This window comes from Microbulbifer sp. VAAF005 (assembly GCF_030012985.1).
In the GTDB taxonomy this organism is placed as follows: Bacteria; Pseudomonadota; Gammaproteobacteria; order Pseudomonadales; family Cellvibrionaceae; genus Microbulbifer.
On the sequence record NZ_CP120233.1, the window covers coordinates 1382929 to 1590000 of the forward strand.

Annotated in this window: 171 protein-coding genes, 1 tRNA gene, 2 rRNA genes, 8 pseudogenes and 2 riboswitches (1 of these 184 only partly in view); of the genes and pseudogenes, 75 read left to right on the forward strand and 107 right to left on the reverse strand. The window is 48.4% G+C overall.

Features of this window, described 5'->3' with window-relative positions:
- Window positions 1–97: 97 nt before the first annotated feature.
- Genes P0078_RS06200 through P0078_RS06210 form a run of 3 tightly spaced genes read right to left on the reverse strand, consistent with a single transcriptional unit; the run spans window position 98 to window position 3035 of the window.
- Complete coding sequence (locus P0078_RS06200; RefSeq protein WP_282933589.1) at window positions 98–859, reverse strand: LytR/AlgR family response regulator transcription factor; 762 nt, start codon at window positions 857–859, stop codon at window positions 98–100.
- Complete coding sequence (locus tag P0078_RS06205) at window positions 847–1869, reverse strand: sensor histidine kinase (protein ID WP_282933590.1); 1023 nt, start codon at window positions 1867–1869, stop codon at window positions 847–849. Before P0078_RS06205 ends, P0078_RS06200 begins: the two co-directional genes overlap by 13 nt.
- The gene (locus tag P0078_RS06210) at window positions 1866–3035 is read right to left on the reverse strand and encodes a hypothetical protein (protein WP_282933591.1); all 1170 of its coding nucleotides are present in this window, start codon (window positions 3033–3035) and stop codon (window positions 1866–1868) included. The genes P0078_RS06205 and P0078_RS06210 overlap by 4 nt, the downstream gene beginning before the upstream one ends.
- A gap of 1138 nt (window positions 3036–4173) precedes the next feature.
- Here P0078_RS06210 and P0078_RS06215 point away from each other — a divergent pair.
- Window positions 4174–5745, forward strand: coding sequence for a VCBS domain-containing protein (locus tag P0078_RS06215; RefSeq protein ID WP_282933592.1), 1572 nt, complete (start codon window positions 4174–4176; stop codon window positions 5743–5745).
- Window positions 5746–5767: 22 nt separating this feature from the next.
- The gene (locus P0078_RS06220; protein ID WP_282933593.1) at window positions 5768–6064 is read left to right on the forward strand and encodes a hypothetical protein; all 297 of its coding nucleotides are present in this window, start codon (window positions 5768–5770) and stop codon (window positions 6062–6064) included.
- Between the two features lie 124 nt (window positions 6065–6188).
- Here P0078_RS06220 and P0078_RS06225 read toward each other — a convergent pair whose 3' ends face one another.
- From P0078_RS06225 to P0078_RS06245, 4 genes and pseudogenes are all read right to left on the reverse strand, one after another.
- The gene (locus P0078_RS06225) at window positions 6189–6521 is read right to left on the reverse strand and encodes a response regulator receiver protein (protein WP_282933594.1); all 333 of its coding nucleotides are present in this window, start codon (window positions 6519–6521) and stop codon (window positions 6189–6191) included.
- A gap of 37 nt (window positions 6522–6558) precedes the next feature.
- Window positions 6559–6900: a DUF5992 family protein gene (locus P0078_RS06230; protein ID WP_282933595.1), complete on the reverse strand. Its 342-nt coding sequence runs from the start codon at window positions 6898–6900 to the stop codon at window positions 6559–6561.
- A 419-nt stretch (window positions 6901–7319) separates the two neighbouring features.
- Window positions 7320–7688, reverse strand: coding sequence for a hypothetical protein (locus P0078_RS06235; protein WP_282933596.1), 369 nt, complete (start codon window positions 7686–7688; stop codon window positions 7320–7322).
- Between the two features lie 619 nt (window positions 7689–8307).
- Window positions 8308–8442, reverse strand: a pseudogene (locus tag P0078_RS06245) (transposase); the annotation flags it as partial.
- A 459-nt stretch (window positions 8443–8901) separates the two neighbouring features.
- Here P0078_RS06245 and P0078_RS06250 point away from each other — a divergent pair.
- Window positions 8902–9249, forward strand: coding sequence for a DUF5992 family protein (locus tag P0078_RS06250; RefSeq protein WP_282933597.1), 348 nt, complete (start codon window positions 8902–8904; stop codon window positions 9247–9249).
- Between the two features lie 110 nt (window positions 9250–9359).
- On the opposite strand, the gene P0078_RS06255 is transcribed toward P0078_RS06250, so the two are convergent.
- Window positions 9360–9557 (reverse strand): hypothetical protein, encoded by a 198-nt coding sequence (locus P0078_RS06255; RefSeq protein ID WP_282933598.1) that lies wholly within the window; start codon window positions 9555–9557, stop codon window positions 9360–9362.
- A 267-nt stretch (window positions 9558–9824) separates the two neighbouring features.
- Here P0078_RS06255 and P0078_RS06260 point away from each other — a divergent pair, with 267 nt between their 5' ends.
- Both P0078_RS06260 and P0078_RS06265 read left to right on the forward strand, forming a co-directional pair.
- Entirely contained in the window at window positions 9825–10061 is a 237-nt protein-coding gene (locus P0078_RS06260) for a hypothetical protein (RefSeq protein WP_282933599.1), read from the forward strand.
- 144 nt (window positions 10062–10205) lie between these two features.
- Window positions 10206–10403 carry a hypothetical protein gene (locus P0078_RS06265; protein ID WP_282933600.1) on the forward strand — a complete coding sequence of 66 codons (198 nt, stop codon included), beginning with the start codon at window positions 10206–10208 and terminating at the stop codon, window positions 10401–10403.
- 456 nt (window positions 10404–10859) lie between these two features.
- Here the strand turns inward: P0078_RS06265 and P0078_RS06270 are convergent, their stop codons facing one another.
- Window positions 10860–11468, reverse strand: coding sequence for a hypothetical protein (locus P0078_RS06270; RefSeq protein WP_282933601.1), 609 nt, complete (start codon window positions 11466–11468; stop codon window positions 10860–10862).
- A 489-nt stretch (window positions 11469–11957) separates the two neighbouring features.
- Complete coding sequence (locus tag P0078_RS06275) at window positions 11958–12296, reverse strand: hypothetical protein (RefSeq protein ID WP_282933602.1); 339 nt, start codon at window positions 12294–12296, stop codon at window positions 11958–11960.
- A 672-nt stretch (window positions 12297–12968) separates the two neighbouring features.
- Here P0078_RS06275 and csrA (P0078_RS06280) point away from each other — a divergent pair.
- Entirely contained in the window at window positions 12969–13139 is a 171-nt protein-coding gene (gene csrA / locus P0078_RS06280) for a carbon storage regulator CsrA (RefSeq protein WP_282933603.1), read from the forward strand.
- 563 nt (window positions 13140–13702) lie between these two features.
- Here csrA (P0078_RS06280) and P0078_RS06285 read toward each other — a convergent pair.
- Together P0078_RS06285 and P0078_RS06290 are read right to left on the reverse strand one after the other, a co-directional pair.
- Window positions 13703–14254 carry a hypothetical protein gene (locus P0078_RS06285; protein WP_282933604.1) on the reverse strand — a complete coding sequence of 184 codons (552 nt, stop codon included), beginning with the start codon at window positions 14252–14254 and terminating at the stop codon, window positions 13703–13705.
- 15 nt (window positions 14255–14269) lie between these two features.
- Complete coding sequence (locus P0078_RS06290; RefSeq protein ID WP_282933605.1) at window positions 14270–21808, reverse strand: RHS repeat-associated core domain-containing protein; 7539 nt, start codon at window positions 21806–21808, stop codon at window positions 14270–14272.
- A 436-nt stretch (window positions 21809–22244) separates the two neighbouring features.
- On the opposite strand from P0078_RS06290, the gene P0078_RS06295 reads away from it, so the two are divergent.
- Window positions 22245–22544: a DUF5992 family protein gene (locus tag P0078_RS06295; protein ID WP_282933606.1), complete on the forward strand. Its 300-nt coding sequence runs from the start codon at window positions 22245–22247 to the stop codon at window positions 22542–22544.
- Between the two features lie 99 nt (window positions 22545–22643).
- On the opposite strand, the gene P0078_RS06300 is transcribed toward P0078_RS06295, so the two are convergent.
- Entirely contained in the window at window positions 22644–23018 is a 375-nt protein-coding gene (locus P0078_RS06300) for a hypothetical protein (protein WP_282933607.1), read from the reverse strand.
- 381 nt (window positions 23019–23399) lie between these two features.
- On the opposite strand from P0078_RS06300, the gene P0078_RS06305 reads away from it, so the two are divergent.
- A complete protein-coding gene (locus P0078_RS06305) occupies window positions 23400–24479 on the forward strand; it encodes an efflux RND transporter periplasmic adaptor subunit (protein WP_282933608.1) in 1080 nt (359 codons plus the stop codon).
- Window positions 24476–27577 carry an efflux RND transporter permease subunit gene (locus tag P0078_RS06310; protein ID WP_282933609.1) on the forward strand — a complete coding sequence of 1034 codons (3102 nt, stop codon included), beginning with the start codon at window positions 24476–24478 and terminating at the stop codon, window positions 27575–27577. The genes P0078_RS06305 and P0078_RS06310 overlap by 4 nt, the downstream gene beginning before the upstream one ends.
- 609 nt (window positions 27578–28186) lie before the next feature.
- On the opposite strand, the gene P0078_RS06315 is transcribed toward P0078_RS06310, so the two are convergent.
- Both P0078_RS06315 and P0078_RS06320 read right to left on the reverse strand, forming a co-directional pair.
- Window positions 28187–29401 carry a hypothetical protein gene (locus tag P0078_RS06315; RefSeq protein ID WP_282933610.1) on the reverse strand — a complete coding sequence of 405 codons (1215 nt, stop codon included), beginning with the start codon at window positions 29399–29401 and terminating at the stop codon, window positions 28187–28189.
- A 158-nt stretch (window positions 29402–29559) separates the two neighbouring features.
- Window positions 29560–31161, reverse strand: coding sequence for a sodium:solute symporter (locus P0078_RS06320; protein ID WP_282933611.1), 1602 nt, complete (start codon window positions 31159–31161; stop codon window positions 29560–29562).
- Between the two features lie 246 nt (window positions 31162–31407).
- Here P0078_RS06320 and P0078_RS06325 point away from each other — a divergent pair, with 246 nt between their 5' ends.
- The 5 genes from P0078_RS06325 (at window position 31408) to P0078_RS06345 (ending at window position 38864) form a co-directional block, all read left to right on the forward strand.
- Entirely contained in the window at window positions 31408–32628 is a 1221-nt protein-coding gene (locus tag P0078_RS06325) for an ROK family transcriptional regulator (protein WP_282933612.1), read from the forward strand.
- A 114-nt stretch (window positions 32629–32742) separates the two neighbouring features.
- Window positions 32743–33729, forward strand: coding sequence for a glycoside hydrolase family protein (locus P0078_RS06330; RefSeq protein ID WP_282933613.1), 987 nt, complete (start codon window positions 32743–32745; stop codon window positions 33727–33729).
- A 335-nt stretch (window positions 33730–34064) separates the two neighbouring features.
- Entirely contained in the window at window positions 34065–36587 is a 2523-nt protein-coding gene (locus P0078_RS06335; RefSeq protein WP_282933614.1) for a TonB-dependent receptor, read from the forward strand.
- A gap of 198 nt (window positions 36588–36785) precedes the next feature.
- Window positions 36786–37718, forward strand: coding sequence for an ROK family protein (locus tag P0078_RS06340; RefSeq protein ID WP_282933615.1), 933 nt, complete (start codon window positions 36786–36788; stop codon window positions 37716–37718).
- A 246-nt stretch (window positions 37719–37964) separates the two neighbouring features.
- Entirely contained in the window at window positions 37965–38864 is a 900-nt protein-coding gene (locus P0078_RS06345) for an alpha/beta hydrolase (protein WP_282933616.1), read from the forward strand.
- Between the two features lie 419 nt (window positions 38865–39283).
- Here the strand turns inward: P0078_RS06345 and P0078_RS06350 are convergent, their stop codons facing one another.
- The 6 genes from P0078_RS06350 to P0078_RS06375 form a co-directional block, all read right to left on the reverse strand.
- Window positions 39284–40264, reverse strand: coding sequence for an outer membrane protein assembly factor BamB family protein (locus tag P0078_RS06350; RefSeq protein ID WP_282933617.1), 981 nt, complete (start codon window positions 40262–40264; stop codon window positions 39284–39286).
- Between the two features lie 14 nt (window positions 40265–40278).
- Entirely contained in the window at window positions 40279–40716 is a 438-nt protein-coding gene (locus tag P0078_RS06355; protein ID WP_282933618.1) for a hypothetical protein, read from the reverse strand.
- Between the two features lie 490 nt (window positions 40717–41206).
- A complete protein-coding gene (locus tag P0078_RS06360; protein ID WP_282933619.1) occupies window positions 41207–41713 on the reverse strand; it encodes a hypothetical protein in 507 nt (168 codons plus the stop codon).
- Between the two features lie 575 nt (window positions 41714–42288).
- Window positions 42289–42888, reverse strand: coding sequence for a hypothetical protein (locus P0078_RS06365; RefSeq protein ID WP_282933620.1), 600 nt, complete (start codon window positions 42886–42888; stop codon window positions 42289–42291).
- 6 nt (window positions 42889–42894) lie between these two features.
- Complete coding sequence (locus P0078_RS06370; protein ID WP_282933621.1) at window positions 42895–46890, reverse strand: DUF637 domain-containing protein; 3996 nt, start codon at window positions 46888–46890, stop codon at window positions 42895–42897.
- Window positions 46868–49360, reverse strand: coding sequence for a hypothetical protein (locus P0078_RS06375; RefSeq protein ID WP_282933622.1), 2493 nt, complete (start codon window positions 49358–49360; stop codon window positions 46868–46870). The genes P0078_RS06370 and P0078_RS06375 overlap by 23 nt, the downstream gene beginning before the upstream one ends.
- Window positions 49361–50703: 1343 nt before the next feature.
- Between P0078_RS06375 and P0078_RS06380 the strand changes: the two genes are divergently transcribed.
- Complete coding sequence (locus P0078_RS06380) at window positions 50704–51054, forward strand: hypothetical protein (protein ID WP_282933623.1); 351 nt, start codon at window positions 50704–50706, stop codon at window positions 51052–51054.
- A gap of 670 nt (window positions 51055–51724) precedes the next feature.
- Here the strand turns inward: P0078_RS06380 and P0078_RS06385 are convergent.
- Entirely contained in the window at window positions 51725–52771 is a 1047-nt protein-coding gene (locus P0078_RS06385) for a hypothetical protein (RefSeq protein ID WP_282933624.1), read from the reverse strand.
- A 691-nt stretch (window positions 52772–53462) separates the two neighbouring features.
- On the opposite strand from P0078_RS06385, the gene P0078_RS06390 reads away from it, so the two are divergent.
- Entirely contained in the window at window positions 53463–53795 is a 333-nt protein-coding gene (locus P0078_RS06390; protein ID WP_282933625.1) for a hypothetical protein, read from the forward strand.
- 574 nt (window positions 53796–54369) lie between these two features.
- On the opposite strand, the gene P0078_RS06395 is transcribed toward P0078_RS06390, so the two are convergent.
- The 4 genes from P0078_RS06395 to pdxH all read right to left on the reverse strand — a co-directional run bounded on the left by P0078_RS06395 (window position 54370) and on the right by pdxH (window position 58265).
- Entirely contained in the window at window positions 54370–54996 is a 627-nt protein-coding gene (locus P0078_RS06395) for an RDD family protein (protein ID WP_282933626.1), read from the reverse strand.
- Between the two features lie 4 nt (window positions 54997–55000).
- Window positions 55001–55699, reverse strand: a complete 699-nt coding sequence (locus P0078_RS06400) for a J domain-containing protein (RefSeq protein ID WP_282933627.1) — start codon at window positions 55697–55699, stop codon at window positions 55001–55003.
- Window positions 55699–57390 (reverse strand): molecular chaperone HscC, encoded by a 1692-nt coding sequence (locus P0078_RS06405; protein ID WP_282933628.1) that lies wholly within the window; start codon window positions 57388–57390, stop codon window positions 55699–55701. The genes P0078_RS06400 and P0078_RS06405 overlap by 1 nt, the downstream gene beginning before the upstream one ends.
- Window positions 57391–57626: 236 nt before the next feature.
- Entirely contained in the window at window positions 57627–58265 is a 639-nt protein-coding gene (pdxH, locus tag P0078_RS06410) for a pyridoxamine 5'-phosphate oxidase (protein ID WP_282933629.1), read from the reverse strand.
- A 267-nt stretch (window positions 58266–58532) separates the two neighbouring features.
- On the opposite strand from pdxH, the gene P0078_RS06415 reads away from it, so the two are divergent.
- The 11 genes from P0078_RS06415 to P0078_RS06465 all read left to right on the forward strand — a co-directional run bounded on the left by P0078_RS06415 (window position 58533) and on the right by P0078_RS06465 (window position 69571).
- Window positions 58533–60137, forward strand: a complete 1605-nt coding sequence (locus P0078_RS06415; RefSeq protein ID WP_282933630.1) for a 5-guanidino-2-oxopentanoate decarboxylase — start codon at window positions 58533–58535, stop codon at window positions 60135–60137.
- Window positions 60138–60165: 28 nt separating this feature from the next.
- Complete coding sequence (locus tag P0078_RS06420) at window positions 60166–61599, forward strand: aldehyde dehydrogenase family protein (RefSeq protein ID WP_282933631.1); 1434 nt, start codon at window positions 60166–60168, stop codon at window positions 61597–61599.
- 65 nt (window positions 61600–61664) lie between these two features.
- Window positions 61665–61791, forward strand: a riboswitch (SAM-I-IV-variant riboswitch).
- A gap of 58 nt (window positions 61792–61849) precedes the next feature.
- Window positions 61850–62065 carry a hypothetical protein gene (locus tag P0078_RS06425; RefSeq protein WP_108732493.1) on the forward strand — a complete coding sequence of 72 codons (216 nt, stop codon included), beginning with the start codon at window positions 61850–61852 and terminating at the stop codon, window positions 62063–62065.
- A gap of 78 nt (window positions 62066–62143) precedes the next feature.
- Window positions 62144–63343, forward strand: a complete 1200-nt coding sequence (locus P0078_RS06430; RefSeq protein ID WP_282933632.1) for a glycine C-acetyltransferase — start codon at window positions 62144–62146, stop codon at window positions 63341–63343.
- A gap of 85 nt (window positions 63344–63428) precedes the next feature.
- A complete protein-coding gene (gene tdh, locus P0078_RS06435; RefSeq protein ID WP_282933633.1) occupies window positions 63429–64454 on the forward strand; it encodes an L-threonine 3-dehydrogenase in 1026 nt (341 codons plus the stop codon).
- A gap of 617 nt (window positions 64455–65071) precedes the next feature.
- Window positions 65072–65428, forward strand: a complete 357-nt coding sequence (locus tag P0078_RS06440; protein WP_282933634.1) for a hypothetical protein — start codon at window positions 65072–65074, stop codon at window positions 65426–65428.
- A 92-nt stretch (window positions 65429–65520) separates the two neighbouring features.
- Complete coding sequence (locus P0078_RS06445) at window positions 65521–65859, forward strand: hypothetical protein (RefSeq protein ID WP_282933635.1); 339 nt, start codon at window positions 65521–65523, stop codon at window positions 65857–65859.
- 208 nt (window positions 65860–66067) lie between these two features.
- Complete coding sequence (locus P0078_RS06450) at window positions 66068–66385, forward strand: hypothetical protein (protein WP_282933636.1); 318 nt, start codon at window positions 66068–66070, stop codon at window positions 66383–66385.
- Between the two features lie 78 nt (window positions 66386–66463).
- A complete protein-coding gene (locus P0078_RS06455; protein WP_282933637.1) occupies window positions 66464–66655 on the forward strand; it encodes a hypothetical protein in 192 nt (63 codons plus the stop codon).
- A gap of 318 nt (window positions 66656–66973) precedes the next feature.
- A complete protein-coding gene (locus tag P0078_RS06460; protein ID WP_282933638.1) occupies window positions 66974–68050 on the forward strand; it encodes a helix-turn-helix domain-containing protein in 1077 nt (358 codons plus the stop codon).
- Between the two features lie 90 nt (window positions 68051–68140).
- Window positions 68141–69571, forward strand: a complete 1431-nt coding sequence (locus P0078_RS06465) for an amidohydrolase family protein (RefSeq protein ID WP_282933639.1) — start codon at window positions 68141–68143, stop codon at window positions 69569–69571.
- Between the two features lie 611 nt (window positions 69572–70182).
- On the opposite strand, the gene P0078_RS24765 is transcribed toward P0078_RS06465, so the two are convergent.
- A complete protein-coding gene (locus P0078_RS24765) occupies window positions 70183–70509 on the reverse strand; it encodes a group II intron maturase-specific domain-containing protein (protein WP_282934561.1) in 327 nt (108 codons plus the stop codon).
- A gap of 120 nt (window positions 70510–70629) precedes the next feature.
- Window positions 70630–71273, reverse strand: a pseudogene (locus P0078_RS06475) (reverse transcriptase domain-containing protein); the annotation flags it as partial.
- Between the two features lie 924 nt (window positions 71274–72197).
- Here P0078_RS06475 and csrA (P0078_RS06480) point away from each other — a divergent pair.
- A complete protein-coding gene (gene csrA / locus P0078_RS06480; RefSeq protein ID WP_282933640.1) occupies window positions 72198–72362 on the forward strand; it encodes a carbon storage regulator CsrA in 165 nt (54 codons plus the stop codon).
- Window positions 72363–72528: 166 nt separating this feature from the next.
- Here csrA (P0078_RS06480) and P0078_RS06485 read toward each other — a convergent pair whose 3' ends face one another.
- The 17 genes and pseudogenes from P0078_RS06485 to P0078_RS06565 form a co-directional block, all read right to left on the reverse strand.
- The gene (locus tag P0078_RS06485) at window positions 72529–73095 is read right to left on the reverse strand and encodes a dienelactone hydrolase family protein (RefSeq protein ID WP_282933641.1); all 567 of its coding nucleotides are present in this window, start codon (window positions 73093–73095) and stop codon (window positions 72529–72531) included.
- Between the two features lie 58 nt (window positions 73096–73153).
- Window positions 73154–73603: an N-acetyltransferase gene (locus tag P0078_RS06490; RefSeq protein WP_282933642.1), complete on the reverse strand. Its 450-nt coding sequence runs from the start codon at window positions 73601–73603 to the stop codon at window positions 73154–73156.
- Between the two features lie 234 nt (window positions 73604–73837).
- Window positions 73838–74458 (reverse strand): annotated as a pseudogene (locus P0078_RS06495) (TrmH family RNA methyltransferase).
- Between the two features lie 10 nt (window positions 74459–74468).
- Window positions 74469–74906: a hypothetical protein gene (locus P0078_RS06500; protein ID WP_282933643.1), complete on the reverse strand. Its 438-nt coding sequence runs from the start codon at window positions 74904–74906 to the stop codon at window positions 74469–74471.
- A gap of 98 nt (window positions 74907–75004) precedes the next feature.
- On the reverse strand, window positions 75005–75547 hold the full coding sequence (locus tag P0078_RS06505; RefSeq protein ID WP_282933644.1) for a hypothetical protein: 543 nt from the start codon (window positions 75545–75547) through the stop codon (window positions 75005–75007).
- A 148-nt stretch (window positions 75548–75695) separates the two neighbouring features.
- The gene (locus P0078_RS06510) at window positions 75696–76130 is read right to left on the reverse strand and encodes a hypothetical protein (protein WP_282933645.1); all 435 of its coding nucleotides are present in this window, start codon (window positions 76128–76130) and stop codon (window positions 75696–75698) included.
- A gap of 77 nt (window positions 76131–76207) precedes the next feature.
- On the reverse strand, window positions 76208–76552 hold the full coding sequence (locus tag P0078_RS06515) for a hypothetical protein (protein WP_282933646.1): 345 nt from the start codon (window positions 76550–76552) through the stop codon (window positions 76208–76210).
- 304 nt (window positions 76553–76856) lie between these two features.
- Window positions 76857–77747: a hypothetical protein gene (locus tag P0078_RS06520; protein WP_282933647.1), complete on the reverse strand. Its 891-nt coding sequence runs from the start codon at window positions 77745–77747 to the stop codon at window positions 76857–76859.
- A 151-nt stretch (window positions 77748–77898) separates the two neighbouring features.
- Window positions 77899–79383, reverse strand: a complete 1485-nt coding sequence (gene lysS, locus P0078_RS06525) for a lysine--tRNA ligase (RefSeq protein ID WP_282933648.1) — start codon at window positions 79381–79383, stop codon at window positions 77899–77901.
- A 72-nt stretch (window positions 79384–79455) separates the two neighbouring features.
- Window positions 79456–80551 (reverse strand): peptide chain release factor 2 gene (prfB, locus tag P0078_RS06530; protein ID WP_282933649.1). Its coding sequence is split into 2 segments (ribosomal slippage): window positions 79456–80478 and window positions 80480–80551, totalling 1095 coding nucleotides; the frame shifts between segments, so codons are not numbered across the junction.
- A gap of 102 nt (window positions 80552–80653) precedes the next feature.
- A complete protein-coding gene (locus P0078_RS06535; protein WP_282933650.1) occupies window positions 80654–81046 on the reverse strand; it encodes a MerR family transcriptional regulator in 393 nt (130 codons plus the stop codon).
- A 24-nt stretch (window positions 81047–81070) separates the two neighbouring features.
- Window positions 81071–81529, reverse strand: a complete 459-nt coding sequence (locus P0078_RS06540) for a hypothetical protein (RefSeq protein ID WP_282933651.1) — start codon at window positions 81527–81529, stop codon at window positions 81071–81073.
- A 33-nt stretch (window positions 81530–81562) separates the two neighbouring features.
- Window positions 81563–82189, reverse strand: a complete 627-nt coding sequence (locus tag P0078_RS06545; protein ID WP_282933652.1) for a LysE family translocator — start codon at window positions 82187–82189, stop codon at window positions 81563–81565.
- 8 nt (window positions 82190–82197) lie between these two features.
- Window positions 82198–83109: a DMT family transporter gene (locus tag P0078_RS06550; protein WP_282933653.1), complete on the reverse strand. Its 912-nt coding sequence runs from the start codon at window positions 83107–83109 to the stop codon at window positions 82198–82200.
- Window positions 83110–83187: 78 nt separating this feature from the next.
- On the reverse strand, window positions 83188–84915 hold the full coding sequence (gene recJ, locus P0078_RS06555; RefSeq protein ID WP_282933654.1) for a single-stranded-DNA-specific exonuclease RecJ: 1728 nt from the start codon (window positions 84913–84915) through the stop codon (window positions 83188–83190).
- Window positions 84916–84975: 60 nt separating this feature from the next.
- Window positions 84976–86376 carry a threonine synthase gene (gene thrC, locus P0078_RS06560; protein ID WP_282933655.1) on the reverse strand — a complete coding sequence of 467 codons (1401 nt, stop codon included), beginning with the start codon at window positions 86374–86376 and terminating at the stop codon, window positions 84976–84978.
- 86 nt (window positions 86377–86462) lie between these two features.
- Window positions 86463–87785, reverse strand: a complete 1323-nt coding sequence (locus P0078_RS06565; RefSeq protein WP_282934562.1) for a homoserine dehydrogenase — start codon at window positions 87783–87785, stop codon at window positions 86463–86465.
- Window positions 87786–88191: 406 nt separating this feature from the next.
- Between P0078_RS06565 and P0078_RS06570 the strand changes: the two genes are divergently transcribed.
- From P0078_RS06570 to aspA, 3 genes are all read left to right on the forward strand, one after another.
- A complete protein-coding gene (locus P0078_RS06570; RefSeq protein ID WP_282933656.1) occupies window positions 88192–89205 on the forward strand; it encodes an asparaginase in 1014 nt (337 codons plus the stop codon).
- A 105-nt stretch (window positions 89206–89310) separates the two neighbouring features.
- The gene (locus tag P0078_RS06575; RefSeq protein ID WP_282933657.1) at window positions 89311–90126 is read left to right on the forward strand and encodes a helix-turn-helix domain-containing protein; all 816 of its coding nucleotides are present in this window, start codon (window positions 89311–89313) and stop codon (window positions 90124–90126) included.
- Between the two features lie 106 nt (window positions 90127–90232).
- A complete protein-coding gene (gene aspA, locus P0078_RS06580) occupies window positions 90233–91699 on the forward strand; it encodes an aspartate ammonia-lyase (RefSeq protein ID WP_282933658.1) in 1467 nt (488 codons plus the stop codon).
- A 52-nt stretch (window positions 91700–91751) separates the two neighbouring features.
- Here the strand turns inward: aspA and P0078_RS06585 are convergent, their stop codons facing one another.
- The 6 genes from P0078_RS06585 to ffh all read right to left on the reverse strand — a co-directional run bounded on the left by P0078_RS06585 (window position 91752) and on the right by ffh (window position 96396).
- Window positions 91752–92501 carry a DsbC family protein gene (locus P0078_RS06585; RefSeq protein WP_282933659.1) on the reverse strand — a complete coding sequence of 250 codons (750 nt, stop codon included), beginning with the start codon at window positions 92499–92501 and terminating at the stop codon, window positions 91752–91754.
- A 319-nt stretch (window positions 92502–92820) separates the two neighbouring features.
- Window positions 92821–93177 carry a 50S ribosomal protein L19 gene (gene rplS, locus P0078_RS06590; protein ID WP_282934563.1) on the reverse strand — a complete coding sequence of 119 codons (357 nt, stop codon included), beginning with the start codon at window positions 93175–93177 and terminating at the stop codon, window positions 92821–92823.
- A gap of 73 nt (window positions 93178–93250) precedes the next feature.
- Window positions 93251–94015 carry a tRNA (guanosine(37)-N1)-methyltransferase TrmD gene (gene trmD / locus P0078_RS06595; RefSeq protein ID WP_282933660.1) on the reverse strand — a complete coding sequence of 255 codons (765 nt, stop codon included), beginning with the start codon at window positions 94013–94015 and terminating at the stop codon, window positions 93251–93253.
- A gap of 12 nt (window positions 94016–94027) precedes the next feature.
- Window positions 94028–94567, reverse strand: a complete 540-nt coding sequence (gene rimM / locus P0078_RS06600) for a ribosome maturation factor RimM (protein WP_108735295.1) — start codon at window positions 94565–94567, stop codon at window positions 94028–94030.
- 22 nt (window positions 94568–94589) lie between these two features.
- Complete coding sequence (rpsP, locus tag P0078_RS06605; RefSeq protein ID WP_108733998.1) at window positions 94590–94829, reverse strand: 30S ribosomal protein S16; 240 nt, start codon at window positions 94827–94829, stop codon at window positions 94590–94592.
- Window positions 94795–96396, reverse strand: a complete 1602-nt coding sequence (gene ffh / locus P0078_RS06610; protein WP_282933661.1) for a signal recognition particle protein — start codon at window positions 96394–96396, stop codon at window positions 94795–94797. Before ffh ends, rpsP begins: the two co-directional genes overlap by 35 nt.
- A 204-nt stretch (window positions 96397–96600) precedes the next feature.
- On the opposite strand from ffh, the gene P0078_RS06615 reads away from it, so the two are divergent.
- Window positions 96601–97401 carry a cytochrome C assembly family protein gene (locus P0078_RS06615; RefSeq protein ID WP_282933662.1) on the forward strand — a complete coding sequence of 267 codons (801 nt, stop codon included), beginning with the start codon at window positions 96601–96603 and terminating at the stop codon, window positions 97399–97401.
- Between the two features lie 79 nt (window positions 97402–97480).
- Window positions 97481–98743 (forward strand): HlyC/CorC family transporter, encoded by a 1263-nt coding sequence (locus tag P0078_RS06620; protein WP_282933663.1) that lies wholly within the window; start codon window positions 97481–97483, stop codon window positions 98741–98743.
- Between the two features lie 15 nt (window positions 98744–98758).
- Here P0078_RS06620 and rnhB read toward each other — a convergent pair whose 3' ends face one another.
- The 16 genes and pseudogenes from rnhB to rpsB form a co-directional block, all read right to left on the reverse strand.
- Window positions 98759–99376 carry a ribonuclease HII gene (gene rnhB / locus P0078_RS06625; RefSeq protein ID WP_282933664.1) on the reverse strand — a complete coding sequence of 206 codons (618 nt, stop codon included), beginning with the start codon at window positions 99374–99376 and terminating at the stop codon, window positions 98759–98761.
- Between the two features lie 6 nt (window positions 99377–99382).
- Window positions 99383–100552, reverse strand: a complete 1170-nt coding sequence (lpxB, locus tag P0078_RS06630) for a lipid-A-disaccharide synthase (protein WP_282933665.1) — start codon at window positions 100550–100552, stop codon at window positions 99383–99385.
- Window positions 100553–100653: 101 nt separating this feature from the next.
- On the reverse strand, window positions 100654–101433 hold the full coding sequence (lpxA, locus tag P0078_RS06635) for an acyl-ACP--UDP-N-acetylglucosamine O-acyltransferase (protein WP_282933666.1): 780 nt from the start codon (window positions 101431–101433) through the stop codon (window positions 100654–100656).
- Window positions 101434–101539: 106 nt separating this feature from the next.
- Window positions 101540–101980 carry a 3-hydroxyacyl-ACP dehydratase FabZ gene (gene fabZ, locus P0078_RS06640; RefSeq protein ID WP_108734005.1) on the reverse strand — a complete coding sequence of 147 codons (441 nt, stop codon included), beginning with the start codon at window positions 101978–101980 and terminating at the stop codon, window positions 101540–101542.
- Window positions 101981–102058: 78 nt separating this feature from the next.
- Window positions 102059–103120, reverse strand: coding sequence for a UDP-3-O-(3-hydroxymyristoyl)glucosamine N-acyltransferase (lpxD, locus tag P0078_RS06645; RefSeq protein ID WP_282933667.1), 1062 nt, complete (start codon window positions 103118–103120; stop codon window positions 102059–102061).
- A 14-nt stretch (window positions 103121–103134) separates the two neighbouring features.
- Window positions 103135–103650, reverse strand: coding sequence for an OmpH/Skp family outer membrane protein (locus P0078_RS06650; RefSeq protein WP_282933668.1), 516 nt, complete (start codon window positions 103648–103650; stop codon window positions 103135–103137).
- 68 nt (window positions 103651–103718) lie between these two features.
- The gene (gene bamA, locus P0078_RS06655; RefSeq protein WP_282933669.1) at window positions 103719–106271 is read right to left on the reverse strand and encodes an outer membrane protein assembly factor BamA; all 2553 of its coding nucleotides are present in this window, start codon (window positions 106269–106271) and stop codon (window positions 103719–103721) included.
- Window positions 106272–106332: 61 nt separating this feature from the next.
- A pseudogene (gene bamA, locus P0078_RS06660) lies at window positions 106333–107610 on the reverse strand (outer membrane protein assembly factor BamA); the annotation flags it as partial.
- Between the two features lie 111 nt (window positions 107611–107721).
- Window positions 107722–109077, reverse strand: coding sequence for an RIP metalloprotease RseP (gene rseP, locus P0078_RS06665; RefSeq protein ID WP_282933671.1), 1356 nt, complete (start codon window positions 109075–109077; stop codon window positions 107722–107724).
- A 60-nt stretch (window positions 109078–109137) separates the two neighbouring features.
- Complete coding sequence (gene ispC / locus P0078_RS06670) at window positions 109138–110322, reverse strand: 1-deoxy-D-xylulose-5-phosphate reductoisomerase (protein WP_282933672.1); 1185 nt, start codon at window positions 110320–110322, stop codon at window positions 109138–109140.
- 109 nt (window positions 110323–110431) lie between these two features.
- Window positions 110432–111277, reverse strand: a complete 846-nt coding sequence (locus P0078_RS06675) for a phosphatidate cytidylyltransferase (protein WP_282933673.1) — start codon at window positions 111275–111277, stop codon at window positions 110432–110434.
- A 122-nt stretch (window positions 111278–111399) separates the two neighbouring features.
- A pseudogene (gene uppS, locus P0078_RS06680) lies at window positions 111400–112154 on the reverse strand (polyprenyl diphosphate synthase).
- Window positions 112154–112711 (reverse strand): ribosome recycling factor, encoded by a 558-nt coding sequence (gene frr, locus P0078_RS06685; protein ID WP_282933674.1) that lies wholly within the window; start codon window positions 112709–112711, stop codon window positions 112154–112156. Before frr ends, uppS begins: the two are co-directional and overlap by 1 nt.
- Window positions 112708–113445 carry a UMP kinase gene (pyrH, locus tag P0078_RS06690; protein ID WP_282933675.1) on the reverse strand — a complete coding sequence of 246 codons (738 nt, stop codon included), beginning with the start codon at window positions 113443–113445 and terminating at the stop codon, window positions 112708–112710. Before pyrH ends, frr begins: the two co-directional genes overlap by 4 nt.
- Window positions 113446–113607: 162 nt before the next feature.
- Window positions 113608–114471, reverse strand: coding sequence for a translation elongation factor Ts (tsf, locus tag P0078_RS06695; RefSeq protein WP_282933676.1), 864 nt, complete (start codon window positions 114469–114471; stop codon window positions 113608–113610).
- A 113-nt stretch (window positions 114472–114584) separates the two neighbouring features.
- Window positions 114585–115331, reverse strand: coding sequence for a 30S ribosomal protein S2 (rpsB, locus tag P0078_RS06700; protein ID WP_282933677.1), 747 nt, complete (start codon window positions 115329–115331; stop codon window positions 114585–114587).
- A gap of 325 nt (window positions 115332–115656) precedes the next feature.
- Between rpsB and map the strand changes: the two genes are divergently transcribed.
- The 14 genes and pseudogenes from map (at window position 115657) to P0078_RS06770 (ending at window position 134823) form a co-directional block, all read left to right on the forward strand.
- Window positions 115657–116427, forward strand: coding sequence for a type I methionyl aminopeptidase (gene map / locus P0078_RS06705; protein ID WP_282933678.1), 771 nt, complete (start codon window positions 115657–115659; stop codon window positions 116425–116427).
- 122 nt (window positions 116428–116549) lie between these two features.
- Window positions 116550–119255: a [protein-PII] uridylyltransferase gene (locus P0078_RS06710; RefSeq protein WP_282933679.1), complete on the forward strand. Its 2706-nt coding sequence runs from the start codon at window positions 116550–116552 to the stop codon at window positions 119253–119255.
- Window positions 119256–119286: 31 nt separating this feature from the next.
- Window positions 119287–120459 carry a succinyldiaminopimelate transaminase gene (dapC, locus tag P0078_RS06715; protein WP_282933680.1) on the forward strand — a complete coding sequence of 391 codons (1173 nt, stop codon included), beginning with the start codon at window positions 119287–119289 and terminating at the stop codon, window positions 120457–120459.
- 74 nt (window positions 120460–120533) lie between these two features.
- On the forward strand, window positions 120534–121202 hold the full coding sequence (gene nth / locus P0078_RS06720; RefSeq protein WP_282933681.1) for an endonuclease III: 669 nt from the start codon (window positions 120534–120536) through the stop codon (window positions 121200–121202).
- Between the two features lie 2 nt (window positions 121203–121204).
- A complete protein-coding gene (locus P0078_RS06725) occupies window positions 121205–121549 on the forward strand; it encodes an ArsC family reductase (protein ID WP_108734022.1) in 345 nt (114 codons plus the stop codon).
- A 21-nt stretch (window positions 121550–121570) separates the two neighbouring features.
- A complete protein-coding gene (gene dapD, locus P0078_RS06730; RefSeq protein WP_282933682.1) occupies window positions 121571–122602 on the forward strand; it encodes a 2,3,4,5-tetrahydropyridine-2,6-dicarboxylate N-succinyltransferase in 1032 nt (343 codons plus the stop codon).
- Between the two features lie 94 nt (window positions 122603–122696).
- A pseudogene (dapE, locus tag P0078_RS06735) lies at window positions 122697–123829 on the forward strand (succinyl-diaminopimelate desuccinylase).
- Window positions 123830–124294: 465 nt separating this feature from the next.
- The gene (locus P0078_RS06740) at window positions 124295–124927 is read left to right on the forward strand and encodes a cupin domain-containing protein (RefSeq protein ID WP_282934564.1); all 633 of its coding nucleotides are present in this window, start codon (window positions 124295–124297) and stop codon (window positions 124925–124927) included.
- 19 nt (window positions 124928–124946) lie between these two features.
- The gene (locus P0078_RS06745; protein WP_282933683.1) at window positions 124947–125831 is read left to right on the forward strand and encodes an SDR family oxidoreductase; all 885 of its coding nucleotides are present in this window, start codon (window positions 124947–124949) and stop codon (window positions 125829–125831) included.
- Window positions 125832–127064: 1233 nt separating this feature from the next.
- Window positions 127065–127436, forward strand: a complete 372-nt coding sequence (locus P0078_RS06750) for a hypothetical protein (RefSeq protein WP_282933684.1) — start codon at window positions 127065–127067, stop codon at window positions 127434–127436.
- Between the two features lie 1012 nt (window positions 127437–128448).
- Entirely contained in the window at window positions 128449–130524 is a 2076-nt protein-coding gene (locus P0078_RS06755; protein WP_282933685.1) for a S9 family peptidase, read from the forward strand.
- Between the two features lie 166 nt (window positions 130525–130690).
- The gene (locus P0078_RS06760) at window positions 130691–132745 is read left to right on the forward strand and encodes a S9 family peptidase (protein WP_282933686.1); all 2055 of its coding nucleotides are present in this window, start codon (window positions 130691–130693) and stop codon (window positions 132743–132745) included.
- A gap of 123 nt (window positions 132746–132868) precedes the next feature.
- Window positions 132869–134575 carry an alpha/beta hydrolase family protein gene (locus P0078_RS06765; RefSeq protein ID WP_282933687.1) on the forward strand — a complete coding sequence of 569 codons (1707 nt, stop codon included), beginning with the start codon at window positions 132869–132871 and terminating at the stop codon, window positions 134573–134575.
- A gap of 11 nt (window positions 134576–134586) precedes the next feature.
- Complete coding sequence (locus P0078_RS06770; RefSeq protein WP_282933688.1) at window positions 134587–134823, forward strand: alpha/beta hydrolase family protein; 237 nt, start codon at window positions 134587–134589, stop codon at window positions 134821–134823.
- An 81-nt stretch (window positions 134824–134904) separates the two neighbouring features.
- On the opposite strand, the gene P0078_RS06775 is transcribed toward P0078_RS06770, so the two are convergent.
- From P0078_RS06775 to P0078_RS06790, 4 genes are all read right to left on the reverse strand, one after another.
- A complete protein-coding gene (locus P0078_RS06775) occupies window positions 134905–135369 on the reverse strand; it encodes a Spy/CpxP family protein refolding chaperone (RefSeq protein ID WP_282933689.1) in 465 nt (154 codons plus the stop codon).
- A 262-nt stretch (window positions 135370–135631) separates the two neighbouring features.
- Entirely contained in the window at window positions 135632–136000 is a 369-nt protein-coding gene (locus tag P0078_RS06780) for a hypothetical protein (protein ID WP_282933690.1), read from the reverse strand.
- A gap of 6 nt (window positions 136001–136006) precedes the next feature.
- Complete coding sequence (locus tag P0078_RS06785; RefSeq protein WP_282933691.1) at window positions 136007–136549, reverse strand: flavodoxin; 543 nt, start codon at window positions 136547–136549, stop codon at window positions 136007–136009.
- A 221-nt stretch (window positions 136550–136770) separates the two neighbouring features.
- Complete coding sequence (locus P0078_RS06790; RefSeq protein ID WP_282933692.1) at window positions 136771–137235, reverse strand: Spy/CpxP family protein refolding chaperone; 465 nt, start codon at window positions 137233–137235, stop codon at window positions 136771–136773.
- 168 nt (window positions 137236–137403) lie between these two features.
- Between P0078_RS06790 and P0078_RS06795 the strand changes: the two genes are divergently transcribed.
- The 3 genes from P0078_RS06795 (at window position 137404) to P0078_RS06805 (ending at window position 140261) form a co-directional block, all read left to right on the forward strand.
- Entirely contained in the window at window positions 137404–138108 is a 705-nt protein-coding gene (locus P0078_RS06795) for a response regulator (protein ID WP_282933693.1), read from the forward strand.
- Window positions 138109–138118: 10 nt separating this feature from the next.
- Window positions 138119–139495, forward strand: coding sequence for an ATP-binding protein (locus P0078_RS06800; protein ID WP_282933694.1), 1377 nt, complete (start codon window positions 138119–138121; stop codon window positions 139493–139495).
- A gap of 88 nt (window positions 139496–139583) precedes the next feature.
- The gene (locus P0078_RS06805) at window positions 139584–140261 is read left to right on the forward strand and encodes an SRPBCC family protein (protein WP_282933695.1); all 678 of its coding nucleotides are present in this window, start codon (window positions 139584–139586) and stop codon (window positions 140259–140261) included.
- Between the two features lie 52 nt (window positions 140262–140313).
- Here P0078_RS06805 and P0078_RS06810 read toward each other — a convergent pair whose 3' ends face one another.
- The 8 genes from P0078_RS06810 to P0078_RS06845 all read right to left on the reverse strand — a co-directional run bounded on the left by P0078_RS06810 (window position 140314) and on the right by P0078_RS06845 (window position 147959).
- Window positions 140314–140817 carry a hypothetical protein gene (locus P0078_RS06810; protein ID WP_282933696.1) on the reverse strand — a complete coding sequence of 168 codons (504 nt, stop codon included), beginning with the start codon at window positions 140815–140817 and terminating at the stop codon, window positions 140314–140316.
- Between the two features lie 80 nt (window positions 140818–140897).
- The gene (locus tag P0078_RS06815) at window positions 140898–142157 is read right to left on the reverse strand and encodes a YHYH protein (protein ID WP_282933697.1); all 1260 of its coding nucleotides are present in this window, start codon (window positions 142155–142157) and stop codon (window positions 140898–140900) included.
- Window positions 142158–142942: 785 nt separating this feature from the next.
- Complete coding sequence (gene rluB, locus P0078_RS06820; protein ID WP_282933698.1) at window positions 142943–143809, reverse strand: 23S rRNA pseudouridine(2605) synthase RluB; 867 nt, start codon at window positions 143807–143809, stop codon at window positions 142943–142945.
- Window positions 143806–144981, reverse strand: a complete 1176-nt coding sequence (scpB, locus tag P0078_RS06825; protein ID WP_282933699.1) for an SMC-Scp complex subunit ScpB — start codon at window positions 144979–144981, stop codon at window positions 143806–143808. The genes rluB and scpB overlap by 4 nt, the downstream gene beginning before the upstream one ends.
- Window positions 144982–144991: 10 nt before the next feature.
- Complete coding sequence (locus P0078_RS06830; RefSeq protein ID WP_282933700.1) at window positions 144992–146014, reverse strand: segregation and condensation protein A; 1023 nt, start codon at window positions 146012–146014, stop codon at window positions 144992–144994.
- A gap of 53 nt (window positions 146015–146067) precedes the next feature.
- Entirely contained in the window at window positions 146068–146691 is a 624-nt protein-coding gene (locus tag P0078_RS06835; protein ID WP_282933701.1) for an L-threonylcarbamoyladenylate synthase, read from the reverse strand.
- Window positions 146692–146783: 92 nt separating this feature from the next.
- On the reverse strand, window positions 146784–147740 hold the full coding sequence (locus tag P0078_RS06840) for a PHP domain-containing protein (protein ID WP_282933702.1): 957 nt from the start codon (window positions 147738–147740) through the stop codon (window positions 146784–146786).
- 75 nt (window positions 147741–147815) lie between these two features.
- Window positions 147816–147959 carry a hypothetical protein gene (locus P0078_RS06845; RefSeq protein WP_282933703.1) on the reverse strand — a complete coding sequence of 48 codons (144 nt, stop codon included), beginning with the start codon at window positions 147957–147959 and terminating at the stop codon, window positions 147816–147818.
- On the opposite strand from P0078_RS06845, the gene P0078_RS06850 reads away from it, so the two are divergent.
- The 7 genes from P0078_RS06850 to rlmB all read left to right on the forward strand — a co-directional run bounded on the left by P0078_RS06850 (window position 147937) and on the right by rlmB (window position 152858).
- On the forward strand, window positions 147937–148656 hold the full coding sequence (locus P0078_RS06850) for a VC0807 family protein (RefSeq protein ID WP_282933704.1): 720 nt from the start codon (window positions 147937–147939) through the stop codon (window positions 148654–148656). The genes P0078_RS06845 and P0078_RS06850 overlap by 23 nt on opposite strands.
- Window positions 148657–148689: 33 nt before the next feature.
- Window positions 148690–148989 carry a YciI family protein gene (locus P0078_RS06855; protein ID WP_108734042.1) on the forward strand — a complete coding sequence of 100 codons (300 nt, stop codon included), beginning with the start codon at window positions 148690–148692 and terminating at the stop codon, window positions 148987–148989.
- 30 nt (window positions 148990–149019) lie between these two features.
- Window positions 149020–149700 carry a TIGR04211 family SH3 domain-containing protein gene (locus P0078_RS06860; protein WP_282933705.1) on the forward strand — a complete coding sequence of 227 codons (681 nt, stop codon included), beginning with the start codon at window positions 149020–149022 and terminating at the stop codon, window positions 149698–149700.
- A gap of 154 nt (window positions 149701–149854) precedes the next feature.
- Window positions 149855–150448, forward strand: coding sequence for a peptidylprolyl isomerase (locus P0078_RS06865; protein ID WP_444893164.1), 594 nt, complete (start codon window positions 149855–149857; stop codon window positions 150446–150448).
- Window positions 150449–150451: 3 nt separating this feature from the next.
- Window positions 150452–151210 (forward strand): pyridoxine 5'-phosphate synthase, encoded by a 759-nt coding sequence (locus P0078_RS06870; RefSeq protein ID WP_282933706.1) that lies wholly within the window; start codon window positions 150452–150454, stop codon window positions 151208–151210.
- Window positions 151210–152079 carry a Rossmann-like and DUF2520 domain-containing protein gene (locus P0078_RS06875; RefSeq protein WP_282933707.1) on the forward strand — a complete coding sequence of 290 codons (870 nt, stop codon included), beginning with the start codon at window positions 151210–151212 and terminating at the stop codon, window positions 152077–152079. The genes P0078_RS06870 and P0078_RS06875 overlap by 1 nt, the downstream gene beginning before the upstream one ends.
- Entirely contained in the window at window positions 152076–152858 is a 783-nt protein-coding gene (gene rlmB / locus P0078_RS06880; RefSeq protein ID WP_282933708.1) for a 23S rRNA (guanosine(2251)-2'-O)-methyltransferase RlmB, read from the forward strand. The genes P0078_RS06875 and rlmB overlap by 4 nt, the downstream gene beginning before the upstream one ends.
- A gap of 356 nt (window positions 152859–153214) precedes the next feature.
- Here rlmB and guaA read toward each other — a convergent pair whose 3' ends face one another.
- Both guaA and guaB read right to left on the reverse strand, forming a co-directional pair.
- The gene (gene guaA / locus P0078_RS06885; RefSeq protein WP_282933709.1) at window positions 153215–154792 is read right to left on the reverse strand and encodes a glutamine-hydrolyzing GMP synthase; all 1578 of its coding nucleotides are present in this window, start codon (window positions 154790–154792) and stop codon (window positions 153215–153217) included.
- Window positions 154793–154893: 101 nt separating this feature from the next.
- Window positions 154894–156381, reverse strand: coding sequence for an IMP dehydrogenase (gene guaB, locus P0078_RS06890; RefSeq protein WP_282933710.1), 1488 nt, complete (start codon window positions 156379–156381; stop codon window positions 154894–154896).
- Window positions 156382–156555: 174 nt separating this feature from the next.
- Here guaB and xseA point away from each other — a divergent pair, with 174 nt between their 5' ends.
- Both xseA and P0078_RS06900 read left to right on the forward strand, forming a co-directional pair.
- The gene (gene xseA, locus P0078_RS06895) at window positions 156556–157908 is read left to right on the forward strand and encodes an exodeoxyribonuclease VII large subunit (RefSeq protein WP_282933711.1); all 1353 of its coding nucleotides are present in this window, start codon (window positions 156556–156558) and stop codon (window positions 157906–157908) included.
- A 73-nt stretch (window positions 157909–157981) separates the two neighbouring features.
- Window positions 157982–160282, forward strand: coding sequence for a transporter substrate-binding domain-containing protein (locus P0078_RS06900; RefSeq protein ID WP_282933712.1), 2301 nt, complete (start codon window positions 157982–157984; stop codon window positions 160280–160282).
- Between the two features lie 14 nt (window positions 160283–160296).
- On the opposite strand, the gene P0078_RS06905 is transcribed toward P0078_RS06900, so the two are convergent.
- The 3 genes from P0078_RS06905 to ftsH all read right to left on the reverse strand — a co-directional run bounded on the left by P0078_RS06905 (window position 160297) and on the right by ftsH (window position 166337).
- Window positions 160297–161274, reverse strand: a complete 978-nt coding sequence (locus tag P0078_RS06905; protein WP_282933713.1) for an NAD(P)H-quinone oxidoreductase — start codon at window positions 161272–161274, stop codon at window positions 160297–160299.
- A gap of 204 nt (window positions 161275–161478) precedes the next feature.
- Window positions 161479–163776: a TonB-dependent receptor gene (locus P0078_RS06910; RefSeq protein WP_282933714.1), complete on the reverse strand. Its 2298-nt coding sequence runs from the start codon at window positions 163774–163776 to the stop codon at window positions 161479–161481.
- A 587-nt stretch (window positions 163777–164363) separates the two neighbouring features.
- The gene (ftsH, locus tag P0078_RS06915) at window positions 164364–166337 is read right to left on the reverse strand and encodes an ATP-dependent zinc metalloprotease FtsH (RefSeq protein WP_282933715.1); all 1974 of its coding nucleotides are present in this window, start codon (window positions 166335–166337) and stop codon (window positions 164364–164366) included.
- A gap of 372 nt (window positions 166338–166709) precedes the next feature.
- On the opposite strand from ftsH, the gene P0078_RS06920 reads away from it, so the two are divergent.
- Window positions 166710–166786, forward strand: a tRNA-Arg gene (locus P0078_RS06920).
- Window positions 166787–167217: 431 nt separating this feature from the next.
- On the opposite strand, the gene P0078_RS06925 is transcribed toward P0078_RS06920, so the two are convergent.
- The 4 genes from P0078_RS06925 to P0078_RS06940 are packed head-to-tail and all read right to left on the reverse strand — an operon-like array spanning window position 167218 to window position 170655.
- Complete coding sequence (locus P0078_RS06925) at window positions 167218–168057, reverse strand: sulfite exporter TauE/SafE family protein (protein ID WP_282933716.1); 840 nt, start codon at window positions 168055–168057, stop codon at window positions 167218–167220.
- A gap of 25 nt (window positions 168058–168082) precedes the next feature.
- Window positions 168083–168595 carry a flavin reductase family protein gene (locus tag P0078_RS06930; protein WP_282933717.1) on the reverse strand — a complete coding sequence of 171 codons (513 nt, stop codon included), beginning with the start codon at window positions 168593–168595 and terminating at the stop codon, window positions 168083–168085.
- A gap of 25 nt (window positions 168596–168620) precedes the next feature.
- Window positions 168621–169649, reverse strand: coding sequence for a methionine synthase (locus P0078_RS06935; protein WP_282933718.1), 1029 nt, complete (start codon window positions 169647–169649; stop codon window positions 168621–168623).
- A gap of 28 nt (window positions 169650–169677) precedes the next feature.
- The gene (locus P0078_RS06940; RefSeq protein ID WP_282933719.1) at window positions 169678–170655 is read right to left on the reverse strand and encodes a DUF1852 domain-containing protein; all 978 of its coding nucleotides are present in this window, start codon (window positions 170653–170655) and stop codon (window positions 169678–169680) included.
- A gap of 152 nt (window positions 170656–170807) precedes the next feature.
- On the opposite strand from P0078_RS06940, the gene P0078_RS06945 reads away from it, so the two are divergent.
- The gene (locus tag P0078_RS06945) at window positions 170808–171710 is read left to right on the forward strand and encodes a LysR family transcriptional regulator (protein ID WP_282933720.1); all 903 of its coding nucleotides are present in this window, start codon (window positions 170808–170810) and stop codon (window positions 171708–171710) included.
- A gap of 366 nt (window positions 171711–172076) precedes the next feature.
- Here the strand turns inward: P0078_RS06945 and P0078_RS06950 are convergent, their stop codons facing one another.
- Window positions 172077–172949, reverse strand: a complete 873-nt coding sequence (locus tag P0078_RS06950) for a LysR family transcriptional regulator (protein WP_282933721.1) — start codon at window positions 172947–172949, stop codon at window positions 172077–172079.
- 138 nt (window positions 172950–173087) lie between these two features.
- Here P0078_RS06950 and P0078_RS06955 point away from each other — a divergent pair, with 138 nt between their 5' ends.
- Together P0078_RS06955 and P0078_RS06960 are read left to right on the forward strand one after the other, a co-directional pair.
- Window positions 173088–174188, forward strand: coding sequence for an alkene reductase (locus P0078_RS06955; protein WP_282933722.1), 1101 nt, complete (start codon window positions 173088–173090; stop codon window positions 174186–174188).
- A 61-nt stretch (window positions 174189–174249) separates the two neighbouring features.
- Entirely contained in the window at window positions 174250–174954 is a 705-nt protein-coding gene (locus P0078_RS06960) for an SDR family oxidoreductase (RefSeq protein WP_282934566.1), read from the forward strand.
- A gap of 86 nt (window positions 174955–175040) precedes the next feature.
- Here P0078_RS06960 and P0078_RS06965 read toward each other — a convergent pair whose 3' ends face one another.
- The gene (locus tag P0078_RS06965; RefSeq protein WP_282933723.1) at window positions 175041–175799 is read right to left on the reverse strand and encodes a substrate-binding periplasmic protein; all 759 of its coding nucleotides are present in this window, start codon (window positions 175797–175799) and stop codon (window positions 175041–175043) included.
- A gap of 184 nt (window positions 175800–175983) precedes the next feature.
- Between P0078_RS06965 and P0078_RS06970 the strand changes: the two genes are divergently transcribed.
- From P0078_RS06970 to P0078_RS07005, 8 genes are all read left to right on the forward strand, one after another.
- Window positions 175984–176406: a nuclear transport factor 2 family protein gene (locus tag P0078_RS06970; protein WP_282933724.1), complete on the forward strand. Its 423-nt coding sequence runs from the start codon at window positions 175984–175986 to the stop codon at window positions 176404–176406.
- Complete coding sequence (locus P0078_RS06975; protein WP_282933725.1) at window positions 176403–177251, forward strand: M90 family metallopeptidase; 849 nt, start codon at window positions 176403–176405, stop codon at window positions 177249–177251. Before P0078_RS06970 ends, P0078_RS06975 begins: the two co-directional genes overlap by 4 nt.
- Before the next feature lie 126 nt (window positions 177252–177377).
- Entirely contained in the window at window positions 177378–178082 is a 705-nt protein-coding gene (locus P0078_RS06980) for a thiaminase II/PqqC family protein (RefSeq protein ID WP_282933726.1), read from the forward strand.
- Window positions 178083–178223: 141 nt separating this feature from the next.
- Window positions 178224–178709, forward strand: coding sequence for a DUF6892 domain-containing protein (locus P0078_RS06985; protein WP_282933727.1), 486 nt, complete (start codon window positions 178224–178226; stop codon window positions 178707–178709).
- Window positions 178710–178969: 260 nt separating this feature from the next.
- Window positions 178970–179299 (forward strand): YceK/YidQ family lipoprotein, encoded by a 330-nt coding sequence (locus P0078_RS06990; RefSeq protein WP_282933728.1) that lies wholly within the window; start codon window positions 178970–178972, stop codon window positions 179297–179299.
- A 478-nt stretch (window positions 179300–179777) separates the two neighbouring features.
- Window positions 179778–180905: an acetyltransferase domain-containing protein gene (locus P0078_RS06995; protein ID WP_282933729.1), complete on the forward strand. Its 1128-nt coding sequence runs from the start codon at window positions 179778–179780 to the stop codon at window positions 180903–180905.
- 88 nt (window positions 180906–180993) lie between these two features.
- Window positions 180994–181467, forward strand: a complete 474-nt coding sequence (locus tag P0078_RS07000) for a hypothetical protein (protein WP_282933730.1) — start codon at window positions 180994–180996, stop codon at window positions 181465–181467.
- Between the two features lie 178 nt (window positions 181468–181645).
- The gene (locus P0078_RS07005) at window positions 181646–182407 is read left to right on the forward strand and encodes a hypothetical protein (RefSeq protein ID WP_282933731.1); all 762 of its coding nucleotides are present in this window, start codon (window positions 181646–181648) and stop codon (window positions 182405–182407) included.
- A 40-nt stretch (window positions 182408–182447) separates the two neighbouring features.
- On the opposite strand, the gene P0078_RS07010 is transcribed toward P0078_RS07005, so the two are convergent.
- From P0078_RS07010 to P0078_RS24520, 6 genes are all read right to left on the reverse strand, one after another.
- The gene (locus tag P0078_RS07010) at window positions 182448–183140 is read right to left on the reverse strand and encodes a translocation/assembly module TamB domain-containing protein (protein WP_282933732.1); all 693 of its coding nucleotides are present in this window, start codon (window positions 183138–183140) and stop codon (window positions 182448–182450) included.
- 8 nt (window positions 183141–183148) lie between these two features.
- Window positions 183149–186451 carry a translocation/assembly module TamB domain-containing protein gene (locus P0078_RS07015; protein ID WP_282933733.1) on the reverse strand — a complete coding sequence of 1101 codons (3303 nt, stop codon included), beginning with the start codon at window positions 186449–186451 and terminating at the stop codon, window positions 183149–183151.
- Window positions 186451–188250 carry an autotransporter assembly complex protein TamA gene (locus tag P0078_RS07020; RefSeq protein ID WP_282933734.1) on the reverse strand — a complete coding sequence of 600 codons (1800 nt, stop codon included), beginning with the start codon at window positions 188248–188250 and terminating at the stop codon, window positions 186451–186453. The genes P0078_RS07015 and P0078_RS07020 overlap by 1 nt, the downstream gene beginning before the upstream one ends.
- 150 nt (window positions 188251–188400) lie before the next feature.
- Window positions 188401–188775 carry a hypothetical protein gene (locus tag P0078_RS07025; RefSeq protein WP_282933735.1) on the reverse strand — a complete coding sequence of 125 codons (375 nt, stop codon included), beginning with the start codon at window positions 188773–188775 and terminating at the stop codon, window positions 188401–188403.
- A gap of 368 nt (window positions 188776–189143) precedes the next feature.
- A complete protein-coding gene (locus P0078_RS24515; RefSeq protein ID WP_353057052.1) occupies window positions 189144–190235 on the reverse strand; it encodes an acetoacetate--CoA ligase in 1092 nt (363 codons plus the stop codon).
- Window positions 190220–191122, reverse strand: coding sequence for an AMP-binding protein (locus P0078_RS24520; RefSeq protein ID WP_353057053.1), 903 nt, complete (start codon window positions 191120–191122; stop codon window positions 190220–190222). The genes P0078_RS24515 and P0078_RS24520 overlap by 16 nt, the downstream gene beginning before the upstream one ends.
- 166 nt (window positions 191123–191288) lie before the next feature.
- Here P0078_RS24520 and P0078_RS07035 point away from each other — a divergent pair, with 166 nt between their 5' ends.
- The gene (locus tag P0078_RS07035; RefSeq protein ID WP_282933736.1) at window positions 191289–192167 is read left to right on the forward strand and encodes a LysR family transcriptional regulator; all 879 of its coding nucleotides are present in this window, start codon (window positions 191289–191291) and stop codon (window positions 192165–192167) included.
- A gap of 33 nt (window positions 192168–192200) precedes the next feature.
- Here the strand turns inward: P0078_RS07035 and P0078_RS07040 are convergent, their stop codons facing one another.
- The 7 genes and pseudogenes from P0078_RS07040 to thiC all read right to left on the reverse strand — a co-directional run bounded on the left by P0078_RS07040 (window position 192201) and on the right by thiC (window position 199332).
- The gene (locus tag P0078_RS07040; RefSeq protein WP_108734073.1) at window positions 192201–192674 is read right to left on the reverse strand and encodes a Dps family protein; all 474 of its coding nucleotides are present in this window, start codon (window positions 192672–192674) and stop codon (window positions 192201–192203) included.
- A gap of 248 nt (window positions 192675–192922) precedes the next feature.
- Window positions 192923–193672: a HesA/MoeB/ThiF family protein gene (locus P0078_RS07045; RefSeq protein WP_282933737.1), complete on the reverse strand. Its 750-nt coding sequence runs from the start codon at window positions 193670–193672 to the stop codon at window positions 192923–192925.
- Window positions 193666–195219, reverse strand: coding sequence for a thiamine phosphate synthase (gene thiE, locus P0078_RS07050; RefSeq protein ID WP_282933738.1), 1554 nt, complete (start codon window positions 195217–195219; stop codon window positions 193666–193668). The genes P0078_RS07045 and thiE overlap by 7 nt, the downstream gene beginning before the upstream one ends.
- A gap of 7 nt (window positions 195220–195226) precedes the next feature.
- Complete coding sequence (locus tag P0078_RS07055; protein ID WP_282933739.1) at window positions 195227–196033, reverse strand: thiazole synthase; 807 nt, start codon at window positions 196031–196033, stop codon at window positions 195227–195229.
- A complete protein-coding gene (gene thiS, locus P0078_RS07060; RefSeq protein ID WP_282933740.1) occupies window positions 195996–196235 on the reverse strand; it encodes a sulfur carrier protein ThiS in 240 nt (79 codons plus the stop codon). The genes P0078_RS07055 and thiS overlap by 38 nt, the downstream gene beginning before the upstream one ends.
- Entirely contained in the window at window positions 196235–197311 is a 1077-nt protein-coding gene (gene thiO, locus P0078_RS07065) for a glycine oxidase ThiO (RefSeq protein ID WP_282933741.1), read from the reverse strand. Before thiO ends, thiS begins: the two co-directional genes overlap by 1 nt.
- Window positions 197312–197422: 111 nt before the next feature.
- A pseudogene (thiC, locus tag P0078_RS07070) lies at window positions 197423–199332 on the reverse strand (phosphomethylpyrimidine synthase ThiC).
- 85 nt (window positions 199333–199417) lie between these two features.
- A riboswitch (TPP riboswitch) is annotated at window positions 199418–199516 on the reverse strand.
- 262 nt (window positions 199517–199778) lie between these two features.
- On the opposite strand from thiC, the gene P0078_RS07075 reads away from it, so the two are divergent.
- Window positions 199779–200705 carry an SGNH/GDSL hydrolase family protein gene (locus tag P0078_RS07075; RefSeq protein WP_282933742.1) on the forward strand — a complete coding sequence of 309 codons (927 nt, stop codon included), beginning with the start codon at window positions 199779–199781 and terminating at the stop codon, window positions 200703–200705.
- Between the two features lie 61 nt (window positions 200706–200766).
- Here P0078_RS07075 and P0078_RS07080 read toward each other — a convergent pair whose 3' ends face one another.
- A complete protein-coding gene (locus P0078_RS07080; RefSeq protein ID WP_282933743.1) occupies window positions 200767–202341 on the reverse strand; it encodes a thioredoxin domain-containing protein in 1575 nt (524 codons plus the stop codon).
- A 751-nt stretch (window positions 202342–203092) separates the two neighbouring features.
- Between P0078_RS07080 and P0078_RS07085 the strand changes: the two genes are divergently transcribed.
- Together P0078_RS07085 and P0078_RS07090 are read left to right on the forward strand one after the other, a co-directional pair.
- The gene (locus P0078_RS07085; RefSeq protein WP_282933744.1) at window positions 203093–204238 is read left to right on the forward strand and encodes an SDR family oxidoreductase; all 1146 of its coding nucleotides are present in this window, start codon (window positions 203093–203095) and stop codon (window positions 204236–204238) included.
- A gap of 28 nt (window positions 204239–204266) precedes the next feature.
- Window positions 204267–205381 (forward strand): annotated as a pseudogene (locus tag P0078_RS07090) (DUF3419 family protein).
- A gap of 292 nt (window positions 205382–205673) precedes the next feature.
- On the opposite strand, the gene P0078_RS07095 reads toward P0078_RS07090, so the two are convergent.
- From P0078_RS07095 to P0078_RS07105, 3 genes are all read right to left on the reverse strand, one after another.
- A complete protein-coding gene (locus tag P0078_RS07095; RefSeq protein WP_282933746.1) occupies window positions 205674–205853 on the reverse strand; it encodes a hypothetical protein in 180 nt (59 codons plus the stop codon).
- 43 nt (window positions 205854–205896) lie between these two features.
- Window positions 205897–206012 (reverse strand): 5S ribosomal RNA (gene rrf, locus P0078_RS07100).
- Between the two features lie 207 nt (window positions 206013–206219).
- Window positions 206220–207072, reverse strand: a 23S ribosomal RNA gene (locus P0078_RS07105) (it continues 2028 nt past the right edge of the window).

The following is a 207072-nucleotide window of genomic DNA, read 5'->3' on the forward strand; positions in this document are numbered from 1 at the left end:
ATGTATTCAAAGCCTTCCTGGTGCGCAGTGAATTCATTCATTTTTATCCATCAAAAAAAAACACTTTTGGAGAGTAAAAAGTACAAACTACCTTCTCTTACATAGACTTAAACATAGAGGCAGCCCGCCGGCTAACTGTATAGTGACGACCATCATTCATCACTACAGTGACGCCACCAGTAAATCCTCGGCTAATCTTTTGAATACGCTTCACGTTAACAATGGTTGAACGATGTACTTGCCAAAATAAATCCGGGTTCAATTGGGACAAAAGTTCCTTTAATGGCGTTCGAATTATATGCTGACCTTGCTCCGAGTAAACTGTAGTGTATTTATCTTCGGCAACGAACGCTGAAACCTCATCGGAGGCGATCAGGTAAATATCCTCTCCCTTGCTCGCCCGAATCCAGTGTAAGTACTCCGGTAGACTTGTCGAGAGTTGCTTGAGTATGATTTCTATATCAGGGCCTGCTGTAACGCCGCTCTCCTCCCGCTCTTTTAAACGCTGACGAATACGCTCACAGGCTTGCGCCAAGCGTTTCTCATCTATCGGTTTAAGCAAGTAATCCGCAGCTTCGTGCTCGAAAGCCTTTACAGCATACTCATCATATGCTGTAACAAACACAACGATTGGCTGCTTATCAGATTTCTTAAGTGCGTCTGCAACTGCTAGCCCATCCAGCCCTGGCATACGAATATCCAGGAAAACCACGTCTGGTTTTTTATTTAGGCATAAATTTAATGCCTCTTCTCCATCGACCGCCTTCCCAATTATTTCAAGCTCAGGATAAAAATCTGCAAGCATTTGATCAAGATGATAGCGCAATAGGGGTTCATCATCTGCAATTATGGCACGCATGGAAACTCCAAACGGGCAGTAACTCCACCCTGTTTATTACTTTGGATCAATAGCTTACCACGCTCTTGGTAAAGAGCAGAAAGTCGCTCCCGAATATTGCTCAATGCAATTCCATTGTGCTTACCTGAACTAAGCTTATTGATACCGGCAGCGAGTCCCACACCATTATCTTCTACTTCGACAATCCACTGTTCTTCTTGTTGCTTAACCTTCAATCTAACCAATCCACCATTGGCTGCAGGTTCAATTCCATGAAAAATCGCATTTTCCACTAAAGGCTGCATTAATAAAGGAGGAACAAATGTTTCCAAGCTAATATCCGCAGACAAATCAACCTCATACTCTAGCCTTGACCCCAAACGTATCTTTTGTATTTCCAAGTAGCACTCCAAGCTACTTAGCTCATCTTTTAAAGATACCTGATCACAGCGGGATTTTTTCAGACTAAAGCGTAAAAGCTCACTAAAGTTATCTAAAAGATCCTCTGCTTTTGGGGGATCATGACGAATAAGCATTTTGAGGTTAGCCAGTGTATTGAATAAAAAGTGAGGTTCAATTTGACTTTGTAGTATTTTTAATTGGCTCTGGGCCAAACTCTTTTGCTGCTCAGCCTGATGTAATTTGGCCTCTTGAAGCTCTCTCTCCAGCTGGCGAGACTGCTCTCGATTAAGCTCGATTTGATATACGAAAAGAAAAATAGGGATAGCAATGATTAAAGAGTCAAGTCCTCGAAAAGTTGCAAAGCCCGATATCCACCACCAAGCATGTAGAGAACCTACAGTGAAGGCCACAAAAGCTGTAACTGTTAGCTTCACTTTAGAAGACCAAGCAGGTTTAAAAAACCAGGCTAGTTGCCGTGTAGATATAGCTACAAATCCATACCCAAAAGAAATCACACCATTCAGAAAATAGCCTCCCCCCACACGGCCTGGGTAATTACCGCTACCACCACACAAATTATCAAAGTGCGCAAATACTCTTTGAACAAGTTCACCATTAACTCCACTCAAAAAACTATCGTCGTACTAAAAGTAAATGCGGCCTGGCTTTGAAGCTGTGCAAAAGCAGATTCGTTACGACCACCAAAAAATCTTGCAGACGCACCAAGTACCCAATCTTCAGTTAACTTCCTTTCACCACCGATAGTTAAAATAAGACCGCTATCTTCAGGTGTATAGATTAAATCGACTTTAGGGTGATATTCATTATTGGAAAGCATCCAATGTAAAAGCAGATTGTGCCTCAAGGCATTTTCACCAGAAAACGCCATCGCAGAGGACCGACGAAAGCTATCCCATTGCACCCCCTGATTTTGGTACCACTGGCTGTAGTCAAACACCTGATCCCACTCATTTTTGCCCCAGGAGCGACTATCAAACCAGTACTCCAAAATTACGGAATGCCCAGCGCTATTTGCCCAAGTCATTCCTATAAGAGCCTGCCAACCATTATTTTCTTTTTCTTGTTTCGGTATGGCCTTCAGTTCCGGGGGCTGCCAGCGCCAATGGTCTTGCTGATAACGCCATTCTGCATGGGCTTCCCATTGCTCTCCATAAGTATTAACCCAGCTACCACCTAAGTTAACACCTCGCTTGTCATCGATATAGCCCAACAACTGCCACTCGGCACTTGCCCCAAGCTGATACCAGCGAGCTGCAATACCCTTTGGCAACGTACCACCAGAATGCTGGCTAATACCTGCATCCACCAACATTACACTGAACTCGCCACTGCCAGTAAAATGACTCGCTGACATCACCCCAACACCTTCGCTCACTTGAAGTGAAACGGGGTTTCGCTCCATGGGCAAAAACCAATCTAGCGGACGATGCCCATAACCAACCCCAAAATCCAATCGGCGCTTACCTATCAGCCAATCCCAGTCCTGCCAGCTCCCTTGCCGGAAAAGCTCCGCAACCACTAGCAGTGAGTCTTCACTACCACCTCTCTCAGCCTGATGGAAAGCAGAGACCTGCCCCTCCCAGGCTTCATATTGGAAGGCTCCCTGCAGCAAGGCTTGTCGAGACACATTTGACTCTCCTTCGAAGAGTGCACTATCGGAAGCTCGGTCATAAGCAGCCGCCATCGCCAGCTCCCACTGCGACTCAAGAGCACCCGCCTGGCTGATGGCACTGCCAAACATTAGAGATAGAGCCCAGATATAGAAAGACTTCATAGTTACCTCCCTTCAATGGAGGCAGACTAGCAATCTCCCAGAGCCAAGCCAGTCGGTAAGACAAGCGGTATATCGCTCGGATAAATGGCTACTAATGGAGATTGGCGGAAGCAGTTACTTACAGATCACTAACCCGAGTTGTTGTTGGCTGTTTTGAAATCAACCAAGAATACGATCATTACCTAATCGCTAGCACCCTGGCGACTAAAAATAAGAGGGGACCGCCATCGCGATGAAGAAAATGAGCGGGTATTCCGGTGAATGCCCCCTAGGACCCCATTCAGCTCATTTGCAATTAAGACAATAGAATTGGATTAAATAGAGAACCGCTATAGACAACGATATCACCGACATCTGGACGCATAGTGTCTTGATTGAAAAACTGCAGAAGTCCTCTTTAGGTATAGAAACTTCCATGATCAACGGTCAGGTCAGAGCAATCTTTAGCGTGGCCAAACATATAAACATTCAGTTTTCAACACGCTCAAAATAATAGCGCTTTACAAACTCAAAACACCGATATTTTAATCCAAGATTATAACCATCTACGGGTGTATTGCGCTCATCAACGTTATTAACTCCTCCATTGCAATAACCCCTACGCCATGAAGAGAACCGATAATATCCCCGGTAGAATAAGTAGAATTAAGATTTAAGAAGGTAGCTACTTGGCATAGGCTACCAGCAGAAAAAGACCTGTACAGGAAAGAACCTCCATGAACGTAACTTTGTTGCCTCGTTCCTTGGATTTTTCAGCAGCTGATAACATCCTTATTTCTCTTTGCCAAACCGCAGGCCTAAACCATAAGCTCCGATCCCTAAAGAAAACCCATAGATATATTGCACGACTCATTTAACTTTTGGGCTATCTCTTTTATCCTACCCACTAACCTATTAACCCTTAAGAGCCTTGTCACCAATTGCCGAAACCAGGTTCACACTACTTAAAGATAATCACAATCAATGGTCCAACACCGTCACAACCTGCCAAAAAACAGATAGCAATTTAGCCTTCGGTGACCCAGAATCCAATTTCGGTTATTTAACTACTACCCAATAGGAACCGGACCTTTAAGCAGCTGTCCATCAAATACAGATCGCCCCGCTCACTTGCATTAAGAAATACGTCGAGTTTGTCATGCCTGATACCCTAAAATTCCTTACAGCATTCAGCTTATCCGTTCTCCTCACAGCTTGCGGCGGAGGCGGCTCCAGTAGTAGCAGTTCCAGCGATGAGGCTACTGAAACGGAAACAAGCACTGATAGCAGTGACAGTAACGACTCCGATAACGAGGGGGAAGATACGGGCGGGTACACCTTTAACCCCAGTAGCCCCCTGGCAACACTTGTCGTAGGGTCACAAGAATACGCCAGTGGAACCCTCACCCTTGAAGATACTGATAGTAATAGCCCCACCTTTCAGGCCAGTAGTGTTGCCGGAGACTACGGTGATTTTACCCTCTATGAAAGTGGCAACTGGGAATACCAATTAAACACCAATTCTCAGAACTTAAACGATGGCGAGTCGGTGGAAGACACTATATCTTTTGAACTCACAGATGGCAGCACTCTTTATGTTGTATTCTCAGTTCAAACCATCGAAGCTACAGAGAGCAGCATCGTCTTTATCTTTATGAACTTCTCAGACGTCTCTGTAGAAGATGATCTCAGTGTTTCCCAAATCGCCGATATGGCTTTCAATGACACAGATTCTCTCGACAATGCCTACCAGGAGAATTCTCTGGGACAACTGAAGTTTAGCCGCCACCTTAGTAGTGACACAGCACTGGACCAGTACTGCTACGGAGAAGACAGCGATGAAAGCACCTCTATCGACTGCTTCAACTACAGCATTCCTGACAGCCAAAATGGTGGGGTGTTGAGTATCGAAGATGCACAATCCCGCTCTGGCAGCGAGTATAACGATGACGGCTATACCTGGAGAGATAACGCAACCAGCTGGATTGAAAGTAACTATGTAGACTCCAATAGCCAACCTGTAGATCTCAGTGATTGGCGTCACCGGGTCTACATTTTCCCTGAAGCTGCAGCTAGCGCGGGATTAGTTGGCACAGGGGTGGCCTCTGTTGGTGGCCGCTGGAGTATGATAATTGCCGATAGCGATCAACTGATTATGGGCCATGAAATTGGCCACAATATTGGCCTGAGCCACGCCGGCAATGACGATAATAATGATGGAGACACCAACGATAGTGGTGAGAGCGAGTATGGCAGTGACGGCTCCCTAATGGGCAATGCCTGGCAGTCGCGCTTATTCGGAAGTGGTCATCGTGACTATATGGGGTGGTATGACTCATTCCCCGGATACACTGAAACCATTGAGGCAGTTTCAGGCAGTACTACTAGTATTGAGTTTCAAGCTATAGAGCTTACTGCAGGTGAGCTTAGTGGCACTCTTCCCCAGCTCTTAAAGGTAGAGAGTATTGGTAGCAGAAATGGGGAAAACTACTATTACATCGAATACCATGTTGAGCACGACACCCTCAATCCCCGCCCACATCACGAAAATGCGGTAACGGTTCACTACCTTAGCGGCACTAGCAATAACAATGTTACCGCCAATCAGGTCGCCACACTGTCCACTATTGGGGAGAGCTTTACTGACTCATCCGCTGGGATCACTATTGAATTCCTATCCACTGACAGCAGCAATAACTCTGCAACTGTTTCCGTAACTTACGATGAATAACTTAATGGGGAGTATGACCGCAATGAAAAATCTACCCTTAGCCCTGCTTCTCGCTCTTTCCTCTTCGGTAATGGCCGAGGAGACCGTAACTGGCGTTTTAGAGGAAGAGATCTCCGAGAACTTTCAAACTGGAGAAGTGGATCACCGCTTCTCAGTAAAAGACGAAACTACCGGTGAATACTATTTCATCGATGCGCGGGAGGCGAAAGAAAAAGGAATGCAATCTGGTGAACGAGTACGTATTCGTGGTGAGCGGGAAAATAAGCGGCGTTTTCGTATCCGCGAATCTCAGCGTTTAGAGTTGAGACGAGAAGAGTAAGCTAAAGATATGTAATAGCCGACCTGATAGTGAAAGAATAAATATCATTCACTATCAGGCCAATCATATAACCGCAGGCAGCTTGTTATATTTCACTATTTTACGGATATCGCTATACATATTCTCAATATATAACAAACAACCTACTTATATAACAGTAGCTCGTGCTATCATCAAAATTAACTCGAACTTGTTTTCCTGCTGCAGCTCCTGCTAAAGCTGCACCAAACATCAGATTTAACCCTTCCTCTGTAACACCTTTCTCCCCGACCTTTACCCAATGGTACTTTGGATCAACACCGTTTGTGCAGCTGGTAGAATCGTCAGCAAACGTTATAACGAATCGGCCATCTCCATGGGGATATACTCTTGTGATCGTTGAAGTAAACCAAATTTCATCCGCAACCGCTGGAAACGAAAGAACAATTAAAAGAATAAAAGCCTTAAATTTTATCATGTCTCCACCCTAAACTTATAAAATAAAAACCAATAACTTACTGAAAGATCTCGATAAAGGCCGCACGATTACAAACCGAGGAGTCCTCATAGCTATATATAGAAACCTTCTTTCCAGTTGTCAGCGCGGTAAGAGCAGCAGCGTAGGCTCGGCTATGAATCTCCTCATTATTTCCTGCATTACCTGCCACCGACAAAGGGAAGGTTATGGACTCACCATTACATAAGCCGTTACCATTAGCTGTCTTCACCGTAAAAGACATACCATTTGCTGCGGTATTTGCCACTGCCGTAATCTCGACACTTTGAGCTATGTATCCACCAGAAGCCCACCCATCTACCGAAAACAAAGCACAAAACAATAGTAATGCTTTCTTCATTTCAGAACATCCTCTCTGAGACTTTAACTTAAAGGAAAACTCCGCGCATACTACCACCAACCCCCTACTCAATTACATTAATTAAGGAAAATAAAGTCTTACAACACCACCAAATTAGTAACAACTAGAGAGATCCACCGCTAACCTTGACGAAAGTACCAAGTCAAAAAATCAACCAACCGAAGTGAATTAGCATTCATGGCATTGCAATATTAGAGACCTCTATCCAACTCAACAAAAAGCTGGACAAAAGCTATAAACGGCCACTAAAGATCAGCGCCTATAATACTACTGGTGCCTTTCTCCAATCTATGGGGCCATGCTTCCAAAGCTTCTGTATCCAGTCTTTTACGGATCAACATGGAGCATTGGACTTCTTCCGGCTAATATCTCTTCATCTATCAGGAAAACCTGGGCTCTTAGTTTTCCTTTAACCGAAGATGATAAACGCCCTGAGACCAAACCTCCCCCCATGATTGAGTACAAGAAGAAAACTGCTCCTCTCGAAACCACAAGGTCACTTCCTTTCCTGTCGCATGTGCCGTGGTTAGAAGAGTTAAGGCTGCCTTACAGGACTCTTCAGCAAACTCACCCACGGTTTCTGTAACCCTGCAAATTCCAACACTATAAAAATTAGTATCTCCACCACTATCCTGTATGCTAGCGTGAATATTTCCATTTGCAGCAACTTCTACTGTAGCAACATTGCCAGTACATGTCTGACTATCAGAATAAGCGTTAACGGAGGCCAGAAAAAAGCCAAACAATAAAAATTTTTTGTTATTCAAAATTCATCCCCTAAAATATGTATTTTCATCAGCAATCATCACAGTAAATTTATTATAACCACACACCCCAAATTAACTATAAATTTAATATCTTGATTGCATATTACTATAGATTTTTGATGAGCTACAAGTTCACAAAAATCCAGCCCTGCACCTACATGACGCAAACGGTCACACACAACTCACCTTAATTCGCACCGTATAAAAATCAGGACAAATAATAAATAACCTCAATCAAAATTTACCCACCCTCATCTTAAACATCACCACACGCGGACAGCATACACTCTAAAAATAACGTAATAAGAAAATTCAAAAACCGGAAGAAAAGTTTAAATCAATAACAATCATACAGCCTTAGCCATTACTTTCTTTGCGGTCAGCTAGAACTATTGACTCCCATACCTTTGTGGTACTTTACCTCACATTAAAAAATACTCCTGCGAAGTTATGCCCCCTAAAACTGTAATGGTCAACCATTTCCGGACAGTAAGTTAAGTTTTTCTTCCGCTTTTGCAGGCGGCGATCCGTCATTATGTTGATGGGGACGCTCCCAGTTGTGGTAAGTCACCAAGTAATGACTGATGTCTCGGCTCCCTTCTGTGATGGAGTTGTATCCGAGAGAGGGTATCCATTCACTTGTACCAACATCCAGCGATCGGGCCGCTTCAGGGATTGAATAGCCTTGATCCACAGCCAAGCAGGCAGCATCTAATTTAAATTCGGGAGAAAAGGATCGACGCTGCCTACTCATAGAACGCCTCTATCTTCGGTGGCAACTTTACCACCCTAATTGGCACCCAGGTTTAGTAAACCACTACAAGCCGAGGCCAGCATCTACTGGGGAAGGCTATTCAAGACCCCCAATATGGTCGAGCGTCCCATTTAGGAATCCTCTCCGGATAATAATAAAGAAATAAAGCTTGAAGAGTTAATTAGCCCGATTCAAGGAAACTTAATGAATATCAACTGACTTAAACGCTGCCTGGAGAGCCTCCTCTTTTAAAGCAGGCGCCACCTTATATTCATCTTGTGCAGCCACTCTTATATACAAACAGGCTTGGCCAACACAAATTACTTACACGAGAGAAAATAAGCCTGAAAATAGAAATTTTTAACTGGAAAAAAGTTGAACAGGATCAATTAATATTTATTTGACGAGCAACAAAAAAGCTATAAAATACCTCACTCAAAACTTATAGCGGATCTAAGCATGAAAAAAATTATTTCTTGCAGTTTAATGGCACTCTCTGTGCAGGCAAATGCTAGTGCAGGCTGGATTGCTACTGATGTAGAAATTTCTGCAGTTACAAATACAAAATCTAACGGCGAAGGTTTTGCGATTATTGTTACCGACGGTAATGATAGCTACCCTTGCGAAGATACAACAATCTATTTTCCCTTAGATTCAGCTGGAAGTAGTGGAAGAGATCAAGACATTCACAACAGAGCATTTAGCCTATCTATAGCAGCATTAACCACAGGAAAGAGAGTAAGCATATATAGCTATTCAGACAGTTCAAGCTGTAACGAAGCCACCTATATAAAGCTTAGCAAGTAAAAAATGCTCCCCTTATTTTTTAGAATAGGGGGTTGCAGCTGACTAACTCTAAGCAACCTTTATTGTACTGTGATAGGAAATACTAAAACCCATTACCGCCACCCATCTTATTACCCACAAAAAGTAATACTCTTTACAGGAAGCACAAGATCCATAATACTACTTTCACCCTTTGAATATAGTTTAGCCCCAGAAAGCCAATCATTTTTATAGAATACTTTCGGTAATTTTATGTTTACAGACCTTAATAATTCTAAGCTTTTAATAGAATTTTGTTTCATGGCAGGGGTACTTAAAAAATGCAACATTGTATTTCCGGGCACCCATAGAAGAAGTATATTTAAACGTCAAATCCATTGACATAATATAGGGATCGCCACAATTTTCTGGATATAGAAACATTCATGCTTAAATCCCATACCCCTACCTCAATGCTCACAGATATCTCTTGATGCAACAACTTGCCATCTTTGCCTCTCCCGTTGTGTACGTAGGGTATTCCTTATGGGAAAGATACTCAATCTGGGAAGAACTATGAGCATCGGCTCCACTGGACTGAAGCCAGAGCACAAACGTTGGTTGGCACCTTTGCCCTTGAAGCCGCAGCCCTTGCGGTAATGAGTAATCACTACCATATCGTGCTCTATATTGATTCAACTACAGCCAAAACTTGGTCCGACACTGAAACCGTTCATCGCGGGCAGGAGCTTTTTAATACTTCCATACTGACTCAACTCTACGTTCAGAGCCATACCCTTGACCACAGAGAGATGGAAAAGCTCAACGAACTTATCGCCCTCTGGAGAGAATAATTGACGGATACCAGCTGGTTCATATTACGCTTAAATCAATCTATCGCTCACTAGACCAATGCGGAAGATAACCACACAAGCCGCTTTTGGGAGGGGTGCTTTAAGTTCCAAGCTTTACTGGATGAGAGAGCCCTCGCCGCCTGCATGCCTCATGTAAATCTCAACACTACACGAGCCAATAAGGCAAACTCTCCTGAAGACTATGATCATGCTTCTACTCAACAGCGTATTCGTGCGGTAATCTCGGGACGGCAGGCCAAAGAACTTCTACTACTTGCTGACAGTAAGCGCCTAGATATACAAAAGGATTACCCTTTCAGCTGGATCACTACTCAGAGCTGATAGAGCGAAGCGGCCAAAACTTAGACCCCAGTACCATTCTTACACCCTGTTTTTAAACGGTTGGGTATATCATCAAAACAAAGGCTCTGGCCCAGTCGAAACTTTGAAAGCCACTTCAAATCGGTAGGGGATGCGCAACAACTCGGATACAGAACATAAGCGACTGCCAGTGCTTCATTTATACAACACCCTGCCAAGTCCCACTCAGTTCCACAACACTATCCCTTCTCCTTTTATCCAAATTCATCATTCCAAGCCTTAAGTGAAACTCCACGACTTCACAACGTTTAGCTCTGAATCAAGTTGAAATAACCTTTAAAGATCAACGCCAGCAATACCGTTAGCACCTTTCTCTCATCTTTGGATGTCTAGATTTATTCCTGTTCATTGCTGTCTTTAATTTCGCTTATCAATCCAGTCTTACCAAGTCAGATATATTTACACTTGAATCAACCATCACACCAGACAGCAACCAGCGCCCCCCTCCCCTGCAAATATAAAATGAAGGCAATTGTTACATTCAGGAGTCGAAGCATATACTACCGATTTCAGCTCGACAGGCCTTCCTTCAGCTTTAAGGTAAGCCTTTTTAAAATCTCCGTACCTATGAAGAAACCGCTCCCAAAGGCTTAAACCAGAAAAAACAGACTCAAATTCCTTCGCTGAAAACTTAGCTCTGGAAACGATTTCATAAACACTAAAAAACTGCTCAACACTTTCTTCAGCAGAGCTATTGTTAAGCCTTACATGAATAGCATCCCGCCCCTTAATCTCACCCGCTCTTTTCGGAGAGTATCCCTCTGGAAAAACGTAGAATGATGCCCCACCTTCCGAACTACTGCTCCACTTATATCCCGCACTTTCGGAATCTATTTTCGATAACCATACTATCTCATGCCCTCGATAATTCCTGGCTTCTACGGAAAAATATCGACTCCCTGTCTCGCCACGCCTAACACAGACATTCTCGCCTGTAAATGTACATTTACCAAAGGCTACATCACCGTGCGAATTAATACCAAGTAAGACAAATAGGAACAGTAGATAATGTTTTCGAAAACGCATCACTAACCTCCGTATTGGGACAACAGCCAATCAAATTCCTTATCATACAGGACCCCAGATCTAGGCTGACCATAAGATATTAAGCTATTGGTAAAATTCCTCTGATACCCAAGCCCAAGAGCGCGCCCAAAATCGTGGGCAGCAGTATTTTTATTTCTATCCGCCTCGAACTTAAAATAGATTGTGGGTGTACGGCTGATGAACCTCCCTAACGAGCATAGCCGTGGGTATCCTCAACTCAATCATGGGGTCCTAGTTACGACCATTCATATAGATAATGCCAAGGGTATCCACCAGCTAATAGCCAGTAAAGCCATGAATGGTGATCTCATTTAGGCTATCCATCTACTGGTAGCTGCTACCGATCAGGCCACTGATCTCCAGGGAACCCCAATTGCTATCGCGGCGTTTACCCCAGGGGTCAATCGAAAATGGTGCAAGTGAACACCCCGCCAGTACGCCGGAAGCCAGGTTACCACTGTTGTAGACTCAACCAACCCCAGTAGCTTTGGCAACCACGTGGGGGTTGGCGCTTTCACAGGCTGTTATAACGACTGCAGAAGATTTCACCATCGGCGGAGCAGCTAGCGATAGGCCGGTGATAAGGCGTACCCCTGGCAGTTTTTCCTGAAGGACTTTTTCTTCATTGATCACCGTACAGGTAGCCATCCGATGATAGGTGCCCAGCTGATACTCAAACAGACGAATATGGGCTTCGGTGGTTAAAAGCCCGAAGTGGCTGTCCTGGTCGTACAGCCTGGCAATGGTATCGCTATTATTGACCGTGCCGGGAACCCGGCCGAGCTTATCGTAGAAGGTGCCTGCCACCTGGATCTTGGCACCGGAGCTGACAGTACGCTCGCCGAAGGCATTGTATTCGAAGCTACTGCGACCGCTGTTGAGGCATTATTAATTTTTAATTCGGCTTGTTAAATCAGGACAATCTCAACTTAAGCGCGAGCTATTAATAGGAAGTTGATATTTTTATAGATAAAGCCCATAAAAATATAGGCACGAAAATAATCTTATTAGATTTTATTCAGTTTGTTTTAGTGTCAAAGCTGCGTAAAATTGGCAGATATTTATCGATATTTTGGCCGTAATTGAGTATGCCTGAATAGGCTCGCAACCAAAAGATCAAGAAACCCAAGAGTTTTCCAACCCCATCCCTCAAAGGAGAACGGTAGCGTGACGTAAGAGTAAGTAAAAGGCGCTGACCCAAGGTGCTACCAACACCAGGGGCCAGCTAACCAAATTGATAACCCTAGTATCAAAGTGGCTCAGTGGATAATACGCTAGAAACCCGCTCGTCTTCAATAAAGTGGAGCAGATTCAGAGGCTTGAAGAGATTCTTTAAGCTCTGGCAGCGTTGCGTCTGTCTTTTCTTATTCTACGCTTACCGCTCTCGTGCACCGCCCTTCACTTCTGCCACGCATTACCTACCAAGCATCCCCCGTGCGGAAGATCCGCACACGATTTTAGTTTCTGCAGGAAATGACTATGTTGATTTTAAAGCGCCGGACCGGCGAGAACTTAAGAATTGGAACCAATATCTCAGTTACAGTATTGGAGGTTAAGGGCAATCAAGTGAAGATAGGGATCAATGCCCCCAAATCCCTGCCTGTTTACCGCGAAGAAATTTATGTGCGAATCAGGAGGAGTAGCCTGTGAGAAACTGAATATGCCGAAAGGGCTGCCCTTTCGGCTGGATCACTATTTAGAACTATTGGGCTGGAACGGTCGACATTTAGATCCCAAAAAGCGCGGCTCCATTTCTTAGAAGGCTCCCCCATACCTGAACGCCTGGGTATATCACCGAAATACTGGTTGTATCTCAGTCGTAATTTTGAATGCCGTTTTAATGGCCTGCTTGGATTTGCAGAGGCTATACCACAAGCTTGCATCAAGGTCGGGAAACCTGGGTACACGGTATCAGCGATTGCCGACGCTACCCTTCTGCAGCACCCTGCTAATTCCAACTCTCTCCAACCGCCTTCATTCCTTTCAGATTTTGCCTAAAACCCTAATTTTCGAATCCGAAGCATAATGCTTGGCCCTTTCATTATGCCTTAGTACCAATTTAGGAAAAACCAGTCACCAAGGGGGATACCTGTATCTCAGATAGCCCCCCACCCTTATCTATGGGTACCCAGAACGCTCGCCCTCAATTTATGGGTGCTCTGAATAATTCCTCCATATGCATTTAGACTTCCGCTGAACCAACCAATTTTCGTTTAAAATTTAATACCTTCACTGCTTATAAGCATATAGGTAGTTTCATCATAAGAAGAAAGTTCTTCATCATAACCAAAGTCCACAACACCGATCAACCCATCAGCTTTAGAATACAATAATATCATTGGATTATTTAAAGCAACCTTAGAGTCATGGTTAATCGCTCTTATAGGGGTTACATCTATTTTCCTGCCATTAACCCATAAAGGCACTGGGTGCTTATTCCTATAAGCAAAACCATCAAAATACCACGACACCCCCTCCTCAGGCGCCCAACCTTTAGGTAACACAAAGTTAAACCCTAAACTAGTGATACCTTTCCATTCAGAGGTTTTTACGACCTCGTAATGATATTTGATATTATCGATTCCGACTATTCTGTTTTTAACATCAAAAAACAACTTACCTGTTCTCAGGGAAACCTCTACAATCCGCCCCTTTTCCTCATACCAATTTGTCTTTAAAGACGCATACTCTATATAGCTCGTATCTGGCAAAGCTTTAGCCATATCAAATGCGATAAGGAAAATAAAAAAGATTAATGCTCTCATCAACAACAGCCTCGATTAATACACACCAGGATATACCTTCTGCAGAAAAGCATCCGCAGCCCGCTCTCTAGATTTCTCAGAAAGTTTTTTTCGTTCAGTTATCATATTCCGAGGTACTGTATGTCCAACTTCATGGGTAATAAGACCCCTCACTGCATGCAAACCTGGCTTTAGATCAACAAAATACCCTGCTGAACGCACTGCTTCTGAACCATCTACATAAGCGTCATAGCTTCCACTGTAAAACGTTATGCTCACTTCACCAGCTCTCAGATACACCTCTTCACCAATTCGCACTCGCTGCATAACAGTATCAGCTTCAGCTTCTTTTCCACCATCACCTCTCTGATTAACGTATTTCCAGCTCGCGATACGCATGCCATACATTGCTTTAGAAAAATCATCAGCTAGCTGAGTATCACCAGATACTAAAGCTTCAACTCTTCGATCAGCAATATGTAAGTAAACATTGATAATCTCTTGCTCAAGTAGCCTTACAAACTCCCGTTTATCTTGTGGTAAGCCACCCATTTTGTCATCTGCAGTAGTTACTAAATTCAAGTCAACTACATTACTAACCTTTGATGCCCATGGTGGTAAGCCTTTACTAGATATCCTTTCAGAACTTTGTGTAATGAGGTGGCCCGTCACCAACAAACTAACCTGCCCATCAAACCCACCACCATTCTGATAACCACCCTGTCCCGAATACTCATAAAATTCGACACTATCGTTGTTATCCCTGGCAAAGGTCGCAGAAGAAGCCCCCTCTGGTGCCTGGGCACCACCTGCGCCTTGTGGAGCCCAGAAACCCGCATGGTCCGGATTCTGGCCGATGCTAAAACTATAATTGCCATTCGAATCGGTACCCACCTGAACACCCCTACGAGCAATACTATCCCAGACCTCTTTAGTATCCTTTTTAAAGTCTCCCCAGCTATAGTAACCAGTAGGGTCAGTCAAGGTCAGCGGGTTGCCTTTTACATAGCTATAGCGGTTATAGCCCTGGGTATCCTCAACTCCATCAATCATCGGGTCCGCTTGCAGGAAGCGGCCCAGGTTGGGATCGTAGATACGGCCATTCATATGAATAATGCCGAGGGCGTCCACCATCTCGTGGCCGGTAAAGCCGTGAGTGGTGACCTCATTCAGGCTATCCATCAGCTGGTAGTTGCTACCGATCAGGTCACTGATCTCCAGGGAGTCCCAATCACTATCGCGGCGCTTACCCCAGGGATCAAAGGCCATACTCTGGCTTTCGAGTACATTGCCATTTTCATCCAGTACCACATCGGTGGAGCCAATATGATCTGTGAGCAGGTAGCGTTCCGTTAGGGATTGCTGCTCATAGGCGCCGTTGGTTTCGTAGGTAAATACGGCACCGCCAGGCAGATAGCGCTTCCAGTGGTAGCTTCCTTCAGATTGATAATGAATCCGCTCTACGCCACCCAGATAGAGGGTGGTAACCACCTCACCATCGGAGCGGGTGTCGACACGCTGATAGCGGGCGCGATCCGGACCATAGGTAAAGGTGGTGCTGTCACCACTCTGGGTATTGGTAATCAGGGACGGCTTGTCGAAAGTGGTGTAAGTGAACGCCCTGCCGGTGCTATCGGAAGTCAGGTTGCCATTGCTATCGTTGTAGGCGTAATCCACCCCGGCTGCCTTGGTAACGGCGTGAGGCTTGGCACTTTCATACAGATAGGCTGCACCATCTTTGCTGAGGATATTGCCGATACTGTCGTATTGATACTGGGTGTCAGTAGCGTCGGAATTACAGCTACTGGTGCTGGTGGTATTGGCATTAACCTGCAACAGGCGGTTGAGGTTGTCGTAGCAGAAGGATTCCTTCTTGCCGGTGCGCTGGTTGTTGCGGCTTACCAGATTACCTACGGCATCCCAGCCGTAAGCCATTTGCTGAACGGTAGTCGCAGATGCGGAGTTATCGGCCTTTTGCGACAACAGGCGTCCGGTGGCGCTATCGTAGCCATTACTAATACGAACACCGCCGCTATTGATATCAAAGTCCGTTACCTGGCCACGGCTATTGGAGCTGAGCACCCGGTATACTTCACGTCCGGTATTCAGGTCGGTGACATATTCCAAAGCGCCGGTATTGGTGTAGTGCTCCTGGATACCGCTAGTGATACCGTTTGCACCATTGGACACTTCGCCATCCAAAACATCGTACTGATACTGGGGACGGCCGAAGCTGTCGTACCCCACACTTGAGGCAAAAAACTCTTCATTCCCCACAGTGCCGAGGCCTGTTGCTACCGCGGTCTGCTGCCCCAGGGAGTTGTATGAATAGATCGCGCAATAGTGGGCTGTGCCGGTGTAGCACTGCTCATCATTGGCGCTTGCAGACATCACGACAGCGGTCACTTTGCCGAGCGCGTTGGCAACCGAAACACCAGCAGCATCTTTATCGTCATAGTACCAGCGGGTATGACCCTCTTCACTGCCGGCAGCCGTGTAGTCGGTGCGACTCAGTGGGCGGCCGTAGTGATCGTACTCAGTGACCGTGCGCTGCTGCTTGCCATCTTCCTGCTCAACCAGGTCACCAAACGCATTGTAGGTGTAAGTCCAGTCGCCCTTATCCGGGTCGGACATGGCCACTTTGCGTCCACGGGCATCGTAATTGGCGGTAATGGTAATACCCAGGTTTTCACTGGAGCGGCCATGACTGATAACCTCAGTCACATTACCTACCGGGTCATACTGATATTCCACCGTGCCCTGGTAATGATCCTGGATATAAACCGCTTCACCCAAGACATTGGTTTTTTCCGTGCGATTTTGGCTACCTGGGTTGGTGCTGGTAGCCACCACCAGATTATTTTCCAGCGTCAGCTCGGAATTACTCACTGTATTGCTATCTGGCAGCTCTACAGAGGTGATTCTGGAGTTCAGATCGTAGTAATTGGTTGTCCAGTATTCGGCAACGGTGCCCTTGGTATAAGGTTCACTTTGTCGCTCAACCCGGCCCAGTTCATCGTATTCCGTATCGGTAACAATAATCTGGCTTTGGGTGAGGCCCGTGGATTCCTGGCGCAACTGGCGGCCGAGCATATCGAAATAGGTCGTGGAATAAGCCCCTGTTTCACTGGTGGCCACCACATAGGTGGCAGCATCGCTGTGACTACACTCCGAACCACTACAGATTCCATATTCGGTAGTTACCGAGGGTGCACCGTCAGTCGCCCTGTAAGTTTCACGGCCAAAGGCATCATATTCGTAAGTCGTGGTTACATAGCTAGAAGCCGAGGCATCCAGGTAAGTTCGGGTCTTGGTGGGCAGCCCCATATCATCGCGACTCACCACTTCAGAGAGCAAGCGATTATCAGAATCCCTTACCTTATCGACGTAGCGCTTATCCGCATCATATTCTGAATAGCTTGTACGACTCGGCTCTGAAGCTTGCTCAGTTGCTTTTTTAGTTGTGCTTAACCGATTTGCATAATCGTCGTAGGTGTAGGTCGTCGACAGCTTAATTTCAGCGGCGTCCTCACCACTGTATTCGGGCTCAATATGCTCTGCTTTTAGTAAGCCATACTGACTTCCGCCCTCCGGGTAATACTCAAAAGATACTTCCCGAGTCTCTACATCACTGCCGCGAGTAGTGGTAATTTTAGTACTGGTAACCCGTCCTTTTTCTCGGTACCAGGTCTCCCCATCGAACCCGTTCTCTTGAACAACTTTTTGTACTACACCACCTGCAGCATTTTTGGTACTTACCGTGGACTCTTCGAGATTGCCATAATCATCATAAGTGTTTTCAGTAACCACGGTTTTGTACTTACTACCTGCGGCAGCGCCATCACTCTTGAGCAAGTAGAAAACTTCTGTAGATTCTTGGGTATACGGCCAATAGGGCGCTGTAGAGCTTCCACGCTTGGCGAGCGTATTGGCTTGGCTATAGAGCAGCTTACCTTGAGGCGTGTACCTCTTAACACTCAAAGGCATCCCGATATAAGGGAATTCTTGAGCGAAAGTTGTTGTGGTATACCCAGTACGGCTATCTGTCGTAGTTATTTTCTCAAAACCCAAACTACCGCGACCACCGCCCTGGAAGCGCAGGCCTTCATAGTTATAGGTAAGCTGCTCAGTATTATTGGCGCTGGAAGCCGTGGGCATGGAAAACTCAAGCTGGGAGACTATGTAGCTGGTTCCACCAATATCAAATACGGGAGACTCGTAATCGAGCAGCGCAGCTCCCTGCCCTTTTACATAAACACTCGTATCCGTTAACGGCTTATATGTGAAAGTGGATTCTTCGCCCAAGCCACCATTTACTGCTTTAATAACATTGTTAGCAGAATATGAAGCATTTGGCGCATAAAAGTTCACGTAGTGATTGCTTTCACCATCATAAATTCGCGCGTACTCCTGGAATCCATCTCCATTTATATCGGCGTAAGTTGCGTGAATACTATCACCAGAGCCAGCCGATATACTTGTTTCAATAACGCCATCAAAGCCGTTGCCATTCCACAACTTAACTTTTAACTGGTCTCCAGGCCAAACGATATCTAGAAACCCATCATGATTGAAATCAACCAGCTGAACCTTTTTCCCTGTCACTTCCGACAAAGCAATGTAGTTATCTAAATCACCTTCATCCGACAAGGTATAAGACCAATCATCATTTTCATCCTTCAGGATCATATCCGTCAGGCCATCATGATTAAGGTCTGCAGGAAGCCAGATATAATTATGGGTATTAGCCTCCTCCTGGGTGAAGCCTGAAAATATACTCGTAGAAAGAGTAATTTTTCTCCAGTCTCTATAGGTTTTATTGCATTTACGAGTAAAGGGCACTAAAAACTCTGTGCGACCATCCCCATCGGAATCAATAACCTCCATAGAGTGTAAATCACCAATCTCTATAGAAGATTCACAAACTTCGCTTGTTGAATCATCGGGTACAGCAATAGACTTACTAGGGCTGACTGGATAGGAAACCACCCCGTTTTGCCCTCTTTGAGCATAATAGAAACTGATACCTTTTTTATCGGTATCTCTGATAATAAGATCACCTAAGCCGTCACCGGTAATATCAGATAAAACACTTTGAGTACCCGCTCCGGAAGGAATGATCACTGTTGCCGTCGAAGAAAATTTAGTGCCGTCAAACAGCCTCACAGCCCAACTATTATCTTTTTGTCGATGAATAAAGTCTAATTGACCATCACCATCGTAATCCAACAGATTCCAGTCATAACGCAGGTAGTAATAGGCTCTTATTGAGTGGTTGGTGTCCTGAACATCCCACTTCTCGCCATCTGACAAAGCAACCTGTAGGTATCGCTCTTCATCACTGTTCTTATAGAACCAAATATAATCGTCCATTCCATCGCCATTCAAGTCAGCAACACGCCCAGGCTGGAACCTGTTGGCATTGGAATGGAACTTCATGGTTGTATACTCTGTGGAACTAAATCCAAGGGCGTCTACTACCTGCCAGTCAAAAGTAGTTGCCTCTGAACAACTATTCCCAACACACTGTTGAATACTGTATAGGCGACTTAGGGGAGGGTTTTCAGTGCTTGGCGATTCATATAAGTAGCCAAGGTTATACTCCCTGAAACTAGCGTCATTATTAGTAATAGAGATCGCCTTAAGGCGGCGTTTCAATGGGTAATCACCCACCATGAGATTCTCGGGAACAAAGTCCAAGCGGCTCTCGTATTCAAACTGAATAACTGCATTTGCTTCAGAGCCAGTGCCAAAAGCATACTCTATGCGGTCAACTCTAAAGCCATTACTATCTTCTATGTAATAGTATTCTATGGCGTTATTGCCCGAACTATCGTAAAGCTTATCGAGGACAAATGAGTCGCCCCCACTGTTAACTGTGTAGTAAGCGGTCTCACCACCTTTGGTCGTTACCTCAAATCCTGTAATACTGCCGCTGCCAGTAGCCTTAAAGGTGCGGAAGCTATTTAGTTCAGTCGCATAAGTAGAATTAACAGATCCGTAGCTACCACTAGTAATAACCAAACGCTGTCCATCCACACAGAAGCGGTCTTTTTCACCAAGCAGCACCTCTGAGTCATCATGCACTAAGGTCCGATGGCAATAACGGATAACAGAAAGGCCTGAGATTCCCCAACCTAACCCCATTAAGCCATTTCTACCTTGGCTAGAATAGCCAAGGGACAGTTCGGGAGTATGGCCACCTGAACCTTGAGGAAGTTCTAACTGCAAATTATAGGTTGCAGCCCCAGAAGGGGAGACGGCTGCAGTACCTGAGAGACTACTAGCAATATTTGCATTTTCCAGCTCAGGCTCAATAAGTTCAGTTTCTGTGGTAGGCATGCCAGAAACTGATAAGTAGGCGGTATCTGCTATTAGACTACTTCCAGAATCAATAATAAGGTCATCTGATCCATTACCACCTACATCATCAATGTAAATACTATTACTACGATCATTAACCAACCCTGCCAAGGTTTCATTTTCAATATCGTCAGCTGCAGAGGGGTAGCTGAACTGATTAATACCATAAACAATGAATGGCAATTCCCCATCTGATTCACCACGGAACAGGAAATCAACCTGTCCATCGTTATCAAAATCACCTACCAGGTAATCAGTTCCGAAGGTTAGTTGGACCGCGTCAGCCAATAGGACTTCAGAAATATTTTCATATTCCAGATAATGGGTATCCCCATCAAACCAAGTTCTAGGCTCGGAACCATAAATAGTAAAGATTGGGTTGGGGGGCAACGTAATAGGAGTGGCAATGTCACCATGTAAAATGAGAAGCCTTTCACTACTGTAAAAGTGATAATCCAAGAAACCGTCACTGTTGTAGTCATCAACAAAGACGGCATAGCCGTAGTTATCCAATGAGAAATCTAGAGCAGATATAGGCAAAGAGACATCAATTGCCTCAGACTCCTCACCGCTACTACAGATATAATTCCCAGTGCCGTAATTACTGAATTTACACGCCTGTACCTGAAATTCTACCGACCCTGCGTGTAGCAGCTCAACACTCAGAGATTTAGGCTGATCGGAATCCACCTCATCTAGATCCTGCCATACGCCAGAATCCACTCGAAACTCTATATCGTAGTAATCTGCGCCAGAAACCGCACTCCAAGTGAGATCAATTGTATCGCCGAGCGTACCTGCGGAATCGCTAATAGAAGCACTAGAGGGGGATGACAAGGCTTTGAGTACTTCAGTGCTATCCGTGTAAGTGACATCCCTACCGGTATTTGTTTCATCTATCAGCTTAACTGTAGCCAGATAGGTATAAACACCCTCACTATAGCCACTCACGTCAAGATCTTCGCCATAAGCAAGGGTTACTTCCCGGATTTGCCCCTCACCCTGCTTTGACTCCTTGATCGTTATATGTTCTATATATCCCCAGTTTACTTTAACCGTATAGCTGCCACTTGAGGATTGTGATGGGGCATAAATATAGTATTGTGCGTTTGCAATCGCTGAGACTGCCATCAAGCACATTATTAACACCAACTGAACTAACCGGCCAGCCGATACCCGACCGAACTCTACCATTGAAGCAAAATCTCTCACTACTCCCCCAACCCCGATCAAATTTAGCGCCTAGTGATGATTCGATGCTTTAATACAGCCTTATTTATATAAGCCCAATATTTAGCGGTATCAGCATCACAAAATTAAGCGTTCTTGCCCGACATACAGAAAACGCCGCGATCCTACCAAACTATCAGGTAGAGTTCTATTAATTAAGTACAAAAATTGACCGCCCTGCTATACATAAAAATTATGTCTCAAAAGCGGAAGTCTATAGTTAAAAGGTGCAGCGAACTCTATCATGACTACCTAGATGAGATGCGCTGAAATAACAACCCCTACGCCAGCTAATATTCTTTAAAGCAGTATGAGAAATCTGATATCTTAGGCTCTATGGGTATCTTTATTCCCCTAATAGGCCCAGAAAACCTAAGAGCCATATTATATAACCACCTCGAAACCTGCTGGCGAAATCATGAAGTTGGAAGTTGCCCCAGGCTTCCTATTATTTACACCAGCAATAACAGTCGCCGATTCTGAGTTTACCGTCCAGAGCATAACCACAACCAAAGATCTGTCAGGCGAAACAGGCACTTGTGCGGACTCACGAATCAAGTTCGATTCAGCCCTTATTAATGGTGATGGCAATATTGATGCAATGAACAGAGCTTACTCAGCATTAACCGCTGCATTGGTCTCTAATAGCAAAATAGATGTTTGGGCAGATGACACCAGCGATTGCGAATCAGCCACATCTATTGATATCCTTGACTAGTAACCCCAGAGCCCAATTTAAGAAATTTGAGCCCTAATTAATTATTAGGGCTCAAATTAGAGGGGCTTGCCTACAACCCCCCGCTCAAATACTACCTACTTATTTGTAAGAACGAATATATTCTGGCGTCGCAACGGTATCTGACCAGGTACCCAGATCATCGGCACTGCAACTATTTACATCTAAATATTTAACCTTTACTGTTTTCTGTGCAACGGTAGCAGCCATTATCGCAGAAACCCAAACGTTGCAAACCTCAACGCTAACCCCGTCATACTCCGCTGTGACATTACACATTCGCTGTGATTCATCAGAGCTATTCCAATCGCCATCCACGTAAAAATAGCCTGCCTTAGTAACATCCCAATCTTCAACTTTACCAACACAATAAATACTACTTGATGCAGAGTTCGCAGAAGAAAACAGCAATACTGGAAGTAGACCACCCACCATCCAAATATTCTTAAAACCCATAATCAAATCTCCTCAATGTAAAGCCAGCAATTGTAACAATATCCGAAGTGGACACCACCCCCCCCAATTGGAACCAATGTGCAATTAAGCTATCAAAACCTCAAATCATACCTTCAATATAACCCCAGCAAACCTAAATCAATATTAAAAATATACATCTCCTAAATTGAAACTAATCGTTCTGATTCAACCACTTAATTTAAAGAAAACCATTCATCCCTTCTGATTCTCATATTATCGAACACGAATTGTGTATAAAGCATCTCAAATATATCTTAATGGCAGACATAGGCTTTCAGGCAGCAACGGATCGCATATATTCTAACCGGAAAATTGCGCAACACCTTGAGATATGAAAATAATTTTATTCAGGGCCTTAGGATGAAAAATATCATTTCTAAATATATGGTTACTATTAAACTCTCCCTAACAATACTTTTGTCTAGCTCAAAACTATTTGCCATGGATAGAATTCCTGTTCTAGTTGAACCGGTAGACTCCTGGAATCAATTTATTAGTACAAATATCTATTGTTCAGTGGCTATGCCCCCTTTACACCAAATATCAAGCCACGCTGAGGCAGAGCTTACACACGTAAAACCAACAGGTTCCATTATCAGAGCAGGCGAACTGGCGGCAAAGCAAGATGACTTTTACCTGAATCAAGAAATTGAAATAATCCGCACAGATATAGAGACTACAAAAATCCACCTTAATTACGCCGAAGAAGAGCTGGGCCGACTAGTAAAGCTTCGAGTATCCGATATGGTATCCCCATCGCACCTAAACAATCTTAAACTAGATGTAGATACCCACAGATTAACTAAGCAAAGACTTGAGGAACAGCTAAAAATAGCTGAGTACCGATTAAAAAAACTGAAGCATTTTGCACAAGCCGATAGCCAGGTATTAAGTATAGAAGCCAACCCTGGGGAACGACTTAATCCGGGACAAAAAATCATGCAGCTGCTTCCCATTACGACGGCCCAAGTTGAATGCAGCATTCCTGAAGAGCATTTAGATAAAAATGACATAGAGCGAAATAGCAGTTTTAAGCTGGAAGGACAAGATATTGCGCTTAGAAATATCAGCTATACAGTTCACCCGGAAACACAGAACCTAAACCTCTATTTTGAAGCGAGTAGAGAGAAATTTCAGTCCTTATTGGTTGGACAGCGTTTTGAGATGACAGTATTGACTTCTCTCTCGAGCATGAGCCAACAAGAGCTTATCACCAAGATTCCAAGTGATGCAGTACTACTCGAAGGCCACCAATATAAAGTTTGGGCTGTGAATAGCGATAAAAGAATTGTTAGTAAAGACATACAAATAATAGATACTCTTCAAAATCACTTTATTGTACGCTCAACGATCAAACCAGGAGATCTATTGGTGGTGAAAGGCCACGAAGGGTTGGAGCCCAATCAAGCTGTCTCTCCAACCAGGAGGACAGCCACGTGAACTCCATTGAAAAATATAGCTCAATAGTTTTAAGCTGCAGTTTCGCACTAGTTATTGCAGGTATTATAGCTGGACTAAATTTGCCAAATGCCCTACTTCCATCTATTAACCGCCCACAAATTGCACTCGCAACCTCCTGGCCTGGAAAGACCGCAGAAGAAATAGAACAAATACTAATTGCTCCGCTAGAACAGGAGCTCTCCAGCCTAAGCCACCTAAAAGAATTGCAAACCAATGTTAATAGTAGCTGGGCCTGGACCGTAATTGACTTCCATTCGGAAGCAAATATGGAGCAAATGTATATTGAGGTCCTCTCCAAAATCAACCAAGTACCCAATTGGCCAACACAAGTTCGCACACCGGATGTATTCAATTTTGCAAATGGCGCAGGGGCTACGCTTGGATCCTTTTTCCTATATTCTGAGAAACCGGCTAGCGAACTTCAATTAATCGACGCGTTTATAAATCATGTTAAGCCAGCCTTTAGTAAAGTTCCTGGTGTACAGTCCATTGAAGAAGCCGGCACACCCACTGCCCAACGGGTCGATATTGAGTTCGACCCGGAAAAGATGACTCGGTACTCTTTAACCATTGGTGAGATAACCGAAAATCTAAACAACTTAACAGATCGATCGGGTGGAAATCTAAAAATTGGGTCAAAAGATTATGCCCTTCATTTCAAGGGTCAGATCCCACTAGAGGAACTCTCAACGTTACCTATCGCAACACGAGAAAGCCAAATCATTCAACTCTCGGATATTGCTTCGGTAAAAGAGCGTGTAGCTTCAGATTGGTTATACTTTGCCCTTGAAGGCAATAGATCTCTATACTTCTATCTACGCCCTACCGAAAATGTCAATGTTCTAGAAACCATCGCCCAGCTCAAATCAACAATAGAAGAATTAAATGATGGAGAGTTAAACCAATTGGGGATGAAGCTCGCCATAAGCCGGGATGACTCCACGGGTATTCGGAATTCCCTCAGCCTGGTATACGGAAGCCTCTTGCTGGGATCACTACTCGCCTGCCTGGTTATTTATTGGTTTTTACGTAACCCCAGAACTCTAACCCTGATATTTCTAAGCATTCCCATTTGTATCTCTCTGGTAGTTCTGGGAATGTTTCTTGGAAGTAGAAGTATGAACGTTGTTTCACTTGCAGGGATTGCGCTTTCTATCGGGTTAATGGTCGATGCGGCAATTATTGTCGTAGAAAATATTCAAAGACTGCGCAAGCAGGGTATAAATATTCAGGAAAGTATCACGCGGGGAACTAAAGAAGTTTCGGGCCCATTAGTTTCATCTACAATATCCAGTGTTATCGTATTCTTGCCCATTATTGCTATGCAGTCAGCAACAGGGCAGCTTTTTCAAGATCTGGCCTTCACAATTTCAAGTGCATTATTAGCATCACTATTGTTTGCTCTACTAATACTACCCTCATTGGCCAGATACTTACTTGGAAAAGCAGAAATTTCTGAGGAGGGATCCAGTAGTATTAAAATCAATAAGGTGCTTGAATGGTGGGTGAAGCTTTCTATCCGTTCTGCAAGAAATCCTAAGCTAGCCTCCACTGTGATTTTGTTAGGATTACCCGTCGCACTCATCGCTACCTTCTTTTCCAGCCCTGACATTGATGTCCTCCCAGACCCTAAACAAAATATGGTCTCTGTTTATATCAACTTTGAAAGTCCTTTATCTACAGAGACCATAAAAAATGAAATTGGGGAACGGGTCGTAAATAGAATCACAGCCAATAGAGAAGAAATAGAGAACCAAGTTTCAACCTATGGAATAATTTGCAACCCAAATAATTGCAATCTCTATCTATACACAAAAGGGGACTGGGATTTTGAAGAACTAAAGAGTTGGCTAAATGAAAACGCTCTCTTTGGACTAATTGGGACTCGAATACATTTCAGACAAGGTGGTTTACTAAGGTTTGCCCTACCCAATAACCGTATTAGCCAGCTAGATATCAAAGGGGCGGAGCTATCTCGACTACAGATGGCAGGGAGTGAGCTGATGAGCCATTTACGCTTAGAGTTTCCAGACGCGCAAATTCAAGAAGGAAGCGCACTTCAAAATAGAGCGGTTCGTATTGAATTTCAACCCAAGCTAGTACAATTAGCTCGTTTAGGTATTACGATATCGGAATTAAATCATCACCTGATGGCTTTAACCGATGGAATATATATTGGCCACTTCTATACGGGGACCAATACTCTTCCTTTTTACTTTAAAGCAAGAGAACCGCAAAATCTTGAGATACTCCTAAATACAGAGATACTGATTAACAATCACGGTTTTATTCCTCTACGTGAATTGACCGACGCCAAAATCACTCAAGCGCCAGCCAGTATACTTCGTGTCGGCCAGGAAGTGAGCGCATCAATAAACTTAACTCCTCCCGAAGGCGTTGCTATGAAGTCTTTTGTCGAGGATGTTGATCAATCTGTGAAAGAGTTTTTATCAGAAAGTTCCTACAATGATCTTCATACACAGTTTAGAGGTAGCGCCAATGAACTCAACCTGTTCCTCAGTGAGTTTCTAAAGATTTTTGCAGCAGCTATCGCAGTATTGGCCTTATTAATGTATTTCGCCCAAAGGTCCGCAAAGTTAGCAGCAGCAGTACTCTGTGCTGTACCCTTATCATTCGCAGGCGGAATGCTTAGCTTACAAGTTTTAAATCTATTTACTCCGCATAGTTTGGATGTAATAACCATGATAGGATTTGTGATCTTAATGGGATTGGTAGTTAATAATGCAATACTACTAGTCAACCAATTTCATAAATCATTGCAAAACGGTGCCAATCAATTAGAGGCGATATATATGGCTGCCAACTTGCGTGTCCGCCCCATTATGCTTACGACAATTACCTGTATCTTTGGCAATATCCCTTTAGTGCTTAACCCCGGAAGTAGCGCAGCGATCTATCGCGGTCTAGCTACGGTTATTACCGGCGGAATGGTGTTTAGCGCCTTATTTGTCTTGGCATTTATGGCTGCCTTGCTATCACGGAAGCTATTTAGCACTCAAATATCTGCCACTGCTCAAAAGAGTGACCTGAAATTGCCAGAAGCTACTACTGCGTGATATCCCTCATTTGACCTCAATTTATTCACGCCCAAACTGGAAGCATAATTTTTATGCCAGAATGGGCGTTTATACTTACTTCGAAAAGCACTTTACGACGCAGAGCGCCACCTATTCAAGCGACTTTATTTGCTATAGTTTTACAAGATGTAGTTAACCAACACGGAGAGCAAGGGTTTAATTACCATTTATGAATGGGCAAGGAATCAAGGATGAAGTCTCTAAAATATTTACTTTTGAGTATCCCATTTACACTGCCACTTATCAGTGAAGCCGCTTGGACAGAGAAGGCGCAAATATATTACTTGAAAGTACACTCAAATGGTGTAGATGTCAGACTTAGAGGATTTGTCAATCCAGAGACAGAGGTGAGCTGCTTGAGTAAAAGCACCTTTTTTCTTATTAATGACGAATCTGCTATATACAACACCAAGGTGTCTTTTCTACTTTCCGCTTATATGTCCCAAAAAACTGTTAGGTTCAGTTATTATGGATGCGAAGATGACAGGATTCGTTTAGGCTCAATCAGGTTTCAGGATGAATAGCCAAATCTCATATGATTGACTGACTCTTTATAATTTGAGCCAGTCAATTCTTACCAATGTCAATCTAGAAAATATCCGGATCATCTATCAAACTTGCATTTTCCAACCCATAGTACTCGATCACCCAAGCATAACTCTGGTATATCTCATAACGAGTCGGATAGGCCCGCCCTACTTCATCCCAGCGCTTCCGCGCATTGGAATAGCTGGAACCTTTGATAACTCCTTTCAACTCGAACTCATCACCATTATGGGGATTCATGACCGTTGTGGTATAGGGAACTTCAACCTCGCTATTTTCCACCATCATCCGCGCCATCATCAATCCATAGGCGGGTACATTAGATGGCATGGCATCTTTAACAGTTTCCTGGTTGCTTTTGGTCGATGTTTCCCCAACGGTCGTTGAAACACTAAAAGTCTCAGAAAAACTGAATGTAATGGAGCCACTATTTTCAACAGTGCCGGGAACACCGACCTTGTAACCCTCGGTCAAGCTAACTCCAGCAGTAACCGAAATACCCATAGTATTAGTCCAGGTATCTGTTTCACTCTTCCCGTCGGTATACCAAACTTCTGTACTGTCGTTTTGGGCAATACTGCCGGAGTTCTCAAGCAATCTCTCACCAAAGAATGTCCTGGTATTGTTGGGAGTTTCCACAATCTGATCCCAGTGAATCTCTACTCCAGATTCCACCAACTCCAAACGATCCGCAACGCAAGGGTAGATACTCCAAACTTTACTATCACTCGCAGTACCAGCAAACCCAACTACTGACCGGGTTCCAATACTTAGATGGTATTCCTCCCACTTATACCAGCCATTATTACCTCCAAAGGTAATATCACGGGTTGAGTTATCCGCCATGTCTTTCAAGTAGACTCGAATCCTGGAAATATTGCCATCGCGCTTTTTATAGAAGCGCCAACCCTGAATATATTCGGTAGCACCAAGCAACTTTCGATACCCGGAGATAGTGGTTTTACCAACCTCCTCATCTCCTGCATATAAGTATTCGAGTTTTAACCCTTTGATTCTCTCATCACCGCTAAAACTGGTTATAGCGGTGATCTTGTCTCCAGGGATTCGGGTGGTAACATAGCTATCGCACATATCGAAATCGCTACCATTCCCGCTCTTACCATACTGAAATATTGTATCGTACCTTAGGGTCCCACCATTATCTGATGTATTAAAGTACTGATCCAAAATATTTTCTGCTGCACTAATCTGCACAGAAGCCAATAAACCTAACATCGCTGTGACGAAATACTTCATAGTCAACACCTTCTTTATAAGATTATTCTTTTAAACGGATACAACTATCTGAGTACAACCTTTTGTCAACTTCGTCCGTGTCCAACCCTCCTGTATTGCCTTTATTGTTTAAGTTTTCCATCCTGTGGGGTGAAAAATAGAAGTAATCTGACTTCGCGCTACCAGAACGAACCCACCACCAACGCAGTAACCACAAGCAGTAGCACAGACTGAACTCGATAGTTTTTCCATAGTGGCTGTGCTTTCAGGGATACGGTCTCAGTGTCAAAATCGCTTTTAGACCAAGTGAAAGATTTGGCTTCTTCGCTAATCTCAGTAGGATAAAGCAGGCTGGCAATCACCAATACCAGTGAACAGAAGACAAATAAAATTGGAGCAATATAGAGGAAATGTAAGTTTGTCCAGTCGAAGACTTCATTGACAAAAAAGAGGCCAACACCGCCCAAGGTGCCTAACAGCAAAGTAGCTATGGCTCCCTTGGAGTTAGCACCACGCCAAAAGAATCCGATCAGGAAAAGTGCCAGTACAGGGGGAACTGCATAGGAAAGTACCTTCTGCAGATACTGGAATAAGGAACCAAAACTTTCAATCTGTGGTGCCCAAAGTACGGCAAGTATCATAAAGATAAAGGTGACCAGCTGACCTACACGCATTAACTGGTGCTGGTTTAGGCCCGGAAAAAACTTCCGCACAAAGTCCATGGTCACCAGCGTGGAAGCTGAATTAAGCGTGGAATCAATTTGCGACATTAGTGCAGCAACAAAACCTGCCAACACTAGCCCCAGGATACCAACAGGCAACAGCTCAAATAACAGAGTGGGATAAACCATATCTGCGCGCTCTAGCTCGGGGAAAATAACAATCGCCATAGTGCCAGGCAGAACCATGATAAACAGCACGGGAAGTTTGAGCAGACCGGCAAATAAGGCTCCCCAGCGGCCGTGATTAACATCTTTTGCACTGAGTACCCTTTGCACCATAAATTGGTTAGTACACCAGAAATAAAAGCCCAGCAAAGTGACTCCCGTAATTAGCCCCAACCAGGGTACGCTCGAATCACCAATGGGCCGTATCAGACTCAATTGTTCCGCCGAGACCTGGGATACAACATTTTCCCAACCTCCTGCGCGATCCAGGGCAAAAATACTGATCAGGATTGAACCAAATATCAGCAGCAGCGCCTGAATGGTGTCGGTATAAATAACGGCCGCCAAACCTCCACAGATGGTGTAGATACCCGCGATCACCGCCAAAATTGAAATCGTGGTCCAAATTGGTAATTCAGGAAATATCAATTTCATTACCAGGGCCCCTGCATAGAGGCTACCTGCAGTATCAACCACAATATTCAGGAAAATAGTCAATCCCGAAAAATAAGTGCGCGCGGTGCTGTTAAAGCGACGCTCAAGCATTTCCGGCATCGTGTAAATGCGCGAGCGAAGAATTGTCGGCAGATAGAAAACGGCAAAGAAAACCAGGATAACCGCCGCCATCCACTCATAGTTGAAGACCGCTATGCCAGTGCTGTAAGCATCTCCGGCCAAGCCGATCAAAGTGGTACTCGATATATTGGAAGCGAACAGGGATAAGCCAATCAAGGGCCATACCATTTTCCTCCCTGCCAGGAAGTAGTCCTCTGCAGTATCGTGGCGGCGACTTAGGAAGAGCCCAAGGACGATGGTGAAAACAAAATAGACGACCAGAATGGTCGCATCGACTGGGTGAAGACCAAAATCGACCGGCATAACTTCCTCGTTCACTGCTAGCAGCGTATTTTTAGAATGATTTGCTTGAACTTGGTCAAAAATTAAATCACAGTGATTTAATTAAGTAAAGCCAAGCTTCAATAAACAAAAAAAGCTATATTAATCAATAAGTTATATAAACTCGGATCTTAGTGCCAACGAAGCCAATAGACTAAGCAAAGGCTTTAAAGTTACACTTTTAACAATAGAACCGGACAATCGGTGGCCGGATCAGATCACGTTTCATCTCAGGGGGCACGGATGGGTAAAGGTAGCAATTCCAGTGGTTTACGCCGCTATAACGAGCGAGTGGTGCTCACGACCTTGCGGAAGACTGGCGCAGCCTCCAAGTCCGACCTAGCGCGCCAAACTGACCTCACCGCTCAGGCGGTTACCCGGATTGTCGATGATTTGGAAAACGCAGGACTGGTGATGCGAGAGGGACGCCGACTGGGCGGCAAAGGCCAACCCTCGATTATGTACGTTATTAACCCTACTGGTGCTTACTCTGTCGGCATCAAGGTGGGACGGCGCAATATCGAGCTGCTACTAATGGATTTTGGTGGCACGGTACTAAAGAAAATTTGCCACGAGTTTGAATTCCCGGAGCCCGAATTTTTATTGGCAAAAATTGAATCGGGCCTCCAGGCACTTACTGATACCCTACCCGCTAAAGACAGAGGGAAACTAGTGGGCGTGGGTATCGCTATGCCCTGGTTTATCGGCGCCTGGACCGAAGAGCTCAATATGAGTGAAGAACTTGCCGCCCAGTGGCAGGAAATTAATTTTGCTGAAGAAGTTGCTCAGCGCACACATCTGCCGGTCTTCTTCGAGAACGACTGTTCCGCTGCTGCTGTTGCCGAATTGCAGTTTGGCAATGGCCAAGACATATCCAATTTTCTCTACGTTTATATCGGGACCTTTATCGGTGGAGGCCTGGTATTAAATGGCAGCCTGGAAACCGGCGTCCATGGCAATGCGGGCAACCTGGTTTCCCTGCCAGTGCCCCGCTCAAAACTTAGCAGCACCCCTGAAAATCAAGGAGCATTTGAGCTACTCCTCAATCGCGCTTCACTATTTGGGCTGCGCAGACATTTACGAGAGTGCGGCATCGAAATTACCAGCACTTCCGAACTTGAAACGGTAATGGACCAGGCCCGCCCTCAGATCCAGGAGTGGCTGGACGACTGTGCAGATGCGCTGGTTTATGCATTTCTATCGGCAATCAGCGTACTGGACCTGGAGGCTATTATTGTCGATGCGCATTTGCCCCGCTTTTTATTAGACGAACTGGTCGAAATGATTTCTCGCAGGATAAAGCAGGTGGCGCCTTCAGGTGTATTTGCGCCCAAAATTGTCAGTGGAAAAATTGGAGTCGACGCCATCGCCACAGGCGGTGCGATTCTGCCTTTTTACTCAATTTTTGCACCGGATAAAACAGTTCTATTAAAAGGCGGCATACCAGGAAGAATATCTACCTGATTGCGCCTTAATTGGAACCCCAGAAAAGCATAAAAATAACTCTGGGCTCCCTAAGAATAATCAAAGCAATAACTCACCGGAAAATTTCCAATCAGCACCAATGAGGTAAATATCATGGCATTTAATCTCGATAATAAATGGGTATGGGATTTTTGGTTCGCGCAGGACGGCGACCAGTACCATGTATTTTACCTTCAAGCCGATAAATCACTGGGCGATCCTGAGCTGCGCCATTGGAATGTATCTGTCGGTCATGCCATTTCTACGGACCTTATTCATTGGACAACGCTCCAGGATGCATTAAAACCCTCACCTCGAACTGCAACCGCCAGTGAGGAAGCTGCAGACTCTTACACTACCTGGACCGGCTGTGTACACAGAGAAGGCGATACCTGGTATATGTTTTATACCGGTACTAAATATTCGGAGAAAGGCCTGATTCAGCGGGTCTGCCTGGCAACTTCCAAGGACTTATTACACTGGGAAAAACACCCCAACAACCCCCTGGTGGAATTAGATCCCAATTTCTACGATGGCCTGAACCTTGAATATTGGCACGATGCATCCTGGCGTGACCCATGGATCGTTAAAGACCCCACGCAGAATCTCTACCATATGTATCTCACTGCGCGCTGCAACCAGGGCAGCCCTGATGGGCGTGGCGCAGTTGGCTATGCCAGCTCAACGGACTTAATTCACTGGAAAGTGGGGCAACCGATACTGGCTCCCGGCTGGTATGGCGAAATGGAAGTACCGCAAATTGAATACATCCATGGCCGCTACTACTTATTCTGCTCAGTATCGACAAAGTTCCACAGCGCTGCCCATCGACAATCCATGCAGGGTACACCACTGACTGGCACAAAATATTTTATCGCCGATGATCTGAATGGCCCATACGAAGTCGTTGGAGATGGCTTTATCGGCGCAGACCAGCAGGGATCACTCTATTCCGGCCGGGTTATCCAGGGGCCGGACCAACATTGGTATCTGCTGGCTTTTAATAGGGACGATGCCGAGGGCAACTTTATCGGCGGTATCTGCGACCCCAAACGCATCGAGTTTATGGACGATGGACAACTGGGATTGGCCAAAGACTAGCAGGCAGGAATCGCAACCAAATCCTTAGGTAGATGCTCACCAGAAGCATCTACTGCCCCGTACCCCCTTCTCCCGCAGCCAGTGCTACTTAGAAAGACAAGTAGCGCTGTCACCAAAAGCAAAGATCGATACCGCGAAAATCACTACTTCCCCTTGGTTTACTTATCTATTCGCTGATTCCACTACGTAAATTCCGCAAATTTTCGTATTGCCTTTATTAAATCACAGTGATTTAATAAATGTGTTCGCGGGGAGAGGTCCCACCCATGCGGTAACAGGAAGAGAGTCTCGAGCCCGCAGAGAACGGGCCGTGAAAAATCTAATAACCATAAGAGATGATTGAGGAGAGCGCCGTGATTGCAGAGGGCTTCCAAGCAGGTTCAGAGACACAGAAACACTTTAAACCACACTCCATAGCCCTGGCAGTTGCCATGGCCTCCAGCGTAGCGGTACCGGCAACAGCTGAGGAAATGCCGGAAATTGAAGAGGTGATGGTTACCGCAACCGCTCGACCGGTTACCAAGATGGAATCCAGCGTATCCGTTAGTGCACTGGACACTGAGGAAATGGCGAAGTACGCCCCGCGCTCTACCGCAGAGCTGTTCCGCAGCTTACCCGGTATTCGGGCGGAATCCTCCGGTGGCGGCGGCAATGCAAATATCACCGTTAGAGGTATTCCCCTGGCAACTGGCGGCTCCAAATATATGCAAATCCAGGAAGACGGATTGCCTGTATTAGAATACGGCGATATTAATTTCGGTAACACTGACAACTTTGTTCGCACCGACTCCTCTCTCGCACGTATAGAAAGCGTACGCGGCGGCTCTGCCTCCACCTTTGCCAGTAATTCCCCTGGCGGTGTGATCAATATGATCAGCAATACCGGCGAAGAAGAAGGTGGTAATGTAGGACTTTCGTTTGGTGCGGACTACGATGAGTCCCGCCTGGACTTTGGCTATGGCCACCACTTGAATGACACTTTGCGATTCTATGTCGGCGGATTTTTAAGAGAGGGAGAAGGCATCCGCGAGACCGGCTTTGATGGGGATTCCGGCGGCCAACTCAAGGCCAACCTCACCAAAGAGTTTGATAACGGTTATGTCCGCCTCTATTACAAACATCTCGATGACCGGGTAACAACTTATCTTCCTGGCCCTGTAACCTATAAGGGCGATGGTGAATTCGGCACGGTTGCCAACTTCGATGCCAGCAGCCAAACCCTGCATTCCGATAATTATCGATACATTTCCACTTTTGATGCCTACGGCAATCCGGTAACCCGCGACTTATCCGACGGTATCGAATCTCTGGTGGAAGCCTATGGCTTTGAAACCAAATTCGAATTTAATGATGGCTGGACTGTTACCGACAAATTCAGAATTTCTGATGTTAGCGGCAGCTTTATTTCCCCCTTTACCGATACTTTCGGCGATTACGGACCACAATCCACACAGGATATGGCTGATACCATTTGTGCAAATGCCGTAGGCAGTAGCGGAGAGGCCATAGACTGTAGCGCCGGCACAACGGTGACTTATGCCAATGGTGAAGAGGCCGAAGGCCTCGCCTATGTCGACCTGCTCTTTGATACAGAAATACACGATTTGGGTCTGATAGTTAACGACTTTAAAGTCGATAAATTAATTGGCGATAATATTGTTGTTTCCGGTGGGTTCTATTACTCCAACCAAAATATCAAAACCAGCTGGAATAGTTGGAATGCCCTAGTTCAAACTGTTGACGGCAGCAATTCTGAAAACCTCACCATAACTGCCAATGCCAACGGAGATGTACTGGTAGATGATGGGGTCTGGTCTGCAAGCTTTCTTTCCTGGGCCTGGGACCTGGAATATGAAACTTATGCACCCTATATGAATGTGGCGATCGACATCGGCGACTTTACCTTCGATGTCAGTGCCCGCCACGATATGGTCAATGCCAAAGGCTCCCTGGTTTCCAGCTGTTGTGGTGGTGATACAGACTACGATCTGAATGGCGATGGTATTATCAGCGATGTGGAAAGTGCTAGCGCTTCCGATGCCTTTGGATTCACCGGCGGCGTCATCACAATGGCCAATGGATCCACCCAGCTCGTTGACTACGATGCAGACAACACCTCTTTCTCTCTCGGTGGGAATTATATTCTCAACGACAGCATGGCTATTTTTGCCCGCTACAGCGAGGGCGGTCGAGCAATTGCCGATCGGCTTCTACAAATTAGCGGCGCCCTCAACAGTGACGGAAGCCTAACTGACACCACCGATGGTTTCGACTCTGTGGACCAGCTGGAAATTGGATACAAACTCTCAACCGGCGATCTGGATTTCTTTGCAACTTACTTCAATACGGTCACTGAAGAGACCAATGCAGAAATCACTAGCGGCTTAACGTTTGTACGCGAGTATGAAGCCCAAGGAATCGAGCTGGAAGCAGCCTACAGTTATGGAGACTTTTCCGTAAATGGAAACCTCACCTGGACCGACGCCGAAATTTCAAAAGATGCCAACGACAGTTCTGTCGTAGGAAATACGCCGCGCCGTCAAGCTGATTTCATTTACACGATTACACCGCAATATAACTTTGGTGATGACTTTACATTTGGTGCAAGCCTCCAAGGGTCTACAGAATATTTTGTTTCTGACTCCAACCAGTTGAAACAGGAAGGTTATGTCCTGGTCAATCTGTTTGGTTCTTATTACCTGACAGAAGACCTTACCGTTTCCTTTAATATAAACAACCTCACCGATGAATTTGTTGTTACCGAAGTTGAAGAGTCTTACGCAGAAGTTGGAGACATAGTACGCGGACGGGCTATCAGTGGCCGCTCCACCAGCGTCAGTTTCAATTACGCTTTTTGATCGTTGTTCTTCCCTACTCTAGTAAGTGGTTTGCAGTTCTGCCCATAGCTTTGCAAACCCCGAGCGTCTGGCCCCCACCGGCGCTCGGTTTTTTTCTTTCAGAAACAATATAACCAGCTATAAACTATCAGTGGTGTAAGTTCAGCAACCATCAACTGATAATACGAATAACTTATGTAACCCGGGGAGCGGATTAGGATGGAAAGGCAAGGCAATGCGGTAGATACCTTGCTCGGCGGAATTGAAGCCGGTGGTACCAAATTTAACTGTGTGGTAGCCGCTGGGATTAATGACATCCGTGAGCGAGCCAGCTTCCCAACCACCGACCCAGAACATACGCTATCCAAGGTCGCTCAGTTTTTTCACGAAAGCAGTCAGCGCCACGGCACCGTTTCTGCGCTGGGCATAGCCAGCTTTGGCCCGGTAAACCTGGACCCAGAATCCGCCTACTATGGCTATATCACCCAAACACCTAAAGCTGGCTGGTCCAATACCAATATGGCTGGCTACTTCAGCCAAGCCCTGTCGGTACCAGTTGCTTTCGATACAGATGTTAATGGCGCCGCCCTTGGAGAGCACCTCTGCGGCGCCGCTACAGATGTAAAGAACTTTGTCTACGTCACCATCGGTACCGGTATCGGCGCCGGCATTATGATCGACGGGCAGCTGATCAATGGATCTATGCACCCGGAAATTGGGCATATGTTGATGCCTAGAGACAGCCAAAAGGATTCTTTTAAAGGCAACTGCCCATTTCATAACAACTGCCTTGAAGGACTGGCCTCAGGTCCTGCGATAGAGGAGCGCTGGGGACTGCGTGGCCAACACCTGGAACAACACCACCCGGCCTGGGACCTGGAGGCGGAGTATCTGGCCACTATGTGTGTCAACCTTACCAGCTGCTACTCACCACAGCGGATCATACTGGGGGGTGGAGTGATGATACAGGCGCACCTATTCAATCGCATAAGACAAAAATTCCTAGCCTTAGCCGGTGGTTACTTTCCCCAAGTCTCAGAAAGTAATATTGAACGGTATATCGTTGCGCCAAAACTAGTGGGAAGGTCCGGTGAAGTCGGCTCTCTGCGGATGGCCCAGCACCTATACAACACTAAAAACGTCATTGCCTAAACCAGGGAGGGGACATCCCCTTCCCGCCCATCCTCTTCTCAGTGGGCGTGGTTCCCAAGTGCAATATCCCTATTTCTGTGATTACGACCACTTCTTGAGCAAAAACTTGCGATGAAGAGTGATTCCTGCGGCAGTAACCCCCTCCCCAGCTAGCGATTCCCTTTATCTATCTGTTAGGCTTCCATATAGATACCTCTAGTAAGCAGGGCGATAACAGGTAAGTTTCAGCGCCCCTCAGGGATAGTAATGAAAATAATTAGATTATTAGTGATAGGTATTCTTAGTGCCTGTTGCCAGCTGGCAGCAGCCGGCAGTGCCGAACCCACAACTTTCACCCGCCCAGGGATACTGTCATACAACTTCTACTCTGATTTACTAGAGCGTGAGTACGTTATCGACATAATGCTGCCTCTCTCGTACACCCCGGAAAACACCGATCGCTATCCAGTCATTTATATGACCGATGGCTTTCTGCATTTCCCTATGACAGCCCCTAACCTTCTTCAGGAACAGGTTCCCGATGAGTTTGGCAATGTCAAAATGCCCCCTGTAATTCTGGTCGGTATCTCCCACGCTTTTGACAGTCCAAATTTCGCCCAACGAGTATTGGATTTCACCCCCGTGCCTGGTGTGATCAAAGGTGCCGAACTAGGTGGAGGCGCCGATCACTTTCTTGAGTTTATCGAAGAGGAACTCAAACCCTTTATCAATAATAATTTTAAAGGTAACGAAGAAGACGAAACCCTTGTGGGCCATTCCCTGGGTGGGCTTCTAGCTCTCCATGCACTTTTTAACCACACCAATAGCTTTGACCGATATGTCATTGGAAGCCCCAGTATTTGGTGGGCCGATAAGCAAATTTTAGATAGTGAATTGGCCTATGCAGAACGCAATGCCGATTTAGGAAAAAGTGTGTATTTATTTATTGGCGGTGAAGAGACTTGCAGTGAAGTCGACTCAGTTTGCGCAGTTAAAGACTTTTCTCAACTAGTAAAAAGACTGAAGTCTCGTAACTACAATAGCCTTACCCTAAGAAAACGTGTATTTGATAATGAGAATCACGGTAGTGTTGTTAATCCAGGCTATGATCGAGGGATAGAAAAGGTCTTTAAGGCTAAGGTATTACCTAGAAAATATTCTTTCTAATAAAATTATCTTACCCTTTAGTAACACAATATTGATTAAGAATAAAATAGCCCCCCAAAAAAACTGCTTCACAAAATCGTAAGCACAAGAAAATAACCCTTCCCAGCTGTAGTGGCACACTACAGCTCGATCTAAGATATTACAAAGCTAATAACCGATATTAGACAATTGACTAATGATCAAAGCCTTTGTTGTAATCGATTGGCCAATCAAAAATCATTCTACCTATCGAATAGGCCAGAGAGTATAGATTTCTCTATGGTCCCGCTACAATAAAATCACCTAATCTGTTCTTCAGAGTTACCAGTGTATGGAGAGCCTGGGCATACCCAGGCTCTCCCAAGCTCATCGAAAAATCATATTTAACCTAATCCCAGGCAAAGTTTCATCCCTAACAATTACTAGCCACACTTTAACACTTACGTTCTTTTGAAAATGTGCAAAGATTCTCTATAATCATAAACCAACAAATAAGGCTCTCTAAAAACCATAGAAGTAGCTCCTGGAAAACTAACTCCATCTTCTTTATAAAGCCAATCAAACTTATGACTAACTATATTAAATGCACCAATAGCCCCTAGCCTGCGATCTGTTGTAATTATATAATTACCATCAAGGATATAACCATCCCTTTGTGAATGTATGCCCACTGATTCAAAATATGACTTATCCTGATAATTATCCTTTAACTTTCCACTTAACAAATCAAAAGCTGCGTAACTAGTTAACATTTGATGAAGGGTTCCTTTATCTTCATCAACCCTTAACCCACCCGAGAAAGTATCTATTTTCCATTCAATACTTCCTGTTTCGAGATCAAAGGCAATTACTTTGTTAGCCGCCTTAAAGGCAAATATGACAATTTCGCTACTTGCCCCAATTAACCTAGGAAGATGTTTATCACTAGCCAGGTCTACAGACCACTTAACCTCCCCCGTCTTTAGATCACGCCTACTAACGCCTTTGCGCGATACCGTAAAGGCCTTGTTTAACTCAATCTCTATAAGCTCTCCAAAATTGGACTCCCAGAGAAGCTTATCTCGATAAACATCCTGAATGCCAACCTTCGCCTGAAAAAGAGAATAGTCATAATCAGTCGTCACCACAATGAAGTTATCATCGTAAAGGTTAAAGTCACCAATCCCATTTTTAACTGGTACTGATTTCACTACGAGTAGTTGACTATCAAAAAACTCATACTCATTGCATGAAATACAGACAAGTAAATTATCTTTTTGTATAAACTTATTAAAATTTTCTGCAACCGATAACTCATTTATGACACTTTCACTCTGCAAGTCATATTGCACTACCTTTTTCTCTGATTGATAGATTAAAACTCCATCTACCAAAGAACAACCTCTCCTAACATTTTTTATTTCAGATAACTTTATAAACATCTAGTGTATATACCTTAATGTACAAAATTAATAAATGTCGGATGATTTATTAATTGCCCCTGGTTGGCCAAATCTACAAGCATTTGTGGCGTGGCGATCTCATGAGACATAAAGAAACCTGGATTAAGTGCAAACAAATTACTTGCTTTAGTAGTGTCCTTGAATACATTTTGAAACTGTCCCTTCATAGCATCACTTATATGATCACTAAAATAATATTCAAAAGGACTACCACCTGTAATATACGCCTCAAACTGATCATACGTACTGCCTGAAATGCTCCTGGCAGAATCCCAGATCTTCATTTCCACAGCCTTATATTCTTCAACTCCAGTATTCGGATTGAAATTCTTAAAGAGTACATCAAGCTGATGGCCTGTTCCAATACCAGGAATACCTCCCTCTAGGCGTGTCAACTCCCACCCATCTTGAGTGAGTTCTGTAGTGGTCAATAAGTTCAAAGTTTCTAGGCCACTGTTTGTATTATGTGGATTAGTTCAGACCAAATCTGACACATTCCCTTGAAAAAGAGGGGTTTACCGGTTTTGATGAAGGTGCCTAAACCCAAAAGCAAAACCAAGGATAAACCCCATGATTGGGGTGGTTGGTAGTAGCATTAAACTTCAGTTGGCCAAGTCTATCATTGGTTGATAAATAGGCTTTATAGCAATTATTCTGCAAATCTAGATATCGACAGAGTGAGGGAAGGCGTTCGCAGTATTGCTGGTGTTGATCTTTAGCGACTATTTCAACTTGATTCAGAATCAAGCGACATGAAATCGTGAAGAGTTTCATTTGGAGCTCGAAATGGTGAACGTGAATAAAGGTAGAAGGGGTAGTGTTGAGAAATTGGGTGGGAATTAGCGAGGCTTAGCAGAAAGTAAGAGTTGGTAGTCGCTTACCTCCTGCGTCCAGCTGGCCTTCTTTGAGCTCCTGGAAAATTTATCCAGAAAAAATGATACTCTCCCACTTAAGCCATTGATTACCACCTAGTTTATGAGAGCGAGCCCCCTGAAGAAATGATTCTCTAAACACTGAAAGGTTACTTTTAAATATCTCACCAAAGTCTTTTGGGGCACTAATAATCAATCGAGTTGAGGGCTTGAATGGGTATTCAAAAAGCTGTATCAGACTTAATGGTTGCATCATTCCCTTTAATTTGGCTTCGATTACATAAGCATCAGACTTACCCTCTCCCGGAAGACTCACTTTCCCTTCTCGCCCATAACACCATCCAGCCCAGCTCTCTTCTTCTTTCGCTATAGCTCTGCGAGCTTTCTGGTCTGCTAATGCTTGTGAATCTGCCTCGAAGGGAGTAATCACGCTTTGTTCAGCGTTAAAAAAAGAACAAAAAGGAACGAGCAATTCCTTTTCTTTAGTGACAGAACCTATATATAGAGCGTTGCATAAGGCGAAGCCTGAATGATAGGCTAGCAATTTAATTTCCACAGGGGTACCTATTTGAAGTAGTATTGGTGTTTAAATAACTATACTATAAGCTTAAAACTTCGTCGAATTTGGTTGTATATAAACCTTAAAGGTCTAGAAGTTATTTTTAGATATCTGTATGCACCAATGCTTCGAGTAACTCTATGCTGCAATTGTCCTGTATCCGCTGTGGCGAGCATAGATTTGGTTGATTTTTCCACATCTACGATATGGATAGGTTTAAGCAGTGCCGCACCTATGGTGTACCTCAAAAAATCAATCTTTCCTCAGGTTTTCTGATAAAACTGAAGTCGGTAGCGACGATACGTTCGCGATTATTCTGGGGTATCTCGTGGGTAGGTGTGTGTCACTTATATTGGCAATCCAGGATTAGACTTTGTAAATTCTATTCTCTCTGCTCCTGCTTCTGGGTCCCGTCACTGCGCTCCAGGCTTGCTTCTCAAGACTGCCAGGGTGCTTATGTATAATTTATTTCACTAGGTTGGGGCGGGGAGCTTTTGATGGTGAGCTTAAACGCAGCGCACCACCAAAAGGTTTCTTAGAGGAAAGGGGGTGAATTTCACCCCGATAAAACGTCAAGAAAAGTAATCGAGTATTTTTCCGACAAGTGCTAGATCTTGAGAGCCCTTAGGGTCAATCTCTTTGCGAAGCACACTTTTTATATAGTCAGTGTCCCCCAGTAACCCTCTCGCTATACAATAATGAATGCAGCCGAAGCCGCGAGTTCTTTCCGGAATACTGGCATAAAAAGCCTCTCTGGAGTTGAATTTAAACTGCTTGGATAAATAATTTTCTCCGGCGGTAAAAATACAATCCATACTGCGTAAAACTTCAGCGACGGCCTTGTCTTGGCTCTCAAAATCCTGAACATAAATTCTTTGGCTTCGATACCTGCCTAGCTCTTGATGATCCAGCTGGATATAGAACATCTGTCTTCTTACTGGGGAGGAATTGCTCAATTTGCAGTAGATTTCATCAATTTCTGAAACGTAAATTCCGGCTGCCGGCTGTAAAAGTACTGATGCAGGGGAGCCATTAAAGCTCCATTCTGGGTCAATAATCAATTCGCAGTAAGTTTCTGGGCGGATGTAGTATTTATTGTAAATAAACTTCCACTCAGGATTCTGGGCCGCCTTACTTTTGACGGCCTTTAATATTTCACTTTTAAATGTCATGATTAATTATGGAGCTCTAGTTGATCGCAGTATATAGACATTTGTTTCACCAAAAGCACCTTCAAAGTCTGATTTTTTATCATAGCAAGAGCTTGCATCACCAGCAGCGCATGCACTGTACACAACTTTTTGATTATCGCTTAAGTCTGCATTTCCGGTCTTAACCTCAATTATGGCTCGCCCATCTTCATCAAGTTTAATCTTGTTGTTGGGGATAATATTGCCACTTAAATCCGTAAGTATATAGTCTGCCGGTATATCCAGTTCCTCACCGCCGTCACCACCTGTAATGGTCACATCAGCCCTTGCCTTCATCCCATAAAACTCTGGGTTATCTGGATTGTCATTTTGAAGGGTTTGCTCTAGACGCACCTCAAGGCCATGAGTATTGACAAACTCACTCTCAAATCTAGCAACTTCCGCGTCATGATGTATTCGCCAAGTATTTACATTGCTGGAGAATGGGGAGTTAACGTCATGTATAACGCCATTTTTATCGACATAGATATATCTTGATTGGCCGTCAGCCTGCAAGATTGGCATTCCATTGTATAACACACCGGTATCCCTATATCTCCCTTTTAGAGGTCCGATATAGATGTCGCCCTGACGCGTAAATCTCTCTCCTGCGATGCCTTTGATGTATGCTTCTGTGTCAACTTGATTACTATTATGAGATAGCTCAGGGACGTCATCACGCATCTCCCTTTTATAGATGTAATCTCGAAGCCCATCAAAAGCCATTTCAACTTTACTGTCAATAAAGTTTAAAAATGCTTCTCCTGTGGACTCTGCATAATCTTCAATTTTACTTCCCCAGGTCTTAATTGCCTCAACAAGCTCATTTCCATCCATTTTAGAAATAAACTTATCGCCAATTTTTCCCCCGGGGAAAAAGGCAAGTACTAAACTGGTAGCACCATTCTCAATAATGTAATCAGCTAAAGCTTGATTGCCTGCGTCGACTCCGCCATCACGATAAGCCTGATATATCGGATATAAATCAACTCCAAGAAGTACAACATCAATTGCTTTCAATAGCACCGGTATAAGGAGGAGAAATAATGCATTGTTCTCAGCGGTAATAGCGCCTACATCAGCAGCGGTATGAACACCTGCTGCTTCAGCGCCCGCCATAAAAGCAGTAAGACCTGCAGAGAAGCCAGCCAAATCTACGCCACGTTGCTTTAGAGTCGTAATTTGTTCTTCAATTCTTCCAATGCCATACTCGTGCCTGAAGATTTCGTCTATCTGAGCTAAAGAATATCCTCTATCAGCATATTCTTTCGCATCTTCTGAGTAGATATTTAGTAAGTCACTAATTGCTGCTTCCGCTTCATCAACCTGAGCCTTTGTTCTCTCCCTGTAAACTGTGGCGGTGAATTCACCAATAACGGCGCCTGCCCCTCCGGTTACACAACCCTCAGAGGCGTTTTGCTGGCCAGAGTTTTCCGCAGTAAGCACCCCAACAACACAGCCAGAGCCTGCATGGGCGAGATACTTCATTGCCGTATCCCAGTTGCTTACCTCTGAGTTACTATCTTTTGGGTCCCATGCATTTCCAATTTTCTGTGCCATATAGGCACCTAGTCGATTGATACCATTCTGCATGAGTGATTGGGTGAAAGAATCTTCAAAATCGGTATCATAAACTCCTGTTTCTATTCCAGCTCTAACCGCCGCATGGGTTACAGCTTGAGTTGCCTGCTGAAGAGGAGATAAAACACTTTTTGCCGCAGCCGCATCAAAAGCTGTTTGGAAGGCCGTATCCGCCGCAGCTATGTCATTAGGATTAAGTGCTATCGCGGTGTCATATGCTTCTTTACCTTCATTAATAGCATTTGTATCTGCTCCAAAAAAGGTCGCATCAATCTGGTGTAGAGCACCTGCGGTCACCATGGCAACAGCCAGGCTCTTCAAAGTATCTGAAGATGCTAAATTCTCCATCGATCCGGCGATATCGCCATCGACAATCCCATTTGCCAAGGCGAGGACTAGTTGTGTCTTAAGTGTCGCCACTCCGGCAGCAATTGCCGCTTCTAACCATCCAGCGGAGGCTCCGCTAGTGACTATTGCCATCGCTATAGATATTACTGCAGCAAAAGCTGGAGATATGCTGGTGCTAGATTCATTCCATTTATCATATTGAAGTTCTATCGCTGTCCAATCGGCATTTGGAAAATCTGAGCGGACATACGTCATCCATTCCAAACCTTCCATTTTGGAAAGCTGAGCGATCTGCTCTTCCATTGATAAAGAGCGATCACCTTCATATTCCACATTGACTGTGGAGAATGCTTCAACGGCAAGTCCACCAACAATTGAGTTGGTAACACCAGTCTCAATTACATGACCTTTATTTTTTGTCGATACGGTAAACAAGCCCTTTTCAATGGAGCTGTAGCTATACTGGTCAGTCTCCGTTGTCATCAGAAGGTTAACACCTCCAGTGGCAGCCTTAATCGCTGTACCTTCCTCAGAGGTTATATCAGCAGCACGTAAGGTGATATCACCAAATTCACTGTGAAGCCGAATACCTTTGCCAGCATCAAGAAGTGAGCGAATAGCTACAGTCTGGTAAATGGATTCTTCTATTGCTTTCTTACCAAACTTACCTTTTTTGTAGGTTTGACTAGTTTCCAGCTCATCCTCAATAGTAATACCCAGGCCGGCCAGTAACTCTATGTGCCCGCGATCGCTAACAATTTCTGTTGCATCTAGGACAATCTGACCACCAGCAATTAACTGAATCGTTTCTCCAGCGGTAAGCTTAGATTGTAAATAGCTGACTCCAGATTTCTGTACATACCAGCCACCCTGCTTACCCTCAAAGCTAGAGGTAATATTCTCCGTACCTATGTAGATATTGCCATTTGCAGCAAATGTCAGTTCGTCACCCGCTGATACAGTGACTCCCTGCAGAACGATGTCACTGCCACTACGCACGACTAAATGACCATCAGCTGAAATAGTGGTTACTTCTCCAAAGAAGCCACCCGTTTCATTACCAAAATCATAGCGATGTACTAACGTCCTAGCCTCAAGACTTCCTGCATCGATTGTTAAATTGCCACACGCATCAACTTGACTTGATAGTAAACGAAGTGATCCACCTACTACTATATCCAGCTCGCAGCCACTAACACTGCTATTTTGGGCGACAAAATCACCGGCTACATTTAGGAATGCTTCACGGCCCAGCTTGATATCAACATCCTGAATATTGATACGACTAAAGCTAACATTACTATTAAAACCGACACTGTGATCAGTCACTCGTCGTTCAGCAATTGTTTGCTCCGTCAAATAAACAACAGGGACAATTACTGTTTCTCCGTGGATAACCCGGCGCTCTGGCCAAACCATATCGTAAGGGCTATTTTCGCGATCAAATTTACTTTCCGAAATTGGATCACCGTAAATCTCTGTCGTGCTCGCCAACTTCGCGTAGAGAAACGCATTGTCATACAAGGTCTTTAACTGGCTGGTTTCATCTTTAAAGTAGGCGCTATCAGAGTCGATTAAATGCCTACCCAGAAGCTCTTGTATTTGATCTCTAACATATCGTGACTGTACAAAGCTGTCCCCTACCAACTTGGGGTTATCATAAATTGGGAGGATTGTAGTGATACCCCCTACCCCAATAGGTACATAGGTAGGCGACCCTAAGGATTCAATATATTCATCCCGTAATCTTCCATAAAAGTCCTGGATGTTGGAATATCCATCTTGAACGGATGTATCAATATAAGGCACCGCCGTATATTGATAGCTACCACTAGTGGTAGAAAACTCAATTTCCGCAATGGAATCCAGAACTTGCTGAATTTGCCCTGATGACAAAGCTGCCGCATAAGCTGGCAACATTGTCTGAAACAGGAAACAGAAAGCGACCAAGTGGGTAAAGAAACGCATCCCTATTCTCTTTTTACAACTGGTGACAGTGGTGTTTTCTTGATTCATCTTATTTTTTAAGCCCTTAACTCCACCAGTCAAATTCATTTAGAAAATCAGCAATCACATTACTAAGTGACTCAAACATATCTTTAATCACTTCAAAAAGGGAAAAACTTTCAGTTTTATCTTCAGAATTTGACCCAATAATTCCTTGTACTTGTTCATTTGCCCTAAGTTCGACATCCCAATTGTGGGTCCAGAAAATTTGTAAGGTATCATTGGTCAGATTACTAGAATGTTCAAATACATGATTCACCTCATAAAGGCTAACATTCGAGGATTGACCTGGCTGACTAGGCATTAGGACATCATCATAATTATTCCAACCATCTGGGCTATACTTTATAACCAAATCAGATACAGCAACCTCTTTAAAACCATCAAAAGTATTGTGAGTTATACTTTCAAACTCGCCACTACCTTTAACATTCCCATGCACAAAAAATAGTGAGTCAGCATCTTTAGGTTCAGCAACAACAATTTCATTGCCAGACATTACCGGTACATAATCATCACTACCGGAGCACGGAACAAAGACTGTTCCCGGACCTCTTAAATCTTCGCACAAATAAACCTTTGTCGTGGTAGTTTCTTTGCTAATTGCTTTATGCGAGATACCATAATCATGAACGACAGGTGTATCAAATAGTGCTTGCCCATAAACCTCTAAATAAGCGGCGTTATTCACCAACCCTGCCGTAGCATAAGTCTCTAAATCACCAAGTGATACTATGATCCCTGGTGGGGAATATGTATACGCCCTGGTTTCGTAGGTTTCAATATTTTCTGTAGTATTACCATCCAAGATAGTGTAATAAGTTTGATCTAGAAGAGTTAAGTTTCTATATCGCTCATTAACAATATACTTACCTTCTAATTTAAGAGTTCCACTACCCTTATTTAGCCGCAATACCGCTGATGAATTTAACAGGTAGTTCTGGGCTTGAATTTCTACACCATTTTCACCTGAAATAGTGGTCTGATTTACCAGGCTTCTCAGGAGAACAGTGGTCTTATCGTCAGAAACTTTCTCCCAGTAGGGGTTAATATTTTCGACCCCTTTCGCTTTAATCCGAACATATTCACCAATAATATGAGCGGATGTATCTGAAGGCTGTGAAAAATTACTCGTCGTGCTTACATTTACCCCAGATCGATAATAGGTACCAAATTCAGAAGTTTCCGGCTTCTCCAAAGTTAAATCGCCAGCATAAAATGTCAGCAAGTCATCTACGGAAGATTCATTTGGCAGATAAGGAGTGCGAGAGCCATTTCTTACAAAACCGTTTTGAGATTGTACGTCTACAACTCCTCCGGTAATTTTACCTCCAAACTGATTGTAGACATTATTGTCTGCCCATGCCGATAAAGTACTTCCCCCTTCCAGCAGGCCGAAATTCACAATTTCATCAGAGGCAACCTTAAGCGTATGTGCAAAAATTTCAGATTTGTTTTCAAGTCGCCCATTTGCAATTGCCGTTACGCCCTTACCCTCAATATTCACATTTGAGGAAGGAAACAATAAGGAACCATTGGACTTGATAGTAATATCACCATTACTGGTCATATCTTCCGTAACAGTCGTGTCACATACCCCAAAAGTTTGTACCTCTACAGACTCTCCAGAGAGCACAACCTGATTCTGGTAACGTACTGATGATAAGAAATCAGAGGTGGTATCAATCTCAGTATCAAGTGTTAAACAATTTGCGGTAGTGAGCTTGACAGCCGCAGCCCTAATTGATCCTTCCAGCGTCTGGGATACCGCCCCAGATTTCGGAATAATATTTTCTATCTTTTGTAAATCATAATTCCAGCTTATGTCGCCAGCCATGGCATTTACCAGACCTGTTCCCAGTAGGTAATTACCATTTTCATCAGGAATAAGGCCATTACTATCCTTACTGGCCGGCTGGTGAATATCTAGGGCTCCACTAATGAATAGCTCATCGGATAGGGTTTCTACCAACAATGCTCCCGGAGCGCTCATCCCTGAAAGACTGATGGAGCCACTGGTGGCTGTTAGCTCGCCAATATCTGCAACATCATCACTAATTGTCTTTGACGGCTGAGCAGCGGCCATAGTGATTCGAGGAATATTACTAAAACTACAGTTCAGACAGCTAATACTACCGTTTTCATCCTTGGATAAAAACAATACATCTGCTGGTGCCCCCATTACTTCTACGAGGCCGCTTAGGCTTATACGATCAGCGATAATTACAATTAAGGAAGCCGCCTCAACAGGCGTAGAATCCTCTAGCAACCCGGGAATGTTTAATAATTGCAGTGGCTGACCGGATACAGAGAAGGTGTTAAATTGATTCCAAGAAATTCCATTAGAATTAGCAGGTCTGACACGTAGTGTATCAACACTTTCATTATCAACTAGTGAAATTTCACTAGAGTGAATACTGCTAGGTGTAATAGTCGACGCACTTGAATATGCACTACCACCAAATAGGGCGAGCCCCATTAGCATAGTTTGAACTAAATAGTTTGAATTGAGCTTCATGTAATCCCCAATAATGAATGCTAAATCTTTCTTTAGTAGCTGCTACTTTTCAGTCCCAAATAACCTTTGATACCGTACGGTTTAACTCTCTATATCGTTTAGCTTTTAACAAGCAACATTTTTCAATCGCCCCGACAGTATTGGATAATTACTCAGCAATTATTAATTGCCCAGCACAATAATTAATCAGCAGCCTAAAAATTGACGCGGCATCCTAACAAAACTTAACCTTTAAAACCACAGGAAACGCAAAAAATATAGTAGCAGAAACAGCACATATTCATTATGGTGTTACTATCTGGCTACACCACAGGAGTCGCTATTCACCAGCCGCCACAATCCCCTGAACAGCTCTTTTTTAGGTGGAAAAGGTAGACTACCACCTCGTAAAACACAAAAAGCACTCTTAGTGCCTACCGTAAATTAACAATGATGAAATAACGTAACACTTACTCTCTCATACCCCAAAAAATACTGATCGCCACCCTGTCACTTTATGACCGATGACCTCTAGCCCCCCCTGCAAGTAGTCCCAACCTTATTCAAGAGCAGGTTCCCGATGAGCTTTGATATATCCTGTAAATCTGCTGGATATCCTCCACGCTGCTGACAACCAATATTTCGCCGTGCGAGCAATGAACTTCACCCCTATGCTAACGTAATCAGAGAAGCCTAACTCGGTGGGCGCGCCGATCACTTTCTTGAGTTTATCGAAGAGGAACTGCAACTCTTTATCGATAGCAATTTTAAAGGTGACGGAGGAGACGAAACCCTAGCGGGGTATTCCCTGGATTCGGCTCTCCCTCTCCATACGCCTTTAAACCAGGCCAAGAGCCTTAACCGATACGTTATTGGAAGCCGCGGTATTTGTCGGCCGATAAGAAAATCTTAGATAATGAATTGACCTATGCAGCACGCAATGCCGACTCGGGAAAAAGCGTGTATTTATTGGTCGCGAGGGGAATTGTAGTAAAGTCGCCTCCGCTTATGCAGTAAAAGACTTCTCTCAACTAGCAAAAAGACTGAAATCCCGTAACTACAATAGCCTTACACTATGAAAGCGCGTATTTGAAAATGAGAACTACGATAGTGCTGCCAATCCAGGCTATGATAAAGGGACAGAAAAGATATTTAGAACCAAGGTACCATCTGGAAATATTCTTCCTAGCACACCTTGCCCAACCACCAACAAGCTGACATTGATTACAAACACAATAAGAATCAATAAAACCTACCAACAAATATACAAAAAGAGTATTCCCCCCGAGTAAGGCCTTGAAAAAATCATAAAGTAAAGTATATTACGAAAACTTTAAAAACAAGCGCGACAAGGACTTAAAAATATGAGAGTGATTATAACTCTATTTATTTGCCTGCTACCGGTATTTGCACAAGCTGGAGTAAAATCCGATTCAGACAACAAACTCTACGTTAAATGGATCGAAACTGCATGGGGTAAGAATGGTATCGTGATACAATTCGACAGACAGGTCACATACGATGGTACAGACCCAGGCTGCGAATGGAGTTCAAGTGTCTTTGTCAGTAAAAACGATAATGAGATGATGGACCATATATTATCTATAGCACTGTCTGCGCAAATGGCACAAAAGCCCGTCATGGCTTACGTAGAGGATACCTGCAACGGTTATCGTGCTGAATTAATTTCTCTTCAGATATGGACTGAAGAATAATTTATTTTCCGGCCTCCAGGATGGGGGCCGGACCTCAAATAGGGGCTATTTTTAAGCCAGCCGCCTGGAAAAAATAAATTTACTTCACTACCACTTAAGCACCATTTCTTTAACTGCTGAAAAAACTCAAAAAACGCCCCCCATGACCGAAGAAGATAGATGCTCACTTTGTATTACAGACTGCGCATCCTGCAAAAATGAAGCTTAATTAAGATCAAAATAGAGCATATATAATAATAGAGCCCCAAGCAGAGAATGATCCCAAAATACTTTTCCAATCTCGATTAGTACGACAATAAATCAGATATTTCTATTGCCCGAGAGATACAATTGACTTAAAAGCCCGTGAAGAGAAAAACTGCTCCAATTCTCGCACTATACTAACCTCCATACAAATATAGATGTAAAAGTAGCCAAATCTCTAGCTACCTAATTTCACTAATTATATTCAAGGTTGGATTATTAAGTTCAGACAACCATATAAGAGAACAAAATTTATTCAGGCTCAAGTTCTCTCAATTAGAAACTCAAAAACAATCAAGTCCTAAATAAACCTTCAATAAGGTGTTATTGCTAACACTGAGAAAAGAAATATAGCAAAGCCAGATTCACTAAAACAACACCCTATGCAAGACTTAAAACAGAAAGACTTGCATAGGGAATCTATTAATTAATCCCTGAACAGCTTAATCGCTTTACCAATTTTTCGGTACTCTTCTTCTACTTCAGGGACATAGCGCGGCCCGTAAAGAGTCCCTTTACTTGCATACACTTCAGGCCAAGCAAAAGGATAAATGGCGATCACATCTTCATTCCTCACAGCATGATCATAAGCTTGTTGAGCTCTTGTTATCAATTGCTCTTCCGTAAGATAGCCATAAGTTGTGTTTTCGGTCATAAATGCACGAGGGATTATGTAAAACTTAGCATCATGCAAAGCGCCCGTATGCTCCCATACTGCCCATACGTTTTCTCTCAAAAGATCGGTCATTCCACCCTGAAAATTAACACCCTTATATTTATCTACACCAAACAAATTGTAATTGATTGGCATATATTCACTATACCCACTATAATCTCCTTCCGGAGAGATCCAATCTACATACGTCCCCCAATACAACACTCCTTCAACACTATCCTCTGTGAAAGTTATAGCTCTATATGCATCAGGAAAGTCCTGCATCAAAATAAGGCCTATTTCATCCAAATACTCTTTTACTTCACCATCGCTCATACTTGACCGATAAAAAGGCTCATCCAAAGGGTCTAGCGCATAGATAATATCTTCATAAGGCTTTAATTTTTCTTTAGCAGCTTCCCACTGTTCAAGATAATCTTCTCTTTTGGTGTAGCCCGACTGTGAATCAAAAAATATAGGCGCCAGCTCTACCCAAACTTTTACCCCATGCCTTTTAGCCTCTGCCAACTTCTCATCCACATTACTCCAATGCAGATTAATAAAAGTCGAAAAAGGAGCGACTTCCGAAATATAATCAACGTACTTACCCGAGTGATAAAAACCAAATGCCTCTATATGATCAGGCACAACGTTTCCCGGGGGAAAAATTATTGGAGTAGCAACCTCTCCATGTAATATAAGTATCTCAGGCTCTTTCAAGTCGGCTGCAGCCGTCATCTCCTCCTGAGCCAACACACCACCTGGCAAAGTAAACAACAGGCACCCAACAAGAGGTAGCTTCTTAATATTCTTCCACATAAACTTCCCTATCCCAAACCGTACAAAATTTATTCTCGTATCGGCAAAGTGAAATTCACCCATGAGAACGACAAAAATCTCTAGTCAACTCTAACAGGTCAATACCACCCTGAAAGAGACCATCCCAAAATAGTACGACAAAACAAAAAGCTACTGCAAATCATTACAAAGTAAATCTGTCGTCACACCACCAAAAACCCAACCCATGCATCTATTTGGTAGACATTAAAAGATGTGCTGACTTAGAAATTTCAAATCTCTCCTCCTCAAAAGATAAAACATGAACAAATGTTCCATCTATCAATTATAAGAAGCATCTCACACAACATAAAATTCTACTTTTAGCCTAAGATATTTTAAAAAATACACCTGCTAGAAATTAACTCGGGCTGGCACACACTAACTCAAGCACCCCCAGATACTAAAAAGAATCTCATCATTATGATCCGTACATACTTATTCTATCGACCCCAAATTAGACACCTACCCAAGACCACCTTTACTTCAGCGCCTCACAACACCCGTAAATGGTGCTTGCATACCAAGTGGAGCTTGATATTTTGCTCAAAACTATGACATAAATAGCAACCCGGCATAAAATAGAAAACATATAGATTAGTAATTTTCCATTTGATAAACTATCAAAATTCTTTAGAATTAATGAAAACAACACTATAAGCTGGAGATTCCTATGAAATTCAAATTTCTGACTGCATTAATTGTGATGACCTTATCAAAAGGTGCTTTTGCTGCGGGTATGTCTGACGATGCTACCATTAACAAGGTAGGCTGCCACATGAATAATGCAACCTGCTACGTCTACCTGGATCAAACAGTTGGCCCAGATAGCTGCAGCAGCAATTCGATACGTTGGAGCAAAGATGCCGAAAACGGCCAAGAAACTCTAAGCTTATTAACCGCGGCATTTTTTGCCGGAAAAAAAGCTAGTTTTTATGTTCTAGATTCATGTTATGAAGATGGCATTTACCCGACCTTTGGATATTTCAACGTAAACAACAATTAAACACCCAAAAAAACCCTCAGATTCTAACTCATCTTGGCTAGCCAGTTATTCGATATTTTTCAGTTAGATGGCTAGCCCCCTTAGTACCACCATAAATATTCAAGAAAACTTTACAGCTTTTACTCACTGCAAAGCTATTAAAAGAGAAGAAGTAACAAATATGCCCAAATTGACGATTGGTCTTAGCCCATCAAGCATTTCCCCGGAGTAGCCGGAAATCGAGAGCCACCTAATAGCCAGGCAAAGAATAAATATTCCAAAACGCAAATTCCAGCAGCCTCCAAGGTTGCAATACCGTCTGGTTTCTCGGAGGCCTTCATTAGAATAATCGATGTCGAAAAATTAATAACTGCATAAAGTAGGAACAAATCCCGCAAAACAGCCCCCCCTTAGCCAACAAATAGCCAAAATAATGCTGTTCGCAGTCATCAATTATAGCTTCGTTATTAACCTTTACTACTTCACCCCCGCCACGATGCCTCTGCAAGGGGGCTGCTTTAGCCTAATATTTTATCTGTATGGCTAGTTAATAAATATAATAAGGGAAGAGCGGGAACCTATCCCCGCCCTAAAGCTAAGCTTTCCTCAAACGGCGCAAATGCTCTTCATGGGTCTTACGCATATTAATGACATAAGTGCGACTTAACCGATCATGCAATAATTTTCCAACCAGGAAGAAATTGATAATCCATGCAATAAGCCCAAATGCACTAGTGAAGGCAAAGCTTACAGTTCTCCAAAGGCCTCGCAAGTATCCAATCCGCTCGAATTTTTGACTGGTTACCCGATAGCCCATTATATACTTGCCGGGTGTTGCCTGAAGTTTGGAACACTCAAATAGCCAAGCAAACACCAGATAGGCTCCAAAACAAAAAGGTATGACTTTTGCGGCTGCTACAGCTTCCGGCAATCCAAAGATTTTCATCATCGCCGCAGTTGCAAGAGAGCCTACGGCCATATAAGTCATAACCAAGTCTAAAAAGAATGCAACACTTCTGGGTACAAAATCACCAAAAAAGTACTTTTCATAGCGCTCTTCAAATTCAGCCTCACTTTGTGCCTCTACCTTGCCCCCGCCACGAAGCCCTTGTAAAGGATCAATACGGGACTCATGGGTTTCCAAGCTATTAAATATGCTATTGCACAACTTCTCGTCAAGTGCTTGGTAGAGGTAAGACGAATTCCCTCGCCAATCGAACAACTGGTCACAGTACTGCAGGATGTTCGGCGTTACTTGTGGGCGAAACCTTGCGGACTTCCCCCTCTACAGCATTTTGATTAAATTGGGCAAAGCGTTCAAATACAGAAAGACCTAAGTTCCAATTATACTCCTCATCCAGCATATAGGGACTCTTGGTGAGAAAGTCCCAATTTTTTTCCAAGCTCATTTCCAAATGATTATTGAGCATCTCATCAACTTGCTTAAGTACCCGCCGAAATTCTTCGATACGCAAATCTCTATCCGGGTCTCGCGTCTCCTGAGATTCACTTGACTGCTTATCAGGGGAAACTCTTTCGCTCTGCTCCAAGGGTTCAGAATCGCTCTCTTGTTTCACTGAGAGTTCTTCAGCTACTGGCGGAGTTGATATTCCATCAGCAGAAGGCCTCACTTCAACTTCCTGCGCTCCCTCTAATACTGCTACCCTTTCACTATTAACCCTCTCATGGTTTGTATTTTCTGCCTGCCCTGTTGAAGAAGTTCCCAAGGAGGCTTCCGTAAGCCCAGTAGCCTCCTCTTGTAACTGCTCGGCCAGTTTCAGTGCTTGCTTATAAGCCGCATGAAGGGCCTGGAATTCTTCCGGTTTTTCATCTGGGCGAGTTTGCTTAAGTTTTTTTGCATAAGCACGCTTAATCGCCCGAGCATCAGTGACGGGGTTAATTTCAAGAATGGCCCAGGGATTCATCAAATCCAGTCCTCACCATCCAAACGATCCAGAATTTCACTAACCTCAGTTCGCACTTTAATAATTTCTGTAGGATTTTGTCTTTCTAGGACACTATCAAAGGATGATAGCAACTGAGCTATATACTCACGCTGCTCGCCCAAACTGGATTCATACAGGCGCTCACCACGAGCAATGATTGCCTGGTTTTTTTCATCTTCTCGAGGGTGGAATTTTAGTTTTGCCAGTTTTTGCAGGGCTTCAGCCTTTTGTATATCGGAGAGAGCTCCCGGCGTAAACTCGATTAACTTGTTGAAGGTTTTACCCGTGGAGACCACGGTCACATCCACTTCCAAAAGCCCATTCATATCGTAGGTATAGCGAATATCTGCCGATTCTTCCCCTTTAGGCTTTTTCGGCACAGGAACTGTCATCTCACCCAGGTACACATTTTTAGATACCAGGCGATTCTCTCCTTGGTATACGTCTACACAAAGTTGGGTTTGATCATCCCGAGCAGTCCAAACCCGCCTTACAACACTGACTGGTACAACGGTATTGCGCTCAATAATAGGCATAAAGTAAGCACCGAGCTGAGGATTATCTTCATTGATAACCCCAGTTCCCAAGGTGTAAGGGCATACATCGGTCAGGACAATATCATCCAGTGCTGAGTTCTTTTCTTTTAAGCCAGCCTGAATAGCCGCCCCCATCGCAACGACAGTGTCCGGATCCAGATGACAGGCTGGCAGACGACCAAACATTCGGCCCACCATTGAACGAAACTGGGCCATGCGCGTCGAACCGCCAACCAATACCACTTCATCAATTTTCTGTGGGGGCAAATCTGCATCGCGCATTGCCCGCTCAATTGGTCGTTTCGCTCTTAACAACAGAGGTGTGCTGAGTTTCTCAAACCACTCTGGGGTCACCTGGAATTGCAGGGAGCGTCCATCAAGTTGTAATTCAAGTTTTTGCTCAGGCTGCTGGCTGACTCGACGTTTGGCGCTTTCCATTTGCATATATAAGTTTTGCAAATCGCGAGGGCTTAAGGCTTCTTTCTTAATTTCAAACTCAGCCAGGACATCATCGATCATTGCCTCAACGAAATCCTCTCCACCGAGGAAGTTATCTCCGGCACTGGCATGGACTTCCATAATGCCATCGAAAAATTCCAGGATGGAAACATCGAAGGTGCCACCCCCAAGATCTAAAATAAGGAAGTTTCCTTCACGCTTGTCGTGTAAACCGTAAGCAATGGCCGCCGAAGTTGGCTCGTTAATTAGCCGCTCTACTTTTAATCCCGCAAGGTCTCCTGCCAACTTGGTAGCATGGCGCTGATTATCATTAAAATAAGCTGGGACACTGATTACAGCCTCGGTTACTTCTTCACCAAGAAAAGTTTCTGCATCTTCTTTGAGCGCACGTAAAATTAACGAGGAGAGTTCTGTTGCACTAAATTTCTGTTTCCCCAGGGAAACTTTGTGATCTGTGCCCATCAAGCGCTTAAACGCAGCCACAGTGGTACTACTGTGGTTAATAAGACGTTCTTTAGCCGTTTTGCCGACTAGCAGTCGGCCAGAATCATCAAGCCCCACAACTGACGGGGTCAAAATTTCACCCAAACGATTGGGAATTAGTTTTACCCCTTCATCAGTCAGTACCCCGCAAGCACTATTTGTGGTTCCCAAGTCGATACCAATAATGGCCATATTTCCCCTACCTACCCTTGGATTCGAATTGCAAAAACGATCGAATCTATAGAATTTTTAAGACAATAGTTTTAGCTATATTTATGGCGCATTATTCTAAGCGGCCTTGACCACAAATTGCCAGATAAGACATCGCTATAAAACAGTATCAGGGGATAGGTACTCACAAAGTGAAGCGTGATTCAGCGGTTAGTTGTGGCCCAAAGGGCTGGGCCACGAAAAGATAAATATGAAAATTAGGGGGCGCGACGTTCTATATTCCAGCTATCATTTTCTTCACGGCGATAAATAAAACGATCGTGCAATCTATTTTCGCCCCCCTGCCAAAACTCAACCGCATTAGGCACCACACAGTAACCGCCCCAAAATTCTGGCAATGGAATTGTTTTACCGGCAAAGCGAGCCTTCTCTTTATCAAACTGCTGCTCCAGTTCCTCCCTGGACGAAAGCGGCCGGCTCTGATGCGAAGCCCACGCGGCCAATTGGCTGTCCAGGGGGCGCGACTGGAAATAGGCCTCTGCCTGCTCGCGGGAAACGGGCTCCACCTTCCCATAAACAATCACCTGCCGCTCGAGACGGCACCAGGGAAACAACAGCGACACCTGAGGGTTAACGGCCATATCCCGGGCCTTATCACTCTGTAAATTGGTATAGAAAACGAAACCCTTCTCATCGAAGCCTTTCAGCAAAACAATCCGCTGCGACGGGTGCCCGTCCGCGTTAGTGGTGGCAAGACACATGGCGCTGGCATCAACTAATTCTGCTTCAACAGCTTCTGCAAGCCACTTGCGAAACTGCTCCACGGGGGTCGGCTTCAATTCAGAGCGCCTTAAACCACCCATTTGGTATTCCCGACGCCATTGATCGATTTCCATGGTGATACTTCCTCGGTTGTTCTAGCTCAAAGTTTATTCAGCGAAGTGCCGGAAGGCTATTGTGCGGCAGCCACCTCGTCAAATTCCTCAAAATCTACTGACAGGTAAAGCAACCCAAGCGTACAAAGTTTCCTGCCGCAGTGCCGGGTGAATCTCAATTTTCCTGCGATATTGCCTGTGAAGATGCAGACTCTGCGGTTGCTTGCACGGCTTTTGGTGGGCCGCTAGGCTCACTGCATTTTTACACGAATAAGGAAAATGGTGCTTATGTCCTCTGCGCCCACATGCGCCCAGGTGCTGATGCGCCTGCTGCGCGAATACCAGGTAGAAAAAGTTTTCGGGATTCCCGGCGTACATACTATTGAACTGTATCGCGGCCTGCCCGGTAGCGACTTGATGCATATCACGCCAAGGCATGAGCAGGGCGCCGCCTTTATGGCAGACGGTTATGCCCGCGCCAGCGGCAAGCCCGGTGTCTGTTTCCTGATCACTGGGCCGGGGCTGACCAACGCAGCCACTGCGATGGCGCAAGCTTACTCAGATTCAATTCCCATGCTGGTTATTTCCGCCGTCAATCGCCGGGAAGACCTTGGCATGGGCCGTGGGCGCCTGCATGAGCTACCCCGCCAAAGCGATGCCAGTCGAGGCTTCTGTATCTGGCAGCACACCCTGACCCAGGCAGAACAATTACCGGAAGTAATGGCACGGGCATTCCAGCTATTGCAGTCCAGCCGCCCCGGCCCTGTCCATATCGAAATCCCTATCGATTTATTCCCGGCTCCTATGTCCGGCAAGCTGGACGATTACCGCGCGGCACCCAATGCCATGGTACCGGCAGCCAATGCGACAGCTATCGCGACTGCTTCCCAGTGGCTGCAAGCTGCCGAACGCCCGGTGATTCTGCTGGGCGGTGGCGCGCAATCTGCTGGAGAGGCGGCAACACAGGTATCAGAAAAAATTGCAGCTCCAGTCTTCCTGTCTCTGGCGGCCAAAGGCGTTGTCGATGAAAGACATCCTCTGTGTGGCGGAGCCAATCTCAGTTTTGACTGCGTGCGTGAGCGAGTGGAAGCTGCCGATGTGGTCTTGGCCGTTGGCACAGAGCTTTCGGAAACCGATCGCAATCTGGTGAAAGAGGATTACGCTTTCTCCGGCAAACTGATCCGCATCGACATTGATCCGGCTCAGCTGGTATGCAATGCCCAGCCGGACCTGGCCATCTGCGCGGATGCAGCAGAAAGCCTTCAGCAATTAAGCGAAGCCCTGGTTCAGTGCGAAGAGAGCTCAAAACAGCGCGCAGAAGAGGAAGTTTCACAATTAATCGGTAACTGCCGCAAAGAATGGTGGGAAGGTTCTGAGGAGCGCTTCCCTTGGGTTGAAGCTCTGCGCGAAGCCCTGCCAGATGAGGGAATTCTGGTTACCGACTCCACACAACTGGCCTATAACACTAACCACGCCTTGCCGCTGTACCACCCTCGCAGCCATATTACCTGCACCACCGGTTATGGCACGCTGGGCTTTGCCCTGCCCGCCTCGATCGGGGCCAAGTTATCCAGCGAGCGGGATGTAGTTGCCTTGATCGGCGATGGCGGCCTGATGTTTACTCTCGGTGAGCTGGCCGTTGCAGTAGAACAGCAACTGCCCCTGCCAATACTGGTTTGGAACAACAGCGGATATGGAGAGATTCGCGACTTTATGGATGCCGCTGAAGTACCTCAAGAAGGTGTTAATCTTCGCACTCCGGATTTTGTCGCACTGGCAAAATCTTTTGGCGCTGAAGGTTGTCGCATCGACAAACCACAGCAATTAGCTACGGCAGTCGCAGAAGCCCTGCAACGCAAAACACCAACAATTATCGAAATCACCGCCCCTTGAACTGGCGCGAAGCAAACGGAAGCGTGACATGACAGATTTCAGCAAGCTGCATACCGACAAACTGTTTATCAATGGTGAGTGGCGCGAGCCCCTCGGCACCAGTTCCCATCCTGTGATCAACCCCGCCACTGAAGAAATGATTTGCCAGGTGGTGGAAGGCTCTGCTGAGGATGTGGATATTGCCGTTGCCGCTGCCCGCAGCGCCTTTCGCAAGTGGCGCCATACCAGCGCAGATCAGCGCTCAGCCCTGCTGAATGCCATTGCTGACGGAATGGAAGAGCGCAAGGAAGACTTGATCCAGGCGATCTCACAAACCCTGGGTTGCCCCGCCCATATCACCCGTTGGTTGCATGTGGATGGCCCTATCTACGCCATGCGTTACTACGCCGGTCGCACTTCAATCATGGAAGAGACCGAAAAGGCGGCCCACTCGGTATTAATCCGGGAGCCGATTGGCGTGTGTGGCTTTATTACCCCTTGGAATTACCCTCTGCACCAATTTGTCGGCAAAGTGGCCCCGGCTCTCGCAGCAGGCTGCACCATGATTACCAAGCCTTCGGAAACCACTCCGCTACAGGATTTCGTCATGGCGGAGATTATCCAAGCAGCCGGTGTTCCTGCGGGCGTATTTAACCTGATCCCCGGTGCTGGCTCAGTCGTCGGTGCAGAGCTGTCATCCCACCCGGGAATCGATATGGTGTCCTTTACCGGCTCCACCCGTGCAGGCGTTGAAGTTGCCAAGGCTGCAGCGCCCACAGTTAAAAGGGTAACCCAGGAGCTGGGTGGCAAATCGCCTCTGATTATCACCCCGGATGCGGATCTTAAAGCAGCAGTTCGCTGGGGCTGCGAAGATGTATTTATCAACAGTGGCCAAACCTGCACCGCACTCACCCGTATGCTGGTTCCCGCTGAGCACTATGAAGAGGCGGTGGAAGTTGCCAAGCAGGTGGCTGAAGAAGTGGCCATGGGCACTGATGCCAATGCCTTTATGGGCCCGCTGTCCTCTGCGCGACAACTCGAAATAGTGCGCGGCTATATCAAAAGAGGGATTGAGGAAGGCGCCCGCCTGGTTGCCGGTGGTCTGGAACTCCCGGCAGAACTGGATAAAGGCTTCTATGTGAAACCCACGGTATTTGCCGACGTTCACAACGATATGGCCATTGCCCGGGAAGAAATCTTTGGCCCGGTGACCTGCCTGATCCCCTACAAGGATATGGATGAAGCCGTCGCCATTGCCAATGACACCGAATACGGTCTGTCCAGCGGCGTATGGGCTAAAGACGCCGAAAGCGCCATGCCTATCGTTCGTCGCATTGAAGCGGGCCTTTGCTTTGTCAACGGCGGTGAGTTTAACTACGACGCCCCCTTCGGCGGTTACAAGCGCTCCGGCAACGGACGCGAGTTTGGTGAGGCCGGTCTCGGTGAGTTTATCGAACTGAAATCCGTGCAGCTTCCCGCATAAACTTCTGCACCGCCCTCTAATGGGGGCGGTACTGTTGACTGCTAATCCCCTCCCCGTTATCTTTGCTCGCACATCACGAGAGTGGCTGACGCCAACGCCAACCTGCCGACCGGGGCAAGGTGGTTCTCTCTCTGCGGCACACAAGGCCTGCGGGGAGGATGGGGCTCTACCAGAGCAAACCAACCGGATTAGCGAACATCACTTCGCCGCTTCCACGTCAGTCCTCCATAGTTTTACCATTGGAGGGACCATGTCCGAATCACCGTTTTCCAGTAAAGACATTATCGAAATTCAAATTGCCAGCCAAAGAAGCCACACGGCAGTACGCGCGGTGAGAAGAGGTGATCGTCAGTTGTTGTGGCAACTACTGTTCGACACTGCCGAAGAGGCATTAAAATTTGCCACCAGTTGCCGCGCCAGTGAGCACCCTATTTCGGCCCATGAGGCCTGCGAACTGGCGGGATAAAGTAGAACCAACAGGCGCCGCGAGCTCGCGCCCGTTACCCTGTGCCAAGAGCACCCGACAGGAGCTAAAAACAATACCATGTCAAAGCCAGAACAATTCTTTGAGCACCTGCGCAGCGAACTCAAACAGATCGATGCAGACGGCCTGTACAAACGCGAGCGGATCATTACCTCCCAGCAGGCCGCTGAGATCCAGGTGAACAACGACACCCAGGTACTGAATTTTTGTGCGAACAATTACCTGGGCCTGGCCAACCACCCGGACTTGATTGAAGCGGCTAAAGAGGGGCTCGAACAGTACGGCTTCGGCATGGCATCGGTGCGTTTTATCTGCGGCACCCAGGACATTCACAAAGCGCTGGAATCGCGCCTGTCTGAATTCCTGGAAACCGAAGACACCATTCTTTACACCTCTTGCTTCGACGCCAATGGCGGCCTGTTTGAAACGCTGCTGGGCCCGGAAGATGCCATCATCTCCGACTCCCTCAACCACGCCTCCATCATCGACGGCGTGCGCCTGTGTAAAGCCAAGCGCTACCGCTACGCCAACAACGATATGGCGGAACTGGAGAAGCAGCTACAGGCCGCAGACGCCGCTGGCGCCAAGACCAAACTGATCGCCACTGATGGCGTTTTCTCTATGGACGGAGTTATCGCCAACCTCAAAGCCGTGTGCGACTTGGCCGACCAATACAATGCCCTGGTAATGGTGGACGACTCCCACGCAGTGGGCTTCCTCGGTGACCACGGCCGTGGCACCCATGAATACTGCGATGTGATTGACCGCGTCGATATTATTACCGGCACCCTGGGCAAGGCCCTGGGCGGCGCTTCCGGCGGCTTTACTTCTGGCCGCAAGGAAATTATCGATATGCTGCGCCAGCGTTCGCGCCCCTATCTGTTCTCCAACTCTGTAGCCCCGGCGATCGTCACCGCCTCTCTGAAAGTGTTGGATATGCTGACTGAAGGCGGCGAGCTGCGTGAACAGCTGCGCGACAACTCCGCATACTTCCGCAAGCGTATGTCCGAAGCCGGCTTTACCCTGGCTGGTGCCGACCACCCGATCATCCCGGTGATGATTGGCGATGCTGCCCTGGCGCAGAAAATGGCTGACAAGATGCTGGAGCGCGGTATCTACGTAGTGGGCTTCTTCTATCCGGTAGTGCCCAAGGGCCAGGCCCGCATCCGCACCCAGATGTCCGCCGCCCACACCCGCGAGCAGCTCGACCAGTGTATCGATGCCTTCATTGAAGTTGGCCGCGAACTGAATATTATCTAAACCAAACAGCGGTGCTGATACGGTAATTCTCACAAGGAATTCACCGGAGCGGCACCGCGCCCTGCCATTTGTAGTTTTAAAAACAATGAAAGCACTATCCAAGCTGAAATCTGAAGTGGGAATCTGGCTTACCGATGTGGAAACCCCCACACCAGGCCACAACGACCTGCTGATCAAGATTCACAAAACCGCGATTTGCGGTACCGACATGCATATCTACAACTGGGATGAATGGTCTCAAAAGACTATTCCTGTCCCTATGGTGGTTGGTCACGAATATGTGGGTGAAGTTGTCGGTATGGGACAGGAAGTTGCAGGTTTCCAGGTGGGCGACCGTGTTTCCGGTGAAGGCCATATTACCTGCGGCCACTGCCGCAACTGTCGCGCCGGCCGCCGCCACTTGTGCCGCAACACTTACGGTGTCGGTGTCGACCGCCCCGGAGCTTTTGCAGAGTATCTGGTAATCCCCGCGCTCAATGCCTTCAAGATCCCGGATAATATTTCTGACGATCTCGCCTCTATTTTCGATCCCCTCGGTAATGCGGTACACACGGCCCTGTCTTTCGACCTGGTAGGCGAAGATGTACTGATTACCGGCGCCGGCCCTATCGGTATTATGGCTGCAGCAGTCGCCAAACATGTTGGCGCACGCCATGTAGTTATCACCGATATCAATGAATACCGCCTGGACCTGGCACGCAAGATGGGCGCTACCCGCGCCGTAAACGTTGCCAAGGAAAACCTCAGCGATGTGATGAACGAGCTGGGAATGAGCGAAGGCTTTGATGTTGGCCTGGAGATGTCCGGCGTACCCGTCGCCTTCCGCGATATGATCGCCGCGATGAATCACGGGGGCAAAATTGCCATGCTCGGTATCCCCGCAGGTGAAATGGCGATCGACTGGGGGCAGGTTATTTTTAAAGGCCTGATGATCAAAGGTATTTACGGCCGTGAGATGTTTGAGACCTGGTATAAAATGGCCAGCCTGATTCAATCCGGCCTGGATTTAACCCCAATTATTACTCACCAGTTTTCGATCGATGACTTCCAACAAGGCTTCGATACCATGGGATCTGGTGAATCCGGTAAGGTTATCCTGAACTGGAAATAAGTCCCAATGGCTGCAGGTTTCCTGCAGCCATTCCTACCTACTTTTCAGCAATAATTTCGTACCCCTCCCATTTCTAGCACCCAGTATCCGCATACACTTCAAGCTAGACCGGTAATAAAAAGACTTCCAAAACTTCAATTATCTCAGGAAATTATATCTTTTGATTTAAAATAGAGACTCGTAAAATCACCTTAAGCTAATTTTTTCCATTATGAAATTTTCAAAAATAAGTTATATTATCTTCCCAATACGATAGAAAAATTTACATATGGATCTCATTCAATCAGCATCTGGAATAATCAGCCTAAGAATCCCCACCCTTATTTAAGGTAATCGAAGCACTCAATATTTCAGCTCTTTTCTACCAAACCATAAGCACTGCCCCGAACAGCCTGAGGCTAAATCATAGCCACAGCAACCGTTACCTCCCACCTCAACAATTCTCTCTAAATTAGCATACGGAAAATATATTTACCTACTCCTGAAAAGCATGAGATAGTAGCCACAGTGCTCACCTTGATATTTGCACAATCGTTCCAAGATATTGGAGTGTTATAGCTTTCTAATTGTGTTGATTTCGGGCAGCAACCATAATACTAACCAGGTAAATATTAAGTATGTTAAGAATTGAAGCTTTTAAACTGATAAGCTTAGCGGCAGTACTGTCAGTATTTTCTATGCCTCTACAAGCATATGAATATGTTGAGAAAATGAATATAACAAATGTGGGGGTCAGCAATACTTCAAATACATTTGTCGTGTATGTTGACCGAGAAGTTCCGGGTTCTGTTTGCTCTGAGACAAAGAGATTCAAGTTTTCCCTTGATGATGAAGATGCCACAGACATTGTAGTAACACTGGCTACTAGTGCATTCATCGCCAATAAACCAGTACAATTTCAGTATGATGTTGGGGAATCAAACTGCCTATCAAAGGGGCAATCAGCGGGTTTTGTTAAGCTGTTTCACGACTAAAGCAACCGTACAAAATATTACAGCCAACCACTAAAGCTGAGCTTCTAAGCACAACCTTACACCAACTAACATCAAAGGGAATAAAAGTAACAATGAAAAAAATATTCAACAAAAAAATTCTAGCCATTAGTGCACTAGTAGCATCCAACGCAGCTCAAGCCGCACTACCAAATACCGAGCAGACAATCACCATGATTGATATCCATAGCGATTATGCAATTATTTGGCTATCTACAGATCTATCAAGCCCGCCACCATCTTCATGCGCAGAGTACAAAGCTGTATCCTGTAATATTGGTGAGGAATTCTGTAGCCTCATGACCAGTGTGGCCCTATCTGCCAAGGCTATGAATAAGCAGGTTGAATTTGCATTTGATAATTCATGCAATGATGTGTTTGGTAACGCTTCCAGATTCAGGATGATGGATTAAAATATTTGATGTCTTTTTAGCGAAACAAAGGCACTTTCAGCAAAATCTTCATTTTAGATTTTCTGCAGGTGCCTTTGATATCATCTTTTGAGTAAAGACATACGTAACCTCCCATAAAATAAAGATTTAACGAATTTTATTCGACATATTAAAAAGCAAAAAACAACCTAACTTTACCCACTATTGCTATATTAACAAACCCTAAAAAATGAAAGATTGGACACTCATTAACAGCGACAAATTTGGACCCATATCAAAAATTGTGGCAGTTTTTCAAGTTGGGCCACCACTTAAGGATTTAGCCATCCCTTGCATAAAAATAAAAATTCTTGAAAATAAGAGCGGAAAATTTATTGGCACCCCAAACATTGCGGTAATGGGTCAAGATGACCATCCCCAATGGATCAGCGGCTTCGGAGAAACGCCGGAGGCAGCATTAATAGATACTCTCGAAGAATTTTATAACACAGCCAAAAAAGTTAGCGAAGAGGATTTTGTCTATAGTAAAAGTGATGATTTTCTTTAATCCGGCCAAATAATGAACCGTCAAAATCACCTTTTGATTGAACTTCCCTGCCTCAACGTTATGTGTAATTAGATACCAATGGATAAGCAAGAAAAGCTATTAATTGAAATTAGAGATGAACTTAAAAATTTGAATGTACAAATAAAATGGGTTATAGAAAAAGCAAAAAATGCTGAAGAAAACGACAGAGGAAACGAGGCACACATCCAAACTATCGTCAACCCTACAAGAAAGGGAAGACAGTGGGACATTTTGGGGGAGCCCTTATAATTTTAGGCTTGACTGCTTATGCTTTACTTTCCAAATGAAATATAACCACCTAATTAAGTCCATATTCAAAGGCCTTAAAGCCGACTAACCCTCCGACCCTGATTATTGAAGGGCTTATACAATTACGAAAAACCAGTAAATAAAGATATAGCAGTCACCCAGTATTATGAAATATGAAAACTGCAATATATTGAGAAACTTTTGGCTATAAAATATGTGCCACCGACACCTCACAATATAGCTCAACAGGAAGCTTCGAACGATGTTCCCACTTAAGAAATTCTGTTTATCGATTTATAGCTTATAATTTGAGCGAACATGGTAAGTTACTCCGCATCTAATTTTTTACAGATAGCCTTTATCACCCTATCGACTCTAGGTATTGCATTACTTTGGGCGCAAAACCGCTTTACAGCAATCCGATACTTATTAGGCGCCACTGCATTATTGATGGTATTTAATTTTGTAGAAGAAACGAAAGTGGTTAATCTTGGCTATTTAATCACGCCTTCGTTCTCATTATTGATGGGCCCATTATTTTTTGCTGTGGTTGCACAATTAATATCCACCAATTATCAACAACAGCGTAAACACTGGGTGCACTTAGTACCAGCAGCAATCAGTTTATTATTTAATCACTGGCCCCAGTGGGTTTTAGCGGCCGGTACTTTAAGTCAGATTGTTTATTTCTCATTAAGTATAAAAGCGCTTATTCGATATCAACATATCTTGCCCCAAAACCGCTCCGATGCTAACAAATTGAGAGCTGATTGGGTTAAGCGTATCCTATGGGTTCTGGTTGGCGTTGCACTGGTGGATGCAGTGCGGCATAACTTGCAACCTTACTTACCCATTCCTCTTTTGCTCAGATGGTACCTTGTTATGCAACTGAGCTATTTTTTGATTGTTGCTTTGCTTGTAATTCGCGCGGTTAGGGAACCGCAGCTATTTGCGGGTTTAACCGATGGTGAACAAGCGCTGGGCTTATCCGTAATAGAGGGTTGTGACAAGGGAAAGTGCAAAGCTGACGAAACGACTCAGGCGGATACGCTTTTCGAGGAGCTTAACAAACAGGTTCATAGTCAACAGCTCTATCGCCTACCAAGGCTATCCCTCCGGGACTTGGCACAACATACAGGGCTTGGAGAGAAAGATATTTCCTGGGCCATCAATCAGGGCTATGGCGGTAACTTTAATGACTATGTTAATGCCCAACGTTTGGCAGATGTAGTTTCGCAACTTGATTCAGTAAAAGAGAGTGATTCGGACAAAAAAGTTCGTCTCCTCGATATTGCACTTGAAGCGGGCTTTAACTCTAAATCCAGCTTCAACAGCCTGTTTAAGCGCCACCTTGGGATGACTCCTAGTCAGTATTTAGCAGCAAAACCTCAATAATGGTTACTTTGGACGTGCAAAATCTGGATTTCGGACGCTAGAAGCTGATAATTTTGGCATTTTGGCCTCTTTGATTCAAAAGAGGTCATTATGAGGTTTTCTTCCTATTTTGCTCGTTCATGGAAAGCAGCGGTAGCTATTTTAGTGTTCATTAGCGTTGCTGCGCTCGGATCTTGGGGATGTGCATGGTACTTCCCTCCCTCTTCCTACGGGTTAGCTGAACAGAATGCTCGCATTGTAGTTACCGATATCACAGTCATCGACACCCAGCATAATACAGCCGCAAGTAACCAAAACCTCGTCATTCAAGATGGAAGAATTACCCAAATAACTAGCGATGTAATACTTGAGATTGAAGGCGAGCTGAGGATTAATGGCCTGGGTAAATATGTGATGCCAGGCTTAATCGATATGCACAGCCATGTATGGGGTCGGTCCGATCTACTAGCTATGCTTGCGCACGGCGTCACTCGCACAAGAGTTATGGCTGGCAATTCCCCTCAGCGTATCCTTAAAAAATGGATCGATACTGGGAATATAGCCGGCCCTCATATTGTGTTATCCGGTGCACCTGTTAATCAACATTCCCACTATGCCAGTGGCCGACACCACAAGTTTATTGGTAGTAAAGAAGAGGCTCGCCAGCTGGTTCGCCAGCAATATCAGCAGGGGTACCAACAAGTTAAAGTTTATGACGGCTTATCCCGTGAGGTTTTCTTCGCTATAGCTGATGAGGCGCAAAAGCTCGGCATGCCTTTAGCTGGCCACCCGCCTTTTGGTATTACTCTCAATGAATACTTATCGGCTAAACCGCAGTCATTAGAGCATGTGGAAATGATCTTTCAGGCACATTTGAACTACGATTATCAGCAGGAGAGCTTCGATGAAATTGTGCAGCAACTATTAGATAGCAACGTACCAGTTAGCCCTACATTAATCGTATATGACAACGTAGCACAGGTCGCGCAGCATGGGCCAGACTACTGGCACAGCGTAGCTGATGATCTCGAGCTCAATCACCCCGCGATAAAAGCAATGGGTGAGCAGAAGGTTAATGGGATACATAGCGCTAAAGCGCAACAGGATTGGCAGGGTAAATCCAACATTTTCGGAGATATGGCCAAGCAGCTAAACCAAGCCGGTGTTGAGATACTGATAGCATCAGACGGAGGAACCTTCTATACGCCCAACGGCTTGGGCACTATTCAAGAAATGCAACGATTAGTGGAGGTGGGGATTCCTGTTAAAGATGTATTGCGAGCAGCAACCCATCATCCAGCAAAAGCATTGGGCATTAACGATAAGGTGGGCTCAGTTTCCACAGGCTTTAATGCCGAACTATTATTGCTCGAAGACGATCCACGAGAAAACTTGAACACACTCACCAAGCCCCTAGGGGTAATTTTGGATCAGAGCTACTACGATAGACATAGCCTTAGTGAAATGAAAGAGCTAGCCAAAAGCACAGGATCGAAAAGTAAATTCTATTTTTGGTGGATTGTGGATAATTATATTTATTAGCAACGATACCAATTAAATAAACTAAGAATGTAACCCACAAAAGAGAAAGACCAGCCGAATTAGAAGGATATTACTTGTAAATGGGTAGAGTCTCCCCACAAAGTTAAGGTGTCCAAACCTACCAATAACTTCACTCAGAACTATCTAATTCGGCTAGTAAGCCATACAAACCTCGAACCCGAAGTTTAAAAATAGATTCTTCAACCTGAGGCTTACTACCAGTGATTCAATGAGTTCGAAGTGAAAATTTACAAAATATAGGCACAAAAATGATCTTATTGGATTTTATTAAGTTTGTTTTAATATCAAAGCTACGTAAAATCGATGGATATGTATCGGCATATAAAGTTTACATGAATGAGTCTCTATGAGGTTCAAGTAAGCTACAAGAGAGACCTAAGAAGTCTGAAAAAGACTCATCTACTTAAAGGAGAACGCTAGAGCAATATAAGAATAAGTAAAAGGCGCTGACCCAAGGTGCTACCAACACCAGGGGCCAGCTAACCAAATTGATACAGACACTATCAAAAGTCGAGTAGACCAAAGGAACTTCCCCTTCAGCCTCTCACAGAACCGTACGTGAACCTCTCAATTCATACGGCTCTTCGTATTCAGCACATTTTCAATCTTCCCATTCTCCAGTGTGCAAACAAGCCACGCATTTGTTGACGAACCTTTCCAATAAAGACCCAACTCTTGAAACAGCTTCGCTTCAGATGCTTAAACTTCTTCCTGGCCCAACGCATCAGCGTTTGGTCAAGATACTTCTGAAGTCGATAAACACCATATTTCCGCCCAAAGTGACCGTAGTAGTTCAGCCATCCTTGTATTGCTGGATTAAGTGCTTGTGCCATCTCCGACAGTGATCGATCCACCCAGTTAATCACACGCCATTGCCTAACCTTATCCTTGATCCTCTTGAAAGCTTTTGGGCTCATTGATGGACCAAAGGCAGTGAAGGTTTGTCCATGGCGATTCTTTGCTTTCCTGGGACCAAATCGATAACCCAGAAAGTCAAAATGGATCACAGGGTGGTTGTCTTTGCGGTTGCTGTTCTTGCAATAAACCTTGCGGGTTTTCTCTGGATGAGCTTCAAGCCCGCAGGTAGTCAGGCGTGCTTTTAGAGCCGCCAGTAAGCGATCCGCCTCTCGAGGATTACGACAATGGTAAACAGCATCATCCGCGTAACGCTCAAAAGGAATATCTCTGTGCGTTCTCACCATCCAGGCGTCCAGCGCGTAGTGCAAAAACAAGTTTGCCAGTAGCGGGCTGATTACCCCCCTTGTGGAGTACCTTGTGTTCGCTCTTCAAGCTGTCCGTCCCGATGTTGTACTGGAGCCGTTAACCAGCGCTGTACATAGAGTCTGACCCACCGATGATTATTATGTTTATCTAATGCCCTCAGCAGGAGTTCGTGATTAATATTGTCAAAGAAACCTTTGATATCTAAATCAACTACCCAGATTCTATCCCAGCATCGTTGTCGAGCTCGACGCACTGCGTCTATAGCAGATCTGCCTGGCCGATAGCCGTAGGAGTCGGGGTGAAATACCTTCTCCAATTCTGGCTCCAGCAGTTGCTTAGCCACCATTTGTGCAATGCGATCTTCGATTGTGGGGATACCCAGTGGTCGCAGGCTGCCATCGAGTTTCGGAATATCCACTCGTTTGACGGCTGATGGAAAATAGCTGCCAGATGACATCCGATTCCATAGCTTGTACAGGTTTTTGGCGAGATTCGATTCATATTGCTCTATCGTTATCTCATCAATCCCCGCTCCGCCGCCATTGGCCTTGATCTGCTTCCACGCTTCCCAAACCGCTCGCTTGGGAATATTGAATGGCTTTGCGCTAATCGTTAATTCCTCCCCATCTGGGTTGATTACACGGTTAGTCGCCGAATACGACAACCCCTTCGCTCCACGTCCATTACAGCCGCTTCTCCACTACTACGGGTTGTTCCGCCCCTGTGACCAGTCTTGGTACTCAACGTCTTGCAGGGCCTCTACTTGACGCTCTTCCTTAACACCTGGACGACAGGTTCTCCTGTTCCACCCAAAAGCCTGTTGTGTGTTCACGCCACCTCTATGCCGGATGCCACTCGGTCGGTAAACAGGTAACCTCCAAGCTTATCCCCGCACTTAGCCAGTGCACGGGTTTTGACATCATCTTGGTAATACGCTTTCGACACCTCATCAGTGGTTCATTTGCATTCGTCTCTACACAACATACCTGACGTATCTCGTACGCCTTTTCCTCAAGCGCTTCTAACCAAAGCTCTTTACTCCGATCACCTTGAGGGGGTTTGTTATCACTTCCTGCAAAGCGATAACGGAGGGCCGACCTCCATCTCCTGGATAGCACGTATTTTTTTTATTTATAAAAAAAAAAAAAAAAATACTCAGGACGCACTGGCTATATGCATCATACGCTAGATACCCGCTCGTCTTCAATAAAGTGGAGTACATTCAGTAGCTTGGGGTGTGTCCCCAAGCTCTGGGAGCGTTGCGCTCGCCTTTCCTTCTTCTATGCTTATCGTTCTCGTGCGCCCCCTCTTCTAGCTGCTTCTTTCAATACCTTCCCAAGAGAACGCCCTTTCTTGTAGCTTGTATCAGTAGGAAATAAATATGTTGATATTGAAACGCCGAATAGGTGAAAACCTACGAATCGGCACCAAAGTTTCGGTTAAGGTATTAGAGGTTAAAGGCAATCAAGTGAAGATGGGAATACATGCCCCAAAATCCGTACCCGTTCATCGAGAAGAAATATATAGGCGCATCCAAAAGGAATAGATGGTGAACTGCCGAAGCCGTTGAGAAGCAAGTGTTCGGTCTTCCCAGCGGCTTTCCAATTAGTTTATGACCTTTGGAAAGGCCTCGGTTAGCTAAATACTTGCACAAACTAACCAATAACAACTGTCTCTATGTGATATTTTTCAAACTCCAATACGAACTGCACTCAACTGAAACCTTTACAGATGGGGTCATTGAAGGGCGTATTACATACTATCTGCTTGTATTTAGCATAAGCTTCTGCATTATAATTTCTGGAATGGGGATTCATAAAGCCATGAAGGTAAGTGGAATGATGAACCTCCACTTGCTCTTTCTGCTTCAACGTCTGCATGACCTCTGATACAGAAAAGTGAGGCTCCATCGCCGGGAATATCAAGCGCGTAAGAAATATAGGATCAATTTTGACGTAATGGCGAACTTGTGAACTATAAAACAAAATTGCCCCTGAAACATTACTCAAAGCTTGATGATCAGATAATCTCCATATGGCCGATGCACCAATACTAAAACCTACTAAACTCACATAACCAAATGATGCGCTGATTCTCTCTGATAATTTTTCAACGTATTTATCGAGCCCAACCTTTGATGTAAAGTGTGAATACGCCTCAACTTCACAATCGAAACTCATCAATTCTGAATTATACGGATCAACTATCTCTACACTACCAGGAAGATCAGCTGCAAATCGCTCTAACGCTTTTGTACGACCAAAAATATCTGAAACCAAAATCCAAACCATAGTTTATTTTTTTCATATAACAAGAGAGAAACGATACACCGACCAGTTATAGTTTAATATATGCATATTTATCGAGCTCGATACAGTATGTCGTAAAACATCGACCCAACAGCTCGGTTTTATGTACTGTTTTGGATATTCTTTTCAAAGCTCTGTATTCTGGCCTACTGTCAAGCAAATGACACACTATTTCTTTATGCCCCAACTCCTTAGCCCAACCGATCATTGTTTTGAATACTGAGAGTCCAAAACCCCAAAACTGTTGAGATATGACAACAGCCATCTCAAAGCCGCTATCGTCAGGTTGAATACCACACCACCCAGCTAATACTCCACCGATGTAAATTAGTCGAACACGGCACCCAGGCAGGGAGTCTACTTCTAACTTAAACTTGATCCACTCATTAATACTCTGGACATCAAAGTATTCATGTTTAATTAAGTGCTCCCTAAGTGAATCCTCATTGAGTACAGCTAACAGCTTATCTCGCTTCACTTGGGTTAGCTCCTTAAACTCGATTCTACTCATATTAAAGTAATTTTGACCTTCTCGTTTTGGGGTGGCTTTAAAGACGAAATAGTTTTCGCCTGCTTTGTAAGTTACCCAAGAGTAATTGCGACCGAAAGGTAGGCGCCTATTCAATGGGGAAAATTTCTTTATTTATTTGAGAAAAGAATACAGCCGCAGTGCAAAAAAACACACAAATAGGACGTCAACTTCATCACTTTATTAGTCGCTACGGTTTGCTCTCTTGTACTTTTCCTGGTACTCGCGGCGCTGCTTAGTAACTTCATATAATACAATTCCAGAAGTTGTTCCGAGATTCAGGCTTTCAATCATTCCAAACATTGGAATAGATACGCAGAAAGCGCTATTTTCGACTGCAAGATCACTTATACCTCTAGATTCGTTACCAAACCAAACAGCCAGTTTTGGCTAAGTGTAATCAGCCTCATGCAATATAAAGTTGTCTTTTCCTTTTACATGGGGAGAGGTGACAATCGAGATAAATCTGTTTTTCGCCAAATGATCCAGGCATTCCTCGGTACTATCAAAACGCTTCACAAAACTCCACTTGATCGCAGAGACAGACGGTTTTGAGAGTGATTTCCTTTCTCTCATTTCCTGCCAGTCATCGGGTATTAGGTTACGTGGATCAACAATATACGTTTTTTCAACGCCCAACGCATTGACGTTTCTAATGACTGTTCCAATATTCTTAATATCCATTGGGCACTCGAGAACAGCTATCAGATTTTTACAGCGATAAGGCTTAATTTCATCGGCTCTTTTTCGAGCATCACTTTTATCAATTTCCATATTTTTGAAGATCCCAGGTAATTTATTCATCCCCAATACTTCAATTAGCCGATACCTTAGAGTTCGACTGAATTGACCTTTTAAGTGACACCCAAATTATAACTAACAAAAAGAGCAACCAAAGAATTAGCTGCCCAACAGGCAGCCAGTTACCGTGCTTTGCAGCTATGATTACACCTGAATCTATAGATACAAATGCCATAAGTAAAATGTAGAAACCACTATTTACCAGATAAAGTGGGAAAATAAACCGCCTAATTTTACGGACATATAAACTAATGATTGCAAAGAATGCACTGGCTATATAAGAACCAAGAGCGATCTTGATTAGTGTGGGATCATCACCACCAGATGAAAGTGGACGGAATAGTTCACCATCTTGCCTAACAGCCATAAACAGCTGATCTTGGGGTAGGAGAAATCCGAGCCCCGCCAATACAATGCTACAGAGAAGAATAAGATAGTCACGCATAGTCATTTAACATCTCGATAAAAAGTCAGAGCAGGCGATTCTTGTAGAAGCCCAGACATTTTGGGCCCTTTACTTAAATTGCATTACTATTTATTTTAATCGAATTAACCTCGAGAATTTAATACAGCCTCTTCTTTAATTCGAAATAATTCATCAAGGTATACGCCTTGCCGACAAATGGCTTCACCATTTCGATGCTTAAAAACTGGCCCTGGAAACTCCCTCTTAGCAAAAGTTTCATTGTACATGATAGTGCTGTATTCAATTACTGGGTAGAAATCGATATTTTCTAGCGGTTTGGGTTCTATTTCATATTCCTCATACTCAAAAGGAGTGCCACAATAAGCCCAGAGCCCTGATCTAGTCTTATCAACATCAAAGAATTGATATTTCTCATGGTATATCTCCCCATTATGCTCAGAAACAAAGAGAAGGACATATTTATATTTTGAGAATTTTGGTGTTCCGTAATGGTCATAAGCTTCAAACGATATCACATTTGAGGCATAGTCACCGTGTACTTTTTCAATAACTCTGTACTTTGCTTTGAAAGCTAGATCCATAAGAACAAAATCGCCATCAATACTGGGCTGGAACTCATAGAAGTCAATTTGCTCTCCAACAAATGAAAAAAATTGTACTTTCACTCTCAATTTTTGGAGTAGCACAAGCATTAAGTGAAGTCATCACTAGTAAAATAAATATATTTTTCAATCTACAATTCCTTTTATCAGAAAACATCCTGTGCACCCACGAAAAAGTGTAGCCACGACTCTTACATCGGGTATTTTTTTATTATGAGCTATCCACAGTCTCCCACTCTTCTAATATACTTGAGCACGGTGTTGCGACACCTGCCTCTAAAATGATATGCGCATTCGGAGTGAATTCGCCTGATCCACCCTTACCAACTTCATAGGTAAGGAAACCTTCTTTATATACGCACCAGCTCCAAAAGTAATGTTCTGCCCCATGAATCATCAACGATTCAATTCTCCAATCTTTAATTATGGGAAACTCAGCCTTGCCAGAGTAATCAGTCTTTATACTCATACGAGTACGCTCTTCACCGTACGGATAAGCTCCAGCAATTAAGGTGACAACAGCATCACTGACAGGGTTCCCAACCTCGTTGATTACCACCATCTCAGCCCTAGGCTGAATTGTTTTATTGATTGGATAGCAACCCGAAATTATAATAGCGAAAAGAATATAAATTATTATTTTCATACTAGATATCATAACGCCCACAGCTCATGTAGGTTTGTAGTGAATACTAAGACGAAACGGAAAAGCCATCGCTGCACCTACGTTTGTAATACACTATTGCCTTGTCGCTCAAAGTCATATTTTAGCCCCGGCGGCAAGGTGTAGTACCCGCTCCCATTAATTGAAACATACATTTTTTTGCCTGCAGCTTTTGGCTCCCAGCCTGAACTCAATGCAAATTCTACAGCCTCTCTTACAGACTTTGGTGACAGAGTAAAGTACCAACTACTAGCATCTATATACAATAGAGATTTGGTGTTTCTAGCAAGATGTACTCGAATATGAAATTCCTTGTATGGGCACAAAAAAAGATTCTCTTGATTAGCTACCCAGAAATAAATGCTATTTCCAATATGTAATTTTCGTTTGATTTTATTTGTCATGATTGTGCATTTTATTCATATGTTAGCCCTCAAACCACTATTATCTTGACTACTATTTCAAATGTAAATCAACTGCTCACATTTACCTTTCACTATCATTTCAATTAGATGTACATAAACGAGACCATCGAACCAAATAAAAAAGTATGATCAATATAACCACTATCAAATGTTGCAGATAGATAACCAACTCTTTGATTTTAAGATTATTACTCTAAAAATCTTAGCCTCTTCATAAATAACGGTCACTAAGAAGATCATTGAGCGGACCCACGCGCTTAAATCGAAAACTGAACTCGTTCAACTACCACCGCCAAGTCGCCGCAATATACGGCCCATGCTGAGTAATATCATAAGCAAAACGCCCGTCAGAAAGCCGATCGGAATAATCAATACTGTAATACTGATACCCAAAACGCAGTGAGGTGGTTTTCCAGGCGCGCCAGTCGAAACCGGCTAGTAGATTCCACTGTAAGTCATCACCCCCAGCGCCAAAGCCTCCCAGTTCCGTGCGTACAGCAATGGTTAGGCATTCAGTAATTCCGATAGCACCTCGCGCAGACAGTGTAGGTTCCCACCAACTCTGTTTGCCTCCAAGGCGATTCCTGAATTCGGGTCTGGGGCCTATATTAATTCCCGCTCGTGCTTTCACTTCCTGCTTTAATCGGTTCCAGCGCAAACCCGCTCCCACATCAACGAAGTACTTTCGCCCACTATTAGCCAGGTTCCCTTCTAAAATCCGGTAACCCGCCAGGGCATTTATCCAGCCCTGGCGAGCATCCACCTCTACATCAATATCTACATCGATATCCAGCTGTGGGTTTCGCGGCGGGGTTATGGTTGCTCCCTTATCCAATCTAAGGTGCACATAGTAGAGATCCGCAACTACCCCAAAGCGCCCTTTCCAGGCTTCCAGGCGCACAGAAAATGCAGCGTTGAGCAGTTCCAGGGTTTTGCTTAAATCCAGGTCTATATCGACACTGGTGTCAGCGACAGTGGAAGTCCCTTTAGTGCGAAGCGGGAGGAAAAGGTAGGGAGTGGCAAGGAAGCGCCAGTCATCGGGATCTTTGGAAGTTAGGCTGACAGCTGGTGCAGGCTCCGAACTTTGCGCAGCGGCGGTACAGGAGATAAAGCTACAGAGCGTTAGCGCCAATATTTGCCTTGCGCTTTTCTCTTTCGCCTGTCCCTGTTTCATAGCAGCAACCGCTCCAAATCATTCGAGGCTCCATAGAGCACCAATGAATAAGGATAGATAGAGCTGAGGGAAGTTTCAGAGTGAGGAAACCTGCGGCATAGGGGGAGGAAATACTGCCGGGCAGGTAAAACTACCCGGCAGTGAGAAGCGATTAGTCGTTCGCTTCAGGGCGCATATGCGGGAATAGGAGTACGTCGCGAATCGACGGAGAGTTGGTAAACAGCATTACCAGACGGTCGATACCGATGCCCTCACCAGCGGTGGGTGGCAGGCCGTATTCCAGCGCGCGGATATAGTCGGCGTCGTAATGCATGGCTTCATCATCACCGGCATCTTTCTCCGCAACCTGGGCTTTGAAGCGCTCGGCCTGATCTTCCGCGTCGTTCAACTCGGAGAAACCATTGGCTATCTCGCGGCCTCCAACGAAGAATTCAAAGCGGTCGGTGACAAACGGATTGTCATCGTTACGGCGAGCCAAGGGAGACACTTCGGTTGGGTACTCAGTGATAAAGGTCGGCTGGTCGAGACGGTGCTCTACAGTCTTCTCGAAGATCTCGATCTGTACCTTACCCAGGCCCCAGCTTTCTTTCAGCGGGATTTCCAGCTTCTCGGCTACCGCGCGGGCGGATTCGATATTGTCGATATCGGCCGCAGTGAGTTCCGGGTTGTAGTGCAGGATGGAGTCGAACACAGACAAACGCGCGAACGGCTTGGAGAAGTCGTAGCTGCTGTCCTGGTATTCCACAGTGGTGGAGCCCAGTACATCTTCACAGATACCGCGCAGCATCTTCTCGGTGAGATCCATCAGGTCGTTGTAGTCCGCGTACGCCTGGTAGAACTCAAGCATCGTGAATTCGGGGTTGTGGCGCGTGGACAGGCCCTCGTTGCGGAAGTTGCGGTTGATCTCGTAAACCCGCTCAAAACCACCCACAACCAGACGCTTCAGGTACAGCTCCGGGGCAATACGCAGGTACATATCGATATCCAGCGCATTGTGGTGGGTAACGAACGGACGCGCGCTGGCACCACCGGGAATAACTTGCAGCATGGGCGTTTCCACTTCCATAAACTGCTGGGCGTTGAGGAAGTCGCGGATGTACTCAATCACTTTGGAGCGCACGCGGAACACTTCGCGGGCTTCCGGCGTGGCGATCAGGTCCACGTAGCGCTGGCGATAACGCATTTCCTGATCGGCGATGCCGTGAAATTTTTCCGGCAGCGGGCGCAGCGCTTTGGTCAGCAGGCTGTACTCTTCACAGTTGACGTAGAGATCGCCCTTGCCGGATTTGTGCAGTGTGCCTTTTACGCCGACGATATCGCCGATATCCCAGGCACCGAAGCGCTCTTTAATATCTTTCTGTGCCGCTTTATCGGCGTAGAGCTGGATGCGGTCAGACACATCCTGGATCACCATAAAGGGTCCGCGTTTAGCCAGGATTCGCCCTGCTACGCACGCCCGTTTACCCAGTTCTTCCAGCTCCTCTTTCTGTTTATCGCCGAACTCAGCTTGCAGGTCGGCAGCGAGGTTCTCGCGGCGAAAACTGTTGGGGAAAGCATTGCCCTTCTCGCGCAGAGCGGAAAGCTTGGTGCGGCGCTCGGCGATCAGTTTGTTTTCGTCTTGCTGGATATCAGTCATGGTGATCTATCAGTTTTGTGATTGATATTGCCCCTCATCGACGAGGGGCGCGGTGAGAGTGGAGACTTTAAATCAGAGGCCGGCTTTGAGGCTGGCTTCGATAAATTGGTCCAGGTCTCCGTCCAGTACTGCCTGGCAGTTACTGGTCTGGACATTGGTGCGCAGGTCCTTGATACGCTGGTCGTCCAACACGTAGGAGCGGATCTGGCTGCCCCAACCGATGTCGGCCTTGCTGTCTTCCATGGCCTGTTTCTCTGCGTTGCGCTTGAGCATTTCCTGCTCGTACATTTTTGCACGCAGCATTTTCCAGGCTTTATCACGGTTTTGGTGCTGGGAGCGCTCACTCTGGCACTGCACCACAATATTGGTTTCCAAGTGGGTCAAACGCACCGCAGAGTCGGTTTTGTTCACGTGCTGACCACCGGCGCCGGACGCGCGGTAGGTATCTTCACGCACCTGGGATTTATCGATATCAATTTCAATATTGTCATCGATTTCCGGGGAGACAAATATCGAGCTGAAAGAGGTGTGACGGCGATTGCCGGAGTCAAACGGCGATTTGCGCACCAGGCGGTGTACCCCGGTCTCGGTACGCAACCAACCGAAGGCGTGGTCGCCTGCGAAGTGCACGGTGGCACTCTTAATACCGGCAACTTCACCCGCGGAAACCTCTTCCAGGGTGGTCTTGAAGCCGTGGGCTTCACCCCAGCGCAGATACATACGCAAAATCATTTCCGCCCAGTCCTGGGCCTCGGTGCCACCAGAGCCCGCTTGGATATCCAGGTAGGCATTGTTCTCATCATTTTCACCGGAGAACATACGGCGGAATTCCAAAACCCCTAACTGTTCCTGGAGGCCTTCAACCTCAGCAGAGACCTCCCCTACGGAGTCCTCATCATTTTCCTCAACCGCCATTTCCAGCAGCTCGCGGCAATCGGCGATGCCCGAATCGAGGTTTTCGATGGTATTAACCACCGTTTCCAGGGAAGAGCGCTCGCGCCCCAGATCCTGAGCGCGATTAGGATCGTCCCAAACGCTCGGCTCGGCCAGCTCCAGCTCTACTTCCGTAAGGCGTTCTTTCTTGCTGGCGTAGTCAAAGATACCCCCTAAGAACGTCAGTGCGCTCTTCAAGGTCTTTTAATTGATTTAGGAGGGGATTGATTTCCATGAACTTTGGTGTCCGGACAAAATAAAAAGCGGCGCGCATTCTACCGCAGCGCGCGGGGGTCCTTCCAGTCAGATAGGAGCTGATATGGCGGCAAATCCTCTACTAGGCGGTCTGTCCCGAGAGCTTTTCCAGAATTGCGCAGTCTGGGGACTCATTGCCGGCGCAGCTATCGGCAAAGGCCCGCAAGGTTGCGCGCATCCCCAGCAGGATCTGCAACTGCTCTTCGAGCTGCCCGAGCTTGTGATTGACCAGGTCTTTGGTCTCGCGGCTGTGGCGCTCCGGGTTATCCCGCAACCCCAGTAGCGCCCGGACCTCCTCAGTAGTAAAGCCGCAGGCCCGCGCGCGGCGCACGAAGCAGAGGGTTTCGACATCGGCAGTTGAGTAATCCCGATAGCCATTAGCGGAGCGGCCGGGCACCACCAGGCCAATATTTTCGTAGTGCCGCAGGGCCTTGGCACTGAGGCCCGAATTCTCTGCGGCCTGGGAAATGTTCACGATTACCCCACTTAAGGTTTCAACTCAGGCACTGTTGTCCCGACAGGCAGCAAACTGATACTGCACTTTCTCGGCGGGGCTATATCCCAGCTCAATTGAGGCATCCAGGGCATCCATACCGACCAAGTGCATCAGGATATCTCCAGTGGGTGCGCCACATACGGCGGGGAACATCCTGTCGGTGCGGACTCCACAGCGGGACTCCTGTACCTTCACCCCATTGTCACTCAACTTGGCCTGGCTCTGCTGAAGGGTCATACCACCCCCTTCGCACTGCTTGCTGCCACTGCCGCGGTAAATCCACACCATTTCCCCTGGCCTCATAGTCGCTGCAGGAGACGTGGGTGCGACTTCGGGTTCCGCCGCGCCGGGTGTGTTCTCAACCTCGTTCTCCATCGCTTTCTCCTCCCTCGACTGGCCGCAAGCCGCCACCGAGATAATCAGGGCCCATACCCATAAGAATGACAACCGTTTTTTCAGCACAGAACATCCTCCATAAAGCGATAAATAGCCGTGTCAGGATAACGCCAACCAGGCTCCCACCGATAGCATCAAAGTACCAGAAATCCGATTAACCAAACGCACATTTTCAGACCGCTCCAATAATCGACTCAAAGCCTGGCCGCCACTGGCATAAATCAGCAGGCACAACGCCTCCAAAAGCAGCAATATCGCCAGCAAGACTGAGAGCTGCGGTACCAGGGGTTTGGCATCGTTAATAAATGGCGGTAATAACGCAATAAAAAACGCCCAGCCCTTGGGGTTAGCCACAGCAGTGACAAAACCCTGTAGTGCCAGCGCTCTTCGCGATGGTCGGCTAGCATCGACCGTATCACCCTGATCCATCAGAGCCAGCTGCCCCCGGGAGCGCCACATCTGCACGCCGATCCAGGCCAAATAGGCGGCCCCGCAGTATTTGAACAGCTGAAATAAAGTCGGATACTGAACCATCAATACCGCAGCACCGAGTGCAGAGGTAATCGCCACCGACGCAACACCGATCAACTCCCCCACCATCATCCACAGAGTCTGGCGCACGCCCAGGGTAATTCCCAGACTGAGCGATAGCATCATGCAGAGCCCCGGTGTGACCGAGGCAAAGAAGCTTGCGGGAACAAAGAGTGCCAGTGTCGATAATTCCATTGATATTCCTAGTGGTGAGTACCGCTGTGGTTGCCGTAGTGACTGACCAGCATCCCCGCCAGCATCAAACCACAGCCAATTAACTCCGTGGTATTGAGCATTTCATTGAGGAATAGCCAGCCCGCCGCCAGGGCGAAAACTGCCTCCAGGCTCATAATTACGGTAGCGTGAGAAGGCGCGGCGTAGCGTTGGGCCAAGAGCTGGAAAGTAAACGCCAGTGCCGTGGAGAAAATCATCATATAGGCAATAGGCCAAGCCGCATCGATCGCCGATTGCAGTGTCGCCTCTTCGGTAAATAGCGAAGCTACAGCGGACAAAAGGCCACACACCAGGAACTGGATACAGGCCAGCCGCAGGGCATCGTAGCGTTTTACCAATCGATCCGCCGTCAATACCTGGATGGCAAAAACAAAGGCACTGGCAAATACCATTAAGTCGCCCACCAGCTGGGATTCTTCACTGAAGTCCGCCAGCCAATAGAGGCCAAACAAAGCGAGACCAATTCCCATCCAGGTCCAGCGGTTGGTTTTATGCCCCAGGGACAAACCGATCACCGGCACCAGCAGTAAATAAAAACCGGTAATAAATCCGGCGCGGCCGGCAGTGGTATAAAGCAGGCTCACCTGTTGCAGTGCCGCGCCGAGAAACAGCCAAAAACCCAACAGTGCGCCACCGGGCAGGCAGGCGCGCCAGGTGTGATTCACCAATTGTCCCTCGGCTTCACCGGGCTGGGCATCGCGACGGGAGGACAACCAGTAAACGATGGGAATCAGGATTAAACCACCGAGAATAAAACGCCATGCGTTAAATGCCAGTGGCTCAATATCCGCCATGGCAATCTTTTGCGGCACAAAGGCTACGCCCCAGAAAAGAGCGGCTAATAACAGTAGGACTTCGGCCTGAACTTGTTTACGTTTCACTACTTTTTACTTCCAAACAACTTGGGAGCCACTGCGAAAAACTTCCTGATTTCCCAGCGGCCAGAAATAAAGTAAACCCTATACCGCTTCTAACAGGCTCACCATTAATTGCAGGGATTCCCGCCCGCGAAATTCATTAACATCGAGCTTAAAAGCCAGGCGCACTCTTTCCGTGGGCTGCGGCCACTGCTCGGTGTCCACATTAAAAGCAATAGCATCCAGCGCTAATTGCGGTGCCTGGGGCGGCGCCACCACCATTTTTAAATGGCGCTCGCCGACAATGCGCTGTTGCAGCAACAGGAATTCACCGTCGAATACCGGCTCTGGAAACGCCTGTCCCCAGGGCGCGCAAGCGCGCAACATAGCTGCCGTGTGCAATGTGTAATCCCCAGATTCCAACTCACCGTCAGAGTCGATAACCGCGTGCAGCTGGTTTTCATTCAGGCGGTTGCGCACCACCTGCTCAAAAGCGTTGCGGAAAGCCTCCAGGTTTTCCTGGGGTAAGCTCAGCCCCGCCGCCATGGCGTGGCCACCGAACTTGCTGATCAGGTCCGGATGAGCGGCGGCTACGTCACTCAGGGCATCGCGAATATGCAGCCCGGGAATCGAACGCGCAGAGCCCTTCACCAGGCCGTTGTCACCCTCAGCAAATGCGATCACCGGGCGGTGGAATTTCTCTTTGATACGGCTGGCCAAAATACCCACCACACCTTGATGCCAGTTGGCATCGTACAGACACAAACTCCAGGGAATTTCGCCCTCCAGGCGCAACTCATCCAGGGCCGCCATTGCCTCCCGCTGCATCCCCTGCTCGATCGCTTTGCGATCCCGGTTCAGGGCGTCCAGCTCGCCGGCCAGCTCCCGCGCTTCACTGGGATCGCGGGTGAGCAGGCAGCGGATACCGGTGCCGATATCGTCGAGACGACCAGCCGCATTAATACGCGGCCCCAAAATAAAACCAATATCTGTGGTGGAGAGCCTGCGCTGGTCGCGCCCGGCAACCTCCATCAGGGCGGCAATACCGGGCCGGCAGCGGCCGGCGCGGATACGGGCGATGCCCTGGTGAACCAGAATCCGGTTGTTGTGATCCAGTGGGACCAGGTCGGCCACAGTACCCAAGGCGACCAAATCCAGGTATTCGGCCATATTGGGCGGGGCGATACCGCTCTGCTCAAACCACCCACTCTGCTGTAGGGCCGTGCGCAAACGGCTGAGCAGATAAAAGATCACCCCCACCCCAGCGAGATTCTTGCTGGGAAAGTCACAATCCGGCTGGTTCGGGTTTACGATGGCATCCGCCTGCGGCAGCTCACTTCCGGGCAGGTGGTGATCCGTCACAATCACTTTCATACCAGCAGCTTTTGCCGCTGCCACGCCCTCGATACTGCTAATACCGTTATCTACGGTGATCAGCAGATCGGGCTGATAATCTTTGGCTACCTCGACAATTTCTGGAGTCAGCCCGTAGCCGAAGTCAAAGCGATTCGGCACCAGGTACTCCACCCCCGGCGCGCCCATTGCACCCAGGGCCAACACCCCCAAGGTGCTACTGGTGGCTCCATCCGCATCGAAATCCCCCACGATAAGGATTTTCTTTTGCCCGTGGATAGCATCCACCAGCAAGGAAACGGCAGCCTCCAGCCCTCGCATACTCTGCGGGCTCTGTAATTGAGAGAGGCTGTGATCCAACGCTTCTTCGCTGACAATCCCCCGCCCCAACAGGACACGCTGCAATATTTTTGGTGTTTCAGAAGCAAAACGGCCAGTAGACAAATCCACTGGCCGTCGCTGAATTTTTGTACTCAATGTATTTCTCAGCAAACTAATAGCTAATCGGTTGCCGCTTATTGCACGACAGTGTGCCGATTAACTGCCTTCTGACAGCATCGTCGCCATATAGTCGTGTACTTGGGACAAGTTATTGGGCAATACCTTGAAGCGCTCCTCCCGCTGCCAGAGATCCTGCATATGACTCGGCAGAGGAATCTCTTTTTCTGGCAGGGCCTGGGCCACGGCATCGGGGAATTTTGCCGGGTGTGCGGTAGATAAGCAAACCATGGGCTGTTCGGTGGAGTGACGTACCTGTCTTGCGGCTTCAACCCCGATAGCTGTATGCGGATCGAGCAGATATTCGCAGGAGCTGAAAGTCTCGCCAATCACTTCAACCGTGCGCTTGTCATCCACACGGCTAGAGGAGAAAACTTCTCTCGCTTTGCCCAGGGCCGATTCACTCAAATGCATGGGCTGGCTGCGATCCGCCAGCAATTCAGCAACCGACGCGCCATCGCGACCGTAGAGATCAAACAGCAATCGCTCAAAGTTGCTCGACACCATAATATCCATACTGGGAGACAAGCTGTGCACCAGTGGTTTGGGAGTGTGGTCATTGCCGCTGATGCAACGATGCAGAATATCGTTGGCATTGGTCGCAATTATCAATTGGTCGATAGGCAATCCCATCTGCCTCGCCAAGTAACCGGCAAAAATATCGCCAAAATTACCGGTGGGCACAGAGAAATTAACGGTTTTATCCGGCGCCCCCAGGCGCAGGGCGGCATAAAAGTAATAGACGATCTGCGCCATAATCCGCGCCCAGTTAATGGAGTTAACCGCTACCAGGCGGCGTCCATCGGGCAGGAATGATTGATCGGCAAAACTCGCTTTCACCATATTCTGGCAATCGTCGAAATTACCTTCGAGAGCGATATTAAATACGTTATCCGACTGCACTGTGGTCATCTGGCGTCGCTGGACTTCAGACACACGGTTATGGGGGTGCAGAATAAAAATATCGATATTGTCGCAATGGCGGCAACCTTCGATCGCGGCCGAACCGGTATCACCAGAAGTTGCTCCCATTACCACCACTCTTTCACCGCGCTTTTTCAGCAGGTGATCAAAAAGTTGACCGAGGAACTGCAAGGCAAAATCTTTAAATGCCAGGGTGGGCCCGTGAAACAACTCGAGCACCCACTCATTCGTGTCCGTCTGCACCAGCGGGGCAATAGCCTTGTGGCGGAAGTGCTTGTAGGAACGTCCGATAATACCGCTCAGCTCTTCATCACTGAGATCATCCCCCACAAACGGCTGGATAATGCGAAAGGCCAGCTGCTCGTAATCGAGCCCCGCCATAGAGGCAATTTCCTCGCGAGAAAACTTCGGCAAAGTCTCGGGAACATAGAGGCCTCCATCGCTGGCAAGACCTGTTAGTACGGTATCGGCGAAGGAGAGAGACGGCGCGCTGCCGCGTGTGCTGACAAATTTCACAGTATTTCTTGGCTCTTATCGCTGGCTGGGGAGTTTATTGATTGGGGCACCGAGCCCGGGATTATGTCACTCGGCGCCCGCGGGGTTTATCCGAGGCTCTCGACACGAATCCTGACGACTTCACCTTCGACCGTTTCCAACGCCTCTATTTGTGCAACCGCTTGGCGGAGGCTGGCTTCATCGGCTCGGCTGGTCAAAATCACCACCGGGACAAGTGCCTCACCTTCAACCGGTTCGTGCTGGATCAGAGCCTCGATGCTGATGCCTTGATCACTGCAAATGGTTGCCACCTGAGACATGACACCGGGCTTGTCGTGGGCGGCGATACGCAGGTAATAACTGGTAATAACATCTTCTTCCGGCAGAACCTGGGTTCCCCCTTGGTTCGCAAGAGCGACACCCGCTGCCGGCACTCTGTGCTCCGGCTTGGCCTCAAGAGTGCGGGCCACATCAACAAGATCGGCAATCACTGCCGATGCCGTGGCTTCATCGCCCGCACCAGCGCCGTAATACAGGGTTGGTCCCACAGCATCGCCGCTGACCAGCACCGCATTCATAACGCCGTTTACGTTGGCGATCAGGCGGCGCTGGGGGATTAAGGTCGGGTGCACCCGCAACTCCACGCCCTTGCCGGTGCGACGCGCAATCCCCAGGTGCTTGATACGGTATCCCAGCTCATCGGCGTAGCGAATATCTTCACTACAGATCCGGCTAATGCCTTCGGTGTACACCTTGTCAAAAGCGAGCGGCATAGCAAATGCCAGGGAAGCCATAATCACCAGCTTGTGAGCAGCATCGATACCTTCCACATCAAAAGTGGGGTCCGCTTCTGCATATCCTAATGCTTGGGCCTGGGCCAGAGCTTCATCAAAGCTCCGCCCTTTTTCCCGCATCTCAGTGAGGATGTAATTGCCGGTGCCATTAATAATTCCGGCGAGCCACTGCACCTGGTTGCCCACCAATCCTTCGCGCAGGGATTTAATAATAGGAATACCGCCAGCTACTGCCGCCTCATAGGCAATAGTGACATTGTGCTTTGCGGCCAGCTCAAACAGCTCGTTGCCGTGTTCGGCAATCAACGCCTTGTTAGCGGTGACAACATGCTTGCCATTTTCAATCGCTGTGCGCACCAGCTCCTTGGCTACCGTAGTACCACCGATAAGCTCCACCAAAATATCCACGTTGGGATTATTGGCGACATCGAAAATTTCCCGGGTAACGTTTATCTGGCTGGTATCACAGTGTGCGTTATCGCGGCGCGCACCTATTTGTTCAATGACCAGGGCGCGACCACAACGGGCAGCAATTTCCCGTCCATTGCGCGCCAGTACATTCACCGTTCCGCTACCGACGGTACCCAAGCCACAGATACCAATCCGCACGGCACGGGGTGCCTTTTTTACAACCACCTGAGCCTCCGCCTCCGCAGTCTCTTCCACTGTTGCGCTCACAATGTTCCTCCGCGCAATTACCTCGGGGCAGCGAACCAGGCCGGGATCTATCCCCCGATGTGGCTCACTGTGCCATCACAGGAAGCTGCGCAATAAATGCAAATAAAATTGACAAAAGATCAACAACCTTACCGAGCGAAGCGTGAAAAAGTCAATATAATTGCGCCATAAAGGCACCACTTCCGGCGAGAGAGCAGTCGAAACTTTTGTCACCTAAAATCACTACTTGAAACCTATAGCGTCCTCAGTAGATGCTATAGAAGCATCTACTAGCATCAGGTAACAGCAACCTGCGAAATTGCATCCACCGCGCCTTTGAACAAAATAGGGCGCACTGAATCCGGACTCAGATAGTGGTCGAGTAATGAAGAAAACCCTAATCCTTTACACAGGTGGAACCCTGGGAATGCGCCGAAGCGAATCGGGCTATGTACCCGACGCTGACCTGGAAGGCGCACTGGGCCGCCTCTTACAAGATGTTATCGGCCAGCTTCCACAATACGATTTCCAGGCACTCGACCCACTGCTGGATAGCGCCAATATGCGACCAAAGGACTGGTATCACATTGCCAGCCTGATACGCGACAACTATAGCCAGTACTCAGGCTTTTTGGTGCTGCACGGCACCGACACCATGGCCTACACCGCCTCAGCACTGTCCTTTGCCCTGCAAGGCATAGAAAAGCCTGTAGTCGTCACCGGCTCCCAGATCCCTCTTCGAGAAATGCGCAGCGACGCCTATAACAACTTAATCGCGGCGCTACTATTAAGCGGCTCCGACGATATCAGGGAAGTCTGCCTCTACTTCAACGGCAAACTTCTACGCGGCAACCGCGCAGTAAAGGTCAGCTCCGGCTCATTAGACGCTTTTAGCAGCCCCAATTACCCCTGCCTCGGGGAAGTGGGTATCCAGGTCAATATCGATCACAACGCCCTGCTGGTTCCCACCGGTGAACCTCAGTTTCAGATTCCCGCAGACGCCAATGGCGGAGTGATTTTGCTGAAACTATTCCCCGGTATATCCCCCTCACTGATTGAGAAAATTTTGGAGAGCCGCCCCAAGGGCCTGATTATTGAAACATACGGCACCGGCAATGCGCCGACTGACGACAGTGCATTTACCGAGCAACTTGAGAAGGCTTCAAAGCTCGGCACTATCTGTGTAGCAGTGTCCCAGTGCTTGGAGCACCAGGTAGATCTGGGTAAATACGCTGCGGGCTCCGCCCTGCTTGATGCCGGTGTTATAGGTGGCCTGGATATGACTAGCGAAGCCTGTTTTGTAAAGCTCAACCACCTGTTGGCAATGGGCTATCCCGACAAGGAAATCAAAACCCTTTTGCAGCGCCCATTGTGCGGAGAATGCAACCACCCCGACTGATAGAAACTGGAATTATTGGCGAAGCCATATGGCTTCGCCCTTTATAAGGAACTGAGTGATTAACAGGGTTTGAAGGGACCCCCTCTATCCAGAAGCAAAATACCGATGAGCAACGATTTTTCGCAAAACCTCCGCCTTCTGTGCAGCTTCTACCCATCCATAGCCGAGGTGTGCCGGCGAATTGGGGTAAACCGTGCCCAGTTCAATAAATATCTCAACGGCAACACTCAACCCTCCCAGTATACCCTGGGAAAGATATGTCATTTTTTTGGCGTAGAGCCCCATGAAATCGTGATGCCCCACGAGCAATTCAGCCAAATTGTTCGCGTGCGCAACGCGCCCGTCTCCGACAGCCTCCCCGCCAGACCTTACAATCGCGATATTGATATTCTGATGCGGGAGTCCCAGGGGCGGGCCGATAAATATTTAGGCTTCTATTTCGAGTACCACTACTCCATGACCTTCTCCGACCATATTATTCGCAGCCTGCTGCATATTGAGTCGAATGGTGATGGGTATTATTTTCAGCGCTTCGAACGAATGCGCTACCCGGACAGGGACGAGTGGTATAAATCCCGCTATAAAGGCATGCTGCTCTTTCTTGCCGATCGTATTTTTTTGGTCGGCTATGAATCCTTGACTCACAATGAAATCGCACAAACTATTTTATACCCCACCTATAAAAGCCGAGTCAGCTATTTATCCGGATTAAAATTGGGAGCATCCGCCAGTGACAGGCGTGAGCCCGTCTGCACAAAAGTAGTTCTCGAATCTCTCGGTCGCAACATCAGCATAAAAAATGCACTGAAACTATGCGGTGTTTTTGGTCCTGAGTCCGAAGAGATCAACAGAAATATTCGCGAGAATATTCGCGCAACCTCTACAGAGGGGCCGCAGAGTTTCTTTGCGACACCACTCTAAAAATACTTCCCAATTAATTACTAAATTACCCCAACACGAGGCTTGCGGGAGGTGGGGATATTACCTCACCCCACACAGGCCCATACGATGAAGAGAAGAGAAACTGATGACCAACGATTTCCACACACTCAAACCAATGCCGGTTTTTAGTGCAGGTGCAGAAACCCGCTTGGAGAAAGACTTATTGGGTGAGCGCGAAGTACCGGCCGATGTCTATTTTGGCATTCAAACTTTGCGCGCTTTGGAAAATTTCCAGATTACCGGAATTACCCTGAACCACTTCCCCAATCTGGTAAAAGCACTGGCGATGGTAAAAAAAGCTGCGGCCAGGGCCAATGGACAGCTCGGCTACCTGGAGCCCAAACTGCAAGATGCGATTGCCACTGCCTGTGACGAGATTATCGATGGCAAACTGCACGATCAATTTTTAGTAGATATGATTCAGGGCGGCGCCGGCACTTCTACCAATATGAATGCCAATGAGGTGATTGCCAACCGCGCACTGGAATTACTCGGTCACAACAAAGCCGAGTACAAAAAAGTACACCCCAACAACCATGTAAACCTGTCGCAATCTACCAATGATGTTTATCCAACCTCAATAAACCTGGCCATTCTGCTCAGCTACAGCGACCTGGTTCAGTCCATGGAGAGCTTGTGCGTTGAGTTCGACAAGAAGGCCAAAGAGTTTGCCTCAGTAATTAAAATGGGGCGCACCCAACTCCAAGATGCGGTACCTATGACCCTGGGCCAGGAGTTTGCCGCCTTCGCCGCCACTGTGCGCGAAGATGCCGACAGAGTTAAGGAGCTGGTCGCCCTATTCAAAGAGATCAATATGGGTGGTACCGCGATCGGCACCGGCATTAATACCGACCCGGAATATCGCCAGCTGGTTGTTAACGCGCTGTCAGAAATTTCCGGCATCGATTTTATCTGCGCAGAAAACCTGGTGGAAGCCACCTCCGACATGGGCGCCTTCGTGATGTTCTCCGGCGTCATGAAACGCATCGCCGTTAAGATCTCGAAAATTTGCAGCGATTTACGCCTGATTTCCAGCGGCCCTCGCGCTGGCCTCAATGAAATTAACCTGCCGCCGATGCAACCCGGCTCATCCATTATGCCCGGCAAGGTCAACCCGGTTATTCCCGAAGTGGTTAACCAGGTTGCCTACCAGGTGATCGGCAACGACCTCACGATTACCCTGGCTGCTGAATCCGGCCAGCTGCAGCTCAATGTAATGGAGCCAGTAATCGCCTTTAACCTGCTACAGTCCATGCGCCTGATGACCCAAGCCATGACCACGCTTGCGGATCGTTGTGTGAGCGGCATCACTGCCAACGAAGAGCACTGCCTGCAACTGGTTGAGAACAGCATCGGCCTGATTACTGCGGTAAACCCGTTTATTGGCTATGAAAATGCCACCCGCATCGCCAAGCAGGCACTAATTACCGGTGCCAGTGTGAAGCAGTTAATCCTTGATGAGGGGTTACTGAGTGAGGAGGAACTGAACGATATCCTCGCGCCGGAGAATATGACCCAGCCGAGAAAAGTAGAAATTAAAAACCCTGCTTAAAAACAAAAACCGGCGGCCTCTCGGCTGCCGGTTTTTTAGCTATCAGCCGGGCTTAAATTCCCAGCTCTTTAAGCAGGCGATCCGGTGGTAAGTAACCGGGAACGACCCGACCATCTTCCATCACGATAGTCGGCGTACCGCGCACATCGATAGCCTCGTTGCCCAACTTGTATTGAGCTGCCACCGGGTTTGTCTTACAGACATCCAAAGGCACGTTTTCACGGTTCTTAAGTGCAGTCAGCGTCTTGTTGCTATCTTCCGCACACCATGCAGTTGCCAGTTTGCGATATCCCAGGGAGTTAAGACCACCGCGCGGGAACGCCAGGTAGCGCACTTCGATACCGCGCTTGTTCAACTCGGGCACATCCTGGTGCAGCTTGCGGCAGTAACCGCAGTCCACATCGGTAAATACATAAACGCTTGCCTTGGTTTCACCTTTCGGGGAGAAGACAATCATATCCTCTGTATCAAGGGCGCCCATAACCGCAGCGCGGCGCGTCGCTCTACGCTGCTCGGAAAGGTTGGCAACACCGCCAGCCTTCACCTGGTAGAGATCGCCATAAACAAAGTGATTGCCATCAGCAGAGACGAACAGGGTCGTGTTGCCGTCATCGACATCCACTTCGTAAAGCCCTTCAATTGGACTCTCCCGTACCTCTCCATAGGTTGCTTTGGGATTACTCGCCTCAAGGCGTGTCTTGATGGTTTTAACAACGTTGGTATCGACTTCTGCCAACGCTGCAGAGCCCACCAGACTGAGTAGCGCGCCAGCGATTGCCAGCGGCTTCTTGATAAGCGTCATTACCAATTGCTCCTTAAATTCTCATTGGGCTTCGACTTAATCATCGGCCTTCAGCTCCAGCCAGTATGGCAGCTCTTTGCCGCTGCGAACCTAATTGGCACGTTTTAACATATCCAGTCACCTTGGACTACGCAAAACACCGCAAGACGTGAGCGCTTTAGCGAAATTGACTGTATCCCCGCGCCAGGGCAAGCCCGTGTCCATTTATGTCAGTTAAGGCAAGCAGACCCCATCTGGCACACCAAATAAGCTGCTCGTAACCCACATACAAAAAAGGCCGAAGCGTACGCTTCGGCCTTTTTCTGCGATCAAGGAGAGCTTAGTTGAGCTTCTCTTTGATACGTGCAGCTTTACCAGTCAGGCTGCGGAGGTAGTACAGCTTGGCCTGACGCACGTCACCGCGACGCTTAACCTTGAGGCTGTCAACCATCGGGCTGTGAGTCTGGAAAGTACGCTCAACGCCAACACCGTGGGAAATTTTACGCACGGTGAAGGAGGAGTTCAGACCACGGTTGCGCTTACCGATAACCACGCCTTCGAACGCCTGCAGACGCTCACGGTTGCCCTCTTTTACTTTTACCTGAACGATTACAGTGTCGCCCGGTGCGAAGGGAGGTACTTCGCTCTTCAGCTGTTCCTGCTCCAGCTGCTGGATAATTTTGTTAGTCATTTGGATCGCTCCCAAATACAGATTGTGTAGCTTCTCAGCTAGTTCACCGAACTACTCGCGCCTCCCGGCGAATTCGGCCTCAATTTTCTTCGAGCTTCTGTTCCCGCTGGATCTCATCCAGCAACAACTTCTGCTCATCGCTCAGCTCCAACCCTTTCAATAAGTCCGGGCGTCGCTGTTGCGTGCGCGCCAATGCCTGCTTCAGGCGCCAGCGGCGTATTCTTTCATGGTTGCCGGAAAGCAAAACTTCCGGTACCGCTACTCCCCGATATTGTTCCGGTCGGGTGTAGTGTGGGCAGTCCAGCAGGCCAGAGGAGAAAGAGTCCTCAACCGCCGATTGGTTGTGTCCAAGTGCGCCGGGAATCAAGCGGGTAATAGCATCCACCATCACCATAGCAGCCAGTTCGCCACCGCTGAGGACATAGTCACCAATGGACCACTCCTCGTCGATCATAGATTCGACGATACGCTCATCCACACCTTCGTAGCGCCCCGCCAACAACACCAGGTTGCCAGCTGCAGACAGCTGCTCCACTCCACCCTGATCGAGCTGTCGACCCTGGGGAGACATGTAGATACTGCGTACAGATTCACCATCTTCACCAGCCCAAGCTCGAGCAGCCTCGAGAGCCTGGTAAAGGGGCTCAGCCAACATCACCATTCCCGGTCCGCCGCCGTAAGGGCGATCGTCCACAGTCCGGTGCCTGTCACTGGTAAAGTCCCGAGGATTCCAACAGCGAACTTCTAAAAGGCCATCTTTCACAGCCCGTCCACTGACGCCATACTCGGTCAATGCGGCAAACATCTCCGGAAAAATGCTTACCAGAGCGATTCGTTTTGTCATCGCTCCTACGCCTTAAAAAGCCGGGTCCCAGTCGACGGTTATTACACCGACTTCCAGGTCAATATTGGTAATAAACTGATCAGGTAGATAGGGAATCAAGCGCTCGCGCTTATCCGCTCCACCGCGCACCACCATTACATCGTTGGCGCCAGTTTCCATCATGCGAGCAACGGTACCAAAGTCGTGATCTTCGCCATCGAAATGGCTGACAACCTTTAACCCTTCGAGCTGGTGCCAGTAATACTCACCATGCTCAAGCTCAGGCATCAGTTCACGAGCTACAGCAATATCGCGCTGGCAAAGTCGAGCCGCCAAATCGCGGTCATCAATGCCTTTCACATGTACGATCAAGCCCTTGCCGTGACGCTTACCAGCGTCAATTTCGAGAGCTTCCCAACCTTTCGGCCCCTGCAAGCGCCAATTAGGGAACTGCAGGATGTTGTCCATCGGCTCGGTATAGGAGTGAACCTTGACCCAGCCGCGCACACCATAAACGGTAGTAACGCGCCCAACCGTGACCAACTCTTCGGAAGGTTTTCCGTTATCTGTCACAGGAGCACCACTTACGCGCAAATTAAGCAGATTCTTTCAGAAGCTTGCCGACGCGGTCAGAAACCTGTGCGCCACGACCCAGCCAGAAATCAACACGCTCGCGATCAACACGCAGACGCTCTTCCTGACCACGGGCAACCGGGTTGAAGAAACCAACACGCTCAATAAAACGACCGTCGCGAGATTTGCGGCTGTCGGTAACGGTCAGATGATAAAACGGGCGCTTTTTAGCACCACCACGGGCCAAACGAATGGTTACCATGTAACTTTCCTATAGGTTCAACACTAGGCAACCGCACTAAGCAGTCACCACAACAACTTTTTACCGGCAGCAGGGCCGGCAGAAAGGCGGCGTATTCTAATGTACCACCCCAGATTTGTATAGGGTCGCCAAGCCGCCCGGAGAACTGCGGTTCTCTACTTCTTTTGAGGCCCGGTGGCAGGCCTCCAGGCATACCGCCCATACCGCCAGGCATACCACCGCCCATACCGGGCAGGCCGCCGAGGCCGCGCATCATTTTGCCCATGCCCCCGCCTTTGAGCTTCTTCATCATCTTGCCCATCTGCTTGTGCTGCTTGAGCAGGCGATTCAAGTCCTGTAGCTGGGTGCCAGAACCGGCAACGATGCGGCGCTTGCGCGAACCGTTAAGAAGGTCAGGGTTGCGGCGTTCGGCCGGAGTCATGGAGGAAATCAATGCATCCATACGCTTAAATTCTTTGCCCATATCGGCCTGTTGTGCAGCCTGCGCTACACCGCCCATGCCTGGCATTTTCTCCAACAGGGAGCCAAAGCCACCCATGTTTTGCATTTGCTGCAGCTGATCGCGCAGGTCTTCCAGGTCAAAGCCTTTACCCTTCTGGACCTTCTTAACCAGCTTTTCGGCTTTCTCTTTATCAATCTTCTGCTCTGCTTCTTCAATCAGAGACAGAATGTCACCCATACCCAGGATACGGGAGGCGATACGATCCGGGTGGAAGGTTTCCAGGGCGTCGGTCTTTTCACCAACACCGATAAACTTGATTGGCTTACCGGTGACGTGACGCACGGAGAGAGCGGCACCACCACGGGCATCGCCATCGGCCTTGGTGAGAATCACACCGGTCAGCGGCAGTGCATCATTAAAGGCACTTGCGGTATTTACCGCATCCTGACCGATCATTGCGTCGATCACGAACAGGGTTTCCGCCGGGTCCAACTCGCTGTGCAGCTCACGGATCTCATCCATCAGCTCGGAGTCCACATGCAGTCGACCAGCGGTATCCACAATCAGCACATCGGCAAATTGTTTGCGGGCAGCGTCCACAGCACCCTTGGCAATATCCAGCGGTTTCTGCTCAGCTGTAGAGGGGTAAAACTGTGCCCCCACTTCACCGGCCAAGGTCTCCAGCTGCTTGATAGCGGCGGGGCGGTAGACGTCCGCACTCACCACCATGACTTTTTTCTTTTCACGCTCCTGCAGGTACTTGGCCAGTTTGGCCACACTGGTGGTTTTACCAGCGCCCTGGAGGCCCGCCATCAGGATTACCGCCGGAGGTTGCACGGCGAGGTTGAGAGGCTCTGCAGCCGCCCCCATCACCTTAACCAGCTCATCCTGAACAATCTTGACGAACTGCTGGCCCGGGTTGAGAGCCTTGCTAACCTTCTGTCCTACCGCAGCGGTGCGCACTTGCTGAACAAATGCCTTAACCACTGGCAGAGCGACATCCGCCTCCAACAGCGCCTTGCGCACTTCGCGCAAAGTATCGCGGATATTGTCATCCGTAAGGCGCGCTTTACCGGTAACTTTCTTTAAGGCCGCCGATAAGCGGTCACTCAGGTTATCGAACATAAATTCGTCTCGATCTCTCCGTTTACGGACTCAACCCCAGTGCGGAGGGGCGCGAAATTAGGGGGAGCAAACTGCAACTCCCTCTCTGAGGCGCGGCAGTATAGCCCAGGTCTCGCCACAGCCGAAATATCGCAAGTCTTCCTTGTTTCAACTGGCTATGACACACTCCTGCCCTAACGCAATAATGAAGACACGGATTTACCCATGGCGGCTTTCGCCCACTGGACAGCTATCGCTCTCTACCTGGCCACAACCATAGTTGCAGGTGCGGCTCTGGCCCGAAAACAACAGCCGAATTCCAATCTGCTTCTCAGCCTTTTGGCGGGTGCACTTGTCACCCACGGAATATCCCTGGGACATGTTCTCTTTTCACCCGAAGGCTATCGCTTTGACCTGCTGGCAATGCTCTCGCTGATTTCTTGGGTAGTTAACTTTCTATTATTGATCCTGGCCGCTGGCCGGCCACTTACTCTACTTATTCTTATTTTCGCACCAGTGGGAGCCGCCACTGAATTTGCCGCATCCCATATTTGGGGCACCGTAACGCCACATCAACAGATCTCTACCGGCATTGCGGTACACGCTCTATTGTCTATTTCTGCCTATTCGCTGCTGACCCTGGCTACCCTTCAGGCGATCTATCTCTATTACCTTAACCAGCAGCTGCACAACCACAGGCCGGTAGGCGCCACCCGTCTTCTGCCACCATTGCAGAGTATGGAATCACTGCTGTTCGGCCTGATCACTTTCGGGCAACTACTGCTCACCGCCTCCCTGCTGACCGGTTTCGTCTTTGTTGGCAATTTGTTTGAAGAGGGGCCAATACACAAAACCATCCTCTCTATGGTCGCCTGGGTTCTTTACACCATACTCCTATGGGGACACTGGAGGTTAGGCTGGAGAGGCAATACCGCTGTGCGTTGGACCTTAAGCGCTTTCGCCGCCCTACTACTTGCCTATTTTGGTAGTAAGCTGGTTATGGAAGTCATTCTCCAGCGCGGGTAATCGAATATACGACTGCAAAGCTTGCGGAGGTCGGCAATATGTTCCAATATCTCCGCTTGGAAATAAAAAGAGTTCTCCCTTGAACGAGATGCCCATGGGCCTGCTATTCGGTTTGCTGGCCCTATTGATACTGATATCCGCCTTCTTCTCCAGCTCCGAAACCAGCATGATGGCGCTTAACCGCTATCGCCTGCGGCACCAAGCCAAAAGCGGGCACCGCGGGGCAAAGCGCGCCACCGAGCTGCTCGCACGCCCGGACAAGCTGATCGGCTCAATTCTAATCGGCAACAATCTCGTTAACGTTCTTGTATCCGTAATCGCCGGCTCAGTATTCGCGCAGATATACGGAGAAATACTCACCACCATAGTCTTAACTCTTGCCCTACTGATTTTTGCTGAGGTCACACCAAAGACTATTGCCGCTCTACACCCGGAAAAAATTGCTTTCCCCGCCTCATTTATTTTGCGCCCACTGCAATGGCTGCTCACTCCCCTGGTGCTGTTGATTGGTGGCATATCCAACGGCCTAGCGCGCATGTTGGGAGTCGAAACAAAAGCGAATAGCGAAGCGGAACACCTGGCCCCCGAAGAGCTCCGAACCGTTGTATTCGAATCAGGCGCCCTGCTTCCCAGCAAACACAAAGGCATGTTGCTCAACGTGCTGGACCTGGACCAAGCAACCGTTGAAGACATCATGATTCCGCGCAATGAAGTCATGGGCGTTGACCTGGAAAACAGCGCCGAAGAGATCCTGCAGCAGCTAGCGGAAAGCTCCTACACTCGCCTCCCCGTATATCGCGGTGACATCAATCGAGTAGTAGGCATACTTCACCTGCGAAAAGCGGCGCAAATACTGCGCGACGGACCGGAAAATTTAACGGCAGAGCAGCTCAACTCCTTCACCGATGAGCCTTACTTCGTACCCGAGGCAACACCACTCCCCACACTGCTGATGAACTTCCAGAAAACCAAGCGCCGCATGGGGCTGGTAGTTGATGAGTACGGAGAGGTAATGGGTATCGTTACCCTGGAAGATCTGCTGGAGGAAATTGTCGGCGACTTCACCGCAAGTCCAGTACCCAGCGATGACGAGGAGATAGTCGCCATAGAAGATGGCTGGTACATGATCGAAGGCGGCACTTCTATTCGCGATATTAATCGCACCCTGGGCTGGGAACTGCCCACTGATGGGCCAAAAACCTTTAACGGCCTGGCAATGGAACACCTGGAGAGCATCCCCGACGGTAATATCAGCCTGTACATCCTCAATTACCTGGTGGAAATTGAGGAGGTCTCAGACAAGATGATTACCCGGGCCAGAATCAAGCGAATCGATAAATAGCGCTACAACCGTTTATCACTCAACCTCTTCTAGCAAGCGCCTTACCGGCGCAAAGCTGGTGCGGTGTATTGGAGTGGGACCCTGCAACTGTAAAGCTTCCATATGCGCCTTGGTGGGATACCCTTTATGACCTGCAAGGCCGTAACCGGGATATTCAGAGTCCAGCACCACCATTTCCCTATCACGGGTCACCTTAGCCAAAATAGACGCCGCCCCAATTGCAGCGACACGACCATCTCCCTTTACAACGGTATCGCAAGGATAATCCCAGTTCGGTTTTTTATTGCCATCCACCAACACAAATTCAGGCTGCACGGATAGCTGTGCAACTGCACGATGCATCGCCAGTAAACTTGCCTGCAAAATATTTAGCTGGTCAATTTCCTCAACCGTTGCACGAGCTATGGAGTAACTGAGCGCTCGCTCACAAATCTCATCAAATAACTGCTCGCGCTTTTTTTCAGTCAGCTTTTTGGAGTCGGCAAGCCCGGCAATTGGCTTGTTAGGGTCGAGTATCACAGCTGCGGCAACTACATCACCAGCTAAGGGGCCGCGCCCAACCTCATCGACACCTGCAATCAAATCACCCTTGAAAGGGCAAACATAGGGGGGCAATTCTGTTTTACTACTCATAACTTACTACTCGGCAGATTCCGGCTTAGCTTCCAGTAGCCCCACCACGGCATCGGCAGCCCGCTCAGAAGCATTTCGCCTCAACTGTTGATGCATCTCGAAAAACTCGCGCTCTAAATGATCCCCAAGAAGCGGGTCTTCAAAGTACTGCATCACTGCCGCACCAAGATTCTCTGGAATGGCATCATTCTGCAAAATTTCTGGCACCAGTTCTTTTTGGGCTAATAAATTTGGTAGCGAAACCCATGGGGTGTGCAGCATCCGTGAGACGATCAATGACGTCAACCTGCCCAGCTTATAGGTAACGACCATGGGCTTTTTAAGCAGCATTGCCTCTAAGGTTGCTGTACCCGATGCTATGAGCACACAGTCTGCCGCAGAAACGGCCCGTCTCGATTGCCCCTCAAGTAAAGTAATAGGGAGTTCAGGGTAATCTTTTAGCTGCTCTTGAATCTCATCCATACGCTGCTTGTTGGCAGCGGGAATAACAAATTTAACATCCGAGTGACGCTGGTGGCACCATCGGGCCGTCTGCAGAAACAACGGCCCCAGCATGCGAACCTCACCTCCACGACTGCCAGGCAAAAGGGCAATTACCCGGTCGTCTTTCTCAAAGCCCAATGCTTTGCGTTCGCCGGCGACATCCACTTGCAGGGGAATTTCATCAGCCAAAGGGTGGCCAACAAAGGTCACCGGTACTTGGTTATCTCGGTAGAAATTCGCTTCAAATGGAAGCAGGGTCAACATGTGGTCGACAGCCCGCGCAATCTTTTTAATTCGACCCTGCCGCCAGGCCCAAACCGAAGGACTGACATAATGGACGGTGGGGATACCCTCAGCCTTGAGTGCAGCCTCAAGAGTCAATGTAAAGTCCGGCGAATCTATACCAATAAATAGATCGGGAGGGTTATCAGTAAAGTGGCGACGGAGAGATCTGCGGATTTTCAACAGTTCTGGAAGGCGCTTCAAAGGTTCTACCAGCCCCATTACCGATAGTCGCTCCATAGGGAATAAACTTTTAGCACCCAGTTCCAGCATGCGCGGCCCGGCAATTCCCTCAAACTCTACATTGGGAAGCCGAGTTTTTAATGCAGTCATCAAACCAGAACCGAGGATATCTCCTGACGCCTCACCGACAACAATACCAATTCGTATCGGCTTATTTTTTTCTGACACGCCTAAATCCCTCCTCTTGGGGAGCTGTTTATGTTGGAATGAAATGGGAGTTCAATAAAGTGCAATCGGAGCTGCACGAAACAGCTCCAAAGGGAAGTGAATCAGCGAACAATGCCGCGGGTGGAAGATTGCAAAGACTCTATCCACGGCTGAATAACTGGAGATTGTTCGCGCAACTCCATCAAGGCCTGCAGCGCCTCTTGCATAGTGAGACCGCGACGATAAACAGTCTTGTAAGCTTTATTGATCAGGGCAATATCTTCTCTAGAAAAGCCCCGTCTGCGCAGCCCTTCTGAGTTAATGGTCTTTGCTTCGGCAGGATTCCCGGCAACCATAACATAAGCAGGAACGTCTTTACCGATAGCAGCACCCATCCCCAGAAAGGCATGCTCTCCCACGGTACAATTCTGGTGAACCAGACTATAACCACTCAGAATCGCCCAGTCTTTTACAATCACATGACCGGCTAGCCCGCAGTTATTCACCATAATTGTGTGATTACCGACGACGCTATCGTGGCCTATGTGGGCATAAGCCATAATCAAGTTTTCGTTACCGATTGTGGTCTCGCCCCGGTCTTGGATAGTACCGCGATGAATCGTCACCCCCTCACGGATCACGTTATTGTCGCCAATAACGAGTGTCGTCTCTTCACCACGATACTTTTTATCCGGGGTATCCTGCCCTACGGAAGCAAACTGGTAGATTCGGTTGTTCTTCCCCAGTTTGGTCGGCCCACTAAGCACCACATGAGAGGCAATATCACAGCCATCACCTATCTCTACGCCGGCTCCAACAATGGTGTAAGCACCAATACTCACCCCGGAACCAATTACTGCCGTAGAGTCGACAATAGCTGTAGGGTGGATACTTGTCTGCATTCTGGGATCTACTCCTCGGCATTAATCGTACTGGGTAACCTGTACCCTTAAAAACAAAGGCTACCCGGAAAATCCTGAACCTAACTCTCCAGCGAGCTTTACAGAATTACTGAACCTTTTTCACGGCACATAGGATATCAACAGAAGCCGCCAGCTCGCCATCAACACTGGCTTTACAAGCGAATTTCCAGATATTTCTGCGAACAGATACCGCTTCAGACTCGAGTTCAAGGCGATCACCTGGGATCACCTGACGCTTAAAGCGCGCCTTATCAACCCCACCGAACAGATACAGATATCCATCTTCCGGTTTTTTGCCAAACGTTTTAAAGCCGAGGATTCCCGAGACCTGGGCCAGGGCTTCAACAATCATCACTCCCGGGAAAATAGGCATTTCCGGAAAGTGGCCATTAAAAACTTCTTCGTTTCCAGAAATGTTTTTATAGCCTTTTATATACTTCCCTTCTTCGAGTTCTACTACACGATCCACCAACAAAAAAGGATAACGGTGCGGCAGGTACTCGCGAATTTCACGTACATCCATCATTCCAAATGCCCCCAGAAACCACTTCGGGGCGTAAAACGCCCCGAAAACAACAAAGCTAAATTAATTAATAACTAAAGTTCAATCGTCTGTCCCACTCTTTTGGGACAGTGCCTGAACCTGTTTTTCCAAATCTTTCAATCTGCGCGCCATTTGATCCAACTGACCAAAACGCACAGCATTACGACGCCAGGTAGAACTATCGGCAAAGGATAGCGCTCCAGAGTAGCTACCAGTATCCTTTATCGATTTAGTGACAAACGTGTTGCCCAACACCTGACTGCCATCTGTAATCGTTATATGTCCGTTAATACGGCTACAACCACCGATAAGACAATGCTTCCCTATCTCAGCACTGCCAGCAATTACGGCACACCCGGCTATGGCCGTGTAGTCACCAATCTTCACATTGTGCGCGATTTGGACCAGATTGTCGATCTTGACTCCTCGCCCAATCACCGTATCACCCAAAGCTCCACGGTCTATACAGGTATTGGCTCCAATTTCCACATCTTCGCCAATTTGCACTCCACCTAGCTGGTGAATTTTTACCCAGCTGCCTTTATTAGGCGCAAACCCGAAGCCATCGGCTCCAATAACCGTCTGGCTATGAATAATACCGTGTGCACCGATAGAGCAGTTATGATGAAAAACAACGCCGGCATACAGGCGTGTTCCTGCACCGACTAAACTGCCCTCGCCAACATAGCAGTTAGCACCAACAATCGCTCCAGGCTCTAATTTTGCGTAGGCCTCGACCACAGAGCCGGGCCCCACACTGACACCAGTACCAATCTCTGCCGTAGGGTGAACCACTGCAGAGGGGTGAATACCAATAGGTGCTTCAGGAGTTGTATCGAACAGGGCTGTTGCTCGAGCAAAGGCCAAGTAGGGGTCCGCAACACATAAAGCCGTTACCGGGCACTCTTCAACAAACTCTTCCGATACCAGCACTGCGGCAGCTTTGGTCGTTTTCAGAAAGCGTCGATAATTGGGGCTTGCAAGGAAAGCCAAGTGCTCTGCACCGGCATCCTGCAGTGTATTTAAACCCTGAACTTTTTGATTGGAATCTGAACCGGGCGCCAACCGCAAGTCGGCCCCCAGCTCTTGCGCCAACTGGGCAAGAGAAAAGCTATCTTTCATATAAGACTATCGACTTACTTGGCTGCGTTCATACGCTTAACAACAGCCTCTGTCAGGTCGACGCTGGGGCTTACATAGTAGGCAGTATTGGAATCCAGCACTACGTCAAGCTTTTGCTCTTTAATCAGTGCGTCCAGGGCATCCCTAGCCTTTGGCCCCATAGAAGCCTGGATCTCTTGACCCACTTGAGCTTCCATTGCACGCAATTTTTTCACCGTCGTCTCAAAATCTGAACGCTGAAAATTCATTTTGCGTTGGTATTCGGTCTTTTGTTCATCAGACCAGGTCACACTATTTTTCTTGGCATCTTCTGCCATTTTTTGCAGTTCAGCTCGAATCGACTCAGCACTGCTTTGCAGCTTGGAATACTCAGAACTGGTCTTCAGGGAATTTACCTTGGTCTTAGCTGCATCAGTGCTCATGATCGCAGCCTGTAGGTTAAGTACCGCGACCTTGGTTTGCGCCAGCGCTGCGCCGGACAAGGTCATACCTGCAAGCAGTATTGCTACAATTTTTACATTCTTAAGCACGTCGGTCTCTCCAATAGATTTTATTTTAATTGCGCTGATTTACGCCTAATTCATTTTATCTGACAAATTTAGAAGCTGTTACCCAGGGTAAACTGGAACACTTCCACATCGTCATCTTCATTTTTCTTAAGGGCTTTTGCCAAGCTGAATGTCAGCGGGCCAAAGCCAGTGATCCAGGTCAAGCCTATCCCCGCAGAAACGTTCATCTTACCAAAGTCCACATCGTAACAGTTGATCTGGGTATCGCCACAGCTGGTATCGAATACATTACCTGCATCGACGAAGAAAGCAGTTTGCAGAGAGCGCTGATCCTTGATAAATGGCATCGGGAAAATTACCTCAGCACTACCTTCGATCAGGATGTTACCGCCGAACGGATCGGCATCATCGTAGGAGTTAACCACCAGCTCGCCATCGTCATCGACATAGTAACAATACTCAGTGATCTCTCCGTCCTCAGTAGCACAACCAAGAGCGGTGTAATATTCGTAAGGTGTGGAACGAGGCCCCAGAGTGTTACGTTCAAACCCACGTACTGAACCAAAACCACCGGCATAAAAATTCTCAAAGAACGGCAGTTCATCAAGATCGCCAAAACCGTCGCCGTAACCCAGACGAGTGCGGAGGCGTAAAGTCAGACTCTTAGTTAATGGGCGGAAGTACTGCCCCGTATAAATCAGCTTGTAGTACTCAAGGTCACTACCGGGAACTGTAAATTCCAATGAAAGATTCTGTGAAGCACCACGAGTCGCCAAGATGCCCCGATTCAAGGTTGAGCGGGCGTAGGACGCTGTCAAAGCAACGTTATCAAATGAATCACCGTAACGATCGATAAACCCATCAAAAGTGGTATTGAATTGACTATCATCAATATCCATAGCCAAGTCGAGGGTCTCGTCCTCAGCAAGGGCCTCTTCGATTAACTCATAGTTATCATATGTGATTCCCTGGAGGGAAACACCATCAATCAGATCAGGGCTCGATGCAATTTCCTGTACCGTACCTGAGCCCGTGGACAACTCCAGGTGATTAAAGCTCACATTAAGGCCGACGCGGGAAATCTCCGACATTGGGTAGCCGAAGTTAACGCCACCACCATAGGTTGTAGTGTTGTAATCGGAAAGATTAACCTCGGAATAATCATTCTCTGTATAGAAAACGTTAAAGCCACGGCTCACACCATCCGGAGTGAAGTAAGGGTCGAGGTAAGAAAAGTTCACAGAAGTCTGGTAGGTAGAGGCATTCATTCCGATACCTACAGATTTACCAGTACCTAACCAGTTGTTCTCCTGAATATTGGCTCCCAGCACCAAGCCACTGCTCTGGGCCCAACCAATAGTACCTCCGATAGAACCTGATGGCTGCTCTTCAACGGAGTACTCCACATCAATTTGGTCGGAAGTTCCCGGCACCTCTGTGGTTTCCACCTCTACTTCCTTAAAGAAGCCCAGGCGCTCAAGGCGTACTTTAGATTGCTCAATGCGCGCAGAGGAGGCTGATGCTGACTCCATCTGACGCATCTCACGGCGCAAAACCTCATCTGTAGTACGGGTATTACCTCGGAAATTAATTCGGCGAACATAAGCCCGCTTACCAGGGTTGATAAAGAAGGTAATTTTTACCGTCTTCTCTTCTTTATTGGGCTCAGGGATACCATTAACCTCAGCAAAGGTGTAACCCTCATTCCCCAGACGCTTGGTAATATAATCCGAGGTCGTTGTCATGCGAACCTGGGAAAAGGTCTGCCCTTCCCGCACCAACAGTAAACGCTTAACTTCTTCCTCAGGAACTACAGGATCACCAGCCAGATCCACTTCGCTAATGGTGTAAACATCGCCCTCAAACACATTGACAGTGATAAATACACTCTCTTTGTCGGGGCTTAGGGAAACCTGAGTGGAGTCAATTTTAAAATCCAGGTACCCACGATCCAAGTAATAGGATTCGAGACGCTCCAGGTCGCCGGTCAATTTCTCTCGGGAATACTTGTCATCACTGCGCAGCCACGACAACCAACCGGTAGTTTGCAGCTCGAAAATCTCTCCAAGCTCTTCATCGGAAAACGCTTTGTTACCGACAATATTGATGTGCTTAATAGCGGCCACTGAGCCTTCATCGACAATTACGCGAAGCTCAACCTGGTTGCGTGGCAACTCTTTTACTTCAGTTTTAACACTGGCGTCATAGCGTCCCTGGGCAACATATTGGCGTTGCAGCTCCTGGGCCAACCCCTCAAGGGTAGCGCGCTTGAAAATCTGCCCCTCTGAAAGGCCATTCTCCTGCATGCCCTTCAACAGGTCTTCTGTTGCGATCGCCTTATTGCCTGTAATTTCGATCTTGGAAATTGCAGGCCGCTCGCGCACAGTGATAACCAGAACACCATTCTCCTGGCCGATTTGGATATCCTCAAAGTAACCAGTGCGAAACAGTGCCCGAGTGGCGCTCTGAATTTCCAGAGTCTCCACCTCATCCCCTACTCGCACAGGGAGAGCTGAGAATACGGTACCGGCAGAGACGCGCTGTAGCCCTTCCACACGGATGTCATCAACTACAAATGACTGTGCTAAAGCACTGAGAGGCAGTGCCAGGCTAAGAGAAGCCGCTTTCAGGAAATGTTTCATCTACTAATTCCAGGTGTTTTTATTCGCAATCCAGGAGTTACAGCGCCAACTAGCGCCCCGCTCCCCCAGAATCAGAGGGTTGCCCCTCTACCATGTAATCAACATCGGGCCGGTCTGAGGTGCCGGACACCTTAGTTGTTTCAACTTTCACTACCTTCAAGTATCCAAGGCGCTCGAGACGCACTTTGGATTGCTCTATACGCGCAGTGGAAGCCAAAGCTGACTCCATCTGGCGCAGTTCACGCCGCAAGACTTCATCTGCGGTGCGAGTGTTCCCGCGAAAACTAATACGTCGCACATAAGTGAGCTTTCCCGGATCAATGAAGAAGGTAATTTTTACTGTACTTTCTTCTTCATTGGCCTCAGGAATACCATTCACTTCAGCAAACGCGTAACCTTTGTTGCCCAAGCGTTTAGCAATATAGTCTGAAGTGGTCGTTACCCTCGCTTGGGAGAACCGCTGACCTTCTCGCACCAATAGCAGGCGGTTGATTTCCTCCTCCGCTACTATCGGGTTTCCGGCAATTTCCACCTCACTAACCGTGTAAACACCACCCTCAACCACGTTAATGGTAATGAATACACTCTTCTTGTCCGGCCCTAGAGATACTTGTGTCGAATCAATCTGAAAATCAAGATATCCGCGATCCAGGTAATAGGACTTTAAGCGCTCCAAATCACCAGTGAGTTTCTCACTAGAGTACTTATCATCACTGCGCAACCAAGAGAGCCAGCCGGTAGTTTTAAGCTCAAAAATCTCTTCCAGCTCTTTATCAGAAAATGCACGATTTCCTACGACATTAATATGTTTAATCGCAGCAACAGCCCCTTCATCAACAGCAACCTGCAGTTCAACCTGGTTGCGCGGCAGTTCCTTGAGCTCCGCTTTAACACTGGCGCCATATCGACCCTGCGCCACGTACTGGCGTTCAAACTCCTGGGTCAACCCCCTGAGGGTCGAACGCTTTAGGATCTGGCCTTCGGCGAGACCGTATTCCTTCATCGCCTTCAGTAGATCCTCAGTGGCAATCGCCTTGTTCCCGGCTATATCTATCTTTGATATAGCCGGTCGTTCTCTCACGGTAATAACAAGAACGCTGTTTTCGTGGCCAATCTGAATATCTTCAAAAAAACCAGTGCGAAACAATACTCGGGTCGCATCCTGAATCTCGATAGGCTCAACTTCGTCGCCTACCCGAATCGGAAGCGCTGAAAAAACTGTACCTGCAGAAACCCGCTGCAACCCGTCCACTCGGATATCGCTGAGAACGAACGACTGTGCCAAAGCGCTGATAGGCAGCACCAAGCCCAGAAAAATCGCTTTCAGCAAATACTTCATACCGCTTCCGAGTCGCTTTCACTCACAACAACATCGTGCCAAGACAAAACGTCTCACACGCATAAAAATCTCTCTCACATTATCAGCCCGGAAAAAAACCAATCCAGGACACTACAAACGTAAAATATCGTTGTACAGAGCTAGCCCCATAATGCAAAGCACCAAGGCCATACCCACTTGCAAACCAATCACCTGCACCCTCTCTGACACAGGGGACCCCTTGATCGCCTCAATACCGTAGTAAAGGAGGTGACCACCATCGAGTACCGGAATAGGCAACAGATTGAGTACACCAAGGCTAATACTGAGCAACGCCAGCAATGACAGGAAAGACTGCCATCCCGCTTCCGCGGAAGTACCCGCCACTTTAGCAATGGTAATGGGGCCACTCAAGTTTTTGGTCGAAAGTTGACCAAATAATAGTTTCTTCAAGCTATTCAGGGTAAAGACTGTTTTATCCCAGGTCTCCTGCAAGCCCTTAACTAAAGCGCCCCCCACCCCATAGTGGTAAATCCGTACTCGATCATCCGGCCAAGTCTCTGATACCGGCTGCACTCCAACCTGCCCTATGGTTTCACCACTATCCAGCTTAATCTCCGCCGGTGTTACGGACACCGTCAGCGGTTCGCCTCCACGCTCGACAGTGATATCCATTGGAACACCAGCGCGGGCTCTCACATAATCGGTCCAGCTTTGAAAAGATGAAAAGTCACGGCCATCGGTCGAGACAATCTTGTCTCCAGCCTTGAGTCCAGCTGAGGCTGCCGGGCTCCCCTCCACCACATTATGAAGAGTCATACTCACCGGTGGAGTCCACAGCTGCAGACCAATCTCCCCGAGCGGATCGGGAACTTCGCGGCCGGCAAGCCAGCGATTGATATCCGCCACCATATGGTATTCAAGGTTGGAATCCGGATAGCGCACAGAGAATTCTATGGTGCCACTATCACCCAGGCGGTTTGCCAGGCGCCAATTGAGGGCCTGCCAAGTGGGGGTAGCCTCACCATCAACAGCAACAATTTCCTGCCCGGACTCAAGGCCTGCCGACGCAGCAATACTCCCGGGCTCAACGGATTTCACAATAGGAACCGGGCCCGCTGTTCCACCGAGGAACACCGCCCAGAAAAAGACTACCGCCAAAAGAAAGTTAGCGGCAGGACCGGCAGCGGCAATCGCCATCCTCGCCCATACGCTCTTGCGGTTAAACGCCTGATCCAGCTCTTCAGCCGCTACAGGCCCTTCGCGCTCATCGAGCATTTTTACGTAACCGCCGAGGGGGATAGCGGAAATAGTGAATTCGGTACCGTGGCGATCATAGCGGGAGATCAACCGGCGGCCGAACCCCACAGAAAAGCGCAGCACCTTAACACCACATAGGCGTGCTACAAGAAAGTGCCCAAACTCGTGGAAAGATACCAGTACACCGAGGGCCACCAAGGCCCAGATTACCGTCTGAATTAGATCCATACTCAGCTACAACTTCTTGTCATACGCAATTTAGCGGCCATTATACGCCGGGCAATGTGTTTAGAGGGCGGCAAGCGCCTGCTTGGCCAGTTCTCGCGCATTGAAATCAATGGCTTCGACTGCCTCGAGTCCCGACAGTTCAACAACGGGAGCCCTATTCATCACTTTTTCTATCACCAATGCAATATCAGTAAATGCTAAACGCCCCTCCAGGAAGGCTTCTACTGCAATTTCATTCGCTGCATTTAAGACTGTTGGAGCACTTTTTCCCTCATTAACAGCCTCTCGCGCCAAACGCAGACAAGGAAAACGATTAAAATCCGGGGCCTCAAAATCCAGCCGGCCTTGCGCAATCAGATCCAAAGCTGGCACCCCTGCATCGATGCGCTGGGGAAAAGCCAGGGCATGGGCAATAGGAGTGCGCATATCCGGGTTACCCATCTGCGCCAGTAAAGAGCCATCCCGGTACTGTACCATCGAGTGAATAATACTCTGGGGGTGCACGACTATCTCAATCTGCTCAGGGCGCGCATTAAACAAATAGCACGCTTCTATAAACTCGAGCCCTTTATTCATCATTGTGGCGGAGTCAACAGAGATCTTCCGGCCCATCGACCAATTGGGGTGTGCACAAGCCTCATCTGGCGTCACCGCCCCCAACTCGCTCGCAGCCCGAGTGCGAAATGGCCCACCCGAACCCGTAAGCAGTATTTTTTCCACGCCCGCAGCTTCGAGGTCCTCGCAGGGGAATGGCAAACATTGAAAGATTGCATTGTGCTCACTGTCAATCGGCAACAGTTGCGCACCACTCTTATTCAAGGCCCTCTGAAATATTGGGCCCGCCATAACAAGCGCTTCCTTGTTCGCCAGTAACACTTTCTTGCCCGCGTCTACTGCCGCCAAGGTTGGGCGCAATCCCGCAGCTCCTACGATCGCCGCCATGACTGTATCGACCTGAGTATCGGAGGCAACACGACACAAGCCCTCCACCCCACTTAGAACTTCCGTATCGACTTCGCCGCCAAGCAGTATTCGCAACTCTTCAGCTCGCGCCTCATCGACAACAACAGCATATTGAGGCTTAAATCGCCGACACTGCTGAGCAAGGTCGGCAACTCTTTCACGGGCGGTAAGAGCAAAAACAGAATATTTTTCCGGGTGTCGCGCCAACACATCCAGGGTGCTCACGCCGATCGAACCAGTGGAGCCGAGAACGGTAATTTGTTGCGGGGGAATTACTTGCATAGGCCCTTTTCGTACCTCTGATAGCAATATTGCTGCCACCAAACAATTGCACGCCCAGCATTAAGCTAGGCGCTAGCGAATAAAACACAAAACTGGAGCGGAAACGCCTCTACAAGTATTTCGGCAGCTCGCTCGCTAGTGCGGCCATCGTAAACACTGGAAGAGCCGCGGAAAGGCTATCTATCCGATCGAGGATGCCACCGTGCCCCGGTAACATATGACTACTGTCCTTAATCCCTCTGTGCCTCTTAAACATACTCTCCACCAAGTCCCCAATAACTGAAGCCAGTGCAGTAACCAAGACACCAAAAGTGAACAAGACAGTATTTTTCAGTGGAAGCTCAAATAGGTAGGAGGTTACGAGGGCCAAAATCAAGCAAGCACCCAAGCCACCGAAAAAGCCCTCCCAGGACTTGCCTGGACTAACTTCTCTAGCCAGCTTCCTCTTACCAAACTTGCGGCCGACAAAATAAGCACCGACATCCGCCGCTGCAACGATCGCCACCACGTAAAGAACCAGCCAGGCTCCATGATCCAAGCCTCGCAAAACTACCAGTGACAACCAGGTTGGAACTAATACAACAAGACCTATCAGACCTCGCACCCATCGGTTGCCCCACAGAGCAGCACTGGACGGGTAGCTCTGCACCCACAAGAAAGCGAGCGCCCACCAACCACAGGCTACAGCCAGAATCTGGCGGCCGCGATCGATATCTGGATCATCAAAATTCATTGAAAAGACGTATTGAGCCGTGACCATTAGGGCAAACCCCAATGCGGCGAGGAAAACAAAGCGCAGCGCACGGTTCAAGTTCGATAGATTGGCCCACTCCCACCCCGCCAGGAGGATAACCGCCACAAATATCAGTGAAAACCACTGCATTGGAAGTAAAAACAATACCCCCATAAACAGTGCTAATAGCACCAAAGCAGTAATTATTCTTTGTTTTAGCACCGCAAACCCCTTTGTAAGTAGCTAGACAACTCTGTCTGGATAAACTGCACAGATCAAGAGCGTGTCGGCAAAGATTTCCAACCAATTTGTATTGCAAGCCTGGCGCCGCAGACTTGCCCGGATCACGCCTGAGCGATCGCGTCATCCCCCTCGGCGCGACCGCCGAAGCGGCGATCACGTAACTCATATTCTGCGATAGCCTTATCCAGCTCGGCTTCGTCAAAGTCGGGCCAAAGCGTATCAGTAAAATAGAATTCACTGTAAGCGGCCTGCCAGAGGATAAAGTTGCTAATACGCTGCTCACCGCTGGAGCGGATCAAAAGGTCTACCGGCGGCAGATCTTGAAGCTGTACGTATTTGCCAAGTTCATCCTCAGTAATCGACTCTGGGGAGCGTGTGCCATCGGCAACCTCTTGAGCCAATCTACGGGCCGCCTGGGCAATATCCCAGCGCCCGCCGTAATCAGTAGCAATTATCAGGTCGCCCTCAGTCCCTGCGCGGGTGATATCTTCCGCTTCGGCTATAGCGCGCTGCAAGCGAGGAGAGAATCGGTCCCGTCGACCAATAACTCTCAGGCGAACCCCCTCCTCCCGCATCCGTCGGGCCTCTTTGCGCAAATAGGAGTTAAACAGGCTCATCAGCAGCTCGACCTCCTTCGGGGGCGCTGCCAATTCTCGCTGGAGAAGGCGAACAGAGTAAGCGCTTTAACGCCGCGAGTTTTACAAGCTGAAAGCAGGTCGCGGATACGCTCGACACCGGCCTTGTGGCCGGCTGAAGGGGAAAGGCCCTTGCGGGCAGCCCAGCGCCCATTGCCATCCATAATAATGGCGATGTGACGTGGGCCGGGAGCATGTAGCTCGGTACCACCGATGCTCATTAAATTTCCATCAGGTCTTTTTCTTTCGCTGCCAGTGCTTTGTCCACATCAGCGACAAACTGATCGGTAATTTTCTGAATGTCGTCACTTGCGCGGCGCTCATCGTCCTCAGAAATTTCCTTATCCTTGACCAATGACTTCACGTCCGCCAGCGCATCGCGACGAATATTGCGAATGGAAACCCGCGCTGTCTCTGCCTCACTCTTTGCCTGGCGAGTGAAGTTTTTGCGAGTTTCTTCGGTAAGCATAGGCATTGGAATACGGATAACCGCACCAGCTGTGCTGGGATTGAGGCCCAAATCGGACTTCATAATGGCCTTTTCGATATCCGGGACCAGATTTTTCTCCCAGGGAGTTACGGAAAGAGTGCGCGCATCCTCAACAGTAACATTGGCAACCTGAGATAACGGAGTATCAGAACCGTAATAGGAGACGTGGATGCCATCGAGAATACTCGGGTGTGCACGGCCGGTGCGAATCTTGTTGAAATTTCCAGCCAGGGCATCAAGTGCCTTACCCATACGAGCTTTCGCGTCTGTTTTTATATCTTCAATCACGATTTCACTTCCTCTTCAATTAAGGTGCCTTCCACGCCGCCAACCACAATATTCAACAGCGCCCCGCTCTTATCCATGCGGAATACACGTACAGGCATATTGTGCTCGCGACACAGGCAGATAGCGGTCAAATCCATCACGCCGAGCTTCTTGTCGAGAACCTCATCGTAAGTCAACTGGTCATAGCGAGTTGCTGTCGGGTCGAGCTTGGGATCGGCAGAGTAGACGCCATCGACCTTGGTGGCCTTCAGAACCAGCTCAGCCTCAATTTCGATACCACGCAGGCAAGCTGCAGAATCAGTGGTAAAGAAAGGGTTGCCGGTACCGGCAGCAAAAATCAGAACTTCGCCACGCTCCAGGTAGCGAATAGCCGCACGGCGATCGTAGTGATCGACAATACCGCTCATTTGAATCGAGGACATCACTCTCGAGGAGATGTCAGATCTTTCCAGGGCATCGCGCAGCGCCAGGGCATTCATCACCGTAGCGAGCATCCCCATGTGGTCACCAGTAACACGATCGAGGCCGGCCGCACTCAGCGCAGCGCCACGGAACAGGTTACCACCGCCAACAACCAGGCCCACCTGGACCCCGATACCAACCAGCTGCCCAATTTCCAGGGCCATTTTGTCCAGCACCTTGGGACTGATACCGAAACCCTGATCACCCATCAGCTCTTCGCCGCTGAGCTTTAACAAAATTCTCTTATACTTGCGGTCTTTAATACCGGGCATTCGTTAGTCCCCTTCAATGTACCTGTTAGTGGCCAGGCCTTGCCGCTGAACATTACAACAATTTCAGTCATTTACACAGAGGGGTGCTCCGCTGTAGGTAAGAAACCCCAGCGGAAGCACCCCACTGCGATTGAGTGCCCGAGGGCACCCAATAATATGCGATTAAGAAGAGGATTTAACCTGGGCCGCAACTTCCGCTGCGAAATCCACCTCTTCCTTCTCGATACCTTCACCCACTTCGTAGCGAACAAAGGAAACCACATCGGCACCGGCATCTTTAACCAGTTTGCCAATGCTTACGTCCGGGTTCTTAACGAAAGGCTGCTCTACCAAGCTGTTCTCTTTCAGGAACTTCTTGATACGGCCACCCATCATTTTCTCTACGATTTCAGCCGGCTTGCCTTCCATATCCGGCTGAGCCTTGATGATGTCCTTTTCTTTTTCCAGAACGTCAGCAGGCATATCTTCCGGCTTGTTCACCTGCGGGTTAACCGCAGTCACGTGCATGGCAACATCTTTAGCCAGCTCGATCTCTCCACCGCTCAGAGCTACCAGGGCAGCGATGCGGTTGTTGGAGTGAACGTAAGCACCTACAACTGGAGCTTCAACCAGCTCGATACGACGCACGCCGATGTTCTCACCGATTTTCTGAACCAGTGCTTCACGAGCAGTTTCCAGCTCGCCTTCCATCAGGGCAGCTACGTCTTGCTGGCGATCGGCAAATGCCTTCTCCACAACCTTGGCAACAAACGCCTGGAAGTTTTCATCGCGAGCAACGAAGTCAGTCTCGGAGTTCACTTCAACCAGTACGCCGTAGCTGCCGTCTTCTGCAACTTTAGCGGCAACAACGCCGTCAGCAGCGGTGCGGCCAGCTTTCTTAGCGGCCTTCAGGCCGGAGGCTTTGCGCAGGTCTTCAATCGCCTTTTCGATGTCACCATCAGCAGCCGTCAGAGCTTTTTTACACTCCATCATTGGCAGGCCGGTACGCTCGCGCAGTTCTTTTACCATAGACGCGGTAATCGCCATGATTCAATCCTCGGGGTTCTGTCACTAATAATTAGAAAAAAGGGGCCGTAATTCGGGCCCCTTTTTGAGTTCGCAGTGTAAAACTATTGTGTTACACCACTTAGCCCTGCAAATTACTCTGCAGCGGCTTCGTCATCGTTAGCTTCGACGTACTCGTCCTTTGCAACGGTGTTACCAGCTTCTGCAGCGCCGGCAAGTACTGCGTCGGCTACAGCTGTGGTGTACAGCTTGATTGCGCGGATAGCGTCGTCGTTACCGGGGATCACGTAATCAACACCAGCGGGATCGCTGTTGGTGTCGACAACACCAATTACGGGGATACCCAGCTTGTTAGCTTCCTGGATAGCGATGCGCTCATGCTCAACGTCGATTACGAAGATCGCGTCAGGCAGGCCACCCATATCCTTGATACCACCGATGGAGCGCTCAAGCTTATCCATGGCACGGGTACGCATCAGGGCTTCTTTCTTGGTCAGCTTCTCGAAAGTACCGTCCTGAGACTGGGCTTCCAGCTCACGGAAACGCTTGATGGAAGCGCGGATGGTTTTGTAGTTGGTGAGCATACCACCCAGCCAGCGGTTGCTGACGTAAGGCTGGCCACAACGCTCTGCCTGCTCTTTGATAGACTTCTGTGCAGCACGCTTGGTGCCAACAAACATAATCTTTTTCTTTTGAGCAGTCATGCCCTTGATGATCTGCAGGGCTTCGTTGAAAGCCGGTACAGTGTGCTCAAGGTTGATGATGTGAATCTTGTTGCGGGCACCAAAGATGAATTGACCCATCTTCGGGTTCCAGTAGCGGGTCTGGTGACCAAAGTGAACACCAGCCTGCAGCATATCGCGCATACTTACTTGCGGCATAATAAACCTCTATATATACGGGTTAGTCCTCCACGTATCCCATGCGTCAACCCCTTTCAGGGCACCCAGACACATGTGTCGATGCGTGTGCGGCTTTTACTCGCCCAGGGAGTATCCCCAGGCGGCGCGCTTTATACCACAAGTGCACCCCATAGTGAAGAATTGGCACCGATTTCGCGCAAATGATCACGCCTCAATGCTGTTGGCGGGACGCCTGAGCCATCCTTGCGCTAATAGCGGCAAAATGTGTCCTACAGCCAGCAATCCGCTACAATAGCCCGCCTCTTGGGCGCTACCCGCCCCAACCCAGAAACAAAGGATACGCATGACCTCAGCCATTAAGACCCCAGAACAAATCGCCAAGATGCGCACCGCAGGCCGCCTCGCCGCAGAGGTGCTGGAAATGATTGGCGAGTATGTCGTTCCAGGAGTCACTACCGAAGAACTGGATCGACGCTGCCACGAACACATCGTGAAGGTACAGAAAGCGATCCCGGCCTGCCTCGGTTATCGCGGCTTCCCAAAATCTATATGCACTTCCGTCAACGAAGTGGTGTGTCACGGTATCCCCTCCGAGAGCAAAATTCTCAAGAAGGGCGACATCATTAATATCGATGTTACCGTTATCAAAGATGGCTGGTACGGTGACACCAGCAAGATGTTCTTTGCCGGCAAGCCCGCCGCCCACGCTGAACGCCTGGTACAAATCACCCAGGAGTGCATGTACAAAGCCATCGAAATTGTCCGCCCCGGCACTACCCTCGGCGATATTGGCCACGTCATCCAGCAGCACGCTGAGAAAAACTATTACTCAGTGGTACGCGACTTCTGCGGACACGGCATCGGCGACGTCTTCCATGAAGACCCACAAATTCTTCACTACGGTCAGCCGGGAACTGGTGAAGTACTCAAAGAGGGCATGACCTTCACCATTGAACCCATGATTAACGCAGGCAAAGCGGCCACACGAGTGTTGGGAGATGGCTGGACTGCAGTAACCAAGGACCGCCGCCTCTCCGCTCAATGGGAACACACCATGGCAGTGACTAGCGACGGTGTAGAAGTGCTCACAGCGCGCAGCGAGGAGAACTTCTAAAGCCGTACTGACGGGCCGCGAGGAATAAGTGCATTACTCGCGGCACTACAGTAGCGGATCTCCGCAAACCGAACCCAAGCCGCTCCCCACCTGCGGCAGCCCAAGAGCCAAACGGACTTCCCATGCAGCCGGTCAGCCCTCCCTATTTTGAACGCCCCCTGTTTTTCTTTGATCAGTCCCGTTTTCGCAGGGATTTAAGCTCCGGCGACAAACCCACTCTGGAGATATTCAAAGATGCTGTCGGCGCAGCCGAACGGCAAATGGCAGAGCGTTTTCGCGAGGGAGAGGACGTTGTCACGCTGGTACACGAGCGAGCCTTGTTTATAGACTGCCTTCTGCATTACGCCTGGCACCAGTTCGAGTGGAGAGACGATATAGGGCTTCTCGCTGTGGGCGGCTACGGGCGCGGAGAGCTGCACCCCCACTCCGATATCGATTTACTCATCCTCTCCAGCGATCACCCTGCCCCGGATACCATCGACAATATAGAGCGCCTGGTGGCCTTTTTATGGGACCTGGGCTTGGATATCGGCCACTCTGTACGAAATATCGCGGAGTGCCTGGAGTTGGCCGCGAAGGACATCACCGTGGCCACCAACCTCACTGAGTCCCGCACAGTTGTCGGCGACAGTACTGTTGGCGAGCAGCTAACTGCACAAATGGAACACAAAAGGCTCTGGCCCACCGAAGAATTCTTCAAGGCCAAGCTCGCCGAACAGAAAAAGCGGCACAGCAATCAGCAGGCTGCTGAATATATTCTCGAGCCCAATATTAAGAACTCTCCCGGGGGCCTGCGGGATATCCAGACAATTGCCTGGGTTGCCAAATATTTTTTCCAAGTGCGCACCCTGAAGCAACTGCAAGGCAAGGCATTTTTTACCGAGGAAGAGTTCGCCATATTACAGTCCGGGGAAACCTTCCTCTGGCGTGTGCGCTACGGCTTGCACCTGCTCGCCGGCCGCGCGGAAGAGCGACTGCTGTTTGACTACCAAAGAGAACTGGCGAAGCAATTCGGTTATGTGGATAGCGACACCCAGCTCGCCGTTGAGCAGTTTATGCACAACTACTACCGCATCGTGATGGCACTGCAGGAATTGAACGATGTACTTCTCCAATATCTCGGCGAAGCCATCCTTCAGCGCAAAGGCAGCCAGCTGGTCATTCCGCTAAATGAGCGATTCCAGCTGCGCGACGGCAATATTGAGGTTACCCACGCCCAGGTATTTAACCAGGAGCCCTCGGCCCTGCTCGAGATCTTCGTGCTGATGGCCAACAACCCGGATATTAGCGGGGTACGGGCCTCCACCATCCGCCTGATTCGCGAGCACCGACACCTGATCGACGACGAGTTCCGCGCAGATCCGAAAAATACCCAGTTGTTTATGCAGCTGCTTCACTCACCCAGGGGATTGTCGACCCAGCTATCCCGAATGACCCGCTACCGCATTCTCGGGCGATACCTACCAGAATTTGGGCAGGTAACCGGGCAAATGCAGCACGACTTATTCCATATCTACACCGTGGATGCCCACACCTTGCAAGTTGTGCGCAATATGCGCTGCTTCCGGAGCCCCGAGGCGCGGGAAAAATTCCCGATTGCAGCGGAAATTCTCGAGCGCATGCGCCAACCGGAACTGCTGTATATCGCCGGTCTCTACCACGATATCGCCAAAGGGCGCGGTGGCGACCACTCCAAGCTGGGAGTTGTGGATGCAGCGGAATTCTGCCAGCGCCACCACCTGCCCGCCCGCGACCGGCGTCTGGTTTGCTGGCTTGTAGAAAAGCATCTATTGATGAGCCAGGTTTCACAGAAGCAGGACATCAGTGATCCCGAAGTCGTGCACGCTTTCGCCCGCGAGATGGGTGACCGCGAACACCTGGACTACCTGTACGCCCTCACAGTCGCAGATATCAATGCCACCAACCCGGAACTCTGGAACAGCTGGCGGGCCAGCTTGATGCGCCAGCTCTACCAGGCCACCCGGCACGCCCTGCGCCGAGGCCTGGAAAACCCTATCGACCGAGAAGAAATTATCGAGGAAACCCGCTGCCAGGCAATGGAAAAACTGGACGCTATGGGACTTCCGCAAGTTTCGGTGGAAAATATCTGGGCGCAAATGGGGGATGATTATTTTGTTCGCGAGACCGCTGACAATATCACCTGGCACACTTCGGCCATCCACGATCTGCACAGCAGCCCCGACACCAGCCAAAAAGACACCCTGGTTTTAACGCGAAACTCGGGGCCCGGCGAGCACGATGGCGCTACCCAAGTTTTTGTCTACACGCCTGATAGAGCCAACGTATTTGCCGCAGCGGTTACCGGGCTGGATATGCTCAACCTGAACGTTCACGATGCGCGCCTGTACAATTCTGCCTCCGGTTATACGCTGGATACTTTTTACGTGCTGGATGAAGCAGGCCAACCGCTACTGGACGAACCCCAGCGCCTAGCGCAGATTCGCGACACGCTACAGCAGGAATTGGCCCTGGTTGAGGACTACTCAAAGATCATTCAGCGACGTACGCCCCGCCGCCTTAAAATGTTTGAATTGAAGAGCCAGGCTCATCTCTCCACTGAGCCCGGCGATCATTACAGCACCCTGGAAATTACCAGTGCCGATAGACCCGGCTTGCTGGCCCGCATCGCGCGAATTTTTATTTCCCACGATCTGCGCCTGCACAATGCAAAAATTTCGACACTCGGCGAACGAGTCGAAGATATTTTTCATATTACCGACGCCGAGGGATCACCACTTACCGACATCGAGGCCAACGGCGCACTGGAAAAAGCCATTTGCCTGGAACTGAACAACCAAGACGCCTAACCGAAAAAACGCCCGAGGCCCGCTCACGACCATGAACCCAAATCTGGAACAGCTGCAGCCCTACCCATTCACCAAGCTGCAAGCCCTGAAAGAGGGCCTCCAAGCGGCGGACAAACCGCATATTGCACTGTCCATCGGTGAGCCCAAGCATGCGCCACCGGAGTTTGTCAGTGCAGAACTAGTTCGACACCTGGACAAGCTTGCCGCCTACCCACTGACCAAGGGAATCGAGCCCCTGCGGCAGGCGATCGCCAATTGGCTGAGCCAGCGTTTTCAGCTCTCCAATGTGAGCGCAGATAGCCAGGTGCTGCCGGTGAACGGGACCCGGGAAGCACTTTTTGCATTCGCCCAGGCGACCGTTTCCGCAGGCAGCAAAGTCCTGATGCCCAATCCCTTCTACCAGATCTATGAGGGCGCGGCCCTTCTCGCCGGGGCGCAGCCGCACTTTATTAACTGTGTGGCAGAAAACCAATTCAAACCAGATTTCACCTCGGTTCCGGAATCGGTTTGGCAGCAATGCGAATTGCTTTACCTCTGCTCTCCCAGCAACCCCACCGGCGCTCTTCTCGAAGCTGAAGGTTTTAAACAGCTGATAGAGAAGGCAGACCGCTACGATTTCACCATCGCCTCCGATGAGTGTTATTCGGAGCTTTATTTTGACGAGTCATCACCGCCGGTAGGACTATTACAGGCCTGCGAGGAAATGGGGCGAACAGACTTTCGCCGCTGTGTAGTATTCCACAGCCTATCAAAGCGCTCGAACTTACCCGGGCTTCGTTCGGGCTTCGTCGCCGGTGATGCCGATCTGCTGAAAAAGTTTTTGCTCTATCGAACTTACCACGGCTGCCCCATGCCGCTGCCCAATCAATATGCTTCGATCGCAGCCTGGCAGGATGAGGAACACGTCCGCCAGAATCGCGCGCTTTACAGTGAAAAGTTTTCTTCAGTTCTCGAAATTCTCGACGGCTGCCTAGAGGTACAACAGCCACAGGCAAGCTTTTATCTGTGGCCCAAGGTCGGGGATGGTGAGCGTTTTGCCAGGGAACTCTACGAGGCGCAAAATATCACGGTACTTCCCGGTGCATTTCTCGCCCGCGATAGCATCGGCTTGAACCCCGGTCGCGAGTATGTGCGCCTGGCACTGGTAGCAACACTGCAAGAGTGCATCGAAGCTGCACACCGCATAAAGGCATTTTGCAGGTAAGGCCAACCCACTTTTCAAGAACAACTGACAACTCGAGCACATACAGGAACTTCACGCCCAGGCATATCTTAACAATGGCAGTAAAAAATCTACTCAAGCAAGAGCGCGTTACTTATATTTTGCAGCGCCTGGAGGAACTCTACCCGGAAACTCCCGTTCCTCTCGATCACAAAGACTCCTATACCCTGTTGGTTGCGGTACTCCTATCCGCGCAGTGCACCGATGAGCGTGTCAACCAGATAACCCCTGCGCTCTGGCAGCTGGCAGACAACCCCAGCGATATGGCGCAGGTCCCAGTAGAGGAGATCCAAAAAGTCATTCGCCCCTGTGGCCTCTCACCGCAAAAATCCAAAGCCATCAGCAAGCTCTCGCAGATCCTGATCAACGAATACCACGGCGAAGTGCCCGAGAATATGGCCGCGCTGGAGACCCTGCCCGGGGTTGGACACAAGACGGCGAGCGTGGTTATGTCACAGGCTTTTGGGCACCCGGCATTTCCCGTCGATACTCACATTCACAGATTGGCCCAGCGCTGGGGCCTGACGAATGGCAAAAATGTCACCCAGACGGAAAAAGACCTGAAGCGGCTGTTCCCAAGAGACAAGTGGAATAAATTGCACCTGCAGATTATTTTCTACGGTCGCGAGTTCTGCTCTGCGCGGAGCTGCGACGGCACCGTCTGTGAAATCTGCACAACCTGCTACCCCAACCGTAAAAACCCCAAGAAAACCAAAAAGGCGTAACCGTGATTACTCTGTACGGCATTAAAAACTGTGACACCGTAAAAAAAGCCCGCAAATGGCTGGAGAAAAATGGAGTCGATTATCGCTTTCACGATTTTCGCGTAGACGGCATGGAAGATGTCCCCCTACAAGCATGGCTGGATAAATTTGGCTGGCAAGAGGTCCTAAATCGCCGCTCAACGAGCTGGCGTGAACTGAGCGATGAACAGAAAAACGAAATGGACAATGCACTCGCCTTAGATCTGGCCAGTGCGACCCCTACCTTAATCAAACGCCCGGTCACCACCACCTCAAAGGAAACCCTTTTCGGTTTCAAAGAGGCGACCTTCGAACAACTGCAAAGCTAGTCGAATTAGGAGATAACCACCATGAGCAATATTTACAGCATCGGTTTTGGTGTCGGCACCTGTAACAGCAAGGGCGACTGGCTTGAAGTTTATTACCCCAAACCCCTGTTTAAACCCAGCGCAGAAATCGCTAACGCGGTTACTGAAACTCTCGGCGTGGCAGAGGGAAATCACAGCCTGCCTCTGGACTCCACCCAGCTGCAGAAATTAGCCGATGCTCTCCACGGTGCAGGCGCCTCTGACCAGGCGGAAATCCTGCAGCAATTTGCCAATTCCCAAAGACCTCTCGCAGTAGTTATTTTGGCTACTGACGAAGCCCCGCAGTCAGTGCCCGAGGCCTACTTAAAGCTACATCTTCTCTCCCACCGCCTGGTAAAGCCCCACGAGACCAAACTCGACGGTATTTTTGGCAAGCTGGTCAATGTCGCTTGGACCAACCAGGGAGCCATTGATCTCGAGGAATTACCGCAGCGACAACTGGATGCAAGACTCAAAGGTGAGTACCTGGATGTCTCCTGCGTGGATAAATTCCCCAAGATGACCAACTACGTAGTACCGGCTGGGGTTCGTATCGCCCACACCGCTCGAGTACGCCTCGGCGCATACCTGGGGGAAGGCACCACAATCATGCACGAGGGCTTTGTTAACTTTAATGCTGGCACCGAAGGGCCCGGCATGATTGAAGGCCGTATTTCCGCCGGGGTATTTGTCGGCGCCGGTTCCGATCTCGGTGGCAGCAGCTCCACCATGGGCACGCTTTCCGGCGGCGGAAATATCGTTATCTCGGTAGGCGATAACTGCCTGCTCGGCGCTAATGCCGGCATCGGCATTCCTTTAGGCGACCGCTGCACTGTAGAGGCTGGGCTCTACATTACAGCTGGAACCAAAATCGCCCTGCTGGATGACAGCGGCAAGCTGGTAGAGCACATCAAGGCCAGAGACCTGGCTGGAAAATCCGATTTACTTTTCCGCCGCAACTCCACTAATGGTGCAGTGGAATGTCTCACCAACAAGAGTGCTATCGAGCTCAATGAAGCTCTACACAGCAATTAAAATTGCACAGTGCGGAACTTCAGTTCCGCACCGCTGCACCCCACCCCTCTAGCCGCTTCTTTGCGGCCCATCTCCCTAAACAAGGAAAGCCCAAGTGACTCCCACCCTCCAACTCGCTTTCGACCTGATTCGCCGCCGCTCTGTCACCCCCGAAGATGCGGGGTGTATGGACCTTATGATCCAGCGCCTGGAAAAAATAGGATTCCAGGTAACAAGATTGCGCAAAGGTGACACCGATAATTTTTGGGCAGTACGCGATGGCTCTAGTGAAGGCTCCCTACTCGCCTTTGCCGGACACACCGATGTCGTACCCACAGGCCCAGAAGAAAACTGGAGCTGCCCGCCCTTCGAGCCTGAAATTCGCGACGGTTTTCTATATGGCCGCGGTGCGGCGGACATGAAGGGTTCCCTGGCAGCCATGGTGGTTGCCTGTGAGGAGTTCGTTGCGACACACCCAGACCACAGTGGTCGCATAGCATTTCTGATCACCAGCGACGAAGAGGGCCCCGCAACAAACGGTACCGTTAAGGTTGTCGAGTGGCTCGAGGAACAGGGAGAAAAGATTGACTGCTGTATCGTCGGCGAGCCATCCAGTAGTGAACGGGTTGGCGATATCATCAAAAATGGGCGCAGGGGCTCACTCGGCCTGGAACTAAAAGTTCTCGGCACCCAAGGCCATGTAGCCTACCCTCACCTAGCCGAGAATCCGATACATACTCTGGCCCCTGCTCTCGCTGAACTCGCTGCCGAAGAGTGGGACCAGGGGAACGAATTCTTCCCCGCAACCAGCTTCCAGGTTTCAAATATCAATGGCGGCACCGGCGCAACCAATGTTATTCCCGGCGAAGTGGATTTACTCTGCAACTGGCGTTTTTCCACTGAATTAACCGCCGAAGACCTTGAGACTCGGGCCCGCGCAATCCTGGATAAGCACAACCTCAAGTACGAGGCGAATTTTAAATTATCCGGATTGCCTTTTCTCACTGCCGCAGGCCCACTGGTTCAGGCAACCCAGCAGGCAATTCTCACGATCACCGGGGAAAAACGGAGCTATCAACCGCCGGCGGCACTTCCGATGGCCGCTTTATTGCCCCTACCGGAGCCCAGGTCGTAGAACTGGGACCGGTAAATGCCACTATCCATAAAGTGGACGAAAGGGTTGAGGCCGACCACCTGGATATCCTCAAAGATATTTATCGGGAAGTATTAAAAGAGCTGCTTACTTAAATTAATCCGACCCCCTAGAGGCTCGAAAAGGGCGAAAGCTCAAAATATTCTCTTGAGAGGCCCCGGTTTTCATGGCTGGGGCAGTAAAACTCCAACAGGTTTATCTGGCCAAAAACTGGCTACTTCTTGAATATTACTATTCAGCGTATTTGCCAACTCTTCCTATACCCCCCATTACTCCAGACTGTGCAGGGTGGCTCGGGCCGACACAATTTATAGAGAGCAACATCTATCGCCAAGTTGGTTTAGACTACTAAATGAGTTGCGACAGAGATACTTAGTGAATCGCGCCGACGACCACCAACCGCTCACTGTTTCTCGAGTCGCGCGGCTCCTGCCACCAACTCGAGCCCTCGAGAAAGACGCCATGAAAAGCATAATCAAGTTGGACCCGCACAACCCAAGTGGCGAAGGCCTTGAGTCCTGGGCTGTCATCCCCCCTCTTTTCTTACCGGCCCGACACCTATCCAGCGAGGGTATAAAGCCTTTGAGCGCAACGGCCTCTGCACTGGGACCTGGGATTGCTCTGGCGGAAGCAGCACAGAGCTCAATCCCTATCCACTCTTTGAGTTCATGCTTCTGATCGAGGGCCACGTCGGCATTATCGACGAAACAGGACACAAAGAAGTTATCGCTGCTGGAGAACCGTTTTTCCTCCCGCAAGGCCTTAATTGCGCATGGGACATGCCGGTATACTACCGCAAGTACTTTATCAATTTATTCAATGATGAGTATCCTGCAGAGACTGATCCGTCCAAGCTGAGAGTCGTGCGCCCGCTTCCAAATATTTCAGAAGACGACTGCAGAGAGACCAGTCTCAGCGCTCTAGAGCCACACCAAGCCCGGCATCTGGCATACGAGTCTGATGATGGCAGGATCCAGGTCGGCACATTAATATCCGGCCCTTGTCGTTGCGATATCACAGATTTCAGTCGGAGCGAGCTGATATGTATGCTGGAGGGGTCGGTACGGGTCACAACGTCAAACAGCGAAGAGACCTTCCACGCCGGCGACAGCTTCTTCGTACCATTGAATGCCCCGGTAGGGTGGCACGCCGACAAACCTTTTCGCGCATTCTTTTACGCAGTCTGGCCCTGAGCATCAATGGATTACATCGATGACTGTCCTTATCTTTGGCGGCTCAGGAAACGTCGGCCGGGCCCTCATTCCGATCTTGTATGCAAGTGGGGCAAAGATCCGGGTCGCCACACGATCGACTGCCTATGCCGCAAGTCTCCCCGATGATATTGATACAGTCATTGCCGATATGGACGACCCTTCCACCCTGAGGTCCGCATTTAAGGGAGTTGAGAGTGTCTTTCTACTCATCGCAAATAGTCCCATGGAGACCCATCAAGGCCTCTCCACACTGGCGATCGCCGCTGAATCACCCCCCAGGCACATCGTTTATCTATCGAGCGATCTTGCAGTTCGCGCACCGATGATTCCCCATGCGGGTGGAAAATTCGCTATTGAAACAGCGCTGCGAGCAAGCGGAATCGCGCATACAATATTGCGGCCCACCTACTTCGCTCAGAATGATCTTGTTCAGAAGGATGTGATCACTGCAGGTGCTTATGCAACGCCGTTGGGGCCCCACCCCGTTGCACGCATCGATACCCGTGATGTTGCGCTCGCAGCAGCGACAGCACTCGTAGACATAAGGGCTAAGAACGAAGTAATTCTTTTGTCGAGTTTGGATGCCCCTAACGGCAATGAAACCGCTGCACTCTGGTCCATAGCACTTGGTCACGCCGTCATCTACCCTGACCTAACGCCGGAAGAGTTTGCCAACAGCATCGAAACCATGGTGCCTCCGTGGCTGGATTTCGACCTTATGATCATGCATCGCTGGTTCAAAACAAATGGCCACCCAATCAATCAGGAAGATCTTGAAGCTCAGGCCGCACTTTTACCGCAGGGGCCGCGAAGCTATCGAAGTTTCGCAGAGGAGACGGCTAACACATGGCAGAGTGAAACCCAAAGCCACCAAGTACCGTAGCTCACCCCCTTTTTCAATACAGCCGCTATCATCGTAGTGGTAGGTCGCCTTTTGTGCCGTTAGCCCAATACACACCCTGGCCCCAGCTCTCATTAATACTGTGCCCACCAGAATTGTGGTTACCGAACCAGGACCTGAAAAACCTCTATTCACATAGTGGACGAAAGGGTTGAGACCGACCACTTTGATACCCTCGAAGATATTTATCGGAAAGTATTAAAAGAGCTACCACTTCAATTAATCTGGCTTAGTTTGGAGGCTCAAAAGGAGCGAAAGCATCAAGTTTACTTTTGAGCTGCCACAGTTCTCCTAGCTGGGAAAGTGAATCTTCAGGAAGTTTATCCACCAAATAAACTGACAACTCCTTCAATATTGCAATTCAACGTATTTGGCCCCTCTGATACGTTCCCTTCGATATGCTACGTCAAACAATAATAAGGAGCCCATTGACTATGAACAGGTTTATAGAGTTTATTGCCGAGGCGATTCAGCCCAATCAAACACAAATAAGCCCTTACCCAGTTTTAGTTACGAGGACATATTCGACCACGAGTATGCCAGCGGTCCACAGTTTGGCACCAACGATAGAAATATCTATTACGTGCACAACTCCCTGGAGTCTGCCTACACTAATCATTCTATCTGTGAAAAATAAAAAGCTAATAACGAATAGAAAAATTATATCTAGCTTATCAGGTCAAAAAAATCTTCGGAACCCTTTCAGCCGTCATGGAGAGTGACATTAATTCAACAACCCAAAAGATAAAGCTTTTCACGCGGACACTTATAAGTGTTGTTTCCGACCCTTCTACCCAGCAACTTATTGTTTTAAAAGGCCAAGCTGAACCACCAACAAATCACTTAACATAAACATCAACAAACTAATCATATCTTTACAAAAATCAAAATTAATATGTGAAACCAGCCTCCTAAAGAGTGCTGCAAACTGGAAAACTAAGCGATTTAAGTAACTGATACCCTCTTATCATTCCAAAACCCAATCTTCTGTAAAGTGAAAATTAAAATCCCAGCTATTGTTACCGCCCTCATAAACCAAGCGATCATTAAAGTTAAAGATATGTAAAGATAAAAACCCTCAACATGAGAGACTTTTTAGAACTCCACTTTCCATAGCATTTCTAGCCCTATATACTGGACCTAAGTAGCCAATACTGCCGTTTCAACTAAAAAACCATCATTGGTTACGTTTCGACATCTAAGAAATGATAGCTTATGAAAAATTTAAAAAATTCTATTCAAACCATTATTAACTGGAGCTTTTGGTCAATACTCTTTTTATTATTCTCCTGGTGGCATGGAACATTTGAACACCCTCTTTCCGCAGAAGAAAAACAGTACTATTCCGAAAAGCTGGCAGAATTAAATCCCGATGAATCGCCATCAGAATTTTTGAAGTTACTTGAACGGGATCGCGGTGAACCAATTTTTATTCTGAATGCTATCAAGTACTATGACGAACCTGTTATAACCAAAGATCACAGTAAACCAATGAGTTCAAAGGAGGTCGCGAAAAAATATAATAATTACGTGACGAACTTCTTAATTAAGCGCGGGAGCTATCCGATTTTTTTGGGGACGCTTTAGGCGCAACTGCAGCAAAGTGGGGTGTTGATTATGAAGGTGACTGGTCTACTGCCGCAGTGGTAAGATATCGCAGCATGCGCACCCTTCTGGATTTAGCAATAGATCCAACCTTCAGGGAAAAACACCACTATAAAAAATCAGCATTAGAGCGCACTATTGCTTACCCTAATGAGGCACGCCTGGTAGCGGGAGGCCTCAACCTAGTGGTCTTTCTTATCCTTTTATGCGGAGCCCTAGTCTCCCAGCTGATCATCAACAGACGGAAGAAATGAAAATGTGTGGACCATCTGTCATTGGCTTTAGGTGGGATCCCTTGGAATTCAATGCTTACAGCAGATAAAACCGTGCCTGGCAATATAAAAAATAGCGTCAATAACTTATATAGTTGGTATCTTTACGCTCCCTCGCTACAAGGGCTAAAGATGTTCGATAGTTTTGAGTTGCACTTTTGACCGAACAAACGGCCATCCAGACAATTAGGAAAATCTCGAGACTCAGGCCGCTCTTTTGCAAGAGGACCTGCGAGGCTATCGGGGTTTTGTAGTAGAAACAACCAACCTATGAAGGAGTGGGGTCCATAGCCGCTAAGTACCGTTACTTAATCTCTTTTTCAATACAGTCTCAATCGTCGCAGTAGTAGTTAATCCCCTGCGGCGTAAACCCAATACGCGCCCTGGCCCTGCAAACCAGGGCTGCTAAATGCCACCATTCATAATACTGACGAAAAGGTTAAGGCAAACTTTTGGGTATCCTCAAATATATTTATCAAGAAATATTAAAAGAGATACCTATATAAGTTAACCCACCTCAGGCTGGAAGCTCGAAAAGGGCGAAAGCTCCAAGTGTACTTGCGAGGTGCCCCAGATTTCCTGGGTGGAAAGGAAAGATTTCAGTAGATTTATCCGCCAAACAAACTGACTATCCCCTCAATATTGCATTTCAGCGTATTTATCCCCTCTGATACCGCCCCTTCGGTATGCTCCACCCAACAATAAAAAGGAGCTCACTGACCATGGATAGGTTTATAAAGTTTATTGCTGCGGCGATTATTACAAGCCCCGCATTTTCCGCCCCTGAAAATACAAGTGGCCCTTCACCTAATTTTAGCTACGAGGACATCTTCGATCTGGAGTATGCCAGCGACCCACAGTTTGGCACTAACGATAAAAATATTTATTACGTGCGCAACTCCCTGAACAAAATGGCAGATACCACAAGGGCAAACCTCTGGTATATCAGCGATGATGGCAAAGATCACCGCCCCTTAACTTCCGGAGATTTTCACGACCACTCCCCACTTCTATCTCCAGATGGAAAAACTATTGCCTTTATCAGCGACAGGAGTGGAAAGCCCCAGATACATTTGTTGTGGCTGGACAATGGTAAAAGTGAGCAAATTTCCCATCTACCCAGGACTCCATCAAATATCCAGTGGTCCCACGATGGTCAGCATATCGCCTTCACCATGTTCGTGCCCGAGAGCAAACCGCTGCCAGTGGAGCTTCCCACACCACCAGAAGGGGGCGAGTGGGAAGAAACACCTCAGTTTATCGACAAGAGCTTATATCGCATTGAGGGCCAGGGATACTTAGAGCAGGGCAATTCACAGGTTTTCATGATTTCCCATGAAGGAGGTACTCCCCGTCAGCTCACCAGTGGGGACTACGAGCACAACAGCCAACTCAGCTGGGGCAAAAATAATAAGGCCATTTACTTTTCAGCGAATCGCCACCCAAATCATGAAATTGAACTGCTGGATTCAGAAATTTATAAGGTAAATATCAACGATGGAAATATTGAGCAAGTAACCGAAAGATTTGGCCCCGATTTTCAACCTCAAATCTCACCCGACGGAAGAAAGCTGGCATATTTAGGCTATGAAGATCAGCGGTTTTCCTACCACCAAAACACTTTGCGAGTGATCGACCTCGCTAGTGGAAAAAACCAGCTAATAAAAACTGCCAGCGATCGTAGCGTTTCCGATTTTCAGTGGCTCGCTGACAGTAAGCGTATTGCTTACAGCTATGACAATCATGGCTCAACCAAAATTGCCATTAAGAAAATTGGCGGAAAGGAAACCTTGATAGCGGATGACGCCGGTGGACTGACACTAGGCGCGCCCTATAGTTTTTCAGATTTTGCTGTATCCAAACGTGGACACGTAGTTTATACACAAACCACACCTCAAATTCCCGCAGAACTTGCAATTTCTCGTGGCGGCAAGATAAAAACTCTCACGGCGATCAACAGTGATTTGATACCTCTACGCAATATGGCCCATGTGGAAGAGATCAACTACAAGTCCAGCTTCGATGCTCGCAATATCCAGGGCTGGATAGCCTACCCCCCAAATTTCGACCCCCAAAATAAATACCCCCTGTTACTTGAGATTCACGGTGGCCCACTATCTAACTACGGCCCGCGCTTTTCTGCCGAAATGCAACTGTTTGCCGCCGCAGGCTATGTCGTGCTCTACACTAACCCTCGCGGCTCTACCAGCTACGGCAGTGAGTTTGCCAACCTGATCCATCACAACTTCCCGAGCCAGGATTACGATGACCTAATGGCAGGTGTCGATGCAGTTATCGCCCAAGGCTATATCGATGAGGATCAATTATTTGTCACAGGTGGAAGTGCCGGCGGCACACTGACGGCCTGGATTATTGGTAAAACTGAACGATTCAGGGCTGCGGTAGTTGTCGCACCGGTAATCAATTGGGAGAGCTTTGTTCTAACTGCCGATTACTCCAAAATATTTACTCGCTACTGGTTTTCCGGGATGCCTTGGGAGGCCCCCGAGGAGTATCGACGCCGCTCTCCACTCACATATATTGGCAATGTCGCGACACCGACCATGCTATTGACTGGAGAAAACGATTATCGCACCCCGATATCTGAGACCGAGCAGTTTTACCAAGCACTAAAGTTAAATGATGTAGAGGCAGCTATGGTGCGCCTTCCAAACACATCCCATAACTTTTCCGATAGACCCAGCAAGAGAATCTCTAAAGTAGCTTCGACCCTCTACTGGTTTGATCAACACAAACCCGATAGAGAAAATGAAAGCGAGGATTTGGCAACCAACTAATTCAAAATTTTACAGGTATATTCGGCCAAATAACGGAGTAGCAGGTCAGCCATCCTGCTGCTCCATCACGGATTATCCCATCGAGCACACCAGTCAACGGATCATTCCCTTTGTCCCCCCTTCCTCAGGTATCCTGTAGGAAGCAAGAAGGAGGAGCCTAAAGATCATGAACCGGCTAATAAAAATTGTCGCAGCGATGTTTATCGCCAGCCCTGCGCTCGCTGATAACCAACTACCCAATTTTAGTTACGAGGATGTATTTAACCTCGAATACGCGAGTAGCCCTCAGTTCAGCAGTGACGGGAAAAGTATTTATTACGTCCGCAACTCAATGAACAAAATGAAAGACGGCAAGCGCGCGAACCTTTGGCGTATCGGTACCGATGGCAAAGATCACCGCCCTCTGACCTCTGGAGACTACTCCGATTACTCCCCACAGCTATCCCCAGACGGGAAGACCATCGCTTTTATCAGCACCCGCAGTGGCAGCCCGCAGATCCACCTGCTGTGGTTAGATAATGGCCAAAATCTGCAGATTACTCACCTGCCAAAATCCCCCTCCAATATCCAGTGGTCACGGGATGGTAAGCAAATAGCTTTCACTATGTTCGTACCGGAAAGCAAACCTCTGCCAGTACAGCTCCCCAGTGCCCCGGAAGGCGCAGAGTGGGCTAAGCCACCACAGTTTATCGACAGCAGCATTTATCGTTCAGATGGCATGGGCTATTTAAAGCAGGGGCATGTACAGGTTTTTGTGATCCCTCGAGAGGGCGGTACCCCTCGACAGCTTACCGAAGGCGAGTACGATCACCACAGCAGTCTCGCCTGGAGTAAAAATAACGATGCAATTTACTTCTCAGCCAATCGTCATCCCGATCACGAAATCGAGCTGATGAACTCGGAAATTTACAAGGTGAGCCTACAAAACGGCAATATCGAGCAAATTACCGAACGTTATGGTCCCGACCATCACCCGCAGATGTCTCCAGATGGTACGAAGCTGGCCTATTTAGGCTTTGAGGATCAAAAGCTCGGATACCAACAACATACTCTGCGCGTCCTGGATCTCAATAGCGGGAAGTACCGTAAAATAAAAACTGCCAAGGATCGCAGCATCTCCAACTTCCACTGGCTAGACGATAGCAAGCGAATTGCCTATAGCTACGACGATCACGGCTCCACCAAAATAGCCATCAAGAAAATTGGTTCCAGCGAAACCCTGATGGCCAGCAACGCTGGAGGGCTTTCGCTGGGACGCCCTTACTCCGGTGCCAATTTTGCAGTTTCCAAACGCGGGGACATCGCCTACACACAAACAACCCCTCAGAACCCAGCCGAACTGGCTCTAGCTCGCAACGGCAAAACCCAGGCACTCACCAAGCTCAATGAAGACCTGATGCCACTGCGCGAGATGGCAGACGTTGAGGAGATCAACTACAAATCGAGCTTTGACGGCCGAGATATTCAGGGCTGGGTCGCTTACCCTCCCAATTTCGACCCCAAGATGAAGTATCCCCTCTTATTGGAAATTCACGGTGGTCCCTTCTCTAATTACGGTCCCAGATTTTCCGCCGAAGTCCAGTTATTTGCCGCTGCTGGTTACGTTGTTCTATACACGAACCCCCGAGGCTCCACCGGCTACGGCCATGAATTTGCCAACTTAATTCACCATAACTACCCAAGCCAGGATTATGACGACCTGATTTCTGGCGTCGATGCAGTAATTGCTCAAGGTTATATTGATGAAGAGCAGCTTTTTGTTACCGGTGGCAGTGGTGGGGGTACACTGACAGCCTGGATTATTGGCAAAACCGATCGCTTCAGAGCTGCTGTTGTTGCCAAGCCTGTCATCAACTGGGAGAGCTTCGTTTTAACTGCTGATTATTCGAGGTTTTTTACCAGCTATTGGTTCTCAGGGATGCCCTGGGAGAAACCTGAGGAATACCGCCGTCGCTCACCGCTCACCTATGTCGGAAACGTTACCACTCCCACTATGCTCTTAACCGGGGAAGAGGATTACCGCACACCGATGTCAGAAACGGAACAGTTTTATCAAGCACTAAAACTCAATGATGTTGATGCTGCCATGGTTCGCATTCCTGGGGCATCTCACAGTATCGCTGCCAGGCCAAGTCAATTAGTAGCAAAGGTTGCCTCTATTCTTTATTGGTTTGATCAACACAAACCCAACCAAGAAAGCCAAGACCTTGTAGCAAGATAAATAAACATTCAATTTATTATATTTTGACACTTTCCCAGTGGGCTCTTTGAGCCCACTGGGAAATCTTGTTCCTAGCGCCATTTGTACCGCATAATCTCTGAAACAACAGACATGGACGAGATCATGCGCAAACTAATATTTCTATTATTTCTCTGGCCCACCTTTGTCTTCTCCAGCCAAATCCCCCTGAATGACTTGATACGTCATGCTGATATACAAGAAGTTAAAATCTCACCAACTGGTACGCATATAGCAATTCGAAAGCTCCATGAGGGTGAGAGGGTTCTCATTTTTATGTCCTTGGAAACAAGGAAAGTTACAGGTCTTTTACGTTTTCGCGGTGAGGAAGAGGTAGGAGATTTTTTCTGGGCCAACCATGAACGGGTTGTTGCTGAGATAGTATCCCGGCAAACCTCACTGGAAACACCTGTCACATATGGTTCGCTCTATGCGATCAATTACGACAATACAAAAGCCAAAAATATTTTTGGCCACTCAAGTGGGGAGATGCAAACTGGCACTCGTTTCAAAAAAGCTAAAGCCACATATGCACACGCTGACTTGGTGGACCCTCTAATCCATAAAGATAAAAAAATATTGATATCCACTCGTCCATGGGCTCAAAACCAAGAAGCTATTGGGGAGATTTTAGAGCTGGATATCTACAGTGGTATCAAGAAAAAAGTGGCTAAGCTTCCAGAGGTTGACGGAGTTGTCCACACAGATAATAAAGGTAATATAGCATTTGCCACAGGGGTAAATGAAGAGAGCTATAAGCAACTTTATCAAATGACTGAAAATGGCTGGAAATTAGTAGACCAACCTGTATTAAAAAATGGCACCCCTGTTGGCTCAGACCCAAAAACCGGAGAGTTCTATCTAACGATTTATCACAATGACAATACTGAACAACTTATTAAAGTAGATACCAATTCAATGGAATACGAATCCGTATTCCAACATGAAATTTCAGATATCGAAGGTATTATTTACAATCCAAAAGATCTAAAACCACTCGGAGTGTATCTTTACCCAGACTACCCTGAGGAATATTTCTTTGATGATGGCGAAGGATTTTCCGCATATTTCCGCGGGTTAAAAAAGGCCTTTGATGGGTACAATCTTCTATTTACAAGCTTTACAACTGATGGTTCCTTGGGGATATTAAAGGTATATGGCGATAGACTTCCCGGAGACTATTTCTTAGTAAATACTAAAACCAAAAAAGTTGACTTCCTAATTTCCTCATCAGAGTGGCTAGACCCCCAAGCACTCAACCCAATGGTTGCAGATTCATTTATAACCGAAGACAAGCTTCGCATTGGCACTTACTTAACATTCCCCAAAAACAAAAAAGAAAATCTGCCGATGGTCGTCATTCCTCACGGAGGGCCCCATTCTCGTGATTATTGGACCTACAATCAAACCGCTCAAATATTATCCATGAACGGTTACTTGGTTCTGCAAATGAATTTTCGTGGCTCAACGGGATACGGTGGAGGGTTCTATACCGCTGGAGAAAAGGAATGGGGCAATAAGATTCAACAAGATATTGCCGACTCAGTTAAATGGGCTATAGAAAAAGGTTACGCAGATCCTGAGCGTATATGTATTTATGGTGCAAGCTTTGGTGGTTACTCGGCACTTATGAATCCTATTCGCCACCCCAACCTGTACAAGTGTGCGGCAGGTTATGTTGGTATATATAACTTAGAAATGATGTATACAAAAGGAGATATCAAGCAGAGGGATCGCGGAATTGCATACTTAAACCGAGAACTCAGCCGGGATGAAAACTTCCTCAACGAGAACTCCCCCTTTATAGCTTAGAAAAGCTCAATTTGCCGATATTTTTGATTCATGGCGAAGAAGACCAACGGGCTCCCTTTGAACACGCTAAAGCCATGGTGAAAGAGTTCAAAAAAATGAACAAGCCTGTTAAAACTCTGTTTGTAAAAAGAGAAGGGCACGGGTTCTATACTGAAGAAAATAATATGAAACTCTACACGGAACTTCTTGAGTTTTTAGACGAGCATATAGGTATCGGGGCAGCCGAAAAGCAGCCTAGCAGAGGATAGAGTAATAAACTGAGAATGTAGCCCCAAACAACCAGGGGCTACATATTTTCGGTTTCGCGATCACTTCAAAATGAATCTCACTCAACCGTGATCGTGATATGCCTTCCATTTCTTCATATGACGATCTTTTTTTTCAGCCTTCAAGGTTTCCAATTTGGCCAGCTGTTCATCTGTTAATACAGATTCAAATTGAGTGCGCATCTGGTTGCGGCCCTGCATTTTAGCGACTTCCAGTTTGCCAATCTCGGCTCCCAGGCTTGCCAGTGTCTGCTGATCCGCACCGGCACGAATTGCTTCACGTAGCTCTTCATACGCTTTGTGCATTTCTTCGCGCTTAGCTATTTTTCCTTCACGGTTGGAATCACGAAGCTCTTTCAGTTGATCCTTTTGAGCTTCTGTCAGATCCAGTTCTTTAGCAATTTTTTCTGGACCATGACCGCGACCATCCATACGTCCTTTACCATCACATGCCATGCTAACGGCTGGTACAGCTACAACGCCAGCCAAAGCCAAACTACCTACTACAGTTCTCCAGTTTTTCATCATTCAACCCTCTCGTTTGCATTCAGTAAGTACATAGTAAGTGGGCGCCGTGTAAACAGGGGATAACTGTAGTAAACCTTTGTTAAGAACTCTCTATAAGCGCATTTTTATAATAAATACAAATTAAAAATGTACTGCCTGTAAACAACTTTTCAAATTAATCGTTATTTGGGGAATTAAGAGAGTTGGGCAGCATTTAAATTAGAAATTTATTCCGGAAGTTATACAAGGCTAACTTGTATAACTTCCACAATATTCAGAGGTTTTAATGGAGAGCGGCTGAGGAGGGATTTTGCTTCGTATCCACATCTTCCAGTGAGTGGGTCAGAACAAAGTAATAAACAACCTGCTCGCGCCCCTGGACTTCGGCTATCAGGTCAAAGTTGTACTCTCCCCGCTCCCCGGGAGAAATACGTACAGCAGCTATATGTTCAGGCTCAATAAACAGCTCGGCGACAGGTCGTTTACCGCGCATTACCTGAACTAGCTTGGTACGAGCATCTTCAGCAGTGAAGCGCCAGTGGTAGTCATCATCATCGTATACTACCGAATCACTACTCCCGGCCCTGACAATACAATTTGTATGCTCTGTCAGCCAAGGCCAAAATTCACTGAATAACAGGGAGCTTTTCATTGCGAATCAGTCATCCAGCTCAAGAGCATCGCTGCCAAGCTCAAACTCTTCAGCTATTTGCTGACACCAGCGATTCAACCGCTCTGCGGTCATCTCTTCCTGCTGGTCTTCATCAATAGCCAGACCGACAAATTTTGATTCACCTTCCACCTCAGCCTTTGAGGCTTCATATTCATAGCCTTCCGTGGACCATAGACCAACTATAGTGGCTCCCTTTTCCACAATAACATCGTGAAGCATACCCATCGCGTCCAGGAAATAATCACCGTACCCAAACTGGTCTCCCAGGCCAAATAGAGCAACCGTCTTACCGGTAAAATCAATTTCCTGCACATCCTCCCAGAACTCTTCCCAATCAGATTGAATCTGACCAAAGTCCCAGGTAGGAATTCCAAAAATAAGATGTTGGTAGTTAGCAATATCCAGCTGGGTGACATCAGCAACATCAAACAGGTCTACATTGCTTTCGCCTAGGCGGGCGCGAATACGCAAAGCTACAGACTCGGTATTACCCTCATCACTGCCATAGAACAAGCCGATTTTACTCACAGTCAACCCTCTCCGCCCAATCCGGGCCGCTACATACTGAATTACAAGGCGGCGTATTCTCCCAGCAATAACCGGGCTCAGCAAGTTACCTATTGGATCAGATTTCGGAAGGTATAAAGAAAAATGCCCCCGGGGCAGCGGGGGCTAAGGGTTATGAACCTGCTGGGCCTTGGGGAAGGGTGCACCCAGCGGATCGCACAAGGAGTCGTTGGTTGGGGGGCCTAGGACTCAGTATCCTGGCTAGCAGAGCTTTCACTACGCCGTTTCATTTGGCGTGCTTTGCGTTCGCTCTTAATCTGCTCTAACTTGGCCTTCTGCTCATCAGTTAGAATGGACTTAAACTGTTCTTTCATTTTGTTGCGGTTTTGCATTTCCTGAAGCTTTAGCTTGCCGAGCTCGTCACCCAGCTGGTCCAGTGTTGCTTGATCAGCACCGGACTCAATTGCCGCATCTATTTGCCTGCGCAGCTCGATCATTTGCTCGTGCTGTGCCATCCTCGCCTCGCGGTTACTTTCCCGGTTAGCTTTTAACTGTGCCTGCTGACCCTCGGTCAGCTCAAGCTGGCGGACCATATATTCAAATCCGCGCCCCTGATCACCTTCACTACCTCCGAAAGCTAGTGCCGCTGGGGCAACCAGAACACCTACCAAAGCCAAGCTTCCCATTGCTTGTTTCCAGTGTTTCATCCCTTCGTCCTCATGTTCGCGTTCAGTGACTACATAGTAAGCCCAGCTTGTGTAAACGGGGGAAAACGCCGGTAAACATTTGTTAAGAACGGTAAAAAGCCCTATCCCCAGCGGTAACCAGCGCCAGCGCTTTGCATATAATGGCCACACAGAAACTGAGAGAACGCCATGAGCCGCATCCTTTTAATCGACGATGACACCGAACTCACCGACTTACTAAGGGAGTACCTTACCGGAGAGGGTTTTCAAGTAACCGCTGCCAATGATGGTGGCCGGGGGCTAGAGCTCGCTCAGAGCGAGAGTTTTGACGCTCTGGTTCTGGACGTCATGCTGCCCGTTCACAATGGCTTTGAAGTACTACGCAAACTTAGGGAGGAGGCATCAGCAGCAAGTCGCTCCCTGCCGGTTTTGATGCTCACTGCAAAAGGAGACACTGTAGATCGTATCGTCGGCCTTGAAATGGGTGCCGATGACTACCTGCCCAAACCTTGCAATCCCAGGGAGTTGGCGGCCCGACTGCGTGCAGTGCTCCGCCGCGGCCGAGTCGAAGCTGAAGAAAGCGACGACAGTCTTAGCAGCGGCCAGATTCGACTACTGCCTGCAGAGCATCAGGGCTATTGGAATGATCAAGCTTTGGCTCTGACCGGCGCAGAGTTCGCCGTGCTCAAGGTACTGGTTCAGCATGCCGGCGAAGTGGTTGGCAAAGAGGTTCTCACTGAAAGTGCCCTTGGCCGTAAGCTGATGCCCTACGACCGCTCAATCGATGTCCATGTCAGTAACATTCGCAAGAAGCTCGCGGATAAAGGTGCCAGCCGCGACCTAATTATCAATATCCGAGGTGCCGGATATATGCTCACCCAGAGCAAGCAGTAGGTTTTCCACGATGCGCAGTCTCTTCTGGAAAATGTTCTTTGGGGCCTGGATCACCGCCATGGTGATGGTTGTAGCCGCCATTTACATTACCCACTTCGGTGAATTCGGCGATCCCCGACAAGAGGAACGTTGGGAGGGCCCCGCCCTATTTCGCGAAGTCATGCGAAATATGCGAATCGCCCGCCGTCACGGTCCCGAACAATTCCAGCACTGGCTCGAGAAAGCCCCCAAAAAAGTCAAACGGCGGGTTTATGCGGTTGATCAACAAGGCAACGACATCCTCGGTCGAGAAGTGCCATCAAATATGGGCTCGTTGATCGACAGCCTTGATTACCGCAATCGCGAAGCTCACAAACTGGTAAATAACAAGCCCACTGTAGGTTTCTTCCTGCCGCTGCGCACCGGAGACCCCCTGCGTATCGTCGTCGTTGCTGGGGATAGCAAGGAAGGGCTATTACTGCGCTTCCTGTGGCGCAACTTCTGGCCAATGTTGCTGCTTTCCATGATTGCCTCAGGTCTAGCTTGCTACTGGTTAGCCCGCTACTTGAGCCGCCCTCTTGAACAGTTGCGTGCCGCCACTAAGCGTGTCGCTGCCGGCGAACTAGATTACCGCGTGACTCCATCCCTGAAGTCTCGAAATGATGAACTGACTGACCTGGCCCTGGACTTCGACTCCATGACTGCCCAGCTTCAGGAGTCGATGTCCGAGCAGCGCCGCCTGATCAAGGATGTCTCTCACGAACTGCGCTCGCCATTAGCGCGCCTGCAAGTGGCACTGGCCATCGCCCGCCAAAAGCAAATTAACGGGCTCAATACAGAACTGGATAAAATCGGCAAGGCAGCGGATTACCTGGAAGATATTATTGCCGACGTGCTATCACTTCCTATTAGCAGCCAGGAGCAGCGCCCCCTGGATGACGTAGTGGAAGTAAATGCCCTGATAAGCGCCCTGGCGGAAGACCTCCACAGCGAAGCTGCTGACAAAGACCTATCCTTTGAAATTCGCTCCGAAGGGGAAGAGCTCCTTGTCGCAACCCGGGGCAGCTCCCTGACCGCTGCCCTGGAGAACATCCTGCGCAACGCAATCAAGTACAGTCCCGAGCACGGCCGGGTCAAGGTGTTGATTAAAGAATCTTCAGATTCCTGCACCATCTCAGTCATTGACTCAGGTTCCGGCGTAGCAGATGAGGAATTGGAGGCTATTTTCCGCCCCTTCTATCGCACAGATAGTGCACGCACCCGGGAAAGTGGTGGCTTTGGACTGGGACTCGCTATCGCCCAGCGCACCATCCTGCATCACCAGGGAAGTATCAGCGCCAAAAACAGCCGGGATGCGGGCCTGTGTGTTGAGATTAAGCTCCCCCTGCTACATATTGCCGACGATTAAGCATCGCAGCAGCTAATATAAGCATCTCTACCGCCAGAGTTTTCTGGCGGTTGCTTCCTTGCACCCGCAAATAGCAAAGGAACCCGCTATGCGCTGGATTATTTATATTCTTATTGCCCTGGTAATTCTCGTGCTCGCGGGATATTTATTCCCACGCGAAGTCACTGTTCATCGCAGCGTATTTATCAACAAACCACCACGAGTGGTTTTCCCCTACGTTAATAATTTTCACAAATTCAACGAGTGGTCCCCATGGCGCCACATCGACCCCTCGGTACTCTATGAGTACAGCGGTCCCCAAGAAGGCGTCGGTGCCAAAATGACTTGGCGCGGTGAAAACTCCAAAGCTGGAAGCGGCAGTCAAACCATCTTTGCCAGCAAACGAGATTCTGTGGTCGCTACCAAACTGGATTTTGGCGATGGCAGCCAGGCCACAGCAGAATTCCAGCTGGAACCAAAGGATGGCGGCACCCTTCTTACCTGGAACTTCCACAGCGATACCGGCGGTGGCCCCAGAGAGCGCTGGATGGGTCTGGCAGTGAAAAAAATGGTGGGAGAGTCCTATGAGCAAGGATTGGAAAAACTAAAGAACCTGGTTGAAACCGCACCGGAAAATAACAACTCCGGCGGAACCTCTACCGATTCAGTTTCAGATATTCCGTCCGATGTGGATGACGCTATGGGTGATGGCCCCCAAGGCATCCCCAATGAATTGCGCAATCAAAATGAGGAGGAGGCGGGAGAGACACCCGCAACCCCACAATAGTCCTCAGCGCAGCTCCTGCAGCGACCTCCTTTCCAGGTAGCCGCCCAGGGCTTTATCGGATTGGAGAGCTGGAGAAGTGGTGCACTACCAGCTCCGGCTTATCGCGCTGGATAAACAGAGTGGCCAAGATCCGCTTTCCCCCACGACTCCAGGTACTGTGGTCGTGGGCGTTAAAGGTCACGGTAATTTGATTAAACCCGGACTGCAATAATTTTTCTGGAATATGCAGATCTGCAGCATAAAGTCGCTGGACCTTGCTGCCATTAATATATAAATGTGCATGCCCCTCCAAAAATGGCTCACCTTCCTCACCGGCAAAGCGCGGGGATTCCAGTTCAAACCGATCGTAATCAATATGGAGGTTGTAGCCCGACAGGTCATCCCGACTGATATCCAGCTCAATCCTGGGCACTGCGACATGTACCGGTATCTCAATCAGGGGGTGCTGATCGCCATTGTGTCCCGCGTGAGAATTTGTCTGGGCCACCTGTGACGACACCGGAACAGCTGCGCCCAAGAGCAAAACCCCGGCGATAAAATACCAATGCATTTTCATTGAATATTTACTCCTGTAGGAGCCCCTGAATAACTCCGTGATACCTCTGGCTGTCAGAGGCCCCCTAGATTAAATATGAGTTAATACTCCCAGCAGCGATTCACGACTCCCTCGCTATCCAACTTGCCAGCAAAACGCGGGCCAAACGTATACGGGAAAGCTGGAATCAATTGGCCGCTACTATCCTCAGTCACCGTCAAATGATAATGGTAGCCGCGCTGATTATCGCTGTGACCGTTGAATTGATCGAGATAGGCCCCGCCCCGATCAGTCAAACTTTCATCCCAGTAGTAATCCTCGTAAAAGAAACCTGAGACAGTCTCAAACTGATTGCCAGAGGGGGATGTATAGCTATCACTGGTATCAGGGCCTGCGTAATTCGTATATGTAACGCCGCGATCGACATTGTATTCATCAACTAACAAACAGTTGCGCCGACCGGCAACACCGCAACCCGTAGCTGAATTCGGGTTATCGTAATTACGAATTGCCCAGCTACTTTTTGCCAATACACCAGCATCCTCCCATGGACCATAGATAGCGTAGCCATCGGCGGTATACCCATAGATGGGAGAGTGCCCATCCGCAGTATCACCGACGATATCTGCCAAACAATTACTATAAACATGGTGGTGATAGTCGCCATTTGCCGCGTGGCCCGCACAAATATCCACATCGTACAATTCGGCTACAGGAGCCAGGGTGTGCCAGATATTGTTGACCCTCTGCCCGTCACTCCATTGATAAATAGAGGTGCCGTTGACCCAATACCCCTGAGCACCAAGACCTGATTCACAGGGTTCTGTTGCCACTTCCGGCTCTACCGGGAAATAACCCTCGTGGGAAACTTCTTCCGGGCAGACGGGTCCCGGTGGCCAAAAACCGTAACCTGCCCCAGCAGCGCAAGTGTCATTGCTGCGATAGCCAATATCCTGTGCAAAGCTGACGCTATCCCCCACTTCAACAGAGGGATAACCATTGAGGAAGTCGGAAAATGCTTTGGGACGATCAACAAGTGAATCAAATATTTCCCGAGTGATATCAATCTGATAATTGGGAATACCTGAGGCAGTAATCTTCGTGTACTCTTTTCCATTAACCCTGACCGATTCAATCCTCTGGACATTCACCAGCACCCGGCGATTACCGTTGCTCTTGAAAATATAGCGAGCACGCTCTCTATCTGTATTTAGAATCCATCCCTCTTCTGAGACTGTATAAGCAGAGTTCAGCGCATCACCTTCTGCATCATATTCACGCTCGGGGAGCTGTTGCGCCACGGCACTCGCAACGCTCAGCCAGGACAAAACCCCAGTCGCAAAATAGCTTTTTAGCTTCACAAAACCACTCCTTATTTTTTATTTATAAAGAAATAACTTCATACCATTAAATATCGACAGGAAATCTGACCGCTCAATACAGTCAAAAAACCCAACCCGACACAGCGCACCTCCTTACACCGAAAAGACAAGGCAAACAACAAGATTGACACTCAGGATGGAGCAATCGAAGCAACACACCCACAATCAGACCACCCCACCAGAAGAAGCACTCAAAAAGCCCTCATATGTACAATCATCTTTCTCTAATCAAGCAAAACACCTACAAGAAAAGCTTTAAAAAAGCGCCCAACAATCATCAACAAAAATACAGGGACTTTATCAACATTTCACAACCACAAAAAAAATCGAGAAAACCATAAAAAATCGTCAAAAAAACTCACTTAATTTTTTATGCATTACTTAATGCCGTAAAAATCAAAAAAGTAGCCCGCAAAAGTGAATGAATTGTGGAAGCCTACGGACTGAATTCACAACATTTGATATTTTCTATATTTCTTACAGGACTCGACAAACTGTCGAAATATTATTAATTAATAAAAATAGAAAAATGAAAATCCGGACACTGCGGGTGTACCGAAAACCACTTTCGGCAGTTCAGTGTTTTTTGAAGAAGGGAAAGTAAATTGCTGTGCCAACGAGTGAAGGGTGAGATCTGCAAATAAATATACGGCTAAACTCAATTCGAAAACTATGGGTTAATCACTCGCCACTTATGTCTCTGCTGCCATTTTTTAGCATTGCCTTATATATAAAAAAGCCCGCTAGTGCGGGCTTTTTTACTTCTAACCTAATTTCGGCCGATTGCGCCGAGCAGCCGGTGCTGGCGACTTGCGCAACTTCCTGCGCTGGCGCTCCAGATTTTGTTTCTCACCCTGGGTCAATGGGCGCTGGCCCAGTTTCGGCATTCCCGCCGTTACGCAGAGGTCATCGATCTCGCGGGGCTCCATCTCAATCCACTGCCCGACGCGCACATGGGAGGGAATAAAGACGCTGCCGTAGCGCACACGCTTCAAGCGGCTAACTCTAACTCCCTGGGACTCCCACAGACGACGTACCTCGCGGTTGCGGCCCTCCATCACTACGCAGTAGAACCAGCGGTTTTTACCTTCACCACCACTCTCTACAATGTCGGTAAAGCGCGCCGACCCATCATCCAACAACACGCCCTTGAGCAGACGCCGCCTCATTTCCTCATCCACATCGCCTTGGATTCGAACCAAATATTCGCGGTCGATTACCGAGGAGGGGTGCATTAATTTATTGGCCAGCTCTCCGCTATTGGTAAACAGCAATAAACCACTGGTGTTGAAATCCAGACGCCCAACAGAAATCCAGCGGCCGGTTTTCAGTCTCGGCAGGCGATCGTAGACCGTCGGGCGGCCTTCAGGGTCGTGGCGGGAGCATATTTCCCCAACCGGTTTGTTGTAGAGTATTACCCGGCAGCGATTCTGCTCTGCCGAAGGCAGCCGGCTACCATCAAACTCGATATGATCCGCGTCGGTTACACGCTCGCCGAGCTCCGCCACTTTTCCATTTACGGTTACGCGGCCCGCATCAATTGCGCGCTCCATTTCACGGCGCGAACCGAGGCCGGTGCGTGCTAATACTTTCTGTAATTTCTCGCCTGCTGGCGGGGTACCATCACTCATGGGGTGGTGCTTTCCACTTGTACTACTTCTTTGGAATCTTCATCGACATCAGCATTTGCCTCCACCGACTTCTCGGCGACCTCTTCAGCTGTGTCGTCTTCGGCAAACATACTGCTGGGTGGTAACGTTGCCGTTAGAGAGTCCTCGCTCTCTTCTTCTGCTTGCAGCGATTCAGCGCTGCTTTCCTCATCACTGTGAAGTTCACTCTCTTCACTAAGATCAACATCTATATCCAACTCCAAATCATCTTCAGAGTCTTCCTGCTCCATTTCCCACTGGATCTCTGCAGCCGCAGTTTCCACTGGGTCTTCCTCTGCATCCGTCTCGGCGGGCGCTACTTCGGCGTCTACTCCGGGCTCGGACTCGGACTCGGACTCGGACTCGGACTCGGACTCGGACTCGGACTCGGACTCGGACTCGGCGCCTGATGCTTCAGCAGCAACTTCCTCAGCCAAAGCCTCTACCAGGGCATCGTCTATATCTTCATGTTCGGCCGCAGGGGCTTCAGTAGAGGGTTCTGCCTCGGAGCCTTGCTCTGACTCAGAGCCTTCCGAAGCACTATTGTCCACCTCGGACTCTCCCTCCTCGGGAACCGGCTCTGGAGGCAAACCTTCCTGCTCCAGAATCTGGTTCAGACTCTCGATATCGCGGATCTCCGCCAGAGTCGGCAAATCATCCAGGGTGCTCAAATTAAAATAATCGAGAAACTCCCGGGTTGTTGCGTAGAGAGACGGCTTACCGGGCACGTCCCGCTGCCCCACAACTTTAATCCAACCGCGCTCCAGCAGGGTTTTAACAATATGCGAACTCACCGCAACGCCGCGGATATCCTCGATATCACCACGGGTTACCGGCTGTCGATAAGCGATAATGGCAAGGGTCTCCAAGGTAGCACGGGAATACCGTTGCGCCTTTTCCTCCCACAGCCGATTCACCCATGGGGCCAGGTCTTCCGGCACTTGAAAACGCCAACCAGTCGCGACTTTCTTCAGTTCAAACCCTCGGTCAGCACAACTCTGGGCGATTTCTTCAAGCACATCTCTCAGGGTAGTCTTGGAGGGTTGCTCTTCCTCGTCCAGCAAAGACAACAGTTTTTCTTCACTGAGGGGCTGGCCAGCGGCCAACAGGGCGCCTTCGACGATTTTGCGCAGTAATTCGGGGGCGATTGTCATCTTCTATTTTCTAACTCGAATACATTTCCGACGCTTTATCCGAGGCCTCTACAGCGTCCTCTGGATCTTCAACCTCTTCGAGAGTCTGATCCTCAAGCTCGCTGCCAGTACCGTCTTCGCTTTCACTACTGTGGGTAGCAGCGCGAGCACGCACGTGGATCGGGCCAAAAGCTTCATTCTGCACCAGCTCCACCAGAGACTCTTTTACCAGCTCCATCACTGCCAGGAAGGTCACTACGACACCGAGGCGACCCTCCTCAACGGTAAACAGGCTGACAAATGGCACAAACTGGCCGTGGCGGATCTTATCCAGCACCTGGGTCATACGCTCGCGGGTGGACAACTTCTCCCGCTCAACCTGGTGGCTCTCAAACATATCCGCACGCCGCAGCACATCAGCCAGGGCGACCAGGACTTCTTTCAAGTCAATTTCAGGGTCGGGGCGTGTGATACTTCGATCGGGAGCCTCTGCGTTGGCCTGATGGACATCCCGGCCAACACGGGGGATTTCATCGAGATCCTCAGCCGCAGTTTTGAAGCGCTCATACTCCTGCAAACGGCGAATCAGAGCCGCGCGGGGGTCCTCGCCCTCTTCCTCCTCCGCTTCAGGCGGTCGCGGCAACAACATCCGCGACTTTATTTCCGCCAACATAGCGGCCATGACCAGATACTCGGCGGCCAAGTCAAAGCGAATTGCCGTCATCATCTCCACATACGCCATATATTGATGGGTGATGTCGGAGACGTTGATCTCGAGAATATCCAGGTTTTGGCGGCGAATCAGGTATAGCAGGAGATCCAGAGGCCCCTCGAAAGCCTCCAGAACAACTTCCAAAGCATCTGGTGGAATAAAGAGATCCTGCGGGAGGTCGTTAAAGATTTCGCCCTGCACCAAGGCCAGGGGGGAATCCTCATCCGAGTCCTGGCCCGGCGATTCCGCATTGCCAGCCTGGGCAGAAGCTTCATCATCGCTCGCCGCAACCTCGGCCAGCACTTGCTCCTCGACCTCTGCTAGTAACTCATCACTGGACACCCTGCCCCACCCTCAATCGTGCAAACGCGCGATTATACACGGCGCCGCAGCTTTCAGCCGAGTATTTCGTCAGTTGCCCCACATCCCTGGCGAATCAGTTGGGGCTCATCACCCGTCAGGTCGATCACGGTGGTGGGCTCCAACCCGCAGAAACCGCCATCGATAACCAATTCCACTTGGTGCTCCAGGGTATCGCGGATATCGTAAGGTTCGGTTAGGGGCTGTTCTTCGCCGGGCATAATCAGGCTACAGCTCATCAACGGCTCGCCCAATTCTTCAATCAGGGCCAGGGCGATGGGATTATCCGGCACGCGAATACCGATGGTCTTGCGCTTCGGATGAATTAACCTGCGCGGCACCTCGGCGGTCGCCGGCATAATAAAGGTATAGGAACCCGGCGTATGATTCTTTAACAGCCTAAACATCTGATTGTCGACCTTCGCATAGGTCGCCAGCTCCGATAGGTCTCGGCACATCAATGTGAAGTTGTGCTGCTTGTCCAGTTGGCGCACCCCTCGAATGCGCTCAACCGCCAGCTTCTCTCCCAGTCGACAGCCTATGGCGTAAGCTGAATCGGTGGGAAAAACAATAACGCCCCCTTGGGCGACGATCTCTGCTGCCTGAGTGATCAGGCGGCCTTGAGGATTATCCGGATGAATCTGAAAAAACTGCGCCACAAAGCCCCCCAAAAGCCTTACCGATTGAAAATACCTCACTGCCATCCACCAGGCTTAAAGCCGGACGATGGCCCCCAATTCACAAGCCGGAATTAGGGCAGCGAAACGTGACCCCGCTGTTCCCGGTGCAGAGTGTGCCACAGATTCCACACCGGCTCGACGTCTGCGGGCAACCTGACACAACCCAATTCACGCCAGGGCTGCTCCGGCTGGTGAAAATCGCTGCCAAGAGAGCAGTATGGCATCGATTTGCCCGCCGCTTCCGCGGCCGAGAGTAACAATTTCTTTAACTCTCGGGTCTGTGTCGGGTTTTGCCGACCGCACAGCAACTCTATCGCATCCCCATTTTCTTCAAGAAAAGCCCCCAGCAGTCGCAATAACTGTGTGCGGGTCAATCCGTACTTAAGCGGATGGGCCAATACCGCACAACCACCAGCACTGTGAATAGTAGCGATGGTCTCACCTAACTGGGGCCACTCAACCTTTACGTCTCCTACTTTGCCAGCCCCCAAGTAACGCTTAAACGCCTTACCGGTATCATCTATATGACCAGCTTCCACCAGCCATCGCGCGAAATGGGGTCTACCCAATACGGAGTCACCCGCCAGGGCGCGCCCACCCTCCAAGGCACCGCTAAAGCCACGCTTCTCCAGCTTTTCCGCGATACGCTCTGCCCGCTCCTCGCGCAACTGCTCACGCAGCTGAATGGCTTCTTGCAGAGGCCCCGATTCGGGATTGATGTTCAGGCCTACAATATGTACGGGTCTACGCCCCCAAAGACTGGAGAACTCAATCCCCGCCACCACATCTACGCCCAAACAGTCACCTTCCTGTTGAGCCTCAGGCACACCATCGACCGTATCGTGGTCGGTCAGGGCGAGCATCGTCACACCTTGGGATTTCGCTCTCGACACCAGCTGCGCAGGACTTAAAATACCGTCAGACGCGGTACTGTGGCAGTGCAGATCTACCAGGTCTGTATTCAAATCGGCTGAAAGGGTCTTCAACAACAGGCTCTCACTCAGTTCGACGATGAAAAAGATCGCCATATCCGTCTTTTCAGGAACAATCGCCCTATTGCGCTGTCTATGCGGCACTCGGCGTTTTCAGGGATAAGGCCCGGACTAGCAGTCACTCACAGGTGACTCGCCAGGGCCGAAGTCTGACAGTAGTTTTGTCAGCGGGGAAATTGAACGGGCAATCAGCCCCACCAGTTTCCAGCGGGCATTATCACCGGAATTGAGTATGACCGAAACGAATTCGACCACGACATCTCCCGAGAAGCCTAAAAAGGAAGGGTTTCTCAGCAATATTGCCTTCAATGTCATTATTCCGACATTGATACTGACCAAGCTTTCCGGGGATGACTGGTTGGGCCCAACCTGGGCATTGATAGTGGCCCTGGCCTTCCCGCTGGGCTATGGCCTTCGCGACCTGCTGCGCCTGGGCAAGGTCAATTTCTTCTCAGCCCTCGGGTTTATTGGCATCCTGCTCACTGGCGGCATCAGCTTGCTCAAGCTGGACCCGCAGTATATTGCGATTAAGGAAGCTGCAATCCCAGGCCTACTGGGTGTTGCCACGGCACTATCCGTTTACACCCGCTGGCCGCTGGTCAAAACCCTGCTGTACAACGATCAAATTCTGAATACGACAAAGATCGCCGAGTCATTACAGGCCAATGGTAACCAGCCAGCCTTCGACCGCACTTTGCGCCAGACTTCATGGATCGTTGCCGGGTCATTCTTTTTCTCCTCGGCGCTGAATTACATTCTCGCCAAAATGATCGTCACCAGCCCGCCGGGCACAGAGGCCTACAACACCGAGCTGGGCGAAATGACCGCCTATGGATATCTGGTTATTGCGATCCCATCAACCCTGATTCTGATGGGTGCACTCTTTTTCCTGTTCTCCCGTATCGGCAAGCTGACCGGGTTGAAGCTGGAAGAAGTGATGGTCGCGCAATAACACCTAAAAAAACTAACAAGAGCATTCAAAACAATGTGGTACGCAATCATCAGTGAAGATGTTAGCGATAGTCTCCCTTTACGCAAAAAAGCCCGCGCCGGTCATTTGGCCCGACTCAACCTTCTCAAAGATGAAGGTCGTCTCCTGGCTGCCGGCCCAAACCCCAGCATCGACAGCGAAGAGCCCGGTGAAGCCGGCTTTACCGGCAGTCTGGTAATTGCTGAATTCCCCTCTTTGGAGGAGGCCAAAGCCTGGGCTGACAGTGACCCCTATATCGAAGCAGGCGTCTATGCGTCGGTTACAGTCAAGCCCTACAAGCTTGTACTGCCCTGATAAAAACTCTAACTAACAAGCTGCATCACAATGAAGAAATTACTGTCCGGTGTGCTCGCCGTAGCGCTGTTGAACTCAGCGCCAGCAGCACTTGCAGCGGAGACCCGCTATATTACCGACCAACTTCACGTGCCCATGCGCTCTGGCAAAGGCAATGAATTCCGGATTCTGCACCGCGGCCTGGCCAGTGGTACCGAACTGGCTCTGCTCGAAGATGCCGCCTCAGACGGCTGGGCAAAAGTGCGCACCCCCAACGGCACTGAGGGCTGGATCAGACGCCAATACTTGGTCAGTGAGCCCGTGGCAAAACTAAAGCTGGCAACTGCAGAAGCCAACCTGGCCCGCTTTGAAAAAATGGAAGGTAACCTGGGGGGAGAAGTTCGCCGGCTGGAGACAGAAAACGGCGAACTGAATAGCGCCCTGACCTCTGCCCAGCAGCAGAGCCAGGAATTGGCCGCCGAACTCAAGAGCCTGAAATCCCTTTCTGCCGACGCAATATCGCTCAACGATCGCCATCAAAAACTCCTGCATCAGTACGAATTACTGAAACAGGAAAAAAGCATGGCGGAAGCGGAAATTCAGCGTCTGTCCGGTAGCGATGCCCGCAAGTGGCAAGTGTACGGTGCCCTATCCGTTGTATTAGGCGCTATTCTGGCGATGATTGCCCCCCATGTGCGCCCGCGCAAACGCAATTCCGAGTGGGCCAACTGATCTCCCTCGCTACAACCAAAATCGCTTACTATACGCCTGTGGGAATGTTGAAAAGCATCCCTCAGGCAGCGATATTCAAATACTTTCTCTCTACCTACAACCATACGCTGGCACAGAGGTAAACCGATTACCCCCGGACACTCAAAGGACACGGATGATGCGTAAATTAGTTATTTTTCTTTTCTGTACTCTATTCAGCCTTCCGCTATTTGCCCAAAACCCTCAGGTGAAACTAGAAACTGATCTCGGGGTTATTCGTATTGAGCTATATGCCAAGCAAGCACCAGTCACCGTAGAGAACTTCCTCGCTTATACCGATAGCGGCTTCTACGATGGAATTATCTTTCACCGTGTTGTGCCTGGATTTGTCGTCCAAGCCGGTGGTTTCACTTTTGATTTCCAAAGAAAAGAAACTCGCGACGCTATCGCCAACGAGTCAGCTAACGGACTCCAAAACCTGCGTGGCACCCTTTCCATGGCGCGCACAAACGATCCCGATAGTGCCACGTCCCAGTTTTTTATTAACCTGGTAGATAACACCCGTCTGGATGCCAGCGAGGATAAACCTGGCTACGCAGTTTTTGGCAAGGTTATCGAGGGAATGGATATCGTAGAAAAAATTGAGCGGGAACCCCGTGGCCTTTATCGCAGGCACCCAGAGGCCCCCAATACTCCGATTCGGATTCTTTCCGCAAAACGAATTACAACCAGCGACAACACAGTCGCTGAACACAGCAAGGGAGAATAAGCATTGATCGCTCTCAGCGTAAACCTCAATAAAATTGCCTTAATCCGCAACTCCCGCGAGGGCAATTTTCCCGACGTAATCGCCCACGGACGCACTTGCCTTGATGCCGGAGCCCAGGGGCTGACTGTACACCCCCGCCCAGACCAAAGACATATTCGTCCAGGGGATGTGCGCGACCTGGCAAAACTCTGCGCCAGCCGCAAGAACATAGAGTTCAACGTTGAAGGCAACCCCTTCGCCGCTCCCCTGGGGGACTACCCCGGTCTAATACCACTGGCTTTGGAAACCAAACCAGACCAATGCACTTTGGTCCCCGACACCAATGATCAGCTCACTTCTGACCACGGCTTTGACCTCAAACAGGATGGAGATCGATTAGTTCCGATAATTGATCAACTTAAAAATGCCGGGATACGTGTCAGCCTGTTTATGGACCCAGACCTGGACCAGATCAGCCTGGCCAAACAGGTCGGGGCTGACCGTATTGAGCTCTACACAGGCCCCTATGCCGAAGCCGTAACCAAACAGAGCCCAGAGCTGGAAACAATTTTCTCTGCCCACTGTGCCGCCGCTGAGCACGCACATCAGCTGGGACTGGGGATTAATGCCGGCCATGACCTCAACCTGGTTAACCTACCGCGCTATCGAACATTACCGGGCTTGCAGGAAGTCTCCATAGGCCACGCCTTTACTGTCGATGCTATCAGCATGGGCCTGGAGAATGCCGTTAACGCCTACGTCGACTGCCTCGCTGGTAGCTGATGCAAAGCCTCAATATTATTGGCGCGGGCCGCCTTGGCAAAACCCTGGGGCGGCTGTGGCAGGAGAGCGGTGTATTCGAGATACAGTCAATTTACAACCGCAGTCTCGAAAGTGGAAAAAGTGCCTGTCGATTTATCGGTGCAGGCAATGCTGTCGATTCCCTCTCAGCAATGCCTTCAGCAGACCTATGGCTGATTGGTTGTATCGATAGTGAAATCGCTATATTTGCGCAGAAACTTGCCGATAGCGGGCTGGTCGACGAGCGCACTATTATATTCCACTGCAGTGGCGCTCTCAGCTCTAAAGAACTAGCCCCCTTGAGACCCGCTCTGGTTGCCAGTGCTCACCCGGTTCACAGTTTTGCCGAACCGGAAACCTCACTGCAAACATTTGCCAAAACCAGCGTCGCTGTCGAAGGGGATAGCCATGCAGTAGAGGTTATTTCTGTGGCTTTTGCAGCCATTGGCTGTGAAACACTGGCTATTGATCCCCTCAACAAGTCTCTGTACCACGCTGGATCAGTGATCGCCTCCAACTACCTCACCACCCTAATGGACCTGAGCTTACAAAGCTTTGCAGCCGCTGGCATAGAGCGGGACAGTGCTCTTCGCCTGTTGGCGCCGATTGTTTCACAGACTCTGCAAAACAATTTGGAGCTGGGACCAGAGAGGTCGCTGACAGGTCCCATTGCCAGGGGGGATGTGGAAACCGTTGGAGCCCAGGTGGAAAGCCTTGCATCAGTAGATAGCCAACTGGCACTTTGCTATCGCCATCTGGGCCTCGCCTGTGTAGAGTTGGCGCGGCGCGGCTCGCTCTCACCTGAGAGCGCAGCCAGATTGATCGAACTGCTGAGTGAGCCAACGCGGTGAAAGACTCCTCCGAATACCTGGAAAAAAAAGCCTTCTTCGATAGCCTCCTTACAATTTATGGGCGCAAGCCTGTACTCGAGGCTCTCGAGGATTTATCTGTACCCGTCCATAAATTACATCTGGCCAGCAGCAACCGGCGCGACCAGCTAATCCAGCGAATGGAAACCCTGGCGGAAGAGCGTCAGATTGAAATTGCTTACTGGGATCGCAAGGGCCTGTCCCGGATTTCGAAGAATTCCCGTCAGGACCAAGGTGTAGCCCTCGACCTGGCCCTGCCGCACTACGGCAGAGCGGAGGACTTTTTACAGAAGGTTGCAGCCCCAGAGCACAAAAACACCTATGAACTCCTGGCCCTGGATGGCATAACCAACCCTCAAAACCTGGGCATGATTATTCGCTCAGCCTGTGCCGGCGGCATTGATGGAATCATCCTGCCAAAGAAAGGCTGTGCACAGATAGACCCCCTCGTTATCAAAGCCAGCACAGGCACCCTGTTTAAAACCCGGGTTTTGCGCTGTGACAAATTGGCAGCCACCCTGGGGGAGTTCCGCGAAGCGGGGGCTCAGGTTTGCGGGCTGTCATCCCACGCCCAGACGACCTTAAAAGAGGTCTCCAGTAAAGTCTCCACAATTTTTGTGCTGGGCAATGAAACCCGCGGTGTTAGCGATGCCGTCGCAGCTCAGTGCAATGAACTGGTGCGTATCCCCATGCAAAACGATGTGGAAAGCTTGAATGTGGCGGTCACGGCCGCACTAATTAGCTTCCGTCGAGAAATCTAACTCTGCCCCTGTGGGAGGTGCCCGCCTCCCACTCCTTCAACTTATCCCACGAGTTCAATCCCAATCTAACCAGGATTATCCACTACCCACAGATTCTGTGGATATCTCTGTGACTAACTTAGAGTAGTAGGCCGCAAAGGCCCGCCATTTGGTCTATGTGACAATATGAAGAAAAAATAAACAACCCGGGAAACGCTCAAAAAATCAACGAGTTAGAGAAAACTTAGCTAAGCGTTTAGCGACAATCCGTACCAATTAAAGATCGAATAGAGAGAAGGGGCCGCTGTGGAAAATGAGACGCGAAGCCCAAAACAAAAAAAGAAAGGGGTGCTAAGCACCCCCTCTCGATTCTACAGTTACTCCCACTCAATTGTCGCGGGAGGCTTACTGGAAACGTCGTAGACCACACGAGAGATATGCTCTATCTCATTGATAATGCGGTTCGAAACCTTCTCAATCAGCTCATAGGGGAGATGCGCCCAGCGCGCTGTCATAAAGTCCACAGTCTCTACCGCGCGAAGAGCAACCACGTATTCATATCGGCGGCCATCGCCGACAACACCCACAGATTTTACCGGAAGGAATACGGCAAAGGCCTGGCTGGTTTTGTGATACCAATCGGCGTTGTGCAGCTCCTCGATAAAGATCGCATCCGCCTCTCTCAGAATATCTGCATATTCCCGCTTTACCTCACCGAGAATCCGCACGCCCAGACCCGGTCCCGGGAAGGGGTGACGGTAAACCATGTCGTAAGGCAGGCCCAGCTCCAGACCGATCTTACGAACCTCGTCTTTGAACAGTTCACGCAGGGGCTCTACCAGCTCAAACTGCATATCCTCCGGTAAGCCGCCCACATTGTGGTGAGACTTAATCACATGTGCCTTGCCGGTTTTTGCGGCGGCAGACTCAATAACGTCTGGGTAAATAGTGCCCTGAGCCAGGAATTTCACGTCCTGTAACTTGGAAGCTTCGCGATCAAAAATCTCAATAAAGGTATTACCAATGATTTTGCGCTTGGCCTCAGGGTCCTTTTCACCTTCAAGACGCCCAAGGAAATCCTCTTCCGCATCAGAACGGATAACGCGAACGCCCATATTGTCGGCGAACATCTGCATTACCTGGTCGCCTTCGTTTTTACGCAGAAGGCCATTATCTACAAATACGCAGGTCAGCTGATCGCCAATAGCCTTGTGCAGCAAAGCGGCTACCACAGAGCTGTCGACACCACCGGATAAACCGAGCAGCACCTTACCCTCGCCCACCTGATCGCGGACTTTAGCAATAGAGTCTTCAATAATGTTCGCGGGAGTCCAGAGTTTCTCACACCCGCAAATATCAATCACAAAGTGCTCATAAATACGCATGCCTTGCAGGGTATGAGTCACTTCCGGGTGGAACTGTACACCGAAGAAATTCTTCTCAGCGTGGTACATACCGGCAATTGGGCAGGAATCGGTGGAAGCCAGCAGCTCAAAGCCCTCTGGCATCGCCACTACCTTGTCGCCGTGACTCATCCAAACATCCAGTAGGGAACTGCCATCATCAGCGATATGATCTTTGATATCGCTCAACAGGTTGGATTGGCCTTCAACTTTTACCTGGGCGTAGCCAAATTCGCGAATATCGCTGCCCTGTACGGTGCCTCCAAGCTGATGAGCCATGGTCTGCATGCCATAGCAAATGCCCAGAACCGGCACGCCCAGGTTATAAACCGCCTCCGGCGCGCGCGGGGAGCCCTCTTCCGGTACCGACTCGGGGCCACCGGCGAGAATAATGCCCTTGGGCTGATATTCACGAATTTCCTCTTCGGTCATATCGAAAGCGCGAATTTCAGAAAATACGCCCAGCTCGCGAACACGGCGGGCAATCAATTGTGTGTACTGGGACCCGAAGTCGAGAATGAGTATTCGGCTGGAATGGATATCTTGGCTCATGACTTACTCGATAACTGGATTAAATAACGGCAAACGGACCTTGAAGGTCCGTTTGCTGCTTGTTCCATCTAAATTTTTTTCACCTGGAGAAGGTCGAAGGCTTAGCGTCGGCCCACCGGGTAGTTGGGGGCTTCTTTAGTAATTTGAACGTCGTGGACATGGGACTCACCCATACCGGCTGCCGTGACCCGCACAAACTCTGGACGAGTGCGCATGGTCTCGATATCGACACTGCCGGTGTAACCCATGGCTGAACGCAAACCACCCATCATCTGATGAACAATGGCTGACAGCGGACCTTTATAAGGCACTCGACCTTCGATGCCTTCCGGTACCAGTTTTTCAGCGCCCTTGCTCGCATCCTGGAAATAGCGATCGGAAGAACCCTGAGTGCGAGACATAGCACCGAGAGAACCCATCCCACGATAGGACTTGTAAGTACGGCCCTGATAGAGCTCAACTTCGCCCGGCGCCTCTTCGGTGCCGGCGAACATGGAACCCATCATGACAGATGAGGCGCCGGCAACAATTGCCTTGGAGATATCGCCGGAGTAACGGATACCACCGTCGGCGATCATGGGCACACCAAATTCTTTAAGGGCTGTGGCAACCTCTGCAATTGCCGTCACCTGGGGTACCCCGATACCCGTTACGATACGGGTGGTACAGATAGAACCGGGGCCAATACCCACTTTGACCGCATCCGCACCGGCCTCAACCAGTGCACGCGCTGCATCAGCCGTAGCAATGTTGCCACCGATCACATCCACCTGGGGGTGCATTTCCTTAATGCGGCGCACGCGCTCAATCACATTGCGGGAGTGACCGTGAGCGGTATCTACTACCAGCACATCAACGCCGGCTTCTACCAATGCAGCTACGCGATCATCGGTGTCCGGGCTGGTGCCCACAGACGCGCCCACACGCAGGCGACCGTCGGAATCCTTACAGGAGTTCGGGTACTGCTCTGCTTTGTTAAAGTCTTTAACAGTGATCAGGCCGCGCAACTCAAAGTTGTCGTTAACCACCAGTACTTTTTCGATACGGTGCTTATGCAGCAGTTCGCGTACTTCGTCGGGGCTCGCATCTTCGTGGGCCGTCACCAGACGCTCTTTCGGCGTCATGATGCTGGCGACACTGACGTCGAGATCAGTTAAGAAGCGAACGTCGCGGCTGGTAACGATACCTACCAAATCGCCACGATCCATTACCGGTACACCGGAAATATTATGGTGACTGGTCAGCGCGATCAACTCGCGCACAGTGGCATCGGACTCAATAGTAATAGGGTCTTTTACAACACCGGCTTCAAACTTCTTCACCGCGCGAACGGCAAGAGCTTGCTCTTCTATCGACATACTCTTGTGAATAATGCCGATACCCCCTTCCTGGGCCAACGCAATGGCCAGGCGAGCTTCCGTCACCGTATCCATAGCAGCGGACACAATGGGGATGTTCAGGGTAATGTTGCGGGAGAGTTGGGTTTTTAAACTCACATCCTTGGCCGTGACCTCGGAATATCCGGGCACAAGTAGGACGTCGTCAAAAGTGAGGGCTTCGCGCGCGATGCGCAGATTGGATTCAGACATTGTTGACACTCAAACCTCGAATAGGCGGGATTGGGTATCGGCGCGATTATACCTCTACGCGCCCAAAGCGCAAACATCAATTTGCAGAAAAACGGATTTGTACAGTAAAGCTCTTTACCTATAAGGGCGATACTGCAATATTGCTCCGCCCAATACGCGCGACGAGATTCACCGATGCAGACAATTCCCCCTAGTCAAAATGCCAAGCGCAGCGTGCTGTCGGTCAGTGACCTGAATCGGGAAGTTAAACATCTTTTGGAAAGCAGTGTGCCCCTTCTATGGATCAGTGGGGAGATTTCCAATTTTTCCATGCCCAGCTCCGGACACTGGTATTTTAGCCTTAAAGATGCGCGGGCCCAGGTGCGCTGCGCCATGTTTCGCGGTCGCAATCGCAGTGTCGCCTTTCGGCCGCAAAATGGTCGCGAGGTTTTAATCAGGGCCAGGGTGAGCCTGTACGAAGGGCGCGGAGAATTTCAGCTAATCGTTGAGCATATGGAGGAGGCCGGCTTTGGCGCCCTGATGCGCCAGCTGGAACAGCTCAAAGCAAAACTGCATGCCGAAGGCCTGTTCGAAACAAGCAGAAAACGCTCTCTTCCGTTTTTGCCAACCAATATCGGCATTGTCACTTCGCCGACAGGCGCGGCAATACGGGATATGATTCACGTATTGGGCAGGAGACACCCTTCTGCACAAATTGAAATCTGGCCCGTAGCCGTTCAAGGTCAGGGTGCAGCTCAGCAAATCGCGGCAGCGATTGAAAAAGCGGGCCGCAGTGGTCGCCACGATTTATTAATTGTCGGTCGCGGCGGAGGCTCCCTGGAAGACCTGTGGTCTTTTAATGAAGAAATTGTCGCCCGCGCACTGGCCGCAAGCCCTATTCCCACTATTTCTGCAGTCGGCCACGAAACCGATACGACTATTGCAGATTTAGCCGCAGACCTGCGCGCCCCCACCCCTTCTGCCGCGGCGGAAATAGCCAGCGCCAATGCTGCAGAAATTTTACAGCGGCTTGACCAGGTCCAGCGCAGATTGCACCGCGCCATGGACAACCAATTGAAGCATTTATCTCAACAGGTTCAATTGCGACGCAACCGTTTGCGCCACCCCAAAGAGCAGCTCCTCAACCAAGCCCAACGGCTGGATCATTTGGAGATGCGCCTGATAGCAGCTTGCCAACAGCAAATCCAAAATCGCAAATCCCAGTTGGATTCCGCCTCCAGAGCTTTTGCCCACAACCTACCGACACGCCGACTCGACAACAGTCGAAAGCAGTTAATCCAACTCAAGGGAAACCTGGAGCGTGCGATACAACTGATATTACAGCGCGGCGGTGACAAACTCTCCCACGGGGCCCAATTACTACAAAACATCAGTCCCCTGGCAGTATTGCAGCGAGGCTACGCCATTGTTCTGGATTCAGAAAATCGCGCAATTCGCGATAGTTCAGAACTGGATACCGACCAGCAAGTCCATATTAAGCTGGCCAAAGGGAACTTCACTGCAAAAGTTAATACCATCGAAAACTGATTTCTTTAACAATTAAAGGGCGCAAATCAAGCGACACTATAATGATTGAGGTAGAGTGCCTTCGGAGCAATATATGGATAGTGAATCTACTGCTATCCACCTCAACCAGTGGACCTTGATACTACTTTCAGTACTACTGCTTGCCCTTGCGGCCTGCACGGAACCAGATCGTGATTCTGGAGTAGCCGAATCAGTCACCATGTCAGCTGCCGAAGCGCAGGATGCCGACAAGCGATCAGGGCAACTGCCTGAAATAACCCCCGCTAAAGAACAGCAAGTCAACTACGTCGAAACCGGTGACCTTAGGGACATAAGAAAACACGGCACAATTCGGTTCGTTAATTTAACCGGTGCTTCCGAGGACCTGTTACCTCGTGACGATGTGGTGAGTCTCCGTCACTTCGAACTTGCCAACAAACTGGCCAAACAGTTAAAGCTGGAACCCAAGTGGATAAAAGCTGAAACGCCCGATGACGCGGTGCAAATGCTGATCGATGGCCAGGCAGATGTAATTGCCTATAACCTGACTGTCACTGACGCCCGTGAAGAAATTATTGACTTCACGGTTCCTCTTCGCCATTCGCGGTTAGTACTCGTCACTGGTCCTGAGGGTCCAGATATTTCAGATGCGAGCAAATTAAAGGACCTGGAATTTATTATCCCCGCCGGCTCTTCTATTAAAGAAACAGCAGAGCAACTTGTTGCCGAAAATCCAAACTCAAACCTAACTATTCGAGAAATTGATATTAATGGTAACCGAGATACCTTGCTGGATATCATTAATGGCCAAAAGAACCGGGTTGCTATTTTGGAAGATTTTTCAGCCCAGGATTTGCGCAATTACCGCGATGACATGCGGATTGGTGCAGATGTATCTGAAGTACAAAATATTGCCTGGGGCGTACGCAAAGACTCCAAACGCCTGCATACCACTCTCGATAATTTTTTGACCCGCAACCTGGTTAAATCCCAGGAAGAACGCATTACCGATTGGAAGGGTATTAAAAAATCTGGAGTAATCAGGCTACTCACTTATAACGGGCCGACAACCTATTTCTTATGGAAAGGGGTATTAATGGGGTTTGACTACGACCTAGCCCAGGCTTTTGCCAATAAGCACAAACTCCAACTCCAGGTTATTGTTGTCCCCTACGAAGAAGACCTTGCCGACTGGCTGAGGGCGGGTCGCGGTGACTTTGCCGGGGCCGAACTCAATATTACCAGTGCCCGTGAAGACCAGGGCATGGTATTCACCAAGCCCTATGTCGAATCCACAGACCAGATCGTCAGTGGTAAAGGCAGCCCCCCTATTACCCAGATTCAGGATCTTAATGGCCGCAAATTAACCCTGCGCGCCTATTCATCATTTATTGAAACCGCTGAAACACTGAAAGAAGCTGGTATTGATGTCGATATCCGTGTGGCGCCGCCAGATATTTCCCAGTCACAAATCTTCTCATTAATCGCCGACGGGCTGGTAGATGCGACTATATCCCACTCCGGTCGAGCCAAGATTGAGGCATCCGTTCAGCCACAACTGGTACTCGGAACCCTTATCGGTGACCCGCGTCCACAGGGCTGGATGGTATTAAGACAAAATTGGCACCTGTTACAGAACTTGAATAAGTTTTTGAAAAATTATAGAAAAACGAGCCAGTACCAGAAGCAGTACCAGGCTTATTTTGAGCCGAACAAACGATTTACCCAGCGAGTAAGTTCCCGGGTAATACCGGGAGAAAACCTCTCTCCTTACGATGAGTTGGTGAAGGAATCTGCCTTTAAATACGATTTTGATTGGCGCATGATCGTCGCGCAAATGTGGCAGGAGAGCAATTTCAACCCTAAAGCCGTATCTCCAGTTGGCGCGCAGGGGTTGATGCAGGTAATGCCTGCCACAGCCGAGGAAATGGGATTTCCTCCGCCGCTGTTCGAACCTGAAAGAGGTATTAAAGCGGGGGTAAAATATATGGATTGGGTGCGCGATCGCTTTAATCCCGCTTTGCCAACCGTAAATAAACTCTGGTTTACTCTCGCTTCCTACAATGCCGGATACGGCCACTTACTCGATGCCCAACGGCTGGCTAAAGAATTGGGACTGGATCCCAATGTGTGGTTCGACAATGTGGAAGTCGCCATGCTGAAACTGGCCCAGCCCCAATACTTTAAACGGGCGAGATACGGCTATGTGAGAGGCTCCGAGCCCGTGCAGTATGTACGCAATATCAGCAATCTCTACAAAGCCTATGTGGAAATGATGAGCGATGATGTGACAGTCCGCCCACCTCTACAGCGCTTGCCCGGCAAAATCTATTGTGAACCCGGGGATGTGCCTGAGGGCGTTATTCAGCGGATGCCCACTTACTCCTCGCCCTAGGCAACCACAAGCCCTCACAAGGTTAAAACGATTTTCCCGGTGATAGTGCCAGACTCGAGTAATTTATGGGCCTCAACCGCCTGATGCAGAGGAAATTCAGCGGCTAGTTGCGGCCGCACTTTACCCGCTTCAATTAGCGGCCAAACCTTTTGCTCCAGTGATTTCGCAATACCGGCTTTCACTTCTGGCGAGCGTGCCCTCAAAGTTGAGCCGGTCAATGTAAGTCGCTTCAACATCACCGGCATCATATTTACTTCTACTTTAGCGCCAGCCAGGTAGGCAATATTCACGATTCTGCCGTCGTTAGCGGCCACACGAATATTGCTATTGATATAGCTACCGCCCACCATATCCAAGATAACATCAGCTCCGTGATCATCTGTCATCTCGCGCACCACGGAGACAAAATCTTCATCCCGATAGTTGATCGCCTTCTCCGCTCCCAAGGCCACACAGGCTGCGCATTTATCTTCTGTTCCCGCAGTAGTGAAAACCCGGGCTCCCAATTGATGGGCCAGCTGGATTGCCGTGGTACCAATGCCAGAGGAACCACCATGGATTAAAATCACCTCACCCGGCTTTAAACCCGCGCGGTCAAATACATTAGTCCATACGGTGAAAAAAGTTTCCGGCAATGCAGCTGCCTCAATAAGACTAAGGCCTGCAGGGACCGGGAGGCATTGTCCCTCTGGGGCTACTGCGTACTCTGCGTAACCTCCACCATTGGTCAGGGCACAAACTTTATCTCCCACCTGCCAGCGCACAACTTTTTCCCCGACTTCAACAACCTCACCAGCCACTTCCAATCCCAATACCGGCGATGCCCCGGAAGGTGCGGGATAATGCCCTTGGCGCTGCACAATATCAGGGCGATTAACCCCAGCTGCAGCTACACGGATAAGGACTTCGTCTGCGCCGGGAACAGGCTTATCCATCTCCTTCAATTGCATAACTTCAGGCCCGCCAAATGTAGGCAGATCAATAAACCGCATATTTTTCCCCTTTATAGGTTCACTTTTATTGCCACGCCAACAAAACAAGAGTATCAAAAATCATCAAGCAGTTTTTATTCAACACGCAACCCAATAAAAAACGGCCAGCCCCATCACAACTTTTAATTGTGAAAAGGAACTGGCCGTTTCGAAGTCTGCTGGCTTAAAAATTACTTTCTCTAAGCAGCAAATTCTCAACCGAGATTAGAGTTCGTAAATAAACTCAACCCCCATAACACGACCTTTATTCAGCGGGGTAAAGCTGGCACCGATACCACCAAGGGTAACTGGTAGCTGCGTGTCATTACCCTCAGTAACTTCATCAAGCATATTTTTACCGAATACAGAAACTGTATATTGGCCGCTATCCGCAGTATAACCAATACTAAAGTCCACCATTTCCACTTCAGACAACATGCCTCTGTTGTCATCCGTATAAGGTGCTTCATCGCGATGATTGTAGTTAATGCGGGAGGTGATTGTTCCGTAGGAACCCAGAGACAAATCGTGCACTAACCCTATACCATAAGTCCATGGCGCCAGGCGTGGGATCTCGAGACCCAGATCTTCATCATCCACAAGGCCGTCACCATTCAGGTCACCGAGTACCTTATCGTAATCGCCATCTACATAGCCCACGTTGAAGGTAAGCAGCAGGTTTTCACTGAGCGCAGCCATGGTCTCCAGTTCAGCACCACGAATTGTCGCATCTGCGGTGTTTCGAATAATTTGCGCCACACCGGTCACTGCGTCAGCGAGATTCTCCTCCCGCTGCATATCATCAATCGTGTTGTGAAATACCGCCATATTGGTCCGAACACGGCCATCGAGCCAATCTACCTTAGCCCCAATTTCGAAGCTGCTTTGCTCTTCCTGGTCTGTTGCCTGCGGGGTATAAGGCATTCCTGTGGTCGGATCTATACCTGCGTTGCGGAAGTTGTACCCTCCACTGCGGAAACCCTTGGTCCAGAATGTGTAGAGCTGCGTCTCGTCTGAAACAGTCCACTGCAAGCCAACTTTGGGAGTGAAGGCATTCCAGCTTTCGCTATCTTCAAAGTCGTAGGCAGCACAGCCATCCAGTGTGCAGAGGTTCAGGGGAATAGAGGCAATCTTCGCATCTTTCTCCTCACTCGAGTAGCGTCCACCCAGGGTCAACACCCAGGCCTCGTTCAGATCGATATCAGCCTGGGTAAAGAATCCATAAGTACTGTGATCCTGCACACCACCACCGGTCCAATCGATAATGCCACCATAACCATCGGCTAATAAACGATTTTCCAGGTAGGTTACATCCTGAGAGAACCAATAGGCACCGGCAGTGATGGCTGTGCGACCGAAACGGCCGGCATAGCGCAGCTCATTACTCAACTGGCTCTGATCCACGCTTGAGTCCGCATGGAAACCGACAAAAGGTAGGGAATCAATATCCCCCAAGCCCCGTGCCTCATACTCACGCCAAGCCAAGATATTTGTGATGGTGCCATCACCGAACTCAACATCTTTATTGAACTCAGTAATGATCTGGGACCACTCGTCTTTTTGATAACCCTCTTCGTCCTGGGCCACCTCAAAAGAATCTTCACTATTGTCCCAATCAGGAATACCGTATGCCTCAGCAATCTGGGTTGCGCTGGGATAGGCAATAATACCGTTACCAGTATCAACTACATAAGCTTCGTTACCACGGTTTTGAGCGACAACCCCATCTGAGTCCATACGCCCGTGCTCCATCCGCACAAGCAGTTCTGCCGTTTCATTGAGCTGAACACTAAAGCTTGGGCGAATAAACCAGCTGTCAGAGGCACCGGCATTATCATTGCCGGTGGCAACATTTTCGAACCATCCACGGTCATCGTTGTAGTAAACGGTCAGGCGGCCGTTAACATCGTCAGAGATGGCACCATTAATTGAACCCGCAGTCACCACATCCAGATTATCCGTTGTGGACACCTTGACGCGAGCAGAGAATTCATCAGTTGGGCGCGCTGTTTTAACTACGACAGCGCCACCGGTAACATTACGGCCAAATAGCAGGCCCTGCGGACCACGGAGAACTTCGATACCCTCCAGGTCAAACACATCGGTAACAACACCCGCATTCACACCGAGGTACATACCATCGACAAAGACCCCTACTGTGGGATCAATTGATGGAATAGAGCTATTCACTCCAAGACCGCGCACAGTGAAGTTTGCCGTATTTTTTACAGTACCCACATCCTCCAGCTGGACGTTGGGCATTTTGAAAGAAAGGCTTTGTAAATCCCTGGTTTGCAGAGCCTCCAGTTGGTCACCGGAATAGGCGGTAGCCGCTACCGGAACATCCTGAAGTAATTCTGCGTCTGCACGCTTACGGGCTGTTACCTGCACTTCTTCCATAAGGGTGCCGACTGCTCCCTCTGCGGCATAACTGGGGCTAATACCACTGGCTAACCAAAGAGTTGCTACGGAACAGGCGGAAAGCAGAGCAGAGTGCTGCTTGGGTTTTGACGGACTTCCCATGTTTTCTCTCCATTGTTTTATTTTTTTTATGTACAACAACGGACTTATCGCAATCGGTACTGCCTGGCTCCACTGCTCTACCTCATAAAGAGGCTCCGACTAAGTGAAGCTCCGATTCAAGACCGCGCTGATAAAGAGGCACAGATTTCGTAGTGAATCTGTGACATGGACAGGTTACAGGCTCACAACCGTGTGTGGAAGTCTATTTACCGTAAATGTCTGTAAAAATAACTCAATTAGTCTGGAAAGTTCTTTCAACTTGAAGAAAAAAATTAAAGGGACTGGAAAAAATAAAATTATGCACTGTTTAAGGGCGATACTCTAAGTTGCCCTTTTACATAGAAAATTGATTATTTTCAAAAAAGCCAATGACAATATGTATCTAAACCACCCCAAAAACACAAAACTTTTTGTCTATTTTAAATTATTACACTCTCAGCTCTTTTAGATTAGTCTGAAAGTGCCCTTCGATATTTCAGGTTACCGGCAATTCAAAACTAATAAACTCAATTAACCTGGTACATTTAAACACATTAAATTTGACCAGCGGGTCTGCCTGGAAAATAAATTTCCATTAAAGCCAGGAGCTATTTCGGCGCAATAGAAGTGTCATCACCACCCGAAGCCACATGGGAAAGTATTTCATTTATTTCCGCTGCATCGAGGGTTTCTTTTTCCAAAAGAGCCACAGCCAATGCATCCAATTTCTTGCGATTTTTTGTCAGCAACTGATCTACTTTCATCTCAATTCCGCTGATCAAAGCAATAATTTCGTCATCAATAATCTCTGAGGTGTGTTCGCTGAAGTCCTTCTGCTGGGCCATCTCGCGCCCCAGGAATATATGCTCCTCTCCCCGGCGGAAAGCAACGGGGCCTAATTTTTCACTCATCCCCCAGTGCGTCACCATGTGACGGGCCAGTCGCGTCGCCTGCTTTAAATCTGCCTCGGCACCTGTACTCACCTCCTTGAACACCACCCGCTCAGCGACCCTCCCTCCAAGCATTACGCCGATACGATCGCGGAGATAACTGACCTGCATACTGTGATGCTCTTCGGTGGGAATCTGCTCGGTAGCGCCGAGACTGTGCCCTCTGGGAATAATAGTCGCCTTCTCCAAGGGGTCTGCATTGGGCAATAGCGTTGCTACCAGCGCATGTCCCGCTTCATGGTAGGCGATAATCCGCTTGTCCTCTTCACTGATAACCATTTCGCGCTCACCACCGAGAACCACTTTATCCCTCGCCCTCAACAAACAATCCATATCCACTGCAGACTTATCCTCTCGCCCCGCCAACAGTGCAGCCTCATTAATCAGGTTTTCCAGATCCGCGCCGGCAAAACCTGCAGTAAGAGCCGCGAGCCGTTCCAGATCCACCTTGCCGTGCAATGGGACATCGCGGGAATGAATCTCAAGAATTTCCTTGCGTGCGGCCTTATCTGGAAGGTCCAGAGTAATTTTTCGGTCAAAGCGCCCCGGTCTTAGCAGCGCCGCATCGAGAACGTCGGGCCTGTTGGTTGCCGCAACCACCACCACCGCTTCCTGGGGATCAAAGCCATCCATCTCCCCAAGGATCTGGTTGAGCGTCTGCTCCCGCTCATCGTGTCCGCCACCAACGCCCGTCCCCCTCGCCCGACCGACGGAGTCAATCTCATCGATAAAAATAATTGAAGGGGCATCTTTCTTAGCTTCTGCAAACATATCCCGCACACGGGAAGCACCCACCCCTACAAACATCTCAATAAACTCAGAGCCACTAATACTGAAAAATGGCGCTTCACTCTCACCGGCCAGCGCTTTCGCCATCAGGGTTTTGCCCGTACCGGGAGGCCCCATTAGCAAAATGCCCCGGGGTATCTTCGCTCCGAGCTTGCGATAGTGCTCCGGGTTCTTGAGGTACCCCGCCACTTCTTGCAGGTCCTTCTTCGCATTTGCCAACCCGGCCACATCATCGAAAGTCACTTGAGACTCACTGCGCTCAAACCGCTTTGCTGGTGATCGAGCAAAACCGAAGGGACTGCCGGGAGCTCCACTGGCCATCTTTTCCTGCATTCGCCGCCCCATCCAAACCAGGAGTCCAATAATCAGTATCCAGGGCAGAAGCAGAATCAACATCCGCTGCATAAAGCCCCCTCCCGGAGACTCTGCCAGGATTTCCACCTTCTCCTTTTCCAGAAGGGGCAGCAGTTCGGGGTCTTGAACGGAAGGTAAAATGGTTGTGAAGTGCTCCGGCGGTGGAGCCTTTTTTTCTTTCTCGTCAGTGTTTGGCGCCGGCAGCTTGCCCGCCTCCAGCTTGAAAGTGCCGCTGACTCTATCCCCCTCGATAACCACGCTGGCAACTTTGCCTTCGGCGACCTCTTTCTTAAAGTCACTGTAAGCTAGCTCAGTCCGCTTGCCAGAAAGCTGTCCGTTAGTGCAGTACTGTACAGTCAGTATTAAAAGGAAAATCCACAGGAAATACTGGAGCCAATTCAGCGGCCCTTGCGGAACCGGCTTTCCCGATGGCGGTGAAGGGGACTCCCCCTGCGGCAGCTTTCGCTCTTGGTCCTGCTCGTCCGCCATATATTCTCACTATATCTCTGGAGAAGCCTGCCGCCGGAAGATAGGCCGGACCTGGCAATGGGCAATGGGCAATGGAAAAGGTGCGAATCATCGGAATCCCGGTAGAGTAATGAGTATAGTTCGCCGCCAATCACACCGAGGAATTTAATGCCTCGCCCCTGGATAACTGGCGCAATCGGTACCCAAGGCATATTTTTCAAAGTAAGGCTTGCAAATTGAGGAGAGGCACGGCAGAATTCGCGCCCTGTCGAGACTGGTCGACCGCTCCCAGAGGGGCTCAGAAACTCGATAAGTTGCGGATTTTTAAGGATTTTTTCCAAAAAGAGGTTGACGGTAACGAATCAACTCTCTATAGTTCGCACCCATAACGACGCGCTCGTAGCTCAGCTGGATAGAGTACCTGGCTACGAACCAGGCGGTCGGAGGTTCGAATCCTCCCGAGCGCGCCATACAAAGAAAAGGGCTTACGTCTCACGACGTAAGCCCTTTTTTGTTGTAGAACAGCTAGTGCCAAACTGCTCTTTGCACAATTAATGCTTCGCGGCCCCACCCCAGCAACTCCTATTCACTTTAAGCAATCACAAACAGCTTGAATGACCCAGCAGGGTTAGAAGTAATCTCTTTCATTCATTCCATACAGCGGATAGATATACGCACATCAATCAGCGGGAGCATTTGCACCAACTGTGCAACCTCCAGATACGTTAATCCATTTTCATCTCACTAGGGGCCTGTGCTCGACTAGAGATTTCGACACATAAAAAGTTAATACTCCTAACTTGGGCCCGATCGCACCCGGAAGAGGATTGAAGCCCCCTTCCACCTTTGCAGCCGCGCCTACGCCGAGATAGCAATCGATAGACTGCAATTCATTAATACCTCAGAGAAGAAAACTCCCACCCACGCAGAGTAATAGCAGAGCAAATAAGCGCTTTAGCAATCGTGGAGATAACTTGTGGGCCAGACGCGCCCCAAAACGGGCGAAGAACATGCTGGTGATGGCGATACCGACCATGGCTGGCAGGTAGATAAAACCAAAACTCCACTGCGGCAGTTCAGGTTGCTGCCAACCAATAACCATAAAGCTCAGAGCGCCAACGGCAGCAATCGGCAAACCACAGGCTGAGGAAGTTGCCACTGCTTGCTGCATCGGCACGCTGCGCCAGGTCAGAAAGGGAACCGTCAGTGTGCCACCGCCGATGCCAAAGATGGCAGAGGCCCAGCCTGTCACCCCGCCGGCCGCTGTCAGCCCCAGCTTGCCGGGAACAGCGCGACTGGCCTTGGGCTTAAGCTCCAGTCCCATTTGAATGGCAATGGTGATAGCAAATACACCAATGATCTTTTGCAGTACCGGCCCCTGGATAGCTGCCGCTGTGAAGGAGCCGAGACTTGCACCGAGAAGAATACCCAGGCTCATCCAGGCAAAAGTTGGCCATAGCACCGCACCTTTGCGCTGATGCTCCAGAACCGAGTTAATCGAAGTAAAGACAATAGTCGCTAGCGAAGTGCCCACCGCCAAGTGGGTCAGCACATGCGGATCGATACCCTGGGCAGTAAAACTGAATACCAGCACGGGTACGATGATGATGCCACCACCGACGCCAAACAAACCGGCCAGCACCCCGGCCACAGCCCCTAGCAGCAGGTAGAGTAGAAATTCCATAAATTCCTCGAATTGATTGATGCGGGTTTCTTCTGGAAGCAGGCGACGGGGCTGCAAGTCCGCAACCCGTTGCTCAAATGTTTTACCCGGCTGGGGACACCGCAGTAAGGTTGCGATATTGGCCTTTGAAATACAGCAGTGGCTGCCTGGTAGCAGCTTTTTGTAGGTTTAACGCCTTCACCTCACCAATCACAATCAGGTGATCTCCTGCGGCGTGTTCAGCATGAATTTCGCAATCAAGCCAATGCAGACTGCCGGCGATAATGGGATTCCCCAGCGGCGATTCCTGCCATTCGACTTCACTCCATTTGTCCGCGCCTTGACGAGCAAATTGGTTGGAAATCTTGACCTGATCATCCGACAGGATATTGACCGAAAATCGGCCTGCCTGGCGAATTTTGGGGTAGCTGTACGAGCTCGACATAACGCTGAATGACACTAGTGGCGGGCTCGTCGATACGCTATAAAACGACTGGCAAGTGAAGCCTATCGGTTCACCCTCACAGTGCGATGCGATCACCGTAATACCGGAAGCGTAATGCCCCAGTGCTTCACGAAAGCGCAACGGTTCTATGGCTGTACTGGAAAGTGACATGGGAGCACCTAATTATTGTAGAGAGCTAAACCGAGAGCTCTCTTCGAACAATTTCTGCACCTGCACTTAAGGCATTGAGCTTACCGTTCGCAACTTGACGGGATAGAGGTGCCATACCACAGTTCGTACAGGGAAAGAGATCCTTTGCATCCACATACTTAAGTGCTTTTCGTATGGTATCGGCGACTTCCTCCGGTGTTTCAATCGTGTTGCTTGCCACATCAATAGCACCCACCATCACTTTTTTACCACGAATCAGCTCAAGGAGATCCATTGGAACATGGGAGTTGTGGCATTCGAGCGAAATTAGATCGATATTGGATTTTTGAAGTTTTGGAAAAGCTTCTTCATATTGTCTCCACTCTGAACCCAGAGTTTTCTTCCAGTCTGTATTGGCTTTGATACCGTAGCCATAGCAAATATGTACGGCAGTTTGGCATTTCAGCCCTTCGATGGCTTTCTCTAAAGTGGCAATCCCCCAGTCATTCACCTCATCAAAAAACACATTAAATGCAGGCTCATCAAATTGAATAATATCAACACCAGCAGCCTCTAGCTCACGCGCTTCCTGATTGAGAATTTTGGCAAATTCCCAGGCGAGTTTTTCGCGGCTTTTGTAGTGGCTATCGTAGAGAGTATCAATCATTGTCATGGGGCCAGGTAATGCCCACTTGATAGCTTGACTGGTTTGCTTGCGTAAAAACTTAGCATCTTGAACAAATACTGGTTGTTGCCTAGATACTTCGCCAACAACTGTCGGCACGCTCGCTTCATAGCGATTGCGGATTTTAACGGTTTCCCGCTTCTCGAAGTCAACGCCGTTGAGGTGCTCGATAAATGTAGTTACAAAATGTTGGCGGGTCTGCTCCCCGTCACTAACGATATCGATACCGGCTTGTTGTTGCTCTTGTAATGTCAGGCGCAAGGCATCCTGCTTACCTTCTTGTAATTGATCCCCCTGTAATTTCCAGGGAGACCAAAGTTTTTCGGACTCTGCGAGCCAGGATGGTTTAGGCAAGCTTCCAGCGCTTGAAGTTGGCAATAAGCGATTCATGAAAAATAATCTTATCTATATTTGTTAATTAAAGCGCGTAATTAGCGGCCCACTGATCAAGGATACTTCTGTATGGTTTGATAAATTGTTCTTCAGTAAACTTCCCTTGCTTTATAGCCAGCTGGCTACGCTCTTCCCGGTCATAAACAATTTTAGTCAGTGAATAATCCTGGTGCTTCAAGCTGGGCTGATAGCAGGTCCCCGCTACAGAGTTTGCATTATATATTTCAGGTCGATATATCTTTTGAAAGGTCTCCATCGTGCTGATAGTGCCGATAAGCTCAAGATTCGTATAATCACCAAGCAAATCACCTTGGAAGTAAAAAGCCAAAGGGGCGACACTATCCGGCGGCATAAAATAGCGAACTTGTAACCCCATTTTCTCGAAATACTCATCAGTTAAAGAGTATTCGTCCTGCCGATACTCGACACCCAGCACAGGGTGATGGTTTTCAGTTCGATGATAAGTTTTACTGCTCGATACACTCAAACAAATAACTGGGGGCTTACTGAAGCTATCCTTGTAGGCATTTGAACTCAGGAACGATTGAAAAATTTTCCCATGAAGATCACCATAACCCTCAGGAAGGCTAAACTTGTCTTGCTTCTTGTTATGCTCCAACAACAACACGCTGAAATCATAATCCCGCACATATGAAGAAAAGTTATTTCCTACTATGCCCTCAATCCGTTGATTGTTTTTATGATCAACAATATTCGTCTTCAATACTTCAATGGTAGGAAAGGCTTCTCCGTTGCCTTCAATATCAATATCAACCGAAATAATATCCAGCTCTACAGAGTAACGATCTGCACTAGGGTTGTCCCAATGCGCCAAGGAATTGAAACGACGATCAATCATTCTCAAGGTGTTGAGCAAGTTATCCCGACGGCTCTCCCCTCTCGCCAAGTTCGCAAAATTGGTGGTGATCCGCGTGCTATCCGCTGGACGATAGTTTTCATCAAAGCGTAAGTTCTTGATGCTGAATGCAAACTCTTTATTCATTGCGGCCTGGTATCCTGATTCCTAAGACAAAAACTGAATTCGTGGCTTGGTGATTGACATTGCCAGGCAGGATAAGGCTCTTTATAAATGAACAAAAATGGTATATTTTCAACTATCCATTAATTTTATTCATGGATTACTCGGGTACAGCTATGCTAGAGCGCACGCACTTAACAATAATCCAGGCCGTAGACCACCATGGTTCGCTAACCGCAGCGGCCAAGCACCTTTGCCTAACCCAGTCGGCGCTGAGCCACACTGTACGCAAGCTGGAACAGAATCTCGGGGCCCCTATCTGGTTGCGTGAGGGCCGCAGCTTGCGCTTGACCCAGGCTGGTGAATATCTGCTTGGATTGGCCAATCGAGTCCTGCCACAATTGGAACACGCTGAGAGCAAGCTAAAGCAAATGGCTCAAGGTGAGCGCGGTACCCTGCGTATCGGTATGGAATGCCACCCCTGCTATCAGTGGTTACTGAAAGTCGTGTCGCCATTTCTGGAAGATTGGCCGGACGTGGATGTGGATGTTAAGCAGAAATTTCAGTTCGGAGGTCTCGGCGCTTTACTGGGTTACGAAATCGACCTGCTAGTTACCCCTGACCCTTTCTATAAAGCCGGACTGCGCTTCGATCCCGTATTTGACTACGAGCAGGTGCTGGTAGTCCCTCGAGATCACCCTATGGCAAAGCGAAAGTACCTGACAGCAGAAGACCTACGGGATCAGGTGCTGTTAACTTACCCCGTGCCGCCGGACCGCCTGGATATCTATACCCAGTTTCTCAACCCTGCGGGCGTGGTGCCACTGCGCCACAAGACCAGTGAAACTACCGATATCATGCTACAGATGGTGGCCAGCGGCCGCGGGGTCGCGGCCCTGCCACGCTGGCTTGCAGAGGAGTACTCTACCAAGCTGGCCCTATCGGTGGTGCGCCTCGGGCGACAAGGTATTGCCAAACAGATTTTCTTAGGAACTCGTGAAGACGACAGTGAAGTTGAATACCTGAGCGCTTTTATCAAACTGGCCAGAGGTTATGAACACTCAGAAACTAAAGCCTAATGCTGGTGAGATTTACCGTTTACTCAGGTAGCAGTTTGAACAGTCACCATAGAGTGAGAAATATTTACGAAGTACGGACCTTCCCACTAAACGCAAACACGCCCGCACAGAAAAACTTGCCAACCCTAAGTAATCCATTTGCGCTTTTCACTGCTAGCGGCGCGCCCTGGCAGTGACAAATACAGCGAGCTACGCCACTGAAATTTACTAAACAATAAATTTCAATTTGCTGGCAACGGGCCAGGCAATTGGAGGTTCGAACTTTCCCGGGCAATCCACATAAGAAGGCCTTATATCACAGGAAATAGTCTCTTCTATTTTTCTGGAGCCCTATCCAAGCCCGAATGGAGCCAGTTCAAAACTGGTTTAAGATTGAACTGGAAAGGGGTTTTCAAATAAAGCTCGCTTTTCTTCCAATCTTTCCCGCAGGAATTCTTTTAACTTATTTGCTCTCACTATATGCCGTGAGTCAGTACGACTTAATAACCACAAAGCCCAAGAGGAGGGAGTTTGACGTAGGGGAAGCTGAATCACCGAAGGGTGCCCTATCGCATTGACAAACCAGCAGGGCATTCGAGCCACCCCAAATCCATTTTTTACCGCTAGAAACATGGCATGCAGGTCATCCACTCTTAATCCCGCACTGCACTTGGGAAGATCATCACACCACCTTGGCAACTGCTCTTCCGCCGACCAAAGTACTGCTTTAACTTTGTTGCTGATGACCAGTGAACGATGAGCGTAAACTCCCATTTCCAGCTGGGCAAACTGAATACCAGTAAGAAGGTCAGGTGGCTCAGGCGTAAATCTTAGAGCGACGTCTGCCTCGATATTTGCCAGGTCCTTCAAGCTACTGGAAGCCAAAACCCTCAGGGATATGTCTGGATGATCAGCCTGGAACTGGCACAGATCCTCTAACAGTAACTGGTTGAGTAAATCATGGGGTAACGTAAGAACAAGGGGACCTGCCATGCGGCTATCCGCCCCACTGATCCGCTCTTCCAGCATTAAGTTTTGAACCTCCAATTTCTCGGCTATCGGCAAAATTGCCTCTGCCGCCTCTGTAAGGGCATAGCCCCTCGGCGTGCGATGAAATAAAAGCACACCATGAGACTGCTCCAGAGATTGAATACGCCGGGAAACCGTAGCGTGATTAACATCTAGCACCTTGGCAGCCGCAGACACCGTGCCATTGCGCGCAAGTGCAAGGAAGTAGCGGATGTCATCCCAATTAGTCATTTTGCCTCTTCTCTCGTCCACTCTTTCTTATTTCTGTGCATATTTGCACAAAGGCTGTTAAGAATCGATTATTTATTATCAGGCTTGAGCTGGATAACCTCTGCGCTGTACCAAATACAACACGGCGAGGAGATTCCCATGCCCGACCTGTTTACCCCTTTATCCTTGGGTGATTACACCCTTAAAAACCGAGTAGTCATGGCTCCACTGAGCCGCAGCCGCGCCAACAGTAATGGCGTCCCCCAACCCATATCTGCTCAGTATTATCGGCAGAGAGCGAGTGCGGGGCTGATCATCGCTGAGGCTACAGCAACATCCCCAACTGGACGCGGCTGGATCAACGGGCCCGGTATCTACACTCGAGAACAAATAGCAGGCTGGCAGCAAATCAGTGAAGAAGTCCACAGAGATGAAGGAGTTATCTTTGTACAGCTATGGCATATGGGTGCCGCTGTGCACCCAGATTTTCTTGGCGGGAACAAACCGGTTTCAGCCTCACAGATTACCCTTGAAGGCACACTTCCGACTCCCATTGGACGCGACCGCCCTTTCAAGCAAGCGCGTTCCCTCAGCAAAACAGAAATTCGAAAAATAATTGCTGAATTTGCCCAGGCAGTAAAGAACGCCATTGCTGCAGGGCTCGACGGCATCGAACTACATGCAGCAAACAGCTTCCTGATCGATCAATTCACGCGAGATGGCAGCAATCTGCGTACTGATGAATACGGTGGATCTATCGACAATCGCCTACGGTTTCTTAGCGAAGTTACTGACGCTGTTTGCGATGCTATCGGAAGTGGCAAGGTCGGTATTCGGCTATCTCCGAGCAATGAGATCTGGCAAGTGAAAGACAGCCAGTACCGGGACACCTACGCGCGAGCAGTAGAGCTACTTAATCCTCTCGACCTAGCCTATCTGCACTTACTCGAACCTCGTCCTGACTCAGGTCATGATATTCAAACTATCGATTACCAAACCCCAGATCTACGTCAGATATATAACGGCATACTAATTTCAAACGGAGGTCACAGTGCCGCCTCAGCCAAGCAAATGATTCTCAATGGTGGTTCTGATGCTGTTTCTTTCGGAAAACCCTTTATCGCCAACCCGGATCTGGTTGAGCGATTTCGCCATGGCTGGCCACTCAACATCGGGAACAGATCCACTTACTACACCAATGGCCCTGAAGGCTATATCGACTATCCCACATTCACTGCGGAAGCCTCCTCACCAGTATAAACCGCAAGAAAAAAGAATTTCACATTAGGAGTTTTACTATGTTCCAGAAAAAAATGCCCTTATAGTTACCGGTGCAAGTCGTGGGCTGGGAGTGGATATCGCTGCAGAGGCTTCCCGACAAGGCTTCCCCGTTGCCCTATTGGCCCGCAATTCACAGGACCTTCAGAAAGTTTCCGAGCAATTTGACGATCCCTCAAGAGTGCTAGCTTTGCAAGTTGATATCACTAACCCCAAAGCCACAAAAGAAGCAATCGCAGCTATTCGCAGCAAATTCGGTGGCATCTCTGCATTGGTAAATAATGCCGGAACCTGGACAGGTGGAGATACAGTAACCAATATCAGCGAGCAGGACTTCGACCGATCGATTACCCTAAATTTTAAAACCGCTTTTCATATCACCCAAGAAATTCTCTCGATATGGAAGCTAGATGGACAGCCACCCTTAGCCATTATGAATATTGGCGCTTCAGCTTCGGTAGATAGCTTTGCTCATGTTTTCTCCTTCGCTGCTGCCAAGGGAGCTCTACGAATGATGTCCCAGTCCCTGGCTGCAGAACTTGGGGCAAAGGGAGTACATGTATCTCACTTATTAATTGAAGGTATCCTTGATAATACTCGAAGTCGTAATTTTCCGGGGAATGAAGACCTGGGAAATGAGCACTTTATCGATCAAGCGGCCTTATCCAGACAAATCCTTCATGTACTTCAGCAGGAAAAATCCTGCTGGACCTTTGAGTGGAATGTAAAGCCAAGCGTGGCAACCTGACACTGAACTCTTCAAGTAAAAAAGAGCCGGGGGAAACTCGGCTCTCCTAATGCAATACAGTCTTATCGGTAATCAGTAACAGGGGGTCATTTACAAATATCCTGCTTCTGCACCACATCGTATTTCTGCAGTAGGGCTTTGTAGCGGCCACTGCTGCACAGCTCTGCCAGCCCGCGATTAAAGTCATCCCGCACTTTTTCATCGCGGAAACCGACTCGAAAGTCTGTCATCATCGGGAATATCTGGAATAGGTCAACCTGAGCCATGGTATGGCCCATTTTATTGCTATAGTACTTAAATAGCTCCATATCCACCACGGCGACCGCATCTGGCATTTTCCAGAAATGGGCAACCAAGTCACGAGCCGTTGGCGCCTGCATAACATTTTGTTTCTGGGTGCCATTAGGCCCAAACATTTTTTCAAATTCGGGCCCAAGATCCATAGGAGCTCCCTGCCAAGTGATCACTTTCTTACCCGCGAGATCTGCAATACTGCCAATCTTCATTTCTGCGCTGGCTTTAGCAATAGCGTAATTGGCGAAGCTGATCATATTGTTCGAGTAAAATAGGCCATCACTCTTCTTGAGTACATTCACCGCTGCCTGAACCATACCCTGCTCAAGTGCCGGGGCCGTCTCCGCAAACCCCATCTGTACGAACTCCAACTTATAGCCAGGGAGAGCTTGCCGAACGATATCTATTTCCAAACCACTGGTCGCACCGTCAATCACATAGGGCGGTGCATCCCCTGCGATCGCTACTTTTAACGGGGTTTCACCGGACTGGGCCAGCACCTGGGTGCAGACTCCAAACATCAAGACAAGAAAGGCCAATATCGAACGCATAAGCTTCTCCACAGTGACAGGAAAATCACCCAGACGCTCTAAGTGTTGGCAGACATCCCCCATTTATCAAGCTTCGCTTCCGGATTACTGTATCCATCCGAAACCTTGAATTCGGCAGTAAACTCCCCATTCTAAAATCAGGCAAATAGTAATTTGTCGCAACTGGGGCATACCGGGTAAAACAGTGATACATGAGATTGCCGATATTCTGATTGAGAATGAAACAAAGCTGCATCAGTTCGAGATGCGCAAAGACCCTGAAGTCATTAGCAAGCTACTAAGCCCTGATTTTATAGAGGTAGGGAAATCCGGGCGGACCTTTGATTTCAAGGCAATAGTGCGATCAATGCAACAGGAGGAAAATACAGGCTGGGAAATTCACAGCCAAAACTATGAATGCATTCCTCTCTCTGACACAGTCATTATGCTGTTGTATAAATCTGCACGGCAAGGCCAGCAAGGGGAGTACAAGGGGTTTTGTAAGCGATCATCTATTTGGGTTAGAAGTAAAGGGCAGTGGCAAATGAAATTTCACCAGGGGACTCCCTGCCAAGAATTTAAGCTGGAAGATAATATCTCACGCAAACAACCGGCGTTTAAGCTGTGAGTGCTTTTATCGCAATTATCCTGCTGGCCCTGGCGATATGGCTGGTTCCCCACTTCTACCGACAGTGGCGCATTTTTTACCTGCGCTCACAACCCTTAACACGGGAACAGCTACAACTCATTAAGGAAAACCTTCCTCTCTATCACTACCTTAACTCCAATCAACAGCAAGAGTTATGCAGTAATATCGCCCTATTTCTCCACGGCAAAGAGTTTGTCGGTTGCGAGGGGCTTCAGGTCAATGAACGCATGAAGGTGGCCATCGCTGCCCATGCCTGCCTACTCCTATTGGGCCGCAAGAATGAATGCTATCCCAACCTTTACAGCCTGTTGCTCTACCCGGACACCTATGTCGCTCACGAAACCCGCCGGGAAGGCTATATAGAAACAGCCAGGCACAGTGCCCGTGAAGGGGAGGCTCATTATCGTGGACCCGTAGTCCTCTCCTGGGGTGACCTGGAGAAAGATTTACAATCGCCTGAACGGGGCCACAATGTCGCCCTGCACGAGTTCGCCCACAAAGTCGATGAAGAGGATGGTTACTTTGATGGCCGCCCTCTATTTGAAAGCAGTGATGAAGGGGCCACCTGGGCTGAGGTTATGAGCCGGGAATTCCACCGTTTGAGACAAAGAGCTGAATTCGGTGAGTTTCCTGGTGATACACCCTCTGTGCTCGATTTATACGGCGCCCAGTCTCCCGCTGAGTTCTTTGCTGTAGCAACAGAAAGTTTCTATACGATCCCAACGGCTATGCACGCCTTACACCCGGAGCTCTATAAGGAGTTAAGTCATTTCTATCGAATTGATCCCGCCGAATTAATACGCGGAAAAAGTACTGTGGCCTGACAAATACGCTACCAGTCCAGTTTCTGTCTTCCTGCTATGCTTATTTCGTGCACCAGCGGAGTTGGAATAGTGGCCAATACGCATTGTTTAAGATTCGCTCTTGTGGTACTGGTTGTTCTTTTGGCCATGACTCAACCGGCCACAGCAGATATCGCCACAAACCAACAGGATGCAAAGGCTCTGATAGAGCGCCTTGAAAAACTGTATCTCAAGGGCCCTACTCCTGTCTTTGTTCTACAGCTGGAAAAAAATACTCTTCCGGACGCTAAGTTACAGGCTTTTGCAATGGAGCAACGCCTTATTAACTTATCGGACTTGAGAAGTAATGCGCTATCTCTGCATCGTTTTGGTGGCTTACCGGGACATAGTACGAGAGCATTTTTTACTCGAATTACGACAGCAGAAATTCAAGCTAATACCCTGTTACCTAATCTAATTCAAGCATTGGGTATCTCACCCGAGCAGATCGCCCAATACCAACCACTCGCAGGTGCCCAAGCCTACCCAGCCTACACTACCTGGCTAGCCAACTACGCTACACCCGCCGAAATTGCCGCTGCCCTGCTAATCAACTTTCAGAGCTTTGGCAAAAATGCTGAGCGCGTTGCAAAAGCTCTCAAACAAAATAAACGCTTTACCAATGAACAGCTCAGTTTCTTAATGACTTTTAGCCAACTTCCAGAAGGATTCAGGGAACAGGCTATCGATATAATTGCAAGAGGACTAGCTTCAGGTGTTCGAGAAAATGATATTGCCATTCGCGTGCGGTTAATCCAAGCCTATGAGCGGGAATTTTGGCGGGCATTTGAAGCAAGCAACATTCGCAATTAGTACGATAACTCAAACTCTTCAACTTTCCGACATTACTTAACCGCCAAAGATATACCTAAAATTTTTGATTGACCAAGCAAAAACTACTTTTATTCGCTCGAGCCGAAAGAACTTCCCCTATTACGAAATCTATTGTAGACAATGAAAAAAATGGATTTCACAATACTTATATGGGAAGTAAAGGTAGACTTAAAAATGAGTGAATATGCGGAATTCAAAGATGAAAATTTCAGGTTATTAGTCCTGGATAAGCTAATGTACCATTATAAGGTAATACAGCCTGAATTCGATATTTTTCAGTTTGCCGATAGTTACACTGAAAGAAATATAGATGTAGAAGAAGAAGGGTACGACCTTATCCCCGAAGCCCTCGACCACTTCCGATCCATTCCAATTAAGAAAGAATGGCTAAAGGACATAACTGACCTTCATCAAGATGGGGGTGGCCATATCTGGTTACAAATCATTCCCTTCTGGTGTGGAACTACTGACGACTTTGATATTCATTCCACCGAAGACACAAACCTCCTACCAAACCTGAAAAAGCTCATACTTTTCTACAATGAAGAAAATCCAGAAATTTTAGAAGATTTCAAAAGAAAAGGGATAGAGGCCAAATGGGTATAACTCTAAAAAATTGCCATCAGGCAAAAAATATTTAAATTCTAACCAATATCGTATATCAGTCCGCCCTTTATTTGAAACCAATGTTCTAAGTTTGAGATGCCGCCAAGCAGCGACAAAGTAAACCTCAGATGTGAAAATTTTGACTTTCCTCACTTCCAATTGAGTACAGATAATACTTATAGTACACGCAAAATCTGGAACCAATTTAGAAAACACTACTCTATAGCCCCGCAAAAGATCACATCAGCAAGGATTAGTTTGTGAAACGTATTATTTCTTTAGTATCAGCCTCTCTAGTTTGTGTATCATGTGCCACAGTGAAGACAGTTAACCCTAAGAATAATCAGGTAGATATCACTCATAGAGGCCACAAAAGCTATTGCGAAAGTATTCCAAGAGTTTATAGCGGAACCTCTTACTCTTTTTGCTTACTAAATAGCGAACCCAGTCAGACTGTAAATACTGGATCAACTATCAACCGTGTTCCACTGGTAGCTATAGATGCTGTTTTTTCTGTAGCCGCTGATACCGTTGTTTTGCCGTATACCGTAGTGACTCAGGCGAAGCATGGTAATATCAAAGTAAACTGATAGACCCCACCTGTAGCTTAATAATTTTAAAGTAGTTACTAATAAGCCCAACTGAAAAATCTCTCTTTTAACCACAGAAAAATATATTTAATGGTAACAGGCCGCGATCACTGATTTTGCCTTACTTTCAAATCCATGATCCGGCCTCTAGCTGCCCCTAGGCTAAAAGCAAAACTAAATAAATTAAATAATATTGATTATTGGGTGGACAAAATTTCTTGGACTTGCCAGAACCAAAATGCCTGCACTATCGTCCCTCCACCTACATATCACACAATTAAAAAGCAATTGGTTGCTTGAAGAATATATGTACAATATGAAAGGCAGACAGCCCCCACATGCCCCTAAACAATAATAAACAAAGACCGAGAGACATCATTTATAGCTCTCTTTAACCGCCTCTACATTCCAACCTCAAGGTAACAAGAACCCTTAGAGAGAAAACGCTATAAAACCCACTAACTTTGGAGATAACAAATTGCGATATCCAGCAATAGACATCACTAGAGGTATATTAGTAATTATTATGGCCCTCGACCATACTCGAGATTATTGGACTTCGACCCAGTTTGACCCATTGGATCTATCCCAATCGTCCATCGCTTTGTTTTTAACTCGTTGGATCACGCATATATGTGCTCCTGGATTTATATTTCTTACAGGATTAAGTGCCTACTTTCACGGTAAAAAACTTAACTCCAAGCCGGAGTTGGCAAAATTCTTAATACTTCGAGGGTTAGTACTAGTTATCCTCGAACTAACCTTGGTAAACCTCTCTTGGCAGTTTGCTTATAATTACGCTTTTGTACAGGTAATCTGGGCACTGGGGGTATCCATGATCATACTGGCGGGCTTAATCTATTTGCCAATAATATGGACCACCATCGTTTGCCTGGCCGTAATATCCTTACATGGATACCTGAATGATGACTTCATGCGCCAGCTATTAGGTGGCTATGAATGGCTTTGGATTCTTGCGCATGTACGCACTAGTTTTAGACTTTTCGAGTTCAACACCGGGATTTTTGCTGCTTACAATATTATTCCCCTCTTTGCTCTTATGTACCTAGGTTATGTATTTGGGCCTCTTTACGAGATGGCAAACAAGCAACGAGTGCGTCTACTAATAACAACAGCAACTGCGCTATCGATTATATTTATTGCGGTTAGACTAATAGGCTTTGGCGACCCCAATGATTGGAATTCACAGCAGGGGCTTCTGGGCTTTATCAACACCGCCAAATACCCAATGTCGTTCAACTATATCCTTATGACAATGAGTATAGTTTTCCTGATCATGGCTACCGTTGAAAATCGACAAAACCGAATACTGGATGTATTGCTCCTCTTTGGGCAGGCCTCATTGTTCTTCTATTTACTCCATGTCCCAGTGATCAATCTGTCCGCACATCTATGGAGCTACTTAGAGTTTGGAGTAGCAACCAACTTCTTCAACGGCTCCAAAGTATGGCCTGAAGGCTACACACCTAATTTACTGAGAACCTATGCCTACTGGATTGCTCTGATTGCGATACTTTACTATCCCTGCAAGAAATATCTTCAAAAGAAAAAAGAAAGTGGATCGGTGATATACTCCTACGTATAACTCTCGGAACAATTTTATTTCGTATATTGAAAATTCTGTTCTGGGGTGAGCAAAGCCCCAGAGTTGCCTCCCAATCAGGACGATATAGATGTTGCAAAAAATAGACCATTGGATTGATCAAACACTGATAGACTTCAAAGAAGAGAGACAATCTTGCGCAAGGTTCACAGAGAAGTTTTCAGGGTATTATACGGAAGAATTTCTTAGCAAAAGCTACTTTGTAGTGGTTGATAATATTCCAAAACCGAGGTTTCCCGAGCTCTACCAGGCTGGTCTGGGTGACTTTGTCGACATGGAAGTAGCCGGTATCACTTACAAAGATACCTACTTTGTCAAAATACCTTTTGCTGCGGACATTTCCCTCCATTTCCATGAGTTAGTCCATGTCCACCAATGGTCTCTCTTGGGAGCAGAGTCATTTATCAAACGTTATATCAGTGAAATTCAGACCTACGGCTACAACGGTGCACCTCTGGAAAAAATGGCCTACAACCTGCAAGATAGATTTATGGGCAATTGCACTCCAACAGATGTTTTAAGTTACGTTCAGAATCATTTGTAAGGACTCAATGATCATTGGACTTCATCTATAAAAAGGTTACCTTCTGGATAAGTGAAAGTGACCTTTGTGCTACCAGCCAAAATTGATCTTATTGACAGGCTAAACATTTCTACTAAAGCCTGATCATCAAGACACAAACTATAATTTATTGAGTTTTATAGTTTACAAGCTCCACACCATGCTACAAGCAACCCGACTCTTCCTGATCTTTGCTGCCCTATCCACCTTAAATCTGGCATCAGCAACAACATGTAAGCCCATATTCAATCATCAAGATGACAAAGTGGCCAAGAACAATCGCTGCACTAAAATCAGCTTTCAATCAAGCAATACGGAAGGATCTGCTGTTATTATTATGGATGGCGATATCAAAGGCTCCTGCGCTTATACATCTGCGGTTCAGTGCGGGAATACCGAGATTAGAATGAAAGATATTTCAGCAATTGACTTTAAGGTTGACGTGCCCCCAGGTAAATGTGGTGCTAAAGAGTGGATTGCCGTTTATATGTTCCCCTGGTGTGGACAACCCGGTGGATGTTGGGCCGGGGGGCAGCGGGAAGTCGATTTTGTAGAAACAACAGGCTCCAATGGTCCGGGAGGTTTCGCTTCCAATTGGGGAGGGCTTCCCAAACAGGCGGCGTGGACAAGCCAAACAGGTCCCCTACAGGTGAAGAGTGGTGCCCAACAGCATATAACTTTTACATCCAGGAAAATCATATCGGGTGAAGCTAGTGGAACCTATCAATGGGATATAAGAGTGTGTGAAGCATCTGCGTCTAAGTGCGATGATTCAAATCAGCTTTGGCATGCCTACCGGGAAAAGGGGCCTGTAATTTTTGATGAATCCATGATGATCGTGATCGACAACTGGGGCGTCAACAATCCACCCCAGCCAGGTTGCACGTTAAAAATAACGGATATGCTAATCACCAAATATTAGCGATGCTTTCTACAACGATAGGGGGTTAGTGGCGAAAACCCTAATAATCTTTTTTCCACTGTAACTCTACACTACCGGAACCACTGTCACCGTCATCGGCACTTTTGAACTCCAGGTTGAGGTTATCCCTAAGTTCTATTTGCATCTCCGCCTGCCAGGGACTGAGAGGATCGGTACTTCTCTGTAATTCCACATAAATTCGATTGGTAATATATTTGCCCAAGCTCAATGCGTACTCATCACCTTCATCTCCCTCCTCCTGCTCAATATTGAGTGTATCCAGGTGCAACAGCTCGCGTGTCTTAGCGATAGGGTCCAATACCGCTCGACCCGACTGCAAACTGCGAACAACACTAACCAAGCGAACAGCCTGTAAAGGTGAAATATCTGATAATGACTTCCCAAAAAGCAATTGCGCCAGTATCTCATCCTGAGAGGCCGAGGGGTCAGAGGTAAATGTAATATCCAAGTCCGCAGCAGTACCTGATATCTGCGCGGTTATTTCTCCATCGCTATATTCATAGACACCTTCAACCAGGATAGCGACCTCATTATTCTCGAAGCGAATTTCTCCATCTTCCAGATCAAATTTCTTACCGAATAAATCAAAGCTGCCGCGAACAATTGTTAATTCGCCAGAGGCTTTTGGCTTATCTGCGGTGCCTTGAATATCCACCACGCCGCGCAATTGAGAATTTAAGCCAAGTCCGCGCACATAGGATTGCTGATCCAAAACAATCTCTACATCCAATCCGATTTTGCTAAACAGGGAGAAGATCGCTGCACCTGTGGGCCATCAACCTGAACTTCCACCACCTGGATTTCCGGAACACTGCTGCCAATCCATTGCTCAATCTGTAAGGCCAGCGGCTTCAAAGTGAATCGCCCGGTAATTTCTGCATCCTGGGTTGAGCCCGACAAACGGGCATCACCGGATATTGCACCGCGTACTCCCGGTGAGTTCAGCAAGTGGGCCCGACTGAGGCTTAATACGATGTCAAAACTGGGCGAGCTATCCGGAGGTAAAAAGACCGCCCCTCCCAGGTTTATCCGCCCACCATCACCATCGGTAGCGCTTCCTCGTACAATCCGCCACTCCTCAGGAGACAGCTGCGCGTAGAAGTTAATATCCGCAATGCGAGTATGGCTCGGTCGGTGCTCATAACGACCATTACTCAATTCGATATCACCGGTTAATAGAGGACGCTGCCAATTTCCGGTACCGTCAACATTGAAACTGAGCAAGCCGCGCATACGGTGGACACGGGGATCAATATATTCCGCAATCACTGACAAATCGGCCGTACCGCGCCCCTGCAATTGGAAGGGCACATTTCGCAGGCCACCAGTTTGATTATTCTCAGCAAATAATTGTTCGAAGATCGGCGCAATCAAGACACTTACTTGGCTATTTACTGCGTTGCTACCGCCGTGTTGGGCAATCAGGGATGCATCCAGCTCTCCATTCTCTGTCTGCCAATCCAACACTATCGAAAGCGGTTGAACCTGAATTCCGCGCTGCCCTAGCCCCAGGGCTTCTCCTGTAGCGCGCAACTCCCCTTGGAATTCAGGCTGCTTGGGACTTCCACCAATACTGGCATAAAGGCTGACATCACCATTACCCGCCCTACCGCTGGAAAAACTATTCGCCAAATCCGATAGATCACCCTGGCCGCGCAACTCTAAATCCAGTCGCTCTGCATTCAAGCTACCCAGTATCGATAATTGGTTGCGACCCGCCCAGAGCAGCTCGATACCATCAGTTACCAGACTCCTGTCTGCATAGTCCAAAGTACCCTGTAAATGCCAGGGCTCCAGATGAAACTCTCCCTGGGCGATCAGGTTGGTTTTAATCTGCGGGTTTGAAATAGCCCCATCAACCCTGCCATCCAAGCTCAACTCCCCTTCAAGGGAGTTAGGGAGAGAGAGACCGACGAGATCTACCAGGAACAGCGGTAGATTGCGCGCGCCCATATCAATTTGTAATCGGTCTTGCCTAGGTTCGATAGAGCCATCGGCCTGCAACAATGCCACCCCCACCCGACCCAACTGCTGGGCATCCTCAGCGAGGGCTGTCAGGCGGCTTTGGCTCTGTAGGGGCTCCGGCTCCCCTTTATCAAAACCTGAGGCAATCACGGGGGACTGAGGGCCTCTGCTTGAGGATGAACCAAACTGGTTGCCATTGCCGTTGGTAAATAACTCCAATCGCAGGTCACTGACCTCTATCAGGTCCATATCGCCACTGGCTTCCCCTTTTAAGTTAAAGGGGTAATCCTGCGCGACGCCATTGGAATCCAGTAAAATACTTACCTGGGGATTACTCCACTCTCCCCGGACTGTTACTTCGGAAGTCCCCCTAGACTTACCCCCTGCCTCGGTAACTCCAAGGTCATCGCGCAAGCTGATATTTTTGCCGTCGATCTGCCCGTGTAAATCCAGCTGCTTCTGTTCAATATCAAGCTGACCGATTACTTCCAGATTTAGCTTCTCACCAGTAAACACCAATTCATCAATGGTCAGCGCGTGCAGGTTTCCACTTATCGCCGCCGACAACTCACCCTGTAAGTCGTGGTAAGCACTCACTGCACTCAGAGACAAATTGAGGTTTGGGTTTTTCCATGAGCCGATTGCCTCCACACGCAACTGGTGCAAGGTGCCGGATAAAGCAGTGGGAATAACTACCCTATCAGCCCGGGGTAGCGAAGCTGCAAGCAGGCGAATTTCTTCAACACCCAACTCATCAATCTCTCCCACCAAATCCAGTGCTTTCAAATTCGTATCTACAGTACCGAGCACTTCGATCCGTGCACCGGCAAAGTGCAAAGACAAGGCTTGCAAGTCAATCACACCTGCCTGGGTATCGACCCGGCCTTCCAATTGCAGGGGCTGCTGCCGATAGCTGCTTTCCACTTGTAAGCTGCCATTAATATTCGGCTGTTGCAGGGAGCCCTGCACCGAAAAATCTGCGCTGAGCCAACCACTGTCCAGGATATCCTGCCAAGGGCGGGAAAGTGTTAGCGGGATTTGATTGAGGTTAACTGTCCCATTGACACCGTCCGCGCTAATGTTGCCTTTAATCGTACTGCGCCGCTCATCCACTCGCAGCCAAATCCCCGTTGAAGATAAGCGCCAGGGATTGATATCGGCTTCGATTCTTCCTGTCAGATCCAGTTGATGTTCTGCTAGAGGAGCTGCGATCGAATTAATATCCAGCAGCAGTTTTTCACCCTGCTTACGTAGGGATAATTCACCGCGAGCATCCAATACCTGATTTTCCGGCAGATGCAGCTGTCGACTGACAAACCCCTGGCCCACCTCACTGGTAGAGAAATCGATTACAAAGCGCTCGCCCTGCATCCGGCCATTTACAGTGAGATTAAACTCGGAACCATTCAGCTCACTCACTTCGATAAATAGCTGCGCCGGTTTACCCTGCCAGCGGTATTGGGCGTTAGCCTGAATAGCAACAGGGGGAATCCCCTTCAACCGGCTGTCCACCAATTGCAGGCGAGCTATATCCAGCTGCGCCAAGCGAAACCCGGGAACTAGCAACTCCCAAGTAGTCGATGGCTGCTCCTCACTGACAACTTCAACCTCCTCTTCGCCGGAATCTGCCAGCGCAGAGAGAAGTTCATTGAGGATATTCAGGTTGAGCAGTAAATCTTTGGCCCCCACTCGCTCGATATCGATGGGATTTCGGGACAAGCTGTTGAGATTAACTTCCAGGTCCTGGGCTTCGGCAAGCGTATTAGCTCGATAGTCAATTCTCAGTCGCTCGAAAAACCAAAATCCTAATTTTTCACTGCGAATTCCCTCTGCCTCAATTTCGAGGTCGTCCACCAGTTGCTCGGCAGCGTAAAAAGCCCCACGAGTAAGGCCGACGCGCCCCGGTTCCGTGCTGAGGAAATAGATAGCGGACATCAGGAGGAACAGACAAATGCCTGTTACCAGGGAACCCCCAGCACCCAGAGAGCGCCAGAGCCCACGCAGGAAAGCACCCACCCAGTGGGCAACGCCCAGCGCAAACAGGCCCAACCAGCGCATCAGAATGCCTGCCCCAAGCTCACATACACCTGATAGCGATCATCGATGCCCTCACGGCGATCGAGAGGAAAGGCGATGTCCATGCGGATAGGGGCAAAGGAGGTGATATAGCGCACGCCAAAACCCGTTCCCCAAAACAGGTCGGAAAACTTGGGCGCTGCGTCCTCATAGGCATTGCCGCCATCGAGAAAAATCACACCTCCCCAGGTATCCGTAAAACGAAAACGGCCCTCAAAAGAAATCTCGCTAAGTCCCCGACCACCGATAGCATCGGAGAGGGTTTCCTCACCCTCATCATTAATCTCAATAAGTCGCGGACCCAACTCCTGGTAACCATAACCCCGCACGGAGCCACCGCCACCGGCATAAAAGCGCTCATCCGCAGGCAGCTCAAGATTCGACTCTCCTGTAATTGCCCCGGCTTTCAACCTTATTGCCAAGGTGGGCTTATAACGCCAGTCATCGGCTGTTTTATACGCAGTGAGCTGTAGGGTATTTTTAATAAAGGTGGTGTTGGTATTTCTAAGATCGATATAGGGTTTTACTTCCAACGCAGAAGTGGCGCCACGGCGGGCATCCAGGGGTTTGTCTGTCGTGTTTAATTTAAAGCCCAAGGGGAAAGCTAACAGCGTGTAGTTTTCATCGGGATCATCTGCTTCAACTGCCCCTTCCACCTTCTCGTCCACTTCACTGAATTTCAGCTCAGCGCCACCACTCAGCGTGCGATGCTTACTGATTTTTCTCGATACCAGTGCACTGAATGTCAGGGACTCTGAACGGTAGGAATCAACATCCTCTCCTTCCAAAGCAATACTGGCGGTCAAGCGTTGCTTGTCATGGAAGAAACGGGGAATAGTTAGCTTGCCTTCCAGGGTTTGCTTTACCTCGTTCAGCTTACTTTCGACTTCAATTTTTTCCCCACGATGGAAAACATTGCGATGTTCCCAGGCTGCTGAAATACCGGCTCCCTCATCAGAGGTGTACCCCACCCCCAAGGTTATGGTGCGGTGATTGCGCTCCTGAATAACAAAAGTAACATCCACCAACCCATCGTAGGGTTCAGAAACTTCAGTATTTACATTGGCAATTAAGTTGGTGCGCAGCAGGCGCAACTGCGCAGCATCCAGTTTACTGCGGCTGAAGCAATCCCCGGATTTAATCTTGACCTTATCCAACAGGTAGTCCTCTTCGATAGAGGTGACTCCTTCAATGCGGACTTGGCCAACATGGACTTCGGGGCTGGGGGCCACCCGATATTCCAGTCTCGCAGCAGCTTCCCGGTGAATCACCGTTGCCTGGTAGCTGACATCCACATTCAACAGACAGGCATTTTCATTGAGGTACTTGGTAATTTTTTCTACGCCCTCAAGTACCTTGCTGGCAATCAGGGGATCTCCAACATGGATAGGCAAACCACTAAAGCCTGCCCGCAAACCGGCCGGCATAATAATATCCAGGCTCTTGATATGGTACTGGGGGCCGGGAGTGACACTATAGAAAATTTGGTTGCCAGAAACAGACTCATACACAGTGGCATCATAATATCCCTGCGCACGCAGTAATTTTTCCAGGTTACCCCGCTCATAGTGCGCAATATCCGCCGGATCTTCGTAGTTTTCCAGCGCACTACTGTTCTTGCGCAACTCGTTGAGTTCGGAGGTCAATTTTTCCTGCAGCTGGGGATCGCCCTGCACCAGCAGGGTAAAACCCGGCAAGCGATCAAAAAATGGGATGGCTGCTGCCAGCTGCATTGGCAGCGCTAGAAGGGCAACAAGTAGGGAGACAAAGAGAATTCGCAAGATCTTTATCCAATGTCAGTAGCGGCTACTCCGCAAAAAATCCGGGTATCCGTTCCCTCCGTAGGCTGGAATATCCAGCTGATGACAACAGCTGGGATAATTAAATCGACTTATTGAGCAGCCAATAAGCCGATTCGGCGTTTGGGACTTCTATGGCTGTGTGCCTTGGCTGGGCATTAAGGGATTACAATCCTGGATAATCACCTGCCCTTCCAGAATATTTCCTTTGGAATACTCCGTGAAAATACACTGGTTAGTCTTGGGGTTATAATTCTCGATCCACAAATTATCTTCTTTCCAGGTGGCGCCGATATGGCGGTACCCATCGGGCACAGAGATACGCATGACCCCGCCAAAACGCTTCACGAAAACCTGCTCATAGTGAAAGTAGTAGGCAAGCCAGCCGCCAACAAAGAAAACCGCAGCCACGATTGCGCCGATCTTAAGGCTGCCCAGGCGACTGCCGATAAAAAGAGAAGCAATAACCAGGGCAATCACCGCTGCCCAGTACAAATAAGTAACCATGACTGTTTTTCTACCGTAAATTATTGGTGTTTATAAAGTGAAGGGTAGCGCAGAACCGCAGCAAACTAAATGGCGCCGGGTTACGCTCCCTTACTCCTAAGGAGCCTCTGAATAACTCCGTAATGCCTCTGCGGGCCTTGAAGGTTGCAGATGTTAGGCGCAGCTCGCCGCGAATGGCCATAGCCCTTTGCAAGAGCTGCAACGCAGCAGCTGTGGCCTTCAAGGCCCGCCCTTCGGGGCATGCAGAGCGATCCACACTCCGCGTTGCGACCTCTTGAAAGGTCTAGACATTCCTGCGAAGCCGCGCCTTGATTGTGAACCGCTCTGCATGCCAGAGGTATCACGGAGTTGTTCAGAGGCTCCCTAACTTACTCCTCTGCCAACTCCGGCAGCTTTTCAAATAACGATAAGGCTTCAGGGTTGGCCAGGGCCTCCTTATTTTTAACCGGTTTACCCTCCACCACATTGCGCACAGCCAGTTCCACAATCTTACCGCTGATAGTTTTAGGAATATCCGCCACCTGGATCACCTTGGCCGGCACATGGCGAGGCGTGGTATTGGCGCGAATCGTGGAGCGGATTTTCTGGGTCAGATCCTCGTCCAGTACAACACCCTCTCGCAATACTACAAACAGCACTACCCGTACATCGTCGTGCCAGGGCTGGCCGATACAGATACTATCGAGCACCTCCTCGACTTTCTCCACCTGGCGGTAAATCTCTGCGGTTCCGATACGCACACCGCCGGGATTAAGTACTGCATCGGAGCGGCCATAGATCACAACACCACCGTGTGTCGTAATCTCGGCATAGTCCCCATGCGCCCAAACACCAGGCCAATTTTCAAAATAAGCACCGCGGTACTTGGCTCCATCTGGATCGTTCCAGAAGCCAACCGGCATACAGGGGAAGGATTTGGAGCAAACCAGCTCCCCTTTCTCTTCAACCACTGCACTGCCTGTATCATTCCAGACTTCCACCGCCATACCCAAGCCACGACACTGCAATTCACCGGCATAGACCGGTAGAGTTGGGTTGCCAAGGGCAAAGCAAGACACAATATCGGTGCCGCCGGAAATAGAGGATAAGCAGAGATCTGCTTTTATATCTCTGTAGACATAGCGGAAGCCTTCGTGGGCCAGCGGAGAGCCTGTGGAGAGCACCGCACGCAAGTTCACCAGTTTGTGGGTCTCCCGGGGTTTGCAGCCACTCTTCTCCAGCGCAGCAATATATTTGGCACTGGTGCCAAACACACTGATTCCCTCTTCATCGGTCATATCCCATAGACTTTGGGATGAAGGGTAGAAAGGTGAGCCATCAAACAGCACTAGAGTCGCCCCACAAGCCAGGCCACTCACCAGCCAGTTCCACATCATCCAGCCACAGGTGGTGAAGTAGAAAAGTGTATCCTCACGGCGCAGATCGCCATGCAAGCGATGCTCCTTCAGGTGCTGGAGCAAAGTGCCCCCACTCCGTGGACGATGCACTTGGGTACACCAGTAGTACCTGAGGAGTACATGATGTACAGGGGGTGATTAAATTCTGTTTGTACAAAGGAGAGTTCGCGAGCGGGCGCCGCAGCTTCAAAAGCTTGCAGTAGTACCGCCTTACCCAGCGGCTCTGCCGCTAGTACCTGAGCAGTTTCCTCTTCTGAGCGCGCAACCGGTACCACTACCAAAGTTTCTATGGATTCGATTCGCTGCATGATCTCGCGCAGACGCGGCAATGAATCAATAACCTTACCGTTATAGAAGTATCCTTCACAGGCAAATAGCACTTTCGGCTGCACCTGGCCAAAGCGGTCAAATACTCCATTGATACCAAAGTCTGGTGAGCAGGAGGTCCAGATAGCACCGAGGCTCGTGGTGGCCAACATGGCTACTACGGTATCGATCACATTGGGCATAAAGCCCGCTACCCGATCTCCCTCAACAACGCCTTGGGCAACGAGGGCCGCTGACAGGCGCTCCACCCGATCGTACAGCTCCTTGTAGCTCAGCTCGCGGCGGCTACCGTTCTCCAGGCGCTCGACCAGGGCAGCCTTGTCATCGCGATATCGCAGCAGGTTCTCAGCAAAGTTCAGGCGTGCCTGTGGAAACCACTGCGCACCGGGCATGGAATCGTTACCGAGTGTCTCATCACCCTTATCTGCAGCAATAACTCCGGTGTAATCCCACAACTCCCGCCAGAAAGCTTCGCGATTATCTACTGACCACTGGTATAAGGCCGCGTAATCATTGAGATCCAGCTGGTATTGCTGGTTGACCCTGCGACGAAATTCATCCATCTGGGTGGCGGCAATAGCCTCTGCGCTGGGTTGCCAGAGCGGTTGGGAGTTGTCCTTCATTTCAACAGACCTTGTAGCTCATTATTGTGTTTTCGAATCGCCCTCTCGGGCACAAGGGGAGCAATCATGCCCTGCCCCACCACTTAAAACTATTTTAATCTTTTTTAGATTTGTTAAATAAAAGTTAACATAGCCAAATCTATCAATTCCCCAGGAAGTAGCCGCTGTGAGTGCCACGATCAAACAACTACGCGCCTTTGTCACAGTGGCCCGCAGCCGCAGTCTGGCCCAGGCCAGCGCTCAGCTGCACACTTCCCAGCCAGCCCTGTCCATTGCCATCCGCAATCTGGAGGATGCGACTGGCGGCCCGCTTTTCAGTCGAGAAGCCCGCCAACTCACTCTCACCCCGGAGGGCGAGGAATTCCTCTCCCGCGCCGAACAACTACTGCACAACTGGGATCAATCCCTGGATGCGGTACAGCAGGCCTTTCGTCTGGAGCGTGGGCAGTTGCGCCTGGCAGTAATTCCCGCCTATGCGCTCAACCAACTCCCCCAATTATTAGCCAATTTTCACCGCCAGCACCCACAAATCAATATCCTGTTGGAAGATGTGGTGATGGAACGAGTAACCCAAGCGGTGCAGGATGGCCGGGCAGAGCTGGGCATCAGTTTTCGCCCCGAGGATTTAGGTGGGCTTGAGTTTGTGCCCCTACACCGGGATCGTTTTATCGCAGTCATACCACCCCAGCACCCCCTCAGCGAAAAAGGAAAAGTGCGCTGGAGTGACCTGGCCGGTTTTCCTTTTATTGCAATGAACCGCGGCTCAGCGGTGAGGCGCTGGACCGATGAGGCCTTCGGGCAAAGTGGCAAAGGCGTTCACTATATCTGCGAAGCTAATCAATTAAGCACAATCGGCCAGTTAGTACGTGCGGGAATGGGCATTAGTGCAGTACCGAGCTTGTGCGAAACACAGGTTCGGGAATATGGGTTGGAATGCCTGCCGCTATCGGCGCCAGTAGTGAGTCAGGAGGTGGGGATATTATTAAAGAGCCGAGGCACCTTGTCGGCACCAGCAACCGCGTTTTTATCCGCGATTACTGGTTGAGGTCTATAAAAGTGCCTCTACTTATTTGAGCGACTAGTGGCTGCTGGTTGCGCGCAGCATCCAAGCCGTTTTCTCGTGAACTCTCATACGATCAGATACCAGGGCAACTGTGGATTCATCTTCTCCCGCCTGGGCATCTTTTAAAACTTCACGACAGGTTTTGATCACCTGCTCATGCCCTTTAGTGAGAATTTTTACCATTTCTTCCGCCGGTGGTACCTCAACAACTTCTTTGATGGAGCTGAGTTGAGCAAAAGCCTGGTAAGTGCCGGGAGCGGAAACCCCGAGGGTACGAATGCGCTCGGCAATATCATCCACCGCAGTGGCCAGCTCGGTGTAATGCTCTTCAAACATCAGGTGTAATTCGCGGAACAGAGGCCCAGTAACATTCCAGTGGAAGTTGTGGGTTTGCAGGTAAAGGGTGTAGCTATCTGCCAACAAATGTTTCAAACCGGCAGCAATCTTTTCCCGATCCTTTTCACTGATACCAATATCGATTTTTTTCATAATACAAATCCCTCTTCCAAAAACTGTTGTCACCGAAATGGTTATAAGGCCATTTTGGTACCTTTATTCACTTCTCACAAGCTATCGAGCCAATAGCTTATTTATATAGACAAGTAAGATTTATAAGGTACAAAAATGGCGTGAATTTTAACCCGGCTATTGGAGGAAAATTTTGCGACAAGACATTGCCAATAAGGGACTCTCCAAACAAAACTATTTATCGAGCCCCCTGTTGGCAACACAAGAAATCAGGCACTACAAACCGGGCAATTACTATGGCTCGGCAGCTGCAAAGTTTGCAGAGCTAAGGTTTCCGTCTCGATTAAGTGCAATTTATTCAAGCTCGATACCGGCAAATCCACCAGGTATTTCATGGCCTCCAGAGCCTGCATGCTGCCAACTACCCCCAGCGCAGGGCCGATCACACCTGCTGTAGAGCAATTCTGGACTTCTGCCTGCTCCTGGGGCGGAAACAGGCAGGCATAACAGGGACCTTTTCTTTCAGAAAAATCAAAACTAATCAGCTGGCCGGAAAACCCCTGCACCGATGCCATTACCACCGGACACCCTGCCTGATAACAAACCCGGTTGATTGTATGGCGGATTTCCAGGTTATCGGTGCAGTCCAACACCAGATCCAACTGCTTTACCTGCTCACGCAGCCAGGATTCATTCGCCATTTGGCTGTGGGGGTGAATGCGAATAGTTGGATTGGCTGCAGCCAATTGTTGTGCAGCCACCATGGCTTTGGATTTTCCCTGGTGATTGGTTTTGTACAAAACCTGGCGCTGTAAATTGGAGAGATCGATATGATCACCGTCTACCAGGTGCAGCTCTCCAATACCGGCTGCGGCCAGATACATCGCTGCCGGGCTGCCGAGCCCACCTAAGCCAACAATCAGAATTCGCGCAGAAGACAGCTTTTTCTGTCCCTCTTCACCCACCTGGGGCAACATTATCTGGCGACTGTAACGCTGTAATTCCTTACTACTTAACATGGCTCTACTTCCGCACGCTTACCTTTCAACAGGACATTAAAATCGGCAACCACCTGCTTGTAATCTTTTGCTTTAGTAATAGCGCTGACCACGGCGATACTGCCAACGCCACTAGCGATAACCTCACCGGCCCGTTGCATATTAATACCACCAATTGCCACAAGTGGATAATCGGGCAATAGCGCGGCCATTCGCGCAAGTTTCTGCACGCCCTGCAACTGATCCGACATATCCTTGGTGTTGGTCGCATAAATTGCACCAATGGCCAAGTAGCTGGGGCGATAACGGTAGGCCAACAGTAATTCATAGAAGCCGTGGGTACTGATACCCAGCTTCAATCCTGCCGCTTGAATTGCCCTCAGATCAGCAGATTGCAAATCCTCCTGGCCCAAATGCACGCCGTAGGCGCCGCACTCAATCGCCAACTGCCAGTAATCATTGATAAACAGGCGCAGGTTATACGTCCTGCCAATAGCCACTGCCCTCTCAATCTGTGCGCGCAGGTCCCCACCCGGATTCTTTATTCGCAGCTGTAAAGTACGCACCCCCAGCTCAGCCAGGCGCTGCAACCACTCCACTGTATCCACAACCGGATATAAACCCAATGCTTGAGAGTCTGTTTGGGCAAACCCTTGAACAAGAGGCGGGGCTGCACCAAAGCCATAATCCAGCACACGCTCTTCTCCCGGCACCAAAATCTCAGGGAAGTCGATGAAATCCAGGGGCCAGCCACAGTGGCCTACAGGTCCAGCACCAGCGCCGATATGTGCATTATTTCCCCGGCGCAAGCCCCGCTGTATATAGGCTTTACCCACAACGCAGGCATCTCGCAACGGGTAGCCCAAAGCGCGGCAAGCGGCAATAGCGGAGGACAGGGTGCAGCCAGTGCCATGTGTGCCTGTACTGGACACTTCCCGGCCAATAAACCAATCGACCTTTTCACCATCCCACAGTAAGTCGGAAACTTCTCCCGCACGCAATTGCGTATGGCCGCCGGTAACCAAAATAGCGGTACCGCCGTGGGCGTGCAACTGACGCGCAGCTTGCACAATAGATTCCGCAACCGTGACACTGGCTCCGGTAAGCCATTCCAATTCATGTAAATTGGGAGTGACCAGATCACACTGTGGCATCAACTGAGCCAACACCGTTGCGGTAATATTCCCTTCGGTGAGCCCGGCTCCGTTGGTAGCAACAGCAACCGGGTCGTAAATAACCGGAACCGGCTGCACCGCTTTCAGCTGGCGCAGAAAATCTGCCACCGCAACCACTTGTTCAGCATTCGCTAGCAGACCGATTTTAATTGCGGCAGGAAATAGATCCCGCTGTAAAGCCTGTAACTGAGAACCCAAGACCTCTAGGGAAACTGCATTAATTGCAGTTACTTCTACCGTATTCTGTGCAGTATTGGCCGTGATAGCACTGCAACCATGGCAGCCGAGGTCGGCAAAAGTCAGCAGGTCCGCCTGAATGCCGGCGCCACCGCCGGAGTCACTGCCGGCAATGGTCCAGACAATTGGCTTTTTCAATTGGAGTTGATCGCGCATAAAAATACTAATCCTGCAATATGCTCTCTGCCTGCTGCCAGAAAGGCATATCCAGGGTGGGGGTGCTGGGACTGGCAGTTTGACGCCTGAGCATCAAGCCGGCATTAAAGGCGGCGCGCCCGGATTCCACAGCCAGTTTAAAAGCATTAGCCATCAGTACCGGATCCTGGGCTTTTGCAATCGCGGTATTCAATAACACCGCATCAAAGCCCATCTCCAGTGCTTCTGCCGCCTGTGATGGCGCACCGATTCCGGCGTCAATAATAAGCGGTACATCACTCAGGCGCTCGCGGAGTGTTTGCAGGTTATATTTATTGAGCAGTCCCTGCCCGGTACCGATGGGAGCCCCCCAGGGCATTAATACCTCGCAACCCACATCCAAAAGTTTTCGACACAGAACCAGGTCATCTGTGCAATAAGGCAAAACCTTGAAGCCTAACTGAATTAATTCCCGCGCAGCTTCTACCAGACCAAAGGGGTCTGGCTGCAAATTGTAATCATCACCAATCACTTCCAGCTTGAGCCAATCGGTCTGGAAAATTTCCTGGGACATTTTTGCCAGCTCCACCGCTTCTCGCGGCGATTTACAACCGGCGGTATTAGGCAACAGCTGACAGCCGGACTCGCGAACATAATCCCAAAATCGATTGTCCTGCTGCTGTGCCGGATTTTGCCGGCGCAGAGACAAAGTAATAATTTCCGAAGCTGAGGCTTGCACGGATTCGCGCATAATCGCTGGGGAGGGATACAGGGCGGTGCCCACCAAAAGCCGGCTGTTAAATGTTTTTCCGTAAAGTGTTAATAGATCGCTCACCTTTACCCCCCACTACCGGAACAACAATATCCAGGCTATCGCCGTTATTTATCTGTGTATTGCTATATTCCGTACGGGGAATAAATCCACCGTTGATCGCAACGGCAAACGTTTCTCCGCGATAGCCAAGCTGCTGTAAAAGCGCAGAGAGTTTTAGCGGGGATTCAAGGCTTTGTGTTTCCCCATTAATTAGTACCTGCATCAAACCACCTGTAACAGTTGTTGTGCCACTTGATTCTCCACTTGCTCCACTACTGCCGGCGCTAAAAGATAACCGTGACGGTAAAGGCCGTTCACCCTAATCAGCCCATCCTCGCTGTGGATATAAGGCATATTATCCATAGTGGCGGGGCGACAATTTACGCGGGTCTCTACAATACGAGCCTCGGCAAAAGCCGGGTTGAGGGAGTAAAGCGCGGAAGACAACTCCATGCTGGAGCGCACGGAAATGGGCGACTGGTCTTCGCTCTCAATTTCCGTAGCACCAATTACTGTGCGTCCATCGCTGCGTGGTACAGCGTAGAGCTTATAGCGCGGGTGGAGCAGGCGCACTGGACGCTGCAAAACCACTTCCCGGGATTCCACCACCATCACCTCACCACGGACACCGCGTAAGCCTTCAATCTGCCCCTTGGCACCGAGACCACGGCAGTCGATCACGCAATCAAATTGTTCGCGCTCCGAGTTCACAGAGATATACCCGGCTTCGCAATTTACCTTGCTGTGCTCTCGCAGAGTGACAGCTCCTCGGTGCAATACGCTAAGTAACGCAGGCAATAAGCGGTGATTATTGATATCCGCCTCACCTCGTAAGTAAAGCCCCTGTTCAAAGCCATGTAAGGAGGGCTCTAATTTCGCTAAAGTACTGCTATCGAGTGGCTCCACCTGCTCCCTGGCAGATTCACCCAACTTACCCTGTAACTCCCGCAGGAATTGCAGCAGCTCACTTTTATCCTTGCCGTGAGCAACCAGTACTGAGCCCGCCCTGCGGTATTCCACGTCCTGCCCGCTCTGCTCCTCCAGCTGCCGGGCCCACTCAGACCAAATCTCAAGGCTTTTCAGCCCCAGGTTGTAAACTTGTTTATCGCTGTGCACCAATTCCGATAGTGGTGAGATCATTCCCGCTGCCGTCCAGCAAGCTCCCCCGACTGGTGCCGACAGATCACCCGCTTCAAACAGGGTAATATCCAGTTCCCGTTGGCAGAGCCGCCAGGCGAGCAAGCGACCTAACAGGCCGCCACCGGCAATAGCTACTTTGGCTTTGGTTTCGCTTGTCACAGACCACCTATCTTCGCAAATCCAAATCGACACCCAGCGATATGCGCTATGCACTCGCCGTACTTTTGCTATCCGATTCTTGGGGGAGAGGACTCTCCCCCAAAATACTCATTAGCCCTTGTGATAAATCTCGCTACCCATGTCCTTAAATTTAATCGACATTTCCTCCATGCCCTGTGCCGCTTCCTGCTTGGCCGCATAATCGCGCACATCCTGGGTAATTTTCATGGAGCAGAATTTCGGGCCGCACATGGAGCAGAAGTGAGCTACCTTGCCGGATTCCTTTGGCAAGGTTTCATCGTGATAGGTGCGTGCCCGCTCCGGGTCCAAACCGAGATTGAACTGGTCTTCCCAACGGAATTCAAAGCGGGCTTTTGACAGGGCGTCATCGCGCTTCTGTGCCCGCGGATGCCCTTTGGCCAAGTCTGCGGCATGAGCCGCAATCTTATAGGCCATAAGGCCCTCTTTAACATCCTCTTTATTGGGTAGGCCCAGGTGCTCTTTGGGGGTCACATAGCAGAGCATGGCGCAACCGTAAGTGCCGATAAGTGCAGCGCCGATGCCGGAAGTAATGTGGTCGTAGCCGGGAGCAATATCGGTGGTCAATGGACCTAGAGTGTAAAAAGGTGCGCCGTGGCAGTGCTTCAGCTGCTCATCCATATTTTCTTTGATCTTATGGATAGCCACATGGCCGGGGCCTTCGATCATCGTCTGAACATCGTGCTTCCAGGCAATTTCAGTCAGCTCGCCAAGCGTGTGCAGCTCGCCAAACTGGGCTTCATCGTTAGCATCTGCAATGGAGCCCGGGCGCAGGCCATCACCGAGACTAAAGCTCACATCGTAAGCCTTCATAATCTCGCAGATTTCCTCGAAGTGGGTATAGAGGAAATTCTCTTGGTGATGGGCGAGACACCATTTGGCCATAATGGAACCACCGCGAGAGACAATCCCGGTCATACGTTTGGCAGTGAGCGGCACATAGCGCAAAAGCACGCCAGCATGAATAGTGAAGTAATCCACCCCCTGCTCCGCCTGCTCAATCAAGGTGTCGCGGAACACATCCCAGTAAAGATCTTCAGCAATTCCGTTTACTTTCTCCAGCGCCTGGTAAATCGGCACAGTACCGATGGGCACTGGCGAGTTTCGCAGAATCCACTCGCGGGTTTCGTGGATATTGGCACCGGTAGACAGATCCATCACCGTGTCCGCGCCCCACTTGGTAGACCAAACCAGTTTCTCCACTTCCTCTTCAATGGAAGAAGTCACAGCCGAATTACCAATATTTGCATTCACCTTGCACAGGAAGTTGCGCCCGATAATCATCGGCTCCACTTCCGGGTGATTAATATTCGCCGGGATAATTGCCCGCCCTTCTGCAACTTCCCGGCGCACAAATTCCGGCGTGATTTGCTTGGGGATGTAAATACCATCACGTGCCTTCTGGTATTCACTTTCACTCATTTCCGCTGCCAACTTGGCTCGCCCCATATTTTCGCGCACAGCGATAAATTCCATCTCTGGGGTAATAATGCCGCGGCGGGCATAGTGCATCTGAGATACATTCTGTCCCAGTTTGGCCCGGCGAGGGCTGGGAAGGTTTTCAAAGCGGATATGATCCAACCCCTGGTCCGCCATACGCTTCTGGCTGTAGGCCGCTTGGCGAGAGTCCAGCAGTTCAGTATCTCTGCGGGCCTCTATCCAGCCCTGGCGCAATTTGGGCAGCCCTTCCCGTACGTCCACTTTAAAATTGGGCTCGGAATAGGGGCCCGAAGTGTCGTAAATGGTGAGGGGCTCATTGGGTTCAAACACCGGATTCTCTGCATCCCCCCTACCAAACTATCTCCCAGACAGATCTGACGAGCACCAACCTGGATGTCGGCAGTTTCACCGGGCAAATACACCTTGCTCGAGTTAGGGAAAGACTGAACCGTGAGATTCTCAAGAAATTCTTTAGCGGAATCGCGACTGGCAGCGCGGGAGGACTTTCCGGCTTTACCGGATTGTTCAATGATCTCAGACATGCGTAACCTTAAAACTTGGGAATTTAAAGGTCGCAGCATCCAGGGCACATACAAAGAGAAAAGACGCCAAGCTGTAACAAAACAGGCGACTTCAGATCTTGTTCCCTACGCGGGGGTTACCCCGATCAGGTTCAACGGATCTCGCAACAGCGATCTCAGCCCACAGGCACTCCGACAAGTAGAGCGCAGTATAGTGGAAGCACCAGAAGAAGAACAGATAGCATAAAACTGTGCCAGAAAAACTAAAGCTTTGAAACGCCAATAAAGTAATCAATGCTCTTGGCGACAAAACTCCAACAGACTTCAATTTATTGATAACTGACCAAAGGGTCTCAAGCATTCACCACTCACAATATCTGAGTGCGTCCTACACTCCTTCTCGTTTACCGGAGCAGTGAATAAAACGATAACAACTTACGGCGAAAGTCGGTGTGGGAGAAAATACAATGTTGAATAAATATGGAGTTCTAGTAACGCTCTGTTTGAGCATCTTGTCGATACAGCCAGCAATGGCAGCCCCCTCCAAGTCAGTTGCTGCGGGTGACAGTATTACCATGGCATTCGGTGCAGACTGTACCCGCAATAAGTATTTCTGGGACCTGTTTTGTCTTCTCGGCGGGGACCAACCCGAGCATTCCTGGTTTGACGGCGACGACAATTCAGTGGAGAGTGTTCACGATAAATATAAAGTTAACTACCCCAATATGGCTGCCAATAAAAGCGCAGCGGAATCTGGTGCTGAGATGCGTAGTGGAGGCGACAATTTCTCCACTCAAGCCGATCGGATTCTATCCCAGAGTAATATACCTGACCATGTCGAGGTAGTATTGGGTGGTAATGACATCTGTAACCGGGAATGCGTCGATCCAGCCAACTGTAACGATCCACTCTACACCGATAGCGAGTGGCGCTCGGCAGTTCAAGCTGGACTGGACAAATTAGTCGATGGTCTCCCTAACGGCTCAACGATAGTACTCGGCTCAGTACCACGAGTACACGATCTCCGGGCAGCTGGTCTGGATAAGCAAAGCGGTAATTCCCGCGTAGATTGCGAGAGTGTCTGGTCGACTTTCGGAATTTGCCGAATTGCAACAAATGGCGGCTCGATGAATGGAGAGAGCTTTGCTACTCGTTATAACGGAATAGCCGCAGCCCAACAACGTTATAATGAAATCCTTGCTGAGGAAGCAGAAAGTTACAACGGTATGAATGGGGTAGAAGTTGTTGCTGAATATACCGGTGAGGATGAGTTAAATGCCGGGACTTTTCAGTTTAATAAAGATGATATTGATGGTGGAGACTGTTTCCACCCAAGCATTCAAGGACAAAATATTGTCGCTGACCTACTGTGGCAAGGAAATCCGGATAAATAAGTAACTTTTACTGCTCGGTAAATTCAGGGCCCGCAATAAAGTACCGCGGGCCCTAATCAATTCACTTACCCAAATCCTCATCAAAGTAACCATTCTCTTCAACCACATATTGCAATCTATGCGGCAAACCTTTTCTCATAAAGGCGACATCAATTACTTTTCCACTGGTAAGAGCACTCCAAAGCTCATTCTGGCCACTGTGGACCCAACTGTCATTGACCCTCAACAGCACATCGTTTTCCTCGAATCCAAGTGCAGTAAAGAACTCATTGTTGGCCACCCCCTCCAAGCGCATCAAATGGTGGCCCTCAACTTCCATCTCCGCCTCAATAAATTTAGCCTCCAAGAATTCTCGTTGTTCGAGTTGCTTCGCCAACCACTCTTGTCCAAGAGTCAACACACCAGCCGGCTCGATTAGTTTTTTACCCTTTTCTCCCTGAGGCTGTTCAATACGTTTGCGCAGCTCCTCATCGTGCTGATAGGACAAAGTTAAAGGGATAATATTACCTTCTTCACCTTGCAATAGCAGACGCTCCAGGGAGCCCTGATTATCAATAACGGCATAGTGCCCTTTCAAACGCTTCAGAAAGACATCTTTAAGAACAGACTGCCCCAGTGAAAAATTCTGTGCCTTCTGCCCATTTACTTCTATTAAAGCTTTGGACTTATTCTCTATACTCGATTCACTAACTCCTACCAGGGCAAGAGGTAGATCCGTAACAGGTAATTGATTTTCAGTATCTTTTTGTTGTTTCCATGTATATTTTTGCTGAGGATCTATATCAAGCCTGATTAGTTCCTTTTCTATCCAGTAAGAATATTGCTCAAATGATCGTGCGCCCTTTAGATACAAACCGTTTATAAAAACAACCGGCACATTTGTAAGGCCAAGCCCTAAAGCAATTTCCTGATCCCCAAGAACAACTTCTTTATAATTCATATCTCCAATACAGGTTTTAAATTGCTTGTCATCGATCAGTAAACTGCTTGCGGTCTGGGAGTAAGACTTCTCACCAAGGTTTGGAGTTTTTGCGTATAAGGCGTCGTGATATTCCCAAAAAATATTGTGCTCACCAGCGCACTTAGCCGAAACAGCAGCTTTGATACCCTCCCGATGAAACTTAAGGGGAAAATCAAAATTTACCTGGCGAACCCAACCAGAATAGTCACTCAACAATCGTCTCAAGGTTGGCTGAAAGGATTTACAGTGGGGAGATTGAAAGGAGCAGAACACAGCAATTGTTATAGGCGCTTCGGGATTTCCTCGAGCGGCGCGCCCGCCATAATCAAGATCTATCCGTGGTGGCTCTGGAACGGGAAGCATAACTTCTATTTCTTGACCATCTTTTGCTGTTTTGGCAATCATTTCATGCAGCTTGTTGAGACGTAATTTATGCTCCATTTCAGCAATATCATACAACACAAGCTGGAGCTCCTTATCCAAGGCCTTCACGCTGACCTCCTGGCCATCAATCCGTGCAGCTATATGTTGCTGATCAAGTACTTTAGTTCCTACTGTTATTTCCGCATCCTTTGAACACCCCCCATTAGGCTCAAAATACCCAACGCCATTAACTTTACTATAACATTCCTTAGTCGATTCACTGGTAATTCTCCTTTTACCGGTTTTGACCAATCTTACTCACCAATTCTCATTTCAGCCGCTTACAGCAAGCTTTATTCAGAATGTGTTCAAAAAATGAGAACCAGGCAAGATTTTTGGCACCTAAGTTAACGTCCTTACCAGAAAAGAAATCTCACCTCAGACTAATCGTAAGCAATCAAATCAAACTTATTCGACCCTGAGCGTACTGCTCCTCTACAGGGACTTGCCGTTAACATCCAGAGAGCAAAGGTTAGAAACCAACTCAACAGATAGATTGTTTCGAAGTATGCAAAAAATAACTATTTCCAAAAAATTATATATACAAGAACCCCCGAACCATCTACAGGAGGCTGCTATGCCGGACAATTAAATCCCAGCCACCTACAATGGTCTCGGAACCGTTAATGAAGGGGAAAGTCAGAACAGGGGATCAGGAGTCAAATTATGGCGAACAATCTATATGGACTACAATGATTTAAACGTACTTCACTCAGAACCCATAGTTTGAATACGTCTATCACGTTTAATAGCAGCGCCGTGATGAGAATGTAGTTTATTACCAATATCTGATTTTACTACTCTCCTATTGGCTTTAGAAATAGATGGACAGATTATTTGTATTAATCGCATGCCCCCTTAAAAAACACCCCACAGTATACCAATGTCCCAATTTTCACAATAAAAAATACATAGGAGTAAAGAAGACCCTCAGAAAGGCGGATACTCCTTTGCCTCCGGAATTCATTCCCATTTCAATACTATGACGAATTCTCATGAGCCGATGAAACATGACCAACATATATTTAAGCAACTATCTGAAATACGAGGGCTAAAAGAAATACAACTCGTTGTCGGCGGATTTGGCTTTATAGGTCAATATTTGACATGGGGACTTCTGCAAAAAGGACTCAATGTGGTCCTAATTGCCAGAAATAATGCTAACAATCGGGCCGAGAAACTAAAACAAAAAAATAGTTTTGCCAACCCTCGCTATAAACTTTCGGAAAATAATTTTGACCAACTTACAATAATATCAGGTGATTTAAACAAACCAAACCTCGGGCTATCTTCTGCATCTTACAGACAACTATGCTCTCTAAATATTGGCTCCATTTGGAACAGCGCTGCTGACATGCACTATAGCTATAGTAATTTACAACAAAGCATTAACACCAATGTTATCGGCGTGAATCGACTAATCGACATTGCTGTAACAGCAAAATGTCGACTCAATCAAATATCAACTGCTTTTATTGCCGGTAAAGCTCATGCCAACGGAATAGCCATAAATGAGGTACTCTACCGCCCTGGCAATTTTTTCAACGCATACGACTACACGAAAAATATAGCAGAGAACTTAATAGCAGAGTCAAAAAATCTGGAATACACCATCTATAGGCCAACTATTGTGCTAGGCGACTCAGTGAGTGGGTACACAAATTCTGAGTCTGGGTACTATGAATATGTGAAACTGCTAAACCGACTAAAAAAGCAACATGTAGAAATCCCCATTCACTTAAAATATACTCCAGGTTGTTTTATTAATGTCATACCTGTTGACATCTGCTGTGATGCAATATTAAAAATTTCAGAAAAACATGAAGCCACAAGAAATCAGTACTTTAATATTGCCGATTCCAATCCGATGACAGTCGACAACTTTATCAAATTTAATCGCAATTACTTTAAGCTGGATTTAAGACAATTTATAGAGAATCACACTTCATTAAGCAACCTTTCTGAGAGGGAAAAACGTCTACTTAAGATTATAAACAGAATGCAAAACGGACCATTCTTAAACAGTGACTTCAGGTTTTCCAGTGTAAACAGCCAAGAAGTGCTAGGCCATCCGGTTCAGAATCAATGGTGTAATAGCAACAGCTATCTAACCAAAGTTGTAGATTATTTTTTAAACCAAACAAGTTAGCGACTAAAGTAACCCAATTAAACACGCCATGAACAAACCTAATGAAATACAGCTCTCCGATTACGCAAACAGGATCAGCTACTCAGGGCCAAATGAAGACTCTAGATCAGAACTTAAGGCGCTAAATATTAATGAGAGCGATAGTGTTTTATGCGTTACTGGCGGTGGAGATCGCGTTTTAAGTCTTTTACTGGGCAAGCCAAAAAAATAACTGCCATTGACTTAAACCCCTGCCAAAATTATCTTTTAGAACTCAAAATTTCCGGAATACAGGCGCTAAACCATGAGGGATTTTTAGGTTTCTCGGGGATCATCCCATGCAAGAAAAGGATAAACGTTTACAACAAAATAAAACACCTATTATCAAAAAAAGCAGAATTATTCTGGTCCAAAAACGAAAGAATGATTGAGAATGGTTTTATTTATGAAGGGGCCTTCGAAAAACACTTCAAACTAATTAGCGTAATTATTAAAGCTATCCGGCCAAAGAAAATAAAAACTCTCACCACCCTAAGCAACATCGAAGAACAGCGTGAATTTGTTAAAAACAAATGGAACACCCCTGCATGGAAAAAATTTTTGCGCTTTCTTACCAACAAATACTTCTTCCAAATTTTCCTTAAAGACCCTGGATTCTATCAACACATTCCCCAAGAAGTATCAATTCCCGAGTATTTATTAGACAGAATGGATCACTCCCTAATGAACCACCTGGTCCTTGAAAATTTCTTTATGACATTCCTGCTAACTGGGAAATACAACCCTGAACATGGAATGCCCTTATACTTAGAAAAAAATAACTATCCAATAGTAAAGGGGGCACTAAATAACACAGCCATAGAAATGGTAAATTCGCCTCTAGAGCAATATTTATACGGCACCAAAAGTAAAATTGATAAGTTTTCTATTTCTGACGTTTCTGCTTATCTTGATGAAGACAGCTTTGTTTCTCTACTAAACGCAATATACTCAGCAGCTAGTAAAAACAGTATCTTGTGTATGCGCCACTTTATTACCAAAAGAAAAATCCCCACTTCTATAGAAAATAAATTTTCTTTTAATTCAGCTCTAGAGAAAGAGCTTAATAATAGCGACATGTCATTTGTTTATAGCTTTAATGTTGGCATAAAAAGTGATCTCTAAATTACCTAACTTCTTATCGAGCCGTTATGAAGGCTGAAATGACAGCAGCCTTTGAGGTTTCCTATTAGAAACTACAGCATTGCTCGCCAGCCTATAGACCTCTTAAGCGTAACAAGCTAGAGCACAATGCAGACACTACATAGTAGCAAAAATATTTAGCGATATTTTTTCAGACACTAAAAGGAGCAACCTATTGGGCCGCCCTTTTGAGAATTAGAAACCTATAAACCGCTGCGCCGGTTTAAGACTGCACCGACCTCCAATCCAATACCAAGCTTTAATTACAGCTGACCTACACTGTATAGAAAGCAGTGCTCGCCACCCTACTGGCAACTTCGGCGCAGGGCTGCGAGGCAGCAAAATATTTCACTGTTTCCAAAAAAGAAAACCTCCGCAGGCTTCCCTGCGAGGGTTTTCTTTTTCCCTTTCTTAGTTTTTTATTTTTTGTTTTTTTAAATATTTTTTCAGCCATAAAAAAAGGGCCACCCTGTTGGGTGGCCCTTTTCGGATTAAAAGCCTGACGATGACCTACTCTCACATGGGGAAACCCCACACTACCATCGGCGATGTTGCGTTTCACTTCTGAGTTCGGCAAGGGATCAGGTGGTTCCACAACTCTATTGTCGTCAGGCAAACTGGCTTGGGTTGGCATTGGTCTTATAAGCAAAGTGCTTGGCCTGCCGCGTTATCGCTGTTTGCCTCGGTCATATTATTGACCGGCGATAACCCCAAATAAGTCGGTAAAACAATCTGTAGTAATACACCGCAAGCGATCATTGTGTGTCTTTCATTCCACAATCCGCTAGCTTAGCTAGTCGTTAGTAACCATCTCTGTTGTATGGTCAAGCCGCACGGGCAATTAGTACTGGTTAGCTCAACGCCTCACAACGCTTCCACACCCAGCCTATCAACGTGGTAGTCTTCCACGGCCCTTCAGGAGGCTCAAGGCCTCAGGGAGATCTTATCTTGAAGGAGGCTTCCCGCTTAGATGCTTTCAGCGGTTATCCCGTCCGAACATAGCTACCCGGCAATGCCACTGGCGTGACAACCGGAACACCAGAGGTTCGTTCACTCCGGTCCTCTCGTACTAGGAGCAACTCTTCTCAAATCTCCAACGCCCACGGCAGATAGGGACCGAACTGTCTCACGACGTTCTAAACCCAGCTCGCGTACCACTTTAAATGGCGAACAGCCATACCCTTGGGACCGGCTTCAGCCCCAGGATGTGATGAGCCGACATCGAGGTGCCAAACACCGCCGTCGATGTGAACTCTTGGGCGGTATCAGCCTGTTATCCCCGGAGTACCTTTTATCCGTTGAGCGATGGCCCTTCCATACAGAACCACCGGATCACTATGACCTACTTTCGTACCTGCTCGACATGTCTGTCTCGCAGTCAAGCGCACTTATACCATTATGCTCATTGCATGATTTCCGACCATGCTGAGTGCACCTTCGTACTCCTCCGTTACTCTTTGGGAGGAGACCGCCCCAGTCAAACTACCCACCATACACTGTCCTCGATCCGGATAACGGACCAGAGTTAGAACCTCAAACATACCAGGGTGGTATTTCAAGGACGGCTCCACAACAACTAGCGTCGCTGCTTCAAAGCCTCCCACCTATCCTACACAAATAGGCTCAAAGTTCAGTGCAAAGCTGTAGTAAAGGTTCACGGGGTCTTTCCGTCT

Excerpts from the sequence above, each read along its gene's own strand:
- P0078_RS06585 (WP_282933659.1), bottom strand. The coding sequence starts at position 92,501 with ATGACGCTTATCAAGAAGCCGCTGGCAATCGCTGGCGCGCTACTCAGT.
- P0078_RS06335 (WP_282933614.1), top strand. The coding sequence starts at position 34,065 with ATGATTGAGGAGAGCGCCGTGATTGCAGAGGGCTTCCAAGCAGGTTCA.
- P0078_RS06400 (WP_282933627.1), bottom strand. The coding sequence starts at position 55,699 with ATGAATCCCTGGGCCATTCTTGAAATTAACCCCGTCACTGATGCTCGG.
- P0078_RS06745 (WP_282933683.1), top strand. The coding sequence starts at position 124,947 with ATGACTGTCCTTATCTTTGGCGGCTCAGGAAACGTCGGCCGGGCCCTC.
- P0078_RS06295 (WP_282933606.1), top strand. The coding sequence starts at position 22,245 with ATGAAGTTGGAAGTTGCCCCAGGCTTCCTATTATTTACACCAGCAATA.
- P0078_RS06765 (WP_282933687.1), top strand. The coding sequence starts at position 132,869 with ATGCGCAAACTAATATTTCTATTATTTCTCTGGCCCACCTTTGTCTTC.
- trmD (WP_282933660.1), bottom strand. The coding sequence starts at position 94,015 with ATGACAAAACGAATCGCTCTGGTAAGCATTTTTCCGGAGATGTTTGCC.
- P0078_RS06330 (WP_282933613.1), top strand. The coding sequence starts at position 32,743 with ATGGCATTTAATCTCGATAATAAATGGGTATGGGATTTTTGGTTCGCG.
- rnhB (WP_282933664.1), bottom strand. The coding sequence starts at position 99,376 with ATGAGTAGTAAAACAGAATTGCCCCCCTATGTTTGCCCTTTCAAGGGT.
- P0078_RS06575 (WP_282933657.1), top strand. The coding sequence starts at position 89,311 with ATGAGCAACGATTTTTCGCAAAACCTCCGCCTTCTGTGCAGCTTCTAC.
- lysS (WP_282933648.1), bottom strand. The coding sequence starts at position 79,383 with ATGACTGATATCCAGCAAGACGAAAACAAACTGATCGCCGAGCGCCGC.
- P0078_RS07005 (WP_282933731.1), top strand. The coding sequence starts at position 181,646 with ATGCTACAAGCAACCCGACTCTTCCTGATCTTTGCTGCCCTATCCACC.
- P0078_RS07000 (WP_282933730.1), top strand. The coding sequence starts at position 180,994 with ATGTTGCAAAAAATAGACCATTGGATTGATCAAACACTGATAGACTTC.
- P0078_RS24765 (WP_282934561.1), bottom strand. The coding sequence starts at position 70,509 with ATGAGCCCAAAAGCTTTCAAGAGGATCAAGGATAAGGTTAGGCAATGG.
- P0078_RS06230 (WP_282933595.1), bottom strand. The coding sequence starts at position 6,900 with ATGAAGAAAGCATTACTATTGTTTTGTGCTTTGTTTTCGGTAGATGGG.
- P0078_RS06250 (WP_282933597.1), top strand. The coding sequence starts at position 8,902 with ATGAAAAAAATTATTTCTTGCAGTTTAATGGCACTCTCTGTGCAGGCA.
- P0078_RS06285 (WP_282933604.1), bottom strand. The coding sequence starts at position 14,254 with ATGAGAGCATTAATCTTTTTTATTTTCCTTATCGCATTTGATATGGCT.
- P0078_RS06370 (WP_282933621.1), bottom strand. The coding sequence starts at position 46,890 with ATGAATTTGACTGGTGGAGTTAAGGGCTTAAAAAATAAGATGAATCAA.
- P0078_RS07025 (WP_282933735.1), bottom strand. The coding sequence starts at position 188,775 with ATGGTTACTTATTTGTACTGGGCAGCGGTGATTGCCCTGGTTATTGCT.
- pyrH (WP_282933675.1), bottom strand. The coding sequence starts at position 113,445 with ATGCCCGGTATTAAAGACCGCAAGTATAAGAGAATTTTGTTAAAGCTC.
- dapC (WP_282933680.1), top strand. The coding sequence starts at position 119,287 with ATGAACCCAAATCTGGAACAGCTGCAGCCCTACCCATTCACCAAGCTG.
- thiE (WP_282933738.1), bottom strand. The coding sequence starts at position 195,219 with ATGCGCGATCAACTCCAATTGAAAAAGCCAATTGTCTGGACCATTGCC.
- P0078_RS06980 (WP_282933726.1), top strand. The coding sequence starts at position 177,378 with ATGACTCAACCGGCCACAGCAGATATCGCCACAAACCAACAGGATGCA.
- P0078_RS06760 (WP_282933686.1), top strand. The coding sequence starts at position 130,691 with ATGAACCGGCTAATAAAAATTGTCGCAGCGATGTTTATCGCCAGCCCT.
- P0078_RS07085 (WP_282933744.1), top strand. The coding sequence starts at position 203,093 with ATGAAACATGACCAACATATATTTAAGCAACTATCTGAAATACGAGGG.
- P0078_RS06415 (WP_282933630.1), top strand. The coding sequence starts at position 58,533 with ATGTCCTCTGCGCCCACATGCGCCCAGGTGCTGATGCGCCTGCTGCGC.
- P0078_RS06340 (WP_282933615.1), top strand. The coding sequence starts at position 36,786 with ATGGAAAGGCAAGGCAATGCGGTAGATACCTTGCTCGGCGGAATTGAA.
- P0078_RS06935 (WP_282933718.1), bottom strand. The coding sequence starts at position 169,649 with ATGAATCGCTTATTGCCAACTTCAAGCGCTGGAAGCTTGCCTAAACCA.
- rpsB (WP_282933677.1), bottom strand. The coding sequence starts at position 115,331 with ATGCCGCAAGTAAGTATGCGCGATATGCTGCAGGCTGGTGTTCACTTT.
- P0078_RS06265 (WP_282933600.1), top strand. The coding sequence starts at position 10,206 with ATGCCTCATGTAAATCTCAACACTACACGAGCCAATAAGGCAAACTCT.
- P0078_RS06955 (WP_282933722.1), top strand. The coding sequence starts at position 173,088 with ATGCCCGACCTGTTTACCCCTTTATCCTTGGGTGATTACACCCTTAAA.
- guaA (WP_282933709.1), bottom strand. The coding sequence starts at position 154,792 with ATGAGCCAAGATATCCATTCCAGCCGAATACTCATTCTCGACTTCGGG.
- P0078_RS06930 (WP_282933717.1), bottom strand. The coding sequence starts at position 168,595 with ATGTCACTTTCCAGTACAGCCATAGAACCGTTGCGCTTTCGTGAAGCA.
- P0078_RS06405 (WP_282933628.1), bottom strand. The coding sequence starts at position 57,390 with ATGGCCATTATTGGTATCGACTTGGGAACCACAAATAGTGCTTGCGGG.
- ftsH (WP_282933715.1), bottom strand. The coding sequence starts at position 166,337 with ATGGCGGACGAGCAGGACCAAGAGCGAAAGCTGCCGCAGGGGGAGTCC.
- P0078_RS06940 (WP_282933719.1), bottom strand. The coding sequence starts at position 170,655 with ATGAATAAAGAGTTTGCATTCAGCATCAAGAACTTACGCTTTGATGAA.
- P0078_RS07075 (WP_282933742.1), top strand. The coding sequence starts at position 199,779 with ATGTTGAATAAATATGGAGTTCTAGTAACGCTCTGTTTGAGCATCTTG.
- P0078_RS06950 (WP_282933721.1), bottom strand. The coding sequence starts at position 172,949 with ATGACTAATTGGGATGACATCCGCTACTTCCTTGCACTTGCGCGCAAT.
- P0078_RS06440 (WP_282933634.1), top strand. The coding sequence starts at position 65,072 with ATGTTAAGAATTGAAGCTTTTAAACTGATAAGCTTAGCGGCAGTACTG.
- xseA (WP_282933711.1), top strand. The coding sequence starts at position 156,556 with ATGCAGACAATTCCCCCTAGTCAAAATGCCAAGCGCAGCGTGCTGTCG.
- P0078_RS06710 (WP_282933679.1), top strand. The coding sequence starts at position 116,550 with ATGCAGCCGGTCAGCCCTCCCTATTTTGAACGCCCCCTGTTTTTCTTT.
- P0078_RS06315 (WP_282933610.1), bottom strand. The coding sequence starts at position 29,401 with ATGAAGTATTTCGTCACAGCGATGTTAGGTTTATTGGCTTCTGTGCAG.
- P0078_RS06220 (WP_282933593.1), top strand. The coding sequence starts at position 5,768 with ATGAAAAATCTACCCTTAGCCCTGCTTCTCGCTCTTTCCTCTTCGGTA.
- rpsP (WP_108733998.1), bottom strand. The coding sequence starts at position 94,829 with ATGGTAACCATTCGTTTGGCCCGTGGTGGTGCTAAAAAGCGCCCGTTT.
- rseP (WP_282933671.1), bottom strand. The coding sequence starts at position 109,077 with ATGGATCTAATTCAGACGGTAATCTGGGCCTTGGTGGCCCTCGGTGTA.
- P0078_RS06345 (WP_282933616.1), top strand. The coding sequence starts at position 37,965 with ATGAAAATAATTAGATTATTAGTGATAGGTATTCTTAGTGCCTGTTGC.
- ispC (WP_282933672.1), bottom strand. The coding sequence starts at position 110,322 with ATGCAAGTAATTCCCCCGCAACAAATTACCGTTCTCGGCTCCACTGGT.
- dapD (WP_282933682.1), top strand. The coding sequence starts at position 121,571 with ATGAGCAATATTTACAGCATCGGTTTTGGTGTCGGCACCTGTAACAGC.
- rluB (WP_282933698.1), bottom strand. The coding sequence starts at position 143,809 with ATGAGTGATGGTACCCCGCCAGCAGGCGAGAAATTACAGAAAGTATTA.
- tsf (WP_282933676.1), bottom strand. The coding sequence starts at position 114,471 with ATGGCGATTACCGCGTCTATGGTAAAAGAACTGCGCGAGCGTACCGGC.
- lpxA (WP_282933666.1), bottom strand. The coding sequence starts at position 101,433 with ATGCAGACAAGTATCCACCCTACAGCTATTGTCGACTCTACGGCAGTA.
- csrA (WP_282933603.1), top strand. The coding sequence starts at position 12,969 with ATGTTGATTTTAAAGCGCCGGACCGGCGAGAACTTAAGAATTGGAACC.
- P0078_RS06390 (WP_282933625.1), top strand. The coding sequence starts at position 53,463 with ATGAAATTCAAATTTCTGACTGCATTAATTGTGATGACCTTATCAAAA.
- P0078_RS24520 (WP_353057053.1), bottom strand. The coding sequence starts at position 191,122 with ATGAAGGACAACTCCCAACCGCTCTGGCAACCCAGCGCAGAGGCTATT.
- P0078_RS06900 (WP_282933712.1), top strand. The coding sequence starts at position 157,982 with ATGGATAGTGAATCTACTGCTATCCACCTCAACCAGTGGACCTTGATA.
- P0078_RS06515 (WP_282933646.1), bottom strand. The coding sequence starts at position 76,552 with ATGACAAATAAAATCAAACGAAAATTACATATTGGAAATAGCATTTAT.
- P0078_RS06420 (WP_282933631.1), top strand. The coding sequence starts at position 60,166 with ATGACAGATTTCAGCAAGCTGCATACCGACAAACTGTTTATCAATGGT.
- scpB (WP_282933699.1), bottom strand. The coding sequence starts at position 144,981 with ATGACAATCGCCCCCGAATTACTGCGCAAAATCGTCGAAGGCGCCCTG.
- map (WP_282933678.1), top strand. The coding sequence starts at position 115,657 with ATGACCTCAGCCATTAAGACCCCAGAACAAATCGCCAAGATGCGCACC.
- P0078_RS06945 (WP_282933720.1), top strand. The coding sequence starts at position 170,808 with ATGCTAGAGCGCACGCACTTAACAATAATCCAGGCCGTAGACCACCAT.
- P0078_RS07045 (WP_282933737.1), bottom strand. The coding sequence starts at position 193,672 with ATGTTAAGTAGTAAGGAATTACAGCGTTACAGTCGCCAGATAATGTTG.
- P0078_RS06855 (WP_108734042.1), top strand. The coding sequence starts at position 148,690 with ATGTGGTACGCAATCATCAGTGAAGATGTTAGCGATAGTCTCCCTTTA.
- P0078_RS06430 (WP_282933632.1), top strand. The coding sequence starts at position 62,144 with ATGTCAAAGCCAGAACAATTCTTTGAGCACCTGCGCAGCGAACTCAAA.
- lpxD (WP_282933667.1), bottom strand. The coding sequence starts at position 103,120 with ATGAAAGATAGCTTTTCTCTTGCCCAGTTGGCGCAAGAGCTGGGGGCC.
- P0078_RS06500 (WP_282933643.1), bottom strand. The coding sequence starts at position 74,906 with ATGACTATGCGTGACTATCTTATTCTTCTCTGTAGCATTGTATTGGCG.
- P0078_RS06270 (WP_282933601.1), bottom strand. The coding sequence starts at position 11,468 with ATGCGTTTTCGAAAACATTATCTACTGTTCCTATTTGTCTTACTTGGT.
- aspA (WP_282933658.1), top strand. The coding sequence starts at position 90,233 with ATGACCAACGATTTCCACACACTCAAACCAATGCCGGTTTTTAGTGCA.
- P0078_RS06570 (WP_282933656.1), top strand. The coding sequence starts at position 88,192 with ATGAAGAAAACCCTAATCCTTTACACAGGTGGAACCCTGGGAATGCGC.
- P0078_RS06875 (WP_282933707.1), top strand. The coding sequence starts at position 151,210 with ATGCAAAGCCTCAATATTATTGGCGCGGGCCGCCTTGGCAAAACCCTG.
- P0078_RS06210 (WP_282933591.1), bottom strand. The coding sequence starts at position 3,035 with ATGAAGTCTTTCTATATCTGGGCTCTATCTCTAATGTTTGGCAGTGCC.
- P0078_RS07040 (WP_108734073.1), bottom strand. The coding sequence starts at position 192,674 with ATGAAAAAAATCGATATTGGTATCAGTGAAAAGGATCGGGAAAAGATT.
- P0078_RS06375 (WP_282933622.1), bottom strand. The coding sequence starts at position 49,360 with ATGAAGCTCAATTCAAACTATTTAGTTCAAACTATGCTAATGGGGCTC.
- P0078_RS06365 (WP_282933620.1), bottom strand. The coding sequence starts at position 42,888 with ATGACATTTAAAAGTGAAATATTAAAGGCCGTCAAAAGTAAGGCGGCC.
- P0078_RS06200 (WP_282933589.1), bottom strand. The coding sequence starts at position 859 with ATGCGTGCCATAATTGCAGATGATGAACCCCTATTGCGCTATCATCTT.
- P0078_RS06750 (WP_282933684.1), top strand. The coding sequence starts at position 127,065 with ATGAAAAATTTAAAAAATTCTATTCAAACCATTATTAACTGGAGCTTT.
- fabZ (WP_108734005.1), bottom strand. The coding sequence starts at position 101,980 with ATGATGGATGTACGTGAAATTCGCGAGTACCTGCCGCACCGTTATCCT.
- P0078_RS06385 (WP_282933624.1), bottom strand. The coding sequence starts at position 52,771 with ATGTGGAAGAATATTAAGAAGCTACCTCTTGTTGGGTGCCTGTTGTTT.
- P0078_RS06965 (WP_282933723.1), bottom strand. The coding sequence starts at position 175,799 with ATGCGTTCGATATTGGCCTTTCTTGTCTTGATGTTTGGAGTCTGCACC.
- P0078_RS07095 (WP_282933746.1), bottom strand. The coding sequence starts at position 205,853 with ATGGCTGAAAAAATATTTAAAAAAACAAAAAATAAAAAACTAAGAAAG.
- tdh (WP_282933633.1), top strand. The coding sequence starts at position 63,429 with ATGAAAGCACTATCCAAGCTGAAATCTGAAGTGGGAATCTGGCTTACC.
- P0078_RS06350 (WP_282933617.1), bottom strand. The coding sequence starts at position 40,264 with ATGTTTATAAAGTTATCTGAAATAAAAAATGTTAGGAGAGGTTGTTCT.
- P0078_RS06510 (WP_282933645.1), bottom strand. The coding sequence starts at position 76,130 with ATGAAAATAATAATTTATATTCTTTTCGCTATTATAATTTCGGGTTGC.
- P0078_RS06985 (WP_282933727.1), top strand. The coding sequence starts at position 178,224 with ATGAAAAAAATGGATTTCACAATACTTATATGGGAAGTAAAGGTAGAC.
- P0078_RS06810 (WP_282933696.1), bottom strand. The coding sequence starts at position 140,817 with ATGAAAATGCATTGGTATTTTATCGCCGGGGTTTTGCTCTTGGGCGCA.
- P0078_RS06910 (WP_282933714.1), bottom strand. The coding sequence starts at position 163,776 with ATGGGAAGTCCGTCAAAACCCAAGCAGCACTCTGCTCTGCTTTCCGCC.
- P0078_RS06805 (WP_282933695.1), top strand. The coding sequence starts at position 139,584 with ATGCGCTGGATTATTTATATTCTTATTGCCCTGGTAATTCTCGTGCTC.
- P0078_RS06215 (WP_282933592.1), top strand. The coding sequence starts at position 4,174 with ATGCCTGATACCCTAAAATTCCTTACAGCATTCAGCTTATCCGTTCTC.
- bamA (WP_282933669.1), bottom strand. The coding sequence starts at position 106,271 with ATGAAACATTTCCTGAAAGCGGCTTCTCTTAGCCTGGCACTGCCTCTC.
- P0078_RS06790 (WP_282933692.1), bottom strand. The coding sequence starts at position 137,235 with ATGAAACACTGGAAACAAGCAATGGGAAGCTTGGCTTTGGTAGGTGTT.
- P0078_RS06520 (WP_282933647.1), bottom strand. The coding sequence starts at position 77,747 with ATGAAACAGGGACAGGCGAAAGAGAAAAGCGCAAGGCAAATATTGGCG.
- P0078_RS06465 (WP_282933639.1), top strand. The coding sequence starts at position 68,141 with ATGAGGTTTTCTTCCTATTTTGCTCGTTCATGGAAAGCAGCGGTAGCT.
- P0078_RS06455 (WP_282933637.1), top strand. The coding sequence starts at position 66,464 with ATGGATAAGCAAGAAAAGCTATTAATTGAAATTAGAGATGAACTTAAA.
- P0078_RS06795 (WP_282933693.1), top strand. The coding sequence starts at position 137,404 with ATGAGCCGCATCCTTTTAATCGACGATGACACCGAACTCACCGACTTA.
- P0078_RS06905 (WP_282933713.1), bottom strand. The coding sequence starts at position 161,274 with ATGCGGTTTATTGATCTGCCTACATTTGGCGGGCCTGAAGTTATGCAA.
- P0078_RS06545 (WP_282933652.1), bottom strand. The coding sequence starts at position 82,189 with ATGGAATTATCGACACTGGCACTCTTTGTTCCCGCAAGCTTCTTTGCC.
- P0078_RS06305 (WP_282933608.1), top strand. The coding sequence starts at position 23,400 with ATGAAAAATATCATTTCTAAATATATGGTTACTATTAAACTCTCCCTA.
- P0078_RS07015 (WP_282933733.1), bottom strand. The coding sequence starts at position 186,451 with ATGCGCTGGTTGGGCCTGTTTGCGCTGGGCGTTGCCCACTGGGTGGGT.
- P0078_RS06255 (WP_282933598.1), bottom strand. The coding sequence starts at position 9,557 with ATGTTGCATTTTTTAAGTACCCCTGCCATGAAACAAAATTCTATTAAA.
- P0078_RS06225 (WP_282933594.1), bottom strand. The coding sequence starts at position 6,521 with ATGATAAAATTTAAGGCTTTTATTCTTTTAATTGTTCTTTCGTTTCCA.
- P0078_RS06860 (WP_282933705.1), top strand. The coding sequence starts at position 149,020 with ATGAAGAAATTACTGTCCGGTGTGCTCGCCGTAGCGCTGTTGAACTCA.
- P0078_RS06615 (WP_282933662.1), top strand. The coding sequence starts at position 96,601 with ATGGCGGCTTTCGCCCACTGGACAGCTATCGCTCTCTACCTGGCCACA.
- ffh (WP_282933661.1), bottom strand. The coding sequence starts at position 96,396 with ATGTTCGATAACCTGAGTGACCGCTTATCGGCGGCCTTAAAGAAAGTT.
- P0078_RS06425 (WP_108732493.1), top strand. The coding sequence starts at position 61,850 with ATGTCCGAATCACCGTTTTCCAGTAAAGACATTATCGAAATTCAAATT.
- P0078_RS06800 (WP_282933694.1), top strand. The coding sequence starts at position 138,119 with ATGCGCAGTCTCTTCTGGAAAATGTTCTTTGGGGCCTGGATCACCGCC.
- P0078_RS06460 (WP_282933638.1), top strand. The coding sequence starts at position 66,974 with ATGGTAAGTTACTCCGCATCTAATTTTTTACAGATAGCCTTTATCACC.
- P0078_RS06300 (WP_282933607.1), bottom strand. The coding sequence starts at position 23,018 with ATGGGTTTTAAGAATATTTGGATGGTGGGTGGTCTACTTCCAGTATTG.
- pdxH (WP_282933629.1), bottom strand. The coding sequence starts at position 58,265 with ATGGAAATCGATCAATGGCGTCGGGAATACCAAATGGGTGGTTTAAGG.
- nth (WP_282933681.1), top strand. The coding sequence starts at position 120,534 with ATGGCAGTAAAAAATCTACTCAAGCAAGAGCGCGTTACTTATATTTTG.
- P0078_RS06780 (WP_282933690.1), bottom strand. The coding sequence starts at position 136,000 with ATGAAAAGCTCCCTGTTATTCAGTGAATTTTGGCCTTGGCTGACAGAG.
- P0078_RS06755 (WP_282933685.1), top strand. The coding sequence starts at position 128,449 with ATGGATAGGTTTATAAAGTTTATTGCTGCGGCGATTATTACAAGCCCC.
- P0078_RS06325 (WP_282933612.1), top strand. The coding sequence starts at position 31,408 with ATGGGTAAAGGTAGCAATTCCAGTGGTTTACGCCGCTATAACGAGCGA.
- P0078_RS06450 (WP_282933636.1), top strand. The coding sequence starts at position 66,068 with ATGAAAGATTGGACACTCATTAACAGCGACAAATTTGGACCCATATCA.
- P0078_RS06380 (WP_282933623.1), top strand. The coding sequence starts at position 50,704 with ATGAGAGTGATTATAACTCTATTTATTTGCCTGCTACCGGTATTTGCA.
- P0078_RS06775 (WP_282933689.1), bottom strand. The coding sequence starts at position 135,369 with ATGATGAAAAACTGGAGAACTGTAGTAGGTAGTTTGGCTTTGGCTGGC.
- P0078_RS06840 (WP_282933702.1), bottom strand. The coding sequence starts at position 147,740 with ATGGCGATCTTTTTCATCGTCGAACTGAGTGAGAGCCTGTTGTTGAAG.
- thiS (WP_282933740.1), bottom strand. The coding sequence starts at position 196,235 with ATGCAGGTACTAATTAATGGGGAAACACAAAGCCTTGAATCCCCGCTA.
- P0078_RS06850 (WP_282933704.1), top strand. The coding sequence starts at position 147,937 with ATGACCGAAACGAATTCGACCACGACATCTCCCGAGAAGCCTAAAAAG.
- P0078_RS06865 (WP_444893164.1), top strand. The coding sequence starts at position 149,855 with ATGATGCGTAAATTAGTTATTTTTCTTTTCTGTACTCTATTCAGCCTT.
- guaB (WP_282933710.1), bottom strand. The coding sequence starts at position 156,381 with ATGTCTGAATCCAATCTGCGCATCGCGCGCGAAGCCCTCACTTTTGAC.
- csrA (WP_282933640.1), top strand. The coding sequence starts at position 72,198 with ATGTTGATATTGAAACGCCGAATAGGTGAAAACCTACGAATCGGCACC.
- P0078_RS06445 (WP_282933635.1), top strand. The coding sequence starts at position 65,521 with ATGAAAAAAATATTCAACAAAAAAATTCTAGCCATTAGTGCACTAGTA.